Below are 230686 nucleotides of genomic sequence, written 5' to 3'. Positions count from 1 at the left end.
TCAAGAGCACATCGAGAAACGGCCGCTCGACTCTCGCTAACAAACTCGCGCAGCGCGGTTTGCCACGACACAGCGGTTTGCACGGGCTTCGGTGCGGCAAGCAAAAAAGTGCGCATGGCCGCCTGTCGACATGGAGCTGATGCGCGCTGCTGTCAGCGCGACTATTGCCGGCTACAGCGGTGGATGGCCTTCGTATGTGGCGGCCGACGCATCGGTCTCCAACCAGGCAACCTGATGCGATGTCCATGCGCGCATGACGGGACGCAGACCTGGATCAACATCGAGCGTCGCTACACGCAGAACGACGAATGGAAGTTCCGGACGCTCTGCATATACATGGCTTCCACAGGTTCCGCAAAAGTGCCGTAGTTTTCCCGGGCTTGACTCGTAGGTTCGCAAATTCTGCTGCCCAGATATCAGCTTGAAGTGTTCGCGCAGAATCCGTGCTGCCGTATTGTGATGCGCGGAATGAGTCTTTCGACAAGTCTTGCACATGCAATCCCATACTTCACTTGCAAAGTCCTCCACCACGTATTGCACGGCCTGACAAAGACAGCTCCCTTCGATCTTCATAGTGACTAATCCCAAAAAACTACCCAGGGAACAAAACCTGAGCTACCTGCCTAGTTGACAACCTGGTTAATTAAAGTGCGGCAATGCCCACGCAGACTAGGGGCGCTGGGCCGCTACGCTTTTGAGGTGGTATTTTTTCGCCAGCAGAAGAAGTTTCACGGGTCTGCTCCTTCTGGCGCACTCAGTTGGCATTGCCAGCGGAGCCAGTTTGCGAATGAAGGCTCCGAGTATCAAGCCGTCTGTCTGATGCGTAAGTCGGACGCGGTCGTCAATGCTTGCGCGGTCCCGCAAACGAGTGGGACAACGTTATTCCAGCGTGTATCGGCAAAACTGGCCTCGGTTAGCGATTTCAGCAGCGCGTGATCGCTGGCAAGCGCGTCGCTGAAGTACGCCTTGAGAAAGTCGAGCCAGGCACGCGTTTTTGTCTCCATGTATCGATGAGATGGGAACAACGCGTATATATCTCTGTTTTGCAGGGTGTATTCAGGAAGAAGACGTACAAGCGTTCCGTCCTGTAACCCTTCGAGCGCAGCATGAACCGGCAAGAGGCCGATACCCATGCCTTGTCTAATCGCTACAGTAAGTGTCTCTGCGATATTGACCTTTACTGCGCCCCGGACCTCCTTCACCACACTACCCTCTGGCCCCTCAAGTAACCATTGGTTATCTGCGAACGTGGGATTGCTCAACAGTAGACACTCATGCCTGCTCAAGTCTTGAGGCAACGCAGGTGCTCCGTGTCGTGCGACATAGGATGGTGAAGCACACAGGACGCTAAACGTGGATCCCAGTCGGGTTGCGGAATACTCCGAATCCGGCAGAGATTGAACTGCAACTACAGCCATGTCGGTTTTTCCGTCATACAGATCCGGCATTGCCTGCGCCATTTTCAGCTCAAACTCCACACCGGGATATAGCTCCCTGTAGCGAGCTATAGAGGGCAAGACATAGTGCTGTGCGATGCTGACGAAACTCTGGATGTGCAACGTACCGTTGATGTCCGCGTGATCTGCTGCCAGGACTTGCTCTGCGTCCGCGATTTCAGCAAGAATTCGCATTGCTCGGGCCAGATATTGCTCGCCGGCCGATGTCAGTGAAAGTTTGCGCGTCGTGCGCGTCATCAAGCGTACACCGAGATGAGCTTCGAGTTCCTTGACAGACCGCGACACTGCGCCTGTCGCGGTATTTAGCGCAATTGCCGCTTTGGTAAACGTGCCAGTTTCTGCAACCCGCACGAAGGCGCGCATAGCGTTTAAAAGATCCAACTTCTTCCCCTTTCGATGACTCAGGTGCGGAACAGACAAGATCGGCACTTTGAAAACGTGAGTTCGAATGGCCTATCGCGCCCGATTGCGCTGGAATAGCCTGAAATGCTGCTGACCATCGAACACCGCGCCAGCTTGCATCTGCGGCGTCCCGGGATTTCGAACAGTTTCGGTACTATAGTCGGATCAGTTGTTCTCCGTTAGTGAATAATTTTGAAGAACTTGTTCTCTTTTGATGCTCACAAATCTTCAAGGCACGGGGTCTCGACCATTGCCTGCCATGGCACTAACCACATGAACCGGAACTGGTATCAGAATGCGGCATCGCAGGCATAGTGGATAGACTGGAATCCGACGTTTAGCGCGAGCGACGTCTCGGCCTTAGGTAGGAGAATGCCTGCCCCACCAAGATGGGATGGGATGTGAGTCGATCGACTCTCTCAAACCGTTCCGTAGCGCGGCCGTTGATTCGAACAAGAACCGGACGCTCGGGTGACAGCCATTCTGCGAGCGCCTCTCGAGGGGCTTCCTTGACGCGTGTTTCCACCGGACCCTACTGTCAACAATGACAGCATCAGCCCCGCTATTCAGTGCATTCTGGAGATAAAAAAACGAAAGGTATCTATGACCAGCAGGAGCCGAGAAGCGGCGGCTCCGTGCATTCAATCACTTCCGCTGTGCCTTGGCGGCTATTTTCAGGCAAGCTGAAACACCGAAACACCACCTTGCAGGCTAATCGCTTGATCTTCAAGAGATTTTGCGGCTGCAGCCGCCTGTTCAACCAGAGCGGCATTCTGCTGGGTAACACTATCCATGAGGCCAACTGCCTGATTCACCTCTTCAATACCGACGCTCTGCTCCTCCGCAGCAGCGGCAATCTCGACGATGATTTCCGAAATTTGGCGCATTGATTGTTCAATCTGGGACATCGAGTCGCTCACCATACTTGCCTGGTGGGCACCACCGTTGATGGTCTGAGTTGAAACGTTGATCAAATCTTTAATCTCACGTGCGGCAGTGGCAGAACGTTGTGCAAGGCTGCGAACCTCGCTCGCCACGACCGCAAACCCTCTACCTTGCTCGCCTGCTCGTGCGGCTTCAACTGCAGCATTCAGTGCCAGAATATTGGTCTGAAACGCAATTCCTTCAATAATTGCTGTGATTTCCGAGATTTTGGATGAGCTTTCGCTAATTTTTGACATGGTAGCAACCATGTCATCGACCGCCTGTGTTCCTGTGCCCACGACACCAATTGCAGTGGTCGTCAGCGTGCTTGCGTGTTTGGCGTTGTCTGCGCTCTGCCGAACTGCAGTCGTAATTTCCATCATGCTCGACGCAGTTTCTTCCAGTGACGCTGCTTGCTGCTCTGTGCGAGCGGACAGGTCTGCATTGCCTGCTGCGATCTCCGTCGACGCCACGCGGACGTGATCGGTGGCATTCCGGATACCTCTAACTGTCTCTTGCAACTGCTTGCTCATCCGATGCAATGAGAACATCAAGCTGGAGGTATCGCCAGTATCCAGCACAACCGGCGAATCGAGCCTTCCCCTGGCGATTTCCTGGGCAAGATTTTGTGCGTGCGAGGGCTCACCGCCGAGCTGCGCCAGGATGCTACGTGATGTGACCAAAGCAAGAACCAACGAGAAAATCAAACCCGCGACCCCGAGCGCAATCAAAGTATTCCTGCTGCTGGCATAAGCCAGATGAGCCTCAGCGGCGGTCTTCGCACTCTTTTTCACCTCGTAGTCGCGGAAACGCCCGAGGAGGTCAGTCCAGGCCGTAAGCGCCGGGCTAGTCTCGTTGACGAGCATTTCGAGTGCATGGGGATCATTGCCCAGTCCCAATCGTGTGTTATCGCTTAAAAGCTTTGATGCGACTCCACCCAATTGAGCGGCCTGTTCGAGAAAACGGCGTTCCTCGTCGTCCGTCATGGAGCTCGCGTCGAACAGTCGCTGGAGGCGTTGCATCGCCTCACCGTACTCCGTAAGCCGCTCGGTAACTTTCGATTCCTGAGCCTGTTCGCCGGTCTCGGTGTGAGCCACGATAAGTCTCTGCATTGCAAGCGATGCGCCTTGCGCTTTCCCCATGGCGCGGCCCAACTCTCCGAGTTCCGATGCCCCAGTGTCCAGTCCTTCACCCACGACCACGTTCATCGAATACAGCTTTGCGATGGAGATTGCGACCACTGCCAAAAATAGTACGACGAGAATACTAAAACCCGCCGTCAAGCGGGTGCCGACGGTGTATTTTGTGAGAAACATAGGCGACTCATCCTGAGTTGAATAAACATTGTCTCTTCCGACCGTCGCCCTTACCTGGACCAAGCGGCTTTTTCATCTTCGTTTAACGTCCACCAACTCTTTGGTTGGCTGGTTTTTATATCTGTTGTACTAATAAATTTACGGTAAATTCATTCAATCCTTTATCCCCGCAACGTTCGATATCCGATCGTGCGTGGGCTATAGCTGCGTAGCCACGCATTCAAAGCGAGCCATTCGAGAGTTAAGCGCGCACCGAATGTCGACCAGAGAAGCGAAATTCATCTGGTCGGCATTCAGCGGACTTCAAAGCTGTCTCCATGAATCGACGAATGTGCCTTATCCAGATAAACGCGCGATCCAGCCCTGGGACTCAGGGTCATAGGCGGGGTATTGGGCTAGCACGAGGGGATCGTGTCCTGGAATCACATGTGACGGTGAACTTGCCAGAGCTACAAGCGTCCGAAATCCGTCAAGCATCGCACCAACGTTGTTGACAATTGGATATGGCCGCTCCTCGTGGATGTTCGCATAGAAATGCGTCGCGTCTGAGGCCAATACAATCCAGCCTCGCGCTGTATGCACGCGCACCACCTGCAGACCATCGGTGTGTCCGCCTATCCTGTGCAGGCTTACTCCTGGCGCCAACTGCCCCGTGCCGTCGTGAAACTGCACCCTTCCCGAGAAGACTCGATCGACCATTGCTTTCACGTCATCGACCTCAAACGCCTTGCTTAACGCGCCGTGGCACATACACCTTCCCGTGCAATACGCCATCTCCCTATCCTGCACGTGATACGTCGCCCGAGGAAATAATTCGTGATTGCCAGCATGGTCAAAATGAAGGTGCGTAATGATGACATCTTCAACCTGCGCTGGATCGATTCCAATCCTGGACAAACCTTGTTCAACACTTCTTGTGATCGTGCGCCCACGTTTGTGCGCAACGGCTTCACCGAAACCAGTGTCAACCACGAAGGTTTTCTCCGGACCAACGATTGCCCAGACAAAGTAATCCAGCGGCATGGGGACGTCGTGCGTGTCCCCGCCGAGAAAGTTGTCACTTGAGTTGCGTGCGTGCTCTGCGTACTTGATCGCATAGACGTCATAGCACGGAATATCAGACTTCACGTCTGTACCTCCTGACTGACCTACTGGTGCAAAGGGATCGACAAGGACGCTCGGCGCGCAATTATAGTCATATTGTATGACAGCGCAATAATTTGTCTTACGTCGCGCGAGCAATGCCGGATCGGGGTCGTATGCCTTACCCGCAATGCTTACGACTTGCCTACCAGCAAGTCAAAGTTCTCAAAGCAGGTTGACGGATTGTATGACAGGAATATAATCCTAACGACTGATACGTAGTGCATTTGTACAACACGACGCATCAACCCATTTCTGACCACCAATGGAGACAAGTTGGCTCGGACTTTCCGTTCGGGCTGACAACTGCCACGATGAACAAGCCTCAACGGATCGGATTTATCGGCCTCGGTATGATGGGTACGCCGATGGCACAATGCCTCGCCCGCGCTGGTTTCGACGTTTTTGTTTCGGACGCAGATCCGAAGCGCGTTGCTGCAGCGAGCGATGAGCCTCGTATCTCTGAGCTCAAAATCAGTCAGCCAGACCAGACGCTGGAGCTGGATGTACTGATCACCATGCTTCCTAACTCGTCGATTGTCGAGCGCGTGCTGCTCGGCGACGAGAACGCGCCCAATTCGGGTTGGGCTGCACGTCTGCCCCGAGGCGCCGTTGTAATCGATATGAGCTCGTCTGAGCCGGAGCGTTCACGCAAACTCGGCGCCCAACTCGGCGAAGCCGGGCTCGGTTATCTCGATGCCCCCGTCTCGGGCGGGGTAAAGCGCGCGGTTGAAGGAAAGCTGGCAATTCTTGTCGGCGGCTCCCAGGAGACCCTTGAGCGTTGCCGCGCACTCTTCGATGCGATGGGCAGCAGCGTCCTACATATTGGCGAGGCCGGCAGTGGACACGCTGCGAAGGCTCTCAATAACTACGTTTCTGCTGCTGGCCTGACTGCGACAGTTGAGGCACTCCATGTTGCCAAGCGCTTCGGGATCGACCCTGCCGTCATGACTGACGTGCTCAATGCTTCGTCTGGACGTAGCAATACGTCAGAAAACAAGGTCAAACAATTCATGCTGAGCGGCTCGTTTGCTTCGGGCTTCGCGTTGCAACTCATGAACAAAGACCTGAAGATTGCACACGCCCTTGCCAAGTCGGTTGGCTATCCCATGCAACTCGGCGATGAGTGCGTTGCTCTGTGGGACGAAGCAGCATCAGTATCGACGCCGGCAACCGACCACACCGAGATGTACAGAATTCTTGGCGAGGAAGGCTAAAGTGAGCGAATCAACTTTTCCCGCAGCAGAACACGCCAGTCGGTTTTATATCGATGGCCACTGGGTTTTGCCCAATGCAGAGAGTTGGTTCACGCTGATCGACCCTTCGAATGAAAAGGACATCGGTCGTCTCGCGATGGGCAACACCGCCGATGTGGATGTCGCAGTAGCGGCTGCCCGTAAGGCGTTTCCGGCCTGGTCTGCGACCTCAGTTCAAGAGCGGATCTCGCTACTCAGGCGTATCGTTGAACTGTACGAAGAACGCGTGGACTCGTTTGCCGAGGCCATGAGGCTCGAGATGGGTTCTCCCATCACTTTCGCCAGAAATGGCCAGGCGGCTCGCGGCCCTGCGCACCTGAACGCTTTGATTCGCGTTTTGGAGGAGTTCGAGTTCGAAACGATGCAAGGGAGTACCCGCGTCGTGCTGGAACCGATTGGCGTCTGTGGCCTCATCACCCCCTGGAACTGGCCGATCAATCAGATCGTCGTCAAGATCGCACCTGCACTGGCGGCCGGTTGCACCATGGTGCTTAAGCCAAGCGAGTATTCGCCACTCAGCACGCTGCTCTTCGCGCAGGTACTACACGACGCGGGAGTTCCGCCAGGGGTCTTCAATCTCGTCAATGGTGACGGTCCGAACGTTGGCGCCGCTATCGCAAGCCATCCCGACGTTGACATGGTCTCGTTCACGGGGTCCACGCGAGCAGGTGTTCTCGTGGCGAAACTTGCGGCTGAGTCCGTCAAACGCGTCGGACAGGAGCTTGGTGGGAAATCTGCGAATATCCTGCTGGAAGACGTCGATCTCGAGGACGCTGTAAGTCGGGGCGTAGCCGCCTGCTTCACAAACTCGGGACAATCCTGCTCCATTCCCACGCGTATGCTGGTGCCTCGCGCACTGATGCAACAAGCTGCTGAGATCGCATCGAGAGTCGCGGCAGGTTATCGCGTCGGCCCAACCGAAGACCCGTCAACTCAGCTTGGCCCCCTCGTGAATCGCAGCCAGTTTGAGCGGGTGCAAGCACTCATCCAGCAAGGCATCGATGAGGGTGCTCAGCTAGTCGCTGGCGGCCCTGGTCTGCCCGAGGGTCTCGAGCGTGGCTACTTCGTGCGCCCCACGGTCTTCTCTGGTGTGACCGCGAGCATGACCATCGCACGCGAGGAGATTTTTGGCCCAGTCCTTTCGATCATGCCGTATGACACGGAAGAGGAAGCAATCGCGATTGCGAATGGCACAGAGTATGGTCTTGCAGCATACGTGCAATCTCGCGATATCGAGCGCGCTCGCCGTGTAGGACGGGCCATGCGAGCAGGCGGGGTCCACCTTAACTATCCGCCAGCAGACTTCTTCGCCCCATTCGGCGGATACAAACGCTCCGGAAACGGACGTGAATGGGGAGAGGCTGGATTGCGTGAGTACCTTGAGACCAAAGCTATCGTGGGCTACGCACCAACCTGAGTCTGGCAGATAAGCCCTTCCCGGGCAGGCAAAATTTTTTGCCCATTTTAATTGTATGACAATCATTATGCCGGACAGAAAAATTCTTATCTGTCCGGCCGATAACCGAGGATCGATGATGGAAAACGAACGTTTTGAGAAAGGTTTCGCAAACCGCAAAGCTGTACTGGGTGACGCGCACGTAGAAAAGTCGTGGGCCAATGCTGACGACTTCAATCGCCCCATGCAGAAGTATGTGACGGAAGCATGCTGGGGCGATATCTGGAGCGACGATACGCTGCCGTTCAAGACCCGCAGCCTGCTCAATCTGGGCATGTTGACCGCAATGAGCCAGCACCATGAACTCTCGGTTCATGTGCGCGGTGCGCTGCGCAATGGCGTGACAAAGGATGAGATCCGTGCAGTTCTTATGCAGACGGCAATCTACTGTGGCGTGCCCCTCGCACTCGCAGCGTTTCGCATCGCCACCGAAGTGATCCAGGCCTATGAGGCAGAAGTCGCTGCCCGCTAATTGAGAGCTTTGGAGGAGACGGTTAGATGAAAATCCGAGCCGCTGTGCTTGAGCAATCCGGGATGGCAACGCCCTATGCGGAATCCCGTCCGTTAAAAATACAAACGGTGGACCTTGCTCCGCCGGGCCCCGGTGAAGTTCTGATCCGAATCGCGGCCGCAGGGATCTGCCACTCTGATCTGTCAGTTGTTGATGGCGTCAGGCCGCGCCCGCTCCCGATGGTAATCGGCCACGAGGCAGCTGGCGTAGTTGAAGAGGTTGGCCCATACGTCAATGATCTCCAGAAAGGCGACCATGTCGTGACGGTGTTTGTCGCTGCGTGTGGTCACTGCAATCCCTGCGCGAGTGGTCGCCCTGCACTCTGCGAACCGGGTGGAGTCGCTGGCTCGGCCGGTGGGTTGCTCGGTGGCGGACATCGGCTGTCTCGCGACGGCGTCCCTCTGTACCATCATTCCGGTGTCTCAGCGTTCGCGGAGTACGCGACTGTCTCGCGCCACTCTCTGGTGAAAGTCGACCGCGATATCCCACTTGAGGAGGCTGCTCTCTTCGGTTGCGCTGTTCTTACCGGAGTCGGATCTGCCGTAAATGCCGCACGCGTGCAGCCCGGGTCACAGGTCGCAGTCATCGGCCTCGGTGGCGTTGGACTTGCCGCATTGCTCGGCGCGGTCGCCGCTGGCGCCTCTCGTATCGTCGCAATTGACGTCAATGACGAAAAGCTGACGCTTGCGAAGGTGCTGGGTGCCACCGACGTCTTTAACGCCAAAACACCGGATGTCGCTCAAGCGATCATCGAAGCGACGCGAGGGGGCGTCGATACCGTGCTGGAGACTGCCGGCGCTGCAGCCGCGCTGGATCTTGGCTACACGATCGCGCGACGGGGCGGCGAACTGGTGACCGCAGGCCTGCCGCCCCCCTCTACCAAGTTCGCAATTCCTGCGGTTTCTCTCGTTGCGGACGAAAAATCGATTCGAGGCAGCTATCTGGGTAGCAGCGTACCGTCACGTGACATGCCTCGCTATCTTGATTTGTATCGTCGTGGTCGGCTGCCTGTGGACCGCCTGGTCACCCACCGCCTCAAGCTGGATGACATCAATGAGGGGATGGACCGACTTCGACTGGGCGCTGCGGTGCGCCAGATCGTAACAATGTAAGTACCGGCGCCTCTTGGGGCGCCCTTTCCAGCATTGGCACTTGGTACGGGGCACGCCTGGCGGCCCATTAGTGTAAAAATCTCGGAGACGCATCATGCATTCAGGCCTCAAAGCTACCGCCAGCGGTTGCGAAACGCATGCAGAACAAGGAATTGGAAATTCCACTGCACGCGTTATTGCAGCGGCATCGATCGGCACCGTCTTTGAGTGGTATGACTTCACACTCTACGGCGCCCTGGCAACCGTCATTGCCTCACGATTCTTCGCCGGCGTCGATTCCACCACAGGCTTCATCTTTGCACTTCTGACGTTTGGCGTGGGCTTTATCATGCGCCCCGTCGGTGCGGTGATCTTTGGACGCATTGGCGACAAGATCGGGCGCAAGCGAACGTTCCTCGTGACGATCATCATCATGGGTATCTCGACAGTCGGCGTCGGGTGCCTTCCTGGCTACGCCTCGATTGGGATTGCTGCTCCGATCATCCTCATTTCCCTTCGAATGCTCCAGGGCCTCGCGCTGGGTGGCGAGTACGGTGGTGCCGCAACCTATGTCGCTGAACATTCTCCGATTAAACGGCGCGGTTTCAACACTTCCTGGATCTCCGCGACCGGGACTATCGGACTTCTGATGTCCTTTGCAGTTGTGCTGGCGACCCGCGCCCTCACTGGCGAAAACTTCGAAGTCTGGGGCTGGCGTTTGCCGTTCATTTTCTCCATCCTGCTTCTCCTGATCTCGCTGCTCATTCGCATGCGCATGGAAGAGTCCCCTGCGTTCCAGGCACTCAAAAGCGGCAACCGCCTCTCTCGCGCTCCACTTACGGAAACCTTTCTTGAGTGGACGAACATCAAGCGACTGCTGGTTGCATTGTTCGCCATTTGCGGAGGCATGACGTGCGTGTACTACACGGCAGTGCTTTTGCCGACCTTCTTCCTTACTCATACGCTGAAGGTCGATGCCTCGGCAGCGAATGTCGTCGTCACGCTTGCGACGCTCGTCTGCACACCGCTTTTCCTGCTGGCTGGTTGGCTGTGTGACCGCTTTGGCCGCAAACCGGTTCTGATGACGAGCTTCCTGCTCATGGCTGTGACAATCTTCCCGATCTTCCACGCCATGACCCGTTACGCCAACCCGGCGCTGGCCCAGGCTCAGGAGAACGTCCCCGTGTGGGTCGAAGCCGACGCCAAGACCTGTTCGTTCATGTTCAATCCGACGGGCTCGCGCAAGTTTACGAGCTCATGCGACATTGCTCGTCAGGCGCTCACTGATGCAGGCGTGAGCTATGAAACACGCGATGCGGCGGCCGGACAGCAAGCTACCGTGCATGTGGGAGACCACAGCATTCGGGCCTACGATGCCAGCGGACTCAGTGCGGCCGATGCGAAGCTGCAGTCGACATCGTTTCTCAAAGCGTTGCGAGGCAACCTTGACAGCGCGGGCTTCCCCCGCAGCGCAGCGCCGGAGCAGTTCAACAAGCCAATGGTGTTCGTCCTGCTCGTCATTCTGCTCGCGCTGATGACCCTTGCGCTCGTCCCTACCGGACCCGCTCTTGTCGAGATGTTCCCTACTCGCATTCGATATACGTCGATGTCCTTTCCGTACCACTTTGCGAGCGGCTGGATCGGCGGCCTGCTGCCGACAATCTCCTTTGCCTTGTCGGCCCAGGAAGGCAACATCTACTTCGGTCTGTGGTATCCGTTCGGCTGGATTGTTCTGTCACTCGTTGTCGCGTTCTTTTTCTTGCGCGAGACGAAAGACGTTGACCTCTCGGCCGACTACTGATTTCCGTCGCTCACCTGGGCACGTTGACGTATGCGGTGCCACTTACCGCAGTGCGTCGTACACACACCGTCAAGGTCTGGTCCCCCCATCGCCGAAAGGCGTTGGGGCACAATTACCTTAAGCGTACGCGTTTGGCAGTTCTCTCAAGGTCGTTTGTTATGCCGGCAGTGTACAATCCGGATGAATGATTGTCTGACAGGATGTCACATGAGTACCGAAATGGAGTTGATCCGGCCCGACACCTTGCGCAGCAAGGTTGAAAACTCGCTCCGAGATGCGATTATGGGCGGCCGCTTCCAACCCGGGGAAAGGCTTGTCGAGCGGGATTTGTGCGAGCGGCTAGGTGTGAGTCGGACTTCAATCCGCGAGGCGTTACGTAAGCTGGAAGCCGAGCGGCTCGTTACAATCGTTCCGCATAAGGGCCCGATGGTTGCAACAATCTCGGCAGACGAGATTAGCGACCTCTATGCGCTTCGAGGTCTGCTTGAAAGTTATGCTGCGAGGGAATTCGCCCGCCTGGCCGACGATCGTGCCATTGAAGAGTTCGGCCGCTCCATCAAAGAACTTAAAGCTCAGGCTACCGCAAGAGACCGTGATGGTGTCCTGAGGGCCAAGTCACAGATGTACGGCGTCCTTCTTGGGCACTGCGGCAACCACTTGATCGGCGAAATGCTAAGCGGCCTGTACTCGCGCATCAACCTCCTGCGTGCGACGTCGCTCATGGAGCCCGACCGTCTGGCAAAGAGTATGAAAGAGATTGATGCCCTCTACAAGGCACTGAGAGCCCGCGACCCTGACGCCGCTGAACAAGCCTCCCGGACGCATGTGGCGAATGCATACGAGGCGGCTTTGAGGATTCTCGTGCAAATGGAACAGGCGCGCGACGCCCTCTAACCGCCCATGGACGAGCGTGCGCCGAATGCCTGGGCGTCACACGTTGTGGATCTGTACTGCGCGCCCCGGATGCGGTCAGAATCGTCAAAAAATCCTCGTAGCTGAATCACGCAAATCGCGGGAGGCTAACAAGGCCTCTACATCTCCCCGCCAAACCGACGGAAGCAGCCAATTTCGTCACGTCGATATGGGCTGCGATCCTAAAATCCTCGAGTGCAGTGCAAGTCGTCTAAAGCATGCGCACAGCATTTGACCTATTTTGTGCGAGGCCCATAGCGAAGCCGCAGATGCTCGCGCGCAGATCTGCACGCGTCGGGTGATCGTTAATGCACTGAGCCCGTGGGAAGCTCCCACATGGAACTGCGATGACGGCGGGCTCGGAATTGACCGCCAGTCAGCCTAGCGCCTGGTGCCCTATCTCGTTCATCCGGAGCCGATGCATAATTACAAATTCGCGGTCGGGGATTACGATGACTACACAAGAGGAAGTGGGCGGCGCAAATGCCTCCTATCGGGGCTACGACTATCAAAAGCTGGTGACCGTCTGGGTCGCATTGAAGCTGAACTTTGGACCTGACGCGCGCGCCGACGAAATTATCGTCGAACCCGCGTCTCACGACGACGTCAAGGCACGCCTTACTGTGCAGGCCGATGACGCCGACGGTAATATCACCGTCGCCGGTGACGATGAACTTCACGTCCAAATCAAGTTCAAAGGCGCTGGTCACTGGAGTGCAAAAAATTTTGCTGCCGTAGTCAAGGACAAAGAGAGCAAAGGGAAGCGCGGACCAGGCCAGCGTTCCAGGGCAAAGACGCTGCTCTTACAGGAACCGAATCGCCGCTATGTGTTCATCACCAATACGTCCATTGACGGCAGCTTGGTGGACGGCCGGGTCGCGAGCCCAGCGGAACGCCCAAAACCTGGCTTTGTACCGAGCAATCTTGCTCTCAATGCTGCGCAGAACAAAGTCTTGGCGGGCCGCTTCGCGCTGATAGAGCAAATGACACTATCGGAAACGGATCAACAAATTAAGGCGTTGCTCGCCAAGCACCTTAAAGTCCCGTCACAGAATCTCGATCGCTGCGTCAGCCGTCTAAAGCAATTAGTCGAAGACCGCTTTCTCGGTGTCCCGGACCCTCTACGCAAAGTCCACATTGAAAAAATAGCGGAAGAACTCGGCGGGCTACCACACGCCAACCCGCAGCTTGCCTATTACAGCGCGCCCGCGAGCCGGCCGGAAGCCGAGAAGCGGCTGGCACGCTTCGGAGCAGTTTTGTTAGTTGGTCCCTCGGGCTATGGCAAATCCCTGACGGCCGAAAGCCTTGTGCTTGAGCGACGCAATGCAACCCCGCCGTTTAAGGTGATCCGTGAAATCGCGGGGCTTAGTGGCATTGAACAAGCTTTAGTCGAACCCGGCCCGGTGCTGTTCCATCTTGAGGATCCATGGGGGCAGTCGGGGTTAAATACTTACGATGCAGCGCAATGGACATCGCGGCTGAGCTCGCTAATTCTCCGTGCCTCAGCCGAGAAGCAATTCGTTATTACCTCTCGCAGTGAGATTTATCGCGAAGCGTTAGGCGAAGCTCCCGCACCTGTGTGGAACGACAGGACCGTTGTTATCGACGGAGGAGCATATGACCAACCAGCCAGGTTGGCGATCCTCCATGACAACCTCTCCTCCGCCGGTTCGTGGAAGCAAGACCTCGCCCGTCAGCATGAGTCTCGCTTGCTGCGGGACTTGCAATCGCCCCAGGAGATCACCGCTTTCACCCGGGAGCTGAAAGCTGTCACGGCGCCGATAGACGCGGCCATTGGCAGGCTCATCGATAGAGCGCTAACTGATAGCCGAAAGCATGTCGTGATGGAGCTTGTTCGAGGCTTCGGTGACCAGGGAGTTCGAGGCGCTGCTGTCCTTTGGACTCTTTTGAGACATTCGCGCCCCCTTCAGCGCGAAAGGCTTCGCAGTCTTCGAAGATGCATTGACCGTGCCGGCTGCACTGAACTCGCGCTCGACGACTTGGCAGAACAACTCGCTCAGACCCAGTTGGAGATTGACGCCGACGATGTATTCTATGCGCACAGCAAGGTGGCCGAGGCGCTGGAAAACCTTGCCCGCACTTACCCACGCGCTGCCGAGACAGCTTTGAATGCTGCTGCAAAGGCCGCTCTCGAGCTAGTCGAGAAGGATCCAGACTGGCTTGACGAGATTCAGCGCCTTGTTGACGGTTCGCGAGAGTTGAGAGACCAGGGCGTTACTCTCAATGAAGATATCGTGCAAGCCGTCGATACACTCTTGGTCAAAGGATTGCATGATTCAAGGGGGAACCGATTTATTCTCGCGTGGCAATCAGCCAGCCGGCGCCTCAGTAAAAATTCACCCATCAGTCAACTCGTCAGGTGGTTGGATCATGGCGACTCACACCGAAAACGCGATTTTGATCTTGGATGGCGCCCTCCCAAGATAACGAGCGCAGCTCGTGAAGCGGTGCTGGCGGTCGATCCATCACTAACTGTCCTCAGGGGTTTCATCTGTTATGTGCTCCCCTTTACCGATAAGTGCTATCGTGCGGACGATCTTTTACCCTGGCTGAAGGAGTTTGGCACTGATCTGTCCGAGGCGTTCTTCATCGCTGGATATGAAGTACTGCACAGTCGGCACTATGTTGTGAATGCCGAGGCGATCTCTGAATGTGCGCTGGGATGGTCCGAGCCACCCTATGATCACGTCTGGTCCCAGATTTTGGAGATCGACGCGGCGCTCAACGACATGCAACGCACGTCAGAAGAACAATACCGGCAAGCCAATCAGGGCGAACTTGACTTCGCCGACCAGTTGTTGGTGCACGACGCGGTGACAGACGAAAGCCCATCCCCGGCCCACTATGCCAGGGGCTACGTTCGTGCACGCCGAAGGCTTGAGGGTTACAGCTGGATTCCTACTCACCCCAGACCGGACATCATTCTTCCCATTTGGGCTGATCTGATGCGGATGAGTACGCCGAAAGTGACAAGTGCTGAGCTCGACGCATTTTTCGCCGAAGCGCAAAATGATGAGCAGCTACAGGTCGTGGGGTTACGCGTCATCGGTGAAAGACGGCTTGCGTTCGGCAGAGCGCGCGTGTTTGCAGCTCTCCAGTCCGGAGGAGCCAAAGCCCTTGAGGCCGCTGTCGACGCGCTTTCATGGCTGGAAGGCGACCAGAAAGACAGCAATGGACTCCCGGTGGTCGAGGCAGTTTTGCTCGACCTGATGAAAGATCTCCCGGCGACGCGCGTCGCGGTTCTCGCACCGCTCATTGCTAATTTGGAATCTTCCCCTGAGAAGGCAAAGGCTGCAGCTGAGAGAGTAGTTGCGGCCTGCAACGTATCCGTGCGACCGGTCGCGCATCTTGCCCTGCAAAGGGCGCTCCGCCCCGACGACGCGACCCTCGTCGAGCACTTTCGGCAACTAGGGCGTCCGGAAGTCCTAAAGCTCGTTATGCATGGTCCGCGTCGGCTCGCACGATGGTTGTTAGTTGTTTCTTCCGTTGAGCAGGTAGACGTCACCGCCATCGCCGAAGATTGGATGAATTCGGCGAACACTGATGACGTGGAAACCGCACTCGATGCGTTCTCGAGAATGCATTCTGTCGACAGAGCACTCAAGATTGCGCCCGCCCTTGCCCATTCCGATTACAGCGTACGGCGCAAGGCCCTGCAATTGCTTGCACCACTAGCCAATGATGAGCAAAAGCTTGGCATTCTGCAACTAGCGCGTGACAAGAGTGCCCCTGTGCGCGCAAGCGTTGCAGAGGTGATCGGGAAAGAGCAATGGAGCGATGCCTTTGATACGCTCTTCACGTTGCTGCGCGATACGCGCGACTTCGCGCGTCATCCTGAAATTCAACACCGTTCAGAGGCACAGTTTCAGGTTGCCAGGGAAGCGGCAAGCGCGCTTGCGCAACTGCAGCCCTTACCCTCAACCGTTCTGCATGGCGTCATTGAATTTCTTAACTCGAACACCGGACCGGAGATAGATGTTGCGGTTCACACTGCGCTGCTCGGACTGCTGACGAAACCGGAAAATAGGGAAATTTGGCCAGCGCTTGAGCGAGCACTAAAAGACGATCACGTAGTGGGCGGAGCCGATGAAAACCTGTACCCAATTCGCTACGAAGCCGCCTGGACTGTAGTGCGCCGTCTTGTCGCTTACCCGGACCAAATTGACGACGTTCCGTGGGCTGCCGTCGAAGGTGCGGCGATCCACTTCGACTCGCAGCTTGCCGCTCCGGCATTGATTGCAATCGGACTGAGGTTGATGACCAATTGCGGCGCCACTACGTTACAGGCCCTGCGGGGGGAGAACGCGTCGCCTGCTCGAGTAGCCCTGGCCCTCTCAATGATTGACGAGCGCGAGCATGCCCGTGGCTTAGCTACCCGACATCGGTTGCTGGCTGACGATCATCCTCTGTTCGATGATGCTGACGATATTTCGACGGTCGGGGCGACGCTCGCCAGGTGGTCACTGTCAGCAGCGGGACTAAAATGGCTGGAAATGCAAGCGACCGGAAACGACGTAGAAGCGGTTTTGCTCTGGATTATGGCTCAACGAGTCGGGCTGCCGCTGGGAGCGCCGGACTTTGAACCTTCAGAGCTGCGTCGGCAGTCCCCAATGCCGCTGATAAGTTTGGCTGAAATGTTCGGGATGGAGTGACGATAGCCAGATGCCGAGCGTGAATTCGCTTTGCCGTATGACACGCTCGTCAAATGGCAACTTTCCTATCTACGCGTCAAAGCCCCAACGTAACATCACTAGCCTCGCGAAAAAAAGCCGGAAGGCCGTGAAACTCCACAGACCTGGTCACGACAAGTTCTTCCATGGCTTGCGGGGGCCCGTTTAACAAGTGTCTCCAGACAACCGTCAAGGACGAGCCCAGGTCTAGAGTCCTTGATAGCTGCATCAGCTCACGTACTTTACCGCCCTGTCGCCGCTCATCTGAGAGATGACATTTCAGTCTCTGAGCCGCTCGGCCGTCATCGTGACTAAACTCGCTATCTAGGTGAATCAAACGAATAAGGCCTGGATGCTTGCTTCACGCAGAATATCTCAATCGAACTCAATCGTTGATGACAACGTCCGACTTCACACTATTGAAAGGACTGGCCATCGAATGCTACGTGATAAACATGCAAACCAAAACCACGTTACTGACAACAAAAGCCATAGCATCCAAATGGGCTCTACGACTTAAATTCCCCCTAAATCAAAATACCAAATCAAAATCCTTTCGCTTTCACACAAAATAATTTCAATCGACGATGCGCGCATCGATAAAATGTAAGGGTTAATAGAATTTATAAAAAATCTTCATTTTTCATGCATAAACTTACTGTGCATTGTTATACTTCACGCGAGCATCGCCTCAAATCCCAATCTTCACAGCAATTGTGATATCAGATTCGATATCGTTATTGATTCACGAAAATCATCTTTCAGATTTTGAATCGATATGCGTATTCGATAACCTTTTGCAATGAAGGCTGACTCCCTGCGTCAAATTCTATTGCGACGCGTGATTTTCCGGCTTTTTGGAGAAATGTATGAAGATAATCAACTGCTTTGCAGCTGCAGCGTTGGTCGTTGGTTCAACGATGTTGCCTATTAGTTCGACCGTCGCGAACGCTGCTACCCCAACTTCGACGGAGATTGACGCAGCGGCCAAGCAATTGGGTGCTAGTTATGACTCCAACTATGCTGCAAAGGATGCGGATGCGATGTCGAAGCTGTACGCTGAAGACGGAACCTTGGTGTCGCCCGGCGGGAAGGTAATTCATGGTAGAGCCGCGCTCAAGAACTACTATGAGCAACGGTTTGCTTCCGGTGCGCAGAAACATCACATCACAGTTGGCAGCACCGGCTCGACAGGAAACGGCGGCTTCTCCATCGCTGACTTCTCTGTTGAAGTTCCGTCCAAGAAGGGTGATATCCGCACAGAGCGCGGGCACATTCTGGCTGTTTTCACCAAAGACGTCGATGGCTGGCATTTCCTGGCTGTGGAACCGAGCGTAGCACCGAACGAGTAACCAGACAGCGCGACTGAGTAGCCACGAAAGTCAACAGCTAACGCGTATCCACCATTTGAACCAATCTCCATCGGAAAGCATGGAGGAGACACACTGTTCTGCCGAAACCCACGGCGGCAATAGTCACGAGGCTGGGTGGGCTGGGTATCGAGTCAAGGAAGGAGCCATTTCCTGAGTCCTCGACTCAATTTCCGTCGCATCAGTCGGAGCAGCGCAAACACAGTTGAAAATTGTCGCAACCTGGAGCAGCCAACTGTCCGGGACAATGCAGAAATGTCGCATGCCGCACTTCTAACGAAGAACGCGGCATCGCTCACCACAACCTATTGTATTTCGAACCTTGCCTGCTCGCTCTCGACATCCTAGCGACTCGCACGTGCGTGTAGCGCAGCAGATCGTCTGAATGCTTTCGCAGTAAAAATCGCACCGGCAAGCATGATAAGACTGGTAATCAAGAATACCGACCTCATGCCTAGCTGACCTCCGACGTACCCACCGAAAAGTGGACCAATGACTTGACCGAGGTACTGTGCTGATGTGGCGTAGCCGAGGATGTAGCCAGCCTCGTTATCTGGAACGTTGTGACGAATCACGCTCGTGATCGAGGGCATAAGTCCCGCAAGGGAGAGTCCCATCAGAAAGCGCAAGGCGATCAACTCCGATCCATTTGTCACACACGCTTGCGGTATCAGCAAGCCTGCACAAATGACTAAACACGCGACAATTACCCGTGGCGGTCCATGACGATCTGCAAGTTTACCTACGCGAGAAGCAGCTAGTACGCTACCTAGCGCGGATGCAGACATCACCAACCCCGCTACCCAGGTCACGCTCGCTGGATCACGCACGAGTTGTGTCACGTAGACGGTAATGATGGGCTCAATCGACATATTGGCGAACATCAGCAGAGCCGCCGTTATCAGCATGGCTATAACTGGCCCTCTATTAGATAGAGAGCGCCACACACTTCCAGCTTTATCGTTAGCAGATTTCCGGATGGACGTTTTCTCGCTAGATTTGTTTGGACGCTCCTTGATGAGTAGCGTCGTCGCGACGAAGGCAGTGAAAATCATCGCTCCAGCGAGAAAAAACGTGTTGCGGATGCCGATATGGGCTGGCAACAGGCCGCCTATCAATGGTCCAACAAGGTTTCCCGCCATCACGCCTGAAGCTAGCGTCCCCAGTGCCCAACCAGTTCGGTCACGCGGCGTTTGAGTGGCTACCATTACTGTTGCGCCGGACGCGTAGCCGCCGACCAATCCCGCCAGGAGCCGTAGCCCTACCAGTTGCCAGACGTTTTCGGCCAACCCCAAAAGTGACATTACGACCGCCATTCCAAGACTGGCTCGCATAAGAATCATTTTGCGGCCGTAGCGATCCGCCAGTCTGCCCCACAATGGGGCAACCAGTCCCGCAGCGAAGAACGTGGCGCCGAAGGCTATTCCCGACCACTGCACGATCGCTGCCTCACTATGTACTCCAAGTTGTTCAACGTAGAGTGGCAGGAAAGGCAACAACAGCGTCATTGCGACGATTGTTGTGAAAGAACCAAACACGCAAACTGCAAGGTTCCGTCGCCAATGCTGCGATGACGTATTGTCTGATGCATTATCCATCATAATCGCAATGAAATCAGAAGGGAAATTCTCGAAAAGGAATAAACATGTTCCATTTTTTCGAACTCGAGAATTCCCCAAAGAGACAGGATAAATCAAATGGGGCGCAGTATTCGAAATCCAGTCTTAATATACTCACTTCCACCCTACCGAGAAAGATAACTCTATGTACTAGTATCAAACGTTCTACCCTATCTCTCGCTCCACGCATTAGACCTTGCCTTCAATGCAACCCCGTGTGTCATGGGCAATCTCTGTTGTTACCTTCTGAGAAACATCGGATTAGAGTGTTGATCCGGCATCTCGCAGAGCAAGTCCCTCTATGTTTGCTACCAAAGTTGACTGTCGGAGCTGTTGCATTTCCTACCGAATTGAATCCAATAGAAGAACGCCCATCTGGCGAAGTCGGCGGACGGACTAAATTTCCTGTGGAGAATTTCTGTCAAAGAGTTCTCAACAACGGGCTGCGCCGAGGATTTAACTCGACACTATTAGAACACCCCGTTTAAGCGAAGCCGATAAGCGGGGCGTTCAGCTGAAAATGTGACAGAAGACCACTCTTGTCTTAGTTAACGAAACTTGTCGCACCGTCCTCAAGGGCAACCTCAATGACGGCAAGACCATGTTCGCTAATCCTGAACGGGAAAACCTCGCGCAACCGACTTTCGTGAACGGGGACAACCCGTGTATGGTCACCGCCGACCATCTGCATGATCCGTTCGTATGCCATCAGGATATTGATCTGATTACCCTGTGCGTAACCTACTGGTCGATACTCCGGCTCGAGTGGGTCGGCCCCCAGAAGATTCTCGTATTTGTATACCAGATCACCGACAAGTGCCCATGCATCCTGCGAGTTGCGAACTCCGTCGTTACGAACTACCACGTACTGGCTACCAGGCGTGTGTGACTTATACGCCGGCAAGAGATCAATGCCGGGTAGCACATCCTCCATTGCACCATCGACGCTTACAAGGCGGCCATTTCTCGCAAGATCAACCACCCGCAGGATGTCCGCTGGATCGATGCCGGACAGCAACCATCGAAATTTCTTATCCAGAGACAACATCCACACCCACTTCGAAAGCTCCTCCTTCTGGATATAAAAATTGGCGTTGGGGAACAAATCTATGCCACCCATATGGTCAAAGTGTGCATGGGTCAAGAATACGTGTGTGACATCATCAGGGGTTACACCGCATTCTGCCAGGACTTGCTGCGGCGGCCGCCAATTTTCCACCGAATAGGCCTTTGCCATTTCAAGGCCGTAGTCTGCGTGGTTAAATCCTACGTCAACCATTGCGCAGACGCCATTTCCCTGTATCAACACATAGCCATAAGGTAGTTTTTCGGTTCCAGCGTTGTGGTTTCCATACACAATGCTGCTGCGGGGATATTCTGAAATATATGCATACTCCAGAACATGAATTGAATACATACCCATATGCCATCCTAAATTTGATTTATGCCTTTTGCTCGATCGAGAGCATGTCGTGGTTTGCACAACCACAACACGCAGAACGGAGATCGACTATCTCGAAACCCGGGAGACAGTGCGTTGCAGTTCGAAGCTCTGAGATGGCCGCTGATATCATGCCCAACGCAGCAGGCACTAATGATGCATGATTGCTCTTGCGACCAGCATTTGAAAAAGCTTTTAGGGAGCTACTGATCAACCCGACGCTGCGAACGAGGTGGCGGTTAAAGTGTTGCGTACGAGTTGTCGAGCATGCGGAAGAAAGCTGTTCACACGCTTGTGCAAACGACTCCCTTGCTCGTTCAAGCATCATGCTACCGTCTGCAAGCTCACTCCCAGTTGCGACGAGTACGAGTAATCCGCCTATTTGAGCAGCGATGTCTCTCAGCGCCTCGAACGCATCCTTGACCTTCGCTATGTAGATTTCGCTTGCATCATCGAGACGTCGACCCGTCCCAAGAACTCGCGAGTCGCGGACCCCAGACGCAAACTCTCGTCCAAGATAGCGCCCTTCTGCCTGGCCCGATATTTCCAATCTTGCCTCCTCATGTGATCATGGCGCGAGAGGCGCCATGGATTCAAGAAACAGGCACTGCATAGTCTCTATGCGGCAGCGGCCTTTATCCCTCGGGTACCGCTTCGTCCGGCGGAATTTGAAAGCGACGCATTCCCGAGGATGAGATCTGATGCCTTCTCCGCAATCATGATCGTCGGAGCATTTGTATTGCCCGATGGAATTCGTGGCATTATCGAAGCGTCTACAACTCGTAGCCCTTCGATGCCACGCACCCGAAGTTGACTATCAACTACAGAGAATCGATCGTTATCGGTTCCCATTTTGCAGGTCCCGACAGGGTGATACATGGACTGCGCGTTGCCCCGGAGATACTGTGTCAGCTCGTCATCGGACTGGTAGTGCTCACCCGGCATCATTTCCCCGACAAAGTGTTCTTTGAACGGAGACTCTGCGAAAATCTTGCGAATCATGCGGAGCCCTTCGATCATAGGCTTCAGATCCCGTTGGTCTGTCAGATAATTCGCAACCATCTTCGGCGCGTCCTCCGGCCGATTTGAACGCAAAGTTACCGCTCCGACCGAGTACGGGCGCAAAAGGGTGCACGAAGCCGTCAGTGCCGGCTCCTTATTCGCCTTGTACATCCCAGAGTTGCTGATCATGCTAAACGGCCGCATCTGAACCTGGAGATCAGGGACGGTCATCGATGGGTCAGAACGCAAGAACATCCCGACTTGAGCCGCCGCAGAGGTCAGCAGACCTCGTCTTGTCGCCAGATACTTCACGACATCGGGCAACATGCGCAAGTTGCTGGAGATCATGTGATTGATGGAAAAGCTTGGATCTACGCTTGCAAGACAGTGTGCGTAAATATGATCGTGCAGGTTCTGCCCGACGCCGGGGAGGTGATGCTGGACGTCAATTCCCATCGCCAGCAACTGCTCGGCAGGGCCAATTCCCGAAAGCATTAGAAGCTGCGGTGAATTGATCGCGCCGCCGGAGAGAATGATTTCGCGACCGAATGCTTCGAATTTTGCCCCAGCGATAGAGTACTGCACGCCAACAGCGCGCTTGCCTTTGAGCAAGATCTTCTCGGTCAACGCACCGGTCAGTAGAGTCAGATTCGGCCGCTCCCGTATGGGTTTCAGAAATGCAGTTGCAGCCGAATCACGGACGCCTCGATGTATTGCAAACTGGAGATAGCCAACCCCTTCCTGCGTCGCTCCATTGAAATCGTCATTGCGCGGAATTCCGCTACGCACTGCGGCTTCGACAAACGCCTTCGAGGCAATGTGCGGCTCAAGCAAAGGCGATACGTGCAGCTCCCCACTTCCGCCGTGGAGATCGCTTGCACCGAGAAAGTGTGACTCGCTCCGCTTAAAATACGGCAGAACATCACTCCAAGCCCAACCGTCATTTCCGAGAGCCTGCCAACCGTCATAATCGGCTGCGGTGCCGCGCATATAAACATGACCGTTGATAGAGCTGCTTCCACCAAGCGTTTTACCTCGAGGCCAAATAATCTTACGATTGTTGAGCCCGGGTTCCTCGTCGGACATGTAGCCCCACGTTAGGTCTGGATGATTGACCACACGCGGAACGCCAGCGGGAACCTTCAGCCAGATGTTCTTGTCTTCTCCGCCCGCTTCAAGCAGCAATACGCGATTCTTTGATTCACGCGTAAGCCTGTTTGCAAGAACGCAACCAGCCGAACCTGCTCCAATGATAATGTAATCGTATGTTTGAGAATTCATGTCTGCGATCCTGACGTTTTACTGAAGTACGGCTGCGCCACCATGCTCTGTACCTTCAAGCAAATAGAGGTGGGTACGTGCGGACTTCAGCCGATACGCGATCACTTCCTGATATTCCCTGGAATCGTAGAATTCCTGCGCAAGTTCTGGGCTGGGAAACTCGAGCAATACGACTCTCTTAACCCTACGCTCTCCCTCCCTGACCTCAGGTGAGCCGCCCGACACCAGAAACCTGGCATCGAATTTCTTCAGCACGGGCTCGACACGAGGTGCGTATTCGCGGTTGAAGTAGTCAGAATCTGTGACATCCAACTCGGCGTAGATGTATCCTTTTTTACTAGTCATTTCTTGTCTCCTTCTAAACTTTTTCCTAACGACTCAATGCACACCACCGAGATAAGCAGCCTGAATCGCTCGATCTCCCTTTAACCGCTCTGCGGGGCCCTCAAGTGCGATCTTTCCGTTTTCGAGCACATACGCGTAGTCGGATACCTGAAGTGCCGCCGCCGCGAACTGCTCAACCAGTAGCATTGTGATTTTTCGGGACTTGAGCTTTTGGATAATGTTGAAGACTTCGTCCACGAGGATTGGCGCAAGCCCCATAGAAGGCTCGTCGAGCAGTATCACTTCCGGAGTGAGCATGATTGCGCGCGCCATCGCGAGCATCTGCTGCTCGCCGCCAGACAGCGTGCCGGCGAGCTGATTTCGACGCTCTTTCAGTCGCGGAAATAGCTCCAACGACTGCTCGAGGTCGGCGACTACGTCTCCTCGCTGTCTTTGCCCGATGATGCGTGAGAATGCCCCCAACTTGAGGTTGTCCTCGACACTCAGAGTTGGGAATACTCGACGGCCCTCGGGCGAATGGGCCAATCCCAATCGCGCGATACGATGCGACTCCATTCCCGCAATTGGCACACCATTGAGCGTTACTGCTCCACGCTTCGGCTTGATCATCCCCGAGATCGCCCTCATGGTCGTTGTCTTGCCCGCTCCATTCGAACCGATCAAACTCACTACCGTGCCCTTTGGCACCTGCAAGGAAATCCCGTGCAGCACATCCGTGCTGCCATACCCAGCAAACAGCGACTCGACTTTCAGCACATCGCCTCCTACGCAGCTTTGGGTGAAAGGCCGCCTTCCGCACTGGCGGTCTGCGAAGCGCCTTCCGCACCGAGGTATGCCTCGATAACCCGTGGATTGTTCTGCACGTCCTGCCCGGTGCCCTCCGCAATCTTCTTGCCCATATCCAAGACCGTCACTCGGTCGCAGACCTCCATCACCACGTCCATGTGGTGCTCAATAAGGATGACTGAGACGCCGAGCTCCCGTACCTTTTTGATCATGGTCACAAGATTGGGTAGCTCCGCCGGTGGTAGGCCCGCTGCCGGCTCATCAAGGAGCAGCAGACTCGGGCCAAGTCCCAAAGCCCGGGCTATTTCGAGCAGCCGCATTCGACCGTATGGGAGATCCTTGGATTCGCTATGCACGTAGTCGCGAAGACCAACAAAATTGAGCAGAGATAAGGCCTTTTCTCGTGCGAGCCTTTCCTCACGACGAAACCGTGGCGTGCGGAAAATGACATCAAGGAGAGTCGACTTGAACGTGTGATGCAGACCAACAAGAACATTCTCTACGCAGGTCATGTCTCCAAAGAGCTGGACGTTCTGGAACGTTCTGGCGACCCCGCCAAGTGCAATATCCGAGGGGCGCTCACTGCCAATGTCTCGTTCGCCGTACATCACTGATCCGCCGGTAGGTGCGTAGATCCCAGTTATGACGTTCATCATCGTGCTCTTTCCAGACCCATTTGGCCCGATGAGGCCATGGACGGAGCCGCGTTCCACGCTCAGGTCGACGGCATCCAGCGCTTTCAGGCCGCCAAACTGCATCGTTACACCACTGATTTCGATGATTGAGCGATTGTTCTCGCCATGAGCTTGCACTTCTATCGCGTTTGAAAGGTCCAGCAGCATCACTTCCGCATCCGATTCTTGCGTGCTGCGCGACCCGGTCTTTGGCCCAAGAGCGCGGAAGGTATCGCGGATATAGCCCATGACTCCATCCGGCAAATAGAAGACCACACTCAAGATAAGAATGCCGAAAATCGTCAATCTATTTTCTGAAATATCGCTTATGGTGAAAGCAAATGTTACGAATGCAGCCACTGCCAGCATCGGTAGCCAGATCTTTCGCGCGCTAGTTCTCTTTGAAACAACGGCTGCTGCCGAAATAACCACAATCAAAGCCGCGAGAATTAGTGTGAGCGTGTGGAAAAGCCCCGCGTCGGAGAGTACGTTCGGCAGCATGACAACGACCGCAGCACCGATAACTGCTCCAACTCGCGATCTGCGTCCTCCAAGAGTAATCGCGAGAAGAAACAGCACAGCAAGTTCAAAATTGAAATTACTGGGAGCGATATATTCTTCTGAGTAAGTAAAGAGTCCCCCCGCTAGCCCAGCCAGAGCCGCACTGACGACAAAAGCTACGACCTTAAACCTGTAGACAGACACACCCATACAATCTGCGGCAATCGGGCTACCGCGCAATGCAACAAAAGCTCGACCGAAATGTGATTTCAATATCGCTGTAACAATGACGAGCGAAATGACAGCAAAGAAAAGCGTGAAATAGTAGAAGCCGACAACGCTGAGTGGAGTGCCAAAGAGTTCTGGCTTACTGACTTGAAGACCCTCCGGCCCACTGGTCAGAAAGCTCATTTCGTTTAACAGAATTCCGATGATCGTGCCGAACGCCAAGGTGACCATGGCAAGATACGGCCCCGTCACTCTCAGGGCGGGAATGGCAAGGACAGCCCCGAACACCGAGGTCAGCACAATGGAAGATGGCAGCGCTACCCAGAATCCTAAACCTAACTTGGCGGCGATAATTCCCGTTGTATAAGCGCCAACGCCAAACAGGCCAGCGTGCCCGAGGGATATCTCTCCCGTGTAGCCCACGACTACGTCGAGGCCGAACAGCAGGATCGCATAAATCCCGATGACCACCACCATATGAACGTAATAAGGGTTGTCGATGACCTGCGGGAGCGCCAGCAATGCTATTAGAGCAAGGCCAGCGACGAAGATTCTGACTTGCTTCATCTCACACCTTCTTGATAGATTTTTTGCCGAAGAGTCCCGCTGGTTTCAAAGCAAGAACCACGAGGAGAAGAACCAAGCCGGGGACGTCTTTGTAGCCCGTCGACAGGTAGAAACCGGTTGCCGTCTCAGATATACCGAGGATGAGTCCCCCGACGACAGCACCGACTCCAGAGGTCAAGCCGCCGATAATTGCGACGGCGAATGCCTTGAGACCAAGTGAAGCCCCCATACCCGCGCCAGCGAGTGTCAAAGGCGCAACGAGCACACCAGCGAATGCAGCGGTCGCACAGGAAAGAGCGTAAGAGAACGTGACCACAAGGCGCGTATTTATCCCCATCAGACCCGCTGCGGCTGGGTCTGATGCTGTTGCAATCACCGCTTTTCCATAAATTGATTTCTTATTGAAAATTTCGATGACTAGCATGATCGCCAACGCTCCGATCACGACCATGATTTCCATGGGAAGCAGATTTGCGCCGCCGATACTGATGGGTGTTTCTGGTACCGGCGAAGGAAACTTCATGTCTTCCTTACCCCAGATATTTTCCGCGATGTTGCGCAGAATGATCCCCAAGGCGATCGTGGACATGATCCAGCCTTCAGTTTTGCGGCGCAACGCAGGGAGAACCGCAATACGCTCGATACCAATCCCGCAAACGGCGCCGAATACAAGCACGAACGGGATCATCAACCAGTAGTTCAGATGGCCGACGATTGTGAGTCCAACGAGCGCGCCAACGGCCAACGCTTCGCCCTGGCCAAAATTTATGGTGCCTGAAGTTGCAAAGGTAAGCTGATAGCCAAAGGCAATGACCGCATAAATCATCCCAACAGCGCAGCCACTAAAGAGAATCTGCAGAACGACATCCATACGTCACTCCGTTTCCACAAGCATCGCGAGCAGGCATCGGCTGCCCGGCGAGTTCGGGCATCCGATGCTCTGGACAGAGATCTACCCCAGGTAGTCAGCCCTACTTCGGCACACTGACGCGGACGACCTGGCCTTGACGGATGGTGGCCATCATCGCCTTCGAGGGGTCCTTGAACAGTTCGTGGTTCTCTTTAGTGAAAGGCCTGTCATAGCTCATCAAGACGCCGTTCACCGGGCCGTGGAGATTCTCAAGCGCAGCTCGAATCTTTGCCCCATCGGTAGATCCCGCCTGTTTGATAGCGGCCGCGAGGAGATAAACGGTGTCGTAGGCCGGAGCGGCCCACTCAAGTGCAGCGATTCTGTCGACCTTATACGCAGCTTTGTACGAGCTCACGAACGCATCGCCTTTAGCTGATGTGCCTGCTACGAATGCCTCGGGGAAGATGGCACCCTCAGCGTTCGTACCTGCTGTTTCGATGAAATTCGGCATAGACAACGTATGGCTGCCGATGATGGGAACCTTCCATCCCAGCTTGGCCATGCCGTTAGCAATCTGTGCCAGTTCCGGACCGACACCATACGTCAGCACTGCTTGAGCACCGGACGCCTTTGCGCGCAAGAGCTGTGGCGTCATGTCGACATCGCCGACGTTGAACTTTTCAACAGATGTGGGCGTAATGCCACGTTTGCTCAGTGCAGCAACGATGTCGTCTTTACCGAGCTGGCCATAGTTCGATGAGTCGGCAAGAATCGCGACCTTCGTATAGTGCAAGCGCCCCGTCGCATCGTCGACAATCATCGCTGCCTGAATATTGTCGGGCAGAGAGATTCGAAAGACGTAGTTGTCGGGATACTGCGGCGGCTGGAAGAGTTTTGTCACCTGCGTCCCCGTCGGGCCAGCGGTGATGATTGGGATTTTGGCATCTTCATAGAAGCGCGCACTCGCGAGCATCACTCCCGTGTTGATAATGCCTAAGGTGGCAACTACCTTCTCCCGATAGATGAGCTCCTGAGCGACCATAGCCCCTCTAGGATTCTTCGCTTCGTCATCACGCTCGACAAGTTGCAGCGGGCGACCCAGAACGCCTCCGGACTTATTTATCTCGTCGGCAGCCAGGCGAATCGCGTCCCGCATCGACACGCCCATCGGGCTTGAGCCCCCGGTAAAAGGGCCAGAAACACCGATTTTGATCGGCTCGGCCGCATTAGACGAAAAGGCGGCCGAGAGTACGACACTCGCGAACGCAAGCTTCAAAGCGACGACTTTTCCCATGATTTGTCTCCGAATGTATTTTTATGTTCGCGAGTGCATATTGCAGGGTCGCTTAATGGATGTGATGGCCGCCGTTGACGTCCAGAATCACGCCTGTTACGTAGCTCGACAGGTCTGATGCCAGAAACAGGATCGAATTTGCGATATCTCGTGGGGTCGCGAGACGCCCCATCGGCGTGCTGGCGGCAACCATGCCTTTACCAGCTTCATCGATTTTCCCGACGATTAGTTCAGTGTCGACCAGTCCCGGTGCCACTGCATTTACGCGGATTCCTTCTGGTGCGAGCTCACGGGCGATAGCCTTTGAGAATGCGTGGACGCCGCCTTTTGCTGCTGCATAGTGCGGGCCCCCAAGCACTCCGCCACCGCGCTGCGCAGCAATCGAACCCACACAAACAATCGTTCCCGTTTGTCGTGCCCGGAGGTGGGGAACAACAGCCCGCGTCATGTTATAGGTACCGCGCATGCTGACATCCATAACGATGTCATAGTCGTCCGCGCTGCTGTCAAGTAGACGCTTGGCTTGACTGACGCCGGCATTATTGATTAAAACATCAACCTTACCGAGTCGTGCCACCACATCATTGACCACCTGAATGCAACGCTCTGCGTCTCGCACATCACACTGGTAACCCAGATGACTGTCACCGAGCTTCGCCGCAGCAGAAGACGCGAGGTCGGCATCCAGGTCGAGAAGGACCACCCTCGCGCCTTCTTCTACAAAGCGCTGGGCAGTTGCCCATCCGATACCTCGCAGCGATGCCGCTCCAGTGATTACGGCAACTTTGTCAGCCAGAAGCATTTTTGTCTCCTCCAGATTTGGCTTAATGACCTACATATTTCTTCTTTGACTCTCAGGTTCTAGTGGTTCAAACGTCGATTCAGCCTACCGTGAGGACGACAGACCCCAACGTCTTGCCAGCTACGATGTCTGAGTGAGCCTGCGCAGCGTTTCGCAAGGGATAGCTGTTACCGACCTTGATCCGGATCGTCCCGTCTTTCACCAGTTGGAAAAGCGCCTTTGCGCCTGCCTGGAAATCTGAGGCCTCTGCCGTGTACTGGGTGACCGTCGGGCGCGTGATAAAGAGAGATCCTTTCGCACGCAGAGTCATGAGCGAAATATCCGGGTCGCCTGATGGCCAACCGAATGAAGCAATCAATCCGAACCGGCGCGCGCTATCGAGCGAACCTTCGAACGTGGCCTTCCCGATGCTCTCGTAGACGACAGCAGCACCTCGCCCGTCCGAAACTTCCGCGACCTTCGCCACGAAGTCTTCTTGCGGGATGATCACTGGATGAACACAACCGAATTCCCTCAGCGCAGCTGCTTTCTCGGCCGTGTCTACAGTTCCGACGACCGTAGCGCCAAGGTGGAGCAGCCACTGAGTGAGGATAAGTCCTACGCCGCCAGCTGCTGCATGTACGAGCACGACATCGCCCTTTTCAATCTTGCGAAGACGATTGGCCAGATACCATGCAGTTAGCCCTCGGAACAATGCGCCTGCAGCCGTTTCGGCCGCCAACTCCTGATCGGGAAGACGCACAACGCGATCTGCCGGAACGATGCGTTGCTCCGCATAGCTTCCTGGTACGAAATACATGTACGCCGCACGCTCGCCAACAGCAACGTGCTTTACTTCAGCGCCAACCTCTTCAACGACACCGACTCCCGCGAAGCCAATACCCGTCGGCAGGCTCGCTGGTAGTTGGCCTGCTCGAATCTGCGTATCGATATAATCGACACCGATCGCCTCGTTGCGGATGCGAACCTCGTTCGCGCCCGTCGTCGGGATAGCCTCTTCGCGCCACTCCATAACGTCAGGAGAGCCGGTGTTTTCTACTACGATGCGTCCGTAAGTCTTGCTCATTTGAGATCCTCTTTACATTACTGGGCGGTCCAACCGCCATCCACAAGCAGGCTCGTTCCCGTAACCATTGCTGCAGCTGGCGATGCTAGATAGAGAACGGCGGCGGCTATGTCCTGAACCTGCGCCATCCGTCCCATAGGGATTCGAGAAACCAGATAGTCCCGCTTCTCCGGTGTATCCACGATTTTTCGAACCAGCGGTGTATCCACGAAAGTCGGCGCAACGCTATTCACGCGAATGCCAGTCTCCGCAAGCTCCACTGCGAGAGCTTTGGTCAGCCCCTCGATAGCGTGCTTGTTCATGCAGTAGACCGTGCGGTTCGGCGAGCCGATATGCCCCATTTGTGAGGTGATGTTGATCACTACACCGCCCCGCCGACTACGATCGCCAGTAGTCAACATCTTCTTCACGGACGTCTGCGAGACGAGAAACGTTGCACGAACATTCAGATTGCTCATGAAGTCAAGGTGCTCTTCCGTTACCTCGGTGAAAGGCTCGGGGATGTTCGTTCCGGCGTTGTTCACCACGATGTCAAGCTCGGGGATGTCTGCAATAAGTTTGCGGACTGCGTCGATATCAGTAACATCACACTGTCGCGCCTGAACGCGTCCGCCCATTGCGGCGATGCCTCCGGCCACCTTGTCCAGCTCTGCCGCACTCAGTGAAACCATCACGACCTCAGCCCCTGCTTCCGCAAGCGCGCTGGCTATCGCCGCCCCAATACCAGCTCCAGCACCTGTCACGAGGGCAGTTCGCCCTTCAAGACGAAAATTTCCAAGAACAGGGGCAATAGCGTTGCTCGATTCCATGTACGTGTCTCCGGATTTTTGTGTTTTTTACCGAACCAGTTATCGAATAACAAAAGGGTCCGGTGTGTCCTGTGCCAAGCTGACCCAAACGCTCTTTGTTTGGAGATACTCGCGGATCGCGTCTATGCCGTTCTCGCGGCCGATCCCTGATCGCTTGTAGCCGCCAAAGGGGGACATGTAGCTCACAGCCCGGTACATGTTGACCCAGGCAATACCGACCTTTAGTCGCTTGGGTAAGGCGATTGCTCTGCGCAAATTTTCAGTCCAAATGCCAGCCGCGAGCCCGTAGAGACTGTCGTTCGCGATCTGCACTGCTTCGTCGTCGTCCTTGAAACGAATGACACTCAGCACCGGTCCAAAAACTTCTTCCTGTGCAATACGCATGTTGTTCTTCACGTCGGCAAAGATCGTGGGCTCGACGAACAGTCCGCTCCCACACTCTGGTCGACTCGCCGCCTTGCCGCCAAGAACGCAACGCGCGCCTTCCGAGCGTGCAATATCGATGTATTCAAGAATCTTTCGGTACTGTGGCTCGGTTGTAACTGGCCCGACTTGTGTAGTCGTCTCTTGAGGATTGCCCATACGAGCTTTGCGCGCGAAATCCACAAGTCGCTCAAGGAACTGCTCATAAATTGAGTCGTGAACGAGCAGTCGCGAACCCGCTACGCAAGTTTGTCCGGTAGCGGCAAAAATGCCAGAAATCGCACCTTTTACAGCGTTATCAAGGTTTGCATCCTCGAAAACGATATTGGCCGACTTACCTCCAAGCTCAAGGCTAACGTGCTTGAGGTCTTTCGCTGCAGTTTCGTAAATACGCTGACCACCCAACTCGCTACCAGTAAACGCAACTTTGGCGACTCCCGGATGCTCTACAAGTGGCGCACCAACTTCATGTCCGAAGCCCGTGACAACGTTGAACACACCAGCCGGGAAGCCAGCCTCCTCAAAAAGCGACGCAAGTTCTACAGCGGACGCTGACGTATATTCCGACGGTTTGAGAACAAAGGTGTTACCGGCGGCGAGACCAGGTGCCAACTTGTTCACTGCGAGGAGAAGTGGTGAGTTCCATGCTGTAATTGCAACGCACACGCCTAAAGGTTCGTGGACGGTGTAATTGAATGTTTCGGCCTTGTCGATGGGAATGACCGAACCTTCAATCTTGTCCGCAAGTCCGCCGAAATAGCGAAAGTATTGTGGCAGATAGCCTACCTGCGCTCGCATCTCGCTAATAAGCTTGCCATTGTCGCGGACTTCAGTTTGTGCGAGCTTTTCAGCATCGCGTGCAATCAAGTCTGCAAGCCTAAATAACAGCAACCCTCTCGCGCTGGCGGTCATACGCCCCCACTCGCCATCAAGAGCTTTCTGTGCCGCCGCAACAGCGAGGTCTGCATCCTCTCGCTTGGCGCGGGGAAAGCGCGCCCAAACTTCGCCCGTGTAGGGGTCCTTGGACTCGAACTGTTCGCCACATGCTGACTCGACCCACTCCCCCCCGATAAACATACGGTAGGCCTTGGTTCCCTCGTTCATAGAAACTCCGAAATAAGCAATTTTTTAGATAACGCCGGCACGCTTTGCTGCCTTGATGTCCTCGGCCGACATGGCGAGTAGGGCCGAATAGACGGCATCGTTGTCCTCACCAAGCGCGCGGCCGGTATGCCTGAACACTGGTGGCGTTTCCGACATTCTCGGAATGGGCGCAGGCACGACCAGTTCGCCAATACGGTCATCTTCGACATGAAGCAGGTTTTTCCGAGCGCGATATTGTTCGTCCTCGAATATTTCCTTAATCGAATAGATTTCGGCACACGGTACGCCGCCAGCCGTCGTTGCTTCCACGACTTCACTTAAAGTCCGGTTAACCATCCATTCCGCGACGATGCTGTTGATCAGCTCGCGATTGGCAACACGGACTGCGCTGGTTGGATAAGATGCTGCAAGGTCTGGCTGCTCCATCACGAGCGCGAGACGTTCAAACATCTTGTCGCTAGTGCATGCCAAAGCCACCCATTCCCCGCTGCCGGTCTGATAGTGACTGTGAGGCACGACGTTGATGGTGTCCGCCCCCATCCGTTCTCGCACGGTCCCGTACTTGGCGTAGGCTGGAGCAATTTCGTCAAGCAGTCGGAAAACAGATTCGTACAAGCCAAGATCGATGAACTGACCGCGATCGCTGTGCTCACGTGCTCGCAATGCCGTCAACACGCCAATCGCGCCCCACATCCCGGATACGTAATCCGCCATGGATGTTGAGCCAGGCACGACGGGCGGGCCGCCCGCTTCACCGGCCAACCAGGAAAGCCCTGAGAATGCGTGTGCAATCCGAGCGAAGCCTGGTTCCCCACGCTTCGGGCCAGTTTGACCATATGCGCTTATCCGCAGCATAATCAGGCGTGGATTCAGTTCCCTGAGGACATCGAATCCAATGCCCCATTTCTCTAGCGTGCCTGGACGAAAGTTTTCGAGAACGACATCAGACTGCGCTACAAGCTCCTTAAAAAGAGCAACGCCTTGAGGTTTTCTCAAATCAAGCGTAATCGTCTTTTTATTACGCGCTTCGCTGAGCCAGACCAGACTATCTCCGCATTCCGTGATAGTTCCGAATTTACGAAGCGCATCCCCTCCATCTGGTTGCTCGATCTTAATGACTTCCGCACCGAAGTCCGCCAGGATCGTGCCGCAGAAAGGCGCGGCCACAAAAGTAGCAATATCAAGAACACGAAGTCCCTCCAAGGCCGCTCGGCCGTTCGGGCTCGTCGCACTATCAGTTGTCGATTTCATCAGATGACCTCTTCTGGTTGTCTGTAGCATCGCGGCAACTGATCTTTCTCGTCCCGCGATCGCTTCGGTGCATCCAACTTTACGGATGTGTCATCAGACGTTCAAACGCATTTATCGCGTCGATTGTGCTGTGCTGCTGCATAATGAAAAAGCATATGCAGACCCACTTTTTGGTTACAAGGGTATACACGCATGAAACCGCAATCGAATCTTGCAGCCAACGTCAATTTCAAGCTTCTGCAGACGTTTCTTGTGGTGGCAGAAGAAAGTAGCTTTCGACTCGCGGCAGAGAAGTCGTTCAGATCGCCCTCCGCCGTCAGCGCCCAGATAAGACAACTTGAAGATCAACTTGGCGTAGCGCTATTTCACAGAACGACACGTAACGTGCGCCTCACTACCGAAGGCCAGCAGCTGCTGGAATGCGCGCAACGAGCGCTACTGGAGGTCGAATCGGGCTTGCGAAAGATTCAGGAGGCAGCGGATATGCGACGAGGACGCGTCGCACTCTCTTGCTCTCCAACCGTTGCCGAAACTCGTCTGGCACGGGTTCTAGCCGCTTTTGAAAAGGATCATCCGGGGATTGATGTTTCTGTTAGAGAGCTCACATCGACGGCATTGTTCGATAGCGTTCGAAATCGTGAGGTTGATTTCGGTATTGGGCCTGCCATAGAGACGACAGAGTTCAATTTTGAGCCTTTACTTGAGGATCCCCTTTTTGCCCTAGTGCCCAAAAGGTTCATTACGACCAGTCGCCGCTCTATATCCCTAGCGACGCTATCGAACATGCCTCTTCTGCTACTGAACCCCGCGACTGCTCTGCGAGGTATGCTTGATGTTGCGATGCAAGAAAGAAATTTGATGTTTTCAACGCGGTACGAATTCACGCAGGCCCAAACTTTAATATCGATGGCGGGCGCTGGCCTTGGCGCAGCAATACTTCCGAAGGTCGCCCTACCAACTCGAATCGACAAATCAACTCATTTGATGCGCATCGTGAACCCCAGCCTAGTACGCCAGGTATCGGTAATCACGGTTCGTGGACAAAATCTCTCTCCCGCGTCATTACGACTTGTAGAACTGTTAAAGCAGCTACTTCCTAATCCAGATGAGCGCCAGCGAGCAGTCGATCACGGAACTCACCTTGACATCTGAGGCTCACGCCATGCCCCATGATCGCCAGCATGGCGAATCTCATTAAACTGGAAAAGTGAACAATCGAGTAGATAAGCTTGATTGTTCGCATCAGCTTTGATCGTTAGAGTTTCCCTATCAGGTTCAATCATTGCCATCCGACGATGGTGGCGACCGCCTACTTGGGGAAACTCATATGAGTCTCGAATTGCTATCTGGAATTCGCGTAGTTGAAAGTTCAGCATTTATCGCAGCGCCGCTTGCAGGCATGACGCTCGCGCAAGCTGGCGCAGATGTCATCCGCATTGACCTTCCCGGCGGCGGGATAGACTATGCGCGACTTCCCGTTTTACCCGCTGGAAGAAGCTTGTACTGGACCGGCCTCAACAAAGGAAAACGTTCGTTGGCGGTGGACATCAGGCGCCCAGAGGGTCGAGCAATTGTTCAGGAACTGGTTACGGCGCCTGGCGGCAATTCTGGGGTGATGCTCACCAATATTGGTGGGAAATGGCTCTCTCACGAGACACTGTCCGCCATCAGAAGTGACGTGATTACTTGTACCATCGAAGGTAATCAAGACGGGTCGACTGCCGTCGATTACACGGTGAATTGCGCGGCTGGGTTTCCCTACATGACCGGTAACGCCGATGTCGGCGAGCCGGTAAATCATTCTCTGCCAGCATGGGATATCGCATGTGCATTTCAAGCCGCCTTTGGAATTGCAGCTGCCGTCGGTCGGCGTGACAAGACGGGTTGCGGCGCGGAATTACGGCTCGCGCTATCAGACGTTGCATTCTCCATGCTTTCCCATCTAGGCCTCGCAACGGAAGCAGAATTACTGCATGAGGACCGACCGGCACTCGGTAATTTCCTCTACGGCGCATTCGGGAAGGACTTCACGACGAGAGATGGTCGTCGCATTTTTGTCGCTGGAATCTCAAGCAATCAATGGAAGAACCTCGTCATCGCATGTGGGATTGAAGACGCCCTTAGAGAGATCGAAATCACCCTTTCTCTAGACTTCAGTAAAGAAGGAGATCGGTTTAAGGCACGTGAGGAAATCGCCGAGATTATCGCGCGTTGGACCGAAACAAAGACCTACGCGGACGTTACTGCTAGATTCGATGAGCAAGGTGTTTGTTGGGGGCCATACCAGAGCGTACAAGATGCTCTGAGAGACGATCCTCGTATGAGCGAGAAAAATCCAATCTTTTCGCGCATCACGACTAAAGGCATCGGTTCGCATCTCGTGGCCTCATCACCAATACGCCAGATTAACGCGAAACGCGCAGAAATCTCCGCTGCTCCGGTGCTTGGTGAGCACACCGACGAGATTCTGCTCGAGATCCTTCGCCTGGACTCTGGCGCTGTCGGTCGTCTTCACGACGCAGGAATTATCGCCGGTCCGGAAAAGGACCCCCTATTTCCTGTTCCAAACTCCTACGTCAGCCGGAATCCTGCTGCGTGACGACCGCAACCATTTTTAAGTTGTAAAACTCAGCGTCACAAAAGCAAGAACAAACACCTTTTCGCCTATGCAAATCACTGTGAGCATGCGCAAGGCGACTGCTACGTTTCGCCTACCACCGAACGGATAATTTCATGGCAACCAAAGAGCGTCGCGGAAATTTTTTCGAGGACTTTCAGCTTGGCCAGGTGATACAGCATGGTACACCCAGGACAGTCACCGAAGCCGACAACTCCGTATATATTGCGCTGACTGGCGCCCGCCACGCGCAACACTCAGCACACACGGCTGCCAGCCTCCTTGGTTATTCACAACGACCGCTGGACGATGTTCTGGTTTTCAATCTAGCCTTCGGAAAGACGGTCCCCGAAATATCTCTAAATGCTATCGCAAACCTAGGGTATGCGGAGTTGAGGTTCCTGCACCCCGTTTTTTCCGGTGACACGCTACATTGCGAAAGCGCAGTCATCGGCCTGCGGGAAAACTCAAACGGGAAAACCGGGATCGTCTACGTTCGATCGACTTGCTATAACCAGAACGATAGAAACGTTCTCACATGGATCCGTTGGGTTATGGTCGCAAAGCGTGACTATACGTCACAAACTCACTCCAGCTATGTCCCTGACTTCATGCCCGTCTTACCGGTGGAGCAGCTTGTCGCACATCCGAAAATCACAAGTCGCGATGCACTCGAAGACTGGTGTCAAATGACAGGTTCCTCAGACCTGTGGGAGAACTACACTGTGGGAGAACGCATTAATCACCCACTTGGGGTCACCGTCGAGTCTGCTGATCACATGTCCGCGACCCGCCTCTACCAGAATAACGCGCGCGCCCATTTTGATGGCGTAGCGATGCGCGATTCCGCCATCGGACAGAGGCTCGTCTACGGCGGTCACGTGATATCCCTCTGTCGAGCCTTGTCCTACGATGGACTAGAAAACATCACAAGCCTTCTGGCCATCAATGGAGGCAAGCATATCGCACCGACTGTCGCAGGAGACACGCTGTACGCGGCAACTGAAATATTGGATAAGTGGAAGGTACCCGGTCGCTCAGACATGGGAGCTCTTCGCATCCGTATGGTGGGTATTCGGAACAAACACCCTTCCTCGGTGGAATTGTCACCACGAGACTCGGCGACACATGATGCCGATATCGTCCTGGATCTCGACTACACCGCCCTTATTCCACGCCGAATGCCCCGGTTGTGATTGCAAAATACGTGTTTTCTCGCAAGACACCATGTGCTCGTTGGCCAGCGCCGAACTCTGCTCCAGCAGTTGGCTTTCGCGCGGAAAGCCCGCGCAAGTCCGGGCTTTCCGCACAGACGGCATAAGGGCGTAGTGACCGCAGCACTGCGCCCCAGCCAGCCATGCCGGCGAAGGGGCCGCTCATCGAGATGGTGGCAGCGTGCGGTGATGCCCGCCGTCGCACGCTCACTCTATCTCCATCACGAAGCACATTCCACGGTACCGGTGGTCTGCATCGAGGCCAAATCGATCAATAAGCCTGTCACCTGAACTGCCCGGACTGACTTCGCTTCGACGGATTGGTGGTAGAAGGCCTTGCCCGGGGACGGCTTGCTGTAGCCCGCGCTAAGGGGCAACGTCGCGCTTGGTCGATCCGCTCGTATCGCAATAAACCTCTTCTTCATACACAGCAGCCTGCCGCACGATCCGCTCGCAGTGACAGCAGCCAGCACCGACCTTAGCGCCGATGGCACCTGGCTTCTGGCACAGCGTCGTTTGCGATGCTTGCGGTTAGCGGCGTCTACCGACTAGCGGTCATTGTAGAGCTTGACTTTGTCAGCAACGAGCTGGGGGCGGACGCCAAGCATCTGACGTGACAGAACGCCACTAGAACCAGGCTCCATCGATTGTTACTTTTTTATATAACAGTCAATTATCTACGCGCATATTTATCCTTTGTACGTTTGCCGAATACATTGTGCAGAAAGCGGGAGTAGGAACCATCCGGGCTCCTACATCATTTTTCGGAGTCGGACTAGAACCTTGAAAGTAAGAGGATTCTGCCGATAGCCCGAGGCTGAGATCGAATCTCAAACCTACAACACGAAGAGGTAAGTGAATCAAGAATCACTTTCCATCTGACGGTGCAGGTACCGCTCCGATTTATACCGTCAGCGGTGATTCTGATCACGATGTCACCGTCGCAATCAAACGTTCCGTCGTAACACACAGCACTATGACTTCTGCCACGTCACAACAACCTCCCCCTCCCGCTTCGACTGGTGAGGACATCCCACTTCGCAGGTTGCACGATATACTCACTACGAAATGGAGTTCGCTCGTCCTGCATGCGCTGAGCGCAGGTTCGCAAAGAACCGGGATTCTGCAACGTGCGGTATCTGGTATCTCAAAGAAAATGCTCACGCAAACGTTGCGAGATCTTGAGAGCGATGGTCTCGTCGAGAGGAAAGTCCATCAAATCGTGCCACCAATGGTTGAATACAGTCTGACAGATCTTGGGCACGCATTTGTTGAACCACTGCTGATGTTGCATGATTGGGCCCAGAAAAATCAAAAGCTTCTCATCGAGCTTGAGGCCAAGCGAAATTTGCCAAAGCAGGCAGAAGAAGCCAACCATCATTCGCCGGCAGACGACGACACTCCAGAGATCTGAGTGAAGTTTCGCGGCGACGGCGCGCATCAGGAATGCCCCAGTGCACCGGCGAGGTGAACTCCAAAGCACAATCAGGCCCAGCGTGGCAGTACAGCGCTGAGCCGACAGCTTCGCCTGCTTCAGCGAGCTACGGTTGACGCCATCAGATCGACGGCCATTCGGAGTGGCCTGAAGCAAGGCCTCCAGTGGGCATTTAAGCCGGTTCGCTCAAGCCACTGTCATTGCTCACCGAACCGGCGATTTTCGCTGTTATATCAGAGACGTAGTCATCAACGAGGCCGTTGTTGATTAACGCATCCTCGAGAAGTCGAACATAGTCCCTATTCGTCCCCATCGGTCCTTCGGCTCTTGCGATGAGAGGCGCCACACAGTCGGGAGTTGAATTGATCTCATACTGCATGTTATTAGGATCAACGACGAACACAATCGCGAAGACTGTTTCACCATTACGCAATTTTACCGGCGCCCACGTCGGCTTGTAGGAGCCAAGTACCATTTCGCGGGTCCAGATGACTATCAAGTCCTCGCTAAGGTTCGCCGCATCGAGACGCAATGCAAGGCCATCAGTCGAGCCGCCTGCCTCGAGCCCAAGCATCCTACCCGGCGCATCAAGGCTTGCTCGCCCCGCGTCAATTCTCAGACAAAAACTGCGATGCCAATTGCAAAGGGTCCCCACTTCCACGCAATCTACGTTTACCAGCGGATTCCAGATTAAAGAACCGTATGCGAACATCCAAATGTGCTTTTCCCAAGGTCGTTGCGCCAAAGTGTGTGCAATTGAATCCTGAATCCGGGCTGGCGTCCACGGTGTGTAACCTGGGATATTCTCGAAAGACTTGAGATAGGCGCCGGACAAAATTGACTCGCGCGACAAGATACTGGACTTATCCGAGATCACGATTTCCTTACCTTCGTCTTTCATATTATCTTCCAAGTATTGAGCAGATGTGCAGCTATTTTTCCAGATTCCTTATTTGGAATTTTTTTAACTTCTAGAATGGCAACGGCGTCCTCAATCCGGCGTGCCCATGCCTTGAGCAACATCCAAATTGCGACGCATCGGCAATCAAAAAGCCAATGCAGCTCACGTCTCGGTGCCACGGCACTCCCAGCTAATGGGATGAGAGATAACCTTCCGATACACGAAATACTAGCCACATCTCTTCGAACAATAAATCTTCTGTTCAAAAAATCACTGTTCCGCAAAAAATAAACAATCATCTCGACAATGTACTATTATTCTCATATATATCCGACGCCAACATAACAAAACTGGAAATATTAACTTCCGTTACATATCGAAAAAATTAGATTAAACCTATTAAGAGAACAAATATGGAACTTCTTCAATCGATGAGAGTTTTCTCCAAGCTCGCTGAGCTTGGAAGTTTCACCAAGGTCTCTGACGCGATGGAAATGGGGCGTCCGCAGGTGACAGTTGCCATCCAGGAGCTCGAGGCGAAATTGGGCGTCCGATTGTTTCAACGGACAACGCGAAAAGTCAACTTAACGCCAGAAGGAGAAAGCTTTTATGAGCGTGTTGAGGAGATTCTGAAGAATGTCGCAGAGGTGACGACAATGTTCGGCAGATCAGGCCTGCCACCCCGAGGTCGCGTCCGGCTCAATATCCCCGCTGCATTTGCGCAGCAAGGTTTCATCGATGCGCTTATGGAGTTCAGCAAGACTTACCCTGCGATCGAGCTGATTCTGGGCGTAACGGATCGAGCTGTCGACCTGGTCGCAGAAGGGGTTGATTGTGCACTTCGAATTGGAGACCTGCAGGACTCAAGCATGATTGCCCGACGCATAGGGACAGCGATCATGGTTACGTGCGCCTCGCCAAGCTATCTAAATGAGTTCGGCACACCGCAGTCCATCGACGACCTCCCGAGTCATCGGGGAGTCAGCTTCCTCTCAGGGCTCAGCAACAGACCGCTGTCCTGGCATTTCACAATCGACGGTGAGGACCGCACCCACACCAGTCGAGGGTCAATAAGTGTCAACGAGTCAAAAGCTTATGTCCGATGCGGCCTTGCAGGATTCGGTATTATCCAGGCCCCAGGGGTTGCCGTCGATGAACATCTCGCCAGTGGCGCATTGGTAGAAATTCTTCAAAATATAAAACCGGCACCGCGCCCGATTTCGTTGTTGTATCCCAGTCGCAGCTATTTGTCCCCGCAAGTCCAAGTATTCCTGGATTGGTTGCTCGGCAATTTCTTAACTCTGGATAACAACTGGCTTAAAGATTGACGTAATCGCATGACAATTCATTGTCAATCAGCTGCGCCTGCAAAAACAGGCATCCACCGAGACAGTTCGATTTTTTCATAACAATCAGTTTGAACGAGAGATATTTATTCGCCCTTCTCGCAGAAGTACAGTGCTTCCATGGCGGTGCCGAAATAGCCGGTAGCGCCGGTCTGCTAACTGAAAGGTGAATCTATGTCCAAGGCTGTTCGCTTCAACCGTATCGGCGCACCCGAAGTGCTTGAAATTGTTGAAGTTTCGGTGCCAGCTCCTCGCGCGACCGAAGTTCAGATTAAAGTGCATGCGCTCGGAATCAACCGCGCCGAAATCATGTACCGGACAGGTCAGTATGTGATTGACCCCCAATTTCCTGCACAACTTGGTTATGAGGCCGCTGGTGATGTCGTTGCGGTTGGATCGGATGTAACGGGCATCAGCGTTGGAGACAAGGTCGCAGTTATCCCTGCATTCTCCTTCGCCGATTACGGCATGTACGGAGAGATCGTCAACGCTCCCGCCCATGCAGTTGTGAAGACGCCTGATGGTGTCACTGATGAAGAAGCCGCCGCAACGTGGATGGCGTTCACCACCGCTTATGGCGCTCTTATCAATATGGCCAACCTCGGTCGGGGCGAAACGGTAATTCTCGGCGCCGCGACCAGCAGCGTCGGCCTTGCTGCCATTCAGGTTGCCAAAATGGTGGGCGCAACGACTATCGCTCTTACGAACAGCCCCAGCAAGGTTGAAGCTCTTCGCAAAGCCGGTGCGGATCATGTCTTTTTGAGCAGCGCCACCGACCTCGCAGAGCGCGTTATGGAAATCACCGCAGGAAATGGTGCACGAGTTGCATTCGATCCCGTGGGCGGTCCCAATGCGCGCAGCATCATTCAGTCGTTGTCGTTTGACGGTATCTTCTTCCAATACGGTGCGCTCGATCCTCGCGATATTCCGGTCCCCGTGATGGACATTCTGTCCAGGCATATCAGCGTGCGTGGTTACGAACTGTTCGAAATCACCACAGTCGCAGACCGCTTGGAAGGTGCGAAGGAATTCATCACCCGTGGCCTGGCATCGAAGGCACTTCGCCCCATCATTGACCGTGTTTTCGAGTTCGACGAGATTGCAGAAGCGCAGCGCTACATGGAGGCTGGCAGTCAAGTTGGCAAGATCGTAGTGCGCGTGGCTAATTAATTCAGCGGATAAGGTTGCGCGGCCGTGAGAATCTGGTCGCGCTTGACTTTGCGCCACCGCATTCGTAGTTATCTCGCACTCTCAGGCCCAATCAACACGACGGGCTCATCGTCTAACCGCAATTCGGTCGCCGCACCCTTCAACCGTGGGCCCAGTGGCCAGCCTTGTTCGTACCGCTCCTCGATCCGCAGAATTGCCGCTCTCCGAAGAAGGCACAAAGGATCAACGCGCCAATCGTTCAAGCTTATCGACCTTGAGCAGTAGACGACGCACATTGAGCGGCCCCGCCTTGAGTGAGACGTTACGCTGGTGCTTTCGTCACGGGGCAACCTCCCCGTGCCCCAACGAGCATCTCAATCGTCTTATCGACAAGGCAAGCTCACTATGCTCCCGAACATCGAATTCCAGGCACCGGCGATCAATCGCAAAAAAATTGGCGATATGCTGGTCACAATGCTCAGTGACGGCTATCTGGACGTCTCGTTTGAGTTACTTAACGGGATCGATTCTGCTCAAGCAGAAGCCCTCCTCGAGCAGCGTCGCGTGCCTGCGCTTCCGCGAATGAACATCAATGTCTATGTCGTACAGACGAATGACAGGACGATTTTGATTGATAGTGGAGCTGGAGGCGTCAATGGCTGGGGGGGCCGACTTCAGGTCGCCCTCGCTGCTGCCGGAATTGACCCCCTGCAAATCGATACAATCCTTCTCACGCACGCGCACCCCGATCACATCGGAGGCCTGGCTGGGCCGCTTCAAACACCTTTGTTCCGAAACGTCCAACAGCTATTTGTGCATGAAAAGGAGCTAGCTTTCTGGCGCGATGACGGTACATACTCCGGCGCTTCGGATGGATTTCAGCCCTTCTTCGCGCTCGCCCGGAACGCATTCAATGCGTATGACGAAAGACTGGTCCCATTTTACCAGGAAGCAATCCTTCCTGGCATTCAGGCTGTTCCGTTGTTCGGACACACTCCAGGCCATACAGGTTATCTGCTTGGCGAAGGAGCTGGTGCTTTGCTGATCTGGGGGGATATTGTGCATTTCCCCCACATTCAAATGGCCCACCCTGAGGTGACCATCGCGTTTGATAGCGATCCAGCGCACGCTGCACGAACACGCGGGGGCATTCTAGATCGCATCGTGTCTGAAAGGCTGGCGGTCAGTGGAATGCACTTCAACCTCCCCACGGTAGCCTCGGTGCAACGCGACGGAAACGCCTATGTTCTCAACTACGACCTCTGGTCGCCTGCAGTGTAAAGGTTGACAGCTCTGTTGGCGGGGCATCGGCTATCCCACTGCGCAGCAGCTCAGGCAAGCGTTTCGACGTTTGGTTCGAAAAGGCATATCAGCTGTATATTTCGAAGACGTGGTTCTACGGCGCCCTCCAGTATTGGAGGGCGCCGCATTTGCCTGTGCACTGGATGTTGATGGAGCTCGATTTATGCCGGAATTCGGCACGGCTGAAATACAGACCAATAATTTGCTTGAGTCACTCCTGAATCTCGCGCGTTCGCGAGATTCGTTGCCTTGCGATTGCCTGCGCTCCGTGCAAGCACATCAAGTCAACAAGTACGAAGTCGATGGAGCGACGCTATCGTTCCCTCTACTTGGGCACTTCAAATACCGGGAACACAACCGCTGGGTCAGCGTGCTTCCCGGGTCTATCCTCGTGGTGCCGAATGCACGAAGCATCGACATTGAATACATTCCGGATGAAGCCAAGGGTGAAGTTGTCGCACTGAGTGTTGTGCTGATGGACGAGCAACTGGAGGCTGCGCGCTTGCTGCTGGCCGCTCCGCCTTCGACAGAGATTGGATCTGTTGCCTCCATACCTGTCGCGAGCCTGCTTGAGCAGTTAAAGCGCTGGACTCAAACAATGCAGCATGGTCAGCGAGCACTCTCACTGCACGCAATGGTGGGGATCGTCTTATGCTTGTACGAGTCGGGTTACACCGCGATCCTGCACCCTCAAGCACCGAGCATTGCGATGACTGTGCGCAAGCTGGTAACACGAAATCCTGGTCACAACTGGCAGTCGGCTGAGCTCGAGGGCCTGACAGGACTCAGTGGAGCCACGTTACGCCGCAGGATGGCAGACGAATCCACGACGCTACGGTCGGTAATCGCCGACGCCAGAATGTCCGAAGGTCTTCGCCTGCTGATGACCTCAAGACTTCCGGTCAAGACAGTTGCTGCTCGTGTCGGCTACAACTCTGTTGCAAGCTTCAGTCGTCAATTTGTCGATCGATACGGAACTGAGCCCTCGCGATTCCGGTGACATTGAAAATCTCGTCAGCGAGAGGCTTAACAGTCCACCATGCATGCTGCGGTCGATTGCGTGGTCAGATTGCCATCTGCTGGCGAACATCTAGACGCAACGCTTGTCTGGATGCTTGCACGTGAACGTATCGCGTCGTTCACGAAGCAAGCATCCCCGAGATACAAATCTAAAAAATGCTCACGCGGGCACGCTTGCTGAGTACTGAACTATCAAAGCCTCAAGAAGTCGGCGTGTTGTTTCGGGAATTTCCGTCGACTTCCCTGTCCGTCTGTCTACATAGACGTGTACAAAGTGCCCTGCGGCTGCCGGCGTGTCCTCACCTGTCTTGAAAATCGCGAGTTCATACCGTACGCTTGTTCGACCGATTGTGGAGACTTTCGTGCCCACCTCCAGCGTGTCAGGAAAACTTACGGGTTTAAAATACGAGCAGCCACTGTCAACGACAAACCCGACGACCTCCCCCTCGTGGATATCGAGCACGCCCTCTTCAATGAGGATGCGATTCACGGCCGTGTCGAAGAAACTGTAGTAGTTCACGTTGTTCACGTGACCGTAGATATCGTTGTCTTTCCAGCGCGTCTGAATCGTAGTGAAGTGGGCAAAATCCTTCCGACGTAGATCCTTCATGCTGCCTCCCTCAAAGCGCTTCGCGATACAACGACAATGCATCTTCGTACGACACATCGCGCGGGTTGTTCACGAGGAGCCGCTGGACCTTCATTGCGTCGGTAGCCAGCATCGTCAAATCGTCATCTCCTACCCCTGCCTCGCGGAGATTCTGCGCATATGGCATCTCCTCCACGAGTTGCGCGATCGCCTGAATAAACGCGTCCGCTGCGTTTTCGTCGCTCGCATCAGCTGGCAACTCCAGAAGATGTCTACCAAGTTGCGCATAGTACGTCACTGCCGCATCGCGATTAAAGCGAAGGACGGGTACAAGCATGAGCGAGTTTGTGAGTCCGTGAGGCAGCCCAAAATGTCCGCCAAGAGGGTAAGCCAATGCGTGCACGGCGGCGACTGGCGAATTTGCGAACGCAATGCCTGCCAACAGTGAACCTAGCAGCATCTTTTCGCGTGCATCTGCATTTTTGCCATCAAAGACGGCAGACCGGATATTTCTGTAGAGCAGGTCAAGTGCTTTGACGGCGAACATGTCAGAAAGCACATTCTTCTTGTGACGGCTCGTGTATGCCTCAATCGCATGCACCATTGCGTCAATCGCCGTCATTGCAGTCACTGACGGCGGCAATCCCAAAGTCAGCAAACCATCGAGAACCGCGACGTCAGGATATAGAAGCGGAGAGACCACGCCCTTCTTTTCGTGCGAGGGTGTCGTTACGATTGATATCGGGGTCGCTTCCGAACCAGTGCCTGCCGTAGTCGGCACCTGAATCAGCGGCAGACGAGGCCCTTTCGCCAAGCCGATCCCATAAATCTGAGGCAGAGGCTGCGGCGTTTTAGCCAGTAGCGCGACGAGTTTCGCCGTGTCCATTGAGCTTCCGCCGCCGATCCCGACTACGATATCAACCGCATTCTCTGACGCAAACCGGACCGCTTCCAGGACCATTGCCTCGGGAGGGTCTGCCTGCACATCGGCGTAGACGCTGACTTCCACGCCTGCGCTTTTGCACTCGTTGACGACAGGATCGAGCAGCCCAGTCCCTAGCATTCCCCGGTCAGTGACGAACATTGCGCGGGATCCGCCAAGCTGCACAATGACTTCATGCAGATTCCCTGCGCTGCCTTGCTCGCAGATGATTTTCGGTGTGATTTCGAAAGATAGTGCCATCGTAAGAATCCCGTCAATGAGAAGAGTAGCTTGCGCCACCGTCGATATCGATCACAGTGCCGCTGATGTACGACGCGCGTCTGGAGGCGAGGAAGACGACCAGATCAGCAATCTCCTCCGGTAGCGCGACGCGGCCGAACGGCATGTCGCTCAGCAACTCTCGCCAGCGTGACTTGTCGCCGAACTGCTCCATCGCCCGTGCTTCGTACAACTTGATCAGACGGTCCGTTTCAGTGGGCCCCGGATTCACCCCTACGACTCTCACACCATTGCGCGCTGCGTGAGCTCCAACAGCCTTTGTGAACGCGATCAACGCTGCATTTGCCGTCGACCCGCAGAGGTAGTCATATGAGGGCCTTGCTCCTGCTATTCCGATGACGTTCACGATCACGCCGCTTCCGCGCTCGATCATGGCCGGCAACGCTGCACGCGTGGCTTCAAGATAACCATATATCTTGAGATCCCATGCCTCACGCCATCGTGCATCGTCGACGCTGCCAAGCCCTCCGCCGGGAATCGCTCCGGCATTGTTGACGACAACATCAAATCGTCCCAGTTGAGCGGAAAGCGCGTCAACATCGCTTTTGGACGATAGATCCAGAGAAAGGCCGCTTACTTCTTTCCCAGTCTCCTGCTTGAGCCGTGAAACAGCGGACTGAACGCTACCAGGGTCACGGCCCAACAACGTCACCGAACAGCCTTCTTCGGCGAAGAGCCGGCAACATGCGTAGCCGATTCCGCGAGAGCCGCCGGTTACGAGAACGGATTTACCTTCCAAACTAAGCTTCACAATTACTACCTCTTTTCGTGCGCATCAATTTCGGTGAAAAATTGAAGTAAGGCATGGTTGAATGCATCTGGTTCTTCCAGATTAATCGGATGGCTTGTCCTTGGAACAACCCAAAGTCTCGCGTCCGGCATGGTCCTCTTCATAAACAGCGCAGGCTCCAAACATGGCTCGTCGTCGTCCCCTGTGACAATCAGCGCAGGCACGTTGAGCCCCTTGAGCTGCTCCTGCAACTGATAAATGGTCTGGCGACGCATTTGATAACCGCGCGTTGTCAGAGCAGAGCCAAGCGGCGAATGTTCGGCAAACTGCCGGTTAAATTCTTCGAAGCCACGCGGGTCCTTCTCTTTGTATCGTCGACGGATAGCGCTGTTGGCATAGTGCAGAATTCCCTCCTGCATACCAAGCGACAACAGGCGATCTGCCAGTTCAGCGCTGTCATGCAGAAACTGGTCTCGGCGCTGCGGGTCGGAACCGTGGCCGGCACCAGCAATAACGAGTGAACGCGCCATCTCCGGATAGGCAATCCCAAAGTTGACCGTCGCGTAACCACCCATGGAAAGCCCTACGATATGGGCTTTCTTCACATTGCAATGTCGCATGACGTTTGCGATGTCGTCTACCGCATGACGCTGACCGTAATGTTCGATATCCGTCGGGACGTCGGAGGGTGGATAGCCGCGTGCGTTAAATGTAATGCACTGATAGCGACGCGAGAGAAACCTCACCTGGTTTTCCCAATTCCGACAATCACCCGCAAACTCGTGGACGAAAACCACCGGGATGCCCTGCCCGGTGACCTCAACATAGAGCTTTGCCCCGTTCGACGATGCTAGTGTCATTTTTTTCTCCTTGGTACTAGTTGGCATCCGAGGCACTTGCCTTTCGGTAGATATCGACGCCCTTGCTCTCCTTGACAAGCAGCAGGCAGATCACAAAGCATATAGCCGCTAGCGTGACTGGATACCATAAGCCCGAATAGATGTCCCCAGTCTGAGCCGAAATTGCGAATGATGCTGCGGGCAAGAAGCCGCCGAACCAACCGATCCCAACGTGATAAGGCAGCGAAATGGCGGTATATCGGATCCGCGTGGGGAAGAGTTCCACAAGCATCGCGGCAATTGGCCCATACGTCATCGTTCCGAACAACATCAGTACGATCAGTATCAATGTCGTCATAAAGAAGTTGATCCGTGCGGGGTCAGCTGGCCCAGTCGCGTAACCGGCAGCCTTCAACGCCAACGCAATACGGCGATCGAAGTCATGAGCCTGAGTTGCGGAATTCGCAGACTTCCCGCTGAAACTCTGAATGACTGTGTCCCCGATACGCACCTCAGCGGTCTGTCCACTCGGCAAACTTTCGTCGGTATAGTTCAGCCCTGCCCGCGTGATCGCGCTTCTTGCAACGTCGCATGATGAGACGAACTTTGCCGTTCCTGCAGGGTTGAATTGAAAGCTACATTCGCTAGGGTCTGCACGCACAGTGATTGGGGCTTGACGCTGTGCAGCTTCCAATGCCGGATTCGCGTAATGTGCCAAACCCTTGAACAGCGGGAAGAAAAACAATACAGCGAGCAAGCAGCCTGTCATGAAAACAGGCTTGCGGCCAAATCGATCGGACAGCTTGCCGAAGATCACATAAAACGGAGTTGTGACCACGGTAGCGATGATGATCATCATGTTGGCAGTGCCACCATCCACCTTGAGCGTCTGGGTCAGGAAGAACATGCTGTAGAACTGCCCGGCATACCAGACCACTGCTTGTCCCATCACCATCCCGAACAATCCAATCAGGACAAGCTTAAGGTTCGACCATTGCCCAAAGGCTTCGCTGATCGGAGCCTTTGAAGTCGCGCCTTCCTGTTTCATGCGTTCGAATTCTGGAGACTCGTGAAGCTTGAGTCGAATCCAGAGGGACACTACGAGCAGTATCATTGAGACAAGAAAAGGTACGCGCCAGCCCCAGTTCCCAAACTCCGTTTCTCCCATGAGAAACCGCGTCGGCAAGATGACTGCCAGAGAGAGCAGCAGGCCCAGAGCCGCCGTTGCCTGAATCCAAGCTGTCTTAGCTCCTCTATCCTTATTACCGCTGTGCTCAGCGACATAGACGACAGCACCACCGTATTCGCCGCCGAGCGCCAGCCCTTGCAGCATGCGCATCGCCACAAAGAGGATTGGAGCAGCAATCCCGATCGTCGCTGATCCTGGCAGCAACCCGATGACGAAGGTTGCAATGCCCATCAGCGAGATCGTGACAAGGAAAGTGTATTTGCGTCCAACCAGGTCCCCGATGCGCCCGAATACAAGAGCACCGAAGGGACGCACCGCAAAGCCGGCTGCGAAGCTGAGTAAGGTGAAGATGAAGCCTGCCGTAGGATTAACTCCGGCAAAGATATTCTTTGAGATCTGCGCTGCAAGTGACCCAGCGAGAAAGAAGTCATACCACTCAAACATCGTACCGAGTGATGACGCAAAGATCACGCGTCGTTGCACGCTTTGTGAGGTCGCTTCGCGATAATCAGCGACCAAATGCTCTACTCCTGTGTTCATACGCTTGTCTCCATCGAGTTATGGTGCCTTTGCGTGCACACTACGTAGACACGCACGCGTCGGCCTCTTTTTGTCACGACGCGTGAAGCACTCTTAGAACCAATTCTAAGCGTGATAGCGATACAATAAAAATATGGAAAACCAATCGACCCATCGCGCTAACTTATCGTCCGAATAGTCGATTGAGTCTGGTTGCATTGCGCTCTGGAGGAGACAGAGATGGATTTCAAACAGCTACGATATTTTTCGCGGATCGCCGAACTTGGCAATATGACGCGAGCGTCGGAAGCGCTTCGCATTGCGCAGCCGGCGCTGAGCCAGCAGATCGCCAATCTCGAGGCAGAGTTCGATACGCGTCTGTTCGACAGATCCGCGCAGGGAGTCAGGCTTACGCCAGCTGGCGAAGTACTCTACCGGCACGCCAGATCGCTGCTCAAGCAATTTGAAGATGCCCGGCTTGCAGTCTCACAGGAAAATGATCATCCGGGTGGGCATGTCACGATTGGAATTCCGGGTAGTACGGGCAAGATTCTCGTCGTTCCTCTTCTTGAAGACCTTGCACGCTTCGAAGGCATTCTTCTTGAGATAGTCGAGCGTCCAAGCGCTGAGCTTGTGGACCTTGTCGCGACAGGAAAGATCGATATAGCAATTGCCGTCGACGCGCAGCAGCGTCGTGGCACGACACTTCGACCTCTACTTCATGAAGAGCTCTACGTCGTATTTCCTGCATCCCAACGAGCATCGGACAAGCCTATAAAGCTCAAGGAACTGGCTTCCCGGCCTTTGATACTACCGAGTGCGCCAAGCACGATTCGTCAGAGGATTGACGCTGCCTTTCTCGCAGAACATCTTGGCTTCAGACTCGTGAGTGAGGTGAGCGCGACCGACATGTTGGTCCGTCTCGTGGTAGCGGGCCTCGGCTGGACTGTTTTACCGTGGTCCGCAGTCGCAGAATATGTGGAGCAAGGCCATGTCGGCATAGCACCGATTGGCGGCAGAAAAGTCCTTCGGGAGTTGTCGCTGTGTATCTCGGATACGTTACCCCTTAGCCGTGCAGCCGAAGTCGTGAGAGATTCGGTAACTCAGATACTCGATCAGTTGCTGGCTTCCGGGAGCTGGTCAGGCGCCACGGGACTTCGCACAAACGAATAGTCGGGGAGCCGCACGATGCGACTCCCCGACTATCAGATTGTTGCTGGAGGAAAGCCGGTTCTTAAGTGCCAGTAAACCGAGGGGCGCGCTTCTCGGCAAAGGCGGCACGTCCTTCCTGATAGTCGTAACTCTGCGCCGCTTCATCGAGCATACGTTGCACCGTGCTTTCAGACAGTTCGCCCTGCTTGTCACGCAGATGATCCAGGATATATTTGGCGCCCTTCATGGTGAGCGGGGCGTTCTGCGCAAGTTCAGCTGCGAAGACTTTCGCGGCCGCCAGTACGTTCGGCTCAATCTCATCAACGAAACCCAACCGGTGCGCTCGCGACGCGTCAAATCGCTTACCGCTGAACAAAATCCACTTTGCGTTTGACAGCCCCACGAGATTCAGCAAACGCGCTGTCCCAGCCACACCATAGACAATCGACAGCCGCGCGGCAGGGATTGCGAATGCCGCTGATGGATCTGCAAAGCGGAAATCGCAAGCCATCGCGACATTGCAACCACCGCCCATACAAAATCCGTTGACCGCCGCAATGGTCGGCTTTGACACCGCTGCAATCGCGTCACAGCACCCGTCATACGTACTTTCGTACTCCAGCGCTTGCTCAGCATTTGCGCGAACCTGCGAAAATTCTGAGATGTCAGCGCCCGCGCAAAAGCTTGCGCCGCTGCCCGTGAGGACGATCGCACGGACCGCTGGGTCCTGATCAAGCATCGAAAATGTCTCACCAAGCTGCCGCCAAAGCATCATCGTCAGCGCATTACGCTTGCTCTCGCGGTTAATCACGACAACGGCGACGCCGTCGCTCTTTGTCACGAGAATCTCAGGCACGTTGCCGGCAACCGCCCGTACAGCAACTTCATGATTTGCGTTCATGACTTTCTCTCAGGCATCGACAGTCGCGTGTTCGCACGTGCCACTCTGAAACGCGGCCCCCGACTTGAGCAAAGAGTCGATTTCGTTCTGCTCGAACCCAAACTCCCGCAAAACCGATGCTGTGTTTTGTCCAACAGCAGGCGCCGGGCCAGCTGCGACATGCGAGGTGCCGCCCAGCAAAACCGGCAGGCCAAGCGCACGCATCGACCCACCATCCGGCGACTCTACGTCAACCACCATTCGCACGCTACGCGTTTGCTCGTGATCAAGAGCCTCGCCGACGGTTTGTACCGGGCCGCAAGGTACCTGAGCAGCTTCGAAACGCTCGACCCAATTTTCTCGGTTATCGTGAATGAGGATTGCGTTGATAAGTGCTTCGAGCTCGCGACGATTAGCCAGGCGGATATCTGGCGTATTGAAGCGCGGATCGTCAACCCATTCCGGGTGCCCGAGAACCTGAGCTACGCGTTCCCAATTTGTCTCGTTTGCACCGCCGATCGCCAACCCGCCGTCCTTGCATTTGTAAACTTGGTACGGTGCAATGAGGGGATGCGCCGTGCCGGCAGGCTTGGGCACAATGCCGCGCGAGAAATAAGCAGCGGCGTACCAGTACATATGCTGCATCGAGGCTTGCAACAAGGACGTGTCGACCCGCTGACCACGCCCCGTCCGGAGACGCTCAATGTAGGCTGCAAGGCAGCCAAATGCGGCCAGTATCCCCGCGTTGACGTCTGCGATCGACACACCAGGCTTAACTGGATCGCCCCCTTCCTCACCAGTCACACTTATCAAGCCACTGAAGGCTTGCAGAATCAGGTCAAAGCCACCACGTGACGCGAGTGGCCCGGTACGCCCATATCCCGTAATTGAGCAGTAGACCAGGGCGGGGTTGACTTCGCTCAGTTCCTCGTAGCTTAGTCCGAGCCGCTCCATGACGCCCATCCGGAAGTTCTCGGTAACGATATCGCTCTGTGCAACGAGCTTCAGGAGTGCTGCTCGCCCCTCCGGGCGCTTGACGTCAAGCGCAATCGAACGCTTGCCTCGATTGAGCATCATGAAAGATGGCGGCAGCCCATCATCCCCTGCGCGTCGATACCGACGGGCGTCATCTCCCTGAGGAAACCGCTCGACTTTAATTACGTCGGCGCCGAGGTCGGCGAGCATGAGACCACAAGTCGGGCCAGCCATGATCTGCGAGAGCTCCAGGACCTTCACGCCGCTCAGCGGCCGGCCAGGTTCACATTGTGTTTGAGTCATTTCGTCAATCCTTCAATTACAGCCGTAAGGCTCAGTTGTTCACCGATTTCAATTCTGTAGATGCGGCATGGACGTCTCCTGGTTCACGAGGGCGCTGTGGCGCTGGAACCGTCACCAACAGGAGCACGCCGCCACAACAAAGCAACAACGCGAGTAAGTAGAGGCCGGAGCTCATTGACCCGGTCGCCTGCTTCATCAGCCCGACGACAAAGGGAGCAACAACCCCCGAACTTGCGCCAATGCTGTTTATCAACGCCAGTCCGGCGGCCACGAGAGAAGGAGCAATCGCTGCGCTTGGCATCGACCAGAACACGGGCAACGTTGCAGACACACCCACTGCGCCAATACTCAGGAAGAACATCGACAGAGAAAACGGCAGCCCCGGCAGTGCCGACAATGCAAGACCCAACGCCCCCACGAAGGCGGTCGCTGAAAAGTGCCAGCGACGCTCTCCAGTGCGATCCGAATGCCGCGCAATCAGCACCGTTGCGACAGCAGCCGTCCCCCAAGGGATTACCGAATAGGCACCGATTGTGAGCGGGTCCGAGATACCGAAGCCACGGATGATGCTCGGCACCCAGAAGTTCAACGCGTAGATGCCGGACGTTGCGCAGAAAAACACCAGCGCAAGCAGATAAATTTTGGGGTCACGCAACAACGATGCGAACGTTCCACTTCCGAGGCGAACAGTCGAGCGGCCTCTGTCGGCCTCAATGGTCGCGTTCAGCGTATCGACCTCAGCGCGGGACAGCCAGGACGCGTCGCTAGGCGAATCCCTCAGAACCGACGCACAGACAAGTGCCATAAGAACGCTTGGCGTCGCTTCCACAAGGAAAAGCCACTGCCAGCCGGCCATTCCACCTTTGCCGTCCAGCGCCGTCATCAGCCATCCGGATAGCGGCCCCGTCACAACACCTGCGACCACAATGCCTGAGGCAAAAACGGCGATTGCCTTGCTCCGGTGCGCCAACGGCAGCCACGTACTCAGAAAAAAGATGACACCGGGATAAAAGCCCGCCTCGAATACCCCCAATGCGAGTCGCGCTGCGTAGAACTGCCCCGGTGTGCGCACCAGAAACATCGAAGCAGAACAAGCGCCCCATCCAATCATGATGACTGTGAAGACTCGCCGCGCGCCAAAGCGCTTGAGCACCGCACTGGCCGGAATCTCAAAAAGCACGTACGTTATGAAGAAAAGACTCGCCCCAAGGCCGTATGTCGCGTCGGAAAAATGCAGCGCGTCGTGTAACTGCAACTGTGCGAACGAGATATTGAACCGATCCATAGAGCAGAACAGGTAGCTCAGGAACAGCACCGGCAGGAATCGGCGCATGACCTTTCGGCAGACTGCGTCCTGCGCGGCAGCGATCGACGAGCTATCGCATTGAGATTGCATCGTTGTCTCCAATTTTTATCCTCTGGGCCTGCTGAACGTATGAACCACGTCAGGACAGGACCTGTACGACGGAGTATAAAAACCACCGTCCATAAGAGAAAATATGGAATTTCGATTGGCCGATATGAAAATCATATCGGCCTGCAGTCTGTCTAGCGGTGCGGCGTTGCACTCGCACTGAAAGCCACGACAAGCCAGGCGTGAGTTGCCGAGCGAACGTAGGCTGAGGACGATTCGAGACTCAAGTAAGGATCAGCGGCCTTGTGTTGACCGCCCTGCCGCGCAAGCGCCCTGCAGTCAGCGTACTGAACAGATTGACTCGCGCTGATCGCGCCGATGGCCACTCGCAGTGGACCGAGCCGATGCAAGCCTCAGTTGCCCAGGCGTGCCGCGCAGCGTCCCGGCGGCCACGTGTAGGGGTGCTGCTGTTTTGCCAAGCGTTGAATCCGATATCTCCGGACCGATATCAGGATGTAGGACTCGCTTTAGATGCAGTGGCCCGATTTGTGCGGCTTCAGCATATGCTGCTGAAAACCTTTGAGCCATCTGAAGAGGAATGAGAGGATTTGTTCGAAACCACTTGGAGCAACGCTCAAGCGGCGTTTAGCGGTTTCGGGTGCGAACATTTTCACGCCAACTCGGCCATTCGCTGCTGTGATATGGCCGTAGGATTGACTACGACTGCGAAAATGCTCTCGTAAAATGGTGCTTTCCCGCGATAAATGCGGGAAAGCATCAACTGCAGCAGAAGGCTGCGTTATCGTTGTACTGCGACAGTGCCTGATGCGGCCTGCTTGGCCCTAAGTCGCGCCTCTGCTGCCTGGATATCTTCGGGATAGTTGCTCCTGGACGCGCGACCGGGGAAATAGCCCACCGATTCGAGCGCCTTCAAGTCCTCAATTACCTGTGCACGTGTAAGTCCTTGCGGAGCAGATTGGGCAAATGCGCCGACTTGATACGAAGAAGCAAGCACAGCACCAATGATAATAGCCTTGATTTTCATAGATTTCTCGCGATCGAGCGCCCATAGGTTTTTCGCACATATCCAATGGGCAGCTATAAGGTATCGTCCGCCATCACAGGCAGAAACTGGCTCGAAGCAGTTACGTCCTGCCCCAACGCTTGGTGAGAAATTTATGCTTCAATGACGACCAGATAAATTCCTGGCCGGAAGCCAGACTATTCGTTTTTGCAAGAACAATTTCGATAGTCTTCGATTTCGCAGACTTGACAGGCCGCGCAACCCGGCCCCTATTCCTTCGGACGAGAAGAAATTCGAGAGCAGGAATTCCCAAACTATTGTTAAGTGACGGTCGAATAGACTGTTCTCAAAAATTGACTTTAATTTGAGCGTCGTGGCGCTTAGCTTCCGGGATGAAATATTTTGGAGCTAAAAGCATGGTCACCTCACGCCGTTTTCCCGACTCACTTACCGTTCACCCGGGCTACCAGCGCGTCTTTCAGAAGGACAAATTGACGCTGGGGTTCATCTTGCCGCTTGAGGCGTACCCCGACGAGCCTGCCCCGACAATGGCAGATCATGCCGAGACAACTCGCCTTGCCGATAATCTTGGGTTTGGAGCACTTTGGGCCCGTGATGTCGCGCTTTACGATCCGATGTTTGGCGATGTAGGTCAAATCTACGATCCGTTCACGTATCTCGGGTTTCTTGCCGCCAATACACAGAAAATTGCACTCGGAACCGGAAGTGCCGTCATAACCCTGCGCCATCCTATCCACGTGGCAAAAGCTGCTTCATCCATCGATCAGCTTTCGAATGGGCGGCTCCTGCTTGGCATCGCATCGGGCGACCGTCCCGTCGAGTATCCTGCGTTTGGTCTCGAGGCTGACTATGAGAGTCGCGGAGAGCGCTTCCGCGAAGCGTTCGCTGAAATCCGAACGCTCACGGAGGACCATTTTCCGCGTGCCAGTTTCGAAAGATTCGGCAGTTTCGACGGCAGGACAGACCTTATCCCCAAACCGCGTTTTGGACGTCTACCGGCTTTCGTTACTGGTAGCAGCCGACAAGATCTCACATGGATCGCGACAAACTCTGACGGCTGGTTTTACTACTACGTACCCGTGCAGCGACTAGCGCCACTTACCTCAGCATGGCACGACGCCGTCCGTGCTGCGCACGGTGATGATGCATTCCGTCCTTTTATTCAAGGACTTTTCTTTGACCTTGATGAAGACCCCAACGCACCGCTTGTTCCGATTCACTCCGGTATGCGCGCCGGCAGAAATGCGTTGATAGGTTACCTTGAGCGGGTGTGCAAGATGGGCGTGAACCACATTGCGTTCAATATGAAGGCGTCTCGGCGCCCGGTCAGTGATGTTCTGCGTGAACTCGGGGAGTACGTTCTCCCTCATTTCCCGTCGCACGAACAAATGAATGCGCCGACAACGCAGACAGAACTTTCGGCATAGCCATTTTGCAGTCTGCTTAACCGTGAGCTCCGCATGTGCGGAGCCGCGCGCGGCCTCATCACATCAATTCACTATTTTCAATATCGAAACAATCCTGTCTGCCTTAACGAATCGATTCGGGTCACGGATCTCTCTAGAATTTTCTCGTCGGCAATCGAAGCAATTCAAGCCGGTCCCTTGAAAACTTTCTAGTTGAGGAAATGATGAATATCCGTTCGCTTAGCGTCGCTGTAGCCTTGGTAACCGCATCGGTTGGAACCGCTTTCGCAAGTGGTCTTGGCCCGGCTCCGTTCTATCGCCCCGATGTATCTGACGCCCGAATCTCGCAAAGCGCTGTTGCAAAGGAAAACACGCCCCAACAATCCGATACCAGCTACGGCGGCGCAGTCAATGCTATGCAGGCAGGCCAGAATCAATCAGCGCCGTCTGCAACCGTCTTGCTCTATCGCCATCACTGAGGTGCGATATAGCGCATCCAGGGCGACGCCAACGCTATGCGAGGCACGCCGGTATGTACGTATAAGCTTCACAGCGGCTGGCGGCCTTTCACAAGGCCCGCCAGCCACACGGAAAGCCCCCGAGACAGTAAGGGCAACCGAAACGCAAGAATTTGCATCCTTTCTAATCAACGGCATGACCAGACCGTCCGATTAGCCGGTTTATTGTTCCAGAAAGGACACCACCGTAGCCCAGTTGTCGTTATCAAAAGCAGGCGCGACCTTGTCGACTTCATCATCATCCATCCCTACGGCCGGGGACCGGGCGAGTCGTTTCCAGTCGTGCAGCGCACCCATCATCCGGGTCAGGATTGCGTGAGCGTCGTCATCGGACACGCCAAAGTATGCTGCCGCATCCAGCGCCTCCTGGATATCTCCAGTTTCACCGGTCGCTTCCGTCACGGCAGTTCTCAGGATGGGTTCCTGGTCGGGGAACGGGTTCACGTCAAACAGCGGGGCAAGTCGCCACTGGCCCCCGCCGCTGTGCAGAAAGCCGTGGTTATGCATGTGATCATCCACGTTGGTGATGAGCATGCTGAAGCAGATGCGCGCCCAAAGCTCCTGTTTGTCCTCGAACGGTCTCGGAGAGAACCGGTCAATGGCCTCCGCTATCTGTGTGTATGCGCCATTTTCCCGGGAATCCAGCTGCAGCAGCGAGGCCGCAGACAGATAAGGGATGCGACCGCCAGCCCGGGGGCGGTCAAACCGCACGATGAGTGCGACGGCCTGGGTGCCAGACATGACAACTTCGGCCTCGGATGCATTCAGGCCCGCATCTTTCGCGAGCAACAGCGCCAGCACCTCGCCTCGTGCCACGTCACGCGTATCATTTACGCTCGGAAACTTGGCGATGGTCAGGGTTCCGTCGGACTTCAGGACCGTTGCTTTGGGTCGCATACCGCCGAGCGAGGTGCCGCGCCCTTTCAGATACGCTAGGTCCATCGCCGTTTCCTTGCCAAATTCGACCGCTTGCGAAGCCTGAATCAAGGTCTGTAGCGGGACCTCGTGAGTTCCTTCAGTCAAGCTGTCGTCATGGAGCACATCAAGGAAGGGACTGTCGGCATTGCTCTTGAACCGAAGCGCGCCAATGCGGCTGGAATCTAGCACTTCCAGCAAATAGTCCAGGTCTGACAGCTGTGCTGAACCGGCGTCCCGGCCGGCGTCTCTTTCGGCCTTACGCCGATTGGCATGAGCGCGGTTAATGACACGGCGTCCCCAGCCGTCAGGTTCGGTATCGGCAATGGCACCCGCAAAGGCAGAAGTCTCGTTGCTTCCCGTGCGGTATTGAAAGTCGGTGTTCAGGGGGAGGTCCGGAGACAGTGCGAAGCAGTCTGGATTACTGAGCCAGGCGGACGAGTATCGGAATGCCGATACCTCTTTTTGCCCCTGTCTGGAAAATTGCAGTTCGCCCACTTCCAGTCCCGTGTCGCCCAGATAGACAAGCAGCGTTCGTGTCGTGCTGGTTTTTGCTTTTTTTGTCGTTGCCATTACAGGGCTCCGCTGTCCGGGTTGGTTTTGCGTACCCGGATGCGTTTGGCCACTGCCTTGTTCATGAGCGCCAGGCCGAGCGCATCATTCGTGGTGTTCAGGGCCTTGTTGAGCTCGGGGAGGAGATTCAGGATGTTCAGGACCCGGACAACAGCGCCCCACGCAACACCGGCGTCGCCCTGTTCCAGCCGGTAGAGCGTTTTTTTTGAGATGCCTGCCCGCTCCGCCATCGATGACGTAGAAATCCCCCGACGTCGTCGGGCCAGCGAAAGGTTATCCCCGGCAGCGACCAGCGCACGCTCCACGGGTAAGGGCATTGGATTTTCCGTGAAGCGGCCTGAAGGTTTGGGTGTCGCCGCTGCTTCTGGGTTATCAGTCATGCTTGCCCCCTTTAATCCTTAATGCGTCATATTTGACCACTATACGGCATCCTAAAAGCAGATGCCCACCCCATTAAAACGGTCATATACGGGACAATACATTACTTAATGGGTCATATTTGACTTTTTATACAGAAATTAGCCGCCGAAATGAGCTGGAGGCTCCCGGTTGAAAAGCGCTCACCCAACCGTGAGCGCGACATCGTGGTCCTGTCGGCCGTGGCCGCCCGCGCGCTGCCACGCACGTTAAGCGCACCGTTCGCTGCCAGGTGTCTGCTAGTGAGGGGAGAAAACCGACGGCTGCGACTCCGCAAGACGACCGAGTGCATCCACTGTGACCTTCACCTTTGGTTGAACGTACCGCGTCTTCTGCCAAATCGCGTGGATAGGAATGGTTGTCGAGAGATGATGAAGTACTTCCACGAGATCTCCCGATTGCAAGCTCTCCCTTGCCAGCCAACCTGGCAGCTGCGCGAGCCCACAACCAGTCAGGCATGCGCAGAGCAAGGCGTCGCCATCGGTTAGTTCATGGCGCGCAGGAACATCAAGGGTCACATCAGACCCGCTTTCGGACTTCATCAGCCAACCAGCCCGGTTTGTCCTGCGCCAGCCAATGAGACAGGCATGCCGTGATAGATCCTCATAGGTCATTGGCGTACCACGACGCTTCAGATAGGCGGGAGATGCACAAATGACGAGTCGTTGTTCGCCCAATTTGCGGGCAACAAGGTCAGGATAGTCGCCAAGCACTCCAATTCTGACCGCCAGGTCTACGCCCTCACTAACCATATCGGTTGGCCGATCTTGCAGCGTAATGGACAAGTCTAGCCGCTCGTATTGCTGGCTCAACTCCAGTAGAGCCGGAACGATATGACGCCGCCCAAACGTCGTAGGCAGGTCCACGCGTAGCCGCCCGACTGGCCGCTCGTGCCCGGTTGTCAGAAACGCCTCGGTCTGGTCGAGCTCGTCGAGAACTCTGCGGCAGCTTGCGAGGTACGCCTCGCCTGCGGTCGTCAAATCTATTCGTCTGGTCGTGCGATGAAGCAGCTGCACCCCGAGTCGCGCCTCAAGCCGCGAAATACTTTTCCCAACTGCCGAGCCAGTTACGCCCAGCTTCTCCGCCGCAGCCGTCAGGCTTCCGCTGTCTACAGCCGACACCAGCTCACGAATGCCATCAAATCTATCTTCATTCGCCATTTGAGAACCCCAGGATCGAGTGTCTGGAATTTTAGCTACTAACTCGCCTGTACGTCACGAATTAGACTTGCTTCATCCGATGGCAATTCCGCCATCCTCGGCCCCTAAAGGAACGGAGCAAATGATGAAAGCTTGGCTGCTCAAGGATTTCGGTCTTCAAAACCTGCAACGCGACGAAGTGACGACCCCCGAGCCGAAACCGGGTGAACTCCTGGTAAAGGTGGGTGCCGTATCTCTCAATTTCCGGGACAAGGCAATCGTGGAGGGCTTCTATGAGCCCCACCTCGTACCGAAGCCCCTCATCCCGGTTTCTGATGCGGCCGGTACGGTTGTGGCAGTGGGTGACGGTGTCACGCGATTCAAGGTTGGCGATCGAGTGAACTCGACGCTTTACTCGCGTTGGATTGACGGTGCTCCGGGCCCGAATGAACCGGCATATTGTCTCGGCATGCCCCTTCCTGGTGGTCTGGCAGATTACATGATCATTCACGAAGAAAGTGCGGTGCCTGCTCCGGCGTCGATGAGCGATGAAGAAGCATCCACGCTGCCGATCGCTGCTCTCACCGCCTGGTACTCGCTGATGGATGTTGGCCATCTTCAGGCCGGCCAAACGGTCCTGGTTCAAGGCACCGGCGGCGTTTCCATCTTTGCAGCACAGATTGCCATCGCAGCCGGCGCGCGCGTCATCCTCACGTCGAGCAAGGATGAGAATATCGCCAAGGTCAAGGCCTTGATCGGAAGCGACAACATCGAAGGCGTCAACTACAAGACCGATCCGGATTGGGAGCGAAAAGTCCTCGAGCTCACCAACGGCCTCGGAGCAGATATCACGATTGACGTGGCAGGCGGCAACGGAATCAACCAATCAGTCGCAGCGACGAAAGTCCAGGGCGTCATCGCACAAGTTGGTTTCATGACCGGCCAGACGAGTGCACTGAATCTGATGCCGCTCATCTTCCGTCAGACGTCTATCCGTGGCATCGCGGTCGCACCGCGCACGTCGTTTGAGCGTATGAACGTATTCCTCGACGAACACAAGATCAAGCCTGTCATCGACCATGTTTACAGCTTTGATGAAGCTGTCCAGGCCTTTGAGCACCTGTCGCGTGGTCCGTTCGGCAAGGTCGTGATCAAGATCAGCTAAACCACGAGTCGCACACGTAAGGCGCCGCTCCCCTCCACCCGGGCGCTACGTGTGCGACTCACTGTCTGCTGAATCAACGGTCCATTTACCAGGTCTTAGCATGGCGAAAGTGGTTCAATTCAACCGCTTTGGCGGTCCCGAAGTACTACAGCTGTCCGAAGTGGATGTTTCATCACCGCTTCCAGACGAGATTCAGATACAAGTGAAGGCGCTGGGTATTAGCCACGCCGACACAGTCTTGCGCACTGGAAAGCATGTCGTCCAACCTGAGTTTCCGGCGAGGCTCGGATTCGAGGCAGCAGGTGATGTCATCGCTGTTGGTGCTGCCTGTCAAGACCTCAAAATCGGCGATCGGGTCGCAGTCATACCTCTTGGCTGCATGAAGGCGGGCACCTACGCTGAGATCATCAACGTCCGTGCCGCATGTGCCGTCCGTATATCGCACGATGTAACTTACGAACAGGCAGCCGCTACGTGGCTCGATTACCTGCTGGCATATAGCGCACTCGTTGAAACGGCCAAAGTACACGCGGGTGTACCATATCATCATTGCAGACGCGTCGAGTGGCTCTGGCATCGCAGCGATACAAATGAGTCGCATGCTTGGCGCATCGACTGTCGCCCTGACTCGAAGCCACTGGAAGAAAGATCTCCTCCGCAGCTTAGGAGCGTCGCATGTTTTGCATTCCACGGAAGATGACCTACTCAAGTACGTGAGAGGTGTCACCGATCAGCTCGGTGCAAGCGTTGCCCTTGACTTCGAAAAGAGCCACGATCCTGCCAATCTTCGAGAAGCCGTGTCGCCGACAGGTACGCTATTGCGTGGCAGCGACACTCTGCTTGAAGTCAACACGTGCAGGCCAGAGTCACGAAGTAACGCATCTGGCCATTCAGCCACCCTCACCTTTCTTGCCCGAGCACGGTCGTTTGTTGAAGGTGGGTTAAAGGCTCGCGACTTGAGCCCGGTGATAGACCGCATTTTTTTCTTTGACGAGATTGAAGACGCCCATTTGTATGCCGAGTCAGGCAACCAGATCGGGAAAATCATTGTACGGATCTAGGTGATCGTGTAACTGTCGGCGCAATATTGGTCTCCCATTGAACCTGCCTTCCCCTATAGCGTGCAGGCCTCCATTTGCGGCATCTCTCTAAGTGTGAATTCACAATAATCCAACGGAGGTTTGAGTGGAACTCTTACAATCGATGCGAGTGTTCTCCACACTCGCAGAATTAGGAAGTTTCACGAAGGTTGCGGATGCGATGGAGATCGGGCGCCCTCAAGTTACCGTCGCGATCCAGGAACTCGAAGCAAAACTTGGGATTCGTCTCTTCCAGCGAACCACGCGAAAAGTTAGCCTGACTCCCGAAGGCGAGGAATTTTTTGTTCGGGTAAATGAAATCCTGTCGAGCGTGGCGGATGCGACAACGATGTTTGGACGCTCTGGAGTTGCGCTGCGCGGCCGTTTGAGACTGAACATCCCAGCGGCTTTTGCCCAGCAGAACTTCCTCGATGCGCTCAAGGAGTTTAGTCGCACTTACCCGTCGGTAGACCTGATCCTGGGAGTGACGGACCGTGCTGTCGACCTTGTCGCTGAAGGTGTCGATTGCGCGCTTCGCATCGGTGAACTAGCTGATTCAAGCATGGTTGCCCGACGCGTTGGGACGGCAGTCATGGTGACCTGCGCATCACCCAAATATCTGGAAGAGTTTGGCATTCCACGACATGTGAGCGATCTCTCGGCACATCGAGGAGTCAATTTTCTGTCGGGCCGCAGCAACCGCTCCTTGCCGTGGCACTTCACAGTCAATGGGAAAGATACAACGCACGCGATTCGCGGCACGATAAGTGTCAACGAATCACGTGCCTATGTACGCAGCGGAGTAGCTGGCTTCGGACTCATCCAGGCTCCGGGCGTAACTGTCGACGAGTACTTATCGAGTGGTGCGCTAGTCGAGGTGCTTGCCGATGCCAAGCCCAGTCCACGCCCCGTGTCGGTTTTGTATCCGAGCAGGAATTACATCTCACCCCAAGTCAAGGCTTTCCTTGACTGGGTCGTAGCGGATTTCGACAAGCTAGACCCGAAATGGCTTAAAGGACAGACCACCTGATGCGTTGACGAACGCGCAGTCCGTTCCGGCACGGAAACAAATTATGAACATTTTGTTCATAATGAGTGTACGCCAGCTCTGATTCCCTTGCCCCGGACAAGCCCATATCCTTGGAACACGTCATAAATTTTGTTGAACATAACGTTCACAATCAAGGAGTCAACGATGAAGACCTATCTCGTTATTGGTGCAGGTCCCGGTATTGCCCTGTCTACCGCAAAGAAGTTTGCGAAAGAGGGTTACAAGATTGTCCTGTCGTCCCGATCGGATTCGAAGCTTCGTTCGGCAATTGAGAACCTCCGGAGCGCCGGTGCTGAAGTGAATTTTGAGACAGTCGACTCGGCGAACGCCGCTGCAGTGCAGCAACTGATCCAGAAGTACAGCAGCGAGTTGGCCGTAGTCCACTACAACTCCGGTGTGCTCCACTACGATGGCGAAGGTCAAGTTCTGACAAGCCCGCTCTCGAGCCAGGATGTCTCGGCACTGACGAGCGAAATGAGCGTCAACCTCGTCAATGCGATGGTTGCAATCAAGACCGCGCAGGAAGCACTCACCCCGCACGGCGGCACGATTTTGCTGACAGGCGGTGGCCTCGGCATTGAGCCCAGCGCAGATTTCATCAACATCAGCATTGCCAAGGCCGGCCTGCGCGCCGCCGCCAAAGCACTCTTTGAACCTCTGCGCGACGTCAATATCCACATGGCAACGGTGACTGTTTGCACCTTCGTTTCGCCGGACACCGACAAATCGCAAGAGATTGGCGACGCGTTCTGGGCACTGCACGCTCAGGAATCGCCCGCGACCTGGGATTGGGAAAAGATCGTCAACTGATAGATCCCGGTCCACTCGCGCCCCGTCACGGGGCGCCCCGAACAAACGCGCTCAAAAAAGTGCGTTCGATGGCCTCGTTCTCGCCGTGGTAATTCGATACCACCCTGTGAGATCTCCCAGCCTTACATCGCCCGAGAAAACGGACATCTTTTCGTTTTCCATCCGCATCGTGCGGAGTTGCGTTCTCGTGTCGCTGGGATCCGTATCAGACGCAGCCTGTGGAGTTAATTTGGAAGAAGTCGCAATTCGCACGCCTCGTACCGCACAGGAAGATTCCAGTCTGGGCAAAGTCCGGCTGTGGATCATGGCAATTGCAGCAGGTATTAGCGTCGCAAACATCTACTACAACCAGCCGCTGCTTGACCAGTTCCGCTCAACATTTTCCGTTACCCAAAGCGCCATCGGTTGGGTCCCCACACTGACGCAGCTCGGGTACGCGCTTGGCATGTTGTTTCTGGTGCCGCTCGGCGATAAGTTATATCGAAAACGACTCGTCGTTACTTTCGTTTCTATCGCCTCACTTGTGGGGTTCGCGATATCTCTCGCGCCGACTCTCCATTGGCTGGTCGCATTGAGTTTCGTGTTTGGTCTGTCGACTATGGCACCTCAACTGCTGGTCCCATTTGCAGCTCACCTGGCAGCGCCAGAAGAAAGAGGCCGAACCGTCGGCTTTATGGTGAGCGGAATTCTATTGGGGATACTTCTGGCCCGCACGGTCTCAGGTTTTGTCGGCGGAGCATTTGGCTGGCGCATTATGTTTGCGCTCGCCGGCGCGACTCAAGCGATAGCGGCCCTGGTTCTGCTTCGAACGCTGCCGCATGCAGACCCAACGTATAAGGGGTCGTACGTCAGCCTGCTTAGAACAGTCTGGAATCTCGTTCGTGAGCAGCCGGTGCTTAGAGAGGCCTGCCTTTTTGGCGCGATGCTGTTCGGATCTTTCATGGTCTTCTGGTCCAGCCTCATCCACTTGATGGAGAGTCCTGCGTTTCACCTTGGACCTCGGACTACTGGCCTGTATGGGTTGTTGGGCGCGGCCGCTGCCTTGATGAGCCCGTGGATCGGATCCCTGACAGACCGGGCAAACCCGCGAAAGATGGCCGGGCTCATGATCGTAATCGCAATCGATTCATATCTGATCTTCTACTTTGGGAGATCGAGCCTGATACTTGTCGGTGTCGGCGTACTTGTCATGGACCTTGGAGTACAACTGGGACACGTTACGAACCAGAGCCGTATATTTAGCCTGGTGCCGGGTGCACAGAGTCGGATCCAGACTGCCTACATGTTTTCGTACTTTTTGGGTGGTGCAATTGGATCAGCGTTTGGTTCATATGCCTGGAGCCACTGGGGCTGGGGCGGAGTCTGTTTTGCATCCGTCGCGATGCTAACGATAGCACTCGGTCGCTGGTTACTCCCCGCGCCACGCTAGTCAACTAGCGATCGGGCGGCGATTCGGTTCCAGGCAGGCGATCACCTGGGCATAGCGCCGAGGTACAACGCTATCTCCGTTGGATGTCCTTGCCTGCGCAAGGACATCGTCTAGTCGTTTATGGTGAGACACGCGATAAGGTCGTTGCTCATCGGCAGTGACGTTTCACTCCGGATCCCAGGCCATTCCAACCCGCTTTGCTGCACGGTGCCTGACTGCTTCTTGACCTCGACGACACGAGAACCTCTGTACTGGCATCGAAATACCTGCAAACAGTGCATTGCTCTTCTAGCAACGTGGCGAGGTTGGCCGTGCCAGTTCTCGCACTTACTCGCAAGTCCATTCGGGCAGGATTTTTACGATTCGCAGGGCGCCAGTTGACCGCTACGTGCGGATGAAAATCGGCAGTGTCCCTTCTGGCCGTAATAGGCGATATACAGATAGCAGATCGCTGGCACACAAAACGACCACTGGATTCCAATATGGTCCGCCAGAAATCCCTGAACGAGTGGCACGATGGCGCCGCCAACAATTGCCATGCAAAGGATGCCAGAGCCAGCTACCGTGTGCTTCCCGAGGCCGTCTATTGCCAAAGTGAAGATCGTTGGAAACATGATTGAGTTGAACAGTCCAATCAAGAGCAACGACCACATTGCAATCGTTCCAGACGTCAATATCGCCACGGTCAACAACGCTATGACCACGAGAGCGTTGAGCGCCAGGAGTAGTCCAGGCCGAACCTTGCTCATCAGGGCTGAGCCGATGAAGCGTCCGACCATTGCACCGCCCCAGTACAAAGACAGATACCGCGCCGCAGTGTCGGGTTGCAAACCAGCAACACCAGGCTGTCCCATGAAATTGACCAGGAAGCTGCCGATGCCAACTTCGGCGCCAACATACAGGAAGATCGCAACTGCACCAAGCACGAGATGACGATATGCCCAGGCGCTCTCTTTAGCACCGTGCGAGCTACGGCTATCTGGCTGATCTATTGGACGAGATGCATCCTCAATTCTTGGCAATTTGAATAGTGCGATTGCTACCGCGAGTGCATAAAACACCACAGCGAGTCCGACATACGGTGCCTTGACCGCCCCCGCTTGTGCGATGTTATAAGTAGCAAGTGCTGCAGGTGCCATCCTTTGCAACTCTTCACTCGTCTTTACCGCCCCGGATAAAATGAGTACAGAGCCAAAGAACGGCGCAAGTGTCGTACCGAGAGAATTGAATCCTTGAGTCAGATTGAGGCGACTCGATGCCAGCTCTGGCTTTCCAAGAACGGCGACATAGGGATTCGCGGCGACCTGCAACAACGCCATTCCTGATGCAAGCACGAACAGCGCACACAAGAAGAACGGATAGAGGCCACTTCCAGCAGCGGGAAAAAAGAGCAGGCAACCTGTGCCCGCAGTAACCAACCCGCAGACGATCCCGCTTTTGTAACCTAGCTTTCCGACCAGCAAACCGGCAGGAAAGGACATGATCAGATAGGCACCAAAGAAGCAAAATTGAATCAGCATCGCTTGCACGTAATTCAGCGTGAATACGGCGCGCAAATGAGGAATCAGGATGTCATTCAGTGATGTGATAAACCCCAACATGAAAAACAGTGAGGTCAAAACAGTGAGGGGAGTCGTGTAATTTCCTGCTACCGATGCACAGCTTCCGATAGCGCGTGCGTTTGTTGGAGTCGTAGCCACGACCTGTCTCCTTGATCTCAATCATTTTTATCGCTTGCCTGGACCAACAAAATCTCCCGCCTTGCAGCGGCGACCGAGGCACCTGTGGGGCTTCCGGATAGGCATCCGCTGATCAGGGGTTCCGATACCACGGTCAGACTTTCGAAGTCGGTGCTGAATCCACGTTTCCTTATCCGCGTGAATTCCTGTCTCCCAGGCTTATATCTATTCTTATGGCGCAGTTAATTTTTACGCGCGAAACTTCCCTCTGCGCGACGCAATGCGCGCAGAGAGACTGTTTCACATCGGTTCCTTGGCTTAAGCCTTGAAGCCCAGTTGGCTCTTCCCGAGTTCGGACAAATCGGATTCCGTTGCTCGCCCAACAAAATCGGTTTCAAAATTGTCTGCGGGAAAATCGGGGGGACTATCACCGCTGATGAAGGTCGGGAGCTGCTTCTTCAGATATTCGTCATTCTTCTCGCACCCAGGTGCAGCGGGAATGTACATCACATTGCTGTATCCCTTACCAAGATGCGCATCTTCGACTGCGTGAATGACATCTGCATGCCAGAAAACGGCATCGCCTGCCTGCATGAGCGGAATCGAGGACAGAGCTTCCTGCAGAGGAGCATGCCACTTGGAATCTATTGACAGCGCACGCCCAGGCTTGGCACCACACAGATCGTCGTCTGCAACGTCATCCTGGATTGCGCGCAGCAGAATGTAAGCCATCGCGTTAGCGATCGGAACAAGTTGCAACGTCCCATCTCCCGGACCCTGAGGAGTCAATGCAGTCCAGCCCTGGAACGTGCGGAACATCGAGCAAACGGTCGGAGAGCGAATTTCCCGTGCCTGCGGGCGGTAAGCGGCATCGAACGCGTCGTATTGGCGCCAGTCGCCGCTAAAAATGTGGCGGTAGACATTCCGGAAATTATCGTCCAGCCAGCGTTCTACCGACCCACCATCGCAATGAGCCGAAAGACCCAGCGACTCTGAACCGGGAGGACGACGACGCAGGCGATCAGCATAGACCGTCACACGTTCCGGATCAAAATGGGTTCGTCCTTCGCTTTCCCACTTCCAGAGCCTGTTCAAAAAGACGCGCGTAGAAGTTAGCTCGTGCGACTGTCGCGCCTCCACTTGAGGGCCCGACCAGTAAATACCGTAGATCGTCGGTTTGCTCGACGCAAGCGTGCCGAAGAACTTGTCTTCCGCGCGGTGAGCCAATTTTTCGTCCAGGTTATTGCGCTCGACGTATTCAGCAATCTCGTCGTTCCACGCACCAGCGCGTTCCGGGCTGAAGACACCACGGACGACACAAGCACCGCGCTCCTTGATTTGTGCAATCGCTTCTTTGCTGATCCGCTGCGACGCAATATCCGAGTACTGGATTTCCGGAATTACCGATTCGCCTCGTCGACGCTGCTCGATGATAACTGCGGCCTTGCGTTTGATTTCCGCCTCGACTTCCTGGAACACTTCCTTGTAGTTGGGCAGCGCCTCTCGCAGTTGGCGCTTTACCGAACGGATTGCCTCTGGGAGGTCTTCATTTGCGATTTGCAGGGATTCCATAGCTTGTCTCCAAGGAAATTATCTAGTTCCGAGAGAGTAGACCCAAGCGGCGGAAAAAAGAGATGGTATACAGACAACTTCTTCGCTTTTTCAGCCACATCGTCCGCTTTGCTGCCATGTGAGAGGCTCGACTATGCAGAAGTCGTTGGCGCAGTTGATGAAGGCGCCTGGGCCGCAAGTCAGGGAAACTTAGAGACAGCACGAACCATAGGCATCGGACGAAGACACACGCGCAAACTAAACGCGTCGGCTCTGCTTTCCGGTGGCTTTCTTGCTGGGCGTAGCCTTCGCGGCCTTAGCCTGTAGGGATGGCGACCGCTCAGTGAGCGGTACAGTTGCAATAGCTGAATCCCGGCGCGCGCCCGTGAACTGTTGGCGATATGCAGCCGGAGTAAGGTCTTTCGCCGCCTTGAACTGCCGGTTAAAGTTGGCGATGTTCGTGAAGCCAGAGCGCGTAGCAACCAGAGCGATCGGAGTTGTCGTTTCTGTCAACATACGACATGCGTGACCGATCCGGATCCGAGTGATGTAGCGCCCCACCGTCTCGCCCAGATGCTGCGCAAAGTGCCTTGTCAACGATCTCTCCGAAACCCCAGCGGCTTTTGCCAGGGCATCAAGACGCAGAGGTTTGGCAAACTGCGTCTCAATCAACGCCAGCACGCGGTTGATCCGTTCGGGCTCATAGCCTGATGGCGTACTGGCTTTCACATCAAAGGCACTAGGTGTCGCCAAAGGCTCGCCCGGCAAAGTCGAGAGCCAGTGAAGGATATCCAGAACTGCTTTCAGTCTCTCCTTAGGGTCATTCGATAGTAGCTGGGGAAGACGTTCGCGCATCTGCGCCCCCGCGCCCTCCTGGAAAGCCAAACCGCACGACGCACGGCGCAGGAGTTCTCTCAGACCGTTGTATTCGGGACATAGATCTGCGAAATTGCGAACCCAGCCACCGTCAAACCATATGACGATCGCGACCTGCCCCTCTGAAGCGTCTATCGAGTGATTGGATGACCAGGTATGCGGCAGGTTCGGAGGCACCAACACGAGATCATCAGCACCGTAGACTGTCACGGAGTCGCCGATATATCGCTTCCCCTGACTATTCATCGTCAAGGTAAGTTCGTACTCCGGGTGGTGATGCCATTCGAAGGGGATGCGCGGAAGACGGCGATGGTACACCCTCACCGAGCAGCTCTCGCCAAAGTCGACATGTTCGTATGCGGCTTTCATGACCAATTTTGCATATGTGATGACTTGATAGTATCACTGCTCAATTGCACCTCGATACCTTCACACCTTTGGCCAAGAGCCAGCCAAATGTGCTCCCGGCGAGAAACGCGTGACATGCCAATCGACAAGTTCGAACCGGTCAGAATCTGGATGACAGCGTATTGGATCGGGCACCGCAGCTTGTTATGTTGAATCCACGTGACCGGCACAACTCCCCTCAAAGGCGACCATTGAACGTACTCGACTCCGGCATCGGCTCTCGGACAATCTCGATTCAGCGACGAACCCCGTCGTCTTGAGATGGATCGGTGCCATGCTTGCCTAGACGAAGTGTTCCTGACTTTCTCACAACGCGCGAAGGTGCGGATGAGGAAACCGTAGAATCTCGCGTCCACTTTGCCGTACTCTCGTACGACATCTTGTGCGAAGACGGAAGCCAGAGACTGTGCAGATCGGTCGCTAACCACTTCTCGACTTCGAAGGCCTGCTCAATCACGGAAATCTGCCAGGTTCGCCGCGACAACTGAAGGTCGAGGGCAACTTCCTCGTCGAATTTCGATCGAGACGCCGGCACAAACTGCGAAACCATGTTTTGCCAATCAGTAAAGCCGTAGATTCTAGAGATGAGCTCGCACGCAAACGCAACGGAGACACCTTGGGCTATGGACGAGAGCGCCTCCGCCTTTTGCTCTGCGAACGCAATGGCCGGTGGCATAAATATTTCCTGTGCGCGACTTCGAACAAGTCGTCGCAGTCTCAGGTCTTCTTCATCAGTCAACACAGGAACAGTTACGTGTGACCAAAAACTTGCTGCGCTCGAGGAAAGGCCGCGTCCAGCAGGCGAAGGGGCCGATGTATCGACATCAGATTGCTCCTGTCGATCTTTAGCGTCATCTGAACCCACCCAAATCACAAGCTTCCATGCAGAAACGAGCGACTCGATTTCCTCTATTGGAGTCTCCGGCAACTCCGCTGAGAGCACCTTAATCTCTCGGTTCCGTTGATAGACCATTTTGTCTTCATCGGACAGATCGCGAGGGATAACAGGGATCGGAGCTATCGCGTCTCGAAATACATCCAAAGTGTTAGGCCCCGGACATTTCCGTCTTGTCTGGAGAGAGACGTTTTTTCGCCCTCTTTGCGCATCTCTTCATCTTATCGACCGATTTTGTCGCGATTAGATCAACCGGTTTTTCGAGATTCAATTTTTTCGTTCATTTCTATGAAAATATAGTCTTGCGATGATCTGATATGTTCAGGGTATCGTTTCACCTCACATTTTCCCAACGATCTCGTTAAAATGGAGCAATCCTTCTTCCTTGATGATCTCTTCCAAACCATCGAAGCAAACGATACGCGCTAGAATCGCCAAATTCTTGTCTCGCATCGCCGTCACATCGCCACTCATGATAAATATGGGAACAGAGGCGAAAATAAGATCTCGAACCATCCCTCGCGTCAATCTAACCACTGTTCCCTCTGAGACCACTGAACCGATTACGACATCCAGCATGTCCCTTCGCGAATCTTTCGAAACTAACAAACGTACGATCTCACAAGCCATCCCGTAAACAGCAAGTACCACGCAAAACCATATCTCGGGCATCTGTCGAACTTCCCAGTAGGTTGGCTGAGAAATCCATCCAAGCGCACCAGCTATGCGAACCCACTCACGACTGGGTGCATAAAGTCTTGCCTCAAGTTCGAAGAACGTACTCATTAGTGCGAGCGCGAGAATCCGCACGTCGTAATGGCTATAGTCAACAACGTCGCTAACCGATATTTTCTCGACTACTTCCTCCAGTGGCGATAGATCCAAATTTTTAAGACAGTGTCGCACTATTGCATCGCGAGCCCGGTATTCGTGAAAATCGATTTTCCATCTCAACTCTGACTCGCATTCGATATCTTTCGAATGCGAGCCAGACGCAACATACTTTACAAGTCCGACAACGACTGATACGTCATCGTCATTAAGATATCCAGCCACTCCACCGTAGGTGGAAATCAACGATATAAGCTCCTTATCTTGATCAACAAAAATTGAATAATTGGCAAGGTCCATACAGAGATCAATTACTCGACTATGCTTCACGCTTTCGAGCCAAGACGCCGTATTCCTGAAAAATATCAAAAGATCGTTCGCCACCGGCCGACGCCGCAGTAGGTCCCCATAAGATTTGGGTGCGCCTAATAGTTTGGTTGCACAGCTAGGGCATTTGTAATCTACGCATCGTAATGAATCGCGCCATTGGGGAAGTTCTGTCTGGCAGAAACTGCAAACACTCACGATCCGGGAGCCGTGAATTGGGCATTTCTGGACATGTTTTAGCTGGAACCAAAACGAATGAAATCCGCCCCTCAAACACGATGGACAGTATCTGAAATTCCTGTCAAATAAGTACGGCAATACTGGGCCGACCTCTTCGAGCACCCTTCCCTCATCTACTGGAGCTGATATGCCGAGCGTTTGAGATCCGCGAGAGATTGGATACTTATTACGCGCGATGAGCCGCGATAACCGTTTGGCGTTTCCCGGCCCCGCAAAGTATCTTCTACATTGCCCCTCGTCGAAGCCGTTCGAGAATGCCACACGCAACTGAACACTGATACTTGACTCACCTGGCAAGATTGGAAGCCAACTTCCGACTACCATGCCTTCCTGTTTATCCGTCGGAATATTTGACTTCGACCACTCTGTAGAAGAGTACATAGACACAGAATCCTAAACTGTGGAATTTTCACTCATCATCTTCCTCAGTGACATCAAAGGATGTCAGGAGCCCCGGTCTGCGCCGAAGGTGTGTCGCGCTTATGCTCCAGCGCGATGCGCATATTCGCTTCCTGCAGCGCTTCTTTCCATGCTTTGGTAGTTCCCTTGAAGTTCGGCGCATCCTCGCCAGTCTGGAAACTGAAGAAGTCCTGAATCGCAAAAAACACCTGACGCGCCGGATATCCCAACCGTGCACTATCACTCACCATGTCTTGCATCGCCTTGAAAAAACGCTTTGCCTCTGATTTCAGCCGATATCCCCCTTCGAACGCTTTCGGCAAAAAGAACGCGGTAAATGGGACTCCGTCCTTATCCGTCTGCTTATCAATCCCATCGAGAAGATGCGCAATGTCTTCGACAGTGCTGAAACTTCTCAACGGGATTTCTCGATTCACGAATCGACTGACGAGGTCGAAACCTCCAGCCCGTTTCAGCGCAGCAACTGCGTCGCTCAATCCGGGATTTTGGCCAAAGAAGAATGTCACGAGCTGAACCTGTTCCTCCTCAAGCTCGTTCGCGAGATCTTTGAGAAATCGCATCTCGAGCAGCCGCATCTGCTGCGCCTCGTCCACAAATAGATAAACGGCATTGTCATTTGCCATAACGGCTCTATCCACAAAGCCGTTAATGACCCGAATGCGCAATGCTGGCGTTTCGCCGCGCAACTCCTTGATCCCGAGTGCCTTGAGTAGCTGAACATGAAATCCACGCACAGTAGGCGCCTGGTGATTCATGTAATTCACCCGGACAAGCGCGATATTCTTGCCAAACTTCCGACGCAATCGTTTTGTCGAGGCTATGATTGCGCTCGTCTTTCCATCTCCCGACGCGGCTGGCACCCAAATTCCAGATCGTCGGCGTATCACTGCGTTGTTGATGGCTGCATACAGTTCATCAATTGGCTTGGTCCAGATCCGCACGCCGCAAGCGGGGTTGTTAATCGGGTGCTGCTGGAATCGTTTGATTTGCTCAAGCTCCTCCTCGCTCGCGACTTCGCCATGTTCGTCATCATCGAACTCTTCCGCAACCTCGGTCTCGGCGAATTCTTCGACTGATCCGCCGTATTCCAACATTTCATCAGATTCTTCGGTGGCAATACTGTTCTTCATGATTTTCTCTGTGCAAATTGCTTACGATGCATCAAAGCCGCGTGATCATACGATTTCATCAAACTGCGGATGATCTAACACCGCTTCTTCCGACTATCTCAGCGGGTCGAGTCAGGCGGCGACTTGTGGTGAAGACTGCGGATAACATCTAGTATCACGATCGTCTTCCCATCGCCAGACACGGCTCTATCCCATATTGTCGGAACGACATTGATGGAAGAGGTCGACTTCTCCTCATTGGTCTTTGATTTTTCATTCGTTGTACTATGTTTCATGATTGAATATACGAATTTTTTCTGCCTTAGATTGGCGATCTCGACAAATATCTAACGAGATCGCCGTGTTCTATGCGCTTATTTTGGTGACGTCAACGGAGCCCGAACCGATTCTTCTTGCGACGAACTGGAGGAGCCTCGGTCGTTTCCTTGTTCCGCTGTATCGAGATTACCTTCGCACGCGGTCGCTCAGTCTCAAATGATTCTTTTTTCGTCGACGGATCTTGCTGTATTGGAGCCGGGACTGTAGTCGCAGCCTCTTCTCCAATCATCTGCCGCCGTTGCTCAGCCTTTGCTGCATCAAGAGCGATGTCAGCATTTCGCTTGTCGTGAGACTTCGTCTCAGACTTTGAGCGAGAAGAGCGATTCTGGCGTTTTCTACGCGCTTTTCCTGCCACGCTGTTTTCGGCGATTGCAGAGAACTCCGGCATCTCTTCCAGCGAAAGATTCTCTATATCGCCCCTGTCAATACTTGCTTCAGCCTGCTTCCGTTCGAATATGGAATGCTGTCTATCTCGATACCGTCCCACCACGTGAAGCTCACCGATGTACTCATTCGTCTCTGCACATATCGCAATGGCCTCGTTCGCATTTCTCCGATTGATGAACAAGAGCATAGTTTTCCCAATCCATTTATCGGTCTTCTGCAACTCCTCGTTTGTGTATGTCGTTCCCCATTTCTCGAGATACGGCACTGCTCGGTGCCTGTCGCCAGCACGAACTATCGCTCGCTCCACTGCCGCAAATCGCACCCATTCCGGATAGTTGATTCGCGGAAGCGGCATGGGAAACACACCGGATCCTTTCTTCTCCAGAAGCCTCTCTGTTTCTCTTACGGGATTCGATCCAAAGAGCCCAGCCTTGTTGAGTACGTTGCCGTGACGGACAGCGTTCGTCAGCACCCGGATGACATCGTTCAATCGAATATGATTAACTTCTGCCTCCTCGTTGGGATTCCCCCTTCGACTGTCGGTCGGGTCAGCACCATAAGTTGACGCGAGTCTCGCCGGCCCCCGGCGGGTAATGCTGCCAAATTCGCGCTCGATCTCGATCCGGTCGAACGGCTGCGCTACGCGTCCGAGATTGATGGCGCATCCCCAGACGCGTTGAATCGCTCGAAGCACTTCCTGCGCAATGTTCGCCCAGCCATTGTCGAGCTGGATTATGGATATTCCATGTCCCTTGAGGTCAGGAAAGAATCCGTTAAGGATGACCTTCCCATCTTTCCCGCTTGCGGCATCGAGGAGCAACCCACCCTGATTCAACCCAAGTGCAGCCGACTCCAGTACGTCCAGCGCATCCTCAGCAGAAGGATTTGGGGATAGACACACCTGGAAGCCAAGGATTGCCTTCAGAGTGGGACAGTAAAGCATCCCCCAGTACCATCGTCTTACCGCGACGGATAGAAACGTTCCATCCGCAAGCTCAATCTCGAAGACAGACGCAGCGTCCACTTTTGCGTAGTCAAGCTGCAATAGAGAAAGCGCTCGAACAGCCGGCAAAGATGGCGGCTCAATGGGATTGATTCGACGGCGCTTTGCGACCGCCTCGCCATGGCGCGCCATATCGGTTTCCCGAGTATTGCTCTCAACGACTCCCCTAAAATATGCATAGAACGCAGAGCGACCAAGGGTCTGTACGCGAAACGGCCATTCGGCCTGCGATACACCGGCGCTTTTGGCAAGCTGAAGAACTTCCTTCCAAAGCGTACGATATGGGACACGTGCCTCTGGCAGGCTACTGTTCAATTTTCCCGTCAAGCGGGCATGAACATGCTCCGCGATTGTGGTGTGTTCTTCAAAGAACTGAATACAGCAACCCGAGTACCCCCTGTCAACGTTTTCCTTTCCGAGGCGAGGCTTACCACCACCTGTCGACGGTTCTTTGCGTTCATATGACTTTGTCCGCTGATATGGGATGAGCGCGAACATCCCAACAACGCCAATGCCACTCGGGCGCTGGCATGTTTTGACAAAGCGTATGACCTCTTGCTTGCCGATGCCAGTCGCCTTACGGATTCCGTCGTACGGAACGTCATTCGCGTACATCTCCACTGCTAGCGCACGTCGTTTGTAGACCCTATAGCTTTCTTCGTTGCCCTCAAACGCCGCCTCTGGCACTTGCACCCAGCTAGACGGATGCCCGTTCTCCGGTCTGAGAAGCCGTCGAGCACTCATGAATGCCCTTCCTCCCTTTAGTCCATTGCTCCAATTCGCTTAAGCCCATCTCCTCAATTCAAGAACAGGGCCTCGGCCTTCATCACTGAAATCGCCGATCGACAGGCTCGGCGCACAGACCCCGTGCAACTGACTCACGCTCTTCCGGAATTGATAACAAAATTGGTTGTTATCAATTAGCACTGCGTAATTTTAGAGTCGAGCGAAAGAAGCTTTGTCTCGAGGTTCGTTCGAACCGCCCCTCTCATCAAAGCGTATCCGAGGCTGGACAACATTCTCGCGGAATCGACACCCTTGTATCCCAGCAGGTATTCCAGTTCCGTTGTCCTTCCGTCAGCTACGGCACTACGCAGCACATCCCCTTCGAAGCTGCAATCAAACGCTTCAGGATCAGCACAGTTCATCCGCGCCGAAAGAAGAGCCCAGTTGTCGAACAGCGTTTTGTTTACCGCCGTACCCAGAAACACTTCGTGCGTTGCTCTCGCCGTGATCGCCGCGTCGCTAAGTGCACCAATCCGCAACGAAACCTCCCGCGCCTGCGTGCGTTTGCTCAGCGTCGTTATGTACTTACGACCGCCGCCGACCAGGTCGACAACAAAGTCTGGAGAGGTAGACAGCGCCTTACCCTGCGAGCTGGTGTACGTAACCGTTGGTCCTTCGTTGCTGAAGCTCGCCACATCAAGATCTCCCGTGAGTAGAACGGCGACGACAAATCGTAAGTTGCCAACTAACCCCATGGTCTTCTTCGTCTTCGGCGACGTGTAGATCCACCGATTCATGCCTCGATGGGCAGGATTGTTGAAAAGCTGCGGATTCGTGATGTTCACGAGGCCGCTTGCTAGACCGAGCTTATCCGCCTTCATCTACCTTTCACCCCCTTCGGCCCAAGCTTAGAACTTGGTACGATATGACAATGCAGATTTGACACTGGAACTACAAACACACGTTTACAATTGTATGATCCATTTGATAACATGCCGCTCTAAATGTCATTAAAACCGCCACATATGGCAACAAACGAGACGAATGATAGTCGACCTTCTTCTGACTTGCAAGAGGCAGATGAGGGAGACGTGCGTCTGAACTACACCGATTCCGCTTCGCGAACACTCAAACGGCTGCTTGGGCAGCGCGGCGCAACGTACGCCGACCTCGCAGTGAAGCTGTCCGAAATTGGCATCAACGAAACAGAGATGTCTATCTCTCAAAAGGTGCGGCGCGGCACATTCCAGTTCGCGTTCTTCCTTCAGTGCCTCGAAGCGCTCGGAGTCGACAAACTGTCACTCGGACGGCCAGGGGCACCCGACCCAGACGCTGGCCATATCAGCACGCGGTAAATTGATCCAGAGTCCCAACGGTTTGGAAGCAACGGCGGGAGTTGCGAGAAAGCAACATTGGTTGTAGCGAGACACCTATCAAAACTGCCACATCGTGGCGGCACTTCAGGATATTCGTAAATTGCGAATATCTCATTTCCAGAAATTGGTGACGCACGGTCCGCTCCGGTTATTCGGCGGCGGACTTTCCCAATTCTGATTCTCGCGCTAGAGTTCGCTGCAATTCATTCAGCGACCATCGATAATAGTGCTTACGAACGTCTACAACGGCATCCCAATTCGCCCACTGGGCGAGGTTGCCGCTCCTGCGCACCTCCTCGGCTCTGACGGTACGAATCGGGCTCCGATTGAACTTCTGGAAATTGATGTCCATTCCGACATCGAGGCAGCCCACGCATTTTTTGCTCAATACGAACATTCTCCCGGCACCTTGCGGCTCTATCTGCGCGCCGTTGAAGGGTTGTTTCTCTGGACGTGGGCTGAGTGCGGAAAGCCATTGTCTTCACTCGACCGGCGCGATTTCGAATCCTTCGTGGAGTTTCTCGCCTCCCCGCAGCCCGAGCACATCTGGTGCGGCCCCAAATCTCGTCGCAATACGTCGGATTGGCGCCCATTCGAAGGGGCAATGCAAGATGTGACGATGCGCGCAACGATCGCCGCACTCAATTCGTTCATGCAATTCTTGGTCGCCAAAGGCTATTTGCAGACCAACCCGGTCGAGGCTGTCAAATGGAAACGCCGACGACAACAGGCAGACCTCTCGAAGGCAGGCCGCACACCAGAATCAGAAACGCCCGTCACGCGTGTTCTGGACGCCGATATGTGGAAAGCGATAGTAACCAGCGTCGAGTCGATGCCACGCGCAACTGAACGGGAGATTGACTCCTACGAGCGCCTGCGATTCCTTTGTGCGTTCTTGTATCTTCTCGCGCCGAGTGCAGGCGAACTCGAATCGCACCGAATGAGCAGTTTTCAGGAAGAACGGGGGCGCTGGTGGTGGCATGTGTCTGGCCGTGACGGAAAGACGAGCCGTGTGCCGCTCCCGCAAGATATGCTTGCCGCCCTGACGCGTTACCGTCGCCATCTTGGACTTCCCGACGCGCCCGATGCTGCCGAAGCAACACCTCTCCTCGTCTCAGTAAGGAACGGGGCGTCAATATCTGCACGCCAACTTCACAACATTTTGAAAAATAGTTTTAACGCAGCTGCAGACATTTTGCCGGATAGTCTTTCTCACAAAGCGGCCCGGCTGCGGCAAGCATCAACGCATTGGGGGCGCCACACCAGTGTCGCGGCGAAACTCGAAGCAGGTGTGAGCGCGAGAACTGCTCAACAAGACGCTAGACACGCAAAAAAAGAATCGACGGCAAGGTATGTGCACGACGACGACACGCGTCGGTACGAAGAGGCACAAAAGCATCGACTTCCGTGGCAGGTTTGACGTCATCGTGAACTCGCGAACCACGCTGCAAGTTCGCTGCGCGGCGCCTACTGCGAGACGGACGTCTTGCACCATATTCGTCTTCGAGAGGTCGCTCCCGCTATCGGTGGTGCCAACTACAGCGTAACCTCACGCCTCACTCTATCTAAATACGCGCGCACCCGCCTGCCTATGCCGCGTCACCAGTAAGTCGGAATCGCGGAAGCTGCAATGGCTGTACCGCCTAGCTTGAACGGAGGCAACTCTGCAGCTCAGCACATGGGCGTACCATCTCCCCGCGCCCATCGCACCGCGAACGCCGAGAAGACTCCGGCCATGCCGAACCTACCCAGAGAGCCCTCCAGCCAGCTAAAACCGGTTTCTGCACTTGTTTCCTCAACCAACAGGAAACAAAATGTCAGAGACGGAAAACTCGAAGCGCCTTCGAGTCGCAGACCTTTTCGCAGGTGTCGGAGGTTTTCGCCTCGGACTCGAATCGGTACACGGCGAACCATACGAGTTCACCTTTAGCAACCAGTTTGAGCCATCGACGAAAGTCCAACACGCAAGTGCCGTCTATCAGGCCCACTGGCACACAGGCGAACACATCAACAGAGATATCAACGAAGTTCTAAACTCCGCTGATGGACAGCAGGCAATCCGGAATGCTTCACCCGATGTCGTTGTGGGAGGTTTCCCGTGCCAAGATTATTCTGTCGCGCGCCCGCTAACACAGTCCAGTGGACTCGCGGGCAAAAAAGGGGTTCTGTGGTGGTCGATTGCGCAGTTTCTGCAGCAATGTATCTCGAACGGAAAACCCGCAAAATACCTAATCTTCGAAAACGTAGACCGATTGCTCTCCAGTCCAGCCAATCACCGGGGACGAGATTTCGCGGTCATCCTTTCCACACTGAGGGCATTCGGCTACGCCGCAGAATGGCGTGTCATCAACGCCGCAGATTATGGGCATGCGCAAAGGCGTCGGCGCACATTCATCGTTGCCTACCACCAGACCACGGATATTTATCGTCGTATGTTGGCGGCCACGGTCGACGCGAAGGACAGCCCATTGAAACAAACCCTGCTCTTCGATGCTTTCCCATGCGACCTGCTGAACCCGCTTGACGCTGTTCACCACGCTCTCACGGTGGCCGACGAACCTTTGAACGAACAACTTCGCTACCACTCTCTTTCGAACGGCCGCTCGCGCTTTGGCAACATTGGTTTGATGGTCAGCGGGAGCGTGTACACGTGCCAATCAAAAGCACATTGCTTCGATGACTACAGCGCTTTTAGCACTCATCGCAGCGCCTTGACGCTCGGAGACATCGTACGAAAGACCGGTCCAGTGCCAACCGAGTTCTATATCAAACCAGAGGACGAACAACGCTGGATAACGGCCAAGGGTGCCAAGTCGACCGCTCGCAGCAGCAATGGCTTCGAATACACGTATAAAGAAGGAAAGATGGCGTTCCCGGACGTGCTTGACCTTCCAAGCCGAACAATAATCACAAGCGAAGGCGGGACGACACCGTCCAGGACCAAACACTCGATTCGCGATGCGTCGGGCAAACTGCGGCGACTCACCCCCGAAGAGCTTGAAGACCTGTGTGGCTTTCCGCGTGGATTCACTGACATCCCTGGCATCAGCAGCGTCGCACGGGCCCGCTTGATGGGAAATTCGCTCGTAGTTCCGTTGGTCCAGCGGATTGGCGAAGCACTTTACCGCGCTCATCTGCACGGCGTGGGAACGACAGCGCGTAAGCTGGAGGACTGAGAATCTGCAGGATGCCTGGCTTCCAGGCAGCGCCATCGGTCGCAAGCAACCAAATTTCGATTTGCGAAGTGCAGGAGATCTGGACATGCCGCCAGGATTCGAACTGGCTGGGAATTCTGTAAGCCCGCAGTGCCGCTGGAAGCGATGTTTTGGAATTAATTACGCCAGACGGTTAGATGCGTTTTCCTTAAAAACGATTATCTATCCTTGCCCAGACCGCAGATCCGAAGCTACCCAAACATGATTTTTTTGTTTTGAGTCTCGGTATTTTTGTATTTAAATCAAAAATTTCATGTGCGCAACCGTCCACTACTGCACCCAAACCAGCGGGGAACGTCATTCTTCTACCGGTAGGCCGTTTGTTCTAACGTGCACAAATCTGCTCACGCAGTTTGCTTGCGCAGGCCAAGCGGTTGTACCTGCTGAGGAGCGCGGCCCGTGAGCCGCTACCTAGGGTAACGCCCCCCTGTGAAGCCGGCGTCGGCACAATGCGTCTCCAGACGGGCAGCCTGCGACTTCAGTTGCCCGGCCTGGTCATGGGAGGACACTCGGGCGTAGCAGACGGTTTTGCCGATGGACTTCGGAGCATGCCCGACACTGGACGGGTCGACTCGCGCGCAAGACGTCGTGGCCACTCATAGTCCGTCCGGCAGGTGCGAGCCTCCCGTGCCGATGCCAGCGGGCGCAGTGTTTCAACGGCCACGCCCGGTTGCGTTGCTGCTACACCAATTGATAAGAGTTGCATCCGATATCTCCAGTCCGATATCGGTGTAGACCCTCTTTTCAAACTCCGTGGTCAGATTTGTGCAGCTTTAGCGTTTGCTGATGAAAGCCCGGACTTGCCTTCAGAGCCTATATCCTGGCTAGCTCCAGCGTGTATGCCGCTCGACCAACTTCCCATCGTCCCTGGCAAGGGCGAATGGTACGAGGCATGGCAGAATGCGCGCCTTTTGTTTATCCGAAAGCCAGTCATCCGAGTCCGCCAATAGCTCGAGCATGGCACGGAAAGCGTAATCGACAACAATACGATTGGCCACAACCCGTCCTTCCTTTATATGCTCGTGAATAAGGCGAGCAAGCTCCTCGTGACTTTCAGGAGCTTCCGCAAGAGAAAGACTTGAGCTCACGTATCCAACGTGGCCGCGACCTCCCTCTGCTACGACAGCAACCGCTCCGTAAAGGTCTTCGACCTCTTGCTGGGTAAAAAACGGCTCAGGCGTGCCGATTCTATTGAAATGTTCGCTCAGCTCTCGGGCGACGTCCACGATGCCGGCAGACCAGCTACCGTCTCGGAGCAGAGGTGAGATACGCACGTCATTCGCCACGAAGAGCTCGTCAAGGTCAGCAGCGAAGTTCTTTGCTTCCTTCGCCTGGAACAATCGAACACTCAAGCTGCCGAATCTGCGCGCATAAACATGGCGTTTAACTTCCGGTAGCAATGAAGTTTTGAACCAGTCAAACGCCTCTTCGCACGACCACCACCTCCGGGAAGAATACTTCTCAGTAGTCAGCGGCCCGTCTGGTTGCCAAAGCAACGCGACCTTGCGTCCGTAGCTCAGTCCCTCCAGTTTGACCGCATAGAAAATTCCGTGGTAGCCGGCGTCATAGTGTGCCGTTTCTACTTCATGAAACGGTTTCAAGACGTTGGTCGCGCCTTGAAACATGTGCCAATCCGATTTCCCCTTCGTCACGTCATGTGCGATCGCAAACTGGCAAACCTCGTTCCATACTCGCTCGTCGAGCGTTGCGATTGCAACCTTTCTGCCGCCCCATTCGACGAACGGGAAGTCCACCGCCGACCAACTATGCTCTTGAGTTAGCAGCGCATCACGTACCACGTCCGTCAAGAGGTCAGCGACTCCGGCTATTTCGCGTACTCCATCTTCGTGCAGAGAAAATCGGCAGTGCGGGAAGTCCACTTCGTAGTGGTGAGGCCTACCGTATGATGGAGCGTAGACGAAGCCTCGATAGGCACTCGCCAAAGGTGCTCCTTTAGCGAATAGAAACGATTTCATCAGCCACTTGTAGTCAAACGTCAGCGTCATCCCTTCAAGATCCGGCTTCTTGAAGTTGATGGCGGCCGAACCATTCATGAACTTCTCGCCCGGGAGAATCGCACTAAGTCCGAACCATGGCCCTCTGAACTGCCAGGTGCTTCCGAATCTCTCGACAGTCCGGACTGAGCTATCTATGGAGATAGAAGACACGCGCGTTTCAGGGTTGATGCGCAGTGCACCTTGATCATCCAGCACAGACTGAACGTCACAACTGCTGAGCTCAACGGCGCCATCGGGGCCGCATATCTCTCGAGCCCATTGGGCAACGCGCTCGCGCGGATCAAAAAAAGCCTTACTCGCTACCTCATAGAACGCTACTCGCTGCATCCACTTGTTACCGAAGTGCTCCACGCTCGCCCCGGGGAAAAACTTCGACAAGACATCCGGATAAGCCTGCACTTTGAGTGTCAGGTCATCGGCGGTCCAAAAATGCGGTTCAATACCAACGGCCCTGAGCTTGGCAGCCGCTTTCATCCACTGCTGGCCTTTCAGTTTGTTTGTGCTTGCGTGAGCAAGAATAATAGTGAAGCGTTTCGTATGCGCAACCCAATCCCCTTCAAGGAACGTGTCCACCGCCCTCTTTAACTTCTCAGCATCGAAATTAGTCCACGCCTTGCACTCAAATACGCGGAGCTTGTCCGGAAATGCCTCGTCAAAAGCGAACAGGTCGATACCCCCTTGCTCAATGCCCGGATCACCGATTCGCTTGCAACCGACGATGGCTTGTTCTTTCTGGAGCAACCACCAACAAAACTGTTCAAAAGTTTGCCCTGCCATCGATGTGAAGAGGAGCTGCGGTTCGTTGATTGGGGGCGAGAATTGGCTGGGGTTGACCTGCGCCATAGCGTTCAGATGCTCTGGCCAATCTTGCGGCAGAGAGTGTTTCGGGGAAGTCATGGGGAATACGATGAAAGTTGATTCGATAGCGCAGTCGAAAAAGCAGCTGTTCTAAGACGCTGCATACGAGCTTAATCAATGACGGCAAACGCTGAGATTACGTATCAAAGTCTTGTGCCAGCTCAACTGGCAAGTAAGCTTCTGATGTAGTTCGCGCGCGTCAGCGTTGTGCCTCGAATCTTCCAGCTATATGCATCGTCTAGTACGACGCTAGCGAGAGGGAGGACTCTCAACGCTGAACACCGCGTACTATCCGCTATTCGGAACGATCGGGACTATGGAAGATCTTTGCTTTGTCAGCAGCCATCTTGAAATTCTCAAAACCTCGTTTCTTGGCGGCGTTTTCACATACCAGGTAGATGGGCAGACGTTTGTTCAAACCAATCGTCTCCATGTTGATGGATTTCGTCTTCCCTTCGGCATGGTACTCCCCGTACAAAACAGGAGATTTACGCGACTTCTTGCGAGGATCAAAGGTCAGCAGGAGATTACTCCGTTCAACCGAATTCGACTTCACCTTCCCGTAATGGAAATGGTAGCCAAAGTTGTGATTCTCTACGTCCATGCCCTCCGAGTGCCCCGGAATCTGCAGCAAGCGGAGAAGACGAGGTATTTTTTTCGCAGGTACTAGCGTTCGATGAGTTTCGAGGATGATGGCGTCCTTGTACACAGGGATAACATCTACAACGTCATGGTACACAGGATACCGATCGTCCACGATCTCACCGGGTTCAAGACTCGTCATCCCATCCAGGTCGCCGGCTGGAACCGCTGCCTCCAACTCCAGAATGAATCTGGACGCTTCCCCTATGCTGTTCGCATAGTAATGCCGCCAATTGAACCGCCGATGGTGCGCGAGCCACCTGAGATCGGATTGCGGGAAGTTTTCGAGGGCGTTGATCGCACTTTCGATGAAAGCGAAGGTTTGTGGAGCGAGAGTCTGCATCAGCATTTTTTGTAGTTGAAAAGAAAGAAAGTCAATCCCCGTTAACAGAACATCTTCCTACCAGCCCATTATGCTTGAAAACTTGCTATTTAGATCATCGTTACTTATTGACACCTACATCCGAACTACACTCTACTCACCGAATCCGACAAAATCGCTACTCAATACACCATCAATAAAGACAGGACGTTAAACTCGAATAAAATCATTCATAGACGACCAGTTGATGCTCTTATGGACAGTCGGATCACCCCCGTAGCAGCCTACGGGGACCACTATGTGAAATCGCCGCACTTCAAGATTATCGACACTGACCGGAATCACGCTCCTGAATGCCCGTATGGCGCTGCACAACTGGAGACGTATGGCGCCCAACGCCCGTCCGTGCCTACGGGCCGCGTCAAACTTGAGGCAGATTTGCCAGAGCAGCTGGTAGAGGTTCGCGCTGGTCGCGCCGAAGGCGACGCAAAAGGTCAACGCCCGCAGACTGTCGCAAGCCCAGATGAAGTACGTCGGCGCGTGCGGAACCGCTTGACCGATCTGGCAACTGCTCATCAGAGTACTACGAGTCTTCTACGGGTACTGGTGACGGCAAGAGTCGAGGCAACCAAGGCGCTCTATAGGACTGCGCGAGCCAAGGGGAAGCCAGCCAGCGAACATTCGAAGTTCGTGTTCGACGAACTCAAAAAATACCCGCTGAAGCTGTACGGCCGCCAGTCAGACTACGACCGAGCATTCCGCAAAACAGACAGAGAACCTTGGACAGGCGATTTCATCTATTACGGGACAGCCAACGTCGAAACAACGCCCGACGGATACCGCCTCTTGTCCCTCGAACAGGTGAAAATGGCAGGATTTCCAGACCGAACTGCTGTTGTCTATGTCATCTGCGATCGCACCAACCCGGTGAATCTGATGCAACGACGTACAATTCAAGTACTGGACGAAGCCATTCGCCGAGGAACGCATGTGAAATGGGCCGCCTACGGTAGCTTACGATTCAATGTCGAGACGGATCAATTCGAGCTCACCGCTACCAAAGCAAGTTAGCGCGAACGACGCAGGTCCAAGGTTGTCCCAAGGCCTCGCTGCAACGATAGAATGTCGCAGGATTGAACGGCAGAGAAAGGCATGATTGAACTCACGGCTAGCAAAAAAGCATCGCATGCATATCTAGTGCGCCTTCGAACTTGTCTTGCATGCTCTCTGGCGATCGCTATGTATTCCGCTAACGCATCAGCGCATTACTCGGAAGTATGGGACCCGCCGGAAGCTCGCACTAGCGCGCCGGTCAAACGCAATCCACCACGCGCCAAACACCCGCGAGTGAAAGTGAAGCCGGCCCTTTCTTCGGCTCATGTACCGTCACCCAAGGCGCCCGAACGCCCGCATCAGTTCAACGACATTCCCAGACAGTTGACGCCGGAAGGAAACGTGCTACGCGTGGGCACAGGAAACAAACACGTCATGCTTGAGCGCTAGCATGCGTTCGCCTATAGATAGGCAGCACATCGCTGCGCCAACGCAAAACTAGCTAGTCGTCGGCCAGATCACGTAGTCTGCGCACCGGAAGGCCTTCAATTTCTGTTTTATACAGCCCCATCTGGTCAGTCGCGGCAATCATTCTGGCAAGCGCCTGCTTTTGCTCAACCCGCATCTGGTCCCTAAGCGTCCGCACCGCCCTTACTGGAAGTCGATACGCTCCGTCTTCGTGCACACGCGCAGGGAGCTTCTCTTCCTCGATGAGTTTGCGCACATACGAAGGTGCAACGAAGAGGATGCGCGCTGCCGCGTCGACCGAGGTCTCCTCCAGACTTTCTCTTTGCTCTACCTTTGCAGTACATTCAGGTATCAATGCCTCGGTGACGTTTTTCCATTTGCCGCCGTCGCCGATAATTTCGCGCACCCGGGTGAAGACATACTCCGCATCACCGTTGATACCACTGCAGCCAACGAGCTTGTACACGCGCCCGCTAGCGGTTCGTCCTATACGTGTCGCAGGATCCAAATCCACAATCTCTGCACTCACGCGGCCGTCTCGCGTCTCCTGACTATATCCGACAAAAAATCTCTTTCCGTTCTCGAATTGGCGTATAGACCAATGCTCAAGGTGCACGACCTCGCAACCATCGCCCGGAGGATGAGAGTAGATAGACATCAGTAACTCCGCTCTGTGAACATGTGAGACAACGATCAGCAAGCCAGCACCGCCGCTTCCTTCTCACTCAGTCCTGACCAGCTCTTTTAAGATCTGATTTCTGCTGGATGTCGCTAGAAGCTGTGCGACCCTCTTCAATGCTTTCACGCTCCGCGCCATCAGAATGTAGTTGTCGCACAGAGAGTTTGGTGAGTTCGAAGACGCTCCGAGGGGCTTCGATTTCCGCATAGGTACTTACCCCACCGCTGCCACATTCGTCCCAAAAAGTGGCCTGACCGTCCTCGAATTCAAATATGTGTATGTCGTCTAGCTTCACCTCTCGCACTGAGACGACACGTCGGAACGCCGATACTCCATCGCCATTTATCGAGAACATGTACAAGATCGGCTCCGCACCGCGAGCGTTCGCCAACAAGGCCTTAAGGTCGGAATAGGTCTGAGTGATGAAAGCGCCGTGCTTCGATTCAGGATCTGTCTTTGTGCCATAGCGAACGTAAAACCAGGCGCCGTCTGACACCCTGAACGACGTCGCGCCATGCCGATTTGGCTTTTGCATATCTTGCTGAGGCGTATTGCCTGGTTGCATCGAAAGGACCTTTTCCGGTCTAAAACATTGATGTGTTAGGTCATCAGGTATTGCGGATGAACCTTTCCGCTCAACGTTACCGGACAGTATCGCCGCTTGTGATAAGCACTGCGAATATATAACCTCGCTACGCGTCGAATCATTTCTCTCGGCTGATTCGCTCCATGAGAATGCGAGTTCGCCGCGCTTAAGAGCTGAACTATTTACACGGTATGGGGGACGTCGTCCTTCATTCGTCAATCTCGTCTTCCGATAGAAATGAGAAGAACATTTTCAACTGCTGACGGAATTGCTCGACCACGACATCATCACCTAATCCGACGTCGGTTTGGCAGTGAACCAGTTGGCCTCGAAAGGCCTCGAATCCGTCTGATCTATCGTCCACGGCCAGCCAGCGCATTGGCGAATTTCTCCTTACGTAGTCGAGAACCTGTGCTCCGCGTGGAAGGACTGGCCAGACGCCCGCGTCGAGCGTTTCCCCCTCGTAAGTCGCACCTATGATGCGCCTCCCTAGCTCCTCTGATGCCATTGCGTCACGTGTAAATTCGATCCCAAGTACGAGCGCCCAATCACTAGAGAGCACGATCTCAACACTCGGATAGGGGCGCAGCAACTCTTCAAGCACTGGGACAAATTCAAAGAGCTCAATATCTGGTGCACTGCTTATCACTCGATTACCTACTCGGCGAGCAATACCACGATGCAGAACTCCGTCAACATCGAGAAATAGGATCTGACGCATTTCGGCTTGCCTTAGTTGATCAACAATCGGCGTCACGGCCGAACGGGCCGCAACATCTTCTCTGAACAATGTCACTCTGTCCTACCAGCGCTCCCTCAAAAGGTATCCCGCTGCGCTTACGCGGCAGGAACTGCTCAACGAAGTTTTCAATGAATGCCAACGACTGGGCTGCGCCCAGCGCCGTTTCGATGGCTGGATTGTAGACTGATACGCAGTAGACGTAAACAGAGTAGACAATAAAGCAGTAGACTATTACGCAGTAGACTGAAACGGAGTAGACGAAAACGCTTAGTTCGGCGACGCTCCGCAGCATGGAAGAAATTGATAACACGGTCGCCGACCCATGGCTGCGGCGACGATTCGCCGAAAACGTACGACGCGTCCGAAAAGAAAGAAACCTGACTCAAGAGGAACTCAGCGAACTCTGTGGGTACCACCGCACTTATATGAGCCATGTGGAACGCTCAGTTCGCACTGTGTCTTTGGACAACTTGCAGCGAATCGCGGAGGCGCTCAAAACAAGCCCCGAAGTTCTATTGACTGAGTACGTGCCGGAATCGGCACCAGGCTAAGTCCCTGTACTCCGTCCCCTATTACTGCCGCGAATAGGGGCCCACATGCTGCTTCGACCACGCTTCTTCAAGCTGCAGCGCACCTAGACAACAACCCCGTTGCTACGGCTCGTGCGTTCCTCCGTGTACCTAGTCACCTATTATTTTCTTTACGTTTACGTAAGCGCCAAGCAAGTGACAGCAACGTAGCTTGCTGGATCCGCCGCACTGAATGAGCGGAGCACGGAGGGAATCGCGTGAGACGTGGACTTCCGGGAACGCCGTCGATTCGGCACTGACGCTTCCCCAACTTGCCGTGCGCCACAGGGAATCATGGCAGTGCTCTTTGCATGTCAACATCGCAGCGCCAGCATCTACTTGCGCCGTATCGACAGGCAGATGAGCCGGACTTGTCACATACGACCGCCACAACGAGCGCAAGGGTGCGAGATCCCGATTCCGCCAGCTTGCTTATCGAAGGCGAGAGCTCGAGATTTCTATTAGATCGACGGAAATCCGGTCCGATGGCAGGCCTGCGGAATAAACCGCGCTCACGATATAACGCGCACAGTGCCGTTAATTCTGAGAATCCGCTCATTCTCTAATGCGCCTATTGACGGCCAAAGGCAATGCCCATTTGCGGTATTTCCTTATGCCGTTGAAGTAATCGGGCGCGCGCCTTTGACATTGCAACCAAGCGCTTAATCTTGCTGCGACTCGCTCGTTGCGCTGCCTCCGTCGAATCCGCAGGAATGAGGCATCTACGCTGATTTTCAGCCGTGGGATCAGAAGGTCCGACATCGGGAGCCGTCCGTTGTCCTCTGCGGTATCAGGCCGAACTCGGTCACTGTTCCAGACGCGACCGAGCCAGTCAGGCCCATCGTTTTGTAAAAACTACCCCCGCTCAAGTGGTAGGACTTTCTCAGAACTCCGGATCCAAGTATGTACTTTTACAGAACTCCGGAAATCCAGAATATCTCCTACCACCCAGCCAAGCAGAAGAAAAATTCAAACAAAATCAACAGCTTATTAAATCAAAGGGGGTAAGGACTTTTATAGAACCCAAATCTGCTCATTGTCTGACAGTACGCTGTAGACGTGTCGTTCTCGATCCAGTCAACCGCAGCCCAATCCTACCGCGCATGGCCAACGAACCAGTCAATCCAGCCCCGTCCGACGACTATCGCCATTGGCTTGCCGAGGTCAAACAGCGTGTCGAGCACGCACGCCAGCGCGCGCTGGCCAGTGTAAATCGGGAGTTGGTAACGCTGTACTGGCAGATCGGTCGCGACATTCTCGAGCGTCAACTGGCCCAAGGCTGGGGTGCCGGGGTTATCGACCGGCTGGCGCGCGATCTCAAGTCGGCGTTTCCTGACATGCGCGGATTTTCCCCACGCAACCTCAAATACATGCGTGCACTTGCACAAGCGTTCCCAAACCCGGACTTTGTGCAACAGCCCGTTGCACAATTGCCCTGGTCCCACGTGGTCACCTTGCTCGACAAGCTTGACGACGCATCTCGGCGGCTCTGGTACGCGGAAAAATCTCTCGAACACGGCTGGTCGCGAAGCGTTCTCGTCATGCAGATCGAGACTGGGGCGCACTCACGCGCGGGCAACGCAGTGACAAATTTTGCCGACCGGCTTCCAGCACCACAATCTGATCTCGCTCGGGACGTGCTCAAAGATCCATATGTCTTTGACTTCCTTGGCTTGACCGAAAGTGCCCAGGAACGTGATATCGAGCGCGCACTCACGCAGCACATTACGCGATTTCTGCTCGAACTGCGTGCCGGTTTTGCGTTCGTTGGACGTCAATACCGGCTGGAAATAGATGGCGACGAATTCTTTATAGATCTGCTCTTCTACCACCTGAAACTACGATGCTATGTTGTCGTCGATCTGAAAACGACACCTTTCAAACCTGAATACGCTGGGCAGCTGAACTTCTATCTATCCGCGATCGACGCGCAGGTTAAGGCACTCGAAGACCAGCCGACCATCGGGCTACTACTTTGCAAAGAGAAAAACCGGCTTGTCGCAGAGTATGCCTTGCGTGGCATGGCCAACCCGATGGGCGTGGCGGAATACCAGCTCATGCGCGAGGTGCCCCCAGCTATGGAAACAGGCCTACCGACGATCGATCAGATCGAAGCCGAACTACGCCCGGATTTTCCGGACTCGACTAGCTAGTCTCCGTTCCTGCTCCCATTAGCTATGCTTCATCCGATCATTTAAGCGTGCCTACACACCCCACTCTCAATAGAACCTGCGCCAAACTTCGGTCTCGACTACATCTATCCGTCGAAACTGGAAGACATTGGGATTACCCCTGATCCGGGCCGTTGTCCGAGGACAACTGATCGTGCGTCATCCTGCCATCAAGCACCAGCATCGATGCGGGTATTTGCAAGAACCCGCGTACAGTATCTGTCGCAACTGCCCCATCGCTTGCGCGATCGAGCGGACGTCGCAATAACTCCTGTCCATCCATAAATATCGACGCAAACGCTGCGGCAAGAGCAGATTGATAGAGCGCTGCCTCGAATGGTCGTGCATCTGCGTGCTGTAAAGCGGCATTACCTGCGCATCAGCCTCCGGGACGCATCGATTCAGGATCACATACGTGCGCCGGGAATGACCGATGGATCAATGTGCGCTGACGCTTTCTCTTGCCGTTGCACAAGCAGGTCGAGTGCCTTGCTCTTATGCGAGGACCATTCAACCTACTTTCGAGCTCTCATGACAACGTCCACATCAGATTGATCATATCGTTGTGCCACAACGTGGTGATACGTGCATCGCAATGAGGTAGTCCGCAGCACGACAGAGCTGCCGTTCTGCCAGATATTGCGAATGAGCGTCGCGCCCCGTATGGGCTCAACTGCCTCTGGAAAAGCGCGCTGATGCGCCTCGACCCAGCGCTGCGAGCCCAGCAGTCTGCTGGCAGATGCCGCCGTAGGCGTTTGGGGATTGTGGGCGCAAATGACCGTTAGATGCGTTTCTGAGGAGCATCGATTGGGTCGCGTACACCGAATCCTGCGAGACGCATCCCCCGTCGTAGCTGACACGTCGGAATCGCTTCTCGCAACGAACAAACTCATCACGCGACGACGGTCATCGCGAATTCATCGGCAACGGCACGCGTCTGCAGTGCCTGCCGAAACGGCGCGATCCTGCCGATTCCATTGACCCGACGGATGGGGTGCGAACGCGGTTGCCAACGTGTCCAGCAGCGCGTTCAACGCTGCAACATCCGCTGGCGTGTTGCGCCCTCCTCCATCGACGACAGCCAGAGAACGTAGCGAACGACGTCGGCGGAAGAGCCAACACTAGCGCGCAACTTCAACGCTCCTCTGCTACCGCAGCGGCAGTTTTAGCGTCGACGTCACCTAAGAGAGATCGCAACGCGGCGTTCACCGCGTCCGGACGCTCCAGCATCAGTTGATGACCGCATCTCGCAACGACTTCGAAACGTGCGGCGGGTAACGCGAGTGCCAGAGCACGCCCGCCTTCCGCAGGCGTCAGCCCGTCCGAGTCACCGGAAAGCACGACCACGGACAGGTCGAGACGAGACAACCCTGCCGGGTTCGCCCACGGCGCGTCCTGAATCAAGGCCCGGAAGATCGCCATGCGATTGCGGCGCGCAACCTTCGACTCGTAGTCGACCAGCACGCGGCTTGCATCGGGATGCCAGGCAAGTCGTTTAAAGCCGCGCGCAAACCACGGTTTCAAAAGTTCCAGCAACCACACGGGCAGCGCGGGCGAGCGCGGTTGCGGCCGTCCTTCTTGCGTTCCAAGCAGTAACACCGCGTTGACCTCGCCAAGCCGGTCTTCGTTCGACAGTCTGTCCAGCAAGGCGAGCGTGCTCCCGGTGCCGAGCGAATGCGCGACCAGCACATTACTCTTGCCTTTGAAGCGGTCGAACAGCGCACGGTAGTCGGTGATTGTCTGCTCGCCGCGGTATGCGCCGCTTGCGGGCGATGGAGTCGGACTCTCGCCGTGGCCGGCGAAATCCCAGGCCACGAGTTCGTAGCCGTCGGCAGCCAGCGCGTCCCACTGATAGCGCCACTGGTTCTTGTTGCCCCCGCCGCCGTGCGCGAAGAACACGACCGTGCCCGCGTGCGGTGAACCGGGCGGCGCGGCGCGATGCGCGACGCTCAACGTGCGGCCAGGACGCACTTCAATACGGGCGCCCTTCACCACGACCGATGTCGCGATGTCGCGCCCCACATGCTCACTCATGAAAGCTCCTTGTCCAGATCGGGATCGAGCGCGCGTACACGCTCGGGCAATGCGGGCGTAGCAGCGATCAAGCTGCGCGTGTACGCCTCGCGGGGGGTCTCGAAAATCTGCCTCGCCGGGCCACTTTCGACGATACGACCGCCATGCATCACTGCGATGCGGTCGCAGATCTGCGCGGCCACACGCAAATCGTGCGTGACGAAAATCGTCGCCATGTCGCGTTCGCGCTGCACCGATGCGAGCAGGTCCAGCACTTCCGACTGCACCGATACATCAAGTCCCGAGACGATCTCGTCGGCCACGAGCACCATTGGTTCGAGCGCGAGCGCGCGTGCGAGTCCAATACGCTGACGCTGTCCGCCCGAAAATTCGTGAGGATAGCGATGTAATGCGCTGCGTGGCAGTTTTACCAGCGCAAGCAGGTCGGCCGCACGCTCGAGCGCCTGTGCGCGGGGCATGCCGTACGCGAGCAACCCCGTGGCGACGATCTGCCCAATCGTGTGACGCGCGTTGAGCGACGCGTACGGATCCTGAAACACCAACTGGATCTGGCGGCGCCGCGGCCTCAGCGCGCGCTCCGGCAACTGGGCAATATCCTGCTCCCCGTCGAGCACGATGCGGCCCGCGTCCACGCGAACGAGCCTGGCCAGCGCGCGCGCAAGCGTCGATTTTCCGGAGCCGGATTCACCGACGATGCCGAGCGTTTCGCCCGCCTGCACAGCGAGGTTCACGCCCGACAGCGCATCGACAGCGCGGCGGCCGCGGCGCGCCCGCAAAAAACCCGCTCCACGCGCGGCATAGCGCTTGTGCAAATCTTCGGCGACGAGCGCGGGCCTGCCGCCGTCGGCCCGCGGGCGCGTCACGAAACGACCATGCGGAATGGCGTCAAGAAGCGCCTGCGTGTACGCATGCGCGGGGGAGCGCAGCACGTCCTCCGCCGGTCCGCTCTCGACAATTTCGCCGTCACGCATCACCGCCACGCGGTCGGCAATCTGCGCCACCACGCCGAAGTCGTGCGTGATGAACAACACGCCGGTCTGCGTGGCCCGTGTCGCCGCGCGCAGGAGTTCGAGAATGCGCGCCTGCGTCGTCACGTCGAGCGCCGTGGTCGGTTCGTCGGCGATCAGCAGTTTGGGCCCGAGCGCCAGCGCCATCGCAATCAGCACGCGCTGACGCTGGCCGCCCGAAAGCGCATCAGGAAACGCGTGACGCAGTTGCTCGGGATCCGGCAAGCCCACGTCGCGCATCAATGCAATCACGCGCGCGGTACGCGCCGCCGACTCGCGGCGCGCCGACAGCACACCATGCACGCGCAGCACCTCGTCGATCTGCGCGCCCACCGTCATCAAGGGATTCAGCGCAGACAGGGGCTCCTGAAAGATCATCGAGATTTCGCTGCCGCGCAGCGCGCGCCAGTCGGCTTCGCGATTGCCGGACAGATCGCGCCCCTGCAGCACGATACGGCCGCCCGTGCGCTGCACGCCGCGCGGCAGCAGCCCGGCTATCGACGCGGCGAGCAGCGACTTGCCGGAGCCCGACGCGCCCACCACGCAGAGCACCTCGCCCGCGCCAATGGTCAGCGACACGTCGCGAACGGCCTGGGCGCGCTCCGCGCCGGGCGGCAACGCGAGCGTCAACCCGTCGATACTGAGTAAGGGCGTGAGGCTCATCGTCGCCGCTCCCCGCCCGCTGCCAGCGCAACACGCAAACCCTCCCCAACCCGGTTGATCGACAGCGCCGTCGCCACGATCGCGAGGCCAGGCCAGAAGCTCAACCACCACGCTTCGCGGATTACCGTGCGCGCCGCGCCGATCATGAAACCCCAGCTCATCTGCGAGGCGTCGCCGAGCCCGAGAAAGGACAAGGCCGATTCGGTGAGGATCGCGCCCGAGACCATCAACGCGGCGAGTACCGCCAGCGGACCCAGCGCATGCGGCAGAATCTGCCGCCACACGATGACGGCGGGCCGCTCCCCTGCCACGCGAGCCGCCAGCACGAATTCGCGGCGCGAGAGCGCGATGAATTCGCCGCGCACCAGCCGCGCGATCGCGGGCCACGAAGCCGCCGCAATGGCCACCACGGTCGATTCGAGCGACGCGCCGAGCACCGCCGCGATCGTCACCGCGAGCGCGAACTGCGGAATCGTCTGGAACAGCGCGATGACCGCACTCAGCACGGCATCGACCCAGCCGCCGCACCATCCCGCTACCGCGCCGATCGTCGCGCCGACCGCAAAGGTCGCGACGGTCGCCCCCACGCCAACCAGCAGCGACACGCGTGCGCCCCACAGCAGGCCCACGACTTCGTCGCGGCCCAGCATATCGGTGCCGAGCGGATGCGCGAGTTGCCGGAACGGCGCGAGCAGCGGGTCGGCGGCAATGGCCCAGGGCGATGGCAGCCAGAATGGCGCGGAGAGCGCAATCAGCGCGAGGACCACGAGCACCGCGCTGCCCGCCAGCGCGCCGGGGGCGCGTGCGAAGTCGCGCAGAAATCGGCGCGCCGGCGGCGCCGCAATCGTGTCGAGAGTCGTGCTCATGCGGCCTCTCCTCGTCCCGTGTGGTCGATGCGGGGATCGACGAAGCGATACAGCACATCGGTCAGCAGATTGAAGAACACAACCAGCGCCGCAATGACGGCGAGCAGACCCAGCAGAACCGGATAGTCGCGCTGCACGAGCGAGTCGTACATCAGACCTCCAAGTCCCGGCCAGGCGAACACGATTTCGGTGACGAGCGCGCCCCCCGCCAGTTCACCGAGTTGCAGGCCGCCGAGCGTAACGACCGGCATCAGCGCATTGCGCAGCACATGGCGGACCATCACGCGCGGTTCGGACGCACCCTTTGCGCGCGCCGTGCGCACGAAGTCCTGCGAGATAACGGCGAGCATAGATGCGCGTGTAAGTTGTAGATAGACAGCCGCGTAGACGAGCCCCAGCGTGGTCGCGGGCAACACTAGATGCTGGGCCACATCAAGCGCATGCCCCCAGCCCGTCCCACCTGCGCCCACGCTTTCCATGCCGAACGAGGGCAGCCAGTCGAGCAGGACCGAAAACGCGATCAACGCCAGCAGCGACATCCAGAAGACTGGCGTCGCGTAGACAATCACTGCGAGCGCACCGAGCACGCGCGAAACCACTCGCGCGAGCACGCCCTCGTGCGCGTCGCCCCATGCGGCCAGCGCACCCATGCTCACGCCAACGATGATCGATATGGCAAATGCCGCCAGCATCAGCAGTAGCGTCGCGGGCAAACGATCGGCGATCAGCTCGAGCACCGGCATCTGATTGCGATACGAATAGCCGAAGTTGCCATGCAGCAACTGGAGCAGGTACTGCGCGAACTGCGTGCCGAGCGGCTTCGCCAGTCCCAGCTGCTCGCGCAGGTGCTCGACGTAGGCGGCGTCGCCTGAACCCGCGTCGCCAGCGAGCGCGAGCGCGGGGTCACCGGGCGCGAGCCGGATCAGAAAGAAGTCGACGATCAGCACACCGAAGACCATCGCCAGTCCCCGGAGCGCCACCGTCGCAAAGCGCAACACGGTCGTCATTGCATCAACCTATCCATGTGTCTTCGAGGCTGTCGTTGATGCTGGTCGCGGTGCGCAACAGGTTGTGCACGTTGCGCCGATACAGCGTCGGATTCACCATTTCGAAGACGTTGGCGATTGCCGCATCGTTGGCGAGCGCGGTCTGGATCTGTGCGTAAAGCACGCGGCGGCGCGCCGGATCGTTGGTTTGCGCGGCCGCGTCCCAGAGCGCATCGACCTTCGGGTTGCGATAGCCCTCGACGTTGCCGAACGGCGATCCTTTGGCGATGTTGTCCGAGCGGTAAAGCGGCGCGACGCTGAATTCCGGGTCGCCGTTCTGGAACAGAAAGTTGTAGCTCAGATCGAAGTCCCAGTTCGCCACGCGCGCGTACCAGCCAGCGGCGTCGGTGGTCTGCACGCGCACGTTGAAACCCACCTGGGCGAGCGCCTGTTGCGTGTATTCGGCCACCCGCTCCCACGCGCCGCCTTTCTCGCCGTTGATGAGCACGAGCGGCGTCTTGCCCACATCGACGCCTGATTGCCGGATCAATGCGCGTGCGCGATCGGGATCGTGTGCGAAACGCGGCACGGCCGGATCGTAGTAAGGCGAGGTGGACAAAAACGGCCCGTTCGCGACCTTGCCGTAGCCATAAAAAATCTTGTCGACGATGAACTGGCGATCGAGCGCATGCAACACTGCCTGGCGCACGAGCACGTTGTCGAACGGCGCCTTGCGCTGGTTCAGTTCGAGAAACGCCATCCCCGAAAACAGTTCCCAGCCGCGCGTCGTCAGTTCGACGCCGGGTAGCTTCGCGAGCCTCGCAATATCCGAGTAGTCGACATCGCCCGCGCGCAGCGCATGAATCTGCCCGCGTTCGAATGCAATCGAGCGTCCCGCCGCGTCCGGCACGATGTTGAAGACGATGCCGTCGAGATACGGCAGGCCGGGTTTCCAGTAGTCGGGATTGCGCGCGAGGCGGATATACGCGCCGCGCTTCCACTCGCGAAACACGAACGCCCCGGTGCCGACCGGATGCTGATTCGCGGGGTTCGTTCGCGCGTCCTTGCCCGCGTATAGGTGCGCCGGAAGGATCGGCAGCAGGCCGCTGCCGAGCAGGTTCCAGAGGCCGCCATACGGCTTCTTGAGCTTGATCGAGACCTGAAGCGGGCCGCTGGCTTCGACGCTGTCGATATACGTGTCGTGAATAATCTGTAGCCGCGGCAAAGCCTTGGGCGCGATCTCGCTGAGCGTGACGACCACGTCGCGCGCACCGAACGGTTGGCCGTCGTGCCAGCGCACATCCGGTTGAAGCTCGAATGTGTAGTGCAGACCGTCGTGGCTCGCCTGCCAGCTACGCGCAAGCACCGGCACGAGCCGCTCGTTCGTATCGTAGGCAAGCAGGCCCTGAAAGATCTTGCCGCCCACGTATTGCGACGCGACGTGCGGCGTGAGCGCGTTGATGAGTGACGGCGGCTCCGGCTGCGCGAACAGCGAAAGCGTGCCGCCACGCACCGGAGACGGGCCACTCGCGCCGGCCGCGCCGCCTGTACTGTTCGCACCGCTCGCGCCGCCGGCATGGCTGGTGTCCGCCGCAAAAGCGAGCGGCATGCCGCTCGCGAACCCCACCGCACTGCCCGCAAGTGCGAGCAGGTAACGGCGGCGCGCGGCGTAGGCGATCGTTCGGTCAGTGGCGTCGTCAGACGGCCCGGCGAGACGGAAAGGCTTCTGCGTGCGCTCGCTCATCAGAGGTACCCGTGGCGCGGCGGATTGACTTCGTTGAGCACGAAGTTGCCAATCGCGTGATATTTCCAGCGCACGGGATCGTGCAGCGTATGCGTGCGCGCGTTGCGCCAGTGCCGGTCGAGGCCGTATTCGGCAAGTACAGAGCGCGTGCCCGCGAGTTCGAACAGCTTGTTGGTCGCGAGTATCGCCAGCTCGGTGCTCAACACCTTCGCCACGGCAACATCGACCGAAGCGCGGGCCACCTGCGCGTCGTCGACGATCGTGGGCAACGCGTCCAGTTGCGACGCCACACGATCGAGGACCGCCTCGGCGGCCACCAGACGCACCTGCAAATCGGCGACGTCGCGAATCACATACGGATCGTCGGCGGCGCGGGAGACGCCGCTGTCACCCCACGGACGGCTGCGCGTTCGCACGAAATCCAGCGTGTCCGCAATCGCGGCACGCGCGATGCCGACGTCGATACTCGCATGCAGCAGCTGCGAGACCGGGCCCGCGAGCGTGGGCGTCTCGAACGCCGCCTGGATCGACACCACGTTCTCCGGATCGATGTCGACGTCGGTGAACGTCACCGTACCGCTCGCCGTGGTGCGCTGGCCGAATCCGCTCCAGTCGTCCGTGATGGCGATGCCGGGGCGCGCGCGTTCGACCAGCACCTGCACGTAGCGGCCGTCGTCGTCGAGGGCCAGCACGGCGATCCAATCCGCGTACAGCGCGCCCGTCGCGTAGAACTTCTGGCCGTTCAGCACGAGGCGTTCGCCCCGGCGCGACAGGCGGGTCGAAATTTCAAGCGCCGTCTTCGTGCCGCGCTCGGAAGCCGCGTGACCAATGCGCGCGCCATCGAGCACGAGCTGGAAGAACTTGCGGCGCTGCGCCTCGTTGCCCGTGAGGCGAATCACGTCGAGCGCATGGAAATGATTCTTCGGCAACTGGCCGATCGACGGATCCGCCTGCGCGACGATACGCACCACTTCCCCGAGCGTGGCGAGCGACACGCCCGCACCGCCGTAGGCGCGCGGCACGGTGATGCCCCACAGCCCGCTGCCTGAGAAGAGATCGAGTTCGGCAAACGGCAGTCGGCGTTCGCGGTCGCGATTGGCGGCCTCGCGGCTGAGTTCGTCGGCGAGGCGGCGGGCGATTTCGAGCGCGTGCGCGTCGTCGGCGATCCGGCTTGCGGCTGGGCGCGCCGCAGACGTCGCGGCTTGCGGCGAAACGCTCGTAACGTCGTCCAGCGACGCGGACGATGAAGTGGCAGACATGAAAAATCCTCGTCGAAAAAATGCGTGTGCTCGATGCACGCGAAACGAATGAGCCGACGGAATCGGCCCGGGATCGACCGCAATGCAAAGGTCGTGCCATTGCCGGTTCACGGGCGTTTGCACGGTCAAGACGCTTCCCGGACCTCGCTCACGCGCCGCTGCGCGCGCTGGATTTGCAGCGATATGCGGCGAATCCAGCAGGCCCGCCTGCGCGCTCGCGTGCTGCTGGTTTCTCAACAAAGCGGCCCGATTCAGGCCGCGCCATCGCGTTGCGGCATACCGCGTCTCGGGCGCAAACGTCGGCAAACGCCCGTGGCGCAAGCGCGAACGCGCACTGGCATGGCTGTTGCAAAGCGTCGCGCCATCCCCGGCGAACGATCGGGGCACAGGGACTTCACGCCCGCACATCACACGCACACAAAAGACAGGGATATCGAATGAAAGACACGTTGCTCAGGGCGTCGATAGGCGCATCGGCCCTATTGGCGGGATTGCCAGCAGCGCTTCACGCACAGGAAGCGGCCACGGCGGCACCGGCAAGCGCCGCCGTCGCGGCGCCAAAGGCCGCAGCGAAAAGCGCAACGAAACAAGGCGAGAAAAGTGCTGCGACTAGCGCGCCAGATGCCGTCTCCGGCACACGGCTTTCGGAAGTAGTCGTCACGGCCGAGCGCCGCGCGCAATCTGCACAGCGCGTTGGTGCGTCGATTTCGGTGCTACGCGGAAGCGACCTCAAGGAGTTGAACGTCAATACCGTCAACGACCTGCAGCACGCTACACCGAGCCTCGAAGTCGAGCCCGCTTTCGGCGGCGGCCAGCCGCAATTCCGCGTGCGCGGCGTGGGCTTCAACGACTACACCTCGAACAACGCCTCGACGGTCGGTATCAACGTCGACGATGTCGCCTATGCGCTGCCGATCCAGACACAAGGCCAGTTGTTCGACCTCGCGCGTGTCGAAGTGTTGCGTGGTCCGCAAGGCACGCTCTATGGCCGCAACACCACGGGCGGCACGATCAATTTCATTACCAACAAGCCGACGAAGGATTTCGAAGCCGGTGTGACGGCCGAATATGGATCGCACAACCTGTTGACCACGGAAGGCTATGTGTCGGGTCCGCTGAGCGACACCGTGCGCGGCCGGATCGCCTTCACGACACAGGATTTCGGCGCGTGGCAAACGAACCGCGACACGGGCCAGTCGCTCGGCAATCACAATAGCGCGGCGGCGCGCGGACAGCTTGACTGGGACGTTTCGCCCGACTTCAAGGTGCATCTCGGCGTGCATGGTGGCTTCGACAAATCGGACGACGAAGGCCTGTATCTATTCACGCCCTATACGTCCACGCTCACTGGCGTGACGATTCCCGCCGACACCGACATCACCAAGACCGGCTGGGGCATCAGCCCTGCGTTCGCACGCGTGACGGGCCTTTCGACCGATTCGAAACCCGGCAAGAACAACGTGAACGCCGGCTTCGATCTGAGCGCGACCTGGAATCTCGGCCCCGTCGATCTCAAGAGCATCACTTCGTTCGACTACCTGCATCGCCGCGAATACATGGATTGGGATGCCACCTCGTATCACGATTCCGATGAGTACTTCGACGACACCATCAACGAATTCACGCAGGAGCTGCGGCTTTCCTCGCATGCCGACACGCGGCTGCGCTGGGTCGCGGGCCTGTTCTATTCGCACGACGATCTGGACGAAAAGTTCTATTCCGACTTCACGGACCGTCTCGGCTTCATCGCGCTCACGCGTTACAAGCAGTCGGTCGATACGCTCGGCGCGTACGGTCAGGCGACCTACGACATCACGCCCCGGCTGCGCGGCATCTTCGGCATTCGCCAGGAGCACGAGCACCGAGATCTGACCGACTTCGCCTCGGGCGAGCTCACGCCGTCGTTCGTGCCGTTCTCGGGCTTCACGAGCGGCGACGGCAACCAGTCACTGACGTCGAACGGCACCTCGGGCAAGGTCGGGCTCGAATTCGATCTCGCACCGGCCACGCTGCTCTACGCGAGTGTCAGCCGCGGCTACAAATCAGGCGGCTTCACCGCGCACAACACCGCGAATTCGAATGCGCTCGCGCCGTTCAAGCCGGAAACGCTGACCGCCTACGAGGCGGGCTTCAAGAGCGACCTCACGCGCTCGCTGCGCTGGAACTTCTCGGCGTTCCACTATGACTATCGCGATCAGCAGGTGCTCTCCGCCACCTACGATCCGACTTCGCAGTCGCTGATCGGCACCTTCGTGAACGCGCCGAAGTCCCGCATCGACGGTTTCGAAACGGAACTCGACTGGCACCCGCTGAACGGGCTCGTGATCTCCCAGTACGTCGGCTACAAGTACGGCAAGTACACCGCGCCTTTCGTCACCTACAACACGGTCGCCTCGGCGGCCGCCGGCACCAACGTCTTCAGCGACTACAACGGCTCGTCACTGAGCTTTCCGCGCCTGAGCTACGGCGGCCAGGTCGCCTATAGCTGGTTCACGGGCGGCTACCGGTTCCGCGCGGAAACCAATTACAGCTATCGCGATGCGTATTCGCAATTGCTGCTGCTCGGACCGAATTACACGGTCGATGGCTACTGGCTCTTCAACGCGAGCGTGACGGTCTCCACGCCCGATCGCCACTGGGACGTCTCGCTGTGGGCGCGCAACCTGTTCAACCGTCAATACGATCTGACGAAAAACTACTTCCTGCCCGGCACCAATGTCGCTGCCGCGGGCGAGCCGCGCACCATCGGGCTGCGTGTGACGTACACCTACTAAGGAGCGAAGCGCATGACCCAGCGCACCGGCCAGTTGAAACTCAACGCGATGCTCAACGGCGGCGGCAGTCACGTCGCCGGGTGGCGGCATCCTGATTCGCACCCGCAAGGCACGCGCGACTTCGCGCATTGGCGCCGACTCGCGCAGACCGCCGAGCGCGGCAAGTTCGACGCGATCTTTATCGCCGACGTGGTCGCCACACAGGGCAGCCATATCGACTCGCTGCGCCGCAGCGCCCGCGCGGAAACGTTCGAGCCGCTCACGCTGCTTGCCGCGCTCGCAGCCGTGACGGAGCGCATCGGCCTGATCGCCACCGCGACGACCACCTATAACGCGCCCTACCATCTCGCGCGCAAATTCGCGTCGCTCGACCATCTGAGCGGCGGCCGCGCGGGCTGGAATCTCGTCACTTCGGTGGTGCCCGACGAGGCCGCCAACTTCGGCGATGCGCCGCATCTCGCGCACGCCGACCGCTACACGCGCGCCGACGAATTCCAGCGTGTCGTGGCGGGTCTGTGGGACAGTTGGGAGGACGACGCCTTTATCGAGGACAAGGCCGCCGGCCTGCACTTCGACCACGAGAAGCTGCACGTGCTCAATCATCGCGGGCCGCACTTCTCCGTGCGAGGCCCGCTGAATGTGGCCCGGCCGCCGCAGGGACATCCGGTGCTGGTGCAGGCCGGATCGTCCGAGGCGGGGCGTGAACTGGCCGCGCGCTGCGCGGAAGTCATCTTCACGTCGCAGCATCGTCTTGACGACGCCCGCGCGTTCTACGCCGATGTGAAAGGCCGCATGCCGCGCTGGGGACGCAATCCCGAGCATCTGAAGATCCTGCCAGGCATCGTGCCCATCGTCGGCGCGAGCGAGGCCGAGGCGCGCGAGAAACTGGACGCGCTGCAGGCGCTGATCGACCCCGTGCTCGGCTTGCGCCTGCTGGCCGACAATGCGGGCGACTTCGACCTGTCCGGCTATCCGCTCGACGGCCCGCTGCCCGAACTGCCGCCGAGCAATCGCAGCAAGAGCCGCCAGCAACTGATCGTGGACCTCGCGCGCCGCGAGAACCTGACCATCCGCCAGCTCTACGAGCGCTTCGCGAGCGCGGGCATCGTGACCGGAACGCCGAAGACGATCGCCGATCATTTCGAAGCATGGTTTCGCACCTCCGCCGCGGACGGTTTCAACGTCGCCTTCGCGTGGCAGCCGGGCGGTCTCGACGATTTCGTCGAACTCGTGATTCCGGAGTTGCAGCGGCGCGGCCTCTTTCGCACCGAATACGAAGGGCCGACACTGCGCGATCAACTGGGCTTGCCGCGGCCCGCATTCGTGCAGCGCCCGACGAGCGTGCGCGGCGACCTCGCGACGCCCGTCGAAGCGAGGCAAGCATGACGCGCCGCCTGCGCCTCGGCTTCCTGACGCGTGTGTACGCGCCCGACGCATCGCCGCGCGTTCTTCACGAGACACTCGAACTGATCGAAGCCGCCGAAGCGCTGGGGTTTGACAGCGCCTGGGTGGCGCAGCATCACTTCGGCCAGGAGACGGGCCGCCTGCCCGCGCCGCTCGTGCTGCTCGCCGCGGTTGCACAGCGCACGCGCCGCATCGAGCTGGGCACCGGCATCGTCACGTTGCCCCTGGAAGATCCGATCCGGCTCGCGGAAGACGCCGCCGTCCTCGACACCCTCGCAGGCGGGCGCCTGCAGCTCGGGCTCGGTAGCGGCGGCGCGAACGTCGACGCGTTTGCCGCATTCGGCGTCGCGCCCGACGCGCGCCAGAGCGGTTTCGCCAGCGCGCTGACACGGCTCGAACACGCGCTCGAAGGCCGCCCGCTTGGACCCTCCCCGGATGCGGATAACGCGGAAGCCGAGACGCTTCGGCTGCAACCGCCCGCACCCGGCTTGCGCGAGCGCCTCTGGCACTCGCATTCGACCGTGGACGGCGCCCGGCTCACCGCGCAGCACGGCAATGGTTTGCTGCTGGGAACCGCGGTTCATGATCCGCGCACCGTCCAGTTGCCGCTCGCACGCGCGTACCTCGACGCATGGCGCGAACGCGCGCCAACGGGCACGCCGCGTCTGGGCATCGTGCGCGCGGTCTTTCCCGCAGCGAATCGCAGGACTGCGCTCGACGCGCTGGCGCCGGACGTCGTGCGCCACGGCCCGTGGCTCGCGACGGTCGGTCATCCCGGCGTGAGCGATCCCGAGCAGATCCTGCGGCTGCTGAACGTGCACTACGGGCCGCCAGAGGAGATCGTCGACAGCCTGCGCGCCGACCCCGCCCTGTTCCCGTTCGCGAGCTACTTCCTACCGGTCGTGCAGTCGGAAAGCTCCACGCTCGACGAGGCGATCGAACGCCTGCGTATCCTCGCCGAAATCATCGCCCCGGCGCTTGGCTGGTCGCCCGCGAGCGCGCGCGCATGAAGCCACCGGCGTTGCTGCTGAATCTCGCCATGGATTCCCGTCCATTGCGCGCGAACCCCGCCGCGGACTGGATCTCGCTTGCGCGCGCAGGTCTGACGGCAGGCTGCGACGGACTGCTGTTGCCGAGCAGCCCCGGCAGGGAGGACCCGTGGACGCTGGCCGCCGTACTGGTTGACGCGCTGCCGGCCGCGCGGGTCGTGGTTGCGCTGCCCGCCAGTACGATGCTGCCGGTCGCGGCGGCGCATCTTGCGCAAAGTCTTCAGTCGATCAGCGGCGGTTGCGCCGCGCTCGCCTGCACCGCTGACTGGGCGGGCGTCGAAACCGATATCCAGCTAGCCTCAATGAATCGCGATCAGCGGCTCGCGCATGGCGTCGAATTCCTGACCATCCTCGACGCGCTGTGGACTGCCCGAGCGCCACTCGACCATCACGGCGAGTACTTCCGCGCCAGCGCCGCGTCCTTGCCGGATCTCGATGCACAACGCCCGCCGCTGTACTGGCTCGGCGCCGAACCGAACCTGAGCAAGCTCGCGGCTAGCGGCTGCGACGGCGTGCTGCGCGAAACGCAAGGCACGCCCGCGCTGCAGGACGCAATCGAGCGCGCGTTTCGCGAAGTCGATCGCGTCGCGCCACCGCCGGGGCAACGCCTGCGCCGCGTCGTACCTTTCGGACCTGACGCTCGCTGCCAACCCGGCATCCAGCCCGGCTTTACACCCTGAACTGGCCCATTCCGACGGTACGCCTCATGAGCATCGAATTCGGCTGGTTCCTGCCAACCAACGGTGACGGACCACATCTTGCCAACAGCGGCCTGCCGAGGCCGCCGAACTATTTACGGGACTTTCGTCCTCCGACGCCAGACTACTTACGCCGCCTCGCCACCGCCGCAGAAGGAGCCGGCTTCGACCATCTGCTCGTCCCGACGGCGGCAGGCTTCGAAGATCCGTGGCTTGTCACTGCGATGCTCGCGAGAACCACTCGCCGCATCGATTTCATCGTCACCTTCAGGCCCGGCCTCGAACAGCCGGAACCGCTCGCGAACCGCGCCGCGACACTCCAGCACATGAGCGGAGGCCGGCTGCGCCTGTTTGCGGCAAGCGGCTCAAGCGCCCACGATCAGCGCGCGCTCGGCGACTTTCTCGATCACGACGCCCGCTACCAGCGCACCTCCGAATATCTGCGCGTACTGCGCCGTCTTTGGCAAGGCGCGGGACACACCGTCGCCGGGCGCCACTATGCCCTCAATGCCGCCCACCCTGGCGTGCCGCTCGAACAGGCGCCGCCGCTGTATCTCGGCGGTGCGTCGGCGTTCGCGGAACGCGTGGCGGCCAGCCAGAGCGATACCTATCTGCTCTGGGCGGAACCGCCTGCGCTCGTGCGTGAGCGCGTCAGGCGGCTCAAGGCGCTCGCGGCCATGCATGGCCGCAGGATCCGGTTCGGAGTACGCGTGCATGTGATCGCACGCGAAACGGGACGCGCGGCCTGGTCTCGCGCCGACGAATTGCTGCGCGGCATCTCCGAGCGCAATTACGCTGATGCCCAGCGCGAACTCGATCAATACGAGTCGGTGGGCCAACGTCGGCAGACTGCGTTGAGTCGCGGCGCGATGCGCACGCTGCGCGAGCTGGAAGTCGCGCCGAATCTGTGGGCCGGGGTGGGCTTGACACGCGGCGGCGCGGGAACAGCGCTGGTGGGCAGCCATGACGAAGTCGCGAGACGCATCAGCGAGTACCATGCCCTGGGCATCGACGAGTTTCTGCTGTCGTCGTACCCGAATCTGGAGGAAGCGACGTGCGTCGGGGAACACGTGCTGCCGCGCGCGCGCCTGCTCCAACGCGAGCCAGTTCGACGGCAGACTTGAACACCACAGCCGCCCTCAGTCCGGCGGCTCTTCGTACAGCACCGCGGAACGCAGATCGCTCAGGAGGCCGTAACGTGCAAGCAGCGTGCGCATGGTGTTGCGCGTCACGCCCAGCAGCGCGGCTGTGCGTACCTGGCTGAACCGGCAATGCTCAAACGCCTCCTTGACGATCAGCTCCTCCACATCACGCAGCAGGCTCTCTCCCGGCGAGCGAAACAGCCCGCGGATGCCCGCGCGGATATCGTCCTGCGGCAGCGTCGGCGCAGGCTGGCCCGGCGCCGCGTTGGCTGCAAGCGCTTCGGAAAACTTCAGGTGTTCCGCGCGGATCAGGTTGCCGCTCGAAACCAGCAACGCGAGGTGTATGACGTTTTCGAGTTCGCGGATATTGCCGGGCCACGGATAGGCTAGCAGTGCCTGAACCGCGTCCTCGGCGAACATCGGCTGCGCGCGTTTGAGTTGTGTGCAGTAGCGCGAACGGAAATGCTCCGCGAGCAGCAGGATGTCCTGAGGCCGCTCCCGTAACGGCGGCAGACGTACGCTTGCCAGATTGATCCGATAGAGCAGATCCATGCGGAAATTGCCCGCGATCACGGCGCGCTCCAGATCGACGTTCGTCGCGGCGACCACCCTCACGTTGACGCGGCGCGCCCGCGTGGCGCCCACGCGCGTCACTTCGCCTTCCTGCAAAACGCGCAGCAGTTTCGCCTGCAACGGTGCGGCGAGATCGCCGATTTCGTCGAGAAAGACTGTGCCCTCGTGCGCGTCTTCGAAATAACCGGCTCGACGGCCTTGCGCCCCCGTGAACGCACCTGCCTCGTGGCCGAAGAGTTCGGCTTCCGCGAGTTGCGGATTGATCGCGCCGCAGTTCACCGCAATGAATGCGCCCGTGCGACGGCTGACGTGATGGATGTGACGCGCGACCAGTTCCTTACCGGTGCCCGTCTCGCCAAGTATCAGTGCGGGCGCCGAACTGGGCCCGATCTGCTCGATAAAGCGCAGAACGGCGGCCGACGCCGGATCGGCAAAAACAAGGGCTTTGGCACGAATCGACAGGGGCTGCTGGTCGCTATCCGGCAGCGAGATCAGACTGGGACGGGGTGCTTGGTTATCCATGATCCGACAAGTAACGGACCGATGATCAAGTGGCACACGCGTCCGGAGTTTTGATATTAATCAAATTTAGGCGGCGGCTTAAATGCGAATTGGTGCATTACTTGTCGTTACGGACCCGATAACGAAATAGCGAACTTGGGATTCGAGATAGGCCAACTGTAGGCGCGCTGGCTAGCTCTTGTGGAGCGACGCAATCGCCGCGCTGATGCCGACGCCATGCGCTGGATCGATAAGGGCTTCCCTCAATCCGTTTGTGAGAACGAAAGTGCGGGAAGCATCCGGATCGAATTTGCTCGACGTCTCGCATGCTTTCAGCGATGGGCAATGCTCTGGTGCGCGCGATCGCGGACGGCCTTGAATGATCGTCCGGGTCGTTGGTGTTGGTCGGCGCAGCGACTTCGCGTTTTGCTGAATTGTGGTTACGCGACCAGCCTGCGCACGAGCGAACGCGTCGGCGCCGCGCTCGGCCATGTCGAAACAGACAGCGACTGCTGGCTGCGCGTGACCGGCAAGGGCAAGAAACTGACGCGGATGACACTCCCGCCCCTTGCCCGGTGATGCGCTGGCGCGCTATCTGACCGAACGCGGGCTGCCTTTCATTCAGCGGCACTGCCGGCCGGACACACCCATCATCGGCAGTTTCGAAGTTGACAGCGCCAGAACATCTGGGCACAAGCATCAGCAGCGTGCGCCTGTAAATAGTGTGCGCATTTTCTTCCTGCCGGCCGCGAAATCGTTCAAGGTGGATCACTCGACGCACAGACTCGTCCGAAGCGCAGAACTCACAACTGTGCAGTACGACCTGCGACATGCCTCGGTCTCGACGACTTCGATCTATCTGCAGCGTGACGAAGTCAAGCGGGCACGGCAGATTGATGATGCAATTTCAGGCCGGAATTGCCGACGTATGTCCCGGATCCGCTCACCATTCTTTCCTTGAAGCGGGGGCAGGAGGAACGTTGCTCAACTTAGCGCCAGGAGGTCAACACTTTGCCGAGTGATGTCACCGCCAGGCGCTCGATAAGTAATTGTGCAATTGACCGTTGAATGCATTTATAGAATTCCTGCTTTGCGGCATCCAGACAGACCGAGTTCGGCCATGAGGCGACGCTGGCTTGACAGTGACATCTGGCTGAAACTCGACGCGCTTCGGCCATCCGCCCTATCGGATATAGGCTATCCGCCAAAGCGTGACCTACAGTCGCTTAATCAAGCTCTTGATCCACGACATGCAGAACTCGATGGTCTGATCTATCTGCTGCACAGTGAAATTCGGCATGTCTTTGGAGCCAGGGCCATGCCCCAGGTCGTTCCGCACGTCGCTGTAGAACCGCTGTATTGATTGCCGCTCCCAGCCCTCGATGAACGCGCCGTTTCCCTTGCTCTCAAGGTGATTCAGGAAATCGGATACACCTTTCTCAGCACCGGTAGTCCACTTCTTGAGTTCGCAAACGATCTTGATCGTGCTTTCCAGTGCCTTAGCGGCGTAGAACGATGGATCGCGGCCGCCGGTGTCTCTGCGATCGATCGCCTCGGCCATGTCAATGCTTACGTTCTTCCATCGAGCGTCCTTCACCAGCAGCCAGAATGGTTGCTCGACTTGTTCTTGAAGCTGCTCGTCCCGCGCAATCTGCAAGTAGCCATTGTGGTAGTGCAGTGGCATATCAGCTTGCTTCAGACGCTCGTTCAGCTCATGCACATTCGCCGCGAACTTCCTGTTCATGCTCTCATCGATGGCTCGCACGCTGTTGGACCGCGCACCAGGAACTGCCATGTGTTTCTGACGCAGCTTGTCTTGGAATTCGGCCTGGACCAACTGAGCCGGAAACTCAGCGTTCGCCTGAGCTACTTGCTCCTCTCGCGTGCGGAAGGCCAATTCGACGAAGCTGAGACGACGCTTGACGAACATGTCAGGGTCCAAGTCGTCAGTGAATTTGTAGTTCAGCCACTGCTCGACCACGAAGTTCATGTTGTTCCAACCCGAGGCCGTAGAGGGCTTACCCATCCACTCGGTCTGGTAGGAGTAGGATTTCGGTGACAGTTCCTTGATCCCGATCTCCATTGTTAGGCGGTCGTGAATAACAGTCCAGATCGTCTTGACGCTCTCGTCGACCTTGTCGTCGTACCCGTAGTATTTCCAAATCTGCTCGTCGACGATTCTGTACGCCTGCACAAAGAGCGCAGACTCCTTCTGCCCGACGCTTTTGAACATCGGACGATTCTCATACCTGCGAAAGAAGACATCAGTAAGCATGGTCGAACTCTCTCATTCCGCCACTTGTTGATTACTTTCGAGGCAGCCGGGGTGCCGATAGTCTATCCGAAGCGGTTGTCCGAGGAAGCGGGGCCATCACAACTCCGGTTCACGCATTTGGCATGGACCGGAATTTCAACGCTCTGCACTAGAATCACACACGATAACTCGCAACCGGGAGAACCAACGAGCATGAACGTCAAAACCGCTACGCCTACCTTGTCATTGTACAAGTGGAAAAAGTTAGGCAAGGAATCGCTGCTAAATGCACTTAGGCTTCATCGGGACGCGATTCTCCTATTTAAGGCCGGTTCCTTTCCATCTGCATTCCAGTTGTCGGTCTTGTCATTGGAGGAATTCGCGAAAGCGAAGTGGGTCGAACACTATTAATACAGTTCAATTACGAATTGCGGATTTTCAGATTCGAATTTTGAGCAGAAATGGTTAAAACTTCTTTATATACACTCGGAGAAACAATACGCCTTTGTGGTGCGTGACATGTCTGAGTATCACCCATCGCTCGTCGAGTTCATAAAGAACGGCGGTCTGGAACAACGAAAACAACAGGCGGCTTACGTTGGACTAGATCGCGATCGAAAGACTAAGACTGTCAACGTAGAAGATCGCATTTCACTTCCGTCTTCCGTTAGGCAAAAAGAAGTAAAACGAATGATCTCGTGGGTAAATTCTGAATTTATTTTTATACATAAGACCTTGACGTTTCATGAACAATACTTCGGGATCGGCGAAATGGATGAAGTCATGCTTTCGCCATACGCCAGCATGATATTTGAATGGCCTTACAAATCCAGAATTAGATCAGCCAAACACCGGCATGCACATAACACACTGCATAAGAATGAATAGTGGTCGATGAAGCGATCGGTCTCGATAAGGCCTACGCTACAATTTCTGGTTTTTGTGCTGCGACGCGATAGGCATGACACAAGCGAAGCGTTGCTTGGTCCTGAAGGATGAAATAAGCGTCTTCAATACCGACCAACCTGACAACGTTGATAGCTCGCCAGTTCTGCGATGGCGAAATGCTGTGCGGAAAAAATTCGTAGAAACGACGACGAACGTCCGCTTCCACATTGCGTAGCTCGGCGTGCAACGCCCAATACCATCCGTAGACCTCAATCGGTACGCCGGTCGCGGTAACTCCAACCGTGGGTAAAACGGTGCGCCCATTAATCTGAATGGCGAAATTTGCATGGTTCGAGCGAAGGTTCTTCACTTGCTGCGGCGTGAATGCTTCGCCAGTGATTGACTTCGCCGCGAAGTGAAGTTCGGGCCAGTTCCGGTCCACGACCTCTAGCAATCGTGGGTTGTCAAACAGATCTGGCTCGTCGTGCGAAACGATGTCTATTAGATAGGCTGTCTGTTCCTTGATGCGCAATAATAATAGTTCGGACGCGCCCCGCCTTCGGGCTACAAAGCCGCGCCTGTCGAGCGTATCAATAATATTGAGGTGTAGATGGTGAATGCCCCAAGTCAACAGAAGCGTGTCTTGGAACGCAGCACGAACCGCTAACGTTGAAAGATAAGGGCGGACGCTTTGACCGTTCCGCAGTCGCGACACTATTTCGTCAAAAGCCTTTCTGTGCGTCCTGTACTTGGAGCTCTGTTGAATCTCGTCTGAAAGACGCACTTCGTAAGGCACTGGTGGAATAATGCGTTCGGCGCGCGTGTACAGCGCGGCGAAACGGTCCAAAGCGGTATCGCTAGGCTTTGGCTTGTACCCAAGGCCGGCTAGAAGCTGAACGGCTCGTGAATCCGCGTCAGAGACGAAATCCATCGCTACAAGTAACGGCATACCGAGCTCCTAGAATCGGCGTCCTAGGATTGTAACCGTCGACCAGACCGCACCACCGGCTGCACCCAGCGTACTGATACTAGTAACTGCAACGCTGTGTGGGAATGTCTCATATCGACGAGACAGCGGACTGAAGCCCAAACTGACTAAGTGACTCAAACGGGTCGGGTTATGCCTTTTGCATGAAGCAAGCAGCCGAAATGATCGTCATGCTTCTCCGTGGGGCGCTGGTCGGCCAAATCCGGCCCGTCGCCAATGTCGGCTCGAACGGCTGTTTGGCGGCATGTTGGAGACATTGCTCGAAACCGTGGTTGTGTCCCAGCTTTGACTGGCAATCGTCACTCAGAGGCGACCGCCGTACATCCGCTCGCACAACGCCACGCTGGCGCCCAACTTCCTCGACAACTCTGAGGCGCTTCGCAGCATCTGCGCCGCGACTTCGCCGGAAGTGCGCGTCGCATCGAGCCGCGAAGCCGGACCCGAGAGCGTCAGCGCCGCCATGAACTTGTCGCCGGCCCCAAAGATGGGCGCCGCAAAAGCCGCCGTATGTTGATCGCGCGCGCCTGAGGTGAAAAGCGGCAACGCCGGCGTTGTATCAAACACCGCTTCGCCCTGCCCCCAGAATCTCAACACCAGACTGATCGCCGTATCGTCGAGCGGAAACACCGTGCCCGGCAGCCGCGTTTCGCGCAGCCCTTCGGACGGCTCCGCGCGAAACAGACACAGACGCTGCGCATGGTCGATCACGTAGTAAGACGCGCTTTCCTTCGTCGATGCCGCGAGCGCCTGCAAAGCCGGCTCGACCACCGACGACAGATGAAACGACTGCTCATACAGCTTGCCGAGATACAGCACGCGCGGCCCGAGCGAGTAGGAACCGCTCTCCGCGCGGATCACGTAGTTCATTCGCTCGAGTGAATTCATCAAGCGATACACGGTCGTCTTGTGCATGCCCGACGCTTGAGACAACGCGGCCAGCGACAGCGATTCTGCGCCCGGCTTGAAGATATCGAGCAGCGACAACGCCTTCTCGACCGCCTGCACTCCGTCGTTTCCCATCTCCCCTCCGATTCTGGTTGCGCCGATTGTACATGGTACAACAATAACCGATTTGTTTTACCATGTACAACCATGTTGTACATGGTGGAGGGTTTACGCCGATGGAAAGCTACTGCAACGCAACGCTATAGTGATTTCACTTTGTACAACACAGTTGTACTATGTACAACGCACTGAAAGAGGTTGATTCAATGAGCGCCAACTCCAGCAACACGCCGTCTATCGTTCGCGACATCACTCGCGTCTCCCCTGAACTCGTGAAAGCCGCCTCGCAGTTCCAGGCAGCCATTCTCGCCGATGTCGCGGGTCGCCGCGGCACCCTGCACGGCCGCGTCAAACCCGTCGCCGCCGGCATGAAGCTCGCGGGCCCGGCGATTACCGTCGAAGTCCGCCAGGGCGACAACCTGGCGATCCACGCCGCGCTGGCCATCGCCCAACCCGGCGACGTCATCGTGGTCGATGGCAAGGGCGACCTCGCATGCGCGCTCATCGGCGAAATCATGACGACGCAGGCGCAGGAAAGCGGCCTTGGCGGTCTGGTGCTCGACGCCGCCGTGCGCGACTCCGCCGAACTGGCGAAGAACGGCTTCCCCGTGTTTGCCGCCGGCCTCAATCCGTGCGGCCCGACGAAGAGCGTCGCCGGCCGCGTCAACTATCAGATCTCGGCCGGTGGCGCGACGATCAATCCGGGCGACCTGATCGTCGGCGATGCGGATGGCGTGGTGGTGATTCCGCGCGAGGATGTCGAGCGCATTCTCGTGCTGGCGCAAAAGAAGGTCGACGCCGAAACCGCGCGCATCGCCGCCATCCGCAAGCGCGAAGCGCTGCGCCCGGCGTGGCTCGACAACGAACTGCGCGCAGTGGGCATGCTGGCCGAAGGCGAGGTTCTGTGATGAACGCCGCAACACAACAGCCCGCGCTGATCGTCACCGGCTCTGACCTTGCCGCCGAAGCGCTGGAGATGCTGCGCGATTTCCAGATCGTGTACGCCGGACGCACGCCGACCGAGAGCGACCTGATCGCGCTGTGCGCAACGCACCAGCCGGTCGCCATCATCGTGCGCTACGGCAAGATCAACGCGAAAGTCATGGACGCGTGCGGCGGCAATCTGCAGGTTATCTCCAAGCACGGCAGCGGCATCGACGTGATCGACCAGAAAGCCGCCGCTGAGCGTGGCATCGCCGTGCGCGCAGCGGTCGGCGCAAACGCGGCAGCGGTCGCCGAGCACACGTGGGCGTTGATTCTCGCGTGCGCGAATTCCGTGCCGCAACTCGACGTGCGGATGCGCGCGGGCCATTGGGACAAGTCCACGCACAAGTCGCTCGAACTTGCGGGCCGCACCATCGGTCTGGTCGGGCTGGGCGCGATCGGGCGACGTGTTGCAGCGGCGGCCGCGGCGTTCGACATGAACGTGCTCGCCTACGATCCGTACGCGAAAGAAGCGCCCGCAGGCGTGTCGCTGGTCTCGCTCGAGGCACTCTTCGCCGCGTCGGACATCGTGTCGCTGCACTGCCCGTTGACGGACGAAAACCGCCAGATGATCAACGCTGAAACGTTGAGCAAGTTCAAGCGCGGCGCGATTCTCGTCAATACCGCGCGCGGCGGATTGATCGACGAACCGGCGCTGGCCGAAGCGCTCGCCAGCGGTCATCTGCTCGCAGCGGGCCTCGACAGCTTCGACGTCGAGCCGATGCCCTCGCCTCATGTTTTCCAGGGCCTCGCGAACGCGATCCTGTCCCCGCACATCGGTGGCGTCAGCGACGCGGCCTACGTCAACATGGGTAAAGGCGCAGCCGCGAATGTCATCGACGTCATCGATTCGCACGCGCGAAGCGCTGCGTAGTCCTGAACGAATTTTCAGGTCCAATATGTTCTATCTCAAGCAGCCGGAAATCCGGCACGCAGAAGTATTCACGCGCATGCCGGAGCATTTCCGCAAGGCGAATGTACAGACGGACTGGTCGCGCGCGAATCGCGGCGGCCAGCCGACCGACTCGTTCCTCGAAGGTCCGGTGTGGAGTCCGCAAGGTCATCTGTATGTGACCGACATCCCGCACGGCCGTGTGTTCCGTATCTCGACCGATGGCGAATGGGAACTCGTCGTCGAATATGACGGCGAGCCCAACGGCATGAAGCTCGTCGACGAAGATCATCTGCTCATCACGGATTATCGCAACGGCCTGATGCTGCTCGACATCGCGCGTGGCGAAGTCACACCGTATCTCGAGCGTCGTAACACCGAGCGCTTTCGCGGCGTCAACGATCTCACGTTCGATTCGAAGGGCAATCTGTACTTCACGGACCAGGGGCAAACCGGACTGCACGATCCGACTGGCCGCGTCTACCGGCTCTCGCCCAAGGGCAAGCTGGACATGCTGCTCGGCAATTGCCCGAGCCCGAACGGCCTTGTGCTTTCGCCAGACGAGAAAGTGCTCTACGTCGCGATGACGCGCGGCAACTGCGTGTGGCGCATGCCGCTGCAGGCCGACGGCTCGGTCAGCAAGGTCGGCCAGTTCTTTACGTCGTATGGCCCGAGCGGCCCGGACGGTCTGACCATCGACAGCGCTGGACGTCTCTTCGTCGCCAACCCCGGACTGGGTCGCGCATGGGTGCTCAACCACCTTGCGGAACCGGAAGCGATTCTGCTCAGTCCCGCAGGCGCTTCGCTCACGAATCTGTGCTTCGGCGGTCCGGACATGAAGACGCTCTTCATGACCGAATCCGTCTCCGGCACCGTGCTGAAGGCCGAGATGGAGGTTGCGGGCCCGCTTCCGCACGCTGCCCAACGCCGCGAAGCGGCGTAACGCGCGAATCGCAACAGCCGGCAGCGCCGACGCGCCTGCCGGCTCCAGAACAGCAAGTTGCATCCGACCGAGATGCAACGGAGGAGCACCCATGCACATTTCCCAGCCCATCCGCGCAGCGAGCTCGACGCAAGCGTCACGCACGCACGAAACGACCAGCGCGCCGATGTCGGCCGCTCAGTACGCCGCCAGCGAACGCACGCTCGAAAAGGCGTTCCGCCGCATCCTGCCGTTCATTTTCGCGTGCTACGTGATCAGCTATCTTGACCGCACCAACGTCGGGTTCGCCGCGCTCACGATGAACAAGGATCTCGGCCTCACGGCGCAGCAATTCGGACTGGGTGCGGGACTTTTCTTCATCGGCTATTTTCTGTTCGAAATCCCCAGCAATCTGATCATGCAGAAGGTCGGCGCGCGTATCTGGATTGCGCGCATCATGATCACGTGGGGATTGATTTCGATGGCAACGGCCTTTGTCGCCGGCCCGAAAAGCTTCGCCGCTGCGCGCTTCATGCTGGGCGTTGCCGAAGCCGGCTTTACGCCGGGCATCTACCTGTATTTCACGCAGTGGTTTCCGGGAAAATGGCGCGCGAAAGTGACCGCTGCGTTTCTCGTCGGCATTCCGGTGGCGAATATGATTGGCTCGCCGGTATCCGGGGCGCTGCTGCAACTCGGCGGCGTGCATGGGCTGCGCAGCTGGCAGTGGCTGCTGCTGATCGAAGGGTTGCCCGCGATTGCGCTGGGCATTGCGTGCGTCTTTATCCTCGCCGATCGCCCCGAAAAGGCACGCTGGCTGAGCCGCGACGAAAAGGACGTACTGGCGCACCGGCTCGCCATCGAGCAGCGCAGCATTGCGGGCAAGCACGGCTCCAGCCTGCGCGACGCCATGACCAACTGGCGCGTGTTCGTGCTCGCGCTCGTCAACTTCTGCGGCATTGTCGGCTCGATCGGCGTGGGGCTGTGGATGCCGCAGATCATCAAACAGTTTGGCGTGGGTCACGCCATGATCGGCTGGCTGACTGCCATTCCCTACGCAATCGGCGCGGTGGTGATGATCGCATGGGCGAGTCTGGCGAATCGCTCCGCGCATCGCATTCCGTACGTGGCGGGCGCGCTCTTCGTCGCCGCCGTAGCGCTCGCAATCAGCACGATGCTCGATGCGCCGATCCTCAAGCTCATTGCGCTGTGCTTCACGGTGAGCGGCATTCTCGCGTTTCAGGCGACGTATTGGGCTATTCCATCAGGATTCCTGACGGGGCGCGCCGCTGCGGGCGGGATTGCGCTGATTGTTTCGATCGGCAATCTCGGCGGCTTTGTCGGGCCGTCGATGATCGGCGGCATCAAGGATCTCACTGGCGGCTTTACCGCTCCGCTGCTCGCCGTAGCCGCCGTGCTGCTGATCGGCGGCCTGACGATCGCGTGGCTCGGCGATCCCGGTGCGGGCGTGGGAGAAGAACCCCACGCCTGAATGCGCTTTACGTTGTTTCGCTCGTCACTTCTCGCCTATACAAAACACAAATCAATAAACGGAGACACCATGCAGGAACCCCATTTCCACACTTCGAATGCCATCAAGCGCGTATCGGGCGCGACGATCACCGCAGCGGCTGCCACGGCCACACTCGCGCTCGCGCCGCACGTGGCTCATGCACAAAGCAGCGTGACGCTGTACGGCATCGTCGATGTGGGCATCGAACATATCAACAATACGCAGAGCAACGGCGCGCTCACGCGCGAAGCGTCGGGCAATCTTTCAGGATCGCGCTGGGGCCTTAAGGGCGTCGAAGATCTCGGCGGCGGCATCAAGGCGATTTTCACCCTTGAAAATGGCTTCAACGTCAACGACGGCACCAGCGCGCAAGCAACCAAAGGGCTGGGCGCGAACGCCACGACTACATCGCGTCTGTTCGGTCGTCAGGCGTGGGTCGGCCTCACGGCGCGAGGCCAGACGCTCACGCTCGGCCGCCAGAACTCGCTGCTCTACGATCAGGCAGTCGTATTCGATCCGATGGGCGCGTCGTCGCGCTATTCCACGCTCTCTATCGACTATGCGATGGCAGCCCGCATCGATAATTCCGCGAAATACGTGGGCGCATTCGGTCCCGTCACCGTCGCCGCGATGTACAGCACGCGCTATGACACCGGCTATGGCAGCGAAGTACCGGGCGCCGAACTCACGGGCCGTTACTTCGGCGGCTCGCTCACCTACGCGGGCGGTCCGTTCGCCGCAAGCCTTTCGTACGAGCAGCGCAACAGCAACACGGTCGCGACCAACACGGGAACCGAGCGCCGCGCCACCGCAGCCGCAACCTACACGATTGGTGGTTTGAAGGCCTTTGCGGGCTATCGCTATCTGCAGGCGTCACGCGCGTTCCTGCCGGCGAACCCGATCCTGGTGACCAACAGCGGCTCGCAGTCGAGTTCGGCAAATCTGTACTGGGCGGGCGCGAATTACATGTTCACGCCTGCATTCTTCGTCACCGCAGCGGCCTACTACCAGGACGTTCACTCGACGAGCGCCGATCCGTGGATGGGTGTCCTGAGCGCGGACTACCTGCTGTCCAAAAGCACCGACATTTACGCCACCGCCGCATTCGCGCGCAACAAGGGCGGTTCGGCGTTGGGCGTGAACGGTTACGGCACGGTCGCGGCGAACTACGACCAGACCGGCTTTGTGATCGGCATGCGCAAGAAGTTCTGAACAGGCGAATCATGCAGATCGTTCACGCCCCGCATCTTCCCGTCCGCGACGATTGGCTCGCGCTGCGCGAAGAAGCCGCATTGCAGCCCGACCTGCCGATTGTCGATGCCCATCATCATCTATGGGACCGGCAGTCGGGCCACTATCTCGCCGATGAACTGCGCCGGGATATCGAAAGCAGCGGCCATCGCATCGTCTCGACGGTTTATGTGCAATGCCGCTCGATGCTGCGCGCAAGCGGCCCAGAGGCGATGAAGCCCGTTGGTGAAGCCGAATTCGCCAACGGCGTCGCGGCGATGTTTGCGAGCGGCACCTATGGTCCGACGCACGCGTGCGAGGCGATTGTCGGCGGCGCGGATCTGTCACTGGGCGAGGACGTTGCGCCTGTGGTCGAAGCGATGCTCGCCGCAACGGGCGGACGGCTGCGTGGTATGCGCAATCCGCTGGCATGGCACGCGAGCGATGCGGTGCGCTCGAGCCCGGTCGTGCCGCCGAGCGATCTGATGGAACGCAAGTCGTTTCGCGCAGGCGTGAAAACGCTCGCGCGCTATGGCCTCGTGCTCGACGTCTGGGTCTATCACACGCAACTGGACGCGCTTTACGCACTCGCTGCCAGCACGCCGGAAGTGACGATTGTGATCGACCACTTCGGCGGATTGGTCGGTTTGGGACCGCACGCGAGCCAGCGCGACGAGACGCGCGCGGCGTGGGCCGCTTCACTGCGCCGACTCGCGAGCCTGCCTAACACGCGCATCAAGCTGGGTGGCGCAGGCATGAGCGTGTTCGGCTTCGATTTCGCCACGCAGGCGCTGCCACCCTCGTCCGAAACGCTTGCGCAAGCATGGGCGCCGCTGGTCGAAACCTGCGTCGATCTATTCGGCGCGCAACGCTGCATGTTCGAAAGCAATTTCCCGGTCGACAAGGGCATGGTCGGATACACGGCGCTGTGGAACGCGTTCAAGCGCATCGCAAGTGGCGTTTCGCCCGACGAGCGCGCAGCCCTCTTCAGCCGCACCGCCGCCAGGACCTACGGACTGGATCTCCCCGGAGACAACACGTGAAGTCAGACATCCTCAACGCCGATAACGGCATCAGCGAGCGCCTGCAAACACAGTCTGCGACGCGCGTAACCGGTCCCGAATGGCGCGCGCTTTCACTTGCGGGCCTCGGCTGGACCTTCGAAAGCTACGATTCCTTTCTGCTCTCGCTGTTGCTGCCCACGCTTGCGCTGCAATTTGGCCTTACCAAAGCGCAATTGGGCCTGTTCACGAGTATTACTGCAGCAGGACAGATCGTCGGCGGCATTCTGTTTGGCTATGTCTCCGACAAGCTCGGTCGCGTGCGCACCGCGTTGCTGTGCATCGGCATTTACTCGCTGTTTTCAGGGCTGCTCGCGTTTGCGCCGAACGAACACTGGTTCGCAGCGGCGCGGCTGTGCGGCGCGCTCGGCATGGGCGGTATGTGGACGGCAGGCGCGGCGCTGGTCGCGGAAACCTGGCACGCAAGCCGACGCGGTAAAGGCGGCGCGCTCATGCAGATGGGCCTCCCCGTGGGCGCGATCATCGCGATCACGGTTTCCGGCACGGTCAGCGGAATCAACGGCGGTCTCGCGCACGACGGCTGGCGCGTGCTGTTTCTGATCGGCGCGCTGCCGTTTTTCATCCTGTTCTGGGTCGCGCGCAAGACGCCAGAATCGCCCATCTGGCTGGAACGCAAGGCCGCAGCCCGCCTTCATGCCTCGCACAGCGAGCACAAAGCGCCGCAGCAAGACGCGAAACTCAACGTGCGCGGCCTGCTCGCGGCCTTCACGTTCATCTTCTTCCTGCAATACCTCTACTGGGGCGTGTTCACGTGGACGCCGACGTTCCTCGTAACGGTCAAGCATCTCGACTTCGTGCATAGCCTTAAATTCGTGCTCGCGCTCCAGTTCGGCGCAATCTCGGGGTTTCTGCTGTTTTCGGCTTTCGTCGACAGGCTCGGACGCCGCCCGATGTTCATCGCATATCTGCTGGTGGGTGCGGTTGCTGTGGGCGTCTATATCGTCAGCGCGAATCCGTGGCTGCTGATGACGGCGATCTTTCTGACTGGCTTCGGCGTGAACGGCATTTTTGCGGGCGCGGGACCGTTCCTCGCGGAAATCATCGGCGATACGGCCTCGCGCGGCTTTCTCATGGGACTCGCGTATAACGGTGGACGGCTTGGCGGCTTTATCGCACCGCTGGTGATCGGCGCGCTGGCTTCGACGTCGGGCGGCTTCACGATGGGTCTCGCCACCACGATCGTGGCGTTTCTCGCCGCCGCAATCGTCGTGCTGTTCGCACCGGAAACGCGCGGCAAGGCGCTGGCATGAGCGAGACGCAAGACAGCGCAACCCGCGCAGCAACCCGTACAAGCCTGCAAGACCGCCTTTTCCCCGCGCTCACGGAGCCTGCGCTGCGACGCTATGCCTGCGGACAGGTCGTTTCGGTGCTCGGAAGCTGGACGCAGAACATTACGCTCAACCTGCTCGTCTATCACCTCACGGGCATGGCGTCCGTGCTGGCGCTGCTGAACTTCCTGCTGTACGGGCCGCAGCTCATCGTGGCGCCGCTCGCGGGATCGCGCATCCGCTCGGGCAATGCGCGGCGCGCGACGCTCTGCGTGCTGGCCACGTCCACGCTGCTGACGCTCAGCCTGCTCACGCTCTGGGTGACGGGCGTGCTCGGCGTGAAGCTGATCCTGCTGCACGCGCTGGCCATCGGCACCTCGAGCGCGATCGAAACGCCTGCGCGCCAGATGCTGCTGGTGACGAGTCTGCGCGACCCGCGCCTGACGTCGAACGCCGTCGCCATGAACACCACGGTCTACAACGTCGGGCGCATGGTCGGGCCGAGCATCGCGGGCTTCGTCTATCCGGCGTTCGGTCCCGGCGCGTCGTTCGGCATCTATGCGTGCGCACTGGGCGTCATGGCGCTGTGCGTGCGCTCGATGCCGAGCGGTGGTGCGCCGCGTCCCGGGCGCGGCGAAAGCAGCCTGCGCGACGCCGTGGGCTACGTGATGTCCGACGCGTTTTCGGCGCGCTATCTGCCCATGCTCGCCTGCATGGGTCTGTTCGCCGCGAGCTATCAGACACTCGTGCCGTTGCTCGCCGATCACGCCTTTCACGACGCGGCGCGCTACACCGGACTGTTTTTCGCGGCAGCAGGCAGCGGCTCGCTGAGCGCGGCGATCCTGCTTTCGTCGGCATGGGGACCGAAGGCGAGCGCGCGCTGCATTGCACTCGCGCCCTGGAGCGCCGTGGGCGCGCTACTCGTGCTTGCGTCGACGAACGCCGCTGCGCTTTCGGTTCCGGCGTTCTGTCTGCTCGGCTTCAGCCTCACTTTTTCGGCGACATCCACCAACGCGACGATCCAGCAGCGCTGCCCCGAGCACGTGCGCGGCGGGCTCGTCGGCATGTACGGCATGGCTTACAACGGCACGATGCCGTTCGGCTATCTGCTCGCCGGCACCGCTTCCGAAGCACTCGGCGTGCGCGGCACGTTCAGCGTCATGGCGTGCGTGCTGGCCGCGTGCGCCATCGCCATCAACGTTTTCCATCACATCAGGCAGCGTCGCTCTGGCGCACAATAAACGCAGGAGACATCCATGCACATGCAAACCCGCCCCGACGCCACCGCGCTCGAGCAGCGCACCCTCCGCAAGGTGGTGTGGCGTCTCGTGTCCTTTCTTATGATCTGCTATCTGCTGGCGTTCATCGACCGCGGCAACGTCGGTATGGCGTCCTTACAGATGAACCACGATCTCGGCCTCACCGCTCGCGTATTCGGCTTCGGCAGCAGTCTGTTCTTCGTTTCGTACTTCTTCTTCGAAGTGCCGAGCAATATGGCACTGCAACGCTACGGCGCGCGCCTGTGGATCGCCCGCATCATGATTACGTGGGGTCTGATTTCGGCGGCGACGGCACTCGTCAGCACGCCGACGGCTTTCTACGCGCTGCGCTTTCTGCTCGGCGCGGCGGAAGCCGGCTTTTTTCCGGGCGTGCTGCTGTATCTGTCGTACTGGGTGCCGGCGCGCTATCGCGCGCGCATCGTCGCGACGTTCATGGTGGCGATTCCGGCCGCGAGCTTTATCGGCTCGCCCATTTCCGCGGCGCTGTTGCAGATGGACGGCTTCGCGGGACTGCGCGGCTGGCAGTGGCTGTTCCTCCTCGAAGGTATTCCAACCGTGCTGCTGGGCTTCGTGTGTCTGGCGCTGCTGACCAACAAGCCCGCCGACGCGCGCTGGCTCGACGACGAAGAACGCCAATGGCTTACCGCCGAAATCGCCAGCGAAGCACGTGCCCCGGCGAAGGTGGCGTCGATGCCGCTCACGAAGCTGTTCCGCAACCGCTATGTGCTGTGTCTTGCGCTGGTCGATGTCTGCGCTTCGGGCGCGGGCAGTACGCTGTCGGTCTGGCAGCCGCAACTGCTCAAATCGTACGGGCTGAGCGTGATGGAAACCGGCTTGCTCAATGCGGTGCCTTACGCGCTCGCATCGGTGCTGATGGTCTGGTGGGGCCGCCGTTCGGACCGTCGACAGGAGCGCCGCTGGCACACCGTGATTCCGATGCTCTTCATTGGGCTGGGCCTGTTCGGCACGTCGCTGAGCGGATCGCTCGTGCCGACCATGACGATGCTTTGCGCGGTATTGGTGGGCGCGTACGCGTTCAAAGGGCCGTTCTGGGCGCTCGCTTCCAGCATGCTGTCGAACAGCACAGCGGCAGCCGGGCTCGCCACGATTAACGCCATCGCCAATCTGCTGGGCGGCGGGCTGATGGTGAACGTCTACGGCTGGGTCAAGGAAGCCACCGGCAGTTATGCGCTCGCGCTGATGCCGCTCGGCATTCTCACGCTGGTGAGTGTCGTCACGCTGCTGCTTCTGAGCCGCACGGGCCGCCGTGTGCAGAACGAAATCGGGGTGGCGTGAGATGAGCAATTTCGATCGCCGCGCGTTCCTGAGCGTGCTGGGTGCGGGCGCGCTTGCCAGCGCGCTTCCGCTGCACGCCGACGCCATGGAAACCTGGTCCACCGGGACTGAAGCGCCTGCCTTTCGTCTGCCCGAAGGCGCCGTGGACTGCCACATGCATATCTACGACGACCGCTTTCCGAGCGCTCCCGGCACGCAATTGCGCCCGCCCAACGCGAGCGTCGCGCAATATCGCGCCTTGCAGCAGCGCCTGGGCGTGCGCCGCAACGTGTGCGTGACGCCCTCGACCTATGGCACGGATAACCGCTGTCTGCTCGATGCGCTGGCGCAATTCGGCGATAACGCGCGCGGCGTAGCCGTCGTCGATACTTCGGTTACCGATGCCGATCTCGCGCTGATGAACCACGCAGGCGTACGCGCGATCCGCTTCAATCTGAGCTATCCGGGCGCCACCACCATCGACATGCTCGCGCCGCTGGCCGCGCGCATCGCGCCGTTCGGCTGGCATATCGAACTTGTGGTGCAGGGCGCGAAACTGCCCGCGCTGGAAAAGCATATGAATGCGCTGCCCTGCCCGCTGGTGCTCGACCATATCGCGCATATCCCGCAGCCCGATGGGCTCGATTCTGAAGCGATGAAAACAGCGCGACGGCTTGTCGAAGGTGGCAAAACCTGGGTCACGCTATCGGGACCGTACGTCGATACGAAACTCGGCGGGCCCGCCTATGCCGATGTCGCGCCCGTGGCGAAAGCGTTCATCGCAATGACGCCCGAGCGTATGCTTTGGGGCACAGACTGGCCGCATCCGACGGAAAAGGCGACCAAGCCCGACGATGCCGCGCTGGTCGACGTAATCGCCTCCTGGATCGGGCGCGCCGACTGGCAGCAAATGATCTTCGTTGACAACCCGACGCGCCTCTATGGCTTCACTGCATAGCAGGTGAACCCGCGTACGCAAGATCATGGACGCTGACACGGCGACACTAATCGGCGCGGCGTCTGTCGCCGTCGGCACAACGAGCAGGGACGGTTTCCCCTTGCTGCTGACGTTGCTCGCAGTTACCCGCGTGCGTGCGAGCGAGGTTCTGTTTGCGCGGCGGCGCGCAACTGTCACGATCGAAAGGCTGCTGTATCCACTGAAACGGTCATTGGAAAACACCACGTCAACCGACCGATTTGGGTCGACCAGAGCCGTTCGCAACGTGCAGACGGGACGTGAATTCATCGTTGGCGCGTGCGTTCGCGAGCGACTAAGAGCCGGGCGACAATCCAGCCACTCACACTAATAAACACGATTCCGCCTCGTAGCAGACCTATCCGATCGGTCGTGAAAGCGTTTGGAAAAGGAGATCTGTTCTACGGCACGCAGTTTGCAGGAAAAGTCGCTGAAATAGCCGATCAGGAGCGCAGCGCAACATCGCTGAGTGGATCAAGGCGCTGAACATCGTAGCGCTCCCAGTGCAGAGCTTACGACGAGTGGAGATTGAAGGCCCGCCGATCCTGCTCGTCAACCGGGACGGTGACATCCACGCGTTGAGTGCAGATTGCCTGCACGCAGGCGCGCCTCTGGAGCAGGGCGCGCTATGCGGGCATCGCATCGTGTATCCCTGGCATAAAGCGGCCTTCGATATCGACGATGGCCGTTGGCTGGAGCCCCAGCCCTCGATGGTCTTTCGTCCTTCCCCATTCGTACCGACGACGGAGCCCTGCTGATCAAGCTGGAACCCTACAGCCCAGAATCGTGTCTCGTTCGAACTGACGTTCAGCTGCTGCGCGTCGCCATCATCGGAGGTGGCGCAGCGGGCGCTGCCGCAGCGGCCGCGCTGCTCCAAAACGGCTTTAACGGCACAGTGACGACGTTTGCCGCCGAATCCCAGGCGCCCTACGACCAAGCCTGTCTCAGCAAATTCGTGCCGGCAGGCGAAATGGCTCCGGAAGAGGTCCCGCCTCTTCTGCCAGAACACGCCATCAGCGACCCGCGCCTGCGGATCGAGCACGTCGAAGTCAAGCAGCGCGATGTTGTGACGAAGGTTGCGACCTTGGGCGACGGTCGCGAGGAAGCCTTTGATTCGGTGTTGGTCGCGAGCGGCTCGATCGCACAACGTCCCGATATCCCCGGTGCAAACCTTGACGGCGTCTTCACGCTGTGGGAGTTCGGCGACGCTGCCGGCAGCTTGCAGTCGCTAGAACCGGCTGACCACGCCATCATGCTCGGCGACAGTTCCATCGGCCTGGAAACCGCCGCCGCTGTGCGCAACTGCGGCATCGAAGTCACTGTCGCCGCACCCGGTGAGCGCTATCAGACACGCTTAAGACGTCTCATTCAGCACTGCACGATGAAAGCGACGATATTTTATGTTTGGCAGTAGTATCACTGTCAGTCAGATGTTATTTCGCTACTCACTATGAGTCTGATGCAGATACTTTACAATGCCCCGATAAATATACAAATTGCATAAATAATTCGGCGATTTTAAATTCAAAAACATACATCCAGAAAATTGCGAGACGACATGCATAAGACGACCATCATTTTTAAAACAAAGCTGGGTGGAATGACAACGCGCGTTGCCTTGATTTCTTCATGTACGCTGCTCGCGGGTTGCCCGCCTTTGATTGTGCCGAATCTGGAAACGCACGGTTACGACCAGATTTATAGCTTTCCAGCTCCCCCACGCCCGTGGCTGACATTGGAAAGCGATGGCGTCGCTCTGTATCAATATCAGAGTTGCGATAAGAAAGGGGAACTGTGTAGTCGTCAAAACATCGCAGCATTAAAAAGTGCAACTTCCCCTAACTGGAAAAATCTCCTTGAGTCTTACAAGATCAGTCAGAGTCTCCAGGGCGAAGGTGTTCCGATGTATCGCCCGCTCTCAGCATATGTTCCGGGAACACGCTACCGCTTAATGGGTTCATTTGGCTACTATCCTGAGATAATATTTCTGGATCCCGAGAAACTGGAAAACAATGATAGAAATGGTTGGCCCGTGCCGGACCTTCGCAGCGTGCAGATCGAAGACAGGAATTCACTTGCGCAGCCTGACTATATAGACGTACAACTGGTCATTTACGATGACGACCATCGCTGGATATTTATCAATACACCGAAGCTAAACCACGATACGCTAGATCGTCCCACGGCAGAATTCGTTCCCAGCAAGCTTTTCCACTTCGAAAATGCTGACGATCCCCGTTTGAATCAACCAATGGAACTCTTCTACTCTACGCCAGAGATGGCTTCCAGAGGCTACCGTGTTGTGTCGGGTAAAGCAGCGGAGTGGCGGGTTGATGCATACAACATGAAATTTCACGCCGAACAGATTGGAATAGCCGATATTACCTTCCCTTCCGCGCCGCTCAAACTAGATACGAGAACAACGAGTAGCACGACCGTAGCCGGCAATGCGACGCTGCTATGCCATTACAGTCATACCCAATTTAACCTGGGATGGATGGATGCGGGCGAGCGCGGTGGACCGTCCGAAGCCTATCGGAAGCGATGTGAGCCGTTTGTTGCGCAAGACGAAACTACCTCGACGCAGCAGTACCATTCCACTGTGTCGCTCTGGAAATAATCGCTGCTGCTAGTTTTCGGCGACACATCAAAGCTAAGGAGCCAACGATGCATAGAGATTTAAACCGCACTCGAGCGCAGCCGCAGACTGTTCAACATTGAATCTCACACCTGAAACGCGCGAGCCGTTCCAAGTTGCCTTGGGTGGACGCTGCGAGGGGTACCGCCGTCAGCTAAAATTGTAACTCACTGGACGGATTCACTATAGTTGTGACGTAATGCACAGCTAGATACCCCAAAGCGAAGATTTTAATTCGATATCCCAATCAGTTCAAATACGAATTGTTACGTGTGGCGGCACAACTCAACTAGATCTTACGATCTAAATTTAACCTAATTGTATTTATCGCAGTTTTGTATTGTAGTGGCTAAGTTAAAACGTCCGCTTTTGACCACGTTCAAATGTCCGCTTTCAGGTTGATCGTAAGCTGACCCGCCGCTGGAGATCCGGCGCTGGGAGCTTCGATGGCTGCAACGAAACGGATAACCATGACGATGCATGAACTGGACAGATATCCGTGAGCGCTACGCGGATTTCGGGCCAACGCTGGCCGCCGAGAAACTGCAGGAATGCCACGGCATCAAGCTGGCAAAGGAAACCGTCAGGAAGCTGATGATGCACGCCGGGCTGTGGGTGCCGCGCAGGCAGCGCCCGCCGAAGATCTACCAGCCCCGGGCGCGCCGGGCGTGCCTGGGCGAGCTGGTCCAGATCGACGGCAGCGACCATCGCTGGTTCGAGGACCGCGCGCCGGCCTGCACGCTGCTGGTCTACGTCGATGACGCGACGAGCCGGCTGATGCACCTGCACTTCACGGCCACCGAATCGACCTTCAGCTACTTCGAGGCGACGCGCGCGTACCTTGAACATCACGGCAAGCCGGGTGCGTTGTACAGCGACCGTGCGAGTGTGTTCCGCAATGTCAACCCAGGCAAGACGGGCAACCGCGTAACACCGTTCGGTCGCGCCATGTACGAGCTGAACATCGACACGTTCTGCGCGAACAGCAGTCCGGCCAAAGGCCGTGTGGAGCGCGCGCACCTGACGCTGCAGGATCGCCTTGTAAAGGAGTTGCGGTTGCGGGGAATCAGTTCGGTTAGCGAAGCGAATGCCTATGCGCCCTCCTTCATGGCGAGCTACAACGCGCGCTTTGCAAAGCCGCCGAAGCGTGACTTCGATGCGCATCGGTCGCTACGCGCTAACGAGAGTCTTGATGAGGTGCTCACGTGGCGGGAACTGCGCAAGGTCACGAAATCGCTGACGGTGCAGTACGACCGCGTGATGTACCTGCTGGACGATACGCAGGAGAACCGCAAGCTGATCGATCGGTACATTGAAGTCTGGGAGTATCCGGACGGACACATCGAGTTGCGTGCCGATGCGCGGAACCTGCCATACAGGCTGTATGACCGGCTGGCTGAAATCGACCAGGGCGCGGTCATCGAGCACAAGCGGCTAAGCCATGTGCTGCAGGTTGCGCAGGCGATCCAGGCGCAACGTGATAACAGCCGGATTGGCAAGGCTCCATCGCGTACACACCGAGGTGATGCGAGCCGGACAAGCCGTGGTGAAGCACAGGCGGGAAAGAAAAAGCAGCGCGCATTTACGCAGACGGATATAGAGCAGGCGATCACGGATATTGCGCAGCGCAGACAGGTCGATCCGGACGTCAATGCCCTGCCCGTTCAGGATCCTGCCTTCGAGAGGACAGGACGATTACTCCCCTGAAAAGCAGCGTTTGAGACGAGAAAAGCGGACATTTGAATATGGCTGGGAGGCGGACATCTCTATCTGGCCCCAGCATGTATGTAGGTCCCAAATCGAAAAAACCGCCACGAAGCTACGAAACGGCCCAGATTCCCTCGCTGTTCCCCAAATAGAAAAACGTTTGCTTCGCGCACAATAGCGCTCAAAGCCGGGAATTCGGCTATTTCAGGGGTGCGTCTACGGACGCAAGCAATACATCGAAATAAAATAGAAAGGTGACCGCCTTGATCGCTCGGATCGTGCTGCTATCGATTGCATCGTTGATGCTGGCGCAGATTGGCTTCCAATACCTCGACGCAGATTCGCCACGCTTTTCCGGCGATGCCACGTTCGACTCCGCGGCCGACGCGCCATCCGCGTGGCAAGACGATATCGAAGCCGGTCTGTCAACGAACGCAGGCGTTCCCCACGGTATCGCGCCGCGCGTGTCGATCCATCCACGCTTCGTCGATCTGGGCGCCGAGATCGCGCCTCATCTGCGTGACGCCATCTGGGCCTCGGATGACGTCACGGCATGGAACCCCGCTTATCCGCACGAAAACGAAACGCACTGGATCGATGTGGGCCTGGCAGCGCGTCTCGCGGCCGTCTGCACGCTGCTGACCGCCGTTCTATTCGCGATGCGCAGCTGGTGGCTGCGCCAGGTGCGTCAAGATCTGCTCCAGATGAGCGCGCTGCTGCAAAGATCGGCCGCGGCCAATTTCGACGTGCCTGAATATACGAATCACCGTCGGCAAGAACTGCGCGAACTGACGCGCGCGCTCGGCGACCTGTTATGCCGACGCAGCGGCGTCGCCGAAGACCAGTCGAGCGCTTTCGCCGCATTCCTCAAACTGATGGAAACGCACGCTGCCCGCCTGCGCGCCATCGCAACCAACGTCGGACGCTGGAATCTGCGCGTGGCGCTCATCGAGGACATCGACGTTTTCCAGGACGTCGCGCGGCAGTTTATCGATTCGACCGGCCAGGGTGGCGCGGATACTACGCCCGTGAGCGTAGATGCGTATCTCCGAGACCGCTTCCTTTACGGCGTGAATGCGGACGATAGCCGGATCGTGCTGCGGCTGGAGGCCGGCGCGGCGTTCGAGCTTCCGCGCGCCGCCCTCGCCCGCCTGATCGACAATCTCGTCGGCAATGCGCTCGCACATGGTGCACCGCCGGTCGAAATCGGCACGTTGCGCGGCGCGCGTAGCTGGACCCTGAGCGTACGGGATCATGGCGCCGGCGGCGCGGCGTTGATCGATGACACGGCCCAGACGGCGTCGTTGCGCGCTTCGCATGCCGTGAGCCGGGATTTAAGCGCGCATTGGGGTATCGGCCTGTCGATCGTCGGGCGCCTCGCGCAGCGTTGCAATGCGAAGCTCAAAATTGGCGATCATCCCGAAGGCGGCTTGTGCGTGCGCGTAATCGTGCCGACGGACGAGGCACAACCGCGCTGATTGCTGTTTTGTAGCGTGCGCTCAGCCCTGTTTGCGCGGGGCCGAGGTCAAGGCCAGCGCCGCACGCTCGACCGCGTCGGCGATACGCCGGGACAGCGCCGGGTCCGGTACGGCGCGCGCCAGCGTGACCCCGCCCGACAACATCGCAAGCAGCGCGATTGCCTTGTCGTCGCGTTCCGTTCCGGCTTCGTCGCCCAGCCCCGCCGAAACCGCCTCGATCAGGCGAAGCAACTCCCCCTCGTAGGCGGCGCGAGTTTCTGCGTCGGCACGAACCATCTCCGGCGAAAAGCTTGGCAGCGCGCAGCTTTCGCCGATATCACAGGTGCGCTTCGGGCCCAGGTAAAAGCCGATGAAGGTCTTCAGCCAGCGTTTGCCGTGGCTCGCCCGGAGGTCGGCAACCGCAAGCCGCAACTGCTCCATGCCCGCCAGCACCACCGTGCGGAACGCTTCGCTCTTGGACTTGAAGTGCCCGTAGAACGCGCCGTTGGTCACGCCCGCCTCCTTCGTCAGCCCGTCGATGCCCGAGCCTCCATAGCCGTCGCGCCGGAACAGTCGGCTCGCGGCATCGACGATGCGCTTGCGCGTTTCGATCTTGTGCTCAGCGGTATAACGCATGGGACCTCGCATTCGGAGCGACTGCTCTTTTTTCTTGCTTAAAGAGCAGTCAGTGTCTATACATAGAGAGCAGTCGCTACATATATACCACTAACTGCTGTCGCTTACCGATGAGGATCTGCCATGCCTATTACGCTGACCGTATCTGAGGGAGTGCTGTCCACCGAAACCGAAGCCCCGACCTTCGCCGCCTTGACACAGGCGCTGTTGAGCGTCGCCCAGCTCGAAGGCAACGCGTTCATGACGCCCAATGTGATCGGCACGCTTAATGTGATCCCGGCCGGACGGGTTTTCGCCGCCGGCAAGCCCGCCGCCGCCGCGTTTGTCGAGCTGACACTGCCGCAGATCGCGCTGGCGACGCCCGAAGCCAAGCAGGCCTTCACTGAAAAGGCGACCGCGATTCTCGAACGTGCAGCCGGCGGCCGTCTTACGCGCGATCACATCTGGACCAACATCGTTTATGCGGCGGATGGCTCGTGGGGCATCGCGGGCCACGCCCATAGCAACGCGGACCTTGTCGAGGCCATACAGGAAGCGGCCATCGGATAAACCGGTTCGGGCAGGAAGCGCGAGCGCCGCCGATTTAATCAGCAGTCCGATTTTTAAGGCGCGGGTGAAATTTCCTGCCCTAAGCGTTCGCGCGCTTGCCCAGCAGACGATTTGCGAGCCACTGCAACGCGCCGCAGAGCAGCAGATAAACAAAGCCGACAAACAGGAATATCTGCGCGGGATACACCATCAGGCGGTTGTTCAACTGATTGGCGAGAAAAGTGAACTCCGGCACCCCGACGATGTACGCCAGCGACGTGTCCTTGATGAGCGACACGCACTGATTGACGAACGACGGCATCATCACGCGCACGGCCTGCGGCAGCACCACCTCTCTGAGCGCCTGCCATCTCGTGAGACCCAGCGAAAGCGCCGCGTCGCGCTGTCCAGTGCCGATTGATTCGATGCCCGCATACACCGAATGCGAGAGATACGCGCCACCGATCAGCGCGAGCGCGCACACGACGGTGGCAAGACCCGGCACGTCGACGTGCAGCAGAATCGGCATCAGGAAGAAGGTCCAGAAAATCAGCATCAGCACGGGAATGGCGCGGAAGAATGCGACGATTGCCGTGAGCGCCAGGTGGGCCGCGCCGCGCGTCATCGCCAGCGCCACGCCGCCCGCTAGACCGATCATCGCCGCCAGCAGCGCGGACGCCACGGATAGCACGAGCGTTAACGCAACGCCGCCGAGCGGCCCCGCCGGAAACGAGCCCAGCAGCAGATAACGCAAGGTAGAGAGCCAGTCGATTCCCGTCACGCTCGACCTCGCGACAGTGTGCGCGTGCCGGTGCGCTGCCAGACGACCAGCGCCACTTCGATCACGGCAATCGTCAAGACGTAAAACACGGTTGCAATGCCGAAGGCCTGAAACGTCTTGAACGTTTCGGTATCCACCTGGCGCGACATATACGAAAGCTCCGCCACGCCAATCGCCATCGCCAGCGACGAATTTTTCACGAGGTTCATGTACTGTCCCGCGAGCGGCGGCGTGGCGATGCGCAACGCCTGCGGCAGGATCACGTAGCGCAACGTAGCCAATCGCCCCATGCCGAGCGCCGCTGCGGCGTGTGCCTGAGCGACGTTCACGCCGCGCATGCCGGCGCGAAATTCCTCGCCGATAAACGCCGTCGTATAGCACGTGAGCCCGATCCCGCCCGCCAGCAGTTCGAAGCTCGGCCAGCGCAAGGTGAGCGGTCCCCACGCGACGACGTGCGGGGTGTTGAGCCACGTCATCCAGTCCGACGGCAGCAACGCCGCCGCGCCGAAATACCAGAACAGCAGTTGCACGAGCAGCGGAGAATTGCGGAATACGAACACGTAGAGCGCGGCGGCATGCCTCACCACGGCACTGTGCGCCGTGCGCGCGATGGCCAGCACGAAGCCGAACAGAGTGGCGCACAGGCCCGCACAGGCGGACAGCAACACAGTGACGGCAAGGCCCTGTTCGAGCCACGCGAAGTACTTGGGTTCAAGCCAGGTATGCATGAATCAGGCAGCAAAAAACACAAAGCCCGGGCCGCTGGAAAGCAAGGCCCGGGTCGAATGGACAGCGTGACGGCTTAACTGTTTTTCTGCGGATCGCCGATCTTGAACAGACGCGGCAGCGGCGCGGCGCTCTTCGGGCCGAACCACTTGTCGTAGATCTGCGCGGCCTGACCATCGGCTTCGAGGTGCGTGAGCGTGGTGTTCACGGCGTCGAGCAGACGCGTTTCGCCCTTCGGCACACCCACGCCTTCATAGTCGTTCGAGATGGTGAACGCCGGAATCTCGTAGTTCGCCTTATCCGGCACGCGCGCGAGCAGCGCAACCAGTTTCGGGCCGTCCTGCGTGATCGCCTGCACATTGCCCGTGCGCAGCGCGGCGAACGCAAACGGCGTGTCGTCATAGGCCACGATGGTCGCGTTCGGGTATTTCGCGCGCACCTGCTGTTCGTTGGTGGTGCCCTTGTCGGCGCCGATGCGCAGGCCGTTGAGCTGGTCGGGTGACTTGAGTGCGCCCTTCTTCGCGATGAACTGGGTGCCCGAGGCGAAATAGGGCGTGCTGAAGTCGACTTCCTTCTTGCGCTCATCGGTGATCGTGAAGTTCGCAAACACCAGATCGACCTTGCCCGATTTGAGGAACGCGATGCGGTTCGCCGGGTTGGTCGGCTGAACTTCCAGCTTCACGCCAAGGCTCTTCGCGACGGCGCGCGCGTAATCCACGTCGAGACCGATGATCTGGTTGTCCGTCGAGTCAACGAAGCCGAACGGCGGATTGCTGTCGAACGCGGCCACGCGCAGCACGCCGGCCTTCTTGATGTCGTCGAGTCGATCGGCGTGCGCCGCATTCGATGCCACGGCGAGCAACGCCGTCAGCAGTGCGGGAAGCACTGCGCCCCTGATTTTCATCTTCATTGCCTGAATTTCCTTTTTGTTGGTTGCGTCATCGCACGTCGAACGCGGGTGGCACAGTCCGCACTCTAATGGTGCGGTGCGCGCAACCCAACCAAGTATTTCTCAGGTCGAAAGTCCAATCGAAGATTTGCGAACCCGCGAGAGAAGACGTCGATACCCCTCAAACCGGCGCAGCGCGAGGGGTTCAGCGTTATTGCACAGAGTGGGTTTCGCCCCGTTTTCCGATTGTTCGGCAAATCGCGCCACTCAATTCGTTTCATGCGCCTTTATCGCAGCGGCGCGACTGTCTAGATTTGCATGACGCGCCGGCAATCGCGTCACGCAAAGACGTCAAGCCGGTCTGGTTCATCGGAATGACTCACAGCGAGGTAAAACATCATGGGCAAGCTTTCAGGGAAGGTGGCCGTTGTCACTGGCGCGTCGAAAGGCATTGGCGCAGGGATCGCGAAGGCGCTGGCGGCCGAAGGCGCATCGGTCGTCGTGAACTACGCTAGCAGCAAGGCCGGCGCGGATGCCGTTGTGTCCGCAATCACCGCGGCGGGCGGCAAGGCGGTTTCCGTGGGTGGTGACGTCTCGAAGGCCGCCGACGCAAAAGGCATCATCGACGCGGCAGTCGAAACCTTTGGACGCCTGGACATCCTCGTGAATAACTCCGGCGTCTACGAATTCGGACCGATCGAAGAGTTCACCGAAGATCAATACCGCAGACAGTTCGACGTCAACGTACTCGGCGTGCTGCTCACCACGCAGGCCGCGTCGAAACACCTTGGCGAAGGCGCGAGCATCATCAATATCAGCTCCGTCGTTTCGACGATCACCCCTGCCACGACCGCCGTCTATAGCGGCACCAAAGGTGCAGTGGACGCCATCTCCGGCGCGCTCGCACGCGAACTCGGGCCGAAGAAGATTCGGGTGAACACCATCAATCCGGGCGTGATCGTGACCGAAGGCACGCAAAGCGCCGGCGTGATCGGATCGGAATTCGAAACGGCAGCAGTCAGCCAGACGCCGCTCGGACGCGTGGGCTCACCGGACGACATTGCGTCGATTGCGGTATTCCTCGCGTCGGACGACGCAAAGTGGCTGACGGGCGAGCATATCGTCGCCAGCGGCGGTATGCGCTAAAAGAAGTACGCGTATCGTTGCGGCTATCAGCAACGCTGCTTCGCTCAAACGGGCACGTTCGGCAAAAACGAACGTGCCCGTTTGACATTGGCGCAGCGCTTATTCGGCTGGAGTCACAGGCGGCTCGCTGCGCCGCAGCCGGACGAAGCCCACCTGCAAGCCAAACAGCTTGCCGATGCTGTTCAAAGACTCGACCGTTGGATTGCCCGTGCCGCGCTCGATGTCCTGGATCACGCGACGGCTGACGCCGCGATGAGCCGCGAATTCTGCCTGGGTCAAACCCGTCATCTTGCGCATCGCCTTCATGGCTTCGGCAATGCTCATATCGCCGCGCTCGATGCGCTCGTAGAATTCCCGACGCCGGGCATTCTGTTCTTCACGGCTCAAGGGTGTGCGGCGGGGCATAGCGGTTCTCTTGAAGTTACGGCGAATCCGGATGCAGCGCCTTGAGCTGCCGGACCTGCGTGTCGATGGAGGGCATGAGGAATTGCACGATGTCCTGATCGACGCCCTGCTCCGCCATGATGTCGGGCAGGCGTTCGACCTCCACGGCGAAGCGGCTCAATGCCGCGTCTAGCCGTTGACGCTCGCCGCCGCCCAGCGGTAGCGCAGCCAGCACGTCGCCCCACTCCGTCAGCTCGACGCGGGTCGAATCCGGCCGATACCATCTGAGCGTGCGGGGCACCAGTTCGGGGTCGAGATACATCGGCGCGAAATCGAACAGCGGCGTCAGTTGCACGCGGCCATCGACTAGCTGCACCGCCGTGTTGCGCGCGTGATTGTCGGTATTGCGCATGGCGAGGTTGAGCACGTCGCGTTTGATGAATTCAAGCGTTTCCGCAGCCGGATCGCTCGTCACCCTGCGGATCGCCGCCACGACCTCGAAAAGATCCGGACGCAGATCGAAGCCGCTGAGGCCCAGCAACGAGGCCACGCTTTCCTGGTGAAGCCGCTCGATGCGCCCGTCACGCACACGCCGGTCAAAGCGCGGGATCAGCAGCACGTCGCCGTGCAGGCTGGGCAGCTGATCGTGAGTACGGATGCCAATTGCGGCGGCCACCCGCATATAGGCCGCCTCGTTGTGGAGCACCTTGAGGTCGGCGCTCGCGCTGCCGCGTGGCAGCTTCGCGATCAGGTGCTGCGTTGCCTGCGCATCCGGAAGAACCGCATCGCCATGCAGCAGCCCGGCGTGGTCGCGGGTGAGCAGGTATTTCGGCGCAGCGCCCTGCACGCCCGTGGTGCCGGTGCCCAGCATGCCGTGCAGATACATGCGCTCCTTGAAATCGACACTACGCTCGACTACATCGTCGATCGACATGCCAGGCAGGCCACGCGCGTCGGGGTGGCGGCGCACGTGGGCCTCGAAATAGTCGACAGCTTGCGCGATACGGATACGACCGATGGGATTGAACGCGCCGGTGCAGAGGAGCGGGAAATCCGCATCAGGGCCGTCCTGCAGCTTGAGTTCGCCGAGCAGGAAGCGCCGGCCCGCGCCCTGCGGCACGAGGTCGTAGAGGAACGCCGGGAGCGTGCGCGCATAGCGGAACTCCGTGTCGACGGGTTCGACGAGCGACACCGGATCGTGGGTATGCTCGACCGCGTACATGACCTGAAAATCCCACTGGCATCGGCCCTCGCGCCAGTCGATCGCGGCGCAGTCTATCCACTGGTCATCGAGAAAAATCTGCAGGGCGCATTCCACTGCTCACCTCCTGTTTGCTTCATAAATGTAGCACAATCAGGAGGACGTCGTTCTAAATGCTTCTTTTAAGAAGCATTTAACAGATTGTGAGGTCGTGGCCGCCTGCGGGATCGCCTGGCGCTCGAAGCCGAAAAGCCGCCGTGGCGACGCCCATTGAGTTGGCGCTCGCGCCCACGATCGTTGTGCCCGCAATCATCGAACTCAAACGAAGGCCGCCGGGCAATCAGGCCGACGCGTGAGCAATCCTCCAGCCCAGCCGACCTGACTGTCTGCTTGCAGCGCTACGCGACGAGCCAGTAGTTACTCCGCTTGCGCTGATCCGGGTTGACAACTATGTTATTTCGATAAGCGCCGCATGGCGGCGCGCGTCCCCGGTCTGATTGCAGTCCCTGAAGCTTGACCTCCCGCCACATTCGTCAGAGGTACACCATGCGAAGACGTGGATTCCTGGTGTCGTTTGTCCTGCTCGTCGGCAGTCTTGCGATTGCGAAAGCCAAGGTCATCTGGGGCGGCATGCCATGGACCGGCGAAGCAGCGCCTGCGCCGCAGCCGGTCATCGCCAATGGCTGGAAGTTCTTTACCGCCGACGAAGCCGCCCTCACCGAAGCCATCGCCGACCGCCTGATTCCCACCGACAGCCTGAGCATCGGCGGCAAGGAAGCCGGCTGCGCCGTCTTTATCGATGCACAGCTCGCCGGACCTTATGGCAAAGGCACGTATCTCTATCTCGACGGCCCGCTCAAGCAGGGTCTCCCGCAAGCCGGTCCCCAGTTCGACCGCGGTCCCGCCGCGCGCTGGCGTGCCGGGCTGGCGGCATTCGACAGCGCCGTGAAAGCCAGGCCCGGCGGCAAGCGTTTCGTTGACCTCGCACCCGACGAGCAGGACGCGGCCATCCACGAATGGGAGGACGGCTCGCTGCAACTGTCCGGCGTGGATGCGAAACAGTTCTTCTCGCTGGTGCTCTGGAACGTCCGCGAAGGCTTCTTTTCCGATCCGATCTACGGCGGCAACAAGGACATGGCGGGCTGGAAGATGGTGGGTTTTCCGGGCGCGCAGTACGACTTTCGCGACTATCTCGACAAGCCTGGCCAGCCGCTTGGCATTCAGCCCGTGAGTTTCATCCGCAAGCAAACCTGATCGGCGAGTCTGCGCGGCGCGAGTGACGCCGCGCGTCTGCCCGCACGAGAACAAGGAGCGCCCAGCATGGCACAGAAGCGGCCCAAGGCAGATGCCGTCATCGTCGGTCTCGGATGGGCCGGCTCGCTGATGGCCAATGAGCTCACGCAGGCCGGCCTCAATGTGGTCGCGATCGAGCGCGGCAACTGGCGCGATACCAGCACCGATTTCCCCACCACGATCGACACCGACGAATTGCGCTACGCCCGCCGACGCGAATTGCTGCAACCGCTCAGCGTAGAGACCATGACGTTCCGCAACCGGCCCGACCAGGAAGCACTGCCCCTGCGCGATCTGAACACCTACCAGTTCGGCTGGGGCGTGGGCGGCGCGGGCACGCACTGGAACGGCATGACCTGGCGCTTCCTGCCGACCGATTTCGTCACCTATACGAATACCGTCGAAAAATACGGGAAAGCCCGTTTCGTCGATGGATTGCAGGTGCAGGATTGGGGCGTCACGTATGACGAACTCGAACCGTTCTACGACAAGTTCGAACGTATCGCCGGCACATCGGGCAAAGCGGGCAATGTGCAGGGCCAGAAAATCGACGGCGGGAACGTGTTCGAAGGCCCGCGCAACCGCGACTATCCGCTTCCGCCGCTCGCCCGCACCCAGGCGGCGCTGCTCTTCGACAAGGCGGCCCGCGACCTTGGCTACCATCCGTTTCCCGTGCCCGCGGGCAACACGTCAGGGGCGTACACCAATACGCTCGGCGTAAAGATGGCGCCGTGCACGTATTGCGGGTACTGCGAATTCTTCGGTTGCGGCAACTGGTCGAAAAGCAGCCCGCAGGCCTGTGTCGTCCCTGCGTTGATGGCACGTAAAAATTTCAGCGTGATCCCCAACGCGGAAGTGCTGCGCGTCAATCTCACGCCCGACAAAAAGATGGCCACAGGCGTAACGTTCATCGACAACGACGGCCAGCAATGGGAACAGCCCGCCGATATCGTCGTGCTGTCCGCGTATCAGTTCGACAATGTGCGCCTGATGCTGCTGTCGGGCATCGGCAAGCCTTACGACCGCGATGCGGGCCAGGGCGTGGTGGGCCGCAATTACGCCTATCAGACGATTTCGGGCGCATCGATCTGGCTCAAGGATCAAAACCTCAATCCGTTCATCGGTGCGGGCGCGCTCGCGCAGGCCATCGACGATTTCAACGGCGATAACTTCGACCATTCGAATTACGACTTTATCGGCGGCGGCGTGGCGCTGATTCACTCGACCAACGGCCGCCCCATCGGCATGTCCTCGGGCGTACCCAAAGGCACGCCCACATGGGGATCGGCGTGGAAACAGGCCTACCGCAAGGCGTATCAGAACTTCAACTCGATTTACGTGATGGGCAACAGCTATCCCCATCGCGATGTCTTTCTCGATCTCGATCCCACCTACCGGGACCGTCACGGTCAGCCGTTGCTGCGCGTGACATTCGACTGGAACGAGAACGACAAGCGATCGGCGAAATTCATGGCCGATAAATCGGAGGAAATCGCCCGCGCGATGAATGCCGAAACGATCGAGCGCTCCGAGCCCACGGCCCAGCCTTACACGCCAATGACGAACCTCTCGTCGCACACGACAGGCGGCGCGTGCATGGGCGCCGATCCGGCCACCAGCGCGGTCAACAAATATCTGCAAAGCTGGGATGTGCCGAATACCTTTGTATGCGGTGCGTCGGCGTTCGCGAACAATGGCGGCTATAACCCCACCGGCACAGTCGCCGCGCTCACCCTTCACGCGGCTCAGGCAATCCGCGATCACTACCTGAAGGCGCCCGGCGCGCTGGTGCAGGTGTAGGCCATGGCGCGCACTCCTGATACCTCCTCGCCGCGCGGCGCACGCCTCGGGCGACGCATCCTGATGGTTCTGGTTCTGCTGATCGTGCTGGCCGTAATCGTCCTTGGCGGCCTGGTGGCGTGGCGTAGTTCGCAGCGGAACGCACAGCCCGCGGATTCGGACCTGCTCAAACGCGTGGTCCAGTTCGGCGATACGGACGGCAGCGCCGCGACCGACCCCGTCAAGCGCGGCATGTATCTCGCCCGCGCCGGTGACTGTATCGCCTGCCATACCGCACAAGGCGGCAAACCGTTCGCGGGCGGCCTCGGTTTGAATACGCCGTTTGGCGTGATTGTTTCCAGCAATATCACGCCCGATCCGCAATACGGCATCGGCAACTGGACCGACGCGCAGTTTCTCGACGCGGTGAAGAACGGCGTCGCGCCGCACGGCAAGCTGCTTTACCCGGCGATGCCGTATAACCTCTACGCGCGTGTCACCGACCGCGATCTGCTCGATATCCTTGCTTACCTAAAGACCGTGCCGGCCGTCGCGGAAGCGCCGCCGGACAACCAGTTACCGTTTCCCTTCAATATCCGGCTCATGATGTTCGGCTGGAATCTACTGTTCTTCAATCCCACGCCGTTTCACCCGAATCCCGGGCAATCGGTCGAATGGAATCGCGGTGCGTATCTGGTCGATGGTCTGGGTCATTGCACTGCCTGCCACAGCGGCAAGAACGCGCTGGGCGGCGACACCGATTATCTGCAAGGCTACGACCTGGAAGGCTGGCATGCCCCGGAAATCACGGGCAACCGCTATGTCGGCATCGGAACATGGAGCGACGACGATTTCGTCGCTTACCTCAAGACCGGTGGCAATCGCGTAAGCGTCGCGGCGGGGTCGATGGGCGAAGCGGTGTCGAATTCCACGCAGTATTTGAGCGCCGCCGATCTGAAATCGATCGCGCTTTATCTCAAATCTCTGCCTGGCTCGGGCTCGGGCGCGAGCGCGCCGCAGCCACTTGCCGCGACCGATCCGGCGATGAAGCTGGGTAGCGAACTGTATCGCACCAACTGCATTGCCTGCCACAAGAGCAATGGCGACGGCGTGGATACGATGGTGCCGTCGCTTGCGAACAATCCCGGCGTGCGTGCGGCGGGCGCCAATAACGTGCTTCGGACGATGCTCGTAGGCGGGCGTGGTGCGGCAACAGCCAGCAATCCGACCAGCGCGCAGATGCCCGCTTTTGCGTGGAAACTCTCGGACGCCGACATTGCCGCCATCGCGACGTTTATCCGCAATAGCTGGGGAAACAGCGCCGCTGCCGTCGAGGCGACCCAGGTTGGCTCACTGCGCTCCAGCCTCAAGGCGCAGTCGTTCGCGGGCATGAACGCACCTTGAGAACCCCGGCGGGGAGCCGGTCAGAACGACATGTCGATACCGAGCATGCCGACAAACTGCGTGCGCGTTGACGATGGCGTCAGGTTTTGTGAATCGCCCACTGCGGGTGCAGCGTCGACGACATTCCCGGCGCTGTCCAGCGTCTGGCCGCTGGCGTGCTGCCATGCTTCGAGCGCATAGAGCCGCGTGCGCTTCGACAGTTGATAGCCCTGCTTCAAGGAAAACTGCGCATAACGCGCCGCATTCGATATCCCGTTGCTTCGCGAGGCGAGCGTATATGACAGGCCTGCCGCCAGATCGATATCCGGAACGGCTTGCCAACGCACGAACGCACCATAGGTATTGAACGACGCCGTATCGGCAAACAGCGAACGCGTGCCAGGCAAATAGCGCACATTGGAATACATCAGCCCGACTCGCACCGAACCAGAATCGTAAATACCAGCCAGTGCGATATCGCGCATCGACCGCGCCGTGTAGTAGCCCTCGTTCACCACCGACTCGCCGAAAGAACCACTGGACGATGCATCGAACGCCGCGCTCGTCGTGCTGGTGAATGCGTTGTCCATGTCGAGATAACCCGCCGCGAACGCGAACGGGCCATGTGAATAGCGCAGTGCGAGACTGATCGTCTGCCCACGGCCCATCGTGCCCGCAACGCCACCGAAAGCATACATGCCGGCCGCCTGCAAACCGCGCCATTGCGGCGACACATACATGGCGGCGTTACTCGCGCGCACCGTCGTGTCCATGCCGTCCAGGTCGCCCGGATGCGCCCCCGCCGCTCCCGTCAATGCACCCACCGACGAAAGCGATCCAACGAAAAGATAATAAGGCGTGTACTGGCGACCCAGCGTGGCGCTGCCGTAGCGTTCGCTGGAGAGCCCGACATACGCCTGCCGGTTGAATACCGAGCCACTGGAGGCAGCGTCGCCATTGTTCAGGTCAAAGCCCGATTCGAGTACGAATATCGCGCTGGTGCCTTCGCCGAGAATCTCATTGCCTTTCAGGCCCAGCTTCGACGCATACAGGTTGCCCTGCCGAAGATAAAGATTCGCGTGGCCTTTCTGGTTGCTCACGTAGGTGATGGCATCGTCGGCCACGCCGTATAGCGTGATGCTGCTTTGCGCGTGCGCCGGAATAGCCGCTGCGGCCGCAACGACGATCAACGCCTTGACGGAAGCGCTGCGATAATTGCTCTGCTGATTCATTCTATTGGGGTAATGCTGGCACCGGAGCAGCGGCGGGCCATGAGTCGTGTGGCGCTCGCCGTGGGTGTGTCGCGGCTGCCAGGCGTGTGCCAGGCGTAAAGCCACATGGCCAGAGAAGGCGAAAATTCGGACCAACAAAAACGCGCGCCGCTCAGTAGCGCGGCGCGCGTTCGATATCGGAAAACAGGTAGAGGCAGCCGGTTGTCGGCGCCCTTCAGATCGCTTTAAGTGTTACTTTCCGCTGACTGCACTGTTGATGGTGTCGAGTACCTGGCGCAGTGCCCTGGCATCCACCTGACCCGGCGCAGATGCTTCGCCAATCATGCCAAAGGTCAGATCGGAGCCGAAAACCTGGCCGGAGAAGCGCGACACCGCGCCCAGTCCGCCCATCGACATCGTCAGCAGCGGCTTGCGCGAATACTGGTCGCGAATCTGTTCCGTTGCATCGAGCAGTTTGAGCACGTCCGCCGCGTTATGCGGCATGACCGCAATCTTCAGGATATCCGCGCCCATCTTGTCCTGCTCGCGCAGACGCGACACGATCTCTGCCGTGGGAGGCGTCTTCCTGAAATCGTGGCTGGACATCACCACCTTGATTCCCGCCGCGTGGGCCGCAGCAACGACCTCGCGCACGACGGACGGTTGACGGAACATTTCCACATCGAGAATATCGATGAAGTGCGCCTTGATCAGCGCCATGTAGAGATCGCCGTATTCCTTATCGGTAATCTCTTTCGAACCGCCTTCCGTTTTCGTGCGGAAAGTCAGAATAAGCGGCTTGCCATTCGCGGCTGCGGCAACCTTCTTGCCGAGTTCGGCCACTTGCGCCGCATCCGTATCGAAATTCAGGTAGTCGATGCGATATTCAATAATATCGACGTCGGGATTGCTGCCAATCGCACGCGCCTGGGCCAGCACTTCCTCGGCCGTGGAGCCGGTCGTCGGAACAATGATCTTCGGTGCGCCCTGACCAATCACGACATTGCGAATGGTGATCGGCACCGCGTGCTGCTGGGTGACGGCCGCCGCGGGCGCACTGGTTGCCGCCGACGCAGGCGCCACCATCGCCAGCCCCTGAATACCGAGCAACATCGAAATCGAAATAACCGTCTTGCGCACATTCATTATCTGAAACTCCTTTCATCTATCCGGATGCCTGGGCATCTTTTCTCGCCTGACTGCCGCGATAAGTCGGGCGCAAGCGTAACAAAGACGCCGCGAAATCGCCGTCACGAAAGATGAAGGATTCTTTAGCTATCAATGCGAAGAAACGCAGTCGTGCCTGTAGTCAACCGCAAGTGATTTCTCCGCCGCATTCAGATCTGCAGGATAAACGCCATTATCGGAGCCCGGCGCGTAGCCGCGCGCCTCAAGCTCGGACAGTTCCTTCATCAGGTCAGCGTGCGTGACGCCGCCCACCGCCTTCTTGAATGGATACGACAGACATTGCTGATGCGAGAGACCTGGCGCGGCATTTGCAGTGAAACTCGCGGTGAGGATAACAACGGCCGCTGCGAGACGGGGCAAGCTTGATTTAAGGTTCATGATTGGAATAGTTCTGAATTCGAACCCTTAGACTATCCGATGACGCCCTGGAAGCTGCCTCCCCAAAAGTTAAAGATAATTTAGGCTGCTAACCCGGCAGCAGGTTTGCGCGTCACTGAATATCCATTTCCGCGCGATACCCGACGCGCGGAATGCCGATCACCCGAACGAGCGCGTTCGCCTTCAGAAAGCGGTCGCGCAACCGGCACACCAACCGGTGAAGCGATGTCGAATCCACCTCGACATCGCCGAACACATAGTCAACCAGTTCGGCATGACGAACCGCCTCGCCGGGATTGCGCAGCAGGCGATCCATCAACAGATACTCGCGGCGGCGCAGCAGTAGCGCGCTTCCGTCACTGCATAGCAAACTTCGCCTCGACGCTGAAAGAACAGGCTGACGCGCTATCCCACCGTGTGGATCCACCTTGTTGATATCTTTGCCCGATCGCGTGATCGCATGCAGGCGCGCATGGAGTTCGGTGTATTCATACGGCTCGCCAAGACAGATATCCGCCCCGGCCTCCAGCGCCTCGACACGCGTTTGCACGCTGCCACGCGATTCGATGATAACCAGCACCGTGCTCGCGGGTCTCACGGCAAGTGTGTGAGCGGCCTGTTGCGCGTCCGCGTTGGCCAGGACGATGACGACATCGATGCATTCGGTTCTGGCAAGCCAGGCCGCATCGTCGAGCGAGCCGAGTTCCACCACGCTATGGTTCGACTCTTCGAGCGCCCTGGCCAGGTAGCGCCGTCGCTGCTCGCCACCGACACAAAGGATGCGCATGCAACGTCTCCTCAGTCGCGCTTGAATTGCGCCCAGCAATCCAGCCGCACGCATAAACCGGGGTGTGCGTCGGAAAGCGTCAGGCCAAAGTCGTGCAATCGAACGACGGCCTGCACCACCGAAAGACCCAGTCCCGAACCCGGTACCGTGCTGGTCAGATCGCTCCGATAGAAACGTTGAAACACCGCACTGCGCTCTTCATCGGGAATTCCCGGCCCGCTATCCGAAACCACGATGGTCGGCCCATCGCTGCCATCTTCGGATTTCAGCAGAACCGTGCCGCCTTCCGGCGTGAACTTGATCGCATTGTCGAGAAGATTGACGAGCACCTCGAACATCAAGGGATAGTCGGCCCGAATAGCCGCCCGTGCGCGTAAATCCACGGAAAACGTCAAACCTTTCGCCGCTGCGACGGGCTGGTAAAGATCGACCACCCTTTGGCAAAGCGTATCGACTTCGACATCACTGAAGCCCTTCTTGCGCTTGATGGATTCGATTTCCGAAATGCGCATGATGGCGGCAAAGCGCTGAAGGACGTCTTCGGTCTCTTCTCGCGCCTGCACCAAAAGCTGCGCATGCGTATCGGTCAACTGCTCATCGGGAATGCGGGCGAGCAACGATCGGATATGAATGACGGGCGTTCTCAGATCGTGCGCAATGCCATCGCACGCCCCCTTCACTTCGTGCATGAGCCGTGACACCTCGTCGAGCATGTGATTCACCATGGTCGAAAGCCACGAGATTTCATCGCGGCCCGTCTGCGGCAAACGCGCTTCAAAGTCGCCGCGAGCAATTTGTTGCACCACGCGGCGCACATCGCTCACGCGGCGCAGTTGCGAGGTCGACAGCAGGATGCCAATCGCAAGGCCGCCAACCACCACGATTGCAGCGCTCCACGCGAGGCCGCCCAGCATGTAGGCGCGCAAACGGGACATTTCGTCAACGTCGCGGGATACGACCAGAATGTCGCCGCTCGCCAGTTTCATCGCTTTCGTGCGCATATATTCCGGCCGCGTGGCCGTCTGCGCGGCAAGAAGCGGCCTGCTCCAAACGCCATCGCCATCGGGGCGGACGTTTTGCGGGAAAGCGAGGATGTCACCGGCAATCCACTGACGATTGCTCGTGAACAGCCCGTAAAAATTGATGGGCCGACGCATTTCGCTGCGGATATGCGCGGCGATCTGCATCGGCACCTTATCCGCAGGAAGTTCGGAAAAATAGGCAAATTGCCAGGCGATGTTGTAGTCCGCCTGGGTCGCGGTATACGACGCCGATTCCCAGTAATTGATGCACACCAGACCGGACATCGAGCCTGCAAACACGAACCCGTAAATCAAAAGCAGGCGAAATATCGCACTGCGCCATAGGCTCATCTTCATACGGTTCATCCGACCATATAGCCTGATCCGCGCACCGTCTTGATCAACGGTTTGAGTCCCGGCCGGTCGATCTTCTTGCGCAGGATGCCAATATAGACCTCGATCAGATTCGTGCCTGGATCGAAGTGCATGTCCCAGACCGACTGGAAAATCATGGTCCGCGTGACGACCTGACCGGAGTTCCGGGCAAGATATTCGAGCAGCCTGAATTCCACAGGCGGCAGATTGACTTCGACGCCTGCGCGGTTGACGGAGCGCGCAATCAGGTCGATCTCAAGGTCTTCGACTTTCAGCGTTGTGGCAACCTGCTGCTGAAGTCGCCCTCTTCTTCGCAATAGCACCTGAATGCGCGCGCGCATTTCCGTCGCAGAAAACGGCTTCGCGATATAGTCGTCACCGCCCGCCAGCAGACCGGTGACGCGCTCATCGACATCGGAGAGCGCGCTGATCATCAACACCGGCGTTTCGATTCCAACACTGCGAATCGTCTTCACGATCGTCAGGCCGTCGATGCCTGGCAGCACGCGATCCAGCGTTATCGCGTCGAATTCGGGGCTCAGCGCACGCGCGATGCCTTCCGCACCGGTGCGAACCCACTCGACTTCGAATCCCGCATTCGACAGTTCTTCCGTGATATCCCGGCCAACAATGGGATCGTCTTCAATTGTAAGGATTTTGCTCATTGTCCAATCGCCTGAACCAGGCGCCGATCGCGTTCGACCAATACCCTCAGTATCGCAAAGGCATGATGCCCGGATATGAAGGATCCTTTAGGTTAAACGCTTTCGGTCAGCGCGAAGCCTGGCTGGTTTCTTATGACGATTAGATCGCACACAGCGCCACGGCGAATCCAGGTTTGCAAGTAAGAACGCTGATTTCGCCGTATATTCAAGATATTACCGCTGGCTTCCCACCGGTCCAGTTATATCCACGCAATCAAGGCATCATCCGCACTACCTCACGCTCAGACGGACAGACGTGATTGCGGCGCGACGCGATAAACGCGGGCAGACGCCGCTTGTCGCCGGGATTATTCGTGTAGTAGCGCAGTTCGACCACCCCGGTAGCCAGCGCCGCTTGCCCGTCTTTTGCATTCGGCGACCAGAGTCCCACCCAGATGTGACCGCCGCCGTCGTATGCCACCACCGACTTCATATCGCAGGCGAGCCCTTCGACAAAGGTGTCGACGACGGTCACGCCGGGTATTCCGGACTCCGATGAGTTGTCGCTCACACCGTCGGCCGAGGCCGCCAGCGCATCATAATCGCTGCCGAGCAACGCCTGGATGGCACGATTCTGCGCCTCGGTCTTTACGACGCCGAGCGCGACCAGATCGGGCTTACCGTTGGGATCGCCAGCGGAGTGCACATAGGTGCCGTCGTAGCTCACGCCCATGCCCGCACCACAGGCAAACTGATCGCCGTTCTGCTCGATCTCGATGCGATTGACCGTACGTCTGAAAATCAGTTCGCAGCGCTGCGAAGCAGCTCCGCTCGCATAACGCGCCGCGCCAGCGGCATCAAATCGCGCCGTGCCTTCGAGTTCCCCTTGATTGGCCCCCGCACTGGCTTCGAGATGAAAATGCAGCCCCTGCGCAGTCAAATCCCGAATCTCGACCGTGGCCTCATCGTGGCCGCCAGCGTCGACGCGCCACCACTTGCCCGGCCAGTGAAATGCCCTTGCGCTATCTTCGAGCACGGTCAGACGCTCAATATAGACAGTCTTCAAACACGCGGAATCGATGCAACGGTCGCGGCTTCGCAACCAGGCGCGCTGATCGGTGCGCCATGCGCTGCCATCGCTGCCTGTCGCTCTCAGGCGATAGAGTTCGCCCATTTTCTGGTCGAGTTGCTGAAGTTCCGGCGATGCGCAAATGCGCCTGTCGGTTTGAGAGACGGCTTTGCTGCAGTCGAATGAAGCCGCTGAAGCACTGCCTGAAGCCAATATCGTTGCGGCCAATAGAATCAAATGGCCACGTGCGTTGCGGAATAGCGCATGCATATTGAATCGGATAAGAGGTTGCAGATCAGGGATTAAATGACGCACGCATATATAGCATGATTCCGTTACTGCCTCCCTGGCTGGGGTGCAACCCAATAGCCAGGCCAGATCCCCTTAGGATCGCGAGGGAGTAATCGATATACTTGCGCGTGAGAGCGATTCGCCGGCCGCAGCAAAACCCGGCGCGCCGAACGTCGTTGAATCTCATGCGATCATCGTATAGAGGGTTTCGGGTAGATATTCTGAATTGAACGGAGATAAACGTTGCGTAGCGTCTTGCGATTTCAGGCGATTTCCGGACCTGAACCGGTCCTTTTGCGGGCAATTACTTTGCTTGCCGCATTGACGATCAGTGCCGTGGCGCTTCCCGCTCGCGCGAGCGACGTGATAAGCGCCACGCCAACCAGTGGACTTCACTTGTCCGATAGCAGCGGGCTGAGCCTGGATAGCGAGCATCTCACCATCGCCGCCGATCACATACACCTTGAATATGCGATTCGCAACACCGGCAAGAGCAATCTGGTGCGCCAGGCGTCGTTTCCGCTGCCGGTCTTTGATCGTGCGCCGCTCGAAGCCGAACGCGCGCTAGACGGCGCGAACGCGGCTAACCCGCTTGCGTTGACTGTCAACGTGAACGGCGCGCCCCAGCAGCTTCATACCGATAGTGCAATCGTGGGGCATGCGGATGGCATGATGAAACCTATACGGGTGACGCGCACGTGGACGCAGATTTTCCCCGCCGGCCAGACCGTCACGATCGGGTTGGACTACAAGACAGCCGCAGGCGTTAATGCAAGCTATCCGCTATCGACCAGTGATGCCGGTGCGGTCTGTGTGAGCGATACGATGCGCAAGCATGTCAACGATCGTATCGACGCTGGCTTCGCCCAGTTCGATGTCTTGATCGATAGCCCGCCTGGTGCGCTCCCTTCCGGGCCGATCGGAGAATATACGCTTACGTTGGATAAAGCCGCGCCCACTGACGTTTTGTCGTTGTGCTTTCCCGGTGATCTGAAGAAAGTCTCGGCAACCCGCTTCGTTGCCACACGCGAGAATTTCACGCCACCAGCGATAGTGCATGTGATGTTTGTTGCCAGCGCGTCGGCTACGCCATAGGTTGATGCACGTGGTTTTGTTGACTCATCTTTTCGTCATTGCGCTACGGGCTTCAATAATCGACGCCACGAGATTCCAGCTTTATTCATGCCTTTCATTTCTACCTGTCTAACAAAACTCTCCGCGATCGCGCACGTCATCGCGGACGGCGTTCTCGGCTTCTTCGCCATTCTCATTTTTCTGTCTTTCGGCCTCATGGCCGTGCTCGCACCATGGATTGCGGTAGCCGGCACGCTCGCCTGGCTGGCGCGCGTCGCCTTTTGCATAATATCCGTTCGATCCGGCAAACCGATTAGATGCCGAAAATTGCGAATGGGGATTATCGCTCTGATCCTGGTCCTTTTTGACGCGTACTTCGTATCCCAGTTTACCGAGCAGTATCGTATGCAGATGAATGACTACCAGTCTGAAATCGAATTCACCGGGAAAGACTCAATACTCACGAAGCAGCCCATCCAGCACGGCGAAATCTTGATTCCTGCTGGGTCTATCGTGGAATGTCTTGGCTACGACTACGGAAGCCCGGATCCCAGCAGTCACCTTATCGCTCAGACACGTCGCCTGTGCGGCGCGCAATTCTCGCAGCCTGTGACAGGCGGGAACGTGAAATTTGTAGAGATATCGATTGACCCCATAGGTAGAGGCTATGCCAAACTCTCGGAAGACCAGACCATCGCGGGAAAAGCATGCAGAAAGGGACAGACGACCCATTTCTACGTCCCTTACGGGATCCAGGACGATGACGCTAGCCGACCGAGTCTCTGGAAATTCGAGGGCTGTTACGACGATGATAAACCTGTCCATTTGACGCCTACGCCACCGCCGCCGAAACCAGGCTTCTGGCATGCGGTCTGGGAAACGCTACTGCCGCATCCCGGAGGTTTCTACTGCTGCTGAAATGCCATCCGGGAACGTCCCTCGCGACGTTCCCGGACCTTTATTCGGACTGAGTCGTGCGAGCGTCGATATTCAACTGCGGTTCGACCACAACACTCCCTGAGCCACCATGCAGATGACCGGTCACCGTGCGATTGATCGCAGCAATGCGCCGCGTCAAGCGTGGGTGCGTGCGCAGAATCTCTGTGAAGAAACCGAAGATCGGCGGCACCATCTTTTCCTGCGCCATAAACGCATTTGCATTCATCGATGCATTGAGGCGTCGGCAGCCGCAGCCCAGCATCTGCAATGCGCCGCGCGAAGCATGAAGATCCTTCGACAAATACGCGCCTATGCTGTCGCAAGTGTACTCACGCGAGCGTGAATAGGCCTTTCCCAGGAATGGAACGAGGTACGCAGGAAGTTTCAGGGTGTTGATCCAGGGGTTCAAATGTCCAGCCGCATGATGACCCAATTCATGACCAATCACGAACCGCACTTGCGCGTCATTGTTCGCCTCAACGAGTGCGCCAGTCAGGAACACATAGCGCCCACCGAAGATACGCCGCGCATAGGCATTAAAAATGCCGTTCGAATTGTAGATAAAGGTCTTAGGCGGTTCCGACAAGCCGACCTCCTGCGACGCCTGAACGACCATTGCATGGAACTCCGGGAACTGCTCGTTGCTGAGCAACACCATATTCCCAAAGGCGGACGCGCGATAGAACGCCGCCGCAATCACGTAGAAGATAGCGATCGCTACGCCATAGCCCACATACATGCGGACGATCCGCCCCGCGCCCGCATCATTCCAATGGTTGTAGATGGCCAGCACGATAGCGATCCACAGAAGGACGCCAATCACGACCATGGTCCGTTTATAGCCTTTCTCGCGCTTATTTCTAAGCGATTCGAATATATTCGTCACTTTGAAATCCCCCAGACCCGGGTTGTCGATAGCATTTCTTCCAGATGGATATTTCGGGTCGCGCTAAGAATATACGTGTTTCCAGATCCCGCGCAAGCACTCAGGCAGCATCAGAAGAAACAAGCAGAATGGAAATCGATTTCAACGCAATATCAGATCAAACGCACTACGGTTTCAGGGCTATTCTCTTCCAGGAGGCAGTGCGAAGCTTCAAAAGCATATCCTGCAATCTCTGCCCCGTTGGACGCATTGATTTCGTGTATTGGATGGGCACCAGGGCCAACATCTTCACCTCCTCATCGCCTTGCTCCTTGTGCTTGGAACCGTAGAATTGGTAATCGACCACAAGGAAAGCATCAACGCCGGATGGCCAGAAAGCTTCTTCAACACTCAGCATCGCCCGCTCGACAATATCGCCTTCTTCGATCAAGCGCCCCTTCAATCTGATCCTGCTCAGTTCCCACAACAGACGAAGCGGAAATGATTCATGCCCGCCGGAGGCAAGAACTGCCTCTCCAGTCGGCCAGTCTGATTTCAGGCAGATCATCAATTCGATGCTGGGCGCAAGCGAATTGATTCCCAGCGAGAAAAGCAGTTTGTAGTCTTTGGCCCGACGGATCAAAGCGGTTCGATACTCCACGCGACATGATTCCCACTCCCTGGTCAATCGACTCGACAGCACACAGCCGACATGTTGCTCGACATGAGCGAGTATCCCGCCTCCATCGCCCGAATAGTCAACCGGTTCAATTGCATGCCGCGCACCCGCCTTGCGCAGCAGATCGGCAACATGGTCGTGTTGGTAGACCTGCGCGAAATCAAGCGACGTCTGATGCGTTCTCAGGTGCAACCTGTTTATGTCTGCTCCGCATTGAAGCAGGAGTTCGACAACGCTGCGATGCCCATTCATGGCAGCGACCATCACCGGTGTTGTCACGGATGTAGACAGGCCATCGACACAGGCACCGTGGTCGATCAGCCAACGAACCAGATCGAGGTGGCCGCGCCCCGCCGCCTCGCTGATCGGCAATTGATTGCCTGATGAAGCAGAAGGCGCATTGATCGATATGCCTCGACCAATGAGGTTCTCGCACACTTCTACACTTCCATATGACGCAGCGATGTGCAGAAGTGTTCGGCCACCCGCGATTCCATGCTCAGGAATGAGCAATAGATCGGGATGTCTATGGACAAAATCAATCAGATCGTCGATACGCCCGGTATCCGAGTAGTACCCCGTTGCAGTGGTCATAACAGGCAGCGATTAGCTGTCGAATGCATCCGCCATCTCCAGTACGGAATGAGTAAGCTACATCCGTTTCAGGACGTTGATTGGATCGACCCGCAAGACACTCAGGCTTAACAAGCCTGCTCCGCTTACAATAGCGACGCACTTCGTTACCCGCGAGCCGACTTGAAATTGCAGGAATACTCATGAGCGCCAAAGCCCCAACTTCGCAACACTCGCCGTCCGTTCGCTTCTATCGACCGGCGCGTCAACTCCTGACTTGCCTCGCGCTAACGTGTACCGCAGTTGTAGCCGATGCGGCAGGCTGGGACGTCATCGCCTCTGTGCCGAACGCCTGGACAGAATCCGTCGATCCCCATTCCATTGTCCGGGATGGCTCGATTCGCCACGCCTGGGTTCAAATCCACTACGACCAGCCCACGGCCATCGCACCTGGCATTGCGCCGGCCACCGTCCTTAAACAACGGATAGCGTTCGACTGCAAAAAACGGCAGACGTCGCTGGTGACCCGTTTGAGCTACGACGCCCAGGGTCAGCTTCTCGATCGCGTCGATACCATGCCCACCGTTAGCACGGCGACCTTCTCCGATGTCGCCCCCGACACCGAACTCGACCGCGCACTCAATTACGTTTGCGCCCATTAATGGACAACCGCTGCGCTATGAAGTGGACGCGAGCGCTCTTGCTAGCCGTTACGTGCACGTCACTCAATGCTTTTGCGCTTGACTGCAACGCGCCACCCGGTGGCATCGGTCCAGATTCGTCCGAAGCCAATCTGCACTGTGCGGAGAATGAATTCTCGGCGGCAGACCGTTCGCTCAACGACGCCTACAGGAAGGTTGTCGGCAGACTCAGGAATGCGCCAGACAGCGACCAGGCGTTACGAACGCAAATCGTGGCGGCGCAGCGAGCGTGGATCACCTTCAGAGACGCCGAATGCGACTTCCGTGCGAGTCTGGCTGGCTCGGCGCCACAATGGCTGCCCGTCAATCGCACGGAATGTCTGACTGAATTAACGCACGCGCGGCTCAAGGTGATTAACGGCTACCTTGAGCAACTACAGTAAGCGGCTGCCATGCAGACTTCGGTTCACGCGACGCGCCCTACGTTGTTCACTTCCACTTCGGGCTCCACGCTCAACTTCAGCGTCAAAGCGCGAATGAGCCATTTGCAGGCGGGAATGGAGATCAGATACCAGACAACCGCGATGCCGAGGGCAATCGGTATGAGACTGGAGGCGTGAGCCGATAGACCTGGCAATCTCGCCGCGATACTGTCCAGTACCGCCATGATCAGGCCGCACAGCAACATGCAAAGCGATGAAATGCCTAACAGGCGCCACGGCCGCCCAGCTGAAAGACGTTTTGGCACACCCAGCAATGCACCGATCAAGACAGGCAGCACCAGCATGAATGAGGTGAAATAAGTCGCGACGTAAAGCAGGGGGAACAGAGAATTCCCAGACTCTGTGTCGTCCATGCTCATCGCGTAGTTTGCTGTCACGTTGGGCAAAAGAAACGTCAGTAGCACAGTGACCCAACACCATGCGAACAGCGTCAATAATGCGACTGCCTGTGCCCGCGAAACAGGTCTAGCCGGTATGTGCGCCGCCGGGCGAGACAGGCGGGCAACCACCTTGACCGCCAGCACGACGAGTGACGGCAGAATGATGACTCCAAGCAGGGAGAAAATCGTGGCGAAAACCGTTATATGCTCGCCGAGCGTAGATTGATCCCGCTTCGCCCATTCGAACGTCCACGTCATTGCCTGCGCGCTGAGCAACGACCAGCCAGCCTCAAGCACGCCGGCCATGAACCCCACGCCAACCGACACCCACAGCGACATCACGCCAAGGCGCTGTGCTTCCCTGAGAGACTGGACAGAGGCCTGCGTAAAGGTTGCACCAATCAGCATGGCGCTAAGCGCCTTGCCGGCTATGGTCGCCAACATCCATGAAGCCGAGATCGGATCACGCTGCGTCATGTAGTGATAGTAAGACCACATGCCCAGACCGGCCTGCACGCAGAAAAAGAACAGGACCGATGCAATAGCCGCATAAGGCGGCGACCAGGGTTTTAGTTCGACGGCATTCGTGTTGGGCGTCATTGAGATCAGAATCGGGAATTGAACAGGATTATCGATTCCGGATAGATATCGCCCCGGAATTACGCCGACATTGTATCCGCGGAATTCATTAAGCGCGACAAAATGGCGATCAATTTCCCGACTCTAAATCAGGTTATCTATTCTGAATATATCGGTATTTTTTCCATCGTTATTTTTAATCGAAATTGGCAATATTTTCCTTTTTATCTCTTCCTGCCATCCTTCCCGCGGTGTAGGTATTCAAGCGTAATTGCCTCTCACGGATTCGTTACATCCGTCGGTAAAACGTCGATTCGCTCCGTCAACGCGGGAAAACCGCTGCGCTTCGCAGACCACACCATCGCGAACGTGGCTCCCAGCAGCAATAGCAGCACCGGAAAGAATGCGCCAGCGCCAACACGGTCGAGCAACACGCCGCCCATCATTCCGCCACCGGCGATGGCCGCATTCCAGACCGTGACGAGCATCGCTTGCGCGGCGTCGGTCGCCTCTCCCGCAGCTTTGGCCAGCGCTGTCTGGAACAAGGTTGCCGCGCCGCCAAATGCAAGCCCCCACGCAGCCGCCACGCCATAGATAACAATCGGCGCGTTGCCAGCCGCATCCAGCGTCAGCACCGCGCTTGCGAATATCAGCGTGCTAGCGAGCGTCAGCATGCGCAGGTGGCGATCGATCAGCAGCCCGACGATTACGATTCCCAGGACAGAGGCAATGCCAAACGTCAGCAGCACGCGATCTGCCTGCTGAGCCAGGCCAGCCGCCGCAAGAAACACCGATATATACGTGTAAAGCAGATTGTGCGCCAGCACAAACGTCAGCACTACAAACAATACCGGACGTACACCTGAAAGCCTGAAAACTCCACGCAACGCAAGTCGACCGGCCGCCATCTGCCCTGGAAAATCGGGCACCGTCATGCGAACCCATGCAAAGAGCGCGATCGCCAGCAGGCTCATGACGCCAAATGCCAGGCGCCAGTCAGACCAAGCCCCGAGCAACGTGCCAGCGGGCACGCCCAGCGAAAGCGCCAGCGGCGTGCCCGCCATCGCCACGGCAATCGCGCCGCCCTGACGATGCTGCGGAACCATGCGCGCGGCATAGCCTGCCAGAAGCGCCCAGATCAATCCGGCTGCGATACCGGCGATGAAACGCGCCACCATCGTCAGCGCATAGCTATGCGATAGCGCAGTAATCGCGTTCGTCACGATAAATCCGCTAATGGCGGTCAACAACAAGGGCCTGCGCCGCAGCCGCTGCGTCGCGGATATCAAGGGAATCGCCGCGATTAGCGATCCCGCAGCATACGCCGTCACGGTCTGACCCACGGCGGCCTGCGAAACGCCAAGGCCGTGTGCCATCTGGGCAAGCAAGCCCGCCGGGAGCGCTTCGGTCAAGATCGTGACGAAGGCTGCGAGCGAAAGCGGGACGAGTTTTGCATACGGCAAACGTCCGTCATTTGATCGAGTCATCGCGCGTCTCCCAAACCGCTGTACACGGCGTCGCGCAGTTCGTTGACGAAACGTCCTGACATGCCCTCGTACAACGTATTGGTGAGCGCCACAACGCTCAGTTGCCGCGCTGGATCCACGAACCACGAATGGCCATACGCGCCGCCCCAGCGCCATGTGCCATTGGTTTCGGGCGATGCGGCCCGCGAGCGATCACGCAACACGGAAAAGCCCAGCCCAAAGCCGTAGCCGGGCGCATCCGGCGGCTCAAGTCCGCCTGCCTGGTCGCGGGCCATCTCGGCTACGTATTCCGGCGGCAAAAGCGATCCCCCGCCTTCACGCAAGGTTTCGAGCAGGCGCAGGACGTCCTCCGCCGTGCCCGCCATTCCCGCGCCGCCCGATGGAAACGCCCTGCTGTCAGCAATACGTGCGGGGCTGAAGCGGATGCCGACTGCGCCGTCGAAAGGCGAAACGAGATCGCCGTCCAGCAGCAGGCGAGGTTCAGGTTGCGCGTTGACGTAGGCGGTGGCGACGTGCTCCACGCTGCGTACGACAAAGACCGTATTGCGCATGCCAAGCGGTCCGGTCACCAGTCGGTGCACGGCAATGTCGAGCGATGCCCCGTACACGCGCTCGATGAGTGCGCCCAATACATCGATCGCCAGTGAATAACCCCACGAAGTACCCGGCTCGTAAAGCAAGGGCACGCTCGCAATGCGACGCAGATTTTCGGCAAGGTCGATATCTGATGCGTCCATGCCGTCCGACACGCCCGCACGAGCATACGGACCGTGTGCATCGGCTTCGAGGAAGCGATAACCCAGCCCCGCGGTGTGGCTAAGCAGTTGTCTCGCGGTGATGCGCGCCGGCCGGCCATCGGCCAGACGCGGGCGAAATTCGGGCAACCAGCGCTCGATCGAGGCGTCGAGATCGAGTCGCCCCTGGGCGGCCAGGACCATCGCTGCCGTCGACACGATGGGCTTGCTGACCGACGCCAGGCGAAACACGGTTTCCACGCTCATCGCCCGCGCACGCTCTCGCTCAGCCAGCCCCGCTGCCTGACGATGCACCACCTCACCGCCACGCGCGACGAGCACGACCGCACCCACCAGCCGCCGCTCGTCGAGCGCGCGCTGAATTACCGCATGAATAGAAGGAATCGCCATGAGCCTCACCTTGCTCGAATAGAGGTGACGCCACGATAGAGCCGCCACGATTAAAGAAAAAGTGGGGTAGAGTTCCGCGTTATGCGGATACCGATGTCCGCAATGGAGGTCGTGAGTGGACAGCCTGAATGGCTTCGTGGTCTTCGTCCAGGTGGCCGAAACGCGCAGTTTCGTGGCGGCAGGACGCCTGCTTGGCGTGTCGGCATCGGCGGTCGGCAAGAGTGTCGGACGCCTGGAGGACAAACTCGGCGTGCGGCTCTTTCATCGCAGCACGCGTAGCGTGACGCTGACGGCCGAAGGCGGGCTATTTCTCGAACGAAGCCGCCGCATTCTTGCGGAGATCGAAGCGGCGCAGATGGAAATCTCGCAAGCGACCGCAGCGCCTCGCGGCCGCCTGCGCGTGAGTCTGCCGCTCGTCAGCGCTCTGATGCTGCCGGTGCTCAGCGATTTCATGGAGGCGTATCCGCAGATCGAACTCGACCTCGATTTCACCGACCGCGTGGTTGATGTGATCGAAGAAGGCTTCGACGCCGTGGTCCGCATTGGCGAGCCCGCAGATTCCAGGCTGGCCGCCCGCAGGCTGGGCTCGTTTCGTTGGTGCGTGGTTGCCTCGCCCGATTATTTTGAGCGCCGCGGCACGCCGGACACACCGGTCGATCTACTCGACCATACCTGCCTGCACTACCGCTATCCGAGCACCGGCAGGCTCGAAGCATGGGCGCTGCGCCGTCGCAATGAGGAGCCGGAACTCGTGTTGCCGGTCTCGATGATCTGCAACAACATCGAAACCCGGCTGTGTTTCGCCTTGCAGGGCCGAGGCATCGCGTATCTGCCCGACTTCTCCATCAAGGAGCCGCTCGCGGATGGGCGCCTGCGTGCGGTGTTATCGGATTACGTCGAGCGCCCGGGTGTCGTGCATGTGCTCTGGCCTGCGAGCAAGCATCCTTCGCCGAAGGTCCGCGCGCTGGTGGATTTCCTGAGCGAGCGCGTGTTTCCGCATCGGCATTAATGGCGCGGGCTCACGCAATACATTGATTTCCTTTCTCACGAATTGCGAAAAGAAAACTCTCGTAAGTATTGGTGAGTGTCACGCGCGCCATAGCCTTCGAGATTGGCGACGCGCAGCGGATCAAGGATGCGCCGCGCCCTGTTTTTGACCGGGTTCGAAACGCGGCGCCTTGTTCGCCCGATCGATATCCTCTGCAAGGCTCGCATGCAGCGTTTCGATCGCCGCGGAAGGGTCCGACGGCTTCAGTTGTTCCCGCGCCAATGCATCGTAAGCAAAGCGGCGCACGCCGGGATTGTGCGACTTGTCCAGTACTTCGTGATACACCGCGACGATGTCGCCCGGCCGTCCCGACAGGCTGTAGAGCCGACGCAATTGCTCGAGATCGTTGATAACGTCGAAATCCGGACCATGAAACGGCGGAACTGGCCCCAGATCGCCAGCGAACATGGGAGCGCGATCGGGCGGCGGTGCAAGCGGTTCTTCGGCGCGTACCTGCAGCGATGCGGCTGCCGTCACGGCAAGGGAAACAGCAAGGATCAGGGTTTTCTTCATAATGGATTTCCTCTCAGGCGAAGGGCCAAAACTTGTAATTGGTTCGTACAATAAACCCCCGCCGCCTTAAAGTTCCACCCTTGAAAATCGATTAACGTTACCTTGTATTTCGCTGGAAAGAATTCGCCGGCGGTCTTGATTACCTCGCAGCGTACTGATTACCGGGCTGTGCATTTAATTCGGCGCGCCTGATTTTCAGCAGCCTGGTCAGGATCGTGAATAATTGCCGTGCGCAAATGGGGAAAAACGGCCGGTGGATTTGTCGGCTATGCTGCGCTGTACAAGCTGTGTAATCGACCGCGCCCTTTTATGCGCCCCTCGCTGCTAACCATCGCCCCTCAGGACACTTCCGGCCATGACTTCCTCGTCAACCTTGCAGGCCCCTGAAATTCTCTATTCGAGCGCGGGAAAAGGATGGGACGGGCTTGATGCGGCCCTCGTGAATATCCCGCGTGGTCTAGCGCGCATTCCGGGCCGCGAGCGTCACACGCTAGGCCTGCACTATGGGCCGCCCGTCAATGCAGATTGCACCTGCGACGGCAAGCGTCTGCGCCGCGTGCAAAAGCAGGGCGATATTGGCTTCGTGCCGGCGGGCATGGACTCCTCCTGGGAAGACGACGCAGCGTGCCAGATACTGAGGTTGTCGCTCCCTCAGTCGCTGGTCGATCGCGTCGCCGCGGATCTGGACAAGGATGCGACGACCATCGCACTGGTTCCGCATATGCAGCTTCGCGATGCACGTATCGAAGCGATCGGTTGGGCGATCAAGGCAGAACTGGAAGCCGACACCCCTTCCGATCCGCTTTATATCGACCACCTCGCCAGCGCGCTGGTGATCCGGCTATTCGATGCTGCCAGCGACAACTACGCCCTGCCGCAGCAATCGGCAGCACTTCAACTGTCGGCGCGTCAGTTGAAGCTGCTCACCGATTTTATCGAGCAAAACCTCGATCAGCAGTTGCATGTCGCCCATCTTGCAACCGTTGCAGGTCTTGGCGCGACACGCCTCAAGCTTCTGTTTCGCAGCACCACGGGTATGTCGGTGCATCAATACGTTATCCGTCGCCGCGTCGAACACGCTCGCACCTTGATCGCCACGACGAAGATGCCGGCAAGCGAAATCGCACTCGCATCCGGCTTTGCGCATCAAAGCCATATGACCACCACGATGCGGCGCATTTTGGGCCAGACGCCCGGTGCGATCGCTCGCCCGGCTTCAAAAATCTGACCGATTCTGCAAAGCCTCGTCTGAATCTGCGAGAAGCCGCACGCACGATTCCTTACCCTTGGCGTTCTGACCACGCAAACACGGAATCGAATATGTACGCAATTGTTGGGGCAACGGGTAAGGTGGGGTTTTCTAGCGCTTCGGTGCTGCGCCAGGCGGGCTTGCCGGTGCGGGCGATTGTCCGCGAAGCAGCAAAAAGTACGCGCTTACGCGAGATTGGCTGTGAAATTGCCGTGGCCAATCTGGAAGATTCCGCAGCGCTTGCGAGCGCAATCGGCAACGCCGGCAATGTGCAGGTCATTCTCCCGCCAGACCCGCAAGCCGAAGACACTAGCGCCCAGATGTACCGCGCAATCGAAAGCCTCGCACGAGCACTCAATCAGGTACGCCCGGAACGCATTCTCGCGATTTCCGATTACGGCGCGCATGTCGCCCATGACATCGGCATGCCAACGGTGTTTCGTTTTTTCGAGGAGCGCCTGGGCCAACTCCCAGGGCAAAAACTGATCTTGCGCTCGGCAGAACATATACAGGGCTGGGGGCGCGTGATTCCAGCAGCCATCGCATCCGGCTCATTGCCCAGCTTTCATGATCCGCTCGATAAAGTATTTCCCACGATTTCGGCGCCGGACGTAGGTCACATTGCAGCCGATCTCTGGTTGCGACCCGCCAGCGGAAACGCCGTTGAAATTGTCCATGCGGAAGGACCACGGCGCTATAGCGCCCATGATGTTGCCGCCGCATTGAGCCAGCTATTCGACCGCGCGATCGACGCCCATGCCGTGCCGCGCCCGCAATGGCAGGCAACGTTCGAGCGCATCCTGAACGGAAGTCTCGCCAGCCTGCTGATCAAGGCGAACGACGCCCAGAACGAAGGCGGCCTGGTCGATGTCGAACCGGGCGGCGAGGTTTGCCATGGCAGCACTGAGTTGATCGACGCGCTTCGGCCGCTGATTGCGCGTCGATAACCCCGCACACGAAACACACTAGGCCAGCGCTTCTTTGACGAAGTCGAGCCGGTCCTGGCCAAAGAACATCTCGTCGCCCACGAACATGGTCGGCGCACCGAACAGCCCGCGCGCCACCGCCGCCTCCGTGTCCTGCTTCAGTTTTTCCTTCACCTCGGGACGCTGCGTCAGGTCCAGCAGCAAGGATGCGTCCACGCCGCCCTCCGTGAGCACCGCGCCAATCGTCGCCGGATCGGCCATATTGCGCGGCGTTTCCCACATCGCGCGATACACCGCGTCGACGTAGCGCAGGAACAGCGCTTCGTCCTGCATCTGCGTACCTGTCGCGCCGCGCATGAGCATCAAGGTGTTGATCGGGAAATGCGGATTGTGCTGAAACTGGACGCCATAACGCCGCGCGAAGCGCGCGAGGTCGATCTGCATCCATGCGCCTTTGGACGGAATGGCGGCGGGCGAAGCGTTATTCGTCGCCTTATGGATGCCGCCCAGCAGTACCGGACGATAGATCAGTTGAGCATCATATTGCGCCGCAATGGCGGGCAACTGGGTCCACGCGAGATAACTCGCGGGGCTGCCGAAATCGAAATAAAACTCGACTGTTTTCATCGTAAGTCTCCTCCTCTCTATAGATGAACTATCTTTAACTGAACGATGGTTATGCTATTCTCGCCCGACATTCAACCTGGAAGCCGCCATGCGTTATTCGAGCACCCACAAGGAAGAAACGCGACGCAAGCTCATCGAGAGCAGCCGCGCGATCGCGAAACAAGGTGGTTTTGCGACCACGGGCGTCGACGCATTGATGGCTTCAATTGGATTAACGGGCGCAGCGTTCTATACGCATTTCCCCTCGAAACAAGCACTTTTCGATGCGCTGGTCAGCGAGGAAGCGTCCAATAGCGCCGACCTGCTCGCCAGCCACGAAAACGCCACCGATGACGATCTCGCGAAGCGCCTGCGCAGTTATCTGAGCACGTCTCACGCCCTGCATCCGGAGACGGGTTGCGCGCTGCCGGCGCTCGGCGCAGAAATCGCCCGCGCCACCCCCGAAGCGCGCACCGAAGTCGAAAAATCGCTCAAGCGCATCCAGAAAAGCTGGGGCGCCCAGATCGACGATCCGGATACCGCCTGGGCAATCATCGCTCAATGCGTCGGCGCATTGCTGCTTGCGCGTACGGTTGAAAGCGAACGCACGCGCCGCGACATCCTGGCCTCAAGCCGCCGTTTTCTTGCCGAAGCGCTCGATCTCGACAAACTCAAATAACGCTCGCATGACGTGCAATCGCGCGCCGTAATGGATTACCAGCGCTCCATATACGGGCGCAGATCCAGTTCGAAGGTCCACGCATCGCGCGGTTGCTGGTGCAGATACCAGTAGTTCTCGGCGATGTGATCGGGATTGAGAATGCCGTCCTGTTCCTTCAGGGCGTAGCGTTCCGGAAACGTCGTGCGAATGAATTCGGTGTCGATGGCGCCATCGACGATCACGTGCGCAACGTGAATATTTCGGGGTCCCAACTCCTTGGCCATGCTTTGCGCGAGTGCACGTAGCGCATGCTTCGCACCCGCAAACGCCGCGAAATTCGCCGCGCCTCTGAGACTGGCCGTAGCGCCGGTAAACAGAATGGTGCCGCGTCCACGCGCCACCATCCGCTTCGCCACTTCACGGCCGTTGAGAAACGCACTGAAACAGGCCATCTCCCAGATCTTGAAATACTTGCGCGCGCTTTCTTCCAGAATGCTGCAGGGTACATTCGCGCCGATATTGAACACCATGGCTTCGATCGGCCCGTGTTCGGCTTCAACGCGTTCGATCAAGGCGACGACATCCTCTTCGTTGCGCGCATCGCTGCCGTAACCATAGGCCTGGCCGCCCTGCTCGCGGATGCGATTGACAAGCGGCTGCAGCTTTTCCGCCGAGCGGCGGCTCACGCATGCGATATAGCCTTCGCGGGCGAATCTGGTGGCAATTGCGCCCCCTGTGGCGTCGCCGGCACCAATTACGAGTACGACCTTCGGCTGCGCGCTGTCTGTCATGCTGTCTCCTTTATAGAACGATCGTTCAGTAAACGAACGTTAATTATAAGGACGAGACTTGTCAATGCTATTTTCCGCGTCGCGCACATTCCTTGAGGCGCAACGCGGCGTCACACAACCTTAGCCTGCGCTTTCCATGCGCGCGTCGAACTCCGCGCGCGCCGCCTCCACCGCATCCATATTGCGCAGGGTCCATCCGTACAGCGCCTTGAACGGCGCCTGCAACGAGCGCCCGAGCGGGGTGATTTCATATTCGACCGCCACCGGCGACACCGGAATCACCCGGCGCGACACCAGCCCATTGCGCTCCAGGCGGCGCAAGCATTGCGTCAACGCTTTTTGCGTGACGCCTTCCAGATGACGTTTGATAGCGTTAAAGCGCAACGGCCCACCATCGAGTACGGTCAGGATCATCATCGACCACTTGTCGGCGATCTGGTCGAACAGCAACCGGCTCGGACAATTCACAGAAAAATGCTCTCGGCAGTCGGGCATGGTTTCCTCAAAGATACCTGGGCGAAACAAAGTGCGTTATTGACGTCTGGTATCCAGAATATACCATTCGGGGTGCGGCTGAATTCCCACGGATTTCATGCAACGCCACTCGATATAACCCGATTCAATCGACACGGAGCCATTTTTTCCATGCCGTCGTTCTCGTCCGATATCCTGTTTCAGCCTTTCACCGTCGGCTCGCTCACGCTGCCCAACCGCATCGTCATGGCGCCGATGACCCGCTCGTTCGCGCCCGAAGGCATTCCGGGTTCGCACAATGCCGCCTACTACCGCCGTCGCGCGGAAGGTGGCGTGGGCCTGATCCTCTCCGAAGGCACGGTCGTCAACCGCCCCGCCTCGCGCAACGATCCCGGCATTCCGTTTTTCCACGGCGACCAGGCGCTGTCGGGCTGGAAACAGGTGATCGACGAGGTGCACGCGGCGGGCGGCAAGATGGGCCCGCAGCTCTGGCATACGGGCGCGGTCAAAAGCTTCATGAGCGACTGGGTGCCCGATGCGCCGGTCGAAAGCCCCTCGGGTCTCGACGCGCCGGGCGTGCAGCGCGGCGTCGCGATGGCCGATGCCGATATCGCCGACACCATCGCGGCCTTTGCCCAGGCCGCCGCGGACGCTAAGCGGCTTGGCTTCGACACCATCGAACTGCACGGCGCACACGGCTATCTGATCGACCAGTTCTTCTGGTCCGGCAGCAACCAGCGCGACGACCGTTACGGCGGCCCAGGCATCGGCGAGCGCGCACGCTTCGCCGCTGAGATCGTCGCCGCCGTACGCGCGGCCGTTGGCCCGGACTTCCCGATCGTGATCCGCCTGAGCCAGTGGAAGCAGCAGGACTACAAGGCGCGCCTCGCGCACACGCCGCAGGAAATGGCCCAGTGGCTCGAACCGCTCGTGGAGGCCGGCGCGAACGTGCTGCACTGCTCACAGCGCCGTTTCTGGGAGGCCGAATTCCCGGAAATCGACGGCGAAGCGGGCCTGAACTTCGCTGGCTGGGCCAGGAAGCTGACGGGCGCGGCCACCATCAGCGTGGGATCGGTGGGTCTCTCGGGCGATTTCATGGCGGCATTCGGCGGCGAAAGCTCGACCAGCGTCGGCCTCGACCGTCTGCTCGAACGCATGGAGCGCAACGAGTTCGATCTGATCGCCGTGGGCCGCGCGCTGCTGACCGACTCGCACTGGGTGGCCAAGGTGCGTGACGGCGAGGTCGATAGCCTGCGTGGTTTCGAACCTGCGGCGCTGCGCGAGCTCGTTTAAGCGCCAGATAACTCAGGCAGGTTTGCGACGGTGACGCGATTGCGTCCCGACGCCTTCGCCACATACAGCGCGGCGTCGGCGCGCACGATGGCGCTCCCGAGCGTATCGTTCGCGCCGATGCCGTCGACGCCTGCGCTGAGCGTACAGCTCACGCCATCCGCCGACGAGCGCTCGACCGCGCCGCGCAATTCATTCGTCATCCTTAGCGCGTCGTCTTTATCCGCATACACGAACAGGACCGCGAACTCCTCGCCACCCAGCCGCCCGAAGAGATCGCACACGCGCAGTTGAGCAGCGATGGCCGAAGACACCTGTGCAAGCAGCCGGTCCCCTACCGCGTGACCGAAACTGTCGTTGACGACCTTGAACTTGTCGATATCGAGGATCGCAATCGATAACAGGCCGCCGCGCGCACGGACATCGCACAGCAAGGCGTTGGCGCGCTCCATGAACGCGCGACGCGTCAGCGCGCCGGTCAGTTCGTCGATGGTCGCAAGCTTTTCCATGCGTTCGAGAATGCGTGCGTGCGCAAGCATGACCATGCCCGTCGACATGCAAGGCAAGGTGACGATCGCCAGGCCGAGCAGCACCACATTCCACGGCGAAGGCTGGATGAACGAAAGGGTCGGCGCGACGCCAAAGACAATCACCGCGATACGCGCGAAATAGAACAGCGCCCCCAGCCACGCGGAAGCGGCGATCAGTCGGCAGGCGTAGCGCGTGCGTTCACCGGAAGCATGGCGCAGCGCCAGCACTCCCACGGCGATGCGCCCGTAAACCAGTCCGAGCGAGATCAACACGCCCCGCGCGCCGACATTGGGCGAAACGACCGTGAAGTACGCGAGCGCGGCACACACCACGGCCAGCGCCAGCAACTCGTCGCTGCGCACGGGAGGCGTGCCGAAGAAACACCGCGTGCCTTGCACGAGCAACAGCACCGCGCCCATCGTGGCGAACGAAACGCCCACGATGGTGAGCGCGCCGCCGTGCATGCCAGCAATGAGGATCCACACCGACGCCGCTGCCAGCAGCGCATAACCCAGGCACCAGCGGATCACACCCGGCAGCGTCGTGCGGGCCAGTGAGCCCAGGATGGCCACACTCATCAGACAAGAGACGATCAGGGTCCCCAACAGAGCGACGGCGCTAGGCATGAACAGGCTAGTTTTGAGCAGCGATGGAAAAGCGGGTCAGGACGGGCGTGAAAGCGTTTTGAAATTCATGACTGCGCAGCGCACCCCGTTGCGAGATGCATATCGTATCGCACTGTCATAGCCGGACAATTACAGTTTTTCGCGGAGACCAGCCGCGACGCGTGGGTTTGGTGGGTTTAACGTTTGCCTTCACGTTCGCATCGAACCGCCCGGCGACCACCCGGCGTCGCGAAGCCAGGCGTCAAACGCTCTCCCCTGAATACCTGACTTCATCCACGCCGTTTGAAACTGTACTCTGCCGAACCCCGCAAATGTGTGCGTACCGGCATCGACTGTGCTCTTTTAATCTCTCTGCATGATGACGCCGCCCGATCGGGCGGTGTTCCCATTCAGGAGTCTGAAGCATGAAAGGAGTCATATGTCGAGGCACGGCTTATCCGCGCCAGGCAAGACCGGCAATCACGCTGGCAAGGAGCGCCGCGTGAACCTGCTGGAAGCCATGCGGATCTACGTGAGAGTGGTCGAGCGCGGCAGTATTTCCGGCGCGGCGCGCGATCTGGATATTGGACAGCCCGCCGTGAGCGAGCGCATCGAGCGGCTGGAAAAGTATCTCGGCTGCCAATTGTTGCTGCGTAACGCCCGCACGTTTCAATGCACGCCGGAAGGCTCGATTTTCCACGAGCGCAGCAAAACCGTGCTCGGCGCGGTCGAGCAGGCGCTAGCCGAAGTGGCCAACGACGAGCAGATCGTCAAAGGGACGATCCGCATTGCCGCGCCGCACTGCTTTGGAGAAACGATCTTGCCGGAAGGGCTAAAACGCGTGATGGCCGACTATCCGCGACTCGATATCGAACTCGCACTCAATGACAAGATTGCCGATCTCGTGACCGAGGGCGTGGATATTTCGTTTCGTCTTGGGCCACTGGGCGACAGCGCGTATATCGCCTGGCCGCTTGGGCAGATTCGCCGGCTGCTGGTCGCGTCGCCTGACTATCTGAAACAACATGATCCAATCGTTTCGCCCACGCAACTGGCCAACCACAGTTTCATCCGCGTAAAAGGTAGTTTCGACGCGGACCAATTGCCTCTTTCATCCGACGCGAACATTGTCGATAGCGCAATGATTCGGACTGCGATTAAAACGACGCATTGGCGGCCGATGTATGAGATGGTGCTGGCCGGCGTGGGCATCGGCGTACTGGAGGAACCGGCGGCCCTGTCAGCCATCGGCGAGGGCCGACTGGTGCGTGTCCTGCCCGGTTACGACGTGCCGCCGCTTGCGCTGAATCTATTGATCCGGCCGCAACGCCCGGTGCCGGCGCGGGTGCGCAAGATCGTCGATACCTTGAAGGCGTTTGTTAGCGAGGCGCTTCAGTCGGAAACCGTCTAGAGCGGCACGGCGGCGGCTTGCGTTGCATCGAGTTTAAAGATCGCCACGCTCTCCACCAGCGACTGCGCCTGTTGCGCCATCGACTGGGCCGCCGCTGCAGCCTCTTCCACTAAAGCGGCATTCTGCTGCGTCACTTGATCCATCTGGCTCACCGCCTGGTTGACCTGCTCGATACCGGTGCTCTGTTCAAAGGAAGCCGCGGAAATCTCGTTCATGATTTCCGTGACACGCTTCACCGAATGGACGATTTCGCGGATCGTGCCGCCCGCGTCCGCCACGAGTTCCTCGCCTGCCTTCACACGCGTGACGGATTCGCCGATCAGTTCCGCGATTTCGCGCGCCGCCGTTGCGCTGCGTTGCGCGAGCGAGCGCACTTCACCGGCCACCACGGCAAACCCACGGCCCTCTTCGCCGGCTCTCGCCGCTTCCACCGCCGCGTTCAAGGCGAGAATATTGGTCTGAAACGCGATACCCTCGATTACGGTCACGATCTCCGCGACCCTGGCCGAGCTATCCGAAATCTGTCGCATGGTTTGCACCACGCGGTCCACTTCCTCGCCGCCACGATGCGCGACGTGGCTCGCGGCATTCGAAAGATCACTTGCCTCGCGCGCGTTGTCGGCATTCTGGCGCACTGTTGCCGTGAGTTGCTCCATGCTCGATGCGGTTTCCTGCAGCGACGCGGCTTGTTCTTCGGTGCGTTGCGAGAGATCGGTATTGCCCGCCGCGAGTTGATGCGTCGCACTCGATATCGACTGGCTCGCCTGCTTGACGCCGCTGACGATCTGCCCCAACTGGGCGATCGCCGTATCGAGCGCCGCGGCCAGCACGCCCACTTCATCCTGACGCGATTGATCGAGATGAACGCTCAGGTCGCCGCGAGCCAGCGCGTTGGCGCCATCGACCACCTGCCTGAGCGGTTGAACGATCGAGCGCGTCACCATTGCAGCCAGCACGCAGGCAACGATCACTGCGATCAGCGCCGTGATCCACAGCACCTCGCGCGCCGCCGTGTAGGCGTCGCTGGTCTCCTTGCCCGATGCGTCCATCAAACCCTGCACATAGTCGAGAAACTCGCGTTGCTGCTTGACGAGGGTATCGCGCACCGGTGCGGCGCGCAGCAAAGCGGTGCGAGCGTTGACGCTGTCATGCGCGCGTAACTGTGCATACACCGGTGACATCGCCGCTTCGTATGCGGCATGGGCGTCGGATACGCGGCCGAAGATCACTCGGCCTGTTGCGGTATTGACGAGTTTCGACATCGCCGCGTAAAGCGCAGTGTTGTCATTGACCACGTCTTCAGCCTGCTCGACGGTCGCAATCTGCGCTTCAGGCGTAGGTGCTTCGAGCGCTTCGTAAGCCAGGGCGTTCGCCCGGAACGTGCCATCCGAAATACGATTGGTGAGACGCAATTCCTCCGCGCGCAGCCCGACAATCGCCTGTGTTGTGGCATTCATCCCTCCCATCTGCAGCGTGGCGACCGCGCAGACAATAATCAGGAATGCCAATATTATGGCGAATGTCGCCATCAATCTCGCACCAATTTTCAGCTTCACAAGCGACACTCCAGGGAAAACGTTGATTTAAGGCGCGCACAGTCTATGTGTAGCCGGATAAAAAATCGCCCCCCGTTCAGCCGATACTTAGCATCGTTTTGCTTACCGCATCTTTTGCTGTTTTCAGGCCGCCAAAGCGCTCAAGTTTGCCTTCGTAAGGCCGTTGACCGGAGATCGATGACCTTTACGGATGCGAGCCTTGTCTTCCAACCCTGACGAATTTCTCCGCGAACGCGACGATTCGCCGATCGTCGAATGGCTGTTGCACGACGACCAGGTGATGCGCGAATGCTTCCAGCATGCGACGGGGATCCTGAAGACCGTCACCGGCGCGCAGATCACCGCCGTGCTTCTGCTCGACGCCGAGCATCAGCACTATCGCGCCGAGGCTGGATTGTCGGTGCATCCCATTCCACGACGGCAATCGCTGAGCCACTACGCCGTGCAAAGCGAAGCGCTGTTCGTCGTGGAAGACGCCACCGCCGATGCGCGCTTTGCGCAATGCGTTTTGGTGCGCGCTGCCCCGTTCGTGCGCTTTTACGCGGCCATCCGCTTGCGCGCTCCGGACGGCCAACTGGTCGGCGCGCTCTGCGCCATGGACGCCGCGCCGCGCACCCTCACAGACCCGGAGCGCGACGTCTTCGAGCATCTGCGCGCCATCATCGAAAACGATCTGAAGCTGCGCTGCGCCACCGCGACCGATCCGGTCACACGACTCTTCAACCGGCGTTTCATGCTCGAAAGCATCCGCCGCAAATGGCGCGAGGCTGCGCCGCAAGAGTCGCTCACCGCAGTGATGGTCGATATCGACTGGTTCAAGCAATTCAACGATACCTATGGCCATCCGGCGGGCGACGTCTGCCTGCAAAGGGTCGCCGCCGTTCTGCAAGCCATTGCCGACGAACATCACGGCATCGCGGGGCGCATGGGCGGTGAAGAATTCGGCTTGCTGCTCAGCGGACTGCCCGAACACGCCATCCCGCCGATCCTCGAACAGTTGCGCTGCAGCGTGGCGGCGCTGGCCATCGCGCATCGCCATTCGCATGCGGGCGTTGTCACGGTGAGCGTCGGTGCAGCGCTGGCACTGCGGTCCAGCAGCAGCCAGGCGGCGTTTGCCACTGCCGACCTGGCGCTCTATCGCGCCAAACACGCGGGCCGTAACGCGGTCGCTATGTACTAAGGGGCGCGTCGTCCGAACTGTACTCTTCGATTCGCCACTGATGTGTGCGTACGCGCCTGAAGCACCGACACGTAATCTCTGAACCTCCACACTGTGCGCGCAGGCAGTCACCCGGCGCGCTTCGACGATTCACTCGACCACCTATTCATGATCATCCGCCCCGCGCCGAACTGGTTTCGCATGCTCTTCGTCTGGCATGGTTCAGTTCTCAAGGCCATCATTCCGCAACTGGCTTTCATGACGCTCGTGAGCCTGCTAGCCATGTACACGCACGGCCGTATTTTCGGCGAGAAAATCCCCCTGAATACGACTCCGTTCACGCTCTGCGGCGTGGCGCTCACGATCTTTCTGGCGTTTCGCAACAACGCGAGCTACGAACGCTATTGGGAAGCACGCCGTCTCTGGGGCAATGCGCTGATCGCGGCCCGCGCGCTGATTTCGCAGTTTCGTCATTACGTGCCGCCCGCCAGTGCGCCGTTTGAAAACCGCCGCATTCCGCGCCTGCTGATCGCGTTTGCCTACGCGCTCAAGCACCAGCTGCGCCATTCGGACCCAAGCGCCGATCTCACGCGCCTGCTAGGCCCGGAGCAAACCGCCGCGCTCACCGCACGCGTATTCCAGCCGGTCATGTTGCTCGACGAAGCGCGCCGCCATCTCGCCGCACTCAATCGCGCAGGCGCTCTCTCCGATACGAAACTCTGGATGCTCGACCACCAGCTCAACGATCTGGGCGCAACGGTGGGCGGCTGTGAGCGCATTCTCAGCACCCCTCTGCCGTTTGCCTATGGCGTACTGTTGCATCGCACGGTGTACGCGTATTGCGCGCTGTTGCCGTTTGGCCTGATCGACTCGATTGGCTTTGCCACGCCACTTATCTGCGTGTTCGTTTCCTACACGCTGCTGGCGCTGGAAGCGATTGCCGGCGAAATCTCCGATCCGTTTGGTCTCGCGCCGAACAATCTCGCGCTCGACGCGATGACCTGCACGATCGAACGATCGGTGCTGGAACTCTGCGATGAAGCGTTGCCGCCCGCCACGCGTCCCGGGCCGCATTACCAATTGACGTGAAACTGCGCCGGCACACTGCAAACGCCTGTGCCTGCCTTCCTCAACGCGCACACGACGCCGCGAGCTTGCCCACCGTAATAACCGCCTGCTCGATTTCCGGCGACCACGGCGTGCTGTAATTGAGGCGAATGAAGTTGCGATAGCTGTCCGAGACCGAAAACATATTCCCCGGCCCAATCGTAATGCCCCGCGCGAGCGCCAGCTCGTACAGTTTCATCGAATCGACCTTGGCAGGCAGTTCGATCCACAGCACGTAGCCGCCTGCGGGGCTCGACATGCGCGTGCCCGCCGGAAAGAAGCGCGTGACCATCGCCTTCATCAGATTGGCCTGCTGCGCGTAACTCTTGCGAATACGCCGCAAATGATGTTCGTAGCCGTCGCGCTCCAGGTATTCGGCAATCGCCAGTTGCGGGATCACCGCCGTGGTGAGCGTATTCAGAAACTTGAGCTTTTCGACCTGATCGCGGAAGCGGCCCGGCATTGCCCAGCCAATCCGATAGGCGGCGGTCAGGCTTTTCGAAAACGATCCGCAATGCAACACCATGCCGTTCTGGTCGTAGGACTTGAGCGTAGTGGGATGCGATTCGCCGAAATACAGTTCGTTATACACACCATTTTCAATCGCGGGAATGTTCTTCCTCGCGAGCAGATCGACCAGTTCGCGCTTGCGTTCGTCGGGCATGAGGAAGCCCAGTGGATTCTGGAAATTCGGCATGACCATGCACGCGGCAACCTGCTGCGTGTCGATGATTTTTTCCAGCGCATCCACTTCGATTCCGTACTCCGGATGCGTCGCCACTTCGATCGCCTTCATGCCGGAGCGCTCGATAGCGTGCAGCATGGCGTAAAACGTGGGCGATTCCACCGCGATCACATCGCCCGGTTTGGCCACTGCCTGCAGGCACAGGTTGATCGCCTCGGTTGCGCCCACCGTTACGATGATTTCGTTGGGATCCACGGCGATGCCGTTTTCCAGGTAGCGTCGGGCAATTTGTCGCACCAGTTCCGGACTGCCGGGCGGCAACGCGTTGGTGACGCCCCACGACGATCGCTTGCGCCCAACTGCCGTCGAATAGCGGTTGAGCTTTTCGTAAGGAAACAGTTGTGGGTCGGGATAAGGCGAGCCCAGCGGCACGGCGTCGTCCGCGCCAATCGAGCGCAAGGTGGAGAGCACCAGCCGGCTCACGTCCACATTGGCCGAGGCCGCAACCGGGCGGCTCGGGCGCAGGTCGTCGGCGTGCGTGCCGCTTTCGGCCGCGCGCGCGCTCACGAAATAACCCGACTGTGGCCGGCTTTCCAGCACGCCACGGCTTTCCAGCAGCAAATAGGCGCGAATCACGGTGGTGATGCTGATGCGATGCTGCTGGCTTGCCTGGCGCACAGAAGGCACACGGTCGCCCGGCCGGAATACGCCCTTGCGGATCAGCGTTTCGATGTCGTCCGCGAGCTTTTCATAGAGTTTCACTGCTTTCTCCCCGGAGGCCGCTCGCAGCACTGCCAACGCAGTGTACTGCTGCGGGCGAAACTGTACTCTAAGTGATGCCCTGTTTCTGTGTGTCTTGCTCACGGCCCTTAACTTTTACGCTTGCGCATACCTCGTGGAACTCTCCCGAGGCAGCGCAAACGACAACGGAGCCAGGCGTAATGGACAAGCTGAAACCCAAGGGCAAAATCGAGGCCTATCATCATCCGGCTGCGGGCTGGGGCGCGCTTAAGTATGTCGCCATCAATCTGATCAAGGAGCGCGTGTCGGGCGGCAACTATCGCACGCTGTTCAAGCAGAACCAGCCTGACGGCTTCGACTGCCCCGGTTGCGCGTGGCCCGACCGTGAGCACGCCTCCACCTTCGAGTTCTGCGAAAACGGCGTGAAAGCGGTGGCCGCCGAAGCGACCACCAAGCGCGTGACGCCTGCCTTCTTCGAAGCCAATACGGTCGAGTCACTGATGAAGCAGACCGACTACGAACTCGAACAGCATGGCCGCCTCACCGACCCGATGGTGTACGACGCGCTCACCGACCGATACAAGCCTGTCGCCTGGGGCGATGCCTTCGCGCTGATCGCAAAGCACCTCAAGGAACTCGATTCGCCTGACGAAGCCGCGTTCTACACCTCGGGCCGCGCCAGCAACGAAGCCGCCTTTCTGTACCAGCTGTTCGTGCGCATGTACGGTACCAACAATTTCCCCGACTGTTCGAACATGTGTCACGAGGCCACCAGCCGCGGTCTGCCAACCACCGTTGGCATCGGCAAAGGCACCGTGACGCTCGAAGACTTCGAACTCGCCGACACCATCATTATCTTCGGCCAGAATCCGGCGACCAACCATCCGCGTATGCTCGGCGAGCTGCGCGAAGCGGCGCGGCGCGGCGCGACGATTGTTTCGGTCAATCCGCTGCGCGAGCGCGGGCTCGAACGCTTCACCAGCCCGCAGCATCCGCTGGAAATGATCACCTTCGGCAGCACGAAGATCGCCTCGACCTTTATTCAACCGAAACTCGGCGGCGACTTTGCGCTCATCAAGGGCGTAGCCAAGCGCCTGATCGAACTGGACGACGAAGCGCTTGAAAATGGCACCGAACGCGTGATCGATCTGGACTTCATCACGCAGCATACGCTGGGCTTCAATGCCTTCGCAGAAGACCTGCGCAACGAAAGCTGGCCCCTGCTCGAAGCGGAATCGGGCGTGACGCGCGAAGACATCGAAGGCCTCGCGCGCATCTACGCCAACGGCAAGCGCGTTATCGCAACGTGGGGCATGGGCATCACGCAGCACAAGCATTCGGTGCAGACCGTACACATGCTCTCCAACCTGCTGATGATGCGCGGCAATATCGGCCGCGAAGGCGCAGGTCTGTGCCCCGTGCGCGGCCACTCCAACGTGCAGGGCAACCGCACGGTCGGCATCGAGGAAAAGCCCTCACAGGCGTTTCTCGACCGGCTGGGCAAGGTGTTCGATTTCGAACCGCCGCGCGAGCATGGGCTCGATGTGGTGGAAACGGTCGAACATATGATCGAAGGCGAAGTGAAGGTGTTCATGGGTCTGGGCGGCAATTTCGCGATGGCGACGCCCGACACGCTGCGCACCTTCGATGGCCTGCGCTCGTGCAGGCTCACCGTGCATATCACTACCAAGCTCAATCGCAGTCATCTTGTGCATGGCGAAAACGCGCTGATCCTACCCACGCTCGGGCGCACTGAAATCGACGTGCAGAATGGCATCGCGCAGGGCGTGACGGTGGAGGATTCGATGAGCATGGTGCACATCTCCTACGGCATGAACAAGCCGGCCTCGCCGAACCTGATGTCGGAGACGGCCATCGTCGCGAACATCGCGCACGCTACGCTCGGCGACGCCAAGGTGGACTGGCTCGCCCACGCAGGCGATTACGCGAAGATCCGCGATGCGATCGAGCAGACCGTCGAGGGCTTCGACCAGTACAACGCGCGCATCCAGCATCCGGGCGGCTTCCATCTGCGCGTGGCCTCGCGCGAGCGCGACTGGAAAACCGACACCGGCAAGGCGAATTTCATCGTCCATCCCGTGCAGCAGGATACGCCGATTGCGCGCGCGAAGGCGCAGCACGGCGAGCGCCTCATGACGCTCATGACGACGCGCTCGCACGACCAGTACAACACCACGATCTACGCGCTGGACGACCGTTATCGCGGTGTGTTTGGCCAGCGTCGCGTGGTGTTCATCAATCCCGCCGATATCGCCATGCTGGGCTTCAAGAATGGCGATTGGGTCGATATGACGACCGTTTGGGACGATGGCGTGGAGCGTCGCGCAGATCACTTCCGCCTCGTGGAATACGACATTCCGCGCGGCTGTATCGGCGCTTACTATCCGGAGACTAATCCACTGGTGCCGCTGTCGAGCGTGGGCGACGTGTGCAATACGCCCACCTCGAAGTCGATTCCGGTGCTGCTTCACGCCTCCTCCGAACCGCTCGAACTGCCTGTTTTCTAAGTCTTCCGACGGCCGCCCCGCGCGCTGCATGCCGCCTCGCGCCCCCTCAAGCGGCCGTCATTTCAAACCTGCCTGGTGAGTCTCATGTCTGTCGAAGCCCTGAATCTGGCGCGCGGTCAGTTTGCCATGACCGCGATTTTCCACATACTCTGGCCGATCCTCACGATCAGCCTGTCCGCTTTTCTGCTCGTCGTCGAAACCCTCTGGGTCAAGACCAGCAACGTCATCTGGTATCGCCATGCGCGTTTCTGGAGCAAGCTGCTCATCCTCAATTTCGCCGTTGGCGTGGTGAGCGGCATTCCGATGGAATTCCAGTTCGGCACCAACTGGGGACCGTTTTCGCAATACACCGGCCAGTTCTTCGGCAATATCCTCGGCTTTGAAGGCGCGATGGCCTTCATGCTCGAAGCGGGTTTCGTCGGCATCATGATGCTCGGCTGGGGCCGCGTACCCAAGGGCGTGCATCTGTTCGCGACGTCCATGGTCGCGCTGGGTTCGTCGCTTTCGGCGTTCTGGATCATGGTTGCCAATTCGTGGCTGCAAACGCCTCGCGGCGTTGCGCTGGTGAACGGCAAGCTCGTCGTCACCGATTACGTGAAGGCGATTTTTAATCCCGACATGTTCTGGGGCGTTTCGCATATGTGGTTCGCGGCGCTCGAAACGGGGCTGGTGGTGATCGCCGGAATATCCGCGTATTACCTGCTCAAGCGCCGCAACCCGGAGTTCTTCGTGCGCTCGTTCAAGCTTGCGTTGCTGCTGCTCGCTTTCGTTGCGCCCGTGCAGATCTGGCTCGGCGATTCGAGCGGCGTGGACGTGTTCGAAACGCAGCCCGCCAAAGGCGCGGCAATCGAAGGCCATTGGCAAACCAACGCGCCGGGTACCGGCGCAAGCTGGTCGCTGATCGCGTGGCCCGACGCTGCGCAGCAACGCAACGACTGGTCGCTCGAAGTGCCCGGCATGCTGAGTATTCTGGGCACCCATAGCCTGCACGGCAAAGTCACCGGCATGCGCGATATTCCGGTAGCGGACCAGCCGCCCATGCTGCCGCTGCTCTATTACGCGTTCCGCGCGATGGCCGGTATCGGCTTCCTGTTTATGGTGCTCGCGTTCTGGACGCTCTACGCTTTCAACAAATCGCGCGGCCATCTGGAGAAGTTGCTCGCGCAACGCAAGCTGCTGCTCGCCTGGGTGCTGGCGATTCCCCTTCCGTACATTGCCGTGGAATGCGGCTGGATCGTGCGCGAAGTGGGCCGCCAGCCGTGGGTCGTCTATGGCCTGCTGCGCACGGAGCATGCGGCTTCGGCCATTCCCGCGGGTGAGATTACGGGCAGCATGATCATGTTCGCAGCGTTCTTCGTTGTGCTGATTAGTTCCTTTTTCGTGTTCGCGCGCCGCTGGCTGCGCCGCGGCCCCGATCTCACGCTGATGCCGCCGGTCGAAGTCGCGCATCACCCCGTGCCACACACCGTCGACTATTGAAAGCCACCGCATTAAAGCGCCTCGCGCGCATTCATCGAACAGGAAGTCAACATGAATCCCGCTTCAACCCAGGACCTGCTCAACCATGCGTGGTTCGGGCTTATCGGCCTGATGCTCGTGCTGTACGTCGTCACCGACGGCTTCGATCTGGGCGTCGGCGTCCTCACGCTGCTGCGCCGTCGTGAAGCCGACCGCGATCTCATGGTTCAGTCGATCGGCCACGTCTGGGACGCCAACGAGACCTGGCTCGTCGCACTGGGCGGAGCGCTCTTCGGCGCATTCCCCGCTGCTTACGCAATGATCCTCTCGGACCTCTACGTGCCGGTGATGGTGTTGATCGCCAGTTTCATCATGCGCGGCGCCGCCATCGAATTCCGCCACGCCGCGCATACGAGCAAGACGGTGTGGGACCGTGTGTTCGGCTTCGGCAGTCTGCTTGCGGCCATCTCGCAAGGCGTGGTGCTGGGCAAAATCCTCACCGGCTTCGTGCCGGGACTTGCCAGCACGGGCTTCGTGTTCGTGACGGCCATTGGCGTGGTGTCGGGCTATTGCCTGCTGGGCGCGACGTGGCTGATCAAAAAGACCACGGGCGCGATCGAAAGCGATTCGCGCCGCCATGCGATCGTGGCCGTGTTCACGACCGTGGCGGCCGCGCTGGTGGTGTCGTTCGCGACGCTCAAACTGAGTCCCGTCGGCATCACGCGCTGGCAGGATCATGGCGTGTTCCATCTGCTGATCGCACTCGGCGTGTTGGCCGCGCTCGCTTTCGTCTATACGCTCTATTCGATTCACATGCGCGGCGAGCATGGTCCGTTCGTGGGCGCAACGCTGCTGTTCGTACTGTCGTTTGCGGGGCTCGCGATCAGCATGTTCCCATACATCGTGCCAGGACAACTCACGGTAGCCGATGCCGCCTCGGACGCCACGACGCTCACTTTCATGCTGTTCGGGATCGGCATCGTGTTTCCGGTCATGATTGGCTACAACCTCTATCAGTATCACCTTTTCCGCGGCAAGGTCGTGCCAGTCGAACACTAGCGCGCACGACAGAAACCGATACCTCGTATCGGATGTGACGCGGTTCACGCCAGGCCGCCATCTCCATAGAATGGGATGGCGGCTTTTTGCCTTTCATTGCATCGACCTATGAGTTCGATGGCAGGCGTACGCATTCCACTGACGATTGGCGAAAAAATGGCTTTGAAAATATAACGAAATGCGTTAAGCGCAATAACGATGTGTTTTTAAAAACATAACGCTTTGACGAAAGTTCAAGAAAGAGTCAGCCGGGAAAATACCGGCAAATAAAAACCTTTCATTTATTTCTTGTTTCCGGGAATTCACTATCTAAACTAAAACCCTGGCATCTACAGGGCGATGCTTCAGCCATTTGCCCGCTTTCGGTGCAGCGTTTGATCGATATCTAGAACCACTTGGCCGACAGTGCGCCGCGCGCGCGGAAAACCCGAGGAGTTTCCCATGACGAAACTACGTGATGTGCCCGGCGTCCATACCTATACCGGTCCCGCAGGCGGTTGGGGCGCGCTCAAAGCCACTGCTCAGGCGATTCACGACCAGATGGAAAGCATCGAAGCGCCCATTACGCTGATGCGAACCAATCAGCCCGACGGTTTCGACTGCCCCGGCTGTGCCTGGCCAGACAAGGAACACCGCTCGACTTTCCAGTTCTGCGAAAACGGCGCAAAAGCCGTCACCTGGGAGGCCACGACGAAACGCGTCACGCCCGACTTCTTCGCGGCGAACACCGTCACCTCGCTGCTGCAAAAAACGGATTACGAGCTGGAAGACATGGGCCGGCTCACTCACCCGATGGTGTACGACCGCGCCTCCGACACCTTGCGCCCCGTCGACTGGGAAGATGCCTTCGCGCGCATCGGCGAAATACTGCGCACGCTCACGCCGGATCAGGTGGAGTTCTACACCTCCGGGCGCGCCTCGAACGAAGCCGCGTTCCTCTACCAACTGTTCGCGCGCGAATTCGGCACCAACAATTTCCCCGACTGTTCGAACATGTGTCACGAGCCGACCAGCGTCGGCTTGCCGCGTTCGATCGGCATTGGCAAGGGCACGGTGTCGCTCGACGATTTCGACACGACCGAACTGATCATCTCCATCGGCCACAATCCCGGCACCAACCATCCGCGCATGATGGGCACGCTGCATGAAGCCGCGCGCCGCAATGTGCCGATCATCGTGTTCAATCCCCTGCGCGAACGGGCGCTGGAGCGCTTCGCCGATCCGCAAAGCATGATGGAAATGGCGACGTTTGGCTCGACGCGGATTGCCTCGACGTATTTTCAGGTCGATGCGGGCGGCGATGCGGCCGCGCTCAAGGGTGTGATGAAATCGCTCCTGCAAATGGAGGCGGAGCAAGGCGGCGTGCTCGACAAGGACTTCATTGCCGCGCACACCAATGGCTTCGAAGCGTTTGCGGCCGATCTGGAAGCCACCAGCTGGGAAGACATCGAAAAGGCCAGCGGCCTCGCGCGCGCGGATCTCGAACACGTCGCGATCGAATACGCGAAATCCAATGCCACGATCGTCACCTATGGCATGGGCGTCACGCAGCACAACAAGGGCACCGCCAATGTGCGCCTGATCGCCGATCTGCTGCTGATGCGCGGCAATATCGGCAAGCCTGGCGCCGGCATCTGCCCGCTGCGCGGTCACTCCAATGTGCAGGGCAATCGTACGGTCGGCATCACCGAAAAGCCCTCGCCAGCCTTTCTCAAACTGATCGAAGACGCCTGCGGTTTCACGCCGCCCGCCGCACACGGCCACGACGCGGTGCAGGCCATGCAGGCGATGATCGAGGGCAAGGCTAAAGCGCTGCTGTGCCTCGGCGGCAATTTCGCGGTGGCGCTGCCCGACCCGGACCAGGCGTTCCCGGCGATGGCCGCGCTCGATGTGGCCGTGCATATCGGCACAAAACTCAATCGAACGCATCTGCTGGTGGCCAAAGAAACGTATCTCTTTCCATGCCTGGGCCGCACGGAACTCGACATGCAGAGCAGCGGCCGACAATCGGTAACGGTGGAGGATTCGATGTCGATGGTGCACGCGTCCGCGGGCAAGCTCAAACCCGCATCCGACCAGTTGCGTTCTGAACCGGCCATCGTGGCGGGCATGGCGCGTGCTGCCATGCCAAACTCGAAAGTCGACTGGATGGATCTGGTCTCCGACTACGACAAAATCCGCGAACTGATCGAGCGCACGGTGGCTGGCTTCGAGGATTTCAACCGGCGCATCCGGGAACCCGGCGGCTTCCGCCTGCCGCTGCCGCCCACCGAACGCGAGTGGCACACGCCATCGGGCAAGGCCGAGTTCTCCGTCTACGACGGTGTGAAAGAAGACGCCGACGTGCTGGGCGCCGAAAACGTGCTGCGACTCATCACTATTCGCAGCCACGATCAGTACAACACCACTATCTACGCGCTGGACGACCGCTATCGCGGCGTGTTCGGGCGGCGCGACGTGCTCTTCATGAACGCCGACGATATGGCCGCCCATGGCATCGAGCACGGCGATCTGGTCGATATCGAAACCGTCACCGCCGGCCGCGTGCTCAAAATGAAGAACATCACGGCAATTGTGTATAGCATTGCTAGAGGGTCGGTCGCGGCTTACTACCCGGAAGCCAATGTGCTGGTGCCGCTCGACTATATCGACAAGGACAGCGGTACACCGTCGTACAAATCGGTTCCAGTCCATGTCGTGCGGGCGTCGAACCAGCAGCCTTGAAGCAGTCAGGCGGGGATGCGGTCATACCGTCATGCGGACGCAAACGCAGGAAGTCGTCATCAGGAGTTCACGAGAATCATGAATATCTTCGACGCTTTTCATCTGGCCCGCCTGCAGTTTGCGTTTACCGTCTCCTTTCATATCGCGTTTCCCGCCATCAGTATTGGCATGGCAAGTTTTCTCGCCGTGCTGGAATGGCGTTTGCTTCTCACGGGCGACGTGGCCTACAAGGACATGTACCGCTTCTGGTCGAAAATTTTCGCGGTCGGCTTTGGCATGGGCGTGGTGTCGGGCGTGGTGATGGCGTACGAATTCGGCACCAACTGGAGCGGTTTTTCCACGGTGGCGGGCAATATTACCGGGCCGCTCCTCACCTACGAAGTGCTCACTGCCTTCTTCCTGGAAGCGGGTTTTCTCGGCGTGATGTTGTTTGGCTGGAACCGCGTGAGCCCCAAGGCGCATTTCTTCGCCACCGTGATGGTGGCGATCGGCACGCTCATTTCCACCTTCTGGATTCTCTCGTCCAATAGTTTCATGCAGACGCCGCAAGGCTACGCGATCCAGAACGGCCGCATCATTCCGGTGGACTGGTGGAAGATCATCTTCAATCCGTCGTTCCCGTTCCGTCTCGCGCATATGACGATTGCGGCGTTCATCGTCGCGGCGTTTATCGTCGCTGCCTGCGGCGCTTATCATCTGCTCAAGGGGCGACGCGACATGCCGGTGAAGCGGAGCTTCTCGATGGCGCTCTGGATGCTGCTCTTTCTCGCTCCAATCCAGATCGTGGTGGGCGACGCGCATGGCCTGAATACGCGTGAATATCAGCCCGCCAAGATTGCGGCCATCGAAGGGCTCTGGGAAACCGAACACGGCGGCACCGCGCTCAATCTCGTCGGCCTGCCCGACATGAACGCCGAGGTCACACGCTACGCAATCCAGATTCCCCATCTGGGCAGCCTGATCCTCACGCATAGCTGGGACGGCGAGATTCGCGGCCTCAAGGAATTCGCGCCGCAGGATCGCCCTTTCTCGCCCATCGTGTTCTGGACCTTCCGCATCATGGCGGGACTGGGCATGCTGATGCTGCTGACGGCCGTGCTGGGCCTGATCCTGCGGCGCGGCGGCCGGCTCTATGAAACGCGCTGGTTCCAGTGGCTGGTCTTTTGCATGGGACCGTCCGGCATCGTCGCGCTGCTGGCCGGCTGGATCACCACGGAAGTCGGCCGCCAGCCGTGGACCGTCTATGGCGTGGTGCGCACGATCGATTCAGTGTCGCCCATTGGCGCACAGCAGGCCGGCGTGTCGCTGCTGATTTTCGTGATCGTCTATTTCCTCGTGTTCGGAACCGGCGTCTATTACATGCTCAAAATGATGAAGAAAGGCCCGGCGACCGGCGTGGAAAGCATGGAGTCGCTCAAGTATCCTGGACTGCACAATCGCGCACTCGACGCCGTGGTGGGGGAATAAGGCCATGCAAATCGACCTTCCTGTGATCTGGGCCGGCATTATCGGTCTCGGCGTCTTTATTTACGTGATGCTCGACGGCTTCGATCTGGGCATTGGGCTGCTGTTTCCGTTCTTCGAAGGCAAAGGCGAGCGCGAGGTCATGCTCAATACCGTCGCGCCGGTCTGGGACGGCAACGAGACCTTTCTGGTGCTGGGCGGCGCGGGCCTGTACGGCGCGTTTCCCGTGGTGTATTCCACGCTGCTGCCCGCCAATTACATGCCGCTCATTCTGATGGTGGTGGGCCTCATCTTTCGCGGCGCGGCGTTCGAATTGCGCTCCAAGGCCACGCGCACGCAGCATGCGTGGGATCTGGCGTTTATCGGCGGATCCGCGCTCGCGGCGATGTGCCAGGGCATTACGCTGGGCTCGCTGCTGCAAGGCATCAAGATCGTCGACGATAAATTCGCGGGCGATCCGTTCGACTGGTTTTCGCCCTTTAGCGTGTTTTGCGGCTTTGGCGTGCTGCTCACCTATGCCACGTTGGGCTGCGGCTGGCTGATCCTCAAGACCGATGGCGAACTGCAACGCAAGATGCGTTTCGTGATGCGCCCGCTGCTGGCCATCCTTTCGCTGGCGATTGCTATCGTGAGCCTGTGGACCGTGCTGGGGCTGCCTGCCGTGCGGCACCGCTGGTTTCTGAGCGGCGATCTGGGCTACTTTCTGCCGGTGCCGATTCTCGTGGTGCTGTGCGTGTGGGGCATCTATCGCTCGCTGAATTTGAGCCATGAAGCAATGCCATTCCTTCTTTCGCTGGCGATCTGCTTTCTGGGCTACACGGGCCTCGTTATCAGCATCTGGCCGTATATCATTCCGCCCTCGCTCACGATCTGGGAAGCGTCGTCGAGTCATTCGAGCCAGCTATTCGCGCTGGTCGGCACGGTGATCGTTCTGCCGATCATCCTGGTTTACAACGCCATGCAGTATCGCGTGTTCCGGGGCAAGGTCCGCGAAGGCGACCACGGCTATCACTGAGCCGCAGGTCTTCAACTGTACTGCTTCAAACCGTCGCGGACTGTGCACCAGGCAGACCGTGACGCGGCCCTATGCTTGAGTCTGCAAGCTCGCCTCGTGCGAGCGCCCCCTCCAGACTCATACGCCACGGCGCCGGAACAAGAAAGTGAACGCCATCGCTGAAGCCATCGCCTTTGCGCCCGCGCGCGACGAACTCGCTCGCCCGCTGCGCGATCTGCGCCTTTCCGTCATCGATCAGTGCAATTTTCGCTGCACCTACTGCATGCCGCGTGACGTGTTCGACGCGAATTACGAATTCCTGCGCGCGTCCGAGCGTCTTTCGTTCGACCAGATGATGAAGCTGGTGCGCGCCTTTGTGGCGCTAGGCGTCGAAAAAGTGCGCATCACCGGCGGCGAGCCGCTGCTGCGTCGCGGGCTGGAGTCGTTCATCGAACGGCTCGCGGGTTTGAATACCTTGAACGGCAAGCCGCTCGACATCGCGCTCACGACCAACGGCTCCTTGCTCGCCGCGCGTGCACGCGGCCTGCGCGATGCGGGGCTTTCGCGCGTCACGGTGAGCCTGGACGCACTGGACGACGGCATCTTTCGCCGCATGAGCGATGTGGACATGCCGGTGGCGCGCATTCTCGACGGCATCGAACGGGCCCAGGCCGTAGGCCTCGCGCCCGTCAAGGTCAATGCCGTGATCGAGCGCGGCGTCAACGATAGCCAGATTCTGCCGCTCGCGCGCCATTTCATGAATAGCGATATCGCCATGCGATTCATCGAATTCATGGACGTGGGCGGCGCGGCAGGCTGGTCGAATTCGACGGTGCTTACCGCGCAGGACATGCGCGCGATCGTAGAAAGCGAATTCGAGCTCTCGCCGCTTTATAGCGCCGATGAATCGTCGACCTCGGTTAATTATCGCGTCGCGAATGGAAAGAACACGGTGGGCTTTATCGCCAGTGTCTCGGAGCCGTTTTGCGGCAAATGTTCGCGTGCGCGCGTATCGGCGGATGGACAGCTTTTTACCTGCCTCTTTGCGAAGCAAGGCGCGGATCTGAAGCCGTGGCTGGGCGACGCCGTGTCCAATGAACAACTGATCGACGCGATCAACGCACGCTGGAATGCACGCGACGACCATTATTCGGAACTCAACGCAGACCGGCGGCGCAGCGGCGAGCACAAGCGCTGGCCCACCGTGCGCATGTCGCTGGTCGGCGGCTGAACGCTTTATCGCTCCAAGGCAATATGAAACTCACCATTAAATATTTTGCGAGTATCCGCGAACAGATCGGCGTAGCACAGGAAGTGATCGAAATCGACGCGCCGCAGATCAACCTTGCCGAACTGCGCGCCCAACTGATCGCACGCAACCCGCAGACGGCCGACGCGCTGGCTACGGCGCGTCCCGTACGGGTGGCGGTGAATCATGAGATGGTTGCCGGTGCGTTTGTCGATACATTTGCCGTTCGGCAGGACAGCGAAATTGCGTTCTTTCCGCCAGTGACGGGTGGCTAACATTCAGCGCGGCCAAGCCGCCGATAATTGATATCGGCGCATCGGCCTTTCGCTCGTGGGACAGGCGCAGGTAATATCGCCCCGGTCGCGCAGATTGCGCGACGTCCATAGCAGGGCCTCCGCTATCCCCAAAGTTCCCCCGCTTTGGGGATCTTTTTTTGGCGCGACGCTTTATTCGTCCGATTCGATCTCCAGCGCTGAAGCGAGCACCGCCCAATCCGCGTTGACGGGCGTGGTGCCGCGCACGAAAGGCCGGTAGATTTTGTCGCCGCGCTGGATATCGCCGCCCGTGAGCGCGCATTGTCCGCGTTTTCGCGCGATGCACAGGCGCCAGAGCTGTTCGGTGTAGTGCCCGCTGGTGGGATCGCTCCACGACACCGATATGAGTTTGTCCTTGCAGACCTCCACGAAAGCCAGATTGGCGCGCCGCGCGGGAGCGGCATCCAGGCTATCGGCGTGGATCGATCGTGAGAAACCGTTCGTGGCATGACAGGCTTTGTCATGCGCGCCATCGTGGAGAACGGAGCCGCCGCCCAGCAGCGTAAGCGTGTATTGCCAGGCATGGTCGATACTGACTTGGTGCATCGTCTGTCTTCCCTTCAATGGTGAATTGTCAGGCCAGATTCATACGATCATTCTGTCATGCGCAAGCGAGCGAACTACCAACAAACTGCGTGTGATCGAATGCTAGCACCGGCATGATAAAAATGATTGATTTCGACCCGATGCAATGAATACGCACTCATTCGTCAGGTTTTATCGTTCTGGCAAAACAACGTAAGCAATCAGCGTTACGCATTGAATGGTAGTGGCCGCCGAAGCATCGGATGAATCACACTCCGGCGTTGTAGAAGGGAGTACAGTTCGCGCGAGCCGATGGGCGCTGCCAGGCTTGCTAACGTTCGAATTCAGTGCCGCGCACGGCTTCGATCAGATAATCGACAAAAGACGCAATGCGCGCGGAAATCGCCGTATTGCGGTAATAGACCGCGTTGATGGGCTGACGCACGTCCTGCGTTTGCCCCGGAAAAAGCGGCACGAGCGCACCGCTATGGCGATCGCTGGCGGTCATGAAATCGGAGAGACACACGATTCCGTTGCCGGCGAGTGCAAGCTGACGCAAAGTCTCGCCGCTGGACGAGCGGATCGCGGGTTCGATCCGGTACGGTTCATTATCCGGCCCGGTAATCGGCCAGAGATTGAGCGAATCGGGTTCAGTAAAGCCCAGCAGCGGATGTTTGCCAAGGTCCTTCACGCGCCGCGGCTGGCCATGCGCTTTCAGGTAAGCAGGCGTGGCGAGAATCCGCACGCGGCTGCGCCCCACCGGCTTGCTATGCAGCGTCGAATCCTTCAACTGGCCGATACGGATCGCCACGTCGGTGCGCCGCTCCAGCAAATCGATGATCCCCTCGTTGCTGTTCAGTTCCAGATTCACCTGTGGATAGCGCTCGCGATAGCCCTGCACCAGCGGCACGATCACATGCAGCATGAACGGCGAGGCCGCATCCACGCGCAAGCGTCCCGAAGGCCGTTCGCGGCGCGCGGCCATCTGTTCTTCCGCGCCCTCCACGGAAGCGATGATGGCCCGTGCATCGGCGAGAAACGCCCGCCCTTCCTCGGTCAGTTCGAGCCGCCGCGTAGTACGGCGCAGCAGCGTGGTCTTGAGCTTGTCTTCCAGACGTCCCAGCGTGCGGCTCGTCGCTGAAATCGTCAGGTCGAGCTGATGCGCCGCTGCCGTGATCGAGCCGCTATCGACCACGGTCACGAAGGCCTGAAGTTCGTCCAGAGTGATTTTCATTGTTGATTTCAGATCAAAACACATTGGTTTATAGACGTCTTTTTAGGCAAAAGTAAAGGGCGCACACTGCGGTTCGTTTCCAGCCAACCCAGGATCGCTCTCCATGTCACCCGCTCAACCCGGCTCTTCCCTTCCCACGCAGGATGCGCAGAGCAACGCGTGGCTCATCCTGCTCGCGCTCGCCATGGGCGCGTTCAGCATCGGCACCACCGAGTTCTCGCCGATGGGCCTGCTGCCCGTCATCGCAGCAGGCGTGCACGTTTCCATCCCGACTGCCGGCATGCTGATCACAGCCTACGCGATTGGCGTGATGATCGGCGCGCCGCTGATGACGCTCGCGATGTCGCGCTGGTCGCGACGCTCGGCGTTGATTGCGTTGATGGCCATCTTTACCGTCGGCAATCTGCTCTCGGCCTTCTCCAGCCACTACACCACGTTGCTGATCGCTCGCCTCGTCACGAGCCTCAATCACGGTGCGTTTTTCGGGCTGGGATCGTTGGTGGCGGCGAGCGTCGTGCCGCGTCACAAGCAGGCCAGCGCGGTCGCCACCATGTTCATGGGCCTGACCATCGCCAATATCGGCGGCGTGCCTGCTGCGACGTGGCTCGGCCAGGCGATTGGCTGGCGCATGTCCTTTGCGGCCACCGCGGCGCTGGGCGTGGTGACAATGCTGATCCTGCGTCTGGCGCTGCCACGCGGCGAGGCCGGCCCGGCACCGCATGTACGCGGCGAATTGCAGGTGCTCGTGCGCCCCACCGTGCTGATGGCGCTCGCCACCACCGTGCTCGGCGCGGGCGCAATGTTCACGCTCTACACCTATATCGCGCCGACGCTCGAACATCTCGCCGGTGCAACGCCTGGATTCGTCACGCTGATGCTGGTGCTGGTGGGCGTGGGCTTTTCGATCGGCAATATCGCCGGGGGACGGCTTGCCGACCGCTCGCTCAACGGCAGCCTGATCGTGTTCCTGATCCTGCTCGTCGCCGTAATGCTGGCCTTTCCGCTGCTCGTGAAAACACAGGTGGGAACCGCGCTTGCCGTTGTCGTGTGGGGTATGGCGACCTTCGCGGTGGTGCCGCCTTTGCAGATGCGTGTCATGCGCGCCGCAGCGCATGCACCCGGGCTCGCCTCGTCGGTCAATGTCGGCGCATTCAATCTGGGCAATGCGCTTGGCGCGGCTGCCGGCGGCGTGGCGATTTCGGCGGGCCTGGGCTATGCCGCTGTGCCTATCGTGGGCGCGGTGATCGCCGCAGCCGGGTTGCTGCTCGTCCTTGCGCAAATCGCGCTCAAACGCCAGCCGGCATCGGGCGCACCGCGCGATATTTCGCCGACTAACTTTTAACGCAGTCAGTTTTTTCAACCTCTTTCTGGAGTCATTTCATGAGCCATATTCCCGCCTTCGGTCTGGGCACGTTCCGCCTGCAAGGTCAGGCCGCCATCGATTCCGTTCGCAACGGCCTTGACGTGGGTTATCGCGCCGTCGACACCGCGCAGATCTACGGCAACGAAGCCGAAGTGGGCGAAGCGATTACCGCTTCCGGCGTGGCGCGCGACGACCTCTTTCTCACCACCAAGATCTGGGTCGATCACTACTCGCGCGACAAGCTCGTTGCAAGCCTCAAAGACAGCCTCAAGAAGCTGCACACCGACGCCGTCGACCTCACGCTGATCCACTGGCCCGCCCCCAACAACGGCGTGCCGCTGGAGGAAACGCTGAGCGCGCTCGCTGAAGCAAAAGCACAAGGATTGACCAGGCAGATTGGCGTATCCAATTTCAACATCGACTTGATGAAACAGGCGCTTGCCACACTTGGCAAGGACAACGTAGCAACCAATCAGATCGAGTTGAGCCCGTATCTGCAGAATCGTAAGCTCGTGAGCTTTCTGCAGCAGGAAGGCGTTCACGTCACTTCGTACATGACGCTGGCTTACGGCAAGGTGCTGGGCGATCCGGTGATTCGCGCCATCGCCGAACGCCATCACGCGACACCCGCACAGGTCGCGCTTGCCTGGGCGCTGAAGCTGGGCTATGCGGTGATTCCGTCGTCGACGAAACGCGAGAACCTGGCAAGCAATCTCCTCGCGCAGACGCTAGATCTCACCGACGACGATATGGCGCAAATCGCCGCGCTCGAACGCAATGGTCGCGAAGTGAGTCCCGAGGGCCTCGCGCCGCAGTGGGACTGAAAAAATCCTTACCGCCAGGTAAGACCGTAACAAAAACGTCGCAATAACACAGTAAAGTGTCGGCCATTTTACGCATCGACCATGCTCGCTTCCTTACTGGCCGCATTTTACGAGACTGTCCGGCAAGGCAGCATCACGGCTGCGGCCCGGCGTCTGGACGTCAGCCAGCCCACCGTCACCTCGCGCATCCAGCAGCTCGAAAAACAATACGGCGTCGAGCTGTTCTTCCGGCGCGGCAGCCGCCTCGATCTCACGCAGACCGGCGCGACGATCATGCCGCTGATCGACCGGATGATGCAGACCGAGCACGACATCGACTTCGCGCTGCGCAACGAGCGCGAGCTTTTTGCGGGCAGTTTCCGGCTGGGCGCGACGGGCCCTTACTATATTCTTCCCACCATCGCCGCGTTTCGCCGCCGCTATCCGCACGTGCAACTCGGCATCGAGATTGACAACTCGCAGGGCGTGCTCGATGCCTTGATGGAGTTTCGCGTCGACGTGGCCGTATCGTCGAACGCGGTGGACGATCCGAATCTCGTGTGTCATCGCATCGCCGACGACAAACTCGTGCTTGTGGTCGCGCCCGGGCATCCGCTCGCAGTCGCCGGTCAAGGCCCGGTCGAACTCGACGTACTGAAAACCGAAACGCTGCTGCTGCGCGAACCTGGCTCGCGCACGCGCGACGCCACGGAAACCGCACTCGCGCGTTGCTCGGTCGAGCCAGCCGCGCTCATCGAGATTGGCGGGCGCGAGGCGATCTGCGAAGCGATCCGCCACGGTCTGGGCTGCGCGCTCATGCCGTCGGGCGAAGTGCCGCGCGGGGCCTCGCTGGTGGCGGTGCCGATTGCGCCCGAAGGTCCTGTGGTCCACGAGTATCTCTACCATCTACGCAGCCGCGCCAACACGCGCCTCATCCTCGCATTCATGGCGACGCTCAACGAGACTTTAAAAGCACCTTAAAGCGCGATTTTAAATCTGCGAGACGCGCCCGGCCAAAAGACGCCCCAAAAAACGCAAATAGGCCTATCGGTAATCTTGCGTAAAACGAAATAAGCACGTCTTACCGGCTTCGTAAGATTTCCTGCACTCGCCGGACTGTCCGGCGATACGAACAGCAGGGGACAAACGATGACAAGGCAGGCAGCCAGGGCGCTTGGCGCGCTCGCGCTCGCGGGTGTACTCGCGGGATGCGGCGGCGGGACGACGCAATCGTCGGGCACAGCGGGCGCAGCAGGCAACTCGAGCGCCGCGAATGCTGCGACGGGTAGCAGCGGGTCGGGCAATAGCTCCAGCACAACGCCGGTCAACAAGACGCTGGTGATCGAACTGGACGGCGTGACCTACAACGCGCTCACCACGGCAATCGCCGCCGGCAAACTGCCGAACCTTGCGAAGCTCACCATCGCGCCCGCCTATAGCGGCGGCGTGAACAGCACGCTCAGCCAGCAGCCGAATCTCGACACGCCGGGCTGGGCCACGCTCGTCACCGGCACGTGGGCCGATCGTCATCAGATCAATTCCGATGCTGCGGGCCAGGCGCTGCATGCGCCCACCGTCTTCTCGATGCTCAAATCGGCAGGCGCGGGCACGCTGGGCGCAGCCGTCGATTCGCCGGGCTTCGCGGCCATTCTCGCCGCCGACCAGAACGCGGGCTACCTCGATAGCGTGGTCAATTGCGCGTCGGTGGATAGCTGCGTGACGAAGCAAGGCCTGAGCATGATCGACAACGGCTACTCGCTGGTGGTCGCGCAATATCATTCGGCGCAGGACGCCGCGCTCAACTGGGGCCTCAATTCGACGAACTATGCGAGCACGCTCACGCAGCTCGATAGCGCCGTAGGCACGCTGATCGCCGAAACGGCCCAGCGCAGCGGCGAAAACTGGCTCGTGATGGTGAGCGCGAGCCACGGGCTGAACGCGGCAGGTGGCACGGACGGCCTGCCGCTCGCGCCGGAATCGACCAGCTTTATCGGCATCAACACGCAGAGTAATGGCCGCATGGGCAGCAGCGCGGCGCCCACTTCGCTGGCCGACCTCTATACGCGCGCAAGCATTGCCGATATCACGCCCACGCTACTTGCGTGGCGCAATGCGTTGCCCGGCGCCGCAACCTATGCACTCGACGGCGGCGAACTCACTGGTCAGCAACCGGTTTCGCAACTGATTGGCGTGACCGGCAGCGACAACGCCAGCACAGTCCTCACGTGGACCGCGCCTGCAACCGGCGCGATTACCGTGCTGCGCGACGGCCAGCAGATCGCCACGCTTCCCGCGGGCACGACCACCTATACGGACAGCAATCTGGGCGTGAGCACGACCGGCGCTTATACCTTCAACTACACAGTGGCCGCAGGCACCGCGCCGGTTTCGTCGCTGATCCGCGTGGCGTATGTCACCCCACCGCCGCCCCCGCCTCCGCCGCCTGCGCTCGCGACCACGCTCACCAACGGCCTGTCCACCTACTACCCGTTCGGCGCGCTGCCTGCCATCGACAAGATGAGCGCCAGCACGCTCGCCGCGTGGGCTTCGGACGCGGATGGCGGCTCGCTCACGGCCGATCCATTCGGCGGCAAGGGACTGAAGATCGACACGAGCATCGTCGATACCAACGGCTTCGACGGCTATCGTCTGCAGCAGACCAACGACGTGACGAAACAGGCGCAATTCACGCTCGGCTTCTGGTTCATGACCTCGTGCCAGAACCTCACGGGCAACGGCACGCCGGTCCTCTCGAACAAGAACTACTACTCGGGCGGTAATGCGGGTATCGCCATCGGCCTGTTCCCGGGTTCGAGCACGAGCTGCAACGTGCGCTTCAATATCGGCGATGGCAGCACGCGCAACGATATGAATTCGGCCACGGTCACGGCCAACAAGTGGGCCTATGTCGCGCTCACCATCGATACCACCGGCAAAACGATGACGGGCTATGTGTTCGATCCGGTGCTCGGCGAACAGAAGTACAGCGCATCGGTCACGGTGAGCGTGGCGAAACTGCCGGGTCTGGGTTCGTTCGGGCTGAACGAAGACGGCACGGGTCAGTACTACATGAACGCCTGCAAGGACACGCCGCCCTACACGGCGGGCAAATGTGCGGCGACGCCGCCCGATGTGCAGTCGTTCGGCGACCTCGCGTTCTGGAAGCGCACCGTCACGGAAGCCGAATTGCAGACTGTCTACGGTTCGGGCAAACCGCTGTCGACGCTGCTGCCTTGAATTTGCGTTGATCGCGCCTGGAGATATTCGACGATGAAAAACACTTTGATGAAGCAACGATATCGCTTTGGTGCAGCGGCGCTTGCCGCGACGCTGTGCGCCTCGCTGGCCGCTTGCGGCGACGGCACGAACAGCAACGGAGCGTCGGGCAGCACGGCGGCGGCAGCCAACACGGCCGCAGCCGGCGCGGGCGGCGCCAGCGCGCCGGTGGCGATCGTCGCAGCGCCCGCTTCGGGCAGTTGCGCGGCATCGGGGACCACCGCATCGCAGCCTTTGCTCAACACGCAGCTGGACTGCGCGCCCTGATCGACGCGAGATTCAAAAAAAATCCCTCTGAGTACACCGTATTGCGCGCGCCGGTTCGCCGGTCGCGCCAGCCTGCGCGCGCAAACATCAAAAAACACTGCCCATCATGACTTCAATGGATCGCCGTCATTTCCTGCGCGCTGCTGCGGCGGGCGCGTCGCTCAGCCTGTTTCCGCCCGCGATCCGGCGCGCGCTCGCGATTCCCGCGAACAACACCACCGGCACGATCAACGACGTGCAGCACGTGGTGATCTTCATGCAGGAGAACCGCTCGTTCGACCATTACTTCGGCACGCTGCCCGGCGTGCGCGGTTTCGCCGACCGCTTCACGATTCCGCAGCCCGCGGGCGCGAACGTCTGGCAGCAAAGCGACGGCAGCCGCACCGTGCTGCCCTTCCACCTGGACAGCACCAAGGGCAACGCGCTGCTCGCGGGCGGCGCGCACTCGTGGACCGATGCACATAGCGCGTGGGACAACGGCCGCATGACGCAATGGCCGAAGTCCAAAGGCGATGTGTCGATGGGCTATCTGCAATCCGCCGATCTGCCGTTTCACTTCGCACTGGCCAACGCGTTCACGATCTGCGACGCGTACCACTGCTCGCTGCACGGCGGCACCAACTCGAACCGCATTTTCATGTGGACCGGCACGAACGGCCCCACCGGCTCGAACTACGCCGTGGTGAACAACAACGGCTGGGACGGGCTGGGCGCATCGGCGACGGGCCTCACCTGGACCACTTACGCCGAGCGCCTGCAAGCCGCCAATGTGAGCTGGAAAGTCTACGAAAACCAGCCCGACAACTACACCGATAACCCGCTTGCCGGTTTCGCGAGTTTCCGCAAGGTCAACGAGACCGTGCCGGGCTCGCCCAACGCGCCCTATACGGCGGCCATGGAGGCGCTCTCGCCGCTCTACAAGGGCATCGGCAACACCATGCCCGACGGCGGCTTCCTGCAGGCGATGAAAGACGATATCGCCGCCGGACAATTGCCGCAGGTGAGCTGGATCGTCTCGCCGCAGGCCTATTGCGAACACCCCGGCGCATCGACGCCGGGCCAGGGCGCGTACTACCTGCAATTGCTGCTCGACGCGCTGACCGCGAACCCGGATGTCTGGAGCAAGACCGTGCTGATCGTCAATTACGACGAGAACGACTGCTTCTTCGATCACATGCCGCCGCCTGACGCGCCCTCGCCCAACGGCGACGGCACTTATGCCGGCAAATCGACGGTCACGACGCAGTACGAGTACTTCACCGTGCCGAACCCGCCCGGCGACTCATCGCCGCTCAAGCCCGATGGCCTGCCCTACGGCCCCGGCCCGCGCGTGCCGATGTTCGTGGTCTCGCCGTGGAGCACGGGTGGCTTCGTCAATTCGCAGGTGTTCGACCATACGTCGGTGCTGCGCTTTCTCGAAGCGCGCTTCGGCGTGGCGGAACCGAACATCAGCCCGTGGCGGCGCACCGTGTTCGGCGACCTGACCTCGTGCTTCAACTTCGCGACGCCGAACGATGCCACACCCGCTGCGATCGCTGCGCCCACCAAAGCCGCCGCCGATGCGCAAAGCGCCCAGCAAAGCACGCTCGGCGCCGTGCCGGTGCCTTCGGTGGCCACCCAGACGATGCCGCAACAGGCGCTTACGCTGCGCCCCTCGCGTGCGTTGCCCTATCACCTGCACACGAGCGCGAACGTCGATACGCAGAACGGCGCGGTATGGCTGGTGTTCAGCAATACCGGCAGCGCGGGCGCGGTGTTCCATGTCTACGACCAGTTGCATCTGGATCGCGCGCCGCGTCGCTACACCGTGGAAGCGGGCAAGGAACTCTCGGATATCTGGACGCCCGCCACGACAGACAGCGGCGCCTACAGCCTGTGGGTGCTCGGGCCGAACGGCTTCCATCGCGAGTTCACCGGCAACCTCGTTGCGGCCGCAACCGGTCCGAAACCGGAAGTGCGCGTGTGCTACGACGAATCCAATAACGCCGTCTACCTGACCATCATGAACACGGGCACCGCGACCACCAGCGTCACCGTGACCAGCAACGCCTACCGCACCGACGGCCCCTGGACCTACAGCGTGCCGGCCGGCATGCAGGTCGAGCCGTACTGGTCGCTCACCGCCTCGAACGGCTGGTACGACTTCACGCTTGCCGCCGAAAACGGCGTGACGCGCCGCTTCGCGGGCCGCGTCGAAACGGGCAAGGACAGCGTCAGCGACCCGGCCATGGGCATGGCGAGCTAGGCAGCACGAAACACCATAAAAAAGACCATTTTTTTCATTCAACCACCGTCACACGACAACACCACAGATGAATACGCTTCGACTTTCCGTCCTCTCCCTCGCGCTGCTGGGCGCCAGCTCCGCCGCCTTCGCAGCGGACAGCGTCACGCTTTACGGCGTGATCGACACGTCGATCCAGTACGTGAGCCACGCCAATTCGCAGGGCGACCATCGCTGGGGCATGGCCGACAGCAATCTCTCCGGCAGCCGCTGGGGCCTCAAGGGCGCAGAAGACCTGGGCGGCGGCCTGAAAGCGATTTTCCAGCTGGAAAACGGCTTCAATCCGAATAGCGGCGGCTTCCATCAGAGCGGCCGCATGTTCGGCCGCCAGGCGTTTGTCGGCCTGTCCGGCGATCAATGGGGCACCGTCACGCTGGGCCGCCAGTACGACCCGCTCGTCGACATGATCCAGCCGCTCACCGCCGACAACGACTTCAGCAGCATGTTCTCCACGCCGGGCGACGTCGATAACAACGACAACAGCTCGCGCACCAACAATGCAATCAAGTACGTTTCGCCGGTGTTCTCGGGCTTCCAGTTCGAAGGCCTGTACGCACTGGGCGGCGTTGCTGGCCAGACCGGATCGGGCCAGACGTGGTCGGGCGCGGCCACGTATTCGATCGGCCAGTTCAGCGCGGCGGCAGGCTACTTCTATGCTGCGAACGCCGCGTCGAGCGTCAAGCGCACCGGCTGGAGCAGCACCTCGGACGGCACTTTCGACGGCAACTTCGATCCGAACACGCCGCTCAACAACGGCTATATCACGGCAAAGTCGATCGGCATCGCTTCAGTGGCCGTGCAGTACGTGATGGGCCCGGTGAAGATGAACCTGCGTTACAGCAACGCGCAGTATCGCCCGGACGCGCAATCGGCATTCGGCAGCACGGAGCGCTACAACGTGGGCGGCGCGTATGTCGGCTATCAGGCGACGCCTGCACTGCTGCTCGGTCTGGGCTACATCTACACGAAGGCTGATGGCAATACATCGGCGACGTATCACCAGGTGTCGGCGGGCGCGGATTATTCGCTGTCGAAGCGCACGGACGTCTATCTGATGGGCGCATGGCAGCACGCGAGCGGCACGCAAGGCAACGGCAAGGGCGGCACGGCACCGGCCGAAGCGTCGATCGGCTCGTATGGCTATTCGTCGAACGACACGGTGCAGGCGATTGCGACGGTGGGGATTCGCCACAAGTTCTAATGGGTAAGCTGTAATTCCGCGCTTTAATCCGGAGTGAATGGCCGCGCATCGAGGATGCGCGGCTTTTTTTATTTCCAGCCGCTTTTCAGTCTCGCGCCTGCGTGCGCTGCACACACTCCACGAAATATTCCAGCGCCGAAGTGAGCACCAGATCGCGCCGATACATCATGCCCAGCGTCAACGGCGGCTCGCGTGCATCGGTTTGCAGCTTCTGCAGCGTTCCGAGCTTAATCTGCTCTTCCAGCAAAAATTCAGGCCATACGCTGACGGTGCCCGGCTCCTGCGCAAGCTGCGCGTAGAGCCGCTGCGAGGTGCAGACGTTGACATGCGAGGGCATCGGCAGCGCCCGCTCGCCGCATAGCTCGCGCCAGTAGGCGGGCAAACTCTCGCGCGTGTGGTTATAAAGCCAACGCGCGCGGGTCAGCTTGTCCAGCCGCGTCTCCTGCGCAAGCGGATCCTCTTTGCGCACCGCCAGCACCTGCGCAGTCTCGCTCAGCGCGATTACGCGGTGTTCCGCCGTCACATCTCCGGCGGCGACAAAGGCGACGCACAGATCGAACGAGCCATCGCGCAACCCGTCGATAATCTGCGTCGGCAGACATTCGTAAATATTGAGCCGCACATCGGGCAGGCGCGCCCGAAACGCGCGCAGCGCCTGTGGCATCGCAAACGACGACGCCAGCAACGACACGCCGATCGACAAGGTGCGTTGCGCACCCGCACGCATTTCCTCCAGTTCGCGCTCGGCGCTGGCGATTTCCGCCACCACGGCGCGGGCGCGCCGCAACAGCGTTTCGCCGTAGCGTGTGAGCCGCACACCGGCGCCGCTGCGCTCCAGCAGTTGCACGCCCAGGCGCGCCTCCAGTTCCTTGATGCTCTTGGTGACCGCGGGCTGGGACACGTTCAGCGCGTGGGCCGCCGCCATGAGCGTGCCGTGCTCGGCGATGGCCACGAGCATCTGCAACTGCGTCGTCTTGAGCGTGCCGCGTTCCATAAGCATTCGCTATGTGCATGAGAAATTGGAAATCGGCGCCAGACGCGCCGCCCCTAGTATGCGAGCTCCGGCACAACCGAAGGCCGGAAGTATACAAGGAGGCAACCGTGGCACCAGTGGCAACAGAAGCACCGAAGGCGCCGACAACGCCCGATATCGACATCGACGAACTGGTCGCGTTGCGGCGCGACATTCACGCCAATCCTGAAGTGGCGTTCGCCGAGCATCGCACCAGCGAACTCGTTGCCGCGAAGCTGCGGGCGTGGGACATCGAAACCCATACTGGCATTGGCGGCACCGGCGTCGTGGGCGTCGTGCATGGACAGCGCGGCCCGGGCCGCGTGATCGCCCTGCGCGCCGATATGGACGCCTTGCCGATGGAAGAGGAAGGCCGCCCGCTGCACCGCTCGCTCAAGCAAGGCGTTTTCCACGGCTGCGGCCACGACGGCCATACGGCCATGCTGCTCGGCGCAGCGCGCCATTTCAGCCGTCACCGGGATTTTGCGGGCACGGTGGTGCTGGTGTTCCAGCCCGCCGAGGAAACCGGCGGCGGCGCCAACGCCATGCTCGCCGACGGCCTGGAAACGCGCTTTGGGTATGAAGAAATCTTCGCGCTGCACAACGCTCCCCATTTCGCGCCCGGCACGTTCGGCGTGCTGGACGGCGCCATGCTGGCCTCGTGCGACGAAGTCGTGATCCGCATCGACGGAGTGGGCGGTCATGGCTCCGCGCCCGAAAAGACCCGCGATCCGGTGATGGCGGCCGCCCAATTGATCTGCGCCCTGCAGACCGTGGTGAGCCGTTCGATCGAGCCCAGCGCAACTGCCGTGCTGAGCATCGGCAGCATCCATGCGGGCAGCGCGCCGAATGTGATTCCGTCCCACGCCGAATTGACGGGCACGCTGCGCGCCTTCGACGAAAACGTGCGCGCGTTTGCAAAATCGCGCATAGCCGAAATCTGCACGGGCATCGCACAACTCAGCACCTGCTCGATTGCGGTCGAATTCTGCAACAGCTCGCCCGCGACGATCAACCATCGCGAACAGGCCCAAGCCGCCGCGCGCGTAGCCGCGGAAATCTTTGGCGCGGATAACGTGCTGCGCGAATTCCCCCCGCTCAACGGCTCGGAGGACTTTTCCGAATTCCTGCTGCGCCGTCCAGGCGCGTACGCGCTGCTGGGACAAGGCGGCGTCTATTGCCATCACCCGGAATTCGATTTCAACGACGAAGTCCTGCCGTATGGCGTGCGCTTCTTCGTCTCGCTTGCCCACGCGCGCCTCGCGGCCTGAGCGCGGGCACTGAACACGATCAAGGACCTTTCGATGAAACACCTCAAAACGGCTTCGCGGCGCATCGCCGTCACCCTGTTGTGCGCGACGGCGGCTGCACACGGCGCCAGCGCCTCAGCGGCCACGCTGCGCTTTGGCACCGACCCGAGCTATCCGCCCTACGAATACAAGCTGCCCGACGGAAAACTTGCGGGCCTCGATATCGATATCGGCAACGCGATCTGCGCGGCGGCCAACGTACAGTGCGTGTGGGTCGAAAGCAGCTTCGACGGCCTGATCGCCGGGCTGCAGTCGCGCAAGTTCGATGCGATCAATGCCTCGCTCGCGCCCACCGCCGCGCGACGCGCCGTGATGGATTTCACGCAGCCCGTCTATCCCGCCGACATCCGGCTCGTGGCGGCGCGTGGCAGCCACCTCACGCCCGATGCGAAAGCGCTGGGCGGCAAGCGCGTGGGCGTGCTGCAAGGCTCCACGCAAGCGGCCTTCGCAAAGGCCAACTGGGCGCCGCATGGCGTGAGTATTCAGGAGTACCAGGATCAGGACAGCATCTATACCGATCTCGTCAATGGGCGGCTGGATGCCACCATCGTGCTGGGTTCCGCAGCGCGTCTGGGCTTTCTGGCGAAACCGCAAGGCGCACGCTTCGAACTTGCGGGCCCGCGTATCGACGATCCCGCGATCACGGGCGCAAGCAGTGTAATCGGCGTGCGCAAGGGCGATGATCGCACGCGCCAGGCACTCGACGCGGCGCTTGCGCGCCTCAAACAGGACGGCACGATTTCGCGCCTCGAAAAGCGCTATCTGGGCGACGACGCTCAAGCCGCGCAATAAAAAAGGCCCGTACAGCCAACACCACAGCGGACGGTTCAGGGCCGTCCGCGACGACGATCGATAACGACATTGGGGACATTCATTGAAAACGACACCACTGCTCGCAAGCATGCTCGCGGCAATCGCCGCCATCGCGGGTACGCCCGCGTCGGCGCAGAGTTCACAAAGCTCGGTCACGCTGTTCGGGCTGATCGACGAGGGAATCGACTACACCAGCAACGTGCGTGGCCACGCCGTCACGGAAATGATGAGCGGCGCGGCCCAGGGCAGCCGCTGGGGGCTCAGGGGAACGGAAGCGCTGGGCGGCAAACTCTCGGCAGTATTCCAGCTTGAAAGCGGCGTCGACGCCAGTTCCGGGCGGTTGATGGAAGGCAACCGGATGTTCGGACGCCAGGCCTGGGTGGGCATCGCGCATGACGATATCGGCACGCTCACTTTCGGCCGCCAGTACGACTCGCTGGTTGAATATCTCGCGCCGCTCACGGCGAACGGCAACTGGGGCGGTTTCCTGTTCGAGCATCCCTACGACAACGACAACACCGATAACTCTTTCCGGCTCGACAACGCCGTGCAGTTCAACAGCGCAAATATCGGCGGGTTGAGAGTGGGCGCAACGTACGCGTTCTCGAATCTTCCCGGCCAGATCTCGACCAATAATGCGCAGAGTATTGGCGTGAGCTACGCGATCAACGGATTCAGCTTTGGCGCGGCGTGGCTCAATGTGACGAATCCCGGCGCCAACACACTGGGAGCAGTCACCACCGACGATGCGGGCTTCGTGGCCTCGCGTCATCGTGTCTACGGTGCGGGCGTCAACTATCAGCTGGATGCGGTGACGCTGGGTTTTGTGTACACGCATACGAATCTGAGCGATCCCACTGCCTATTCCTATATCAGTGGCGCAATCGTGCCAGCTGGCCAGCACGCTTCTTCGCTGACCTTCGATAATTTCGAGGTCAATGCGAACTGGTCCATCACGACCGCACTGATGCTGGGCGCGATGTACGACTACACGCAGGCGAAGCTCGATACGTCCGCAGGCGCTTACAAGCCGAAATATCACACGTTCGGCTTGATGCTCGATTACAACCTCACCAGACGCACCGACATCTACGCAATGGCGAGCTATCAACGCGCCATCAGCGCGAACAGCGGCACCGCGCTCGATCTGGCCTATGCGGGCGGCGCAGACGACAGTTCGTCGACGCAGCGGCAATTCGTCGGGCGCGTCGGCCTGCGGCACAAGTTCTGATCGTCGTGTTCAAGGGCGGCCTCAGACATGGCCGCCCCTTTCGCAAAAAACTTTTTTCTCCGCTGTAACCGCTGGCGCGGCGTGGGCGAATTAGCTGTTGTATCCGCGACGGATACCACCTACCTCTACCACCGGAGAACACTCATGTCCGCAAAGCTCAACGTCAATGCCGCGCTGATCGTCGGCGCCGTCGCCAGCCTGCTAGCTTCTGCCGCTCACGCCGCGCCGCTCACCCAGGCCGAAGCCAGCGCCGCCATCGCCGCACACAAGGAAAAGTGCTACGGCGTCGCGCTCAAGGGGCAAAACGATTGCGCTGCAGGGCCCGGCACGACCTGCCAGGGCACCTCGGCGATGGACTTCCAGGGCAATTCGTGGAAGTTCGTTCAGGGCGGCACCTGCACCAGCATCCAGGTGCCGGGCGGCGGCCACGGCTCGCTCACGCCTATGAAGTCCTGATCGATTCATCGCAGCCAGGAGCGGGACGATCATGACCGAATTCTTCCGATCAAAGGTATGGCCCACGTCAGGCCGTCCCGCTCGCCGCGCTCTTGCGGGCACGAGTTTCAAACACGGGCACCTCGGTGCAATCCTCGACGAAGGTTTACAAGACGGCTTCTTCGAAGTTCATGCCGAGAACTACATGGGCGCGGGTGGGCCGCCGCATCGCGCGCTCGCGGCCATCCGCGAACGCTATGCTGTTTCACTGCATGGCGTGTGCATGTCGCTGGGCGGCCCGGATGCGCTGGACACGGCACATCTCGCGCGCTTTCGCGATCTGGTTGTGCGCTACGAACCGGCCTTCGTTTCCGAACATCTTGCGTGGTCTTCGCACGGCGGCAGCTTCTTCAACGATCTGCTGCCGCTGCCCTATCACCGCGCAACACTCGCGCATGTATGTGCGCACATCGACCAGATGCAAAGCGCCATTGGTCGCCCGATCCTGCTTGAAAACCCGTCGACCTATGTGATGTTTGCTTCGTCGACGATGAACGAAACCGGCTTTCTACGCGAAGTCGCGCAAAGAACCGGATGCGGGCTATTGCTGGACGTGAATAACGTTTTTGTTTCTGCCGTCAATCACGGCTTTTCGGCACATGAGTATCTCGCGGCGTTTCCGCTCGAATACGTGGGCGAAATCCATCTGGCCGGTCATAGCGAACAGCACGACGACGAGAACCAGCCGCTGCTGATCGACAGTCACGACCGCCCCGTTGCCGATAGTGTCTGGAATCTCTATAGCGAGGTTATTTCCCGCATCGGCGCTGTGCCGACTTTGATTGAATGGGACAGCGATCTGCCTGACTGGAACGTATTGCGTGCGCAGGCCAACGCGGCACGGCGCGTCATGACACGGTTCGCCACGACGTATGACGAGGGCGTGTGCCATGCAAGCTGAACAACACGCAGGGTATGCAAGCGCATTCGCGCCTGGCTTGATCGATCCCGCGCTGAGTGCGCCCGTCGACGTTATCGCGTCGCACGGCAAGGGCGTCGTGAAGCGCTACAACGTCTATCGCAACAACGTGACGGTGAGCCTGATCGATGCGTTGGCCGCCATTTATCCGGCTGTGCAGCGAATCACCGGCGTCGAATTTTTTCGCGCCATGGCGCGCTTTCACGTACGCGCAACGCCGCCAAAGTCGCCGCTGCTATTCGAATACGGCAGGGATTTTCCAGACTTTATCGAATCCTATGAATACGCACGCGACATGCCATGGCTCGCGGATACGGCGCGCATCGAACGCGCATGGCTGGATGCGTATCACGCGGCTGATGCCGCACCTTTGACGGCGCAGGCATTCGCCGCCGTCGATGCTGCGTCGCTGGGGCAGCTACGCTTTATTGCCCACCCAGCCACGCGCATCGTGCGTTCGCGCTATCCGGCGGTATCCATTTTCGCCATGAACCGCAAGGACGGCCCGCTTGATCCGCTTGATCCGCTTCATGCGAGCGACGCGCAGGACGCGCTCGTCACGCGCCCCGATCAGGACGTGGTCGTTTCGCAACTGCCTGCCGGGGGCGCTGCGTTCCTGCTGGCGCTCATCGCCGGTGCGCCACTGGGCGAAGCAATGGAAGCCGCGCTGCAAGACGACAATTCATTCGATATCCATATCAATCTGCAAGCCATGATTTCTGCCGGCGTATTGACCGCCATCCGTTCCGGAGATCCATCATGATGTCGACCCAGCAAGAACTCAAACCGTCCGCGCAGGCCTTCGTCACGACTGCGATTGTGCGTGCCCGGCGTGCAATCGAAACGCTCGCTCAACCCTGGCTCGTGCAACTCGTGCTGCGTCTTGCGCTTGCCGTGCCGTTCTGGCGCTCTGGCATCCTCAAATGGCACGGCTTCCTGCATCTCAACGATACGGCGATCACGCTATTTACCGACGAGTTCCAGCTGCACCTGCCAGGCGGCCCCTATCCGTTTCCCGCGCCCGCCGTTTTTGCGTTGCTTTCCGCGTGCGGAGAAGTGGGATTTCCGGTGCTGCTAGTGCTGGGACTCGGCACACGTTTCGCCGCTGCGGGTCTGTTTCTGATGACCTGCATCATCGAATTGACCGTGCCCGACGGCTGGCCCATTCACATCACCTGGGCGGCAATGGCGTTGGGCATCGCCGCATGGGGTCCGGGCAGGATCTCGATCGACTGGCTGCTGGGCGACCGCGCAAGCCGCTCCCGCTAGCTTTGGCTGGCACGCGATAGCGGTTCCTCTACCGTCTCGCGTGTGCGCCGCAGGCTCACGTACAACAGCAGCGACACGCAGCAGAACACACAGGCGAGTCCGATAGCCGCGCGCGCGTCGAGTCGTTCGATCAGCTCGCCCCCCGCCGCCGAGCCAATGCCGAAGCCTAACGACAACACGCCCGGCGACAGCGTCGCATAGCGCCCCACCGGATCGACGCGCGGCATGGTCGCGAAGATCAGCGTGGCCGCGCCCGTCCAGGCCACGATGAAGACAATGGCGGCGATGGCGAAGCGGTCGGGCGTTTGCGGCATCGTGAGCGCCGCAGCCGATACCACGCACGCGCCGATATTGACGATCGCCCAGCGCCGCAAGCCGTTGCCGCGCCCCAGACGCGGCATGACCACGCACGCGGCCAGGCTCACGAGATTGGCGTAGACCAGCGTGGTGGCCACGCGCGACTCGCTCAGGCCCGCACGCATGCCAATCTGTTCGAGGAAAGTCCACAGCACGCCCACGCCGAAATACAGCGCGAATATGCAGCCCAGCAGCAACATGACGCCGCGCAGATCGACGCGCGCGCCATGCCCCGCGTCGGCGCTGACGAAGGCCTCCGTGCGCCCGAACAGCGTCATCGCCGGCAGAAACACCAGTGCGAGCGCGCCGATGCAAACGTACGTGCCCGTCGCCTGCGCCACCGAACCCACCACCGGCAACACGTAGCCAAGCAAGGCCATGCTCCACAGCACCTGCAGCAGGATCAGCAGGCCGATATTGCGCTCGGGCGCTTTCGTATAGGACAGGCAGGTCATGGCGATGCCGCTTAGCGCGCCCGAGCCGATCCCCGCCATGACACGTGCAGCAATGAAGAGCGGCAAGCTGTGGGCATAGGGCGTGGCGAAATTCGCAAGCGCCGTGAGCGCAATCGTGGCCGCGAGCGTGACGCGAATGGGCTGGCGTGCGAGTACGGTCGCCATCAACAGCGTGCCCGCCGCCATGCCGAACACCTCGCCCAGCACGGCGACGCCCAGATCTGCCGCGCCAAAGCCCCACTGCTGCGCAATCTGCCCGACGATCACGGGCAGCCCCCAGAACACCGTGGGCGCGACAGTGCCGAGGGCAAGCATCGCCATGAGGAACAGCACGCCGTCCTGTGTGGCGGCTTCAGACGAAGGTTGATTCACGTTGCGGTCTCCGGATATCGATGGCGATGACGGTGCTCAAGCGCACGCGGTGGTGTCGATGCTTTCGCTATCCAGTTGCTCGCGCAACGTTCCCTGCGCGTAGGTCACTGCGCCATTCATCATCGTCACGCCGATATTCACGCGGCCAATATCGTGTTTCTTCACTTCGAAGAGATTGTCTTCGAGCACGATCAGATCCGCGCGCTTGCCGACGGTCAGCGAACCGATCTCGTGCTCCATGCGCAACTGGTACGCGCCGTTGATGGTGTACGCGGCGATCAATTGCGGCACGCTCAGGCGCTCGTTGATGTCGGGAAACACGGGGGCATCGGGCTCGCCTGCAAGCTGACGCGTGTGACCCGATTCAATATGCTCGACCGGGCGATGCTGGCAGCGACACTGGCACGCCAGGCCATCCATGCCGATCGACACCGTCACGCCCTCCTCGATAAAGGTGCGGAACTTGTACATATTGCTCCAGCGTTCCGTGCCGTAATGCTCGCGAATCAGTTCGGTATAGACATCGACGACGCCCCATTGCAATTGCGTATTCGCCATCACGCCAAGACGGCGGAAACGCGGAATATCGTCGGGATGCGTGAGGAATGCGTGCGTGATGACGTGACGCCGCTCGCGCGGCGGATTGGTCGCGTTGACCAGTTCGAAACCGTCGAGCGCCGTGCGCACGGCCGCGTCGCCCACACAATGCACCATGACGTCGATCTGTTCCTTATCGGCCTGCAGCAGATATTGCTTGAACTGGTCGATGGGCATGGTCGGCTCGCCGCAGGTGTGCGGTCGGTCCGCATAGGGCGCGAGCAGATAGGCCGTGTGATTCGCTTCCGTGCCGTCGAGGAACAGCTTCAACGCCTGCGCCTTGACCAGCGGCGATTGATACTTCGCGCGATATTCCACCAGCGTGCCCACCGGGTCTTCCACCGGGCCGAGCGCCGCGTAGCTGCCCACCACGCGCAGTTTGAGATTGTTGGCGCGCTCCATCGTTTGCAGCGTTTCATAGAGCAGCGTCTGGTCGCCGCTCGGGTCCAGGAAGCCCGCGTCGAACACCGTGGTAATGCCGGCCGCCACCAGCTTTTCCTGCCAGACGCCAATCGACTGCAGATACAGGTCGATGCCCGTGGGCAGATAACCCGCCTCGCTGATACGGCGCATCAGCAGCGAATAAGCCGCGCCGTCCACCACGAGACCGGTTGGCTCGCCCGTTACCGGGTCTTTCTCGAACCAGCTCGAACCTTCCTCGACCGGCGGCGTGGCCGCATCGATGCCGCCAATCTCCAGGGCCTTCGAATTGACCCACATGGAATGGAAATCGGTGGAAAGCAGGCAGACCGGTTTGTCCGCACAGATCGCGTCGAGCGTTTCCTTACGCAGGATTTCCGGGGGAATCGTGGCCTGAATCCAGCCCATGCCGGTAATGCTTTTTTCATCCGGATGCGCCGCCACGTATTCGGCCAGCGCCGCCAGCACTTTTTGCGGGTCTTCGTAATTGACGAACGCCTGGAACGCAAATGCGGTGGTTGAAAAATGCCAGTGCGATTCGACAAAGCCCGGCAGCATCAGGCGGCCGCCCGCGTCCACCACCTGGGTGTTCTCGCCGATATGACGCTCGATCCCGGCCTCGTCGCCCACGTAAACAATGCGATCGCCGCGCACAGCGACGGCGTCGGCCCAGGGCTTGTGCGGGTCCACGGTATAAACCTTGGCGTTGCGAAATGCGATATCTGCGTGCTGGATGCATTCGTCAGCCGATGTGATGGTGTGATTCTGTGTCGCCACGTGTCGCTCCTTTGGGTCGTCGTTCTCAATCGATGTGGCGCGAATGTATCCAGCCGGAAATCGCCGGTCTGCCCTGCTTTGGGGGGACAGGCGTTGCCCTGGCAGACAGCGCAATATTGGTCAGGTAGCATCGTGCTCATCCCCGACGAGCAACCGTGACACTGATGGCTCCTCACGCTTTCGCATCCGCGCGTGCGCGCGACGACTACCGATCCCTTTCCATTTCCCCGCGTGCATTGGGCGACCTCGTTGGCCGCGTGGGCACGCCCGATTTCGTGCGCTCGCTCGGGCAGTTCGTCACCGGCGACGTTCAGGCCGACGCCATCCATCTCGAACGCGTGCGACCCGATGCGCGCAATCCTTCGGGCTATGCCACGGAGTGGATCGGCAGCACCGGCGACGAATACGCCTTGATCTGCGAGATCATGGACCGCTACTACGCGGCGTATTGCGACCGCGATCCGCTATTCGTTTCAATTCGTGGGGCGACCGGCACACTGCTGATCCAGCGCGACGTTGGCGCGCTCACCGACGATGGCTTCCGCAAGGAAATTTTTACGCCGGCACGCATCGCCCAGGAATGCGTGATTTCGCACGGCACGCGTAACGAGCGCTATTCGCTGGGCCTCGCGCGTTGCGAAGGACGTGCCGCCTTTACCCTGCAGGAACTGGCGGTGCTGCGGCAAATGAGCGAATTCCTGTTTCCGCTGTGCGAGATGCATGCGAGAACGGCAGCGGCGCGGCGCATCAGCACGCCACGGCGCGAAGGCACGCCCGTATCGCGCTTTGAAGAGCGCATTGCACGCGAGGAGATCCGTCTTTCGCGGCGTGAAGGCGAAATCTGCCGCTGTCTGCTGAGCGGCAAGACGATTCCGGAAAGCGCCCAGATGCTGGAATTAAAGCTTTCGACCGCCGAATCCTACGTCAAACGCGCGTTCGCCAAGCTCAAAGTCCGCACGAAATGGGAACTGTTGCAATGGGCGCACTCCTACGATTGAAGGTTATTTTTCGTTGAATAGCGCAATGGCGTGCCAACGGATAACTTATCGTCTAATTACATCGGCATCCTGATTAATAGGCAGTTTTTTCAGATTTCGCATGCCCTCCATCAGGGACATATCGACCTCCGGCTGGCCACCGATCCTATACTCCCCCGCAGTACTGTGGCATACTCCCGTCCAGTATGTGACCGGGAGCCATCATGCCCCACACCGTCGAAGAGAAGAAGCGTGTTCTGGCCCGGGTTCGCCGTGTGCGCGGCCAGCTGGACGCGCTTGAGCGCGCGCTGGAAGAAGGCGCGGATTGCGGGCCCATTCTCCAGCAGATTGCGGCCATGCGCGGCGCCATCAATGGCCTGATGGCGGGCGTGCTCGAAAGCCATCTGCGCGAGGAGTTTTCCAGCCTCGCGCCCGCTGACGACAGTTCCAAAAAATCCATTGACGAAGTCGTTTCGCTCGTGCGTTCCTACCTTCGTTGATGCGGTATCGATGATCGATTGATTCGCGCCGGTAGCCGCCCGAGCGGTCCGGACCCTTTGTTTTTCTCACCAGGATTGCTATGAAATCACGTGCAGCCGTTGCATTCGGGCCGGGCAAGCCCCTCGAAATCGTCGAGATCGACGTCGAACCGCCCCGCAAGGGCGAAGTGCTGGTGAAGATCACGCACACCGGCGTGTGCCACACCGACGCCTTCACGCTCTCCGGCGACGATCCCGAAGGCCTCTTCCCCGCTGTGCTGGGCCACGAAGGCGCCGGCATCGTCGTCGAAGTGGGCGAAGGCGTGACCAGCGTGAAGCCCGGCGATCACGTGATCCCGCTCTACACCGCCGAATGCGGCGAATGTCTGTTCTGCAAGAGCGGCAAGACCAACCTGTGCGTGGCCGTGCGCGCCACGCAAGGCAAGGGCGTGATGCCGGACGGCACGACGCGCTTCAGCTACAACGGTCAGCCCGTCTATCACTACATGGGTTGCTCGACGTTCAGCGAATACACGGTGGTCGCCGAAGTCTCGCTCGCGAAGATCAATCCGGACGCCAACCCTGAACAGGTCTGCCTGCTGGGTTGCGGCGTGACCACGGGTCTGGGCGCGGTGAAGAACACCGCCAAGGTTCAGGAAGGCGACACCGTGGCCGTGTTCGGCCTTGGCGGCATTGGCCTTGCGGTGATTCAGGGCGCGAAGCTGGCGAAGGCCGGCCGCATCATCGCCATCGACACTAACCCGGGCAAGTTCGAACTCGCGCAGGCCTTTGGCGCGACCGATTGCGTCAATCCGAAGGATCACGAAAAGCCCATCCAGCAAGTGATCGTCGAGATGACGGGCTGGGGCGTCGATCACAGCTTCGAGTGCATCGGCAACGTCAACGTCATGCGTGCCGCGCTCGAATGCGCGCACCGCGGCTGGGGCCAGTCGGTGGTGATCGGCGTGGCGGGTGCGGGCCAGGAAATCTCCACGCGTCCGTTCCAGCTCGTCACGGGGCGCCGCTGGCTGGGCACCGCGTTTGGCGGCGTGAAGGGCCGCTCGCAATTGCCGGGCATGGTCGAAGATGCCATGAGCGGCAAGATCCAGCTCGCGCCGTTCGTCACGCATACGAAGGACCTCGCGGGCATCAACGAAGCGTTCGACCTGATGCACGAAGGCAAGTCGATCCGTACCGTGGTTCATTACTAAAGACTGCGCGCGGCGCGTCCCTAAGCGCCGCCACTTCCTGCCCGCTGTCGTTCACGCTTCTCATGAAGTTCAACGGACGATAGCGGGCCGCCCCACGCTTCCCGCGTTCGCAATTTCCATTTCGTGGCTGTAATTGCATATGCAATTACACAGATAAAAATGGATACCGTACTTCTCCCGATTTATTTTTCGAATTTTATAGACTGACTTTAAATGATGTTTAAAGGCATCTATTCATTCATGCCGCATAGCGTGTAAAAGTGTTTGACAAAGCACTGCAACACCCTCTATTTTTCCTCTGCATCTTTTCATTACCAAATCTTTCCACGGGGAATCTCCAGAGGCCGTTCTGGCTTCAGGGGCTTCCCTTTGTCTTTTTTATTGTCCTTTTTCGTAGGCATCCTGATTAATTTTCACCGCAACAAATTGTATTAAAAATGTCGGTTATAGAAAGTTAATTGTTAGCCGCATTGCGCCGGCGTGGATTCGCTTTGTCTTTTTAAATCGTCACGTTCCGGCGAACGCGGCTTTTCTGCATGCGGTATTCATCATCCACAGGGACAGATATGAATGCGGACAGCCGTATTAGCAATTGCCGCGCCCGCTCATTGGGCCGCCTGGCCATGCCGGGCGCGTTGATGGCGACAATATTGATGCTGGCGGGATGCGGGGGCGGCGATAGCGGCTCCGGCACTTCGGCCACGGCAATGAAACAGGTCGCGGCCACTCAGCAAAATGCATCGCAATCGAATGCCGGCGCCAGCGCCAATCAACCGTATACCGACCCCATTGCCTATTCGCCGAATGCCACTGACGGCCTTGCGGCCTCGCAAGTCGCGGAAAAAGCCGCCGTCATGCATTACCAATGGAAATCCGGGAAAGCCACGATCAATTACACGACGACGACCGGGCATTTGACGGCGTCGGATGCCAATGGCAATCCCGAAGCCACCATGTCTTATGTTGCCTACACCGCGCCATCGACCAATGGATCGCCGCGTCCGGTCACCTTCATCTACAACGGCGGCCCGGGTTCGTCGTCGATCTGGCTGCGGCTGGGCTCGTTCGCGCCCACGCGCGTCGCCACGCCCGACCCGCTGCTGACGAACTGGCCGAATTTTCCGGTTGTCGATAATGCAGACAGCCTGATCGACACCACGGATATGGTGTTCATCGACCCGCCGGGCACCGGCCTTTCCGAAGCGATCCTGCCCAACACCAACCAGAAGTTCTGGGGCTGCGATCCCGATGTGGGCGTGATGCGCGATTTCATCGAACGCTATATTGCCGTCAACAACCGCAGCACTTCACCGATCTATCTCTATGGCGAATCGTATGGCACGCCGCGCACCGACATGCTTGCACTCGCGCTGGAAACAGCGGGCGTGCCGCTCACCGGCATCGTGTTGCAGTCGTCGATCCTGAACTACTACGCCGATGCGATCGAAGCCACCGCCATCACGGATTCGACCGCCGGTCTGCAACTGGATACCGATACGCTCGCGGGCTATTACCCCGGCTATGCGGAAGTGGCCGCGTATTTCAATCAGGTCTCGCCGCCCTTGATCGATCAGGGACTGTTCGCGCTTCAATCGGAAATCTTCGCGACCGGCCAGTACAACCACTTCAAGAAATACGCGCAGACCTGGACGCTCAGCCAGTTGGGCATCCCCAATGCGCTCGGCACGCCGGTGCTGCCGCCCGCGCGCACGCTGGATTCGTGGCGCTGGCCTTCGAGCCTGACCTTGCAGGCCTTGCAGGGCTACTTCAACGTGAATGGCTTCACTTACTCGCTGATTCCGGGCACCACCATCGGCCGTTATGACGGACGCGTTTCGCTGCCGAATTCGGACCCGCGCCTGCAATCCGACGGCGATCCCTCGGACATTCTGATCTCGCAGCCGTTCACCACGGCATTGGCCACGCAGTTGCCCGATTACCTCGGTTATACCGCGCCCAACGCCACCTTCATGCCGCTCAACGACAACATCATCAATGTCTGGGACTTCTCGCACGATGGCCAGCCGCTGCCCGATACGCTGCCCGATCTGCTTGGCGCGATCACGCTCAATCCGCAGTTGAAGGTGCTGTCGGAGAACGGTTATCACGATCTCGCGACGCCATTCTTCAATACGGAGAAGCAGCTCGCACGGCTGCAAACCGTGTCCGGTTTGAACGCCAATCTGCAGGTCAACTTCTTCCCGGGCGGGCACATGATTTATCTGGATGACACCGCGCGCCCGAAGATGAAGAGCGATCTCGTCAAGTACTACGCCGGTCAACCGATACCGCTCGCGCTTTCGGTGTGGACGCTGCCCGCGCCGTGGCCCGACGAAAGCCCCGCCGGTTCGCCGACTGCGACGGCGCAGGCCGCGATCGAACCTTGAGATCGGCTTCCGCACGAGCTGATCTATCCGGTACACCCGATTTCACTCTTTGAATGCGAGCGAACATGTATCCATCCGACAAGTTGTGGCGCATTGCGCCGCTCATCGTGGTTGCTGCCGTAATCGGCACGGCGCAGGCGGCAACGCAGTCCGTGGCGCCCGTCCAGTTGCCCAAGGGCGGCCATGGCGTCGACGGCCCGTTCTTTCCGGCCAACCGTCCCCAGCCCGTGACGCCGTCGACAGGCACACAGTTGCAGCAGGAGGCGCAAAAGCGCATCGAAGCGCGGCTGGGCGCAAACACGGTGTTGAGCCAGGGCGCGACAGTCACGAAGGCGCAGGCGCAGACCAATGGCCTCGGCTATATCTCGCAGCATTTCGATCAGATCGACACGGCGCATACGGGCCGCGTTTCAATCGACGACGTGCGCCAGTACCTGCAGAAGCAACAGCAGCAATAGACGCGTAGTCGCAATCACATTGCGCTCATGTGAAAAGGCCTCACCCAACGGTGAGGCCTTTCTCGACGACGCTTCAATCCACTTATTGCATTGCGCGCGCCGGCAGCAGCTTGCCTTCCACGAGCAGCGCGACCGTCTTGACGAACAGCAGGCCAATCACACCGGTACTCGCCACGAACAGCACGAAAGCCAGTTCATGCACCCAGAGCGGGCCACCGTGCTGGGCGATAAGCATCGCGAGGGTCGGCAGCGCTGCGACGCCAAAGCTGAAGGCCCAGTACGACGGCGTGAAAGCCTGGGCGCGAATCCACGGCAGCAGACGCAGCAGCAGAAGCGCTTGATACAGACCGTAGCCGAGCAGTGCGTAAGCCACGATCCCCGCAGCACCCGTCAGCGAGATGTGCATGCTGCCCATGATCGCCATCCAGGCGACGCCACCCACCACCGGCGGCGCGAGCTGGATACCAAAGGTCGGGCGCAGGGCCGGCGCGGTCGGTGCAGCGAGCGCAGCGCGGTTGAGCAGCTTCGATTCGATCGCGAGCCACGAGAGCGCACCGCTACCGAAGAACATCACCGCCAGTTCGGGCAAGTTGAATGCCGCCGCCGTTGCCGCCGCCACGAAACCCGCTGCCACGGTGGGCAGATAGGTCGCGGGCGTGACCAGTTCGGCATTGCGGCCACCTTGCCAGAGGCGTCCATGCAGCATCACGCCCACGGCAACCTGGCTGATCGCGCCCAGCACGAACAAGGCGAGACCGGCGTCATGCGACCAGAGCTTGACGGCCTGCGCCGCCAGCATCGTCGATACCGGGCCGAGCGCCACGAACGACGATTGCACTTCATGCTGCCATTCCTTGCGCGCCGCCTCGCGGTGCGCGACCCACTTCACGCCGTACATCGCCATCACGGTGGCCCAGACGATCAGCGCCAGCACGGTAAGCGCCGTGGCCGCTGCGGCCGGCACTTCCCAGAGCTTTGCGGCAACCCGCCATGCCCCCGCCAGCGCGAGCGTCCCCACTGCGATGCCGAAAAAGCCGGCCGGCATCGGTTCATGTTTTGTGATCCATGCGTTCATGACTTCACTCCTGACACTTGAGGCAGCGAAGGCCGCCGTCGATGGAGTGACTTTAGGCCCGGACGCGCCTGACGCGAATGCCGGGCCGTGTCAACAACATGCCCGATCGTCTCAGGGCGCGTTTCTGATCGCTTGTCGCGGATTGCGATTGAACCCTTTTACGGATTACGCGCCGATGCTTTCTTCGAACTCCGCCAGCGCGCCGTCGTGCGCTTCGAGCATGCGCTGCACCTCGGGCAGCGCACGGCGCACCAGCGCCCGCGAGGACTTCGGCAGATCAGCGCAGGCGATCTCGATATCGCCGCTGCGGTGTTCGCCGAGCATCGCGAGCAGCACGCAAGCCTGCTGGACGTCCTTCTGCGACTTGACCAGCATCGTGGTGCGCAACCGCGACACGAGGATCTTGTGGATCGCGAAACGCGCCGGGTCCGGCACGCGCACCGGCACCGCGCCATGCCGCGATATCAGCGTGCCCATATGCGACTGGCCGAGCAGATAGGCCAGATACGGCATGCCGCTCGCGTGCGCGCCGAGTTCCGGTACAGCGACGGTTGGAAAGGTATCGTCCTTCGACGGCACGAGCAGGTCGACGTGAAAACGCGTCTTGCCCGCCCGCTTGAACGAGGTGGACGGATCGCCCCGATTGAACGGCGGCACCGGAACGAAATCGATGCCGGTCTCGCGCAGGATGTCGAGCAGTCCGCCCGACGGCACGTTCTGCAAGGCAAGCTGCCGCGCGCGGGCGATATCGATATCTTCGGTTTCGTAGGCGATCGCCTTGATGCCGAGGCTGTTGAGCAGTACGGCATACGCGTGCGAGCCCACCAGTACCGCGCCCGCCTGGAACAAACCGTGGTTGTAAAGGACCGCCATGGTGGCGTAGGTCTTGTTGTCGGCGATCTGGAAACCGAGCTTCGCCAGTTCCCGGATGCGGCCGATGAGATCCTTGGCCTGCTCGATCTGCTCCGCCACCGCGGCCACGCGGGCGTCGGCTTCAGGGTCGCCCTTCGGGCCGCCCATGCTGAGCTGCTGGCGCCTGCCTTCGGCGTCCATGAACTGGCGGTAGTAGTAGACGGCGTTGCCGCGATCGTGCTCGACTATCGTGCCGGGCGCGCCCACCAGCACGCCCGGCTGGGCGGCGGCGCCCTGCTCGACGTTTGCGTATTGGGAGCAGTAGGCTTGATCGTGCCGCTGGTAAAGAGGGGAGCCGGGCATGGTCGGAAGAAATTGCAGTAATTTTTTGAATTTTACTGCAAATTGCGCAACCGGCAATTGCAGTAGTTTTTCTAGAATTACTGCAAACGCTGGGACACACCTTGGACGTACCTCAGACGCACCCGAGACAGGCCATCCGCGCGGCCAACTCTCGGCGTATCGGCGCGCAAAACGCGACAATGCTGCAAAGCCCCGCAACAAGGAGCAACACCCCATGCCGATCAACCACGACTACTGGTTCCCCGCCAAACGCTATGGCTGGGGCTGGGGACTGCCCACTCGCTGGCAAGGCTGGCTGGTGCTGATCGGCTATTTCGCACTGCTCGGCGCAACCATCCACGCTTTCGGGCCACAGCGGCACATGGCGGCGTTCATCGTCGTGGTCTCGCTCCTCAGTCTCGTGCTCGTCGGCATCTGCTGGCTCAAGGGCGAGCCGCCGCGCTGGCGCTGGGGCGACGACTGAGCCGCGCGCCCGCCCCGCCTTAACCGAAGGTGAACGTGTACACCTTCGCGCCCGGATCGAGAAAGCGGATCTCGAAGGTCCGGTCACCGATCGCACCGCCCTGCCGCACCAGCTGATAAAGCCGAGCGCTCGTCACCACACCCGTACCGTCCGCCGCGACATCGGCGCCACGCGCAGCGCCGGGAGCCGCGCCATCGATGGTGATGCGAAAACGCACCGGCTTGCCGTCCGCCGCAGGCGCAAGCACCAGATGCAGATCGCGCGCATGAAAGCGATAGGCGACGCCCGTCTGCGGCGCGGCGGAGACAGCGGATTCCGCGCCGATATTCCAGCGGCCATCGAGCGCCCACGCATTGAGCGGCAGATTGGCGGGCAGCGTGTAATTCGCAACGACGTCGGGCTGCAGCGATTGCGGCGAGGCAAAGCCGCGCCCCTCGCGATAACCCAGATAGGTCTCGCCCGAACCGGTATCGGCGAGATCGGCCGGGGCTTGCGCACCGCTTGCTTGCGCTACGTGCGACGCGTGCGCGTCGGGCGAGCGGCCATTCTCGGCGAGCAGTTGACGGATCGCCTGTTCGGCCTGTCCATAGCTGCCCTCGCCGAAGTGGTGATAGCGCACGCGGCCCTGCGCATCGACCACATAAAACGCCGGCCAGTACGCATTGCCGAAGGCATTCCAGATGCGGTAGTCGTTATCGAGCGCGACCGGATAGCCGATGCCCAGATCCGCCAGCGCGCGCTTCACGTTGCCGGGGTTGTGCTCGAAACCGAACTCGGGCGTATGCACGCCGACCACCACCAGCCCGTCGTTCCGATAGCGCTGCGCCCAGGTCTTGAGATACGGGAGCGTGCGCAGGCAATTGATGCACGAATAGGTCCAGAAGTTGACCACCACGACCTTGCCACGCAGATCCTGCGGCGTGAGCGGCGTGGAGTTCAGCCATGCCGTTGCGCCATCGAACGACGGCAGCGTGCCTTCTACTGGCAGCGCGGCGGCGGACGGCGATGCGGACGACGATGCGGAAACGCGGACGATATGCGCCGCCGCCGACTTTTGCGCTTGCCGCACGACCGTGGGCACGGCAGCAGCAACGGCGACGGGGTCAACCGCCTTCGCGCTCAACTGCCCAGTCAGGCGATTTTCCAGGCGCTCGGTCGGCGAACCCGGCAGATGCGCCAGCACGCGCGTATCGACGCCGAACGCAATCGCGCCCACCGTCACCAGCACGAGCGCCCCCACCGCGCGGCGCAGATGCTCGCCCATGCCCATCGAACGCTTGAGCGCATCCATCGCCCGCTTGCCGAGACTCGCGGCAATCGCCAGCGAACACGCCGCACCCACCGCATACGCACCGAGCGACGCCCACGTTTGCCAGGTCACGCCATGACGCACCGCGCCCGTGAGAATGAGCCCGAGGATCGGCCCGGCACACGGCGCCCACAGCAGGCCCGTAGCCGCACCGAGCAATAACGCCGAGCCAATCTGCCCCGCCGCCCCTTGCCGGTCGCTGCGCGCAACGAAGCGATCGGCGAGCGTGGTGAGCGGCTGCGCTAGACGTGCGGCCAGCGCAGGAAACAGCAGCGCAGCGCCGAAAACCGCAAACAACGCGAGCGCGAGATAGCGCCCATACTCGCTCAACTGGGCCGCGCCGTTCAAACCCGCCGCGCCCAACCCGGTGAGCAGCGCGAAGGTGCCGCCAAGCCCGATCAACATCGGCAAACGGCCTGTGACAAAGGGCTGATCCGAGCGCGCGAACACGAAAGGCACAACCGGCAGGATGCAGGGACTGAGGACGGTGAACGCACCGCCGATGAATGCGACGACGAGCAGCAACATGAGTCGGTCTCCGGACAGATCCACACAGATTTCGAGGGGCGCAGCAAAGCCCCGGCCATGTGCGGTATTTCAGGGCCTGGATGTATCGGCTGAATGTCTGGAAAGCGCCTGGGGCGCATGAGCATGTGTCGCGCGGCCGCGGGGATACATGCCGATACAAATCGCCGATTGGAATCGCCGATTGAAAACGCCGGGGATACAAACCAGCGTGCACGGAATCAAAGCTGGACAGGCACCCGGCGCAACGCGGGTGTTTTGTATCACCAGGTATCCGGCGCTCGCCGCGACACACTACGTTGCACAGGGCAGCCGTTGGGGACATGTACCAGATACGTGCGCGCGGTCCAATGCACTCGCACCCCAACCTTTCATGGAGAGCCCGTCATGTTCGAACGTCTCAAGATCGCCGCCGTTGCCACTGCCCTGGCCGCCACGGCCGCCTATGCGGTGTTCGCGTCCACCGCCAGCCCCGCCGCCACCGAACCCGCCGCGGTGCAGAACGGCGCACCCGCGCCCGATTTCACCGGCATCAACACCTGGATCAACAGCCAGCCGCTCGATCTGAAACAGCTGCGCGGCAAGGTCGTGCTGGTCGAGTTCTGGACCTTCGACTGCATCAACTGCGCGCATACCGTGCCCTACGTGAAGGAATGGTATTCGCGCTACCGCGACAAAGGTCTGGTGGTAGTCGGCGTCCATACGCCCGAACTCCCGTTCGAGCGCAACACCGACAATCTGAAGAAAGCGGTCGCGCGCTTCGGCATCGAATATCCGGTGGCGCAGGACAATTCGTATGCGACCTGGAACGCGTACAACAACCAGTACTGGCCCGCGCTGTATCTGATCGACAAGAACGGCAAGCTCGTCTACAGCCATTTCGGCGAGGGCGAGTACGACCAGACCGAGCAGACGATTCGCGGCCTGCTCGGCATCGATGCCAAGAAGGGTTGAGATGCGATCGAGAAAGCGCGCCTAGCATTCGACGTGGCGCGCTGACTTGCAGGCTCTCCGGTTTGGCACAGCCTGTTGAACGGCTGGGATCGGATCGCGGCACTACGCGCGCCGCTTCGTCGCGCGTTTTTGCTTCGGCTGCTGCAAGGCGCGCAGCTCGTCATCGTCGAGGAAAAAATCCGTATTTCCAGTCATGCGCTCGACCATGAAATCGATGAAGGTGCGCACGCGCAGCGGCTGTTCGGTGCGATGGCGGTAGTAGATATAAATCATCCCGTATTCAGTCGCGTGCTGGGTCAAGAGCGGCACCAGCCGGCCGCTGCGAATATGGCGCGCTGCATTGAAGCTGCCTAATTGCCCGATGCCCAGCCCCGCAAGCACCGCCTGCGTTTCCATCTCCGTATCGTTTACGCAAACGGCGGCGGGCAGATCGCGATAAACGATTTCATCGCCGACGCGAAACTGCCATTGCGCGAGCTTGCCCGTGTTTGCGCGCCGGTAGCCCGTGCAGCGATGCGCGGCCAGTTCGTCGATGCTGCGCGGCGCGCCGTTGCGCGCGATGTAGTCGGGCGACGCGCACACGATCAACTGGATCGGCACCAGCCGCCGTGCGATCGCGCCGCCCGCCGGCGGCGGGCCGCCTCGAAAACCCACATCGGAGCGGTCGGTGACCAGATCCGTGAACTGATCGTCGAATTGCACTTCGAGCTGCACGTCCGGGTAGCGCTTCTGAAACGCCTCGAAATGCGGCCACAGCACGGGCAAGCCGAACGCGCGCGGCGCGCTCACGCGCAGCGTGCCGCCCACTTCCTCCTTCGAGCGGCGCGCGTCGTCAAGCGCGGACGACAGCATCGTCAGCGCCGGTTGCACGCTCTCGAACAGCCGCTGCCCCTCCTCCGTCAAGCTGAGCTTGCGCGTGGTCCGATGAAAGAGTCGCACGCCCAGATCCTTTTCCAGTTGCATCACCGCCTGGCTCGCGGCCTGAGGCGAGATGCCCTGATCGACCGCCGCACCGCGCAGACTGCCGAGCGTCGCAGCGCGCACGAAGGTATTGATCGCACGAATTCCGTTCATTTTCCGGGCCATTGATTCGCAAGAAAAACTTGATTATCACTCCAGTCTACGACGTCTAGTTCATGTCAATCGACGCGCCTACCATGGCATCACTTCATCACACACGTAGGAGAGACATCATGGCTGACGTTCAACAGGCAGGATTCAAGCGCGTCTGGTTCATCACGGGCGCATCGCGCGGCATCGGCGCCCTGATCGCCGAAGCCGCACTGGCCGATGGCAACGCGGTCGTGGCCGCGGGCCGCAACGCAAAAGCCATCGTCGAGCGCCTTGGCGAACACGCCGCGCTGCTGCCGGTCGCGCTCGACGTGACCGATGAAACCCAGGCAAAGGCCGCCGTCCAAACCACAATCGAAAAATTCGGCCGCATCGACGTACTCGTCAACAACGCCGGTTTCGGTCTGCTGGGCGCGATCGAAGAATCCAGCGACAAAGACGTGCGCCGCATGTACGACACCAACGTGTTCGGCCTGCTCAACGTCACGCGCGCCGTGTTGCCGACGCTGCGCGCGCAGCGCTCGGGGCATGTGATCAATATCTCGTCGGTGGGCGGCTATCGGGCGGCGGCGGGTTTCGGGGCCTACTCCTCCACGAAATTCGCCGTCGAAGGCATAACCGAAGCCCTGCATGCGGAGTTGAAACCGCTGGGCATTCACGCCACCGTGGTCGAGCCGGGCTATTTCCGCACCGACTTTCTGGATGCCACCTCGCTGGTCGTCGCGCCGGATGTCATCGCCGATTACGACGAAACCTCGGGTGCGGTTCGCCGCAAGGCCGTGCAGATGAACCACAACCAGCCCGGCGATCCGAAGAAACTCGCCGCTGCGATGGTCACGCTGGTCGATGCCACGAACCCGCCGCTGCGCCTGCCGCTCGGCACGGACACACTGGCGGCCATCGCCACTAAAAACGCTTATGTGGAGCAGGAAACGCAAACGTGGAAGGCGCTTTCGGCATCCACGGACTTTGCGGCCTGAGCGATCGCTCAGCGGCCCGCGGCCCCCTGCTCCTCGCGCGCATATTGCGTGGGTGGGCGGCCGACGTGCCGCGTAAAGGCCACGCTGAACGTACTGGCCGAGCTGTAGCCAACACGCTGCGCAATCTCCGCGATCCGGCCTTCGTTACGGCGCAGCAGATCTTTTGCGAGCGCCATGCGCCACGTGAGCAGATATTCCATCGGCGCGACGCCCACCGCATGGTTGAAACGTTCGAAGAACGTCGAGCGCGACAGCGCCGCCTGCTTCGCGAGTTCGGCAACGGTCCAGGCGCGCGTCGGCGCTTCGTGCATGGCGCGGATCGCGAGCGCAAGCCGCCGGTCGGACAACCCACGCACCAGTCCTGGCGACGCATTCGTTTGCGCCATCGAGCGCAAGGCTTCGATCAGCAGCACTTCCATCAGCCGCGAAAGCACGACCTCGCGCGCGGGCCGCTGCTCACGCGACTCCTCCCGCACCAGTTCGACGAGTGTGGCCAGGCGCTGCTCGCCGCGCACGTGCACGATCTGCGGCAGCAGTGAAACCAGCAGCGACGCATCCGGCGAACCGAAGCTGCAATGGCCCGCCATCATGCGCGCATCGACCGGGTTGTCGGCGGGGCCAATCCGGTATTCGCCGTTGCCCAGCGCAACAGGCGCGGACGTTTCGACGCCTGAGGGCGGCGGCACGAGGCTGGACATCGCCACGCCATAGGCAGCGGGGATCAGCACGAAGTCGCCCGTGAGCAGTTCAATGGGTTCGTGCCCGTCGATGGCGATGCGGCAACCGCCTTCGAGGATCACGCAATAGAACGGCTCGCCCGCGTCCGAGCGGCTGATGCGCCACGGACTCGCGCCGTGGACGAGTTTGGAAAAGCGTGCGCCCGGCTGCAGCAGCATCACGACTTCCGCGAGCGGATCGATCATCGCCGGACTCCTGCCAATGATTTTCGGATTGTTTATTGTAGCAAGTACGGTTTAAGCGATCTATCGTAAGGGCACACGAACACCACTCCACCGGAGCCCCAATGAAAACCGTACTGGTCACCGGCTGTTCTTCTGGATTTGGCCTCGAAATCGCCCGCTTCTTTCTGTCCCGCGACTGGCGCGTCATCGCCACGATGCGCACGCCGGATCTCAGCGTGCTGCCGCCTTCGGAGCACCTGCGCGTGCTGGCGCTCGACGTCACGAAACCGGACAGCATCCGCGCCGCCGTCGAGGCCGCCGGACCGATCGATGTGCTCGTCAATAACGCGGGCTTCGGCGCGGCGTCGCCCGCCGAACTGGTTCCGCTTGACACGGTGCGCGCGCTCTTCGAAACCAACACCATCGGCACGCTAGCCGCGACGCAGGCAGTCTTGCCGCAGTTCCGGCAGCGCAAGGCGGGCGTCGTCGTGAACGTGACGTCGAGCGTGACGCTCAAGCCGCTGCCCCTGATCGCCGCCTATCGCGCGAGCAAGGCGGCGGTCAACGCCTTTACCGAGGCGATGGCGCTGGAACTCGCACCGTTCGGCGTGCGCGCGCACATCGTCATGCCGGGCCGCGCGCCGTCGACCCGCTTTGGCGACAACGCCCGCGAGCGCATTCACGGTTTCGACCATGAGGCCTATGCCGATGTCGTGCAGGATGTCCTCGCGCGTTTTGCGGATACGTCGTCGCCGGTCACCTACGCGCAAGACGTCGCCGAAGCCGTGTGGCGCGCCGCCACCGATCCATCGGCTCCGATGCATATCCCGGCCGGCGTCGATGCCGAAGCATGGGCCGCGGAAGCACGCCTCGCCGAAACGCACTAACCAGCAAGGAGATGACCATGCAGGACACCCCCGTCGCGCTTGTCACCGGAGCGAATCAAGGCATCGGGCTTCAGATTGCAAAGGACCTCGCCGCGCACGGCTTCACCGTGCTGGTTGGATCGCGCGATTTCGCGCGCGGCGAGACCGCCGCCCGCGAAGTCGGACCGCAGGCTCACGCCCTTCAACTCGACGTGACGGATCACGCGTCGGTGAATCACGCGGCCACGCGCGTGCGCGAGGAGTTTGGCCGCCTCGACGTGCTGATCCAGAATGCGGCGATTTCCAACACCGGCCGGCTGCCGGGCCAGTCGCTGGAGGACTACGCGAAGACCACACGCCCGAGCTGCGTTTCGCTCGACGAGATGCGCGCGGTATGGGAAACCAATGTATTCGGCGTGCTAGCCGTCTATCAGGCGATGTTGCCGATCCTGCGCGAAACGCCGGGCGCGCGCATCGTCAACGTGTCGAGCGGGGTGGGTTCGCTGACCACGAACTCGAATCCGGACTTTGCGTATCGCTCGATTTTTGGCCCGGTCTATCCCGCCTCCAAAACGGCGCTCAACGCCCTGACGGTTGCCATGGCGATCGAACTGGAACCGGATGGCATCAAGGTCAACGCCATCTCTCCCGGATTCACGAAAACGAATCTCAACGGCTATCTGGGCACCGAGAGCGTCGAGCAAGGCGCGCGCGAAGCCGTGCGCGTTGCGCTGCTGGGCGCGGATGGGCCGACGGGCACGTTCACGCGCTGGGAGGGTGAAGTCATTCCGTGGTGATATCAATACGTCATCCTGTTTGACTTCATCGCTCCAGCAGCCTGAAAGCGTCCGCCCGCGCGCGCCGCGCTTCAATGTTCAGCCGCCTCAACTCGGCAGTCGTAGCGGGATCGTTCAGGCGATTCTGCTCGGCCTGCATCGCGATCAGTTCCAGTTCTTGAGACATATCGTCGTAGTACGTCAAGAGCTTTATGCGCGTTCTTGCACTGGGCGAATCCGGTATCAACCGCGCGGTCGCAAACATCGTGTCGAGTTGCTGCCATTCGGGCAACAAGGTAGCGCGGATGCGTTCGGCCAGCGCGGCGCGTCCCTGCGCCGTCAGCCGGTCGCGGGGCAAGGTCTTCAGGTCGGTCAAAGCATTGTTTTCGATTTCGCTGGCTTTGATGATCAATGCCGAAAACTGCATCGACTCCTGGCGCACCGGCAAACGATTGAGCATCGCAAGCGTCGCGGACAGACAGACGAGAAAACCACCCGCCAGCACCGCTGGAGCGCCGATTGCCATTGCCCGCGCCACAACGGATCGTGACGAAGCACGCACGAGCGGCGGCGCGATCACCAGACCGAATAAAAAGCCGCTGATCAGTCCGCCGACATGGGCGCCGTTGTCGATTCCCGGACGCGTCAAGCCATTAAAAAGCGCATAGACCGTGAACCATGCGGCAAGCCGAAAATGCTTGACATAGAAGCCGCGCGGCGTCGTCTGGCGACGCAGCAGCAGGAAAGCCAGTACCGCGCCTATCACACCGAAGATCGCGCCCGATGCGCCCGCGCTGTTGATGCCGGGGTGTACCAGCAAGCTCATCAGGCTTCCCGTGACGCCTGCGAACAGGTAGATCGCGATGAATCGCGCGCTGCCATAAAAGCGCTCGGCCAGGCGCCCGAACTGTGCCAGCACGAGCATGTTGAACGCGAGGTGCATCAGACCGAAATGAACGAACACCGCCGTCAACAAGCGCCACCACTGACCGTCTTGCGTATAAGGACCGAAGTTGCTGCCCGCCGCAATCGCCGCAACGGCATTCACCCGCCACACGCCCGCTCCATGTGCCGCCATTGCGATGAATATCAGCGAGGTGATGGCAACGATCGCCCATGTGGCCCACACATAGGGCGTGCGTTGCTTCATCTGCTCAAGAAAGAGCGATTCGACACGCTGCTCAGTGGCGTAGCTGCGAGTCGTTTGAAGGGGCAGCGACGCCGCCAGCAACGCCGCATCCTCGCGATCGCCAGTGCGCAGGATGATGGGTTCAAGTTCGCCCGGGCCATTGACAAGGTCGAATCGCACCAGGCGCTTGCAGGTTCTTACGTTATAGATATCCTCGAACCGCAGCGTCAGGTCGTTGCGTAATGCACTCCCCAGCATACGCGACACCGACGTACGAATCGTCAGCGTTGTGGCGCCGACCTGAACGGTGCCCTTGCCTTCGAACGACCTGGCGCGTATCTCCCCCCAACTCTTTCGAAGACGCGAGCCAATCGCGATGGGAAGTATCAGGTCAGCCGGTTGACCGTCGATGTTTTCATGCGCGTGTGTATCCGCTAATCCCCAACCAGGTTCAATGCGGTTCATGGTCGTCTCGTGATATGAGCCGCGCGTAGTGACGCGGCCGTTCTTTTCATTGTCGAGCGAATGAGATCGTTCCCCGTTGCGGGACCGGCGTTATGTCTCGTGCATTGAGCGCCGATCCCACACTACGTATTTGACCATATGACGTAATTTGGCCTCTGTGAATGCGCGCACATAAAAAAACGCCCAGATTACTCCGGGCGTCATCCTCGCAATTTACAACGCATTCCTTAGCGCTTATTGACGATCATAAATGCGTCACCTGCAGGATCGCTTCGGCAAATGCCTTCGGCGCCTCTTGCGGCAGGTTATGCCCAATCCCGCCAGTCAGATTCCGATGCACATACTTGCCGGTGAACTTCTTCGCATACGCAGCCGGTTCCGGATGCGGCGCACCGTTTGCATCGCCTTCCATCGTGATGGTCGGCACCGAAATCGTGGGTCCGGCCGCCAGGCGCTGCTCGATCGCGTCAAGCCGCGATTCGCCCTGCGCGAGGCCCAGCCGCCAGCGATAGTTGTGAATCACCACCGCCACGTGATCCGGGTTCTGGAACGACGCGGCGGTGCGCTCGTAAGTTGCGTCGTCGAAATTCCATTTCGGCGAGGCCAGTTGCCAGATCAGCTTGTTGAACGCATCGCGATTGGCCGCATAACCTTGCGCGCCGCGCTCGGTCGAAAAGTAGAACTGATACCACCACTGGAATTCGGCCTTCGGCGGCAGCGGATTCTTGTTCGCTGCCTGCGAGCCGATCAAATAGCCGCTCACCGAAACCAGCCCCTTCACACGCTCCGGCCACAGCGCCGCGATGCAGTCCGCCGTGCGGCCGCCCCAGTCGTAACCGCCCAGAATCGCCTGATCGATCTTCAATGCGTCCATGAACGCGACGATATCCACGGCCGTCACCGCCTGCTGACCGTTGCGCGGGGTATCGGCGGAAAGAAAACGCGTCGAGCCATAGCCGCGCAGATACGGCACGATCACCCGATAGCCCGCTGCCGCCAGCAGCGGCGCGACTTCGACAAAGCTATGAATATCGTACGGCCAGCCATGCAGCAGGAGCACCAGTTGGCCGTTCTTCGGCCCGGCCTCTGCGTAGCCCACGTTCAGTACGCCCGCGTCGATCTGCTGGATCGGGCCGAACGAAACGTTGCCGCCCGTGCGCGAGTTCGACGCCGAACCATCCGTGGACTGCGCGTGAGCGAGGCTGCTCAGCCCCAGATCAGCGAGACTCAGGCTCGCCAGCGTAGTGCCCAGGATCCGACGGCGGCGGACATTGACGGGATCTGACATGACGCTTTTCTCCTTATTGATCGTCCTGATCGTTGAGTAGGGGCCGCCGTCGGAATGACCCGGCCTCGATCGCGCGAATAAACGCTTCAGCGTTTTTATATCGGAAGCGGGCGGACACCATGTATCCCAATGTATCCGGCCGCCGTGCATACACACGGCGAATCAAAATCGCCGTAAAAGCGCCGTTGAATCCGCTTTAAACCACACTCAACCGCGCGGGTCGACCGGCGACGCGGGCACACCCCGCGCTTCGATATCGCGTCCCGCCAGCAGACAGAGATCTTCGCGGTGATGCGCGGCGACAATCTGCACGCCCACCGGCACGCCATTCACCAGACCGGTCGTGACGGCCAGCCCCGGCAGACCCATCGCGGGCAACGCGCGCAGCGTCAGTTGCGCTTCCCAGACGCGGTCGAAGCCCTCCTTGCCCTGCATATCGAGGTCGCTCGCGAACGGCAGTTCGCTCGACACCGGCATCAGCACGACGGCGTACTGATCGAGGAACAGACGCCACTGGCGCGTGAGCGTCGTGCGGCGCACCAGCGACTGGCTGACGACGTCGGCGGGCAGACCGCGCACCTTCTCGCGCGCCGCCGCGATCACCGCAGCCGCGCCCGGGTCGCCGTCCTTTTCCACCGCATTGACGAGCGCGTCAAAGCCGTCGCCCAGCCACAGCCGTTCCTGCAGCAGCGCGGCTTCACGAATCGACGGCACATCGTCGATTTCCTCGACGTCCCAGCCGGCATCGCGCAAACGGCTGGCCGAATCACCCAGCGCGTCCTCGACTTCCCTGACGGTCTCAAGGCCGCCCGGACGCACGCACAGCGCCGCGCGCCGCCGCACTTCCGGACCATCCACGGGCAGCGCCACATACCAGGGATCGCGCAGATCCGGCGCGGACAGCGCCAGCAGTCCCAGACGCAGATCGTCGATGGTGCGACCCATCGGCCCCGCCGCCGACATCAGCTGCGCGCCGATCGCCCGTTCCGGCGACGACGCATTGAAGGCCGGCACCCGGCCCAGTGACGGACGCAGGCCGTGAATGCCGCACGCATAGGCCGGATAGCGCACCGATCCGCCGATATCCGTGCCCAGCGCCAGTTGACCGATGCCCGCAGCCACTGCAGCCGCGCCGCCACCGCTCGATCCGCCCGGCGTGAGCGACGGATCGCGCGGATTGAGCGTGCGTCCATGTACCTGATTCGAGGTGAACCAGCGCAGCGCGAAGGTGGGCGAATTGGTGCGACCGAGCAGCACCGCGCCCGCGCGCACGAGGTTGTCCACGGCGGGGCTGTTGGTCTGGGCAATGAGGTTTTCCTGCGCGCGTAGTCCATTGGTGGTCGCGAAGCCCGCCTGATCGACGTTGATCTTGGTGGTGACCGGCACGCCTGCGAGCGGACCCGGGTTATCGCCACGCGCAATTGCCTGATCGACGGCATCGGCCTGTTGCAGGACTTCTTCCGGATGCACGGCCACGACGGCATTGATGATGGGATTCACCGCGTCGAGACGCGCCAGCGCCGATTGCGCCGCCTCGCGCGCGCTCACTTCGCGTGACTTGATGTGTTTCGCCAGTTCCGCAGCCGTCAATTGCCAAAGTTCAGACATGTTTCCTCCGTGATGAATGACTGAAGTGATGCCTCGCCCTAGGGCGCACGTGGTGGATGCGATTGAAGCCGCCGCATGTATCGGGATTGTGTCCGGCGCGCCAGATGCCGCGCCGCTCGGGCCTCGCGCCGCGCGGCACGGCTTCGTTTGTGTCGCTATGTATCTGCGCATCGCCCAGATACAGGGAATTGCAATAACGCCCGATTACGAAACACGCCAGATACGTCGGCTCGCTTTAATGCATCAACGCCGAAATCTGCTGGGCACGCGCCCCAAGGATCAACCGGTTGCCTTCTTTATCTACCGCTTCAAGGAGAACGTCATGCAAGTTTCGAAGATCGTTTTGTCGCTCACTGCTGTCGCCGCATTCGCTGCTGCTTCCGCTTCGTTCGCCGCCATGCCCACTTCCGCCGATAACGCGGCGCAGGCTGCCGTGCAATCGCAAACGCAAACGCAAGCGCAGACCCAGAACTGGACGCCCGCCCAGCAAAACGCCAGCTCAAAGATCACGCGTGCCCAGGTGCGCCAGGAACTGGTGGACGCCGAACACAACGGCCAGCTCGACGCGCTGCGCAGCCTGTATCGCGGCAGCTGATCAATACGGCCAAGTCATTTGATAAACCACCTGGCATAACCACGCTGATACCCAGCAATCCTCGCCAATAATCTACAAGGAAATCATCATGAGCAACGCTGAAAAAGTCCTGTACACCGGCAAGACCCACACGACCGGCGGCCGTGACGGCGCAACCCGCAGCGACGATGGTCGTCTCGACGTCAAGCTTGCGCCGCCGGGTTCGAGCGCGCCGGGCACCAACCCCGAGCAGATGTTCGGCGCAGGCTGGTCGGCGTGTTTTATCGGGGCGATGGGGAAAGCGGCGGCACGCCTGAAGGTGGCGCTGCCGCGCGACACGGCTGTCGATGCGGAGATCGACCTGGTGTTGCGTGACGAAGCGTATTCGCTGCGTGCACGCCTGAAAGTGACGTTGCCGGGCGTCGAGCGCGAAGTGGCCGAACAACTGATTGAACTCGCGCATCAGACCTGTCCGTATTCGAAGGCGACGCGCGGCAATATCGATGTGCTAATTACGGTGGCGGACGTCTGAAGTTAGCGAACGGCGCAAGGAAGAACGCGAGGGCGCGTCGCCTATCCTACGGAATCCGTATCGATAGGTAGCGCGCCCTCGCGCGCACCCGCTTTCAGGGCTGTTCACATCGCTCTTTATATCCCCCTTCCGGGCCGCCACCCCACCTCCCTCAGCGCATCGACGAGCCTCGCCGCGCCCAGCGCTTCCACCTTTGCGCCGCGCGACGCCACATCGCGTCCGGCTACCAGCGCATTGACGATCGCTTCCTCGACCGCTTCCGCCGCCGCCACGAACAGCGCCGATATATGGTCGTTATTGACCATCTTCACATCGCTCGCAGGCGCACCTTGACGGCCATAGTTCGCAGCAGGCAGCCCGCGATTCCCAGTTGCGAACGCCAGGAAGATATCGCCGCTCGAATCCTCCGTGCCGCCACCGACCCGCGCGAGGCCCACGCCCGCGCGCTGCGCGAGCCGCGTGCATTGATGGGGCAGCAAAGGCGCATCGGTGGCGATCGTGACGACAATGGAACCCATGCCCGGCTCGCCCTTCGCATTCGCCTCACGAAACGGCGAAGGCACATGCCCGAGCACTTCGCCCACGGGATAGCCCGCCACGCGCAACATCTCCCGCACGCCGTAATTCGACTGCACGAGCGCGCCCACGGTCCAGCCGCCTGCATCGGCGTCAAGCACCCGCGAGGCCGTGCCGATGCCGCCTTTGAACTCATGGCAGATCATGCCCGTGCCGCCGCCCACGCCGCCCTCTTCGACCGGCCCGCTGCGCGCCGCCGCAAGCGCTTCTCGCACGTGCGCGGCCGTCACATGCTGGCCCCAGATGTCATTGAGCAATCCATCGTACGTCTCCATCACAACCGGCATGCACCAGTACACGCGATCGCGTGCGCTGTCCCGCTCGGCGGCGATCAAGGCGTCGCGCACCGTGCCCACGCTATGCGTGTTCGTGTAGGCAATCGGCGTGGTGAGCAGGCCCGCTTCGCGAATCCATTCGAGCCCTGTGGCGTCGCCGTTACCGTTGAGCACGTGCACGCCAGCAAAGCAGGGATCGTCGTGCGCCGCGCCCGCGCGTGGCTCGATGACCGTCACGCCGGTCCGTATCGACGCGTCGCCGTTGTCGGCTTCGAGCGTGCAATGCCCGACCCGCACCCCTGGAACGTCTGTGATCGCGTTGAAGCGGCCCGGCTTGCCGAGTCCGATGCGGATGCCGAGTTCCCTCGTGCGCATAATGCTTGTCCTCCGATGTTGCAGTCTCAATTGCAGTGTTTTGGCGCTTTAGTTCGCTGTACGGCTCAAAGCGCGCGGAACGTTTCGCTGCGTCGCGCACAGGCCGCATACATCGCCAGCGCGACAACCAGCAGGCCGCCGATGATGTAGAGATCGACGGGCCTGGCGGCGGTGGCAAGCGTCGTATAGAGCGTGTAGCCAGCGCCTGCGATGGCGACCAGCGGCGTCACGGGCCACAACGGCATGCGGTAGTGATGCTCGACATCGCGGCGCACGATACGGCTCGCCAGCGCGGCCAGCCCCACCACCAGATACACGAGCAGCAGCAGATCCACCGTGAAGGCCGTCAACTCGTCGAGGCTCGATACGAACACGAGTCCGGCGGAAGGCAGCGCGAGCGCGAGCGTCGCGAGCCACGGCGAATCAAAGCGCGGATGGATCGTCGAAAACGCGCGATTGCAACTACGCGGCCAGAGCGCGTGACGGCCGCTGCTATAGAGCAGGCGTCCCATCGTGATGACGATGGCGATGATCGCGTTGAATACGGACAGAAAGATGCCGCCGCTCACCACGCGCGAGAGTGTGGGATTGCCGAGTTCGCGCACGACATAACCAATCGGATCGGCGCTCTTCGACAACTCGCTGAGCGAAGGCGCGCCCAGTACGATTGCAATCAGCGGCACCAGTTCCACCACCAGAATCACGAGCAGCGAATACATCACCGCACGCGCGACATTGCGATTGCCGCCGCGCAGGTCTTCGGCAAGAAACACCGCCGATCCGAAGCCGTTGTAGCAGAAGATCGCCGTGCCGATCGCGGGCACGATGGCCGCGGCGGTGGCCGGAATCAGCATGCCGCCACTGGCGACGAGCGGATGCATCAGCGCGCTCGCACTGCGATGCGGCGCACTAAAGCCCAGCCCCGCGATCAGCATCAACACGCCGATTTCGACGATGAGAAACGCGCCGGTTATCCACGCGTTGGTCTTGATGTTGAGCATCCCCAGCACGTAGCTGAGCAGCACGATGGTGAGCGCGACGGACTGATTGCCGAAGTGCGTGCCCAGCGCGTTGTTGAGGTAAGGCGCTGCGCCGCTCGCCAGCACCGCCGGAATGAACACGCTGACCGCCAGCACCGTGATGAACGTCAGATAGCCAGGCAAGGTGCCGAACACGCGTTTGGCCATCACATATTCGCCGCCCGCGCTGCGGTGAGCTGCACTCAGCTCCGCATAGCAGAGGGCGAAGGCAAAGGCCAGCACGCCGCCCAGCAGAAACGACATCACCGCGCCGCTACCCGCCTGCTGGATTGCGAACGGCGCAATCACGAAGATCGAACTCGCGGGTGTGACGCCCGAGACGGTGATCATCACCGCATCGCGCACGCTAAGGGTTTGCGTGAGCGTGCGTCCTTCACCGGCCCGCGTGCCTTGCGTATCGGACGACGATTGCATCGCGCCCGTGGATTCCGACATCATCTCCATCCTGCTCTCCTATGCTGCGCTTTTTTGAACGCCCATACTCGGGGCCACAGATTGCGTTGCAGTCTAGGAAGCCATTTTTTTGACCGCTATTCCCATTTTGGGTTACGCCCTTGCGGTGCCCAGGCCCGGCCAGCACAAAAACGACAGCGACAAACAAGGATATGGATCGACTCTTTACGGAAATCGCGATGCATCAGGCGCTCGGGCGCGTGCTGGACCATCTGGGTCAGCCGCGTTTCTGGCGCTTCCTGGTGCTGTTGCTCAACGAGATGATGCCATTCGACAATGCGCTTGCCACCGCTGTCGGCGCGGATGGCGTGCCCATCGTGCTCGACGAATACGATGCGGGCGGCAGCGACGCGCCCTCGCCGGTGCCGCTCTATCTCAACGGTCTCTATCTGCTCGATCCTTTTCTGCAGGCCGCCCACGACGGCCTGGCGGACGGCTGCTACCGGCTGGAAGAAGTCGCGCCCGACCTGTTCCGGCAAAGCGAGTATTTTCTGAGCTATTTCCGCGATGCGGTTGGCGAGGATGAAATCCAGGTGCTGGTGCGTGCGCAGCCGGACGTGCTGCTTTCGCTGTCGATGGGTTCGGCCACGCGCTTCGATACGGAACCGCTGGGCAAGCTCGCCGCCGCGCTGCCGTGGGTGCTTGCGGCGATTCGCCAGCACTGGCGGCTGGCAGGAGAGACGGCGCGTATCGTGCCAAGCGCCGCCGATCTGGGCGCGCGCGTGGAAACCGCGCTTGGCCGCTTTGGCGCGGGCCTGTTGACCGAGCGCGAGATGGCAATCGCGCGCATGGTGCTGCGCGGCAATTCCTCGAAGGCGATTG

At 59.0% G+C, this 230686-nt stretch carries 195 protein-coding genes (1 of these 195 only partly in view); 101 read left to right on the top strand and 94 right to left on the bottom strand.

The annotated features are described in order from the left end of the window. Positions 1-171: 171 nt before the first annotated feature. From F3J17_RS04450 to F3J17_RS04435, 4 genes are all read right to left on the bottom strand, one after another. Positions 172-495, bottom strand: coding sequence for a GFA family protein (locus F3J17_RS04450; RefSeq protein WP_240160806.1), 324 nt, complete (start codon positions 493-495; stop codon positions 172-174). Positions 496-803: 308 nt separating this feature from the next. Next, positions 804-1877 carry a LysR family transcriptional regulator gene (locus tag F3J17_RS04445; RefSeq protein WP_240160754.1) on the bottom strand — a complete coding sequence of 358 codons (1074 nt, stop codon included), beginning with the start codon at positions 1875-1877 and terminating at the stop codon, positions 804-806. A 656-nt stretch (positions 1878-2533) separates the two neighbouring features. Continuing rightward, entirely contained in the window at positions 2534-4099 is a 1566-nt protein-coding gene (locus F3J17_RS04440) for a methyl-accepting chemotaxis protein (protein ID WP_167054120.1), read from the bottom strand. Positions 4100-4435: 336 nt separating this feature from the next. Then, complete coding sequence (locus F3J17_RS04435) at positions 4436-5227, bottom strand: N-acyl homoserine lactonase family protein (protein ID WP_345891129.1); 792 nt, start codon at positions 5225-5227, stop codon at positions 4436-4438. A 329-nt stretch (positions 5228-5556) separates the two neighbouring features. On the opposite strand from F3J17_RS04435, the gene F3J17_RS04430 reads away from it, so the two are divergent. The 8 genes from F3J17_RS04430 (at position 5557) to F3J17_RS04395 (ending at position 18312) form a co-directional block, all read left to right on the top strand. Continuing rightward, positions 5557-6459: an NAD(P)-dependent oxidoreductase gene (locus tag F3J17_RS04430; RefSeq protein WP_167054118.1), complete on the top strand. Its 903-nt coding sequence runs from the start codon at positions 5557-5559 to the stop codon at positions 6457-6459. Position 6460: 1 nt separating this feature from the next. After that, positions 6461-7915, top strand: a complete 1455-nt coding sequence (locus tag F3J17_RS04425) for an aldehyde dehydrogenase family protein (protein ID WP_345891128.1) — start codon at positions 6461-6463, stop codon at positions 7913-7915. Between the two features lie 115 nt (positions 7916-8030). Continuing rightward, the gene (locus F3J17_RS04420; RefSeq protein WP_167054114.1) at positions 8031-8426 is read left to right on the top strand and encodes a carboxymuconolactone decarboxylase family protein; all 396 of its coding nucleotides are present in this window, start codon (positions 8031-8033) and stop codon (positions 8424-8426) included. Positions 8427-8452: 26 nt separating this feature from the next. After that, positions 8453-9577: a zinc-dependent alcohol dehydrogenase family protein gene (locus tag F3J17_RS04415; protein WP_167054112.1), complete on the top strand. Its 1125-nt coding sequence runs from the start codon at positions 8453-8455 to the stop codon at positions 9575-9577. A gap of 94 nt (positions 9578-9671) precedes the next feature. Continuing rightward, a complete protein-coding gene (locus tag F3J17_RS04410) occupies positions 9672-11357 on the top strand; it encodes an MFS transporter (RefSeq protein ID WP_167054110.1) in 1686 nt (561 codons plus the stop codon). A 207-nt stretch (positions 11358-11564) separates the two neighbouring features. Beyond that, positions 11565-12251, top strand: a complete 687-nt coding sequence (locus tag F3J17_RS04405; protein ID WP_167054108.1) for a GntR family transcriptional regulator — start codon at positions 11565-11567, stop codon at positions 12249-12251. Positions 12252-12721: 470 nt separating this feature from the next. Further along, the gene (locus F3J17_RS04400) at positions 12722-16942 is read left to right on the top strand and encodes a hypothetical protein (protein ID WP_167054105.1); all 4221 of its coding nucleotides are present in this window, start codon (positions 12722-12724) and stop codon (positions 16940-16942) included. An 887-nt stretch (positions 16943-17829) separates the two neighbouring features. Next, positions 17830-18312, top strand: a complete 483-nt coding sequence (locus F3J17_RS04395; protein ID WP_167054103.1) for a DUF4440 domain-containing protein — start codon at positions 17830-17832, stop codon at positions 18310-18312. Between the two features lie 362 nt (positions 18313-18674). On the opposite strand, the gene F3J17_RS04390 is transcribed toward F3J17_RS04395, so the two are convergent. The 13 genes from F3J17_RS04390 to F3J17_RS04330 all read right to left on the bottom strand — a co-directional run bounded on the left by F3J17_RS04390 (position 18675) and on the right by F3J17_RS04330 (position 34373). Further along, positions 18675-19928: a multidrug efflux MFS transporter gene (locus F3J17_RS04390; protein ID WP_167054525.1), complete on the bottom strand. Its 1254-nt coding sequence runs from the start codon at positions 19926-19928 to the stop codon at positions 18675-18677. Positions 19929-20493: 565 nt separating this feature from the next. Next, entirely contained in the window at positions 20494-21372 is an 879-nt protein-coding gene (locus F3J17_RS04385; RefSeq protein ID WP_167054101.1) for an N-acyl homoserine lactonase family protein, read from the bottom strand. Between the two features lie 636 nt (positions 21373-22008). After that, positions 22009-23673, bottom strand: a complete 1665-nt coding sequence (locus F3J17_RS04380) for a GMC family oxidoreductase N-terminal domain-containing protein (RefSeq protein ID WP_167054099.1) — start codon at positions 23671-23673, stop codon at positions 22009-22011. 18 nt (positions 23674-23691) lie between these two features. Further along, positions 23692-24018, bottom strand: coding sequence for a DUF1330 domain-containing protein (locus F3J17_RS04375; RefSeq protein ID WP_167054097.1), 327 nt, complete (start codon positions 24016-24018; stop codon positions 23692-23694). Positions 24019-24051: 33 nt separating this feature from the next. Further along, complete coding sequence (locus F3J17_RS04370) at positions 24052-24774, bottom strand: ABC transporter ATP-binding protein (protein ID WP_167054095.1); 723 nt, start codon at positions 24772-24774, stop codon at positions 24052-24054. Between the two features lie 8 nt (positions 24775-24782). Continuing rightward, the gene (locus tag F3J17_RS04365; protein WP_167054093.1) at positions 24783-26774 is read right to left on the bottom strand and encodes a branched-chain amino acid ABC transporter ATP-binding protein/permease; all 1992 of its coding nucleotides are present in this window, start codon (positions 26772-26774) and stop codon (positions 24783-24785) included. 1 nt (position 26775) lies between these two features. After that, positions 26776-27645: a branched-chain amino acid ABC transporter permease gene (locus tag F3J17_RS04360; protein WP_167054091.1), complete on the bottom strand. Its 870-nt coding sequence runs from the start codon at positions 27643-27645 to the stop codon at positions 26776-26778. A 100-nt stretch (positions 27646-27745) separates the two neighbouring features. After that, positions 27746-28918, bottom strand: a complete 1173-nt coding sequence (locus F3J17_RS04355) for an ABC transporter substrate-binding protein (RefSeq protein ID WP_167054089.1) — start codon at positions 28916-28918, stop codon at positions 27746-27748. A gap of 52 nt (positions 28919-28970) precedes the next feature. Then, a complete protein-coding gene (locus F3J17_RS04350) occupies positions 28971-29720 on the bottom strand; it encodes an SDR family NAD(P)-dependent oxidoreductase (protein WP_167054087.1) in 750 nt (249 codons plus the stop codon). Positions 29721-29799: 79 nt separating this feature from the next. Further along, positions 29800-30786 (bottom strand): quinone oxidoreductase, encoded by a 987-nt coding sequence (locus tag F3J17_RS04345; RefSeq protein ID WP_167054085.1) that lies wholly within the window; start codon positions 30784-30786, stop codon positions 29800-29802. A 17-nt stretch (positions 30787-30803) separates the two neighbouring features. Beyond that, complete coding sequence (locus tag F3J17_RS04340) at positions 30804-31595, bottom strand: glucose 1-dehydrogenase (protein ID WP_167054083.1); 792 nt, start codon at positions 31593-31595, stop codon at positions 30804-30806. Positions 31596-31634: 39 nt separating this feature from the next. Then, complete coding sequence (locus F3J17_RS04335; RefSeq protein WP_167054081.1) at positions 31635-33122, bottom strand: aldehyde dehydrogenase; 1488 nt, start codon at positions 33120-33122, stop codon at positions 31635-31637. A gap of 24 nt (positions 33123-33146) precedes the next feature. After that, positions 33147-34373 (bottom strand): CaiB/BaiF CoA-transferase family protein, encoded by a 1227-nt coding sequence (locus tag F3J17_RS04330; protein ID WP_167054078.1) that lies wholly within the window; start codon positions 34371-34373, stop codon positions 33147-33149. Positions 34374-34565: 192 nt separating this feature from the next. Between F3J17_RS04330 and F3J17_RS04325 the strand changes: the two genes are divergently transcribed. The 3 genes from F3J17_RS04325 (at position 34566) to F3J17_RS04315 (ending at position 38186) form a co-directional block, all read left to right on the top strand. Continuing rightward, a complete protein-coding gene (locus F3J17_RS04325) occupies positions 34566-35525 on the top strand; it encodes a LysR family transcriptional regulator (protein ID WP_167054076.1) in 960 nt (319 codons plus the stop codon). A 175-nt stretch (positions 35526-35700) separates the two neighbouring features. Continuing rightward, a complete protein-coding gene (locus F3J17_RS04320; RefSeq protein WP_167054074.1) occupies positions 35701-36972 on the top strand; it encodes a CoA transferase in 1272 nt (423 codons plus the stop codon). 134 nt (positions 36973-37106) lie between these two features. After that, the gene (locus tag F3J17_RS04315) at positions 37107-38186 is read left to right on the top strand and encodes a MaoC family dehydratase (RefSeq protein ID WP_167054072.1); all 1080 of its coding nucleotides are present in this window, start codon (positions 37107-37109) and stop codon (positions 38184-38186) included. A 1165-nt stretch (positions 38187-39351) separates the two neighbouring features. On the opposite strand, the gene F3J17_RS36145 is transcribed toward F3J17_RS04315, so the two are convergent. Next, positions 39352-39795 carry a hypothetical protein gene (locus F3J17_RS36145; RefSeq protein ID WP_240160753.1) on the bottom strand — a complete coding sequence of 148 codons (444 nt, stop codon included), beginning with the start codon at positions 39793-39795 and terminating at the stop codon, positions 39352-39354. Positions 39796-39811: 16 nt separating this feature from the next. Then, positions 39812-40540 carry a gamma-glutamylcyclotransferase gene (locus F3J17_RS04305; RefSeq protein WP_205194607.1) on the bottom strand — a complete coding sequence of 243 codons (729 nt, stop codon included), beginning with the start codon at positions 40538-40540 and terminating at the stop codon, positions 39812-39814. A 413-nt stretch (positions 40541-40953) separates the two neighbouring features. On the opposite strand from F3J17_RS04305, the gene F3J17_RS04300 reads away from it, so the two are divergent. The 4 genes from F3J17_RS04300 (at position 40954) to F3J17_RS04285 (ending at position 45337) form a co-directional block, all read left to right on the top strand. Beyond that, positions 40954-41868 carry a LysR family transcriptional regulator gene (locus F3J17_RS04300; RefSeq protein ID WP_167054068.1) on the top strand — a complete coding sequence of 305 codons (915 nt, stop codon included), beginning with the start codon at positions 40954-40956 and terminating at the stop codon, positions 41866-41868. Between the two features lie 192 nt (positions 41869-42060). Then, positions 42061-43056, top strand: a complete 996-nt coding sequence (locus F3J17_RS04295) for a zinc-dependent alcohol dehydrogenase family protein (protein ID WP_167054066.1) — start codon at positions 42061-42063, stop codon at positions 43054-43056. A 384-nt stretch (positions 43057-43440) separates the two neighbouring features. Beyond that, the gene (locus F3J17_RS04290; protein ID WP_167054064.1) at positions 43441-44316 is read left to right on the top strand and encodes an MBL fold metallo-hydrolase; all 876 of its coding nucleotides are present in this window, start codon (positions 43441-43443) and stop codon (positions 44314-44316) included. Between the two features lie 184 nt (positions 44317-44500). After that, positions 44501-45337 (top strand): AraC family transcriptional regulator, encoded by an 837-nt coding sequence (locus F3J17_RS04285; protein WP_167054062.1) that lies wholly within the window; start codon positions 44501-44503, stop codon positions 45335-45337. Between the two features lie 180 nt (positions 45338-45517). Here the strand turns inward: F3J17_RS04285 and F3J17_RS04280 are convergent, their stop codons facing one another. From F3J17_RS04280 to F3J17_RS04260, 5 genes are read right to left on the bottom strand one after another with little or no spacing between them, the layout of a single operon-like run. Then, positions 45518-45967 carry a thioesterase family protein gene (locus F3J17_RS04280; protein WP_240160752.1) on the bottom strand — a complete coding sequence of 150 codons (450 nt, stop codon included), beginning with the start codon at positions 45965-45967 and terminating at the stop codon, positions 45518-45520. A 10-nt stretch (positions 45968-45977) separates the two neighbouring features. Next, complete coding sequence (locus tag F3J17_RS04275; protein WP_167054060.1) at positions 45978-47129, bottom strand: iron-containing alcohol dehydrogenase; 1152 nt, start codon at positions 47127-47129, stop codon at positions 45978-45980. 13 nt (positions 47130-47142) lie between these two features. Then, positions 47143-47919: a short-chain dehydrogenase/reductase gene (locus F3J17_RS04270; RefSeq protein ID WP_167054058.1), complete on the bottom strand. Its 777-nt coding sequence runs from the start codon at positions 47917-47919 to the stop codon at positions 47143-47145. A gap of 5 nt (positions 47920-47924) precedes the next feature. Next, positions 47925-48758, bottom strand: coding sequence for an alpha/beta hydrolase (locus F3J17_RS04265; RefSeq protein ID WP_167054056.1), 834 nt, complete (start codon positions 48756-48758; stop codon positions 47925-47927). A gap of 16 nt (positions 48759-48774) precedes the next feature. Continuing rightward, entirely contained in the window at positions 48775-50466 is a 1692-nt protein-coding gene (locus F3J17_RS04260; protein WP_167054054.1) for an MFS transporter, read from the bottom strand. A gap of 219 nt (positions 50467-50685) precedes the next feature. On the opposite strand from F3J17_RS04260, the gene F3J17_RS04255 reads away from it, so the two are divergent. Then, entirely contained in the window at positions 50686-51618 is a 933-nt protein-coding gene (locus tag F3J17_RS04255) for a LysR substrate-binding domain-containing protein (protein ID WP_167054052.1), read from the top strand. Between the two features lie 61 nt (positions 51619-51679). On the opposite strand, the gene F3J17_RS04250 is transcribed toward F3J17_RS04255, so the two are convergent. The 4 genes from F3J17_RS04250 to F3J17_RS04235 form a co-directional block, all read right to left on the bottom strand. Continuing rightward, positions 51680-52498 (bottom strand): enoyl-CoA hydratase-related protein, encoded by an 819-nt coding sequence (locus F3J17_RS04250; RefSeq protein WP_167054050.1) that lies wholly within the window; start codon positions 52496-52498, stop codon positions 51680-51682. A 9-nt stretch (positions 52499-52507) separates the two neighbouring features. After that, complete coding sequence (locus tag F3J17_RS04245; protein ID WP_167054048.1) at positions 52508-53755, bottom strand: CoA transferase; 1248 nt, start codon at positions 53753-53755, stop codon at positions 52508-52510. Positions 53756-53786: 31 nt separating this feature from the next. Next, entirely contained in the window at positions 53787-55151 is a 1365-nt protein-coding gene (locus F3J17_RS04240) for an MFS transporter (protein ID WP_167054046.1), read from the bottom strand. 757 nt (positions 55152-55908) lie between these two features. Then, positions 55909-56154 (bottom strand): DUF4148 domain-containing protein, encoded by a 246-nt coding sequence (locus F3J17_RS04235; protein ID WP_167054043.1) that lies wholly within the window; start codon positions 56152-56154, stop codon positions 55909-55911. Positions 56155-56549: 395 nt separating this feature from the next. On the opposite strand from F3J17_RS04235, the gene F3J17_RS04230 reads away from it, so the two are divergent. Then, entirely contained in the window at positions 56550-57581 is a 1032-nt protein-coding gene (locus F3J17_RS04230; protein ID WP_167054041.1) for an LLM class oxidoreductase, read from the top strand. A gap of 659 nt (positions 57582-58240) precedes the next feature. Here the strand turns inward: F3J17_RS04230 and F3J17_RS04225 are convergent. The 3 genes from F3J17_RS04225 to F3J17_RS04215 form a co-directional block, all read right to left on the bottom strand. Continuing rightward, entirely contained in the window at positions 58241-59566 is a 1326-nt protein-coding gene (locus tag F3J17_RS04225) for a HipA domain-containing protein (protein ID WP_167054039.1), read from the bottom strand. After that, complete coding sequence (locus F3J17_RS04220) at positions 59566-59946, bottom strand: helix-turn-helix transcriptional regulator (RefSeq protein WP_240160751.1); 381 nt, start codon at positions 59944-59946, stop codon at positions 59566-59568. Before F3J17_RS04220 ends, F3J17_RS04225 begins: the two co-directional genes overlap by 1 nt. Before the next feature lie 276 nt (positions 59947-60222). Then, positions 60223-61143 (bottom strand): LysR family transcriptional regulator, encoded by a 921-nt coding sequence (locus F3J17_RS04215; protein ID WP_167054037.1) that lies wholly within the window; start codon positions 61141-61143, stop codon positions 60223-60225. 121 nt (positions 61144-61264) lie between these two features. Here F3J17_RS04215 and F3J17_RS04210 point away from each other — a divergent pair, with 121 nt between their 5' ends. The 5 genes from F3J17_RS04210 (at position 61265) to F3J17_RS04185 (ending at position 66656) form a co-directional block, all read left to right on the top strand. Further along, positions 61265-62287, top strand: coding sequence for an NAD(P)-dependent alcohol dehydrogenase (locus F3J17_RS04210; protein ID WP_240160750.1), 1023 nt, complete (start codon positions 61265-61267; stop codon positions 62285-62287). 100 nt (positions 62288-62387) lie between these two features. Further along, the gene (locus F3J17_RS04205) at positions 62388-62987 is read left to right on the top strand and encodes an alcohol dehydrogenase catalytic domain-containing protein (protein WP_167054035.1); all 600 of its coding nucleotides are present in this window, start codon (positions 62388-62390) and stop codon (positions 62985-62987) included. 485 nt (positions 62988-63472) lie between these two features. Continuing rightward, complete coding sequence (locus F3J17_RS04195) at positions 63473-64396, top strand: LysR family transcriptional regulator (RefSeq protein ID WP_167054031.1); 924 nt, start codon at positions 63473-63475, stop codon at positions 64394-64396. 165 nt (positions 64397-64561) lie between these two features. After that, the gene (locus F3J17_RS04190; protein WP_167054030.1) at positions 64562-65227 is read left to right on the top strand and encodes an SDR family NAD(P)-dependent oxidoreductase; all 666 of its coding nucleotides are present in this window, start codon (positions 64562-64564) and stop codon (positions 65225-65227) included. 229 nt (positions 65228-65456) lie between these two features. Then, the gene (locus F3J17_RS04185) at positions 65457-66656 is read left to right on the top strand and encodes an MFS transporter (protein ID WP_167054028.1); all 1200 of its coding nucleotides are present in this window, start codon (positions 65457-65459) and stop codon (positions 66654-66656) included. A gap of 356 nt (positions 66657-67012) precedes the next feature. On the opposite strand, the gene fucP is transcribed toward F3J17_RS04185, so the two are convergent. The 8 genes from fucP to F3J17_RS04145 all read right to left on the bottom strand — a co-directional run bounded on the left by fucP (position 67013) and on the right by F3J17_RS04145 (position 78292). Beyond that, positions 67013-68356 (bottom strand): L-fucose:H+ symporter permease, encoded by a 1344-nt coding sequence (gene fucP / locus F3J17_RS04180; RefSeq protein ID WP_345891127.1) that lies wholly within the window; start codon positions 68354-68356, stop codon positions 67013-67015. A gap of 297 nt (positions 68357-68653) precedes the next feature. Further along, the gene (locus F3J17_RS04175) at positions 68654-69907 is read right to left on the bottom strand and encodes a DUF1479 domain-containing protein (RefSeq protein ID WP_205194606.1); all 1254 of its coding nucleotides are present in this window, start codon (positions 69905-69907) and stop codon (positions 68654-68656) included. A gap of 237 nt (positions 69908-70144) precedes the next feature. Next, positions 70145-71131, bottom strand: a complete 987-nt coding sequence (locus tag F3J17_RS04170; protein ID WP_167054026.1) for a helix-turn-helix domain-containing protein — start codon at positions 71129-71131, stop codon at positions 70145-70147. Positions 71132-71405: 274 nt separating this feature from the next. Then, positions 71406-72143 carry a hypothetical protein gene (locus tag F3J17_RS04165; protein ID WP_167054024.1) on the bottom strand — a complete coding sequence of 246 codons (738 nt, stop codon included), beginning with the start codon at positions 72141-72143 and terminating at the stop codon, positions 71406-71408. A gap of 261 nt (positions 72144-72404) precedes the next feature. Further along, positions 72405-73196 carry a hypothetical protein gene (locus F3J17_RS36140; RefSeq protein WP_240160749.1) on the bottom strand — a complete coding sequence of 264 codons (792 nt, stop codon included), beginning with the start codon at positions 73194-73196 and terminating at the stop codon, positions 72405-72407. A 701-nt stretch (positions 73197-73897) separates the two neighbouring features. Then, positions 73898-75013, bottom strand: a complete 1116-nt coding sequence (locus F3J17_RS04155) for an ATP-binding protein (protein ID WP_167054020.1) — start codon at positions 75011-75013, stop codon at positions 73898-73900. Positions 75014-75380: 367 nt separating this feature from the next. Further along, on the bottom strand, positions 75381-77465 hold the full coding sequence (locus F3J17_RS04150) for a hypothetical protein (RefSeq protein WP_167054018.1): 2085 nt from the start codon (positions 77463-77465) through the stop codon (positions 75381-75383). A gap of 176 nt (positions 77466-77641) precedes the next feature. Then, complete coding sequence (locus F3J17_RS04145) at positions 77642-78292, bottom strand: hypothetical protein (protein ID WP_205194605.1); 651 nt, start codon at positions 78290-78292, stop codon at positions 77642-77644. A gap of 246 nt (positions 78293-78538) precedes the next feature. On the opposite strand from F3J17_RS04145, the gene F3J17_RS04140 reads away from it, so the two are divergent. The 3 genes from F3J17_RS04140 (at position 78539) to dcm (ending at position 81999) form a co-directional block, all read left to right on the top strand. Continuing rightward, on the top strand, positions 78539-78802 hold the full coding sequence (locus F3J17_RS04140) for a DUF6471 domain-containing protein (RefSeq protein ID WP_167054014.1): 264 nt from the start codon (positions 78539-78541) through the stop codon (positions 78800-78802). A gap of 247 nt (positions 78803-79049) precedes the next feature. After that, complete coding sequence (locus F3J17_RS36540; RefSeq protein ID WP_167054012.1) at positions 79050-80243, top strand: tyrosine-type recombinase/integrase; 1194 nt, start codon at positions 79050-79052, stop codon at positions 80241-80243. A 394-nt stretch (positions 80244-80637) separates the two neighbouring features. Then, positions 80638-81999: a DNA (cytosine-5-)-methyltransferase gene (gene dcm, locus F3J17_RS04130; RefSeq protein WP_167054010.1), complete on the top strand. Its 1362-nt coding sequence runs from the start codon at positions 80638-80640 to the stop codon at positions 81997-81999. Between the two features lie 863 nt (positions 82000-82862). Here the strand turns inward: dcm and F3J17_RS04125 are convergent. Together F3J17_RS04125 and F3J17_RS04120 are read right to left on the bottom strand one after the other, a co-directional pair. Next, the gene (locus F3J17_RS04125) at positions 82863-84953 is read right to left on the bottom strand and encodes a hypothetical protein (protein WP_167054008.1); all 2091 of its coding nucleotides are present in this window, start codon (positions 84951-84953) and stop codon (positions 82863-82865) included. 256 nt (positions 84954-85209) lie between these two features. Then, positions 85210-85899 carry a hypothetical protein gene (locus F3J17_RS04120; protein WP_167054006.1) on the bottom strand — a complete coding sequence of 230 codons (690 nt, stop codon included), beginning with the start codon at positions 85897-85899 and terminating at the stop codon, positions 85210-85212. Positions 85900-86178: 279 nt separating this feature from the next. Here F3J17_RS04120 and F3J17_RS04115 point away from each other — a divergent pair, with 279 nt between their 5' ends. Then, positions 86179-86949 (top strand): hypothetical protein, encoded by a 771-nt coding sequence (locus F3J17_RS04115; protein ID WP_167054004.1) that lies wholly within the window; start codon positions 86179-86181, stop codon positions 86947-86949. A 484-nt stretch (positions 86950-87433) separates the two neighbouring features. Here the strand turns inward: F3J17_RS04115 and F3J17_RS04110 are convergent, their stop codons facing one another. The 3 genes from F3J17_RS04110 to F3J17_RS04100 form a co-directional block, all read right to left on the bottom strand. Beyond that, positions 87434-88057 (bottom strand): hypothetical protein, encoded by a 624-nt coding sequence (locus F3J17_RS04110; RefSeq protein WP_167054002.1) that lies wholly within the window; start codon positions 88055-88057, stop codon positions 87434-87436. Between the two features lie 67 nt (positions 88058-88124). Then, positions 88125-88643: a hypothetical protein gene (locus tag F3J17_RS04105; RefSeq protein WP_167054000.1), complete on the bottom strand. Its 519-nt coding sequence runs from the start codon at positions 88641-88643 to the stop codon at positions 88125-88127. Positions 88644-88872: 229 nt separating this feature from the next. Beyond that, complete coding sequence (locus tag F3J17_RS04100; RefSeq protein ID WP_240160748.1) at positions 88873-89454, bottom strand: HAD domain-containing protein; 582 nt, start codon at positions 89452-89454, stop codon at positions 88873-88875. A 242-nt stretch (positions 89455-89696) separates the two neighbouring features. On the opposite strand from F3J17_RS04100, the gene F3J17_RS04095 reads away from it, so the two are divergent. Continuing rightward, complete coding sequence (locus F3J17_RS04095; RefSeq protein ID WP_167053999.1) at positions 89697-89957, top strand: helix-turn-helix transcriptional regulator; 261 nt, start codon at positions 89697-89699, stop codon at positions 89955-89957. 1121 nt (positions 89958-91078) lie between these two features. Next, on the top strand, positions 91079-92128 hold the full coding sequence (locus F3J17_RS04090; RefSeq protein WP_167053997.1) for a PDDEXK nuclease domain-containing protein: 1050 nt from the start codon (positions 91079-91081) through the stop codon (positions 92126-92128). A 1152-nt stretch (positions 92129-93280) separates the two neighbouring features. On the opposite strand, the gene F3J17_RS04085 is transcribed toward F3J17_RS04090, so the two are convergent. Genes F3J17_RS04085 through F3J17_RS04060 form a run of 6 tightly spaced genes read right to left on the bottom strand, consistent with a single transcriptional unit; the run spans position 93281 to position 100705 of the window. Continuing rightward, on the bottom strand, positions 93281-94168 hold the full coding sequence (locus F3J17_RS04085) for an alpha/beta hydrolase (protein ID WP_345891126.1): 888 nt from the start codon (positions 94166-94168) through the stop codon (positions 93281-93283). Positions 94169-94176: 8 nt separating this feature from the next. Continuing rightward, positions 94177-95850, bottom strand: coding sequence for an ABC transporter ATP-binding protein (locus F3J17_RS04080; protein WP_167053993.1), 1674 nt, complete (start codon positions 95848-95850; stop codon positions 94177-94179). Then, complete coding sequence (locus tag F3J17_RS04075; RefSeq protein ID WP_167053991.1) at positions 95847-96716, bottom strand: ABC transporter permease; 870 nt, start codon at positions 96714-96716, stop codon at positions 95847-95849. Before F3J17_RS04075 ends, F3J17_RS04080 begins: the two co-directional genes overlap by 4 nt. Next, complete coding sequence (locus tag F3J17_RS04070; protein WP_167053989.1) at positions 96713-97723, bottom strand: ABC transporter permease; 1011 nt, start codon at positions 97721-97723, stop codon at positions 96713-96715. The genes F3J17_RS04075 and F3J17_RS04070 overlap by 4 nt, the downstream gene beginning before the upstream one ends. Before the next feature lie 4 nt (positions 97724-97727). After that, positions 97728-99446: an ABC transporter substrate-binding protein gene (locus tag F3J17_RS04065; RefSeq protein WP_240160747.1), complete on the bottom strand. Its 1719-nt coding sequence runs from the start codon at positions 99444-99446 to the stop codon at positions 97728-97730. Beyond that, positions 99446-100705, bottom strand: coding sequence for an SfnB family sulfur acquisition oxidoreductase (locus F3J17_RS04060; protein ID WP_167053987.1), 1260 nt, complete (start codon positions 100703-100705; stop codon positions 99446-99448). The genes F3J17_RS04065 and F3J17_RS04060 overlap by 1 nt, the downstream gene beginning before the upstream one ends. Before the next feature lie 437 nt (positions 100706-101142). Between F3J17_RS04060 and F3J17_RS04055 the strand changes: the two genes are divergently transcribed. Genes F3J17_RS04055 through F3J17_RS04035 form a run of 5 tightly spaced genes read left to right on the top strand, consistent with a single transcriptional unit; the run spans position 101143 to position 107754 of the window. Beyond that, the gene (locus F3J17_RS04055) at positions 101143-103479 is read left to right on the top strand and encodes a TonB-dependent receptor (protein WP_167053985.1); all 2337 of its coding nucleotides are present in this window, start codon (positions 101143-101145) and stop codon (positions 103477-103479) included. 12 nt (positions 103480-103491) lie between these two features. After that, positions 103492-104865 (top strand): LLM class flavin-dependent oxidoreductase, encoded by a 1374-nt coding sequence (locus F3J17_RS04050; RefSeq protein WP_167053983.1) that lies wholly within the window; start codon positions 103492-103494, stop codon positions 104863-104865. After that, a complete protein-coding gene (locus F3J17_RS04045) occupies positions 104862-105893 on the top strand; it encodes an LLM class flavin-dependent oxidoreductase (protein ID WP_167053980.1) in 1032 nt (343 codons plus the stop codon). Before F3J17_RS04050 ends, F3J17_RS04045 begins: the two co-directional genes overlap by 4 nt. A 29-nt stretch (positions 105894-105922) precedes the next feature. Further along, positions 105923-106612, top strand: a complete 690-nt coding sequence (locus tag F3J17_RS04040; protein WP_205194604.1) for an LLM class flavin-dependent oxidoreductase — start codon at positions 105923-105925, stop codon at positions 106610-106612. Positions 106613-106638: 26 nt separating this feature from the next. Continuing rightward, entirely contained in the window at positions 106639-107754 is a 1116-nt protein-coding gene (locus tag F3J17_RS04035; protein WP_167053976.1) for an LLM class flavin-dependent oxidoreductase, read from the top strand. A 15-nt stretch (positions 107755-107769) separates the two neighbouring features. On the opposite strand, the gene F3J17_RS04030 is transcribed toward F3J17_RS04035, so the two are convergent. Then, positions 107770-108867, bottom strand: coding sequence for a sigma-54 dependent transcriptional regulator (locus F3J17_RS04030; protein WP_167053974.1), 1098 nt, complete (start codon positions 108865-108867; stop codon positions 107770-107772). Between the two features lie 216 nt (positions 108868-109083). Between F3J17_RS04030 and F3J17_RS36445 the strand changes: the two genes are divergently transcribed. Together F3J17_RS36445 and F3J17_RS36440 are read left to right on the top strand one after the other, a co-directional pair. After that, complete coding sequence (locus F3J17_RS36445) at positions 109084-109425, top strand: hypothetical protein (RefSeq protein ID WP_275692888.1); 342 nt, start codon at positions 109084-109086, stop codon at positions 109423-109425. Beyond that, complete coding sequence (locus F3J17_RS36440; RefSeq protein ID WP_275692887.1) at positions 109415-109807, top strand: hypothetical protein; 393 nt, start codon at positions 109415-109417, stop codon at positions 109805-109807. Before F3J17_RS36445 ends, F3J17_RS36440 begins: the two co-directional genes overlap by 11 nt. Before the next feature lie 255 nt (positions 109808-110062). On the opposite strand, the gene F3J17_RS04020 is transcribed toward F3J17_RS36440, so the two are convergent. From F3J17_RS04020 to F3J17_RS04005, 3 genes are all read right to left on the bottom strand, one after another. Further along, positions 110063-111121 carry a hypothetical protein gene (locus tag F3J17_RS04020; protein WP_205194603.1) on the bottom strand — a complete coding sequence of 353 codons (1059 nt, stop codon included), beginning with the start codon at positions 111119-111121 and terminating at the stop codon, positions 110063-110065. An 898-nt stretch (positions 111122-112019) separates the two neighbouring features. Continuing rightward, positions 112020-112937, bottom strand: a complete 918-nt coding sequence (locus tag F3J17_RS04010; RefSeq protein WP_167053968.1) for a hypothetical protein — start codon at positions 112935-112937, stop codon at positions 112020-112022. A gap of 342 nt (positions 112938-113279) precedes the next feature. Next, on the bottom strand, positions 113280-113996 hold the full coding sequence (locus tag F3J17_RS04005; protein WP_167053966.1) for an IclR family transcriptional regulator: 717 nt from the start codon (positions 113994-113996) through the stop codon (positions 113280-113282). A 191-nt stretch (positions 113997-114187) separates the two neighbouring features. Between F3J17_RS04005 and F3J17_RS04000 the strand changes: the two genes are divergently transcribed. From F3J17_RS04000 to F3J17_RS03930, 14 genes are all read left to right on the top strand, one after another. After that, positions 114188-114889, top strand: coding sequence for an RraA family protein (locus F3J17_RS04000; RefSeq protein ID WP_167053964.1), 702 nt, complete (start codon positions 114188-114190; stop codon positions 114887-114889). Continuing rightward, positions 114889-115839, top strand: a complete 951-nt coding sequence (locus F3J17_RS03995; protein ID WP_167053962.1) for a hydroxyacid dehydrogenase — start codon at positions 114889-114891, stop codon at positions 115837-115839. Before F3J17_RS04000 ends, F3J17_RS03995 begins: the two co-directional genes overlap by 1 nt. Before the next feature lie 25 nt (positions 115840-115864). Continuing rightward, positions 115865-116800 (top strand): SMP-30/gluconolactonase/LRE family protein, encoded by a 936-nt coding sequence (locus F3J17_RS03990; protein WP_167054507.1) that lies wholly within the window; start codon positions 115865-115867, stop codon positions 116798-116800. A gap of 91 nt (positions 116801-116891) precedes the next feature. Continuing rightward, positions 116892-118268: an MFS transporter gene (locus tag F3J17_RS03985; protein ID WP_167053960.1), complete on the top strand. Its 1377-nt coding sequence runs from the start codon at positions 116892-116894 to the stop codon at positions 118266-118268. Between the two features lie 69 nt (positions 118269-118337). Continuing rightward, a complete protein-coding gene (locus F3J17_RS03980; protein WP_167053958.1) occupies positions 118338-119501 on the top strand; it encodes a porin in 1164 nt (387 codons plus the stop codon). A gap of 11 nt (positions 119502-119512) precedes the next feature. Further along, positions 119513-120562 carry an amidohydrolase family protein gene (locus F3J17_RS03975; RefSeq protein ID WP_167053956.1) on the top strand — a complete coding sequence of 350 codons (1050 nt, stop codon included), beginning with the start codon at positions 119513-119515 and terminating at the stop codon, positions 120560-120562. 29 nt (positions 120563-120591) lie between these two features. Next, on the top strand, positions 120592-121851 hold the full coding sequence (locus tag F3J17_RS03970) for an MFS transporter (RefSeq protein WP_345891135.1): 1260 nt from the start codon (positions 120592-120594) through the stop codon (positions 121849-121851). Continuing rightward, positions 121848-123110, top strand: a complete 1263-nt coding sequence (locus F3J17_RS03965) for an MFS transporter (protein ID WP_167053952.1) — start codon at positions 121848-121850, stop codon at positions 123108-123110. Before F3J17_RS03970 ends, F3J17_RS03965 begins: the two co-directional genes overlap by 4 nt. 21 nt (positions 123111-123131) lie before the next feature. Beyond that, positions 123132-124445, top strand: a complete 1314-nt coding sequence (locus F3J17_RS03960; protein ID WP_167054505.1) for an MFS transporter — start codon at positions 123132-123134, stop codon at positions 124443-124445. A 1-nt stretch (position 124446) separates the two neighbouring features. Next, the gene (locus tag F3J17_RS03955) at positions 124447-125382 is read left to right on the top strand and encodes an amidohydrolase family protein (RefSeq protein ID WP_167053950.1); all 936 of its coding nucleotides are present in this window, start codon (positions 124447-124449) and stop codon (positions 125380-125382) included. A gap of 706 nt (positions 125383-126088) precedes the next feature. Further along, the gene (locus F3J17_RS03945; protein ID WP_167053946.1) at positions 126089-126814 is read left to right on the top strand and encodes an FAD-dependent oxidoreductase; all 726 of its coding nucleotides are present in this window, start codon (positions 126089-126091) and stop codon (positions 126812-126814) included. A 144-nt stretch (positions 126815-126958) separates the two neighbouring features. Continuing rightward, complete coding sequence (locus tag F3J17_RS03940; protein ID WP_167053944.1) at positions 126959-128020, top strand: hypothetical protein; 1062 nt, start codon at positions 126959-126961, stop codon at positions 128018-128020. Positions 128021-128518: 498 nt separating this feature from the next. Then, positions 128519-129745 carry an ISNCY family transposase gene (locus tag F3J17_RS03935; protein WP_240160746.1) on the top strand — a complete coding sequence of 409 codons (1227 nt, stop codon included), beginning with the start codon at positions 128519-128521 and terminating at the stop codon, positions 129743-129745. Between the two features lie 263 nt (positions 129746-130008). Continuing rightward, positions 130009-131223 (top strand): sensor histidine kinase, encoded by a 1215-nt coding sequence (locus F3J17_RS03930; protein WP_167053942.1) that lies wholly within the window; start codon positions 130009-130011, stop codon positions 131221-131223. Between the two features lie 21 nt (positions 131224-131244). Here the strand turns inward: F3J17_RS03930 and F3J17_RS03925 are convergent, their stop codons facing one another. Beyond that, the gene (locus F3J17_RS03925) at positions 131245-131838 is read right to left on the bottom strand and encodes a TetR/AcrR family transcriptional regulator (protein WP_167053940.1); all 594 of its coding nucleotides are present in this window, start codon (positions 131836-131838) and stop codon (positions 131245-131247) included. A 123-nt stretch (positions 131839-131961) separates the two neighbouring features. On the opposite strand from F3J17_RS03925, the gene F3J17_RS03920 reads away from it, so the two are divergent. Next, the gene (locus tag F3J17_RS03920; protein WP_167053938.1) at positions 131962-132387 is read left to right on the top strand and encodes a Tautomerase enzyme; all 426 of its coding nucleotides are present in this window, start codon (positions 131962-131964) and stop codon (positions 132385-132387) included. A gap of 79 nt (positions 132388-132466) precedes the next feature. On the opposite strand, the gene F3J17_RS03915 is transcribed toward F3J17_RS03920, so the two are convergent. The 3 genes from F3J17_RS03915 to F3J17_RS03905 form a co-directional block, all read right to left on the bottom strand. Then, positions 132467-133147: an amino acid ABC transporter permease gene (locus F3J17_RS03915; protein ID WP_167053936.1), complete on the bottom strand. Its 681-nt coding sequence runs from the start codon at positions 133145-133147 to the stop codon at positions 132467-132469. Then, positions 133144-133875, bottom strand: a complete 732-nt coding sequence (locus tag F3J17_RS03910; protein WP_167053934.1) for an amino acid ABC transporter permease — start codon at positions 133873-133875, stop codon at positions 133144-133146. The genes F3J17_RS03915 and F3J17_RS03910 overlap by 4 nt, the downstream gene beginning before the upstream one ends. A gap of 74 nt (positions 133876-133949) precedes the next feature. Beyond that, positions 133950-134783: an ABC transporter substrate-binding protein gene (locus tag F3J17_RS03905; RefSeq protein WP_167053932.1), complete on the bottom strand. Its 834-nt coding sequence runs from the start codon at positions 134781-134783 to the stop codon at positions 133950-133952. Positions 134784-135161: 378 nt separating this feature from the next. Between F3J17_RS03905 and F3J17_RS03900 the strand changes: the two genes are divergently transcribed. Further along, positions 135162-135908 carry a glucose 1-dehydrogenase gene (locus tag F3J17_RS03900; RefSeq protein ID WP_167053930.1) on the top strand — a complete coding sequence of 249 codons (747 nt, stop codon included), beginning with the start codon at positions 135162-135164 and terminating at the stop codon, positions 135906-135908. 99 nt (positions 135909-136007) lie between these two features. Here the strand turns inward: F3J17_RS03900 and F3J17_RS03895 are convergent, their stop codons facing one another. Together F3J17_RS03895 and F3J17_RS03890 are read right to left on the bottom strand one after the other, a co-directional pair. Further along, on the bottom strand, positions 136008-136313 hold the full coding sequence (locus tag F3J17_RS03895) for a helix-turn-helix domain-containing protein (protein WP_167053928.1): 306 nt from the start codon (positions 136311-136313) through the stop codon (positions 136008-136010). Between the two features lie 16 nt (positions 136314-136329). Then, positions 136330-137610 carry a HipA domain-containing protein gene (locus F3J17_RS03890; RefSeq protein WP_345891125.1) on the bottom strand — a complete coding sequence of 427 codons (1281 nt, stop codon included), beginning with the start codon at positions 137608-137610 and terminating at the stop codon, positions 136330-136332. A gap of 429 nt (positions 137611-138039) precedes the next feature. Between F3J17_RS03890 and F3J17_RS03885 the strand changes: the two genes are divergently transcribed. The 3 genes from F3J17_RS03885 (at position 138040) to F3J17_RS03875 (ending at position 141969) form a co-directional block, all read left to right on the top strand. Then, positions 138040-138747: a gluconate 2-dehydrogenase subunit 3 family protein gene (locus F3J17_RS03885; RefSeq protein WP_167053926.1), complete on the top strand. Its 708-nt coding sequence runs from the start codon at positions 138040-138042 to the stop codon at positions 138745-138747. 66 nt (positions 138748-138813) lie between these two features. Beyond that, on the top strand, positions 138814-140586 hold the full coding sequence (locus tag F3J17_RS03880) for a GMC family oxidoreductase (protein ID WP_167053924.1): 1773 nt from the start codon (positions 138814-138816) through the stop codon (positions 140584-140586). Between the two features lie 3 nt (positions 140587-140589). Beyond that, positions 140590-141969 carry a c-type cytochrome gene (locus F3J17_RS03875; protein WP_205194602.1) on the top strand — a complete coding sequence of 460 codons (1380 nt, stop codon included), beginning with the start codon at positions 140590-140592 and terminating at the stop codon, positions 141967-141969. Positions 141970-141989: 20 nt separating this feature from the next. On the opposite strand, the gene F3J17_RS03870 is transcribed toward F3J17_RS03875, so the two are convergent. The 7 genes from F3J17_RS03870 to F3J17_RS03840 all read right to left on the bottom strand — a co-directional run bounded on the left by F3J17_RS03870 (position 141990) and on the right by F3J17_RS03840 (position 148937). Further along, positions 141990-143180, bottom strand: a complete 1191-nt coding sequence (locus F3J17_RS03870; protein ID WP_167053922.1) for a porin — start codon at positions 143178-143180, stop codon at positions 141990-141992. A gap of 231 nt (positions 143181-143411) precedes the next feature. Then, positions 143412-144305 (bottom strand): type I 3-dehydroquinate dehydratase, encoded by an 894-nt coding sequence (gene aroD / locus F3J17_RS03865; protein WP_167053920.1) that lies wholly within the window; start codon positions 144303-144305, stop codon positions 143412-143414. Between the two features lie 132 nt (positions 144306-144437). Continuing rightward, on the bottom strand, positions 144438-144725 hold the full coding sequence (locus F3J17_RS03860) for a DUF4148 domain-containing protein (protein ID WP_167053918.1): 288 nt from the start codon (positions 144723-144725) through the stop codon (positions 144438-144440). A gap of 112 nt (positions 144726-144837) precedes the next feature. Further along, a complete protein-coding gene (locus F3J17_RS03855; RefSeq protein ID WP_167053916.1) occupies positions 144838-145512 on the bottom strand; it encodes a winged helix-turn-helix domain-containing protein in 675 nt (224 codons plus the stop codon). Between the two features lie 11 nt (positions 145513-145523). After that, on the bottom strand, positions 145524-146699 hold the full coding sequence (locus F3J17_RS03850; protein WP_205194601.1) for a HAMP domain-containing sensor histidine kinase: 1176 nt from the start codon (positions 146697-146699) through the stop codon (positions 145524-145526). A 197-nt stretch (positions 146700-146896) separates the two neighbouring features. Further along, complete coding sequence (locus F3J17_RS03845) at positions 146897-147574, bottom strand: response regulator transcription factor (protein WP_167053912.1); 678 nt, start codon at positions 147572-147574, stop codon at positions 146897-146899. Between the two features lie 253 nt (positions 147575-147827). Beyond that, a complete protein-coding gene (locus tag F3J17_RS03840; RefSeq protein WP_167053910.1) occupies positions 147828-148937 on the bottom strand; it encodes a lysozyme inhibitor LprI family protein in 1110 nt (369 codons plus the stop codon). 219 nt (positions 148938-149156) lie between these two features. Between F3J17_RS03840 and F3J17_RS03835 the strand changes: the two genes are divergently transcribed. Both F3J17_RS03835 and F3J17_RS03830 read left to right on the top strand, forming a co-directional pair. Beyond that, positions 149157-150008, top strand: a complete 852-nt coding sequence (locus F3J17_RS03835; RefSeq protein ID WP_167053908.1) for a DUF4424 family protein — start codon at positions 149157-149159, stop codon at positions 150006-150008. Between the two features lie 87 nt (positions 150009-150095). Beyond that, the gene (locus F3J17_RS03830) at positions 150096-150905 is read left to right on the top strand and encodes a hypothetical protein (protein ID WP_167053906.1); all 810 of its coding nucleotides are present in this window, start codon (positions 150096-150098) and stop codon (positions 150903-150905) included. Positions 150906-150945: 40 nt separating this feature from the next. Here the strand turns inward: F3J17_RS03830 and F3J17_RS03825 are convergent, their stop codons facing one another. Together F3J17_RS03825 and F3J17_RS03820 are read right to left on the bottom strand one after the other, a co-directional pair. Beyond that, positions 150946-151812 (bottom strand): M48 family metallopeptidase, encoded by an 867-nt coding sequence (locus tag F3J17_RS03825; protein ID WP_345891124.1) that lies wholly within the window; start codon positions 151810-151812, stop codon positions 150946-150948. Positions 151813-151978: 166 nt separating this feature from the next. Further along, on the bottom strand, positions 151979-153064 hold the full coding sequence (locus F3J17_RS03820) for an ankyrin repeat domain-containing protein (protein WP_167053904.1): 1086 nt from the start codon (positions 153062-153064) through the stop codon (positions 151979-151981). A gap of 182 nt (positions 153065-153246) precedes the next feature. Here F3J17_RS03820 and F3J17_RS03815 point away from each other — a divergent pair, with 182 nt between their 5' ends. After that, positions 153247-153705, top strand: coding sequence for a surface-adhesin E family protein (locus F3J17_RS03815; RefSeq protein WP_167053902.1), 459 nt, complete (start codon positions 153247-153249; stop codon positions 153703-153705). 38 nt (positions 153706-153743) lie between these two features. After that, positions 153744-154127: a lysozyme inhibitor LprI family protein gene (locus F3J17_RS03810; RefSeq protein WP_167053900.1), complete on the top strand. Its 384-nt coding sequence runs from the start codon at positions 153744-153746 to the stop codon at positions 154125-154127. A gap of 23 nt (positions 154128-154150) precedes the next feature. On the opposite strand, the gene F3J17_RS03805 is transcribed toward F3J17_RS03810, so the two are convergent. The 3 genes from F3J17_RS03805 to F3J17_RS03795 all read right to left on the bottom strand — a co-directional run bounded on the left by F3J17_RS03805 (position 154151) and on the right by F3J17_RS03795 (position 157778). Beyond that, a complete protein-coding gene (locus F3J17_RS03805; protein ID WP_167053898.1) occupies positions 154151-155167 on the bottom strand; it encodes a hypothetical protein in 1017 nt (338 codons plus the stop codon). A gap of 257 nt (positions 155168-155424) precedes the next feature. Beyond that, entirely contained in the window at positions 155425-156633 is a 1209-nt protein-coding gene (locus tag F3J17_RS03800) for an MFS transporter (RefSeq protein WP_167053896.1), read from the bottom strand. After that, complete coding sequence (locus F3J17_RS03795; RefSeq protein ID WP_167053894.1) at positions 156630-157778, bottom strand: serine hydrolase domain-containing protein; 1149 nt, start codon at positions 157776-157778, stop codon at positions 156630-156632. The genes F3J17_RS03800 and F3J17_RS03795 overlap by 4 nt, the downstream gene beginning before the upstream one ends. Positions 157779-157893: 115 nt before the next feature. Here F3J17_RS03795 and F3J17_RS03790 point away from each other — a divergent pair, with 115 nt between their 5' ends. Next, positions 157894-158787 (top strand): LysR family transcriptional regulator, encoded by an 894-nt coding sequence (locus F3J17_RS03790; RefSeq protein WP_167053892.1) that lies wholly within the window; start codon positions 157894-157896, stop codon positions 158785-158787. Positions 158788-158907: 120 nt separating this feature from the next. Here F3J17_RS03790 and F3J17_RS03785 read toward each other — a convergent pair whose 3' ends face one another. Continuing rightward, positions 158908-159339 carry a hypothetical protein gene (locus tag F3J17_RS03785; RefSeq protein ID WP_167053890.1) on the bottom strand — a complete coding sequence of 144 codons (432 nt, stop codon included), beginning with the start codon at positions 159337-159339 and terminating at the stop codon, positions 158908-158910. Positions 159340-159694: 355 nt separating this feature from the next. Here F3J17_RS03785 and F3J17_RS03780 point away from each other — a divergent pair, with 355 nt between their 5' ends. Continuing rightward, positions 159695-160567 carry an AraC family transcriptional regulator gene (locus tag F3J17_RS03780; protein ID WP_167053888.1) on the top strand — a complete coding sequence of 291 codons (873 nt, stop codon included), beginning with the start codon at positions 159695-159697 and terminating at the stop codon, positions 160565-160567. Positions 160568-160659: 92 nt separating this feature from the next. Beyond that, positions 160660-161535: an NAD(P)H-binding protein gene (locus F3J17_RS03775; protein ID WP_167053886.1), complete on the top strand. Its 876-nt coding sequence runs from the start codon at positions 160660-160662 to the stop codon at positions 161533-161535. Positions 161536-161553: 18 nt separating this feature from the next. Here F3J17_RS03775 and F3J17_RS03770 read toward each other — a convergent pair whose 3' ends face one another. Beyond that, entirely contained in the window at positions 161554-162141 is a 588-nt protein-coding gene (locus F3J17_RS03770) for a 2-hydroxychromene-2-carboxylate isomerase (protein WP_167053884.1), read from the bottom strand. An 88-nt stretch (positions 162142-162229) separates the two neighbouring features. Between F3J17_RS03770 and F3J17_RS03765 the strand changes: the two genes are divergently transcribed. Then, on the top strand, positions 162230-162799 hold the full coding sequence (locus tag F3J17_RS03765) for a TetR/AcrR family transcriptional regulator (protein WP_167053882.1): 570 nt from the start codon (positions 162230-162232) through the stop codon (positions 162797-162799). 35 nt (positions 162800-162834) lie between these two features. On the opposite strand, the gene F3J17_RS03760 is transcribed toward F3J17_RS03765, so the two are convergent. Both F3J17_RS03760 and F3J17_RS03755 read right to left on the bottom strand, forming a co-directional pair. Then, positions 162835-163572: an SDR family oxidoreductase gene (locus F3J17_RS03760; protein ID WP_167053880.1), complete on the bottom strand. Its 738-nt coding sequence runs from the start codon at positions 163570-163572 to the stop codon at positions 162835-162837. Between the two features lie 120 nt (positions 163573-163692). Beyond that, the gene (locus F3J17_RS03755; protein WP_167053878.1) at positions 163693-164067 is read right to left on the bottom strand and encodes a helix-turn-helix domain-containing protein; all 375 of its coding nucleotides are present in this window, start codon (positions 164065-164067) and stop codon (positions 163693-163695) included. 150 nt (positions 164068-164217) lie between these two features. On the opposite strand from F3J17_RS03755, the gene F3J17_RS03750 reads away from it, so the two are divergent. Continuing rightward, positions 164218-165339 carry an NADH:flavin oxidoreductase gene (locus tag F3J17_RS03750; protein WP_167053876.1) on the top strand — a complete coding sequence of 374 codons (1122 nt, stop codon included), beginning with the start codon at positions 164218-164220 and terminating at the stop codon, positions 165337-165339. Here F3J17_RS03750 and F3J17_RS03745 read toward each other — a convergent pair. Continuing rightward, positions 165336-166445 (bottom strand): GGDEF domain-containing protein, encoded by a 1110-nt coding sequence (locus tag F3J17_RS03745; protein ID WP_240160745.1) that lies wholly within the window; start codon positions 166443-166445, stop codon positions 165336-165338. The two genes, F3J17_RS03750 and F3J17_RS03745, sit on opposite strands and share 4 nt — an antisense overlap. 529 nt (positions 166446-166974) lie before the next feature. Between F3J17_RS03745 and F3J17_RS03740 the strand changes: the two genes are divergently transcribed. Beyond that, on the top strand, positions 166975-167883 hold the full coding sequence (locus F3J17_RS03740; protein ID WP_167053872.1) for a LysR family transcriptional regulator: 909 nt from the start codon (positions 166975-166977) through the stop codon (positions 167881-167883). Here F3J17_RS03740 and F3J17_RS36435 read toward each other — a convergent pair. Then, the gene (locus F3J17_RS36435) at positions 167880-169439 is read right to left on the bottom strand and encodes a methyl-accepting chemotaxis protein (protein ID WP_167053870.1); all 1560 of its coding nucleotides are present in this window, start codon (positions 169437-169439) and stop codon (positions 167880-167882) included. The genes F3J17_RS03740 and F3J17_RS36435 overlap by 4 nt on opposite strands. Before the next feature lie 199 nt (positions 169440-169638). Here F3J17_RS36435 and F3J17_RS03730 point away from each other — a divergent pair, with 199 nt between their 5' ends. Together F3J17_RS03730 and F3J17_RS03725 are read left to right on the top strand one after the other, a co-directional pair. Next, positions 169639-170619, top strand: a complete 981-nt coding sequence (locus F3J17_RS03730) for a sensor domain-containing diguanylate cyclase (protein WP_240160744.1) — start codon at positions 169639-169641, stop codon at positions 170617-170619. 147 nt (positions 170620-170766) lie between these two features. Then, positions 170767-171687: a bestrophin family ion channel gene (locus F3J17_RS03725; RefSeq protein ID WP_167053866.1), complete on the top strand. Its 921-nt coding sequence runs from the start codon at positions 170767-170769 to the stop codon at positions 171685-171687. 40 nt (positions 171688-171727) lie between these two features. Here F3J17_RS03725 and F3J17_RS03720 read toward each other — a convergent pair whose 3' ends face one another. Next, positions 171728-173152 carry a PLP-dependent aminotransferase family protein gene (locus tag F3J17_RS03720; RefSeq protein WP_167053864.1) on the bottom strand — a complete coding sequence of 475 codons (1425 nt, stop codon included), beginning with the start codon at positions 173150-173152 and terminating at the stop codon, positions 171728-171730. A gap of 179 nt (positions 173153-173331) precedes the next feature. Between F3J17_RS03720 and F3J17_RS03715 the strand changes: the two genes are divergently transcribed. The 8 genes from F3J17_RS03715 (at position 173332) to moaD (ending at position 184882) form a co-directional block, all read left to right on the top strand. After that, on the top strand, positions 173332-175659 hold the full coding sequence (locus F3J17_RS03715) for an FdhF/YdeP family oxidoreductase (protein WP_167053862.1): 2328 nt from the start codon (positions 173332-173334) through the stop codon (positions 175657-175659). An 84-nt stretch (positions 175660-175743) separates the two neighbouring features. Further along, on the top strand, positions 175744-177138 hold the full coding sequence (locus tag F3J17_RS03710) for a cytochrome ubiquinol oxidase subunit I (RefSeq protein ID WP_167053860.1): 1395 nt from the start codon (positions 175744-175746) through the stop codon (positions 177136-177138). 51 nt (positions 177139-177189) lie between these two features. Beyond that, the gene (gene cydB, locus F3J17_RS03705) at positions 177190-178176 is read left to right on the top strand and encodes a cytochrome d ubiquinol oxidase subunit II (RefSeq protein WP_167053858.1); all 987 of its coding nucleotides are present in this window, start codon (positions 177190-177192) and stop codon (positions 178174-178176) included. Positions 178177-178617: 441 nt separating this feature from the next. Further along, positions 178618-180900 carry an FdhF/YdeP family oxidoreductase gene (locus F3J17_RS03700; protein ID WP_167053856.1) on the top strand — a complete coding sequence of 761 codons (2283 nt, stop codon included), beginning with the start codon at positions 178618-178620 and terminating at the stop codon, positions 180898-180900. Between the two features lie 78 nt (positions 180901-180978). Next, positions 180979-182367: a cytochrome ubiquinol oxidase subunit I gene (locus tag F3J17_RS03695; RefSeq protein WP_167053854.1), complete on the top strand. Its 1389-nt coding sequence runs from the start codon at positions 180979-180981 to the stop codon at positions 182365-182367. 4 nt (positions 182368-182371) lie between these two features. Beyond that, entirely contained in the window at positions 182372-183379 is a 1008-nt protein-coding gene (gene cydB / locus F3J17_RS03690; RefSeq protein WP_167053852.1) for a cytochrome d ubiquinol oxidase subunit II, read from the top strand. Between the two features lie 145 nt (positions 183380-183524). Further along, complete coding sequence (moaA, locus tag F3J17_RS03685) at positions 183525-184589, top strand: GTP 3',8-cyclase MoaA (protein WP_167053850.1); 1065 nt, start codon at positions 183525-183527, stop codon at positions 184587-184589. Between the two features lie 23 nt (positions 184590-184612). Further along, positions 184613-184882: a molybdopterin converting factor subunit 1 gene (gene moaD / locus F3J17_RS03680; RefSeq protein WP_167053848.1), complete on the top strand. Its 270-nt coding sequence runs from the start codon at positions 184613-184615 to the stop codon at positions 184880-184882. 171 nt (positions 184883-185053) lie between these two features. On the opposite strand, the gene F3J17_RS03675 is transcribed toward moaD, so the two are convergent. Beyond that, complete coding sequence (locus F3J17_RS03675) at positions 185054-185467, bottom strand: DUF3331 domain-containing protein (protein WP_167053846.1); 414 nt, start codon at positions 185465-185467, stop codon at positions 185054-185056. Positions 185468-185777: 310 nt separating this feature from the next. Then, a complete protein-coding gene (locus F3J17_RS03670; RefSeq protein WP_167053844.1) occupies positions 185778-186680 on the bottom strand; it encodes a LysR substrate-binding domain-containing protein in 903 nt (300 codons plus the stop codon). A gap of 103 nt (positions 186681-186783) precedes the next feature. Between F3J17_RS03670 and F3J17_RS03665 the strand changes: the two genes are divergently transcribed. The 7 genes from F3J17_RS03665 to F3J17_RS03635 all read left to right on the top strand — a co-directional run bounded on the left by F3J17_RS03665 (position 186784) and on the right by F3J17_RS03635 (position 195874). Next, entirely contained in the window at positions 186784-188022 is a 1239-nt protein-coding gene (locus F3J17_RS03665; protein WP_167053842.1) for an MFS transporter, read from the top strand. A 38-nt stretch (positions 188023-188060) separates the two neighbouring features. Further along, complete coding sequence (dkgB, locus tag F3J17_RS03660) at positions 188061-188867, top strand: 2,5-didehydrogluconate reductase DkgB (protein ID WP_167053840.1); 807 nt, start codon at positions 188061-188063, stop codon at positions 188865-188867. An 81-nt stretch (positions 188868-188948) separates the two neighbouring features. After that, positions 188949-189827: a LysR substrate-binding domain-containing protein gene (locus tag F3J17_RS03655; RefSeq protein ID WP_167053838.1), complete on the top strand. Its 879-nt coding sequence runs from the start codon at positions 188949-188951 to the stop codon at positions 189825-189827. Positions 189828-189995: 168 nt separating this feature from the next. Further along, on the top strand, positions 189996-192083 hold the full coding sequence (locus F3J17_RS03650) for a LamG-like jellyroll fold domain-containing protein (RefSeq protein WP_167053836.1): 2088 nt from the start codon (positions 189996-189998) through the stop codon (positions 192081-192083). Positions 192084-192116: 33 nt separating this feature from the next. Then, entirely contained in the window at positions 192117-192389 is a 273-nt protein-coding gene (locus tag F3J17_RS03645; RefSeq protein ID WP_240160743.1) for a hypothetical protein, read from the top strand. 106 nt (positions 192390-192495) lie between these two features. Next, entirely contained in the window at positions 192496-194634 is a 2139-nt protein-coding gene (locus F3J17_RS03640; RefSeq protein WP_167053834.1) for a phospholipase C, phosphocholine-specific, read from the top strand. 67 nt (positions 194635-194701) lie between these two features. Beyond that, positions 194702-195874, top strand: a complete 1173-nt coding sequence (locus tag F3J17_RS03635; RefSeq protein WP_167053832.1) for a porin — start codon at positions 194702-194704, stop codon at positions 195872-195874. An 85-nt stretch (positions 195875-195959) separates the two neighbouring features. Here the strand turns inward: F3J17_RS03635 and F3J17_RS03630 are convergent, their stop codons facing one another. Further along, positions 195960-196874, bottom strand: coding sequence for a LysR family transcriptional regulator (locus tag F3J17_RS03630; protein WP_167053830.1), 915 nt, complete (start codon positions 196872-196874; stop codon positions 195960-195962). A gap of 101 nt (positions 196875-196975) precedes the next feature. On the opposite strand from F3J17_RS03630, the gene F3J17_RS03625 reads away from it, so the two are divergent. The 7 genes from F3J17_RS03625 to F3J17_RS03595 all read left to right on the top strand — a co-directional run bounded on the left by F3J17_RS03625 (position 196976) and on the right by F3J17_RS03595 (position 202923). Beyond that, positions 196976-198157, top strand: coding sequence for an amidohydrolase (locus F3J17_RS03625; RefSeq protein ID WP_345891123.1), 1182 nt, complete (start codon positions 196976-196978; stop codon positions 198155-198157). Positions 198158-198190: 33 nt separating this feature from the next. Beyond that, positions 198191-198988 carry an ABC transporter substrate-binding protein gene (locus F3J17_RS03620; protein ID WP_167053826.1) on the top strand — a complete coding sequence of 266 codons (798 nt, stop codon included), beginning with the start codon at positions 198191-198193 and terminating at the stop codon, positions 198986-198988. An 82-nt stretch (positions 198989-199070) separates the two neighbouring features. Then, positions 199071-200240, top strand: a complete 1170-nt coding sequence (locus F3J17_RS03615; protein WP_167053824.1) for a porin — start codon at positions 199071-199073, stop codon at positions 200238-200240. Between the two features lie 144 nt (positions 200241-200384). After that, positions 200385-200696: a DUF2282 domain-containing protein gene (locus F3J17_RS03610; protein WP_167053822.1), complete on the top strand. Its 312-nt coding sequence runs from the start codon at positions 200385-200387 to the stop codon at positions 200694-200696. 31 nt (positions 200697-200727) lie between these two features. Continuing rightward, positions 200728-201636: a DUF692 domain-containing protein gene (locus F3J17_RS03605; protein ID WP_167053820.1), complete on the top strand. Its 909-nt coding sequence runs from the start codon at positions 200728-200730 to the stop codon at positions 201634-201636. Next, positions 201626-202417: a DNA-binding domain-containing protein gene (locus F3J17_RS03600; protein WP_167053818.1), complete on the top strand. Its 792-nt coding sequence runs from the start codon at positions 201626-201628 to the stop codon at positions 202415-202417. Before F3J17_RS03605 ends, F3J17_RS03600 begins: the two co-directional genes overlap by 11 nt. Continuing rightward, positions 202417-202923 (top strand): DoxX family protein, encoded by a 507-nt coding sequence (locus tag F3J17_RS03595; RefSeq protein WP_205194630.1) that lies wholly within the window; start codon positions 202417-202419, stop codon positions 202921-202923. Before F3J17_RS03600 ends, F3J17_RS03595 begins: the two co-directional genes overlap by 1 nt. Here F3J17_RS03595 and F3J17_RS03590 read toward each other — a convergent pair. Next, positions 202920-204107 carry an MFS transporter gene (locus tag F3J17_RS03590; protein WP_167053814.1) on the bottom strand — a complete coding sequence of 396 codons (1188 nt, stop codon included), beginning with the start codon at positions 204105-204107 and terminating at the stop codon, positions 202920-202922. The two genes, F3J17_RS03595 and F3J17_RS03590, sit on opposite strands and share 4 nt — an antisense overlap. Before the next feature lie 36 nt (positions 204108-204143). After that, on the bottom strand, positions 204144-205901 hold the full coding sequence (locus F3J17_RS03585; protein WP_345891122.1) for an amidohydrolase: 1758 nt from the start codon (positions 205899-205901) through the stop codon (positions 204144-204146). Between the two features lie 164 nt (positions 205902-206065). On the opposite strand from F3J17_RS03585, the gene F3J17_RS03580 reads away from it, so the two are divergent. The 5 genes from F3J17_RS03580 to F3J17_RS03560 all read left to right on the top strand — a co-directional run bounded on the left by F3J17_RS03580 (position 206066) and on the right by F3J17_RS03560 (position 211413). Further along, positions 206066-206899 (top strand): helix-turn-helix transcriptional regulator, encoded by an 834-nt coding sequence (locus F3J17_RS03580; protein WP_205194600.1) that lies wholly within the window; start codon positions 206066-206068, stop codon positions 206897-206899. A gap of 203 nt (positions 206900-207102) precedes the next feature. Next, entirely contained in the window at positions 207103-207378 is a 276-nt protein-coding gene (frmR, locus tag F3J17_RS03575; protein WP_042296561.1) for a formaldehyde-responsive transcriptional repressor FrmR, read from the top strand. A gap of 80 nt (positions 207379-207458) precedes the next feature. Further along, positions 207459-208568 (top strand): S-(hydroxymethyl)glutathione dehydrogenase/class III alcohol dehydrogenase, encoded by a 1110-nt coding sequence (locus F3J17_RS03570; RefSeq protein WP_167053810.1) that lies wholly within the window; start codon positions 207459-207461, stop codon positions 208566-208568. Positions 208569-209134: 566 nt separating this feature from the next. Next, positions 209135-210955 (top strand): peptidase S10, encoded by a 1821-nt coding sequence (locus F3J17_RS03565; RefSeq protein ID WP_167053809.1) that lies wholly within the window; start codon positions 209135-209137, stop codon positions 210953-210955. Between the two features lie 65 nt (positions 210956-211020). After that, positions 211021-211413: a 2-oxoglutarate dehydrogenase gene (locus F3J17_RS03560; protein WP_167053807.1), complete on the top strand. Its 393-nt coding sequence runs from the start codon at positions 211021-211023 to the stop codon at positions 211411-211413. An 82-nt stretch (positions 211414-211495) separates the two neighbouring features. Here F3J17_RS03560 and tehA read toward each other — a convergent pair whose 3' ends face one another. Then, the gene (tehA, locus tag F3J17_RS03555) at positions 211496-212488 is read right to left on the bottom strand and encodes a dicarboxylate transporter/tellurite-resistance protein TehA (RefSeq protein ID WP_167053805.1); all 993 of its coding nucleotides are present in this window, start codon (positions 212486-212488) and stop codon (positions 211496-211498) included. 165 nt (positions 212489-212653) lie between these two features. Beyond that, the gene (locus F3J17_RS03550) at positions 212654-213703 is read right to left on the bottom strand and encodes a GSU2403 family nucleotidyltransferase fold protein (RefSeq protein ID WP_167053803.1); all 1050 of its coding nucleotides are present in this window, start codon (positions 213701-213703) and stop codon (positions 212654-212656) included. A 214-nt stretch (positions 213704-213917) separates the two neighbouring features. Between F3J17_RS03550 and F3J17_RS03545 the strand changes: the two genes are divergently transcribed. After that, complete coding sequence (locus tag F3J17_RS03545; protein WP_167053801.1) at positions 213918-214166, top strand: hypothetical protein; 249 nt, start codon at positions 213918-213920, stop codon at positions 214164-214166. A 19-nt stretch (positions 214167-214185) separates the two neighbouring features. On the opposite strand, the gene F3J17_RS03540 is transcribed toward F3J17_RS03545, so the two are convergent. Next, positions 214186-216003, bottom strand: coding sequence for a cytochrome c biogenesis protein DipZ (locus F3J17_RS03540; protein ID WP_167053799.1), 1818 nt, complete (start codon positions 216001-216003; stop codon positions 214186-214188). A 384-nt stretch (positions 216004-216387) separates the two neighbouring features. On the opposite strand from F3J17_RS03540, the gene F3J17_RS03535 reads away from it, so the two are divergent. Continuing rightward, positions 216388-216954 (top strand): thioredoxin family protein, encoded by a 567-nt coding sequence (locus tag F3J17_RS03535; protein WP_167053797.1) that lies wholly within the window; start codon positions 216388-216390, stop codon positions 216952-216954. A gap of 102 nt (positions 216955-217056) precedes the next feature. Here the strand turns inward: F3J17_RS03535 and F3J17_RS03530 are convergent, their stop codons facing one another. After that, positions 217057-218028: a LysR family transcriptional regulator gene (locus F3J17_RS03530; protein WP_167053795.1), complete on the bottom strand. Its 972-nt coding sequence runs from the start codon at positions 218026-218028 to the stop codon at positions 217057-217059. A gap of 119 nt (positions 218029-218147) precedes the next feature. Here F3J17_RS03530 and F3J17_RS03525 point away from each other — a divergent pair, with 119 nt between their 5' ends. Continuing rightward, complete coding sequence (locus tag F3J17_RS03525) at positions 218148-219005, top strand: oxidoreductase (protein ID WP_167053793.1); 858 nt, start codon at positions 218148-218150, stop codon at positions 219003-219005. 8 nt (positions 219006-219013) lie between these two features. Here F3J17_RS03525 and F3J17_RS03520 read toward each other — a convergent pair whose 3' ends face one another. Continuing rightward, positions 219014-219928 (bottom strand): AraC family transcriptional regulator, encoded by a 915-nt coding sequence (locus F3J17_RS03520; RefSeq protein WP_167053792.1) that lies wholly within the window; start codon positions 219926-219928, stop codon positions 219014-219016. A 101-nt stretch (positions 219929-220029) separates the two neighbouring features. Here F3J17_RS03520 and F3J17_RS03515 point away from each other — a divergent pair, with 101 nt between their 5' ends. Together F3J17_RS03515 and F3J17_RS03510 are read left to right on the top strand one after the other, a co-directional pair. After that, positions 220030-220794: an SDR family oxidoreductase gene (locus tag F3J17_RS03515; RefSeq protein WP_167053790.1), complete on the top strand. Its 765-nt coding sequence runs from the start codon at positions 220030-220032 to the stop codon at positions 220792-220794. A gap of 17 nt (positions 220795-220811) precedes the next feature. Then, on the top strand, positions 220812-221570 hold the full coding sequence (locus F3J17_RS03510; protein WP_167053788.1) for an SDR family oxidoreductase: 759 nt from the start codon (positions 220812-220814) through the stop codon (positions 221568-221570). Positions 221571-221595: 25 nt separating this feature from the next. Here the strand turns inward: F3J17_RS03510 and F3J17_RS03505 are convergent, their stop codons facing one another. From F3J17_RS03505 to F3J17_RS03495, 3 genes are all read right to left on the bottom strand, one after another. Beyond that, positions 221596-223143 carry a rhomboid family intramembrane serine protease gene (locus F3J17_RS03505; protein WP_167053786.1) on the bottom strand — a complete coding sequence of 516 codons (1548 nt, stop codon included), beginning with the start codon at positions 223141-223143 and terminating at the stop codon, positions 221596-221598. Positions 223144-223387: 244 nt separating this feature from the next. Then, positions 223388-224431, bottom strand: coding sequence for an alpha/beta hydrolase (locus F3J17_RS03500; protein ID WP_167053784.1), 1044 nt, complete (start codon positions 224429-224431; stop codon positions 223388-223390). A 207-nt stretch (positions 224432-224638) separates the two neighbouring features. Beyond that, entirely contained in the window at positions 224639-226039 is a 1401-nt protein-coding gene (locus tag F3J17_RS03495; RefSeq protein ID WP_167053782.1) for an amidase family protein, read from the bottom strand. Positions 226040-226055: 16 nt separating this feature from the next. On the opposite strand from F3J17_RS03495, the gene F3J17_RS03490 reads away from it, so the two are divergent. Further along, positions 226056-226634, top strand: a complete 579-nt coding sequence (locus F3J17_RS03490) for a DUF4148 domain-containing protein (RefSeq protein ID WP_167053780.1) — start codon at positions 226056-226058, stop codon at positions 226632-226634. Between the two features lie 88 nt (positions 226635-226722). Further along, positions 226723-227145 (top strand): organic hydroperoxide resistance protein, encoded by a 423-nt coding sequence (locus tag F3J17_RS03485; RefSeq protein ID WP_167053778.1) that lies wholly within the window; start codon positions 226723-226725, stop codon positions 227143-227145. Positions 227146-227261: 116 nt separating this feature from the next. Here F3J17_RS03485 and F3J17_RS03480 read toward each other — a convergent pair whose 3' ends face one another. Both F3J17_RS03480 and F3J17_RS03475 read right to left on the bottom strand, forming a co-directional pair. Next, positions 227262-228371, bottom strand: coding sequence for a P1 family peptidase (locus tag F3J17_RS03480; protein ID WP_167053776.1), 1110 nt, complete (start codon positions 228369-228371; stop codon positions 227262-227264). Between the two features lie 65 nt (positions 228372-228436). Further along, positions 228437-229855, bottom strand: coding sequence for an APC family permease (locus F3J17_RS03475; protein WP_167053774.1), 1419 nt, complete (start codon positions 229853-229855; stop codon positions 228437-228439). A 161-nt stretch (positions 229856-230016) separates the two neighbouring features. On the opposite strand from F3J17_RS03475, the gene F3J17_RS03470 reads away from it, so the two are divergent. Next, positions 230017-230686: the 5' portion of a LuxR C-terminal-related transcriptional regulator gene (locus F3J17_RS03470; RefSeq protein WP_167053772.1), read on the top strand. The gene runs 134 nt beyond the window's last position; the window shows 670 of its 804 coding nt (coding positions 1-670); its start codon is at positions 230017-230019; its stop codon lies beyond the right edge, outside the window.

The organism is Burkholderia sp. Ax-1719 (assembly GCF_011753055.1).
Classification (GTDB): Bacteria; Pseudomonadota; Gammaproteobacteria; order Burkholderiales; family Burkholderiaceae; genus Paraburkholderia.
Note: the sequence above shows the minus strand (reverse complement) of the source record. Positions and strands in the feature narration are given on the sequence as shown.

Excerpts from the sequence above, each read along its gene's own strand:
- F3J17_RS04275 (WP_167054060.1), bottom strand. The coding sequence starts at position 47,129 with ATGGCACTATCTTTCGAAATCACACCGAAAATCATCTGCGAGCAAGGC.
- F3J17_RS03650 (WP_167053836.1), top strand. The coding sequence starts at position 189,996 with ATGACAAGGCAGGCAGCCAGGGCGCTTGGCGCGCTCGCGCTCGCGGGT.
- F3J17_RS04300 (WP_167054068.1), top strand. The coding sequence starts at position 40,954 with ATGGAACTTCTTCAATCGATGAGAGTTTTCTCCAAGCTCGCTGAGCTT.
- F3J17_RS04340 (WP_167054083.1), bottom strand. The coding sequence starts at position 31,595 with ATGGAATCGAGCAACGCTATTGCCCCTGTTCTTGGAAATTTTCGTCTT.
- F3J17_RS04430 (WP_167054118.1), top strand. The coding sequence starts at position 5,557 with ATGAACAAGCCTCAACGGATCGGATTTATCGGCCTCGGTATGATGGGT.
- F3J17_RS03965 (WP_167053952.1), top strand. The coding sequence starts at position 121,848 with ATGAGCGAGACGCAAGACAGCGCAACCCGCGCAGCAACCCGTACAAGC.
- F3J17_RS04325 (WP_167054076.1), top strand. The coding sequence starts at position 34,566 with ATGAAACCGCAATCGAATCTTGCAGCCAACGTCAATTTCAAGCTTCTG.
- F3J17_RS03545 (WP_167053801.1), top strand. The coding sequence starts at position 213,918 with ATGCCGATCAACCACGACTACTGGTTCCCCGCCAAACGCTATGGCTGG.
- F3J17_RS04095 (WP_167053999.1), top strand. The coding sequence starts at position 89,697 with ATGGAAGAAATTGATAACACGGTCGCCGACCCATGGCTGCGGCGACGA.
- aroD (WP_167053920.1), bottom strand. The coding sequence starts at position 144,305 with ATGAATGTGCGCAAGACGGTTATTTCGATTTCGATGTTGCTCGGTATT.
- F3J17_RS04375 (WP_167054097.1), bottom strand. The coding sequence starts at position 24,018 with ATGACTAGTAAAAAAGGATACATCTACGCCGAGTTGGATGTCACAGAT.
- F3J17_RS03860 (WP_167053918.1), bottom strand. The coding sequence starts at position 144,725 with ATGAACCTTAAATCAAGCTTGCCCCGTCTCGCAGCGGCCGTTGTTATC.
- F3J17_RS03510 (WP_167053788.1), top strand. The coding sequence starts at position 220,812 with ATGCAGGACACCCCCGTCGCGCTTGTCACCGGAGCGAATCAAGGCATC.
- F3J17_RS03710 (WP_167053860.1), top strand. The coding sequence starts at position 175,744 with ATGTCTGTCGAAGCCCTGAATCTGGCGCGCGGTCAGTTTGCCATGACC.
- F3J17_RS03895 (WP_167053928.1), bottom strand. The coding sequence starts at position 136,313 with ATGCCCCGCCGCACACCCTTGAGCCGTGAAGAACAGAATGCCCGGCGT.
- F3J17_RS03900 (WP_167053930.1), top strand. The coding sequence starts at position 135,162 with ATGGGCAAGCTTTCAGGGAAGGTGGCCGTTGTCACTGGCGCGTCGAAA.
- F3J17_RS04405 (WP_167054108.1), top strand. The coding sequence starts at position 11,565 with ATGAGTACCGAAATGGAGTTGATCCGGCCCGACACCTTGCGCAGCAAG.
- F3J17_RS04170 (WP_167054026.1), bottom strand. The coding sequence starts at position 71,131 with ATGAAAGCCGCATACGAACATGTCGACTTTGGCGAGAGCTGCTCGGTG.
- F3J17_RS04295 (WP_167054066.1), top strand. The coding sequence starts at position 42,061 with ATGTCCAAGGCTGTTCGCTTCAACCGTATCGGCGCACCCGAAGTGCTT.
- F3J17_RS04385 (WP_167054101.1), bottom strand. The coding sequence starts at position 21,372 with ATGGGTATGTATTCAATTCATGTTCTGGAGTATGCATATATTTCAGAA.
- F3J17_RS04005 (WP_167053966.1), bottom strand. The coding sequence starts at position 113,996 with ATGGGAAACGACGGAGTGCAGGCGGTCGAGAAGGCGTTGTCGCTGCTC.
- cydB (WP_167053858.1), top strand. The coding sequence starts at position 177,190 with ATGAATCCCGCTTCAACCCAGGACCTGCTCAACCATGCGTGGTTCGGG.
- F3J17_RS04450 (WP_240160806.1), bottom strand. The coding sequence starts at position 495 with ATGTGCAAGACTTGTCGAAAGACTCATTCCGCGCATCACAATACGGCA.
- F3J17_RS03975 (WP_167053956.1), top strand. The coding sequence starts at position 119,513 with ATGCAGATCGTTCACGCCCCGCATCTTCCCGTCCGCGACGATTGGCTC.
- F3J17_RS04035 (WP_167053976.1), top strand. The coding sequence starts at position 106,639 with ATGAGCATCGAATTCGGCTGGTTCCTGCCAACCAACGGTGACGGACCA.
- F3J17_RS04280 (WP_240160752.1), bottom strand. The coding sequence starts at position 45,967 with ATGAAGGATCTACGTCGGAAGGATTTTGCCCACTTCACTACGATTCAG.
- F3J17_RS04060 (WP_167053987.1), bottom strand. The coding sequence starts at position 100,705 with ATGTCTGCCACTTCATCGTCCGCGTCGCTGGACGACGTTACGAGCGTT.
- F3J17_RS03980 (WP_167053958.1), top strand. The coding sequence starts at position 118,338 with ATGCAGGAACCCCATTTCCACACTTCGAATGCCATCAAGCGCGTATCG.
- F3J17_RS03595 (WP_205194630.1), top strand. The coding sequence starts at position 202,417 with ATGTCGACCCAGCAAGAACTCAAACCGTCCGCGCAGGCCTTCGTCACG.
- F3J17_RS04330 (WP_167054078.1), bottom strand. The coding sequence starts at position 34,373 with ATGAAATCGACAACTGATAGTGCGACGAGCCCGAACGGCCGAGCGGCC.
- F3J17_RS04190 (WP_167054030.1), top strand. The coding sequence starts at position 64,562 with ATGAAGACCTATCTCGTTATTGGTGCAGGTCCCGGTATTGCCCTGTCT.
- F3J17_RS03605 (WP_167053820.1), top strand. The coding sequence starts at position 200,728 with ATGACCGAATTCTTCCGATCAAAGGTATGGCCCACGTCAGGCCGTCCC.
- F3J17_RS04440 (WP_167054120.1), bottom strand. The coding sequence starts at position 4,099 with ATGTTTCTCACAAAATACACCGTCGGCACCCGCTTGACGGCGGGTTTT.
- F3J17_RS03990 (WP_167054507.1), top strand. The coding sequence starts at position 115,865 with ATGTTCTATCTCAAGCAGCCGGAAATCCGGCACGCAGAAGTATTCACG.
- F3J17_RS03855 (WP_167053916.1), bottom strand. The coding sequence starts at position 145,512 with ATGCGCATCCTTTGTGTCGGTGGCGAGCAGCGACGGCGCTACCTGGCC.
- F3J17_RS04355 (WP_167054089.1), bottom strand. The coding sequence starts at position 28,918 with ATGGGAAAAGTCGTCGCTTTGAAGCTTGCGTTCGCGAGTGTCGTACTC.
- F3J17_RS04420 (WP_167054114.1), top strand. The coding sequence starts at position 8,031 with ATGATGGAAAACGAACGTTTTGAGAAAGGTTTCGCAAACCGCAAAGCT.
- F3J17_RS04345 (WP_167054085.1), bottom strand. The coding sequence starts at position 30,786 with ATGAGCAAGACTTACGGACGCATCGTAGTAGAAAACACCGGCTCTCCT.
- F3J17_RS04110 (WP_167054002.1), bottom strand. The coding sequence starts at position 88,057 with ATGTCTATCTACTCTCATCCTCCGGGCGATGGTTGCGAGGTCGTGCAC.
- F3J17_RS04210 (WP_240160750.1), top strand. The coding sequence starts at position 61,265 with ATGATGAAAGCTTGGCTGCTCAAGGATTTCGGTCTTCAAAACCTGCAA.
- F3J17_RS03535 (WP_167053797.1), top strand. The coding sequence starts at position 216,388 with ATGTTCGAACGTCTCAAGATCGCCGCCGTTGCCACTGCCCTGGCCGCC.
- F3J17_RS03725 (WP_167053866.1), top strand. The coding sequence starts at position 170,767 with ATGATCATCCGCCCCGCGCCGAACTGGTTTCGCATGCTCTTCGTCTGG.
- F3J17_RS04215 (WP_167054037.1), bottom strand. The coding sequence starts at position 61,143 with ATGGCGAATGAAGATAGATTTGATGGCATTCGTGAGCTGGTGTCGGCT.
- F3J17_RS03520 (WP_167053792.1), bottom strand. The coding sequence starts at position 219,928 with ATGATCGATCCGCTCGCGGAAGTCGTGATGCTGCTGCAGCCGGGCGCA.
- F3J17_RS04045 (WP_167053980.1), top strand. The coding sequence starts at position 104,862 with ATGACGCGCCGCCTGCGCCTCGGCTTCCTGACGCGTGTGTACGCGCCC.
- F3J17_RS36140 (WP_240160749.1), bottom strand. The coding sequence starts at position 73,196 with ATGGACCTTGCCAATTATTCAATTTTTGTTGATCAAGATAAGGAGCTT.
- F3J17_RS04305 (WP_205194607.1), bottom strand. The coding sequence starts at position 40,540 with ATGAAAGACGAAGGTAAGGAAATCGTGATCTCGGATAAGTCCAGTATC.
- F3J17_RS03745 (WP_240160745.1), bottom strand. The coding sequence starts at position 166,445 with ATGAGTGTGGCCATCCTGGGCTCACTGGCCCGCACGACGCTGCCGGGT.
- F3J17_RS03480 (WP_167053776.1), bottom strand. The coding sequence starts at position 228,371 with ATGCGCACGAGGGAACTCGGCATCCGCATCGGACTCGGCAAGCCGGGC.
- F3J17_RS04415 (WP_167054112.1), top strand. The coding sequence starts at position 8,453 with ATGAAAATCCGAGCCGCTGTGCTTGAGCAATCCGGGATGGCAACGCCC.
- F3J17_RS03985 (WP_167053960.1), top strand. The coding sequence starts at position 116,892 with ATGCACATTTCCCAGCCCATCCGCGCAGCGAGCTCGACGCAAGCGTCA.
- F3J17_RS03620 (WP_167053826.1), top strand. The coding sequence starts at position 198,191 with ATGAAACACCTCAAAACGGCTTCGCGGCGCATCGCCGTCACCCTGTTG.
- F3J17_RS03630 (WP_167053830.1), bottom strand. The coding sequence starts at position 196,874 with ATGCTTATGGAACGCGGCACGCTCAAGACGACGCAGTTGCAGATGCTC.
- dcm (WP_167054010.1), top strand. The coding sequence starts at position 80,638 with ATGTCAGAGACGGAAAACTCGAAGCGCCTTCGAGTCGCAGACCTTTTC.
- F3J17_RS03695 (WP_167053854.1), top strand. The coding sequence starts at position 180,979 with ATGAATATCTTCGACGCTTTTCATCTGGCCCGCCTGCAGTTTGCGTTT.
- F3J17_RS04075 (WP_167053991.1), bottom strand. The coding sequence starts at position 96,716 with ATGAGCACGACTCTCGACACGATTGCGGCGCCGCCGGCGCGCCGATTT.
- F3J17_RS03525 (WP_167053793.1), top strand. The coding sequence starts at position 218,148 with ATGGCTGACGTTCAACAGGCAGGATTCAAGCGCGTCTGGTTCATCACG.
- F3J17_RS03870 (WP_167053922.1), bottom strand. The coding sequence starts at position 143,180 with ATGAATCAGCAGAGCAATTATCGCAGCGCTTCCGTCAAGGCGTTGATC.
- F3J17_RS03775 (WP_167053886.1), top strand. The coding sequence starts at position 160,660 with ATGTACGCAATTGTTGGGGCAACGGGTAAGGTGGGGTTTTCTAGCGCT.
- F3J17_RS04220 (WP_240160751.1), bottom strand. The coding sequence starts at position 59,946 with ATGACTGATAACCCAGAAGCAGCGGCGACACCCAAACCTTCAGGCCGC.
- F3J17_RS04350 (WP_167054087.1), bottom strand. The coding sequence starts at position 29,720 with ATGCTTCTGGCTGACAAAGTTGCCGTAATCACTGGAGCGGCATCGCTG.
- F3J17_RS04255 (WP_167054052.1), top strand. The coding sequence starts at position 50,686 with ATGGATTTCAAACAGCTACGATATTTTTCGCGGATCGCCGAACTTGGC.
- F3J17_RS03960 (WP_167054505.1), top strand. The coding sequence starts at position 123,132 with ATGCAAACCCGCCCCGACGCCACCGCGCTCGAGCAGCGCACCCTCCGC.
- F3J17_RS03875 (WP_205194602.1), top strand. The coding sequence starts at position 140,590 with ATGGCGCGCACTCCTGATACCTCCTCGCCGCGCGGCGCACGCCTCGGG.
- F3J17_RS04230 (WP_167054041.1), top strand. The coding sequence starts at position 56,550 with ATGGTCACCTCACGCCGTTTTCCCGACTCACTTACCGTTCACCCGGGC.
- F3J17_RS03475 (WP_167053774.1), bottom strand. The coding sequence starts at position 229,855 with ATGGAGATGATGTCGGAATCCACGGGCGCGATGCAATCGTCGTCCGAT.
- F3J17_RS03765 (WP_167053882.1), top strand. The coding sequence starts at position 162,230 with ATGCGTTATTCGAGCACCCACAAGGAAGAAACGCGACGCAAGCTCATC.
- F3J17_RS03715 (WP_167053862.1), top strand. The coding sequence starts at position 173,332 with ATGGACAAGCTGAAACCCAAGGGCAAAATCGAGGCCTATCATCATCCG.
- F3J17_RS04030 (WP_167053974.1), bottom strand. The coding sequence starts at position 108,867 with ATGGATAACCAAGCACCCCGTCCCAGTCTGATCTCGCTGCCGGATAGC.
- F3J17_RS03580 (WP_205194600.1), top strand. The coding sequence starts at position 206,066 with ATGGCTCCTCACGCTTTCGCATCCGCGCGTGCGCGCGACGACTACCGA.
- F3J17_RS04225 (WP_167054039.1), bottom strand. The coding sequence starts at position 59,566 with ATGGCAACGACAAAAAAAGCAAAAACCAGCACGACACGAACGCTGCTT.
- F3J17_RS03830 (WP_167053906.1), top strand. The coding sequence starts at position 150,096 with ATGCCTTTCATTTCTACCTGTCTAACAAAACTCTCCGCGATCGCGCAC.
- F3J17_RS03490 (WP_167053780.1), top strand. The coding sequence starts at position 226,056 with ATGACTGAAGTGATGCCTCGCCCTAGGGCGCACGTGGTGGATGCGATT.
- F3J17_RS04020 (WP_205194603.1), bottom strand. The coding sequence starts at position 111,121 with ATGCTTACTGATGTCTTCTTTCGCAGGTATGAGAATCGTCCGATGTTC.
- F3J17_RS03995 (WP_167053962.1), top strand. The coding sequence starts at position 114,889 with ATGAACGCCGCAACACAACAGCCCGCGCTGATCGTCACCGGCTCTGAC.
- dkgB (WP_167053840.1), top strand. The coding sequence starts at position 188,061 with ATGAGCCATATTCCCGCCTTCGGTCTGGGCACGTTCCGCCTGCAAGGT.
- F3J17_RS04205 (WP_167054035.1), top strand. The coding sequence starts at position 62,388 with ATGGCGAAAGTGGTTCAATTCAACCGCTTTGGCGGTCCCGAAGTACTA.
- F3J17_RS03910 (WP_167053934.1), bottom strand. The coding sequence starts at position 133,875 with ATGCATACCTGGCTTGAACCCAAGTACTTCGCGTGGCTCGAACAGGGC.
- F3J17_RS03600 (WP_167053818.1), top strand. The coding sequence starts at position 201,626 with ATGCAAGCTGAACAACACGCAGGGTATGCAAGCGCATTCGCGCCTGGC.
- F3J17_RS03505 (WP_167053786.1), bottom strand. The coding sequence starts at position 223,143 with ATGAACCGCATTGAACCTGGTTGGGGATTAGCGGATACACACGCGCAT.
- F3J17_RS04320 (WP_167054074.1), top strand. The coding sequence starts at position 35,701 with ATGAGTCTCGAATTGCTATCTGGAATTCGCGTAGTTGAAAGTTCAGCA.
- F3J17_RS04395 (WP_167054103.1), top strand. The coding sequence starts at position 17,830 with ATGAAGATAATCAACTGCTTTGCAGCTGCAGCGTTGGTCGTTGGTTCA.
- F3J17_RS04360 (WP_167054091.1), bottom strand. The coding sequence starts at position 27,645 with ATGGATGTCGTTCTGCAGATTCTCTTTAGTGGCTGCGCTGTTGGGATG.
- F3J17_RS04000 (WP_167053964.1), top strand. The coding sequence starts at position 114,188 with ATGAGCGCCAACTCCAGCAACACGCCGTCTATCGTTCGCGACATCACT.
- F3J17_RS03805 (WP_167053898.1), bottom strand. The coding sequence starts at position 155,167 with ATGACGCCCAACACGAATGCCGTCGAACTAAAACCCTGGTCGCCGCCT.
- F3J17_RS04380 (WP_167054099.1), bottom strand. The coding sequence starts at position 23,673 with ATGAATTCTCAAACATACGATTACATTATCATTGGAGCAGGTTCGGCT.
- F3J17_RS03670 (WP_167053844.1), bottom strand. The coding sequence starts at position 186,680 with ATGAAAATCACTCTGGACGAACTTCAGGCCTTCGTGACCGTGGTCGAT.
- F3J17_RS04165 (WP_167054024.1), bottom strand. The coding sequence starts at position 72,143 with ATGGTCTATCAACGGAACCGAGAGATTAAGGTGCTCTCAGCGGAGTTG.
- F3J17_RS04065 (WP_240160747.1), bottom strand. The coding sequence starts at position 99,446 with ATGAGCGAGCGCACGCAGAAGCCTTTCCGTCTCGCCGGGCCGTCTGAC.
- F3J17_RS04120 (WP_167054006.1), bottom strand. The coding sequence starts at position 85,899 with ATGCAGACTCTCGCTCCACAAACCTTCGCTTTCATCGAAAGTGCGATC.
- F3J17_RS04315 (WP_167054072.1), top strand. The coding sequence starts at position 37,107 with ATGGCAACCAAAGAGCGTCGCGGAAATTTTTTCGAGGACTTTCAGCTT.
- F3J17_RS04235 (WP_167054043.1), bottom strand. The coding sequence starts at position 56,154 with ATGAAAATCAAGGCTATTATCATTGGTGCTGTGCTTGCTTCTTCGTAT.
- tehA (WP_167053805.1), bottom strand. The coding sequence starts at position 212,488 with ATGAACGCATGGATCACAAAACATGAACCGATGCCGGCCGGCTTTTTC.
- F3J17_RS03700 (WP_167053856.1), top strand. The coding sequence starts at position 178,618 with ATGACGAAACTACGTGATGTGCCCGGCGTCCATACCTATACCGGTCCC.
- F3J17_RS03885 (WP_167053926.1), top strand. The coding sequence starts at position 138,040 with ATGCGAAGACGTGGATTCCTGGTGTCGTTTGTCCTGCTCGTCGGCAGT.
- F3J17_RS04335 (WP_167054081.1), bottom strand. The coding sequence starts at position 33,122 with ATGAACGAGGGAACCAAGGCCTACCGTATGTTTATCGGGGGGGAGTGG.
- F3J17_RS04010 (WP_167053968.1), bottom strand. The coding sequence starts at position 112,937 with ATGCCGTTACTTGTAGCGATGGATTTCGTCTCTGACGCGGATTCACGA.
- F3J17_RS03640 (WP_167053834.1), top strand. The coding sequence starts at position 192,496 with ATGACTTCAATGGATCGCCGTCATTTCCTGCGCGCTGCTGCGGCGGGC.
- F3J17_RS03800 (WP_167053896.1), bottom strand. The coding sequence starts at position 156,633 with ATGACTCGATCAAATGACGGACGTTTGCCGTATGCAAAACTCGTCCCG.
- F3J17_RS03820 (WP_167053904.1), bottom strand. The coding sequence starts at position 153,064 with ATGACCACTGCAACGGGGTACTACTCGGATACCGGGCGTATCGACGAT.
- F3J17_RS36445 (WP_275692888.1), top strand. The coding sequence starts at position 109,084 with ATGCGCTGGATCGATAAGGGCTTCCCTCAATCCGTTTGTGAGAACGAA.
- F3J17_RS03675 (WP_167053846.1), bottom strand. The coding sequence starts at position 185,467 with ATGCACCAAGTCAGTATCGACCATGCCTGGCAATACACGCTTACGCTG.
- F3J17_RS04245 (WP_167054048.1), bottom strand. The coding sequence starts at position 53,755 with ATGACTCAAACACAATGTGAACCTGGCCGGCCGCTGAGCGGCGTGAAG.
- F3J17_RS04155 (WP_167054020.1), bottom strand. The coding sequence starts at position 75,013 with ATGAAGAACAGTATTGCCACCGAAGAATCTGATGAAATGTTGGAATAC.
- F3J17_RS03665 (WP_167053842.1), top strand. The coding sequence starts at position 186,784 with ATGTCACCCGCTCAACCCGGCTCTTCCCTTCCCACGCAGGATGCGCAG.
- F3J17_RS04285 (WP_167054062.1), top strand. The coding sequence starts at position 44,501 with ATGCCGGAATTCGGCACGGCTGAAATACAGACCAATAATTTGCTTGAG.
- F3J17_RS03795 (WP_167053894.1), bottom strand. The coding sequence starts at position 157,778 with ATGGCGATTCCTTCTATTCATGCGGTAATTCAGCGCGCGCTCGACGAG.
- F3J17_RS04090 (WP_167053997.1), top strand. The coding sequence starts at position 91,079 with ATGGCCAACGAACCAGTCAATCCAGCCCCGTCCGACGACTATCGCCAT.
- F3J17_RS04390 (WP_167054525.1), bottom strand. The coding sequence starts at position 19,928 with ATGGATAATGCATCAGACAATACGTCATCGCAGCATTGGCGACGGAAC.
- F3J17_RS03495 (WP_167053782.1), bottom strand. The coding sequence starts at position 226,039 with ATGTCTGAACTTTGGCAATTGACGGCTGCGGAACTGGCGAAACACATC.
- F3J17_RS03755 (WP_167053878.1), bottom strand. The coding sequence starts at position 164,067 with ATGCCCGACTGCCGAGAGCATTTTTCTGTGAATTGTCCGAGCCGGTTG.
- F3J17_RS03925 (WP_167053940.1), bottom strand. The coding sequence starts at position 131,838 with ATGCGTTATACCGCTGAGCACAAGATCGAAACGCGCAAGCGCATCGTC.
- F3J17_RS03540 (WP_167053799.1), bottom strand. The coding sequence starts at position 216,003 with ATGTTGCTGCTCGTCGTCGCATTCATCGGCGGTGCGTTCACCGTCCTC.
- F3J17_RS03780 (WP_167053888.1), top strand. The coding sequence starts at position 159,695 with ATGACTTCCTCGTCAACCTTGCAGGCCCCTGAAATTCTCTATTCGAGC.
- F3J17_RS04150 (WP_167054018.1), bottom strand. The coding sequence starts at position 77,465 with ATGAGTGCTCGACGGCTTCTCAGACCGGAGAACGGGCATCCGTCTAGC.
- F3J17_RS03935 (WP_240160746.1), top strand. The coding sequence starts at position 128,519 with ATGAACTGGACAGATATCCGTGAGCGCTACGCGGATTTCGGGCCAACG.
- frmR (WP_042296561.1), top strand. The coding sequence starts at position 207,103 with ATGCCCCACACCGTCGAAGAGAAGAAGCGTGTTCTGGCCCGGGTTCGC.
- F3J17_RS04105 (WP_167054000.1), bottom strand. The coding sequence starts at position 88,643 with ATGCAACCAGGCAATACGCCTCAGCAAGATATGCAAAAGCCAAATCGG.
- F3J17_RS03850 (WP_205194601.1), bottom strand. The coding sequence starts at position 146,699 with ATGCAGATCGCCGCGCATATCCGCAGCGAAATGCGTCGGCCCATCAAT.
- F3J17_RS03940 (WP_167053944.1), top strand. The coding sequence starts at position 126,959 with ATGCATAAGACGACCATCATTTTTAAAACAAAGCTGGGTGGAATGACA.
- moaD (WP_167053848.1), top strand. The coding sequence starts at position 184,613 with ATGAAACTCACCATTAAATATTTTGCGAGTATCCGCGAACAGATCGGC.
- F3J17_RS03560 (WP_167053807.1), top strand. The coding sequence starts at position 211,021 with ATGTATCCATCCGACAAGTTGTGGCGCATTGCGCCGCTCATCGTGGTT.
- F3J17_RS04365 (WP_167054093.1), bottom strand. The coding sequence starts at position 26,774 with ATGAAGCAAGTCAGAATCTTCGTCGCTGGCCTTGCTCTAATAGCATTG.
- F3J17_RS03750 (WP_167053876.1), top strand. The coding sequence starts at position 164,218 with ATGCCGTCGTTCTCGTCCGATATCCTGTTTCAGCCTTTCACCGTCGGC.
- F3J17_RS03610 (WP_167053822.1), top strand. The coding sequence starts at position 200,385 with ATGTCCGCAAAGCTCAACGTCAATGCCGCGCTGATCGTCGGCGCCGTC.
- F3J17_RS03770 (WP_167053884.1), bottom strand. The coding sequence starts at position 162,141 with ATGAAAACAGTCGAGTTTTATTTCGATTTCGGCAGCCCCGCGAGTTAT.
- F3J17_RS04070 (WP_167053989.1), bottom strand. The coding sequence starts at position 97,723 with ATGACGACCGTGTTGCGCTTTGCGACGGTGGCGCTCCGGGGACTGGCG.
- F3J17_RS03655 (WP_167053838.1), top strand. The coding sequence starts at position 188,949 with ATGCTCGCTTCCTTACTGGCCGCATTTTACGAGACTGTCCGGCAAGGC.
- F3J17_RS04265 (WP_167054056.1), bottom strand. The coding sequence starts at position 48,758 with ATGACACTAGCATCGTCGAACGGGGCAAAGCTCTATGTTGAGGTCACC.
- F3J17_RS04260 (WP_167054054.1), bottom strand. The coding sequence starts at position 50,466 with ATGAACACAGGAGTAGAGCATTTGGTCGCTGATTATCGCGAAGCGACC.
- F3J17_RS04125 (WP_167054008.1), bottom strand. The coding sequence starts at position 84,953 with ATGACTTCCCCGAAACACTCTCTGCCGCAAGATTGGCCAGAGCATCTG.
- F3J17_RS04400 (WP_167054105.1), top strand. The coding sequence starts at position 12,722 with ATGACTACACAAGAGGAAGTGGGCGGCGCAAATGCCTCCTATCGGGGC.
- F3J17_RS04050 (WP_167053983.1), top strand. The coding sequence starts at position 103,492 with ATGACCCAGCGCACCGGCCAGTTGAAACTCAACGCGATGCTCAACGGC.
- F3J17_RS03570 (WP_167053810.1), top strand. The coding sequence starts at position 207,459 with ATGAAATCACGTGCAGCCGTTGCATTCGGGCCGGGCAAGCCCCTCGAA.
- F3J17_RS03815 (WP_167053902.1), top strand. The coding sequence starts at position 153,247 with ATGAGCGCCAAAGCCCCAACTTCGCAACACTCGCCGTCCGTTCGCTTC.
- F3J17_RS04240 (WP_167054046.1), bottom strand. The coding sequence starts at position 55,151 with ATGCAATCTCAATGCGATAGCTCGTCGATCGCTGCCGCGCAGGACGCA.
- F3J17_RS03565 (WP_167053809.1), top strand. The coding sequence starts at position 209,135 with ATGAATGCGGACAGCCGTATTAGCAATTGCCGCGCCCGCTCATTGGGC.
- F3J17_RS03550 (WP_167053803.1), bottom strand. The coding sequence starts at position 213,703 with ATGCCCGGCTCCCCTCTTTACCAGCGGCACGATCAAGCCTACTGCTCC.
- F3J17_RS04175 (WP_205194606.1), bottom strand. The coding sequence starts at position 69,907 with ATGGAATCCCTGCAAATCGCAAATGAAGACCTCCCAGAGGCAATCCGT.
- F3J17_RS03760 (WP_167053880.1), bottom strand. The coding sequence starts at position 163,572 with ATGACAGACAGCGCGCAGCCGAAGGTCGTACTCGTAATTGGTGCCGGC.
- F3J17_RS03955 (WP_167053950.1), top strand. The coding sequence starts at position 124,447 with ATGAGCAATTTCGATCGCCGCGCGTTCCTGAGCGTGCTGGGTGCGGGC.
- F3J17_RS04250 (WP_167054050.1), bottom strand. The coding sequence starts at position 52,498 with ATGAACGCAAATCATGAAGTTGCTGTACGGGCGGTTGCCGGCAACGTG.
- F3J17_RS04290 (WP_167054064.1), top strand. The coding sequence starts at position 43,441 with ATGCTCCCGAACATCGAATTCCAGGCACCGGCGATCAATCGCAAAAAA.
- F3J17_RS03905 (WP_167053932.1), bottom strand. The coding sequence starts at position 134,783 with ATGAAGATGAAAATCAGGGGCGCAGTGCTTCCCGCACTGCTGACGGCG.
- F3J17_RS03530 (WP_167053795.1), bottom strand. The coding sequence starts at position 218,028 with ATGAACGGAATTCGTGCGATCAATACCTTCGTGCGCGCTGCGACGCTC.
- F3J17_RS04040 (WP_205194604.1), top strand. The coding sequence starts at position 105,923 with ATGGATTCCCGTCCATTGCGCGCGAACCCCGCCGCGGACTGGATCTCG.
- F3J17_RS03635 (WP_167053832.1), top strand. The coding sequence starts at position 194,702 with ATGAATACGCTTCGACTTTCCGTCCTCTCCCTCGCGCTGCTGGGCGCC.
- F3J17_RS04055 (WP_167053985.1), top strand. The coding sequence starts at position 101,143 with ATGAAAGACACGTTGCTCAGGGCGTCGATAGGCGCATCGGCCCTATTG.
- F3J17_RS03920 (WP_167053938.1), top strand. The coding sequence starts at position 131,962 with ATGCCTATTACGCTGACCGTATCTGAGGGAGTGCTGTCCACCGAAACC.
- F3J17_RS03785 (WP_167053890.1), bottom strand. The coding sequence starts at position 159,339 with ATGAAGAAAACCCTGATCCTTGCTGTTTCCCTTGCCGTGACGGCAGCC.
- F3J17_RS03515 (WP_167053790.1), top strand. The coding sequence starts at position 220,030 with ATGAAAACCGTACTGGTCACCGGCTGTTCTTCTGGATTTGGCCTCGAA.
- F3J17_RS04410 (WP_167054110.1), top strand. The coding sequence starts at position 9,672 with ATGCATTCAGGCCTCAAAGCTACCGCCAGCGGTTGCGAAACGCATGCA.
- F3J17_RS03645 (WP_240160743.1), top strand. The coding sequence starts at position 192,117 with ATGAAAAACACTTTGATGAAGCAACGATATCGCTTTGGTGCAGCGGCG.
- F3J17_RS03880 (WP_167053924.1), top strand. The coding sequence starts at position 138,814 with ATGGCACAGAAGCGGCCCAAGGCAGATGCCGTCATCGTCGGTCTCGGA.
- F3J17_RS03485 (WP_167053778.1), top strand. The coding sequence starts at position 226,723 with ATGAGCAACGCTGAAAAAGTCCTGTACACCGGCAAGACCCACACGACC.
- F3J17_RS04080 (WP_167053993.1), bottom strand. The coding sequence starts at position 95,850 with ATGAGCCTCACGCCCTTACTCAGTATCGACGGGTTGACGCTCGCGTTG.
- cydB (WP_167053852.1), top strand. The coding sequence starts at position 182,372 with ATGCAAATCGACCTTCCTGTGATCTGGGCCGGCATTATCGGTCTCGGC.
- F3J17_RS03500 (WP_167053784.1), bottom strand. The coding sequence starts at position 224,431 with ATGTCAGATCCCGTCAATGTCCGCCGCCGTCGGATCCTGGGCACTACG.
- F3J17_RS03845 (WP_167053912.1), bottom strand. The coding sequence starts at position 147,574 with ATGAGCAAAATCCTTACAATTGAAGACGATCCCATTGTTGGCCGGGAT.